The organism is Paenibacillus sp. FSL K6-1330 (assembly GCF_037976825.1).
Classification (GTDB): domain Bacteria; phylum Bacillota; class Bacilli; order Paenibacillales; family Paenibacillaceae; genus Paenibacillus_AQ.
The window spans coordinates 1,997,501-2,228,186 of record NZ_CP150269.1; the positions used below are offsets into that span (position 1 = coordinate 1,997,501).

The window sequence follows — 230,686 nt, forward strand, 5'->3', positions numbered from 1 at the left end:
TCCCTATCTGTCGTGGGCGTAGGAAATTTGAGAGGAGCTGTCCTTAGTACGAGAGGACCGGGATGGACGTACCGCTGGTGCACCAGTTGTTCCGCCAGGAGCATGGCTGGGTAGCTACGTACGGAAGGGATAAGCGCTGAAAGCATCTAAGCGTGAAGCCCCCCTCAAGATGAGATTTCCCAACTAGTAAGACCCCTTGAAGACCACGAGGTAGATAGGTTGGAGGTGGAAGTGCAGCAATGCATGGAGCTGACCAATACTAATCGGTCGAGGGCTTATCCAAAACATATTTCAATGTGCTGCAAATTCGTTTCGTATCTAGTTTTCAGGTGATCAAAACTGAATTGTAAGTGTACAAGTTATACTTGCAAGGAGGATGATCACGGCATTTGGCGATGCCGGATCCTGAATATACGTTTGGTGGCGATAGCGGAAGGGTTCCACGCGTACCCATACCGAACACGACCGTTAAGCCTTCCAGCGCCGATGGTACTTGGACCGAAGGGTCCCGGGAGAGTAGGACGTCGCCAAGCGGTACATATTCCCTGATAGCTCAGTTGGTAGAGCACTCGACTGTTAATCGAGTTGTCACAGGTTCGAGTCCTGTTCGGGGAGCCACTTATGGAGAGGTGTCCGAGTTGGCCGAAGGAGCACGATTGGAAATCGTGTAGGCGCCAAAAGCGTCTCGAGGGTTCGAATCCCTCTCTCTCCGCCAGCAAGGACTGCATATATGGCCCGTTGGTCAAGGGGTTAAGACACCTCCCTTTCACGGAGGTAACAGGGGTTCGAATCCCCTACGGGTCACCACTTTCTTTAATGCATCAGGGGATGAGAATCCCGTCGGTTCGTCGGAGGGTAACTTCGTAAGCATAGACTTCGCAGTCTCGAACGAAGTGAGAGTATCCCCTACGGGTCACCATTATCTTTAACAACATTCCAGACGGAGGCTTAGCTCAGCTGGGAGAGCATCTGCCTTACAAGCAGAGGGTCGGGGGTTCGATCCCCTCAGCCTCCACCATGATTTATCCCCAAAAAGTGAAGCACATGCTTCGCAAGTAATTCCGATTACTTTTCGGGGGTCCCATATAAGCAACCCTTTTAATGACGCGGGGTGGAGCAGTTCGGTAGCTCGTCGGGCTCATAACCCGAAGGTCGTAGGTTCAAATCCTGCCCCCGCAACCAATTTTATATCGCGATAGCGATAATGCCTCATGGAACTGTGGTGTAGAGGCCTAACATGCCTGCCTGTCACGCAGGAGATCGCGGGTTCGAATCCCGTCAGTTCCGCCATTCTTTACTCTTAGTAATAAGAGCCATTAGCTCAGTTGGTAGAGCACCTGACTTTTAATCAGGGTGTCGAAGGTTCGAGTCCTTCATGGCTCACCATCTTTACCAAGAGAGCTTGAGACGGAATACATATTTACATTGCGGACGTGGCTCAGCGGTAGAGCATCGCCTTGCCAAGGCGAGGGTCGCGGGTTCGATTCCCGTCGTCCGCTCCATTTTGCGCCCTTAGCTCAGCTGGATAGAGCGTTTGACTACGAATCAAAAGGCCGGGAGTTCGAATCTCTCAGGGCGTGCCATTTTTTAAACTAATTTACTTACTCTATTTGAAATTTCATTGTGCCGGTGTGGCGGAATTGGCAGACGCGCGCGACTCAAAATCGTGAGGGAAACCGTGGGGGTTCGAGTCCCTTCACCGGCATTAATTAACGGGATGTAGCTCAGCTTGGTAGAGCACCTGGTTTGGGACCAGGGGGTCGCATGTTCAAATCGTGTCATCCCGATTCGAATCGAAAGACTGCTTTCAGTGTAACTGAAAGCAGTCTTTCTTTGTTATGGATTGAAAATGATGCTAATGGCAAAAGCGGAACTGAATAATTTGACAGCTTCCCGGTCACAATATGAAAAACATTGAATAGAAGGGGATAACCTTGAGTGTTTTTCATTTCTTTAAGAAGCTGTTCAGAAAACGGTGGAGACGCTGGAGACGCGCGATTTGGCCCTGTGCAATCCTATTGATCGCAGGTATCATGATATGGACCGGCCAGAATATAAAGGATCAGATGCATAAGCTGCTCACTGCTGCATCCGACGAAACGCCACTGGCCGTAGAAACGATGCATTACTTGCAGATCGCGGATGATAAGTTGGAAGAACGCCGGCAGGATCAGAGGGAATTTATGCAGAAGCTGAATACCTCGAAGGGAAAGAAGCATGTTCATGTTCGCATCACTTATGTATGTGGCATCGAAGAGCAGGATATGGGTAAGCTTACGGCGGACGGTATTTATGAACTGATGAATAAAAATCCTTTATGGCAGGGACGCTTGGATAACAAAGGAGTAGTTTGGCTGGAGCACACCGTATCCGACCTCTCCCCCGCCTGTAAGAGGCAAGCTTATATGAGTATCGATTCCCAAGGAAACTTAACGTTGTTTGATGGCCCACCGGAAGAAGAGAAAGTGATGCGGACCTTCTTTCAGCTGGATGTCGGTTCGATGGAGTCTTCTTTGCCCAAAGATGTGATCAAGCAGCTTGAAGATGGTATTCGAATCCAAGATATGGAAGAGTATAACAGTGTTCTGTCAACCTTTAGCGATTATGCACGGGATATGGCTGAGAATGTCATGAACCCGACCCCTTAAAATTGTCCCTGCTTTGTCGCTTGGTGACTGAAAATGCTGCTGCCCGGAATTTTTCCGGGCAGTTTTTTGCGTTGGAGGGGGATGTCAGCGGTCTCAATATAGTGGATACGTAACGGTTGCTTAAAGGATCAAAGTTTTTCCTCAACAGAGGTCGATCTTTTGTTATAATGAGAGAACGATACATATGTTCGCTTCATCAGAGGAGAGATTGGTTTGCGCATTTTAGGGATCGACCCCGGGATTGCGATTGTAGGTTTCGGGTTTGTAGATAAGGTTGGAAGTAAAGTCACACCGGTACAGTATGGCTGTATCCAGACGGAAGCCCATACACCGGATGAAGAGAGGCTGCAACACGTGTACGAAGGCATGCAGCAGCTTATTGATAAATATGAGCCTGAGGCCGTTGCTTTCGAGAAATTGTTTTTTAACCGCAACGTAACCACGGCGATGTCCGTATCCCAGGCCAGAGGAGTTCTTATCCTGGCTGCGGTCCAGCGCGGGCTCCTGATTGCAGAATATACGCCGATGCAGGTGAAGCAGGCGATTGTCGGCTATGGCAAGGCCGAGAAGAAACAGGTACAGGAGATGGTCAGGATGTTCCTAAAGTTGCAGAGCATTCCCAAACCTGACGATGTGGCGGATGCATTGGCAGTAGCGATCTGTCACGCGCATTCCTATACACTGAATTCCAAGTTAAATGAGGTATTGCGAAAATGATCGATTTTTTACGGGGACAGGTAGTCCACTTAGAGAGTGAATATATTGTACTGGATGTTCATGGGGTAGGATACCGGGTGTTCTGTCCGAATCCATATGCCTTTGCCAAAACCGAAGGAACCATCACGGTGTTTACACATCATCATGTCCGTGAAGATGCCATCCTGCTGTTTGGATTTCCGACACGGGAGGAACAGAAGCTGTTCCGTAAACTGATCGAAGTCTCGGGTATCGGTCCGCGTGTGGCGCTCGGCATATTGGGCGGGGGATCACCGGATCATGTGGTTTCCGCCATCTACCAGGAGAATGTATCCTTCTTAATCAAGCTTCCGGGAATCGGTAAGAAAACAGCGCAGCGCATGATTCTGGACCTGAAGGACAAGCTTGAGGGATTCGGAAATGCGAGCATGATGACAGGTCTTTTTGCCATCCAGGAGCCTGAATCGGATGATAGCGGCTCGGCGTGGTCCGAGGCTCGCGAGGGGCTGAAGGCGCTTGGTTATACGGATAGCGAGCTGGATAAAGTCTGGCTGAAGATCAAGGATTCCGGCGCAAGCGGCGAATCCGTCGATGTGCTCATGAAGCGGGCACTGCAGCAGCTATTCGCTGGTTAGATAGAGAATCGCTGCAGGAGAGGAGTTTATATAGATGGACGATCGAATTATTTCCGCCAATCTAATGATGGACGAACAGGCTGTCGAGCTTAGTCTGCGTCCACGCTATTTGGCTGAATATATAGGACAGAATCAAGTTAAGGAAAATCTCAAGGTATATATCGAAGCGGCAAAAATGCGTAACGAAGCGCTTGACCACGTGTTGTTGTACGGTCCTCCGGGACTCGGCAAAACGACACTGGCGAATATTATCGCCAATGAGCTTGGCGTTAATCTCCGTACGACTTCCGGTCCGGCAATCGAGCGACCGGGGGATCTGGCTGCACTTCTCACTAATCTGCAGGAAGGAGATGTCCTGTTTATTGATGAGATCCATCGGCTGCACCGGACGGTAGAGGAAGTGATGTATCCGGCGATGGAGGATTTTGCGCTGGATATTATGATCGGGAAAGGGCCAAGCGCACGCTCGGTACGTCTGGACCTGCCGCCGTTTACCTTAATTGGCGCCACTACCCGGGCTGGATTGCTCTCTGCGCCGCTTAGGGACCGTTTTGGCGTGGTAAGCCGTCTGGAATTCTATACGGTGGACGAGCTGAGTTACATTGTGTCACGCAATGCGGATCTTTTGGAGATCGAGATATTAGGAGAGGCAGCAGAAGAGATTGCCCTGAGGTCGCGGGGGACGCCCCGCATTGCCAACCGTCTCTTGAAACGGGTGCGTGATTATGCCCAGGTTCGAGGAGATGGCATGATAACGCCAAGCATTGCTCAGGAAGCGCTGAAAATGCTGCAGATCGATCCGATGGGACTGGACTTTATTGATCATAAAATGTTGAGCGCCATGATCAAAATCTTCCGTGGGGGACCTGTAGGTCTGGATACCATCGCGGCAACCATTGGAGAAGAAAGCCAAACCATTGAAGATGTTTATGAACCGTATCTCCTGCAGATCGGTTTCTTGCAGCGTACACCCCGGGGACGGGTTGTAACGCCCACAGCTTATCAACATTTAGGTATTCCCTTCCCTGAGGATCGTAGTTAGATTATAGAATCATTACATTCATACCAAATCCTAATAGCTACAGGAGGAAAGACTTAAATGGATAGAAACTGGACGAAATCATTATTCGGTTGGACCACTAAGGGACTCTTGTCACTGGCTGTTGCCGGAACCTTATGGAGCTCGCCTGCAGTACATGCGGCCGCGCCTTCAATAGATACGATTCGTGTTGCGATGTTTTTGGATCTGGGAAGTCAGTATAAATCAACAACCAATGCCGTTACGCTGAAATCCGCTGATGCCCTGACGGCATCGCTGCTTGTATCCGGTGCTCAGCAGACTTTGATGAGCATTCCAGCAAACCAGCAGGTCCGAATGAGTGTGGATACATACCGCGTCAAGGTGCTTGAGACCACGGATTGGAAAACAGCTTCGGAAGCGGCGAAAAAACTGGAGGCGACGAATGACAAACCGACGCTGTTTGCAGATGGCAATGTATACAAACTATATGCCGGTATGTATGGGACAGAGAAAGCGGCCGTGGACGCGGCAACGCGAACTGCGAAGACGGTAGCTGCATATCTGAATGGTCAAACGCCTTCTGTTAAAGGCGGACTGCATTTGTCTGCGGGATCGTACGGATCGGAGGCTGAGGCGGAGTCTGTACGTAAGAAGTATGCAAATGCCAGCATGGATGCCTTCAATGTTGTGGTACCAAACGGAGGTGCATCCGCTTATGAGGTTTGGGTAGGCGAGGCAGCCAACACAGCCGATCTGGCTGCAGTCAGACAGGAAGCTGCTCCAATATCCGGCGCCCTCGTTGAAATGAATGCCGCAACCACGGGTCTGATGATGAGACGAGATGTAAGCCTGAACCTTGCGACTCCTCAAGAGACACAGCATTATATGTTGTCAGGTGGTCAGTCGGTTCTGCGGGTAGAAGGAAGCTCAGGTGCCGGAACGAATGTGAAGGAGCGATCGGATCGCTCCTATCGAGGCGCTTTGGAGATCGGACAAAAGAACGGTCAATTGTATCTCGTCAATGAACTGCCGTTCCAGCAGTACCTGTATTCCGTCGTTGGAGCCGAGGTGCCATCTACTTGGGGTGTTGAAGCGCTGAAAGCACAGGCTGTAGCGGCACGCAGCTATGCGCTCTTCCAAGGAAATAAGTTCGAAGTAGCCCATGTCGTGGACACAACGCTAAGCCAGGCCTATTATGGGACCGCCTATGAGTATCCAAGCATTATTCAGGCAGTGGATGCAACTGACGGCGAAGTTGTCATGAAAGACGGCAAAATAGTGGAAACCGTGTTTTCCTCCAATAGCGGAGGAATGACGGCGGACTCCACCGAGGTGTGGGGTAACCGTAACGATCTGTTTGCCGCGGTGGAAAGCACTGGAGATTCCTCATCCCAGGCAGCGCTTAAATCTTGGTATCATGTACTTCTTCCGAGTGGCGCTACAGGTTATGTACGTGAGGACAATGTGAAGGAAACCGGCAACAAAACATCGGCAGGACTCCTGTATATGACCGTTACCGCCAAGGATACGAATGTACGCCCATTGCCATTGATCCAATCGAACGTTGAGCCTGTAGGCAAGATGAATCCAGGAGAAACGGCTGTCGTCCTTGAGAAAGTGGCGGAATCCAACAGCTATGACTGGGTTCGCGGTCCGTATACTTCGGATCAACTACTGTCCTCTCTAAAAGGAAAAACCACTAACAGCCTGCCTGCTTCTATTACTTCGCTGGATGTAACGGAGCGAGGCCCTTCTGGACGTGCCCTTACGGTGAAAGCCAACGGTCAAGTGCTGGACGTAAAATATCCGGATATGTTCCGCTCGGCTTTTAACGGACTGCCAAGCACATTGTTTGATATTGAATCGACCGGAAGTTATACTGTATTGAGCGCGAATGGTGCGGTATCAACGGTTTCAAGCGGCCAAACGATATCCGTTATCTCAGGGAGCGGCAACGGAAATGTCAAAGGTTCCGGTACCGTTGTGATGAATGGAACGGGGAAAGCACGTGTGATTGAAAGCTCTTCCGGCTTTAAATTTACCGGTAAAGGCTTAGGCCACGGACTGGGCATGTCCCAATGGGGTGCCAAAGGAATGGCAGATGAAGGGTATGATTACAAGCAGATACTCCAACACTATTACCGCAACACGACTATTACGAAGGACTGAACGACATGAATGTGGATTTGTATGATTTTGAATTACCCGAACACTTAATTGCGCAGACGCCGCTGCTTGATCGAAGCTCTTCCAGGCTTCTCACGCTGGACAAAGAGAACGGACATATAAGCCATCAAACGTTTGCGGACATCATAGACAGCCTGAATCCGGGGGATACACTCGTATTAAACGATACCAAGGTCATACCGGCCCGATTGTTCGGTGCAAAGGAAGACACCGGTGCGAAAGCAGAGGTCCTTCTGCTGAAGAATATGGGGCAAGACCGGTGGGAGGCACTTGTGAAACCGGGCAAGAAGCTGAAAAAAGGGAACGTAATTTCCTTTGGGGACGGTAAATTAAAAGCGATCATTGAGGAAGAAGGCGAGATGGGTGCTCGCATCCTATCCTTTTCGTATAAAGGGATTTTCCAAGAAATCCTGGATGAACTGGGGCAAATGCCGCTTCCGCCATATATTAAGGAGAAGCTGGATGACCGCGATCGGTATCAGACCGTATATGCGAAGCATGAAGGATCTGCAGCCGCTCCCACGGCGGGCCTGCACTTCACGGAAACTCTCCTGGAACAGATTCAGGCCAAGGGAGTAGACATCGCCTTCATTACCCTGCACGTGGGACTGGGGACATTTCGTCCGATGTCCGTGGAACAGGTTGAGGATCATGTCATGCATGAAGAGTACTATTCCCTTTCCCAGGAAACCGCTGAGCTGCTGAATGAAACGAAGCGGCGCGGCGGCCGGGTTATCGCTGTAGGGACTACCTCTTGCAGAACGCTGGAGACGGTTGGATCGGCGCTGAAAGGCGAGCCGCTGCGTGAGAGCAGCGGCTGGACAAGCATTTTCATATATCCCGGATATGCTTTTACCGTCGTGGACGCGCTGATTACGAATTTCCATCTGCCGAAATCCACGCTGGTGATGCTGGTCAGTGCGCTGGCCGGACGCGAACACATTATGAAGGCGTACAAGGAAGCTGTTGAGAAGGAATATCGATTCTTCAGCTTTGGCGACGCGATGTTTATCTATTAATTCGGAGGTTGGTTAATACAATGGTAGCAGCTGTTACTTATGAACATATTAAAACGTGTAAACAATCGGGCGCGAGGCTCGGCAGAGTGCACACCCCGCACGGCGTGATCGATACGCCGACATTTATGCCTGTGGGAACATTGGCAACGGTAAAAACCATGAGTCCGGAAGAACTAAAGGCTATGGATGCCCACATTATATTGAGCAACACCTATCATCTCTTTTTGCGTCCTGGACACGATATTGTGAAGGGAGCGGGCGGACTGCACAAATTCATGAACTGGGACCGTCCGATCCTGACCGATAGCGGAGGCTTCCAGGTATTCAGCTTAGCAGAAATGAGAAAAATATCGGAAGAAGGCGTACATTTCCGTTCCCACTTGAACGGAGATAAACTGTTTATCTCCCCGGAAGTCGCGATGGAGATCCAGAACGCGCTTGGATCTGATATTATGATGGCTTTTGATGAATGCCCGCCTTATCCTGCGGAGTATGAATACGTTAAACAATCCACCGAGCGGACCTCTCGCTGGGCTGAACGCTGCTTAAAGAGCCATGCCAGACCGGAAGACCAAGCCCTATTCGGCATCGTTCAGGGAGGCATGCATGAGGATCTGCGCCGTCAGAGCGCCCGTGATTTGACTTCCATGGATTTCCCGGGTTATGCTATTGGTGGACTTAGTGTGGGAGAATCGAAGCAGCTTATGTATGAAGTGCTGGATTACACGGTGCCCCTGCTGCCGAACAATAAACCTCGCTATTTGATGGGAGTCGGATCACCCGATGCGTTGATTGAGGGCTCGATTCGTGGTGTGGATATGTTCGATTGCGTGCTTCCGACGCGGATCGCTCGCAACGGGACAACGATGACAAGTCAAGGCCGTCTTGTCGTTCGAAATGCTCAATATGCCAGGGATTACGGACCGCTGGATCCGGAATGTGACTGCTACACTTGCCGTAACTACTCGCGTGCTTATCTGCGTCATCTGATCAAGAGTGATGAAACGTTTGGATTAAGATTGACGACGTATCATAACCTGCATTTCCTGCTCAATTTGATGCGTAACGTGCGTCAGAGTATTATGGAAGACCGTCTGCTTGATTTCCGCGATGAGTTTTTTGATAAGTACGGCCTACATGATAATGAAAAAGGGTTCTAAAGCAAGTTCATGGCCATCATGATAAGTTTGTGAAAGGGGGGAAAGATATGTTTGATTTAGCAGCTGGTGCAGGTCAAGGCGGAGGCGGTATTTTAGGGTTGATTCTGCCTTTCGTTCTGATGTTTGTCATCTTTTATTTTCTGCTTATTCGTCCACAGCAGAAGAAACAGAAGACCAGAAACGCAATGCTTAGCGCCTTGTCAAAGGGCGATAAGGTGGTAACCATTGGAGGCCTTCACGGTACAATTGTGGAGATTACCGACGATATTGTGGTTTTGAAAGTGAACGATGTAACGAAGTTGACGTTCGATCGTAACTCAATCAGCCATAGTGTGAATGCGGATGCATAATTACGTTTCACCTACATATGGAATGTAATCGTTAAAACAAAGGCCGATTCCTTTTAGGAATCGGCCTTTGTTTTTTATCATTTTTGTAGTGAGATGCTCGCCAGGAGCGTTAGAGCGAAACTTTATTTTTTTAAGTTGACCCCGAACATTCCCCCGATGGCGCCGGCGGCAAATACCGTGGCAATCAGCGTCAAATCTCCGAGAGATAAAGAACTATCCAAAGCAAGAAAGCCAATGACGAGCAGCGTAATGCCATATATCAGCCCTGTCAGGCAGCCGTAATACCAACCTTTGTTTCCTGCGCGCTTGCCGCTCACACAACCTCCGATAAAGGCTGCGATGGCATGTACGAGAAACGTGTAGAACGATAAATCATCTTCGGCTAGTCCGCTGCCCCATAGAAGCAGGGATAACGCAAACGCGCCAAGAAACATCCAGAAAAAAGAATACAAAAGTCCTGAAAGAATCGGATTGGAGATCCTGAAAGTGAAAACTCGCCGGATCGGTTCCATGAATCATCCCCCTTAACTAATCTTGATCATTAAATTGTATGGCCAAGCCTGTACATATAGTACAAACTGAGCGTTTTGCATCCGGTTTTGCATGATTTCCATTAATTAATCCGTTGTAATCGAATGGGAAAAGCTATAGCAGGCCAGAATAGCTGTACATGAGAATGTTCGACAAGCTAGGAGGGATTGTTTATGTCTCATATGACTATTCTGATTCTGCGGACCATTCTGATGTATGTGGTCATCTTTGTCACCATGAGAATCATGGGCAAACGGGAAATCGGAAAGCTGTCCATCTTCGATTTGGTCATATCCGTTATGATTGCAGAGATTGCCGTTTTTGTTCTGGAAGATGTCCAAAAGCCGATTTGGGAGGGACTTGCTCCTATCGCCGTTTTGGTTGCCATTCAGGTAGGTCTTGCTTACATCGGACTGAAAAATCGAAATATACGGCTGTTTGCCGACGGAAAGCCAAGCGTATTGGTGTCCCGGGGCAGGCTGCACCGTAAGGAGATGGCAAAGCTTCGCTATAATCTGGATGATCTGATGCAGCAGCTAAGGGGCAAAGATATTGACAGTCTGGCGGATGTTGAATTTGCGATACTTGAAACATCCGGTCAGCTCACCGTGATTCCAAAGGATACGGGGAACAGCTCCAACAGCAGTTCGAACAACTCTTCAAGTTCATCCAACACCTCAGGGGCCACCAATTTTTCATCTACTTCATTCCAATCCGAAAAGAACCCTACAGTCGTAGATATTCCTTACGATAAAATTACGTATGAAGGCCTGCCCATCCCGCTTATATTGGATGGAAAGGTGCAGGACGAGAACCTTGAATTAATCCATAAAACGCGGTTCTGGCTTAAGAACGAGATCCAGAATTACGGTGCTAAGGATTTTAAGGATATTTTTCTATGCTCTATTGACCATAAAGGCCGGATTTACATTGATCGTAAAGACAGGATCTAACGACGGCTGAATTTGTTGAACCAGGTGCCGACGAGAGGCACACGATCCAAATCTCGCGGTGTTACCAGCTTGGTTATAAAAATCATGATGAAATAGACCAGAATACCAATTGCGATGGAAGCCCAAAATTGCAGCCATGGCGCGGTCGAAAACGGAAGATGTTTGTACCCATAGAGGACACAGGCACCCATGATGATCATAACCGCCCCGATTTTGACATAATCCAGCAGACGGAATCGAAAGCCGATTAGTCTCGATAGGCTGAAACCGTGGAGTAATGTAACTGCAATACTGTTTACGATAATGGCAATGACGGCCCCTATTATGCCGAAGGCGGGATTGGATGCCAAAAACACGATGAGGCTCATTTTGATGATCGCCCCGAATAATGTGTTGAGTAATGCCCGGCCCGGACGGTCCAGAGCTTGCAAGGCAGCTTGAAGCGGGGACTGCACATACAGGAACAAGGCAAACGGCGCCATGATTTTGAGCATATCGCTAATCTCCGCGTTGTCGTATAGGAGCAGGCATAATGGCTCAGCCAGGACAAACATAATGATGGCAAACGGAGCTCCGGAGACAAGGGCTAGCCGAAGGGATTGGTTCATTCGTTTGTGGATGGTCGTCCGATCATTGCGGGCAGCAGCTTCCGAGAGTGAAGGCACCAGAGAGATGGCCAGAGAAACCGTCAGAGCACCGGGCAATAACAGGAGCGGGATGATCATCCCTTGCAGTGCCCCATACTGAGCGGTTGCTACGGATGTCGCTATACCTGCCATGGCCAGGCTGCGGTTGGTCAGAATCGTCTCCAGCAGGTAGGAGAATGAACCTACCATCTTGCCCCCCGTCACAGGCAATGCAATACCGAATAAACGTTTCAGGATGCCTTTATTCGAGGAAGAGTCTTCTTTTGCAGTTTTTTCGGATATGACTTCTTGCGGTTTAGGTAAAAGTTTGTTCCTAGGTCGTCCCTCCCCGGGATATTGCAGCAGCAGGGCTATCATGCCAATCAGTTCCCCCACGGCTGTTCCGAGCATGGCACCCGCAGCCCCGTAAGCGATGCCTTTGGGCATCAAGAGATGCGCAAACCAGAGCATGCAAATAATTCGGACAATCGTCTCGATCACGGAGGAGCTTGCGGAGGGAATCATGTTCTGTTTGCCCTGGAAATATCCACGGTAGACCGACGAAACGGCAATGATGATCAACATGGGTGTCATGCTGATAAAGGTTTGGTATACACGCTCGTCCGGCAAAAGCACGCCGGTTACCCAAGGGGCAAGGAGCAGACTAAGTCCCGTAAAGAGGGCGCCTGCTGTAACCGTCAGCATCAGGCTGACATGCAGGATTTGCTTGGAAGCATCACGCTTTCCGGCACCTTCCGCTTCGGCAACCATTTTGGCAATGGCTAGCGGAATTCCGCCGGTAATGATCGTCACGAGCACGATAAAGAAGGGATAACCCAGTTGGTAAATTCCGACACCCTCGGGTCCAATGATCCGGGGGAGGGCGATCCGGGGGATAAAACCGAGTAGGCGGTTTAATATGCCGGCTGCAAGTAAAATCAGCGTTCCTTTAATAAATGATTGCTTGTTCACTGTCCATCCCACTCCCTGGTTAAGACTGAATATGGTGACACGACATGGCTATTCTTATGGATATGCCCTACCTGTCCCATCTGATGACTTTACTTTTTTTTCAGGACATGGTAGGAATAGAAGGAAAGCAATGTATCCTGTCGAATGTAACTTAGGGACAACAGGGAGTCAGTGAGGAGGCCATATGCATGGAACTCGAGCAAATGAGCGAGGAAGAATTGATGAGCACCATTGAGATGGTATGCTTGAGCAAGGTTGAGGAAATGCATTTGATTGGGTACGAATATGTGACTAGCGACGATATTTGGAACTGTGTCAGCAGTAAATATGAAAAGGAAGGCATCCCCTCCCTCCACAAACTGGTCAATGACATTCTGTCCTTGAAGGCGACAGCTTTAATGAACTATATGACAATATCAGCATATAAGGGATCTTCTTTCGATTAATCGAAGAGGTCCCTTTTGCCTTGCGGATATAAGGGTTCATTCATAAACCCGACAAATTTTGATAAATTGACTGGGTTTTATGACATCGCTATAATAGGAATATTGAGTAAAAAGGGGGAACAAAGGACGGCATGAAGAGAATAATCAGTTTCGTCGGAACCGTACTCGTGATCACTGTTTTAATGGCCGTTACAACTCCAGGCTTGCTGAAAGACGTCCGTCTAGGTCTGGATCTTAAGGGTGGATTCGAAATCCTTTATGAAGCAGAGCCTTTGATGGAAGGGCAGCAAGTCACAAAAGAAGCACTGCAGGAAACCGCAAAGAGCTTGCAAAAGCGTGCGGATGCAATGGGAACATCTGAGCCTGAGGTTACGCCGGAAGGGGCGAACCGGATTCGCTTGAAGGTGGCAGGCGTAACGGATGAGGCTGAAGTTCGAAAAACGATGAAAGAACCTGCGAACCTCACATTCCGAAGCAATGACGGCTGTAAAGAAGGCGAGGAGTTCTGTAAGATTGAGCTCCGCGGCGACGATTTCGTCGAGAACGGCGCATCGGTTGCCTATGACCAGCTTAATCAGCCTATGATAGATATTAAAGTGAAGGACAAAGGGAAGTTTGCTGAAATTACAGGACGTCTTCTCGGTCAAGAGCTGGCTATCTTCATGGACGATCAATTGCTATCAGCTCCGACGGTACGTGCCGCATTAACGGATGGTACCGCACAAATTACGGGGAGCTATTCGCTGGATGAAGCGAAGCAGATCCGGGATACGATTAATCTCGGCGCCCTGCCGCTGAAGCTGGTTGAGAAGTACTCTCAGAGCGTAGGAGCTACGCTTGGTATGAAGTCTCTTACGAAAACGGTAGAAGCAGGTCTTATCGCGTCCGTTGCGATTCTGCTGTTCATGATAATCAGATATCGCGTACCGGGTTTGCTGGCAAGCTTTGCACTTATTTTGCATACATGGCTTCTGATTCTTATTTTTGTATGGGCTGACTTTACGTTGACGCTTCCAGGTATTGCAGCATTTATATTAGGTATAGGTATGGCGGTTGATGCCAATATCATCACCTATGAACGCATTCGGGAAGAGATCAGAACGGGCAAGAGTGTTCCATCAGCTGTTAAAGCAGGCGGCAAGTCATCCCTGCGAGCCATCATGGACTCCAACTTGACGACGATACTCGTTGCCGCTGTCATGTTCGGATTTGGTACCGGCGCGGTTAAAGGTTTTGCGCTTGTATTGATTCTGGAGATTATCTTGAGTATTGCCACGAACGTTTATTTCTCCCGTTTCTTGCTCAATCTACTTGTGAATATTGGTTGGGCCCGCAAACCGAGCCATTATGGCGTAAAGGAGCGTGACATTCGTGAGCTTTAAGAACTTTGATTTCGTAGGCAAAAGCAGATTTTTCTATATTCTATCCATTGCAATTACGATTCTGGGCTTGGTATTTCTCTTGACTCGTGGTCTTAACTATGGAGTTGATTTCCAATCTGGCTCGAACGTAGATATCTCTCTCTCCAAGCCGCTGACTACGGAGCAGATTAATACCGTATTAAAAGAGGCTGGCATCGGTGAAGATGCGAGCATTACTCCTGGTAATGACCGCGTGAATATTCGATTCAGCGAGGTGCTGACCGAGGACCAGGATTTGAAGATGCGTTCCGGCATTGAGAAGCTGGATAAAACGGCCACCTTCGAGATCAACACGGTTGACCCAGAGATGGCAAAAGAGCTGGGTCGAAACGCAATTTATGCGGTATTGATTTCCTGTATCGGGATTATCATCTATGTCAGCATCCGTTTTGAATGGCGGTTTGCGATTGCAGCAATTGTAGCGTTACTTCATGATGCATTTGTTGTTATTAGTATTTTCTCCATCCTCGGTCTCGAGGTGGATCTGACATTCATTATTGCCGTTCTGACGATTATCGGTTATTCGATTAACGATACGATCGTCATCTTCGACCGGATCAGGGAGAACCTGAGGTTTGCCAAGATTAAAAGATTCTCGGATCTTAAAGATCTGGTTAACAAAAGTTTGACCCAGACGATCGGACGTTCGATCTATACAGCATTGTCTGTTTTCATCGCTGCACTCTTCATGCTCCTGCTTGGCGGTGAATCGATTCAGATGTTCTCTCTGGCAATTTGTATCGGTTTGGCATTCGGCGCGTACTCTTCGATCTTTATCGCAAGTCCGTTGTGGCTCGTCCTTAAGGGGCGCAATGTCAGCAATAAACCAAATTCGCCAAAGCCAAGCAAAGATAAGATTGAAATCTAATTCAGCCGCTGTTGGCGTAGCAGTCTAGATAGTAGAGAGTCCTATACAAGTGGAAAGCCGCGTCGCAGGCGACGCGGCTTTCTAAAGTTAACAGCGATAATAAATATAGGATCGATAGTGACATTGAGGGGGGCCTCAAGTGAGCAATGAACGTTTGAATCATACGGAGACTGTCCTTTGGACAGGCATTGTAACGGATTTTGCATTAGCCTTGTGTAAAGGGATCGTCGGATATTTATCCGGCAGTAAGGCTCTAATCGGAGATGCTCTGCATTCTGCGGCAAATGCCGTGACTTTATTGGTGGATCGTTTACCGAGCCTGGGTATATTCGGCAATAAAAGCTCCATTCGGGACAAACGGAAGGTTTCGGACACGACGGAGCCCGTGATTTCGATTCTATTTGCCGTTTTATTGATCATGGGCGGTATTCAAATTGCGGTATCCGCGATTCAAACCATGGCATCAGGCGACCTGGAGCCGCCAACCAAATCGGCACTGCTTGCTGTTTTCATATCACTCGCTGTGAATGAAGCGGTGTTTCAGTACCAATGTCGGCAGATAAAAAGAAACAAGGATCCCCGGTATGAGGTGCTGTCCGCTGATCATCGATTTGCCTTGTACTCTTCGCTAACGGTATTAATCGGCGTGTCACTAGCTATGGGGGGCTCTTATTTTGAATGGACACCCCTGCTCTATATGGATTCGGTTGCGGCTCTGATTGTGGCTTGTCTCGTGATCCGCAAAGGGTATATACTAATCGTTCATTCCGTTTATGGAACGCTCGTGGAAGAGAAGCGGCATGAGCACGAAGCCGATTTCATGGATACGATTCAGCGAGTGCATGGCGTGATCACGATCGAGGAACTGAAGGTTCAGGAATACGGGCAGATCCGTCATGTGAACATTGAAGTGAAAATTACCGTGAATCCGCGGACGTCCGTATTGGAGGCTCAAGAGATTGCCGAGCGAATCCGGAAACTGTTAACCCATCGCTTTATTCAGGTTACGGATGCCAAGGTTCACGTGGTACCCTATGAACCGGGTTATCCATATAAATCGAACTATGACTTAATGGACAACGATATGCCGACACTGCCGCAGTAGCGTCTGGAGCTAACAGTTGTAAGTCAACAGGAAAAAGGCAGGAAAAGGAAGGTGAGTCCCTGTGCTGTATTCCAAATATGAATGGAGAATACGCTCGGCAGAGTCATCGATCACCGATAGGCTGGCCCAGGATTTGTCGCTGCCACCCATGGTGGCTTCACTCATGGCGTCACGAGGGATACAATCAGCCGAGGATGGACGGAGATTTCTATATGGAACGTTTGAGCTGACGCATGACCCTTATCTCATGCAGGGGATGCAAGAGGCTGTCCCGCGTATTCGTAAAGCTTTGGAGGATCGGGAACATATTCTGATCTATGGCGATTATGATGCAGACGGTGTTTCCAGCACGTCATTGATGATTCATCTGATGCGCTACTTGGGTGCATCTTATGATATTTATATACCACACCGATCCAATGAAGGTTATGGTTTACATAATCACGCGCTGGATTGGGCCCATCAGCAAGGGGTCAGTCTAGTCATTACCGTAGATACTGGAATTAGTGCAGTCGAGCAAATTGCATATGCCAATAGCCTTGGCATCGACGTAATTGTCACGGACCATCATGAGCCGCCTGAAGTGCTGCCAGAAGCTTATGCACTGATCAACCCGAAACTCCCTACATGCCCGTATCCCTTTAAGGGGTTGGCAGGCGTAGGCGTAGCTTACAAGCTGGCACAGGCTCTCGTTGGAGAACCACCGGAGGAATGGCTTCAGATTGTTTCCATCGGGACCATTGCGGACTTGATGCCGCTTACGGGGGAGAATCGGGTGCTTGTGAAGCACGGAATCGAATCAATGCGGAATACAAGGTATGAAGGCATTCGATGCTTGCTGGAGGTATCGGGGATCCATGTGGAGCAGGTGACTGCCGTAAATGTGGCATTCTCCATGGCACCACGGATTAACGCCAGTGGCCGTCTGGATCATGCAGGCCGTGCCGTTACGCTTCTTACAACAGAACACCGTGATGAAGCGGAACGGCTTGCCTGGGAACTGGATGGGCTGAACAAGGATCGGCAGCAAGTGGTCGAAAACATCGTCCAGGAAGCGCTTAGCATGGTTCAAAACCGCTGGAGAGGACAGGAGGTTCCTCCTGTCATCGTATTGGCGGGTGAAGGCTGGAATGTTGGCGTGGTTGGTATCGTGGCATCCAAAATATTGGAGCGATTCTACAGGCCAGTCGTTATCCTCGGGATTGATCCCGAGACGGGGAACTGTAAAGGCTCCGCCCGTTCAATTCCGGGATTTGATATTTATGCGGCTCTACACTCCTGCAAGGACGTCATGGACCATTTTGGCGGACATCCGTCTGCAGCGGGCATGAGCCTCCATCGAGATCGATTGGAGGAATTTGAACAGGGACTATATCGATATGCTGAGGAAGCACTCGAAGAAGAGCATCTGGTCGCAATTTGTGAAGCGGACCTGGAGGCCAGCTTGTCGGAGGTATCGGTGTCCGTTATTGAACAGATTGAACAGTTAAGTCCGTTTGGCATGGCGAATGCCGTGCCGAAGATCGTTTTCCGGGATGTTGTCATAAAGGAAGTTCGTAAAATCGGCAAAGAAGGAAAACATCTAAAGCTTCGTTTGCAGCAGAAGCGTGAGGTTATGGATGCGATCTCATTCGGATGGGGGCATCTGGCCGATATATTGCCGGTAGGCACGGCTGTGGATGTGCTTGGTGAGCTTTCCGTGAATGAATGGAACGGGAGTCGTAAAGTACAGCTCATGATTCAGGATATCTGCGCTCCTTATCAACAGGTGTTTGACTACCGCGGGATCAAAGAGCCGTTACAGGAAATTCAGAGGTGGAGAGCGGAGCTGGAGCCGCATCTGCGTTGCCCTGCAGTTCGGTCGGCCGTGGTGTACGCAAAAGATTCACATCCGGAAATAAAAAGTCAATTGTATGATATGTGCCTTTGGGTATATGATAGGAATGCTGGCATCATGCCGGATAATGATATTGCTGAAAACAGTCAAGAAGATATTTCCGTTTTGTTCGTACTGGATGTACCGGAAACGGCTGAACAACTGGATGCATTTATGTCAGCCTTCCATTCCGTTCCCAATATATTCATGCTGCATCCGACCCGGAACCTGCACGAACGTCTGCAAATTCCGGACCGCGAACAGTTTAAAAAGCTGTACGTTTCACTTGCCGGGATGACGTCCTCTTCCATGTCGGAGAATGAGGTTGTAGCACGTCTGCAGAAGCAGACTTCCTTATCTACACGCATGCTGCTCAAAGTACTGGATGTGTTTGAGGAACTGGCGTTCATCCAGCGTGTCCAGGGACAGATTACCTTTATACCGAAGCCGGAGAAAAAACCGCTGGACGCTTCCCGTCACTTCCGTGAGCTAAGCGATTTGGCGGATATGGAGCAGCATTTGCTGCATGCCGGTACCGAACAGTTAACCCAATGGATGATGTCCCGCACAAAAGGCGTATCTTAACCGCAACTATACAGGAGGAGATTATTTTGGATTTTAAAGATTATATTCGTGTTGTTCCCGATTTTCCGCAGGCGGGGATCAGCTTCAAAGATATTACTACACTGCTGAAGAATGGTGAGGTGTATCGCAAAGCCATCGAAGAATTGAAGATCTTGGTATCCGATCTTAAAATTGATGTGATAGCTGGTCCCGAAGCTCGTGGATTTGTCGTGGGTGCTCCGCTGGCTTATGCTCTTGGAGTAGGATTCGCGCCCATTCGCAAAAGCGGAAAGCTTCCCTATGAAACGATTGAAGTGGGATACGACCTCGAATATGGAAAAGATCGCTTGGCGATGCATACCGATGCGATCGAGAAGGGTCAAAATGTATTGATTGCGGATGATCTTCTTGCAACAGGCGGTACGATTGCGACTTCGGTTAACCTCATCCGTCAATTGGGCGGAAACGTCGTTGGAGCTGCATTCATGATCGAGCTGGCGGATCTCAATGGCCGTTCGAAGCTGGATGGAATCGAAGTATTTACATTGATGCAATACGAGTAATCGACAACAATCTTCCTGATTTTCCCGGGAAATAATAAACGCCCTGAGCAACCAGCTCAGGGCGTTTTTCGATTGGGGATAGGGGTGTTACTTTCAATCCGGCGTTTTCTCTACGAGCGGCTCATCATTTTTTTCATTGGAGAGCCCGGTAATCTCGAAGACTTTGAAGAGGAGAGCCATGAGGACACCTACAATGGTAGCCAGGGCCATACCCTTCAACTCGACGGTACCGAACTTCAAGGTTACGCCGCTAATCCCTGTTACCAGGACCAACGTAGCCAGGATCATGTTGCTTGCCTTGGAGAAATCGACCTTTTGCTCAACAAAGATCCGAAGTCCGGAAGCTGCGATAACCCCAAACAGCAACAGTGATACGCCGCCCATTACAGGGGTAGGAATGTTGGCTACAACAGCGGAGAACGTGCCGGAGAAGGAAAGCACAATCGCAATAACGGCTGCTCCAGCAATTACGAATATCGAGTATACCTTTGTGAGTGCCATGACACCAATATTTTCACCGTAGGTGGTATTTGGTGTGGAGCCAACAAATCCTGACAGAATGGTGGATATACCGTTAGCCAGAAGAGAGCGATGCAGGCCAGGGTTTTTGGAAAGGTCTCTGCCCACGATATTACTTGTTACCAGCAAATGCCCGATGTGCTCCACGATAACAACGAGGGCAACCGGAATGATGGTCCAGATCGCCCCGTTATCGAATACCGGGGTTGTCAGCTCCGGAGCCGACAGGAACCTCGCGTTCGCGATTTTCTCTGTGTCTACCACGCCTAGAGCGAAGGACAGAGCATAACCGACAACAATCCCGATCAGAATGTGAATGATTTTGGAGAAGCCGCGGAACAGGATGGCCCCGAATACGGTGACACCAAGAGTCACGAGCGAAATCGTAATGATTTTCGGATCAATGGACTGTCCCTCTTCTGGTAAAAAACCAGCCATACCTGCTGCAACCGGTACAAGCTCAAGCCCGATCATTGCAATGATGGCACCCATGACCGCTGGAGGGAATACAAAGTCGATCCATTTGGTACCCGCATATTTAACGATGAGAGCTACCACGCAGAAGATAACTCCTGTAACGATAAAGGCTCCTAAGGCTTTGCCATAGTTGGCATCCGGATCTTTGGCGAGCACGATCAGAACCGGAGAGATAAAGGCAAAGCTTGAGCCGAGGTATGCCGGGATCTTCCCTTTGCATAAAAAAATGTATAGCAGTGTACCAATACCGTTCATCAGCAGGATCATGCCGGGATCCACACCGAATAGGTTCGGTACAAGCACCGTACTTCCGAACATGGCAAACAAATGCTGCAGGCTCAGAAGGAAACCTGGACCAAACGGAAGTTTCTCATCAACTTGAATTTCTCGTTGCAAACCATTTCACTCCTCTTAGGACTTTAAATATAGGACCGTTCGCGTACGATCTTTAATAGATTAAATACAATCGTTCGTTTTTTCAACAATAATTTTTACAGTTCGTCAAAATATCCAATTGGTGTCAAGTTTTGATGTCTCCGAGCCGGAAACGGGCATACTATAAGTGTCTGAACGCTCGACATGTTGACGTATAACGTCACAAGCGTCATAATGATAGGAAAACAATCACGAGGGAACCTGCACGTTTTGACAAGGGCGGGTTCCATTTTATATAGAAAGGGAAGAGAAGGACTCCAAAATGGGCATAGAGCGATTACTCGAAAAGGCCAGCGCCTATATAAAAGAACCCGATCTTCTCCGCATCCAGGAAGCTTATGAATTTGCGGAGCAAGCCCACCACGGACAAGTGCGGAAATCGGGAGAACCTTATATTCTTCATCCGCTTGCGGTTGCAGACATCGTGGTGAATATGCAGATGGACACGTTGTCTATTATTGCTGCGTTGCTTCATGATGTCGTTGAGGATACAACCGTATCGCTCGAGCAGATCCGCGAGCGCTTCGGAGATACCTGCGCACTGCTGGTGGATGGATTAACGAAACTGGAACGTATTCAATTCCGATCCAAAGAAGAACAGCAGAACGAAAATTATCGTAAAATGTTTATCGCGATGGCCCGGGACATCCGGGTGATCGTTATTAAGCTGGCGGACCGGCTTCATAATATGCGCACGCTCAAGTATCAGTCCGAGGAAAGCCAGCGCCGTATTTCCTATGAAACGCTAGAGATCTTTTGCCCGATCGCCCATCGTCTAGGTATTTCCGCGATCAAGTGGGAGATGGAGGATATCGCTCTTCGTTACTTGAACCCGCAGCAGTATTACCGCATTGCGAATTTGATGCACAAGAAGCGGGCTGAACGAGAGCAGTATATCGATAATGTCATAGTCTGTATCCGTGAGAAGCTTGACGAGATGAGTATACAAGCCGACTTATCCGGCAGGCCGAAGCATATCTACAGTGTGTTTAAGAAAATGACGGTGAAGAACAAACAATTCAACGAAATTTATGATCTTCTTGCAATTCGCATTATTGTGGACAATATTAAAGATTGTTATGCTACGCTTGGCATCATCCACACCTTGTGGAAGCCGATGCCTGGCCGTTTTAAAGATTATATCGCCATGCCCAAAACGAACATGTATCAATCCCTTCATACGACGGTGGTCGGACCGAATGGGGAACCGACAGAGGTTCAGATCCGGACCTGGGAGATGCATCGTACGGCGGAGTACGGTATCGCGGCTCACTGGTCCTATAAAGAAGGTTCCGCAGGCAACGGAGGCAGCTTTGATAACAAGATGACGTTCTTCCGTGAAATATTGGAGCTGCAGCATGAGACGAAGGATGCCTCGGAGTTTGTAGAATCTCTGAAGATGGACTTTTTTTCCGATTTGGTATTTGTGTTTACGCCAAAAGGCGAAGTAATCGAACTTCCTTCAGGCTCCGTCCCTCTCGATTTTGCCTACCGAATTCATACGGAAGTAGGAAACCGGACCATTGGTGCCAAGGTCAACGGCAGAATTGTTCCGCTGGATCATCAGCTCAAGACCGGCGATATCGTGGAAATTTTAACATCGAAACATTCGTACGGTCCTAGCCAGGACTGGTTGAAGATTGCCCAATCCTCCCATGCCCGGAGTAAGATCAAGCAGTGGTTCAAGAAAGAGAAACGGGAAGAGAATGTGGAGAAGGGCCGCGATATGCTGGAGCGCGAGATCAAGCGCCTCGGTCTTGAGGTGTCCGAGTGGACGACCGATGATAAATTAATGGAGGCGGCCAAGAAATTCGCCTTTAATGATATCGAGGATATGTTATCCGCGGTTGGCTTTGGCGGGATCACTGCCGCCCAGATCTGTACCAAAGTGACCGAGAAGCTCCGTAAGGAGCAGGAGGAAGCGAATCAGCTTGAATTGACTTCCGAGATGAAGGAAATCAAGCCGGCGGAGAAACGAAGCCGTCCGACGAACGGCGTACGCGTTAAGGGGATCGATAACCTGCTTGTGCGTTTTGCGAGATGCTGCAATCCCGTGCCCGGCGACGATATTGTCGGTTACGTTACCCGCGGTCGCGGCGTATCGGTCCACCGTTCGGATTGTGCCAATCTGCCGACCATGGATGAAGGCGAGGAGGCCGCACGCGTAATCGAGGTGGAATGGGAAACGGCCGTTGAGGCCAATTACAGCGTCGATATCGAAGTGACAGGCCATGATCGTAACGGGCTGTTAAACGAAGTTCTTCAAGCGGTATCAGAGAGCAAGACGAATATTTCCGCAGTGACCGGCCGATCTGACAAGAACAAAATGGCGATGATTCACATGACGATTTTGATCCGCAATACGGATCACCTCCATTCCGTTGTGGAACGAATCAAGCGGGTGAAGGATGTATATACCGTTCATCGAATCATGCAGTGATAGCAATGATGGCACGGCTCCCGTGGTTAACGGACTCCGGGACTTCATGGACATGAACAGTCTCGGATGATTATACGAATGCGGTCTGTTATCCTGCGGGAGACAGGCCGTTTTATTTTAAGATATCAGAGTATAGAGTTCGGAGGATCTGCTGCCTGATATTGCAAGAAAAACTACCGATAAACGCGGTCTGTCTTCTTAGAGAGTACATCGATAGACATTTTTCTTATAGAAAAGAAGGAGCTAAACCTATGAGAGTGGTTATTCAAAGATGTAAGCATGCGCAAGTTACGGTTGACAATGAAATCGTAGGCAAGATTGAAGCGGGATTGATGGTGCTGGTAGGGGTGACGCACGAGGATGAAGAGAAGGATGCCAAATACCTTGCCGAGAAGGTTGCGGGGCTGCGAATTTTTGAGGATGAGGATGGAAAAATGAATTTTAGCGTCCAGGACGTGGGCGGAGCCATTCTATCGGTTTCCCAGTTTACGCTTTATGGCGATACCCGCAAGGGAAAACGTCCGAACTTTATGGCTGCCGCCAAACCGGATGAAGCGAATGCACTCTACGAATCGTTTAACCGCGAGCTCTTAGCGAAGGGGTTACAGGTTGAGACCGGGGTATTCGGAGCTATGATGGACGTGTCGCTAACCAATTGGGGACCGGTAACCCTGATCATTGACAGTAGATCCTAAACGGTTAAAAAAGACGGGCAGCATGCATCATATTGGAGAGATGGGGCATCCTGAGTGGACAAAGGCTTGTTAGGTATTCACACAACAAAAGGAGCTGCGTTCGTTATGCGTCAACCTCCCAAATTTTCCATATGGAGCAGTTTGCCTACGATGGTCGGGTCCGGAGACATTAGGGAAGCAGTGAGCACAGAACGCATGGTTACAGCTTCTGAAGATCCTGTACGACTCATCAGCGTAAAAGGACATATCCGGAAGCAGCTGCCGAGATCGTAGAACTAAATAGGATAGCGTATTGAGTCACTTCTGGTGACTACATAGCAGAGCCTGAGAACATTTCAGGCTCTTTTTTAATTCACTCATAAGTTGGGAGTCCTAAGATTCCCTGTTATGACTTGTAACTCCAATGGTGTAGATCATGGGGCTTCCGTTCATTCCGCTGTTATAAAAAAGGCATTCCAGGGTAATAACAAATCGAGGACAATCATGAAAGGAGATATGCCAGATGAGTAAAGTTGCATTTCTACTAGCTGACCAATTCGAAGATTCCGAGATGAAAACTCCTTATGATGCCGTGAAGGAAGCGGGGCATCAAGCTGATATTATTGGATTGAAACAAGGACAAGAGGTAAAGGGTAAACAGGGCAAGGCATCGTATACTACGGATAAAGCCATTGCCGACGTCAATATAAACGATTATGATGCGGTGGTTATTCCAGGCGGCTCTTCTCCGGAAAATTTGCGTCTGGATTCCCATATATTGCAGTTTGTTGCATCAGCGGACAAGGCAGGCAAACCGATTGCCTCAATATGCCACGGGCCGCAAATTCTGGCAAGTGCCGACCTGCTGAAGGGACGTACGATCACTTCCTATCCTCCGCTTCAGGATGACATGGTAAACGCAGGCGCAAACTTTAAGGATGAGGAAGTCGTCGTGGATCGCAATTTCATTACTTCCCGGACGCCGAAAGACGAGCCAGCCTTCGTGCGTGAGCTGTTAAAGGCATTGTAAGAAGTGAGTAGTTGTATGCTATATGGTTGTCCATGTTATACCGGTTTTTCAAACAAGTGGGTTGAAAAAAGGAGGAATGGACATGTCTAGACAAATTCAAGCTTATTTCAGAACGGAAGACGACGCTGAAGGCGCAAGGACGAGGCTGTTAACGTACAACACAGAGCAGTTGGAGGTGGGACAGCTTCAGGATCCGGTTCGAGGTGGGGGCAATATCCTCGTGCCGCTGGTGCCATGGGGTAATTCCGGCACGGGTGGAGCAACTGCAGGGGCTACAACGATGGGAGCTCCAGGCGGAGTCGTCGGGGCTCCGGGGGTCATCGTGGGATCACGGGATGCCGATGACAGCCGCGATAAAGCGCAAGATCGGCCACACGGCGATGATACGCTGGGCGACGCATGGCGCGAAGCGGACGTGACGGACCGGGACTATGATGATCTGAGATATACGCTGTCCGTTAAGGTAAGGGACGAGGATTACGATCAGATCGTACATGATTTGCGGGCGAATAACGCTTATGTGGAGCGATTTGATTAATTGACGGAAAATGCCTGACAGGCGTTTGGATTCCCTAAGAAGTTGGAGATTATCATTCGTATAGGGCATATTCATTAGTACACAAAAGGGCTGTTCCGCAGATGGAGCAGCCTTTTGCGGTTCATTTATTAAAAGCGCTTTCTCGCTTGTAACATAACTGTAATGTTTGTTCAATGTTCCTTTAATATTCCCTGTTTATAATAACAGCATGACCCCCTTTTTTATATAATATATGTTTTGGACCTACAACGTGGTTTGTAGGTTTTTTTCTTTTTTCGGGCAATTTCTACAAAGTTTCTTGACTTTAGTGTGGTAGTTCATTAGAATCTAAAAATATAATGTTTTGGGTATACTATATTTATGAATAATGGATTTCATGACGGGAACAAGTACTCCATCCCCACAAGACCAGAGAAGAATCCCTTGGCTGTAAGGATTCGCTTGATGAGTGGACGAATGACCTCCCCGAGAACAGACGGCGAAGCAAGCACCGGTTGACCGGTGGGATAGACAGTAGCCGAACTGCGCGACCGGGCGTTAAACGGATGAAGCGGATGATTGAATGCACTGATTTATGGTGTGTCGACGCCGGAATGTGGGTGGTACCACGGGTGATTATATGAATATCTCTCGTCCCTGTTGTCTTAAGACAGCGGGGCGGGAGATTTTTTAGTTTTCACGACTTTTTGCGAAATGACTCCTTAGAAAGAGGGATGAAGATGGCAAACGATAAATTCGAGAAACCGACAGGCACGCAGGACATCCTGCCAGGTGCCGTCGAGAAATGGCAGTTTATCGAGGAGAAGGCACGGGATTTGTGCCGGAGATACAACTACCGCGAAATTCGCACACCGATCTTTGAACAGACCGAGTTGTTCAAACGCGGGGTGGGCGAAACCACCGACATCGTAGAAAAGGAAATGTATACGTTCAGGGATAAAGGCGATCGCAGCATGACCCTCCGTCCAGAAGGAACGGCAGGCGTCGTCCGGGCTTACGTGCAAAACAAGCTGTATGGAGAGCCTGACGTCACGAAGCTGTACTACATGGGCCCCATGTTCCGCTACGAGCGCCCACAGGCGGGACGCTACCGCCAGTTCCACCAGTTCGGCGTAGAGGTGTTCGGGACTGCAGATCCGGCTATTGATGCTGAGGTGATTGCGCTGGGTTACAGCTTCTACAAGGAGCTTGGGCTGAACGGCGTAAAAGCGGAGATTAACTCCGTAGGGACGCCAGAGGTACGGGCAGCTTACCGAAGTACATTACTTGCTTTCCTGGAACCTATGAAAGAGAGCCTATGCTCGGATTGCCAGTCACGCATGGAACGCAACCCGCTGCGCGTGCTGGATTGCAAGAAGGACCAAGGGAAGTTCGGTGATGCACCTTCGATTCTGGACAGCCTGGATGAGGAATGCAGCACACATTTTGAGAAAGTAAAAGGGTACCTGGACGCCATGGGCATCGAGTATGAGATCAATCCAAGACTTGTTCGGGGATTGGACTATTATACGCATACCGCATTTGAATTCAAGGCCCAGGGCATCGGCGCAATTGATACGGTAGGCGGCGGAGGACGGTTCAACGGACTGGTCGATCAGATCGGCGGACCGGATCAGCCGGGCATCGGGTTCGGGATTGGTCTTGAGCGAATCCTATTGATCCTGGAGCATCAAGGTGTTAATCTGTCAGCCGCCAAGCCGCTGGATGTCTATCTGGTGGCGCTGGGTGAAGCCGCCGAGCAGGAAGTGGCAAAATTGATCTACGAACTGCGGAGCAATGGCGTAGCAGCCGAACGTGATTACCTCGGCCGGAAAATGAAAGCCCAGATGAAATCCGCCGACCGTCTGCAAGCTCGTTATACCGCCATTTTGGGTGATGACGAACTGGCGCGCGGAGAAATTGCCCTGAAGTCGATGGAAACCGGCGAACAGCGTACAGTTAAATTGGATCGTCTGGTACAAGAATTGGTTTAATCGTCGCATGAAGCGACTTAATAATATTAAAGGGGAATGATAAACGATGAAAAGGACGCATCAATGCGGTCACCTGACAACCGCGAACATTGGAGAAACTGTAACACTGAACGGCTGGGTACAGACCCGCCGCGACTTGGGAGGCGTGCTGTTCATCGATCTTCGCGATCGCAGCGGCATCATGCAAATCGTATTTAACCCGGATTTCTCCGGCGAAGCTTTGGCTGTTGCCGATAAGGTCCGCAGCGAATTCGTCGTGGCCGTATCCGGTAAAGTCGTAAAGCGTGATCCTGAAACGTTCAACGCGAACCTGCCTACTGGCGAAATCGAAGTCCAAGTGACAAGCATTGAAGTGCTGAATGCAGCCAAAACACCTCCGTTCTTTATCGAAGACGGCGTGGAAGTGGATGAGCAGCTTCGCTTGAAATATCGATATCTGGACCTGCGTCGTCCAGAGATGCAAAAAACGCTGATGCTGCGCTCCAAAGCGTCTAAAGTATTCCGCGACTTCCTCGACGACGAGGGCTTTGTGGATGTGGAAACGCCGATTCTGACCAAGAGCTCGCCGGAAGGCGCCCGTGACTATCTCGTACCGAGCCGTGTGCACGCAGGTGAATTCTTTGCACTTCCACAATCTCCGCAAATTTACAAGCAGCTCCTCATGGTGAGCGGGCTTGAACGTTACTACCAAATTGCACGCTGTTTCCGTGACGAAGACTTGCGGGCTGACCGTCAGCCTGAGTTTACCCAGGTCGACATCGAGACGTCCTTCATGGAACGCGACGACCTGCTGAACATGATGGAGCAGCTAATGGTGAAGTTGTTCAAGGAAACCATCGGCGTTGAACTTGCAACGCCATTCCAGCGTATCAGTTATGCCGATGCGATGGGCAAATACGGCTCCGATAAACCGGATCTTCGCTTCGGTTTGGAATTGATCGAAATGAACGATATCGTTGCTAACAGCGGGGTCAAAGTATTCTCTTCCGTTATTGAAAAAGGCGGCGAAGTGAAGTGTTTGAACGCTAAAGGTTGCGGGACTTGGACACGTAAGGAAATTGACGATCTGGGGCCATATGCAGCCCGTTACGGAGCGAAGGGGCTTGCTTGGATTCAAGTGAAAGAAGGCGAGTTCAAAGGACCTATCGTGAAATTCTTCAGCGAGCAGGAAATTGAAGCGGTAAGAGAACGTACGGGAGCCGAAGATGGCGACTTGCTGCTGTTCTCCGCAGACAATAAAAAAGTGGTTGCCGATGTCCTGGGCGCACTCCGCTTGAAAATCGGACGCCAGCTTGGCCTGATCAACGACAACGAGTACAAGTTTGCTTGGGTGCTGGACTTCCCGCTGTTCAGCTATGATGAAGAGGCGAAGCGCTATGTGGCCGAGCATCATCCGTTCACCCGTCCAAAAGACGAAGATCTGGAATTGATGGATACGGATCCGCTTGCCGTGCGTGCGGAAGCTTACGACATCGTTCTGAATGGATACGAAGTAGGCGGCGGTTCCATGCGGATTTTCAAACGCGAGATCCAAGAGAAAATGTTTGCGGCTCTGGGTATGTCGCCGGAAGTGGCGCATGACAAATTCGGTTATCTTATGGACGCGTTTGAGTATGGCACTCCTCCACATGGCGGAATCGCCTTTGGGTTGGACCGTTTGGTGATGCTGCTTGCCGGACGCACGAACTTGCGTGAAACGATTGCGTTCCCGAAAACGGCAAGCGCAACAGATCTGTTGATGGACGCTCCTTCCCAGGTGGACGGAGGACAGCTGGAGCAGCTGCATATCAAACTCGCCAAGAAACCGGGCGACGAGAAATAAGTCCGTTGTTCTTGATAAAGGAGGTTGCTTGAATTATGCTGCACCAATTTTCCCGTACGGAATTAGCCATTGGTCCTGAGGGCCTTGAAGTGATGAAGAACAGCACGGTAGCCGTGCTGGGTATCGGCGGCGTGGGAGGCATTGCGGTGGAAGCCCTCGCCCGTTCCGGGGTAGGCCGTATCATTCTGATCGACAAAGACGTTGTGGATATCACCAACATCAATCGGCAGATCCATGCCCTAACGACCACGGTAGGTCAGAAGAAAGCAGACCTGATGGTTGAACGTGTCAAACTGATCAATCCGGAATGTGAAGCGATCGCCCTGAACATGTTCTACACCGAAGAGACGTATGAAGAGTTGTTTAAATTCGATCTGGATTATGTGATTGATGCGTCGGATACGATCATTTATAAAGTACATCTGATCAAGGAATGCCTGCGGCGCGGGATTCCTATCATCTCCAGCATGGGGGCAGCCAACAAAATGGACCCCACGAAGTTCCAGGTAGCCGACATCTCCAAAACGTCCATGGATCCGATTGCCCGTATCGTACGCACCAAGCTGCGCAAAGACGGCATCAAGAAAGGGGTCAAGGTCGTATTCTCACTAGAGGAGCCGATGAAACCCCGCCAGGACGTTACGGAGAAGATCGTACCCGAGAATGCCCCTGAAATCCGGAAAGCGAAGCAGCCTCCGGCAAGCAATGCATTTGTTCCGCCAGTGGCCGGACTGATTATGGTCAGCGTAACGGTCAGAGAACTGCTCGAAAAGGGTGGCGTTTCGTTATAATGATCCAGTAAAACTCGGATTGAGAAAACGATAGACAAGCGGAAGGCAGGACGAAACGCGCCTTCGACCAAAACATAGAGTGGTTAATAAAACGCAGTGTCCAAAGCAATGGACGCTGCGTTTTTTATGGTCATCGCCGAAGCGAGTATGAATGGAAAACCAGCACCATGAAATTCCTGTGACAGAGCTTTGCTAGTATATTCGTACCAGCTGTGCTACAATGGAACTCCTTTTTGTGTCACGGCCCTTAAAGCCAGACTTTCGATGCGAAAAAATATGTTTCTTAGGAGGTAACTGAAAGTGTCAGAATCTTTTCAAAGTGCCTATCAAGAAGAAGAGTCAAGGCTAAACGAGGTTATCGTTGAAATTGACCGTCAGCTTGAACGTTTGCGCGGGATTCCCGTATACACAGGCCATGATTTTACGGAGCAGGTGCTCGAAGCGGGGCGGGAAGAGAAACGGCAGGCCCTCGCCAAAAGTTTGCCGGAGCCTTACTTCGGGAGGCTGGATTTTCAGGAGAGCGGAACGGGAGCGAAGAAACCGCTCTACATCGGGAAGATTGGCTTCGATAAGGAAGATGCCGGGGATCACCCGATGGTGATTGATTGGCGAGCCCCGGTCGCGAGCCTATTTTATTCGTTTACGGGCGGTACCGACCCGGCATCGTTCGAAGCACCCGAAGGAATCATCGAGGGGCTGGTGTATTTAAAACGCAACGTTGTGATCCGCAAGCAAATTTTGGAACGGGTATCGGATACGTACAATCGGGAGAGCGGCGGACCTGCCGTATCCGATGAGTTTTTGGTCTACCGTCTCGGGGAGAACAAGGACAACCGGCTTCGGGATATCGTATCTACGATCCAAGCCGAGCAGGACAAAATCATCCGGGCTGCCAAAAATACCGCTCTCATTATCCAAGGGGTGGCGGGAAGCGGAAAAACGACGGTGGCCCTGCATCGGCTGGCTTATTTGCTCTATCAATACAAGGAGCAGGTAACCGCGGAGAAAATGATCATATTTGCACCCAACCTGATGTTTCTGGATTACATATCCGACGTACTGCCCGAGCTCGGAGTTGGCGATATACAGCAGCGCACGTTTGGCGATTGGGCAGCGGAGCTGCTCGATATCGAGCTCGCTTCGGATGATCATGCACAGACGCTTCATCTATGGTTCGAGACCGACCCGGGGCAGGGAACCCCGGATATTGACGATAATGTCAGCGGGCGCTATAAAGGCTCATTGAGACTGATGGAGATCATCCGGCGCTGCGTGGAGGCTATCGAAACCGAGGCTCTACCGGACGGGGACTTCTCACCATGGGATGGGGCCGTACTGAAACAGGAGACGATCGCGGAATGGTTCTACCAGGAATATAAACCATATCCACTGGCCAAACGGAAGGAACGGCTGCTTGCCAGATTGCACCGCTGGGTCGAGATGGAACTGAAGAAATCGCCATCAGCGGCCGTGATGAAAGAACGGAAGAAAAAAGCGGCTCAACGAGAAAAGGCTTATGCGAACCGATGGCCGAAATTTGAGCCGGTCTCATTATATAAACAATTGTTTGGTGCGGCAAAGGCGACCGGAACGATGTTTGCAGAGCTAACCGCTCTGATTCCGTCCGAGGTGCTCGCGGCAACGCGTAAAGATCTGAAGAAAAACGTGGTCCGCGAAGAGGATTTGCCTGCCCTGCTGTATTTCCACTGTTTGTTGAATGATATTACCGGTGAGCAGCGTTTTGACCACATCGTCATTGATGAGGCTCAGGATTTCTCGCCATTTCAGGTAGCTGTGCTGGACCTGTTCGTAAGAGGACATTCCTTCACCATATTAGGTGATTTGTCGCAGGGCATTCATGCCTATCGCGGCGTTCATGCGTGGGAGGAAATGAGCTCCTTATTTAAGGAAGAGGAAACAGCTTATTTTGCGTTGACACGCAGTTACCGCTCGACGATGGAGATCATCGAATTTGCCAACGGCATTTTGGAGAAGGGTGTCAGCAGTGATCTGCTCGCCGTACCCGTATTTCGAAGCGGCGATGCCGTTCGCCTCATTCCTTATGAGTCGGAGAAATCCAGAACAAGAGATTTGGAACGGGCGATGGAGGCACTCATCGCTAAGGAATATCGGACGGTAGCCATTCTCACCCGAACCTTGAGGGAAGCGAAAGAGCTGCATGAGCAATTAATTGCTGCATGGCCGATGCTGAATCTGATCGATGGCAGCAAAGGAACGTATCAGGGGGGGTACTCCGTGCTTCCTGTTTATTTGTCTAAAGGACTTGAGTTCGATGCGGTTTTGGTAGCGGATGCGGATCGGAGTCATTACGCGGAAAAAGCTTGGGATGCCAAGCTGATGTACGTCGGCTGCACCCGGGCACTGCATGAGCTGTGGCTGCTGCATGGTGAAGCGCGTCCTTCTTATGTGACGGCGGACGCTTCGGATATTACAGCCATCGGCTGGCCCGCAGAGTAAGATAGGATTGTGTTACTAAGCGCGAAGAGGAAAGAACATAAAATGTCCCGTGGGGTGGTACATGTCTGCATGTGCTTGTCTCTGCGGGGCTTTTTGCTGTGCCCGCGCTTAACCAAACATTTGGTAGGAAGAACCAAGGTTATCGATATACCGGATCAAAGTCCAAACGGCGAGAAAGAAGAGTGCAGCTGCCAAGATGATGTAGAGGGTCATTTTTCGCATAGGTTTTCGTTTCAATTCAAAAACCTCCCTTCGAGTTCTCATGGTCTAACGAGATTTCATCTTCCTCACTGCGGATGCCCTGTTTATACTCATAAAGAATAATGGAGGAACGGATGAAGGCATACAGGCCGATCAGGAACTGCAAGATAAGGATGGTATACAATAGATTTATCGCCAGCCTCTCATCGTCGAGGTATTCTGGCCCATAGATCTCCTTTAATAGATTGTTTTGATTAACATAGGTATAGAGTCCAAGTAAACTGATTCCCATATTCATAGCCCCTCTAGATAAATTGCGTTTGGACTTCTTGCGAGTCGTCATAGCCACTCTCCTTAGATAAGGCTTCTCTATAATTTCCTATAATTAAGTAACGCTCCGGAAAGATAAAAGTTGGTTATCATGTTAAACGAGCAGCGAATATCGATGGGTATCCGAACCACTAGCGTGGATGTCCATAGGCTTGCTACAGGCATGACAAAATTGAATATGGTATGATAGAGTGTGACGGATTTGATTGAAACCGGCTTATCTTTGCATTGATATCAGACAAGGAAGTGTAGTTATGGATTTATTCAGTATCGGGCGTGAAGGGGACCGGGATTCCAGGCTGCTGGCCGATCGGATGCGCCCTTCGTCGCTGGATGAATATATAGGACAGGAACAGATTATCGGACCGGGCAAACTGCTCAGACGTGCCATAGAAGCAGACCAGGTCTCTTCCATTTTATTGTACGGCCCGCCGGGTTGCGGCAAAACAACGCTGGCGCATATTATCTCCCAGCAAACGAAGGGGTACTTCGTTCGGCTGAATGCGGTGGAAGCCTCGGTTAAGGACGTCAGGGAAGTCATTGAGCAAGCCCAGAGCAACCGCAGTCTGTACGGCACCAAAACGATCCTGTTCCTAGATGAGGTTCACCGCTTTAACAGTTCAAGACAGGATGCGCTGCTGCCTGCCGTGGAGAACGGTACGATTATATTTATTGGCGCGACAACAGAGAATCCATTTCATTACGTAAATGGGGCCTTGATGAGTCGTTCAACCTTGTTCCAGCTTGAGCCGCTGACTAAGAACCATTCCATGATCGCCATGCAGCGCGCGTTATCCGATCCAGATAAAGGACTTGGATTCATGGATCTCCAGGCAGACGAGGAAGCATTGGAGCATATTGCAACGATGGCGAACGGCGACATCCGCCGTGCTCTGAACGCCCTCGAATTAGCGGCCATGACCACGCCCCCGGATGAAAGCGGCAGGGTTCATATTACGCTCGAAGTGGCCGAAGAATCGATACGCAAGCCGCTCGTCAAGGCGGACGAGTCCACGCAGTATGACGTGCTGTCTGCCTTCCATAAAAGCATTCGAGGTTCCAGTGATGCGGCCTTGTTCTGGTTCCTGTATGCGGTCGAAAAGCTAGGGATGGACCCGATGGTGTTCATCCGCCGATTGATTGCTGCCAGCAGCGAGGATATCGGGCTGGCTAATCCGCAAGCGATGGTGCAGGCGGTGAGCGCACTGGATGCCTACCGGAATAACGGCTGGCCGGAAGCCAAGTTGAACATTGCCCAGGCGATTCTGTTTGCGGTGGAGAGCCCCAAATCGGATGGCGTTGTGACCGCCATATCCCGGGCGATGTCCGCCATGGATGAAGTGAAATCGGCTGAGGTTCCGCTTCATCTCCGTGATGCGCATTACTCGGGGGCGGTGAAGTTGGGACATGTCGGCTACAAGTACCCGCACGATTATCCAGGCCATTACGTGAAGCAGGAATATCTGCCGAAGGAGCTCTCCCGCCGGGTGTTCTATCAGGCGACGGAGCAGGGGAATGAAGCCAAGATCGCACACAATCAGCGATTACGACGCGAAGAATAGGGTCTTACAGCACTAACAGAATCAATGGCCGCTAGTTTAGCTAAATGGAGGAAACGAATGATGAAAACAGGGAAACAGCGGTTTGTCATCCTGCTGCTGTCCGCTGGTCTTATGCTGAGCGGCTGTTCGGGGAAAAACGCCCAGGAGCAGGTCGAAAGTGGACAGGCCGCGGAGGCAGCGCATGAGCACGGACATCAGACGCAGCTGGCCAACGGGGATATTCAGGAGGCAACGGCTTCGATTGATGAGCTGCCTGCCTTTTTGATGAGCCAGACCAGCGAGATGCAAACGATCTATGCCTTGTCTGCGCAGGTGAGTGATGTCATGAAATATATTCCTTGTTATTGCGGCTGTGGAGACAGTGCCGGTCATGAGAGCAACCTGAACTGTTTTATTGATGAGATTCAGGAGGACGGCACCGTGGTGTGGGACGATCATGGCACCCGCTGCGGGGTGTGTTTGGACATTGCCGTGGAATCTGCCAAAATGAGCAGCGAGGGCAAGAGCCTGACGGATATTCGGACCGCAATCGACGAGAAATACAGCACAGGCTATGCGAAGCCGACACCAACTCCAATGCCGCCCGCCGAAAGTTAATTCTACTGTAGATAAGCAAGAAGGTACCCGATGTGATCGATGGATCACTCGAGTGCCTTTTTTCTGTTGGGCATAAGGCCCTCAAGGCTGTTTTCAGGAATCGCCTGATCCGTTTCTCAGACTGACCGCCGTGATCTATCTCACAGCATCAAACTATATATGGATGTAAATTTATAAAACGAGACTATATATAGTGTGTTGATGATCTAAGGAGAAGGAGTTGATCGATTTCATGAAAGTCATGAAGAGAGACGGGTGCCTGGTGAATTTTGAGATAAACCGGATTGTGAATGCAGTGGATAAAGCGTTTATAGCCGTTGAGGGTGTGTCCCGCATGGAGGCTTCCCTGCAGATTGGCGATGCGGTTGTTCGTGCCACCGCGGAGATGGAGCAGGTGAGTGTGGAGGAAATTCAGGATATCGTTGTCGAGCATTTGCAAAATACAGGTTATGCAGAGGCAGCGGCAGCTTATCAACATTACAGGGAAACCCGTGACCTGGAGCGGATGCGGCGGGGAGAGCTTTACAAGATCAGCACGGATGTTATTGGGGTAACGAATCTGGATCTGCTGCGGGAGAATGCGAATCTGAACGGGGAATCCTTCAGTGGAAAAATGAGTCGGATCGGCTCCGAGTACGCCAAATGGATGGCAAGCAAATTCATCCTCCCAGGAGATCTCATGAGAGCGGTGAGGGATGGTTATGTGTATGTGCATGACCTGGACCAGTATGCACTCGGAACAACGAACTGCATTTTCATTCCGTTTGACCGACTATTGGCCAAGGGATTCAATACCGGTAACGGATCGGTTAGGCCGCCGCAGAGTATCATGACCGCGATGGCGCTGGTGGCCATCATCTTTCAATCCCAGCAGAACAGTCAATTCGGCGGCGTGTCCGGAAATAAAATCGATTGGGATCTGGCCCCGTATGTCGGAAAATCGTTTCGTCGGCATTTTCGCAAAGGGCTAGCCTACTTCGGAGAGTGTGAGCAGGGGGATCATAGACCCAATGTTCGAGTTCTTCCGGATAACGAATTATACATAGACAATGAGCAGTTGAAAGAAATTTATCCACGAATATATCACTATGCATATAACGAAACGGTGAATGAAGTAAAGCAGGCCGCGGAATCCCTGATTCACAATCTAAACACGATGAGCAGCCGGGCCGGCGGACAGATCCCTTTTACATCGCTGAACTATGGCATGTGCACGTCAACCGAAGGAAGGCTGGTGTCCCACGCTCTACTGGATGCCACGATGAGAGGGCTCGGCGGGGGAGAGACGCCGATATTTCCGCAGCATATTTTCCAGTGCAAGCAGGGCATTAATCAGGCGGAAGGGGAGCCCAACTACGATCTGTTCCTGAAAGCTGTTGAGTGCTCCAGCCGCAGGCTCTACCCGAATTTTGTCAACGTGGATGCATCGTTTAATCTGGTCTACTATAACCCGGACGAGCCAGACACGATTATTGCCACCATGGGCTGCAGGACCCGGACGATTTCAGACCGGTTCGGGCGAAACCGTCTAAGCGGCAAAGGTAATTTATCTTTTAATACGATCAATCTGGTTCGTCTCGGCATTGAGCATGGCATTATCGAAGGCAAACGGGATATGCCGGATCTGAACCTCTTCTACGAGCAGTTGGATCAGTATTTGACGATTGCGGTAGAGGGTTTGATTCATCGTTACGAGCTGCAGGCCGACCAACCGGCCAAAGCGTCTGATTTTATGATGCGGGAAGGCGTGTGGGAAGGCGGCGAGGCACTGGCACCGGAGGATAAGGTTCGCGAGCTCATCAAGCACGGAACCCTTGCGCTTGGATTTATCGGGCTGGCTGAATGCCTGAAGGCGTTAACCGGGCTGCACCACGGAGAAGATGAGACCAGCCGCAGTCTGGGAATCGAGATCATCCGGCATATGCGTCAGTTTTGCGATGCAGCCAGTGAAAGATATAACCTGAACATTACGTTGTTTGCCACGCCGGCAGAAGGGTTATCGGGGAAATTCACGAAGATGGACCGGCAAACCTTTGGTGTGATCGAGGGTGTCACAGATCGCGAGTATTATACGAATTCGTTTCATATTCCGGTGTATTATCCGATGGCCGCGTACCGCAAAATCCGTTCCGAGGCTCCTTTCCATGAGCTGTGTAATGCAGGAGCGATTTCGTATGTGGAGCTGGACGGCAATGCCCGGCAGAATACGGCTGCTTTTCGGGACATCGTACAGTTTGCCCTGCAGCAGAATATCGGATATTTCTCCGTAAACCATCCCGTCGATCGTTGCCCGGCATGCAATTACGAAGGGATCATCGGAAGCTCTTGCCCTGGATGCGGAGCCTCGGAGGCGGATGGAAACTTCCAGCGGCTGCGGAGGGTGACGGGATACCTAACGGGCAATTATACGGAGCGCTTCAATTCGGCCAAGCAGGCTGAGGTCAGGGATCGGGTGAAACATCTGTGAATGTGTGCGGGTATATCCCCGAGAGCATTAATGAAGGCCCAGGAGTTCGGGCAGTTCTATTCGTGAGCGGCTGCCGTCATGCTTGCGCCGGATGTTTTAATACGGATTCCTGGGACTTTGAAGCTGGGGAGCTGTTTACAGAAGAATTGTCTGCGTCCATACTGCAGGATATTATCGACAACCCTTTGCTGGATGGCGTGACCTTATGCGGTGGGGATCCGTTCTTCTCGCCGGAGGAGTCTGCGGCGTTTGTACGCAAGCTCAGGACCCTCTGTCCTGGGAAAAGTGTATGGGCCTACACGGGCTTCACCTTTGAAGCGCTGATGAGGCAGCCAAAGCTGCGCGAATTGGCGAAACAGTGTGATGTTATCGTGGATGGCAAATTTCAGTTGGAGCTAAGGGATGTCTCGCTTCCCTTTCGAGGCAGCTCGAATCAGCGCTTAGTTGACGTAGCCGCCAGCCTAGAACGGGGAGTAACGGTTGAATATATTCTTCGCTAGCACGTAAAAAAAAGAGCACACACTTTACGGAAACTTCCGTGTTCAGTGTGTGCTCTTCGCATTACGGCAGCGGATTAATATGGAACTTTATCCGCCGTTTCGATAGTTCCGCCGCCAAGGCATTCGTCCCCTTGGTAGAAGACAACGGCTTGGCCCGGCGTGATTGCTTTTTGCGGCTTGGCAAAAGCGACATGAACGGTTCCGTCTTCGCGTGGAGTTATCGTTACCTCCTGGTCCGGCTGACGGTAGCGGAATTTCGCGGTGCAGGTAAAGGCGTCTTTGGGCATAGCGTCTTGTCCTGCAATCCAATTGATTCCGGAGGCAACGAGTCCAGTTGAATACAAACTCGGATGATCGCCTTGGACAACGTACAGAATATTGTTAGTTAAATCCTTGTCGGCAACAAACCAAGGCTCTCCGGAGCCTGAGCCGCCAATGCCGAGACCTTGGCGTTGTCCCAGCGTGTAGTACATCAAGCCATCATGGCGGCCTTTCACTTCACCCGTGACAATGTCCACCATATCACCGGATTGGGCGGGGAGGTACTGTCCAAGAAATTCTTTGAAATTTCGTTCGCCGATGAAGCAAACGCCGGTGCTGTCTTTTTTCTTGGCGGTATACAGTCCGGCTTCCTCAGCGAGTCGGCGAACTTCCGGTTTCGGCAGATGCCCGATCGGGAACATTGCTTTGGAGAGCTGCTCTTGGCTCAGCGCATTAAGGAAGTAGGTTTGATCCTTATTGCTGTCGACGCCGCGCAGCAGCCGGTACTGTCCGTCCTCCTCGATGACGCGGGCGTAATGGCCGGTAGCCACATAGTCGGCTCCCAGATCCATGGCCTTATTCAGAAATTCACCGAATTTGATTTCACGGTTGCACATGACATCGGGGTTCGGCGTTCTCCCAGCTTTATATTCATCGAGGAAATAGGAAAATACTTTATCAAAGTACTCCTTCTCGAAATTGACGGTATAGTAGGGAATGTCGAGCTGCTCGCACACGCGGCGCACGTCTTCAGCGTCCGCTTCAGCTGTGCAGTAGCCAAGCTCATCGGTGTCATCCCAGTTTTTCATAAAGATGCCGATCACTTCATAACCCTGCTGCTTGAGCAGGAGTGCTGTTACGGAGGAGTCGACTCCTCCCGACATGCCGACAACGATACGAGTGTTATGTTTTTCTTTTGACATCGTTATCACCATTTTCATATTGAATTGTGCCCATGGAGGTATTTTAACATATTGGAACAAGGTTCACACGTTTCATTTTGTCCACTCAGCGTGAACATTTTTCGGGTTTCCGGCTGGAATATTACCCATTGAGGTCCAGGATATGTTACCATAAGCTGAGGGTAATGATCGGAATACGGAGAAAAATACAGGATAAGCTGCTTCACGCTTAGATTACGTCGTATTTGTCGCTAAACCCGCCACCTACAATTCATGTACAGGATGGACATAATATACAAATTACCGAAAGAGGTGTCACCCTTGAAGATATCAACAAAAGGAAGATACGGATTAACAATTATGATGGAGCTGGCCGCCAGGTTTGGTGAAGGGCCAACTTCGCTGAAGAGCATTGCCGAGAAGAACCAGCTGTCGGAACATTATCTTGAGCAGCTGATCGCACCGCTGCGAAATGCTGGACTGGTCAAAAGCATCCGTGGCGCATATGGAGGATATATCCTTTCCCGTGATCCGGCATCCATAACGGCAGGAGATGTAATCCGTGTGCTTGAAGGACCGATATCCCCTGTGGACTTCACGGAAGAGGACGATCCGGCGAAGCGGGATCTATGGCTTCGTATCCGCGACAGCATTGCTGAAGTCCTCGATTCCACGACGCTGGACTATCTGATCAACTATCATGAACAGTCTGCTGCAGACAACTATATGTTCTATATTTAAGTTATTGTTACATTAGTTGATCAATAAAGCTGATTAAATAAAGGGATAGCGGGCTTTTATGCCAATCGCTATCCCTTAAAAAATCACATAAAAATCACATTCTCTGCAGATCATTCGGGTTCATGATCAATTTTGAGGATGTCTGCGAAGTGTTTTTGAATCTTTTGATCTGCATCTTGTCTCATTTTCTCTGTCACATGTGTATAAATCTGTAGGGTGGTTTTTTCATTGTCGTGACCGACACGGTCCATAATTGTTTTTAGATCGACACCTGCTTCAGCTAACATGCTAACGTGGGTATGTCTAAATATATGAGGAGTCGCTTTTTTTTGTATATCTGTAAATTTCAAAATAGCATACATCCGATCACGAATTGCTTGGGCATTTAATGGGTATCCGTCATTATTACGAAAGAGGAAACCCTTATCGTGATAATCCGGAAACAACAATTTGTGCTCCTTCATCAGTACCTTCATTCGATTAATGTGCTTATGCAGCATCTCCATTACCATGGGGTCCACTGAGACTGTTCGTATGGATCCCGTTGTTTTAGGAGGCGTAAGCAGATATTTCCGCATATTATCACTGTCCATTGTTTTGGTGATCCTGATACTGTTTCTATCGAAATCTAAATCAGTGTTCTCATTCAATGAACATAGTTCCCCGGACCTCATTCCGCTAAAGGCTAATAGATAAAAGATCTCCTTGTCTTGGGGCTTGCCATGATCAATAGCAGCCTTAAGGAATTCGGACAATTCTTTTCGTGAGAGATACTTCTCTTCGATAACGGCATTCTCAATTTCCTCTACGCTAAGCGTCTTTTCGGGAACGATAGTGTCGATCGCCGGATTATCCATTCTCAATTTATTAAGAACAGCGTATTTAAAAATCATGTTACCTGTATTATGAATACCGTCCATGGTGTTTTTTTCATATCCTTCATCGTCAAGGTGATTAAAGATATGTTGGTATTCTCTATGTGTAATTTGAGAGATGTTTTTCTTCGCTAGATACCTATTGAGGACTTTGATTTGGACACCTCTTTGTCTAACAGTTCTTCGCTTAACTTTACGTTTTGAATAAGTCTTTAACCAATCTTCGGCAACATCCTCGAATGTCATTTTCCGGACTTTCTTTTCATCTATTCCATGATTTTTCAAATCATCTAAAACTTTTTGTGCACGTGCATAGGCTTCCTTTTTCGTGTCTCCACGGCGAGGGATTTGCTTTCGTTTTCCTGTAACTGGGTCTTGAGGGCCCTCTAATGTACAAATCCATTTATAACCTTGCTTGTTGTTGGCAGGAATCTTTGTATAACTCGCCACTTTCATCGTCCTCCTTAAAACTCATCGCCATGGAATCTCAGAAGTTCCTCAATTTCTTTTTTTTGAATGACAAACTTGTATGCTGAATTATAATATCTGCTTGCGAGATGGCTCAGCCTTAAACTGATTCTCCCATCTTTGGTATAGTCTAAGTCATGAAATTTGACCGGTTTAGAATCAGTGAAAACTTGCAACTCATTTTCCTCAATTCGTTCAAAATGTCCTCCTAAATCGAAGAGGAGTTCTTCCTGTGACATCAACGTCTCTTTATCGACTTGAATAATGATTTGGGATGGTTCTATATAATCCTCGGTTGAATCATAATACGCATAGAACGTCGTCTCCCCAAAACTTACCTGTGTTTCTTCAATAGCATGGTTCTTTGTTAACTGCTGTCTAGATGAGTCGATAAATAGCTTTCCTTGGAGTTCTCTGCGTTGGATCTGTTCAAGTCTCCGTTTTGCCAACTTTAAGGGTACTTTGAAAGTAGATGATAAAAATTGCACTCCATCATTTTGGCGATCAGGTAATTTTAGCGGAGATATCATAAAGAAAGGCATAGACGCATACAACACAAAGTTCTCAGCTTCTGCTTCTTGGCCTTCCCTGAAAAGTAGAGGCATTTTACGCTGATCGCCTACATGCCGTAGCACATGACACAATTCGTGAAAGAATATTTTTCGTTGTTGTAAACTAGTCAATCGTTTATCAAGAATTATAATTTTTTCTTTGTTATCAGAAACTGACTTGCATGTATCGTACTTCAGGTCAACATCAAATGATTCTGCAATACGATCAATATCCAACAGGGCTTCTGTATTCCAGAACTTATGTAATTTGTAGTGTTTAGATATTGATTGTTCAAGTGACGTCTCTTGATAGTGGGGAAATAACATAACTGCACCTCTGATTAGAATGTATGTTCGTTATGGTTGGCAAAATAAAAACCGTTTCCGGCTAAGAGGGACGTTTAGGCTATTTGCTTTTTATACCTTTCGTCGGTTCAGTTTTGTCCCGTGAGAGGGTAAGAAGACTAATAATATGTTGTGGACCTGGATCCTCGACGATTGACTTTACGATCACTGGCTCGTGGAACATGCTATTTGATTTACTAACTCCAATTCTGATCATAGGAAAACATCCCCTCAATAAGAATGTATGTTCTGTTTATGCTTAAAAAGAAAAGCCATCGCTGGCCTGTTCTTCTACTATTTTTTTGAGTCTTTTTCCGCTTGTTCAGCTGCTCGTCGTTTCATTGCTCGATATCGTTCCAAAGCAGCCTCCATTTCCTCGATTTCGTCTTCGGTATAGTTTTCTGGGCCTCCGTAGAAGGACATGTTTGTCTCATAACCCTTAGGATTTTCAGTTCTTCCCAAAAGGTAGTCTGTTGTAACTTCGAAAAAATCAGCAAGTTTATTGAGAGTGTTAGTATCTGGTTCATATACGTCGGCTTCCCATTTTGAGACGGTAGTATTATCAATCTCAAGTTTCTGAGCCAATTCACGTTGAGTTAATTTTTTGTCTTTCCTTAACTCTTTGATTCTAAGTCCTAAAGACATATAGTATTCCTCCAAATTTGCTGATTCATCAAATACAGAATACCATGAATGACAATTTTTTTAAATTTAGTTGATTAAACAGCAATTTATTCGTTGACATTTGATTATTCATCAATTACCATTGAGTTAACAACTTGATTATTCATCAAATAAGGTGGTGAAAAGGAAAGATGATTAATTACGGGAAACTAAAGAACCTCAGAACTTCAAAAAAAATTTCTCTACAAGAAATGGCAGACGCATTGGGACTACTTACAGCTGGTGGTTACTCACGAGTTGAATCTGGAGAAAATAAACTGAAAGCTGAGCATTTGCCAATTCTAGCAGAAAAATTTGGGATCAGTATGAATCACTTAACAAAAGAAATTTTTTTTGAAAACAGAGTTGATGAATGCTCAATATTAGTTGATGATTCATCCATAACATCTGAGGAGAAGGAGGTGATCTAATGGGTGCAGGTCTTTTTAAAGTGGAGTTGGATTTCGGTCAGTTACAGGAAGCAATTAATACTGCTGTAGATCAGGCTTTGGAACGTCACTCTTTAAAGAACAACCTTCCTCCATTGCTTACAAAGTCACAATTTCAAGATCTACTGGATATTGGAGCGACCAAAGCTTCTGAACTCTTAAATCGTGAGGATTTTCCGGTAATACGTGAATTCGGCCATCCGCGAGTTCCTACCCATTTGTTAATGATTTGGATTGACGAACATACCGAGTGGATCCGGGACAATGTTGGTGAAAAATCGAAGGTGAAAGGGAAGGGAAGGGTGGCATAAGATGCGCTTTCGGTGGATGCGTCAAACCTCCAGAACTGCTTGTGTATCAGCAACAGTAACGAGAAGCCTGTTGAAAAGCATTGATGTCGGGATCGCGTTGGACATGTCGCTTCCGAAGTACGCTATAAATCCGGAAAAGCTATCGAAGCTTGAAAGAAAGAGAGTTTTAAAAGAAGCGACGGAAAGCTTGAAAAGGATTGAAGAAACCCGCCGGAGCGGATCCAGCTCCAGCGGGTGAGGGGATTGGGGTGGGGAAAAGCTCTAATTACATACTACAAGGTTGAACCACACTTTCCTATTCCAAAATGGAATATTCGGGGGAGGTGAAAGAACAATGAAATTTGGTGCAATTATGCAGGCTTGCCGGGAACGGGCTGGATTGACACAAGAGGAAATGGCCGCAAGACTTCACCGGACCCAGGCTTGCATTTCGAAATATGAGAATGACCACAAAATCCCGGACATGCCGACCATGCTCAGATGGGTGGAAGTTACCGGTGCTAAAGAAGTGGTGGTCGCATTCCTTTGCGGAATGGACGGGCTATCGATCATGCAAAGCATAATGCCATTTATAGGAGGATGATTGATTTGAAAAGAGAGGATCTAGTTGAACAAGCACGCTTAGCTGCGAAGTCAGCATCTCACAATCTCGATGTGATTTCTCGAAATCCGGATAAGATGCAGCCCGACAAGCTTTATAACGGAGTTGTGTATCTAAACAACATGATCAGATTCGCGGAAAAAGAATTGGAAATGAAAAAAGACCGCCTGGCAGGGCAGTCTCGACTGAGATCACGACTAATGAGTCTCTTGATGTCTATTTTAAATGGTGAACGTCAGAAGCGCAAGGGGTTTGAGCTATGAACAACCCAGTCGCCCAATCACCTGCAGACGTATATATCGCTACCACACAAGCACTTAGAGCAAGCACAGAATCTATCTCTCAATTCATTCAGGAGGATCCGGAAAACACTCAGCGATTGAATGAGCTCAACAGTCAACGAGAAGAAGCTTACCGGAACTGGACCAATGCAGCCTATCTCTTAAAAACTTTACCTGCATCAGAAATGGCGGTAGCCCTGGCCCGGATCGAACGCGAATTGAATATATGAGACAGAGCTTTAGCTTTGTCTCTCGGCGTCGGACAGTTTTCTAACCTGTTCGGCGTCGAGAGATGCGACTAACGCATCCAAGGTGGTGTCAACCCCCGGCCCACCTTGAAAAATACATACGAAGGGAGGACAAACCATGCAAGTGATTCAAAAGCTGACAGTCGTTAGTAATCCTACCCGGATCTTTGAAGTCGGTACAGAAGTCAACAACCGGGAAGTAATTGAGATCAAACAAGTGGGCTATGACAACATTTCGGAGTTCTGGGTGCTGGATGAGAATGAAAAAGTCATTGCCAGTGTTGAGAATTGCCCAGTCATCGTGGAGTGGCAGGAATTTGTAGAAGACGGACCAGTGGAAACTGCGAAAACAGAAAATGACCCGCAGCAACGGGTCATATCTGGTGCCAAAAATTAATTTTGTTGCCCCCATATTAGCAGATGAGGGCAATAAACACAAGAGGGAGTGATTCAATTGTCAACTGCCTTTTCGGCTGATGTATCTGGTCGGACAATCGATGTGGAGATTCAGCCGGCTACACAATATTCTCCACCCGTACTGACTATTCGGCAGCAAACAGGTTCATTTCAACTACATGCCGATCCGGAGCAATTGGCTGAGGTGGAATTCAAAATTAGGTCGTTCCTGGATGGCATTCGCTATCCAGAGACTCCGGATCAACAAGCAATCTTAAATCACGAAATCAAACAATCCGTTGAGGAGGAAATCGCATGAAAAAACAAGAGATCGCAAATAGATTATTGGCTTTGCCGGCAGAGATCGCAGTAGCGGAGGATGAAGTACTGGAGGCAAACAGCAGCGTGGTAACTGCTAAAGAAGTGCTTCAACAAAAGGAAGATGATTTGTTACTCGGCAATGTTATTGAAGGGAAAAACGCTGAAATTCGTGCTGCTCAAATGCGGGCACACACAGTTGATGAGCGTGGAAACCTCTCCGAAGCCGAACTGAATTTGAAGAATGCCGCGGTGAGGTTGGGCAAATTGAAGGACGAGCTCCGGGCGTTGCAAGCTGCTGCTGGGCTCCTTCAGGGGGTGGCTTAATTGGATGAAACTAACCTGACAGTCATGCCCTCATCCTCCGGTGGAAACACCGGGGGAGGGGCAATCGTTGATCTTGAATTCGGCAGTGCCACGGATCTTCGAAGAAAGCTGGATGCCATGAAACAAAAGTTGAACCTGACCAAAGAGTTTTTTCGTGAAGTGATGCAAGACGGCGTGGATTACGGAATTATACCGGGTACAGACAAACCAACCCTTTATAAAGCTGGGGCCGAGGGGTTATGTGAGTTCTACAATCTGGCCCCAACAATTGCATCTAAAGTTGAGGATAAGGTTCACGAATCGGGCTACTATGCAGTCGACGTGACAATTCGATTGCTTCATCGAGGGACCGGTTCGATTATCGCTGAGGGTGTTGGCCATGCGAATACGTATGAAAGTCGTTACCGTTGGCGCTGGGTGTCTGAAAAGGACGTTCCTAAAGGAATTAACAAAGAAGACTTAGTGTCGAAAGAACGTAGCGGACAATACGGCAAGTATGTGCAATATCGGATGGAAAATGACGACATGCATTCTATTTGGAATACGGTGCTTAAGATGGCTAAGAAACGTGCGCTTGTAGATGCAGTGCTGTCTGCTACTCGATCAAGTGGGATTTTTGCTCAGACGCAAGACGAACTCGAAGCTTATTTACAAGGAGAAGATCCCGACGGAGATCCCGAAGGAAGAAGCACTCCACCACCACGGCAGACGCGTCAAAGTAGCGGATCTCGTTCTTCACAAAGCAACCCACGTTCTAGTGGTGCAAACAGTAATGTTCAAAAAAATCGAGTGCTCTCTTTGATGAAAAACCAAGGACTTGATTGGAATGGTTTAGCTGAAGAAGCCAGCACGGCTCTTGGGCGACCGGTTAAGAAGGTGGTTCAGGACATTCAGTCTGAAGCTGATTGGAAAACGGTTGGCGATTACCTGGAGTTTGGTGGAGGCGGAGATCAAGGAGAAATTAACTTTAATGATCTGCCGGCGGACATGCGATGAAAATAGCTCATATTGGAGACAGTCACTGGGGTTTCGGGTATCCGGGCCCCACGCCAGCAGCGAGATTTGAAGACATTACCCGCACGATGGATTGGTCCGCTGACCGCATTATCGAAGAGGGATGCGAGCTGGTGCTATTCGACGGGGACGCTTTTAAAGACGCCCGCGTGTTCATCGATCGGGCAACGGCGGAAATCAAAGCGTTTGTCGCCTGGCTTCGTAAGTTGTCAGACGCCGACATTGAGGTAATCGTGATCAGCGGCACGCCGTCACATGATGCGATTAGCGCCTACCATTTGATACGGGAGATGAAGATCTCGCGTGTCAACGTCTTCACGGAGTCCGGGGTCCATCAAGTGAGGGGTGTCAACATATCATGTCTACCCGGCATGAATCGTAGTTCCTTCGCTACCGAGAAAGAATTTGCAGGTTTACCACCTCATGAGTTCCACCAACGCATGACCGAATGGATCACTGAGGAATGTAGGAGGCTGCGGTCTCAATGCAGCAGTAAGCAGCCCAATATCCTAATGAGTCATCTAACCTTCGATCTCGCCGACACTGGCTTCGAGGATGCTTTACTTCAAAACGAACCAATCCTGACGGAACGGGCTGCAAAGATGTTTGATCTCGTTTGCCTAGGCCACATTCACAGGCCGCAGCTCACTGGCAGCAACGTTTATTACAGCGGTGCGCCAGAACGGCATAATTTCGGTGATGAACGAACGACTCCGGGATTTTGGATTCACGATCTGGACGGTGTCACACTTTCAGGACCAATACCCGGAGTCAGATCACATTTTATTGAAACTCCTGCTCGAAAATTTAAAACGATTGACTGGTGCGACATGGATGTGGCCGCCTGGCTTGACGGTCAAGTGGACGACTTTGCTGCTATCAAGGACGCAATCGTCCGGGTACGGTACGCCTGCAGCGAGGAGTTGCAGAAGCGGTTCGACCGGCGCTCGCTTGAAAAGGCATTGTACGATGCTGGCGCATTCTTCGTCGCTGAAATACGAGCTGAAGTTGAACGATCAGAACGAATCCGTGATACCGAAGTAACCGAAGGGTTGAATCCATTGACAGCATTGGCTGCTTGGGGAAACAACCAGGAGTATGAAACGACAGAGATTAGTGAGCTGCAGGCAATGACGACTGAACTAATGGAGGGAGCATTTTAAATGTACAACACAAATGAGAGTATCGAGGCTCAGAAGAAATATTGCGAAGAGCACGAAGCACCTCACTTCGCACCAAACACAGGACGTTGTTGGAACTGTAATCAAAATATTTACCAGCCTATCGGTTGGAAATATGAAAATGGCAGGGGAATTCGTGTGGCTGCCGACTCTCCAGATTGCAATCATATCACCGGCATAACAATTGAAAAAGCAGGTAAAGAACTGGTCACCGGTTGCCCTCATTGCAATCGTAGCTACTGCGATTAGGAGGATATTACATGATTCCATTACGCCTTATCATCCACAATTTCAGAGCCATTGAACACGGCGACATTGATTTGTCGGCGGTGACGTTGGCAGCGATCGCCGGCCCAAATGGGGCTGGCAAGTCATCAGCATTTACCTTGGGTCCGCGCTTCGCACTCTTCGGTGACGTAATCAAGGGCATCAGCCTGGACGACCTTGTTCGCAGGGGAGCTCAAGAAATGTCCTTCGAGTTTCATTTTGAGCATCAAAGCAATGTATACCGGGTCATCCGGACGCGGAGTACAAAGGGTAAAGGCAAATCTACGCTTGAGCTTCAGCAGCAGGTTAACGGAGCCTGGGAAAGCCGATCGGCTGAGAAGATCGTCGATACCGAAGCTGTGATCCGCAATCTGCTCAACCTGGACGACGAGACGTTCACGGCCAGCAGCATGATCCTTCAAGGACAAGCCAACGCCTTTACCGGAGCTACCGCCGGCAAGCGGAAAGAAATTTTGTCCCAAATTCTCGGACTGAATGTATACGAGCAACTTCAAGAACGTGCGCGGCAGCGGGCCGCCTTGCTTCATATCGAGATAGAGAAAGCGAAGGACAAGCTTCTGACGCTGGATGAACGCCTTGATGGAAGACTTGAGAAGGTGAAGGAGCTGCAGACGGTAGAGGACCAGCACGTCGCAATTCAGTCTTTGGTGTCTGGAGACGAGCGGGTGGTTCGGGAAAGCGAACCACAGCTCGCCGTGCTCGAGGTAAAACGTTCCCGCATATTGCAAATTGATCGGGATCTATCGACGATTGATGACGAGATTGGCGCGTTGCAAAAGGAAAGATCTAACCATCACGAACGCCTTGAGCGCGCCGAGAAGATTCTTGCGAACGAGGCGGGCATCTTGGCAAAAGCGAACGAGCTGGATCAGGTCAAGCAGCAGATCACCGTACTCGAGGCTCGACAGCCTGAACAGGAGCGCCTGCAGCGCGATTTAACAGCGACCGAGGCTGAGGTTTACCAACTGGAAGATGAAACGATTAGGTTGGGCGATCGCATCCTAGCTATGAAGCAGCAACTTACTGGTCGTGATGTGCTCCGGCAGCAGGCAGGGGAATACGAGGCGGAGGCGGCACGGCTGAAGGACTACGATACCACTGCCGAGCGTTGGAACCTCTTGGCTACCGATCTGCAGGTGACCGAAATGCAGCGGGAACGAGAAGAGACTCGGCTTGAAAATGAAGAACGTCGTCTTTCTGAGAAGATCGCGTCGCTCGAGCAGCAAGAGGCGCACATCCATGACAGTGGCTGTCTTCCGACATGCAAGTTTCAGCAGGCTGCCGCGGCGGCCGTTGCAGAGCTTCCGGAATTGCGGCAGCGTCTACTTGATCTGGACCGCACGGAATTGAACCGACTTGCCGCTATCATCGCTGAAATCCGGACGGAGCAACAGGAGCTAGGTTACGATCCGGCGGTACACCGGGACTGCAAGGCCAAGGTAGACCAACTGCGAGAGGCAGCAACATCCTATGCGGCACTCTCTGGTAAGGACGAGCTGCTGGGGCAGCTAGAGCAGCAATGCGCCGAGAAGCAGTCCCGCATGAAGGACGGGCAAAAGCGGCGGGATGACCTGCAGCAGCAGCTGGCGAACCTTGAAGCCACGCTGGCACCACTGCCGGAATTGGCGGCTCGAGCAGATGATCTGCAACGCTGGGCGAAGCTTAAGGACGAGATCGGGGCCTCCCGGGAGGCTGCCGCGAACGCGAAAGAGCGCATCGGCGCAATCGATCGGGAGATCGCCAGTAAGCAAGGCCGTACGGAAGAAATGGAGAACGAGAAAAACAGTTTAGTGATCGACACGCTCGAGTATGATTCGTTGAAGCGTGAGCTGGACAAATTGCAGAACGTATTGCAAGACCGTCGCCGGCAGCTCGCAGCGCTGGCTGAACAAATTGGCGGCATTAAGGCAGTGCTTACTGCACTTGAGGCAGATCAGCAGGAACGGGACCGGGTAGCCATGGCTATTGAACCAAAGGCGCTACGTTGGACCCGTTATCAGGCACTAATTAAGGCGTTTGGTCGAGACGGTATTCCGGCCCTAATCATTGAGAACGCCGTTCCACAGCTTGAACGTATTGCCAATGAGATTCTTGGTCAGATGAGTAAAGGGAAGCATTACATCCGCTTCCAGACGCAGAAGGAACTTAAAACACGTGCTGGTCTATCTGAGACGTTGGACATTATGATTGGCGATTGGTCAGCAGAACGGCCTTATGAGACTTTTTCCGGTGGCGAGCAACTTCGCATCGATTACGCCATCCGATTCGCCCTTGCAGAACTCCTTGCTCAACGAGCTGGCAGTAAAGTTGAGTGGCTTACGATCGACGAGGGACTTGGCTCTCAGGACGTGGAACATCGGGCACTTGTGCTTGAAGCAATCAAATCGGTAGCCGGACGCTTTAAAAAGGTCTTAGTAATCACGCACATAGAAGATGCACAGGCTGCTTTTGATCAAATCATTCGTTTTGACAACGCCGATGGCAGTGTTGAAGTTCTTGTTGCATGAATGATGAACTTGGCCAACCGATGCTACGCAGCATGATGGGCAATCGGATCTGGAAGCTGATGTCATCCGATCCGGATGAGTTCAAGCGGGAAACCCGGGCCTACTTCGCCCGGGGATACCCCGGATGGACCGTGTTAAAAGTCAAATACCCGTTTGTGTTTTTGAGGGACGACAGGGGGCGTAAAACGTGAATGAGCCTGTGCAACTTGATCTCTTTGAAGATCAACTTGATCAACCTATTTTAAACGGCATGTACTTCGAACGGTCTTCAGGAAAGTTTGTCTCCTATGTCCTTGGGCGTCGGCACTTTGAGATATCACCGGGCCGATGCCTGGGGGATAAGGAATGGAAAGAACGAATTATGAGGGAGCGTGCGATATGAGTCAGATGACACAAGAAGAATTAATGCAGCGTTCAAAGGAAATTGTGGACTTTCTTTCCGAAAAAAACGAGGAAGCGAAGACAGCAGGGATTGATCAGCACGGACATTTCTATACTTCTGTGGCCTTTACATTAGGATCATTGATCGGATTTGACTTCAAGCCAGAAGGATACGGCCCAATGATCGCCACAATGATTGAATCCCTTACTGACGGGCTTCAGGCAGGCGTCCAGGGCAAAGGAGTAAATGGAACCTTTATTAAAATCGTGCGGGATTAATAGCAATTTAAGGGGATGAGCAAATGCCCGAAGGCAGTTACCCTTTTCCGATATACTCCGGATTACTCGAGCCAGAACATTACAAAAGAATAGGCAGCGCGATATGGCTTTTCCTCTGGTGCGTAAGCTCCACGACGGCGGAGAGAGAAGAAGAAGGAACGGTCTGGGGCATCGTCCTTGGGAACAAGCCTATGAAGTTGTTTGAGATATCCGAAAGGTTCGGAGTCAACGAAAAAACTGTGAGCCGCTGGTTGGACACCTTAGAGAATCATCAATACATACGAGTGACCAGGGCTCCAAGAGGCTTAATACTCTGGGTCAGAAACTCCAAAAAGAGAACAGACAAAAATGTCCGATCACCCGGAAATGAACAGACAGAAATGTCCGATCACATCGACGGTGATAAGACAAATATGTCTGATCACAAACAAACTGATCAGACAAAAATGTCCGATCAGACGTCATTTTCGGATAGTGATCGGACAAATATGTCTGATCTAAAAGATATTAAAGATCTTACTATTACTACTACTACTGGGGATTGGATTGAGGAAGATGCTGACCCTCAGATAGACGGAATGATTGCCATTTTAAACGCTTATTGCAAGATGCACAACAAGCTTGATATACATGTCACCCCTTACGAACGTGAAGCCATGGGTAAGATGGTCGCCGGAGGTACGCCTAACCCTTTTACCATTCGAACTATGGCAAGCCTGCTCGAGGCCAAGCGAAAGCGTGAGGGTGCGCGTTTTAAAATGCCCAAGAGCTTCCTGTACTACGTTGAAGGCATTGAAGAGGCTTGGCAGAACTCCCAAACTATCAGTCCGCCGATGACTGAAGTCGCCCAGGGAACGCCAGAGCAACCGAAACGAATGAGCAAGCAACAACAGGCACTTGAAAACTTACGAAGACGTGCGAGGGAGGAACGGCAGCGTGAACAGAGCTGAGGTAATCGACCTTTTCATCGAAATCAAGCAAGAGTACCCACAATTTAACGACAGTGACGAAGAAGTTGATCGTCACTTGAAATATCTCAAAGATTTCCCGTTTGACGCAGCTTTGAATAACGTCGAGCAGCACATCAGGACAAATAAATGGCCGCCCGGCATCTCAGAAATCCGGGGGAGCTTGGGGGAACAGATCGAGCGTGACCGCATGAAGTCTTTCACGCAAGAGTATTTCGCAGAACGCGCCCAGGCTAAGAAGGAGGCATGCCCGCCACCGCCAGGCTGGAAGGAGTCCATTTATGCAAAACTCAGACGTGCTTGACATGTTCATGCCAGATATGCCGCATGCATTGGCAGCCGAATGCTCCGTGCTTGGCGCGATACTGTTGGAACCTTCAGTATTTGAGCAGGCAGAGGCACTCCCAGTCCAGGCGTATCATCACGCTGGCCACCAGCTTATTTTTCAAGCGATGACGGAGCTGACGGAAGAGGGAATCCCGATCGACCTTGTAACGCTGACTGGACGCCTTGGTGACAAAGGGCAGATTGAAGAGATCGGTGGCCCATCATATCTGGCGAAACTGGCCCACAGCGTGCCAAGGACAGAGAACATTGAATCCTACGTGACCGACGTACACAACAAATTCATACTTCGGGAATATATCAGATCTACGATGGCAACGGTCCAGGCAGCTGCTGCGGGGACAGACCTTCAGAGTCTTATCACATCAGCCCAACAGGTAGCAACGACGCTGGCCGACAGGGCGGCGCCGAAGCAGGATTTCAAACGGATCAACGATGTGTTGGTTGAGGTCATCGAGGAGACAGAGAACAAAGCCGAGGTTTATAAAACGGGGAAAGTCACAGGAATTGAGACAGGATACACGGATTTAGATAGCATCCTTGGTGGTTTGCAGAAGAACGATTTGATTATCGTTGCAGCGCGACCATCGGTCGGGAAAACAGCTTTCGCCTTGAACATCGCTCAGAACGTGGCCGCCCGTATTGAGGAACCTGTCGCTATTTTCAGTTTAGAGATGTCCGCCGCACAGTTGGTCACAAGGATGGTCAGCGCAGAGGGCAATCTCGAGGCGAGTAGGCTCAAGATGGGTGATATGGGGTCCGAGGATTGGACCAAGATGGCAGCAGCTGCTGGAGCATTAGGCGGAACGAATATCCTGATTGACGATTCCCCGGGAATCACGGTTCATGACATTCGGTCGAAATGCCGCCGGTTGAAGAAGCAGGAAGGGCTTGGGCTGATTGTGATCGATTACCTGCAGTTGATATCAAGTGTCAGCAAGGGCCGCGGGCAGGAGAATCGGCAGCAGGAGGTATCGGAGATCTCCAGGACATTAAAGCAGTTGGCTAAAGAGTTGGATGTGCCAATCATCGCGCTTTCCCAGCTCAGCCGAGGTGTGGAACAGCGGCAAGACAAGCGTCCGATGATGAGCGACCTTCGGGAATCCGGATCGATCGAGCAGGACGCCGATATCGTGGCTTTCTTGTACCGGGATGATTACTACAATCAGGAATCTGAGAAGAAAAACATCATCGAAATCATCATTGCTAAACAGCGGAACGGCCCTGTGGGTACTGTGGAGCTGGTGTTCCTGAAGCAATTCAATAAATTCGTCAATTACGATCGGGTGCATTTGGATCCCGGTCCACAGCCACCAAAACCAAACAAGGTGGTCAATATGGAAAAGCGCCAATGGGCGTGAGGGAGGAATAGATTGGGGAAACAAGCGAGACCAACAAAACCCACTCGTAAGCAGAAAGAAGAAATGAAGGCATGGAAGCTTGTTCCGGATTCTTGGCTAGTCGTCCAAGATACCCCGACTGAGTTGCTTTTGATTAGTAAGAGCGGATTAAAGAAACGTGTCATACGTCGAGGTGCATGATGGGGAGTCCGTGGAGCAAGTGGAGCGTGTTCGAATACATGAGGCATCGGTTCATGCATACAGGCAGTGTCCCTGATCGCCAGGAGCTGCTTATAGAGTTTTCAGACATGGAGTCTTCTAAGATCGACGAGGGCGTTAAAGAATTTGAGCTCGCTATGAAGATCGGAGGCGGGAAGCTTGCGCAGTGAAGCTCGTATCGATCCGTTCTTCCAGGAGGCACCGTGGGAAATCATCTACGACAACGACGGCCGGCAAATAGGAGAAGTTTTCGTGCTCCGTGGCTGGTCGAAGTCTACAAGAAAAAGGAGGGCCAAGAAACATGGAAGTGCGAGACGAAATCAAAAGGGTTATTGACGACCTTGAAACGAAGGCAAAGGCTGTCAATAACACGGCTGCTGCTGCGGCCTACCTGTACGCCGCCGAAGAATTGAAGAAGGTGGGGAAATGAACCGTTACGTCGGAGTGGACCACTCAACTAAAACGGGGGTCGCTATATTGGACCCGAACGGTAATGTCTTGAAAAGGATCGAGATCCAAGCCGATGGTGCGTTAGATGCTGCACGAATCAACGATGTCGTTGTCAGGACACTCCGGTTAATCCAGCCAACCGACAAAGTGGCCATCGAGGGATTTTCCTACGCTTCAACGGGTTCGTTTGTGGGACAACAATACGCGATAGGTTGGGCAATTCGCATTGGTTTATATGTGCGAAGGCAAAAGTATATCGAGGTTGCTCCCACGCAGCTTAAAAAATTTGTGACCGGGGTCGGGAAAGGATCTAAAGAAGAGCTAATCTTACCCATATATAAACGATGGGGATTTGAACACCCAAGCGATAACGTCCGAGATGCTTTTGTCCTGGCTCAAATCATAAGAGCAATTCATGAGCCTGTGCAGCTCACTAAACCGCAACAGGAAGTCATTCATAACCTTATAAATCCGCCCGCTAAAAAGCCGGCTAAAAAGAAGAAGGGAAAGTGATAGGGATGGTTAAAAACTACGCGAAATTTACTGCTGAAATTCAAAAAGGGATCAACATCAAAGGTTCAGATGTAGAAATGAAAATATTAATTCCGTTGAAGGCTGCTCAACCATATCTGAATTTTCTAAGCAATAGCCAAGGTAACGAAGTGAATATCTTTGTAGGAGATCCGCAGATGGCTTTCGATTTCGAAGAGGATGAAGACGATGCCTACAAGATTTACCAAGGTGGGCGGCGTGTAATTACAGATGCTTCCGGCGTGGTGACATCGGTCGAGCAGCCGGATGAGCAAAAGGATGAAAATCAGGCTGAGCTGGATTTAGAGGGGGCAGCTTCTGAGGCAGAAGCGAAAGGGAATGAAGAACATTCCGGCGATCCAGCAGGGGACTTACCGCCGACAGAGGAAGGCGAGGAGCTGAACGATTCGGAAAAGGAAATCATGGGTGAGGGTTCAACGCAAGAAGGTTCTGATCTTCCGGAATGGATGCAGGAACAGCAGCATGAGGAAAAAACTGATGAACAGGAAATGACCTTTGAGGAATCAGATCAGGAGTCTGCAACTGATGGTGTTTCTGAGGTTAAGGAGCCTCAGGCATCCAGCGATGAAGAGATTAGTAAGGAGGAGCTGGAACAGTTCATTTTAAAAGAACGTCCTTCCTTCGAAGATATTCCATTAGATTTCCCGTTGTTCTTGGAAAAACGATTGAAAGAGGGTAAGACATGGGTTGAAATTTCTAAGATTGCTGGCATTCCTTCCAGCCAAATTCAGCCGAAGTGGAAGAAGTATAAGGAAATGGTCACCAAGATGATGAGAGACGGCGGAGCAGCTTAATAGATACCAGAGTCACAACCCCGGTCGAAGCAGACCGGGGGCCTAAATACATTTTAAGCAGAAGTTAGTATGTAGCAGAGTTAATAATTCCTAAATTGATCCTCAAGTTTCTGAAAATGTCTTTTCTCTAGATATTTTGTTAGTTTCATTAATGGTTTTATAGCAATATGAGCAGCTTCACAAGCCGCGGCATAAATTAAAAAAGGTAGCGTGTAGCTGTCTGTCAAATCTAAAAAAGCTTGGAGCTCATCACTATCGGGTACCTTAGAAACTTTAAGCTGGAATCCTAAAAACACCGCTATTGATATGTAAGAAATAAATTTCAACCCATAGAGAGCATAATTTAAAGATTTTAAAAGACCATCAAATGCTACAAGTAAGAATGAATACATTATCAAAAACCTCCTAATTTTTAATATCGGAAGTTTTGCTAGTATTAATGAACAAAAAATAGACCCCCTAATCCTTGGTCGGGGCGGGGGGCAATCGGTAATATATTCCTCTCAATGATTATAACATAAAGGGGATTGAGGGGAATGGCGATGGCATGGGGACAGGGAGAACTCTTTCCAATAGCAAATGAAGCGGAGATCCAGCGCACAAAATTCCTGCTCGGAAAATATAAAGAGATGACATTGCTCATGCAGGATTTCGAAAAGTTTGAAGAAGATCTAAAACAAGTGGCAATTGATGGCGAAGCTGCTCGCCGGATTGATCAGGAAGATCTTCATGCTGATAAGACGGCCAACGCTACGATTTTAATTGAAAAGCAGCGTTGGGTGTATCAACGGTATCAGTTCTACACACAGCAACTCAAGCGAGCGTTTGGATTGATTCAGGATGCCGAGGCAAAGAAAGCAGTCGATTACAGATACATGCAGGGGTACTCTTACAAAGAGACGTTGCTGTTCTTCAGACATGGTCTAAGTGACAGTACTATCCGTCGAAAGATATCTGAGGGTACCGAGAGCATGGCCAACAGTTTGAAGCTCATGGGTTTTTTCGAGCAAGATAACGCGGAGTTTTAACGTAGTAGACACTTTTAACACAGGAAGGGAGCGAATCAGAGATGGAGGAAAAGTTTGATTGTCCTCGATGCGGGGAGCGGTTACATGATGATTGGTGTCGGGTATGCGGTCGGGAGATCAAGGATACAGATACGCTGAAAAGAGTGGTGGGGGAACATAGGGATCATGTAATTTTGCTCTATAAAGGCGAAAAAGGTGTGCGTGTAGATTTTGGAACGGCGAGAAGTAAAGAGGTTTCAACGATTGAAGAAGCTCGAAAACTGATTGACTATCACCATAGCCCGGACAAGTGGAAAAATGACTCCTCTGAAGATGGCGATTAATAATACACAGTACGAACGTAAGGCGAATTTTGACACTAAAGTGAACACAACCTGAACGTAATTTGACTGTATGTTGAACACCACATGACGGTTTTCCCATGATAGTATGTAAGCATAGAAAAAGGCGAGAATGACACGCACGGCTGCATGAATGCGGCAAATGACCGGGGCGTAACTCTTCTCGCTTTTTTTTCTATACATAATTAGGAAGGAAGTTCCGATATACAGGTTATAAACTGTTCTAAGGAGATGAATCATTTGAGAGTTAGATTAAGTGTCATTATTATTGCGTTGATGTTAGTTTTAATTTCACTACCATTAAACAATCAAGCCGAGGCCTACCCGGGAGGACTGCTTGAAGGGAAACAAATGGCTGCTTCTTCTAATGGGCTGAATGTCGATTGGTCCAATACTGTATCTGAAGCGACAGATGGTGATACAAATACATCTATTCCTCTTAAATACGATGGTGTCGGAGTAGCCTACTTACAGTATCGTTTTGAGAAGCCTACAGACATAACAGGCTATCAACTTTTGCTAGATACCAAATCTTCAAAAACGCGCCTTCGCTTTTTCGGTGAGAACAACAAGTTGCTATATGATAATGCAAACTTGGTTCAGGATGGAACGAGAACTAATCTTAAAATTTCGGGGGCTTATGAAGTTTGGATCAACGCGAATCCTGGTCCTATTAACCTAAAAGAATTTGATTTATTCGGAGATTCTCCTCAGCAACCTAATCCTGAAAGTCCTCTTAATCTAACTGTGATCGGTCAAACCAGTTCAAGTGTTGATTTAACTTGGAACGCTGTTAATTCTCCAAACGTACAAGGATATTATGTCTATCTTGATGGAGTTCAAATGCCTGGAATTGTCACTACCAACAACTTTACTATCACTGGACTGACGCCTGGACAAACCTATACGGCATATGTTACAGCCGCATACTCAAATAATATAGAATCGGGACCAAGCAATACAGTAACCATTACACTTGAAGAACCTGTTCCGGGCAATTCTATCTTAAAGATTTATTTAAATACTGGCTATGAAAGAGAGTACGACCTGTCAACAAGTCAAATCAGCGATTTTATTAATTGGTATGATAATCGGGCAAATGGAATTGGAAAGAACTACTACCCATTCGTGAAAACCGTGAATGTTGGATCATTCAAGAAAATTACTCAGTATATTACCTTCGATAAAATTGTTACTTTTGATGTGAACGAATATTAGGGTATGGGCCGCTGTCTAACAGCGGCTTTTCGAATTAATGAGCATGATCTTGAAAAAGGGAAGTAATGAGGGGATAGTTAGTCTTATTCCGAATTAATTATGTTGACTCCATTTTTAACTCAACAGTAAAATGGTCTTGTTCTCCTCTCTGGTTACTAATTGCAGATGCTTTTAAAGCAAAGAGCGCAGCGTTTTGCTGCGGCCGGCACGGTCGCCAGTGCTCCAGCAAAACATTAAGCTTGTATGATATCTTCATATAAAATCCCGAAAGTCGTTCCCTTAGCAGGAGCGGCTTTTCTTGATTTTCATATATTAGATTATTGACTAATATATACCAATGTTATATATTTGATTTGAATCCAATATATTCCTATTTAATAGGAGAAAGCAGGCGATTTTAATGAGAAAAAAGGCAATCTTTGCAATTCTTGGACTAGCTTTAGCGACAACACCTATGACAGCTTTTGCTTCCTCGAACGAAGCTGTGCTAGAACCTACAAGCACAATAAAGCCTTCATTATTTGACAATACTATTGTTACACCTTTTCAGATTGACCAGGAGTTTTCTATTAACTTTAATGGTGGCTCCAATGTACAAAGACAATTCACAATTAATCCTGGGTATGGCCATCTTAAAGTTTTCTTTATGAATAATAGTAGTTACCCCGTGACAGTGTCTATAGTGCACAAAAGTTCAGGTTTAATCTATCTGAATAGAGATATTCCAAAAAACGATACTCTTGATTGGAGAAGTTTCAATGAGGGTTATCCTCAAGGAATGAGAACTGGAGAGTATGATGTTACATACAAAGGTAACTCGAATGATGTTAATGGAGTAGCATATTTTAAAATGGGTTCATCTTTAGGTGATTTTTGATTTTAATCGACTGAAGTTCATACTTAATCTCAAAGAGCTCCCGAGGAATTATCGGGAGCTATTCACATTTAATTTAGCAGCACTGATAACAGTTCTTTTTTATTTCCGAAAAGGTGAGTGGTGTTGGTAAGAAGAATAAGCTCATGAAGTCTACAAGAAGACCGCAGCAGCCGGAGAAGTGCAAAGGCTGCATGTGGGGCGTATGGACCGGCACGAAACAGTTTTGTGGAAGACGCCCTTGTGTGAAGAAGGGAAATACTTCCTGATGTCGAAATATGACAACGGGAGAGGTGAGTAAATGACAGCAATTATTGGTTTTACAACAGGATTATTTTCAATCATTCTAACTGATAACCGAATAAATTGGGGCATGGAACAAGAGTACGGTTATGAGGATGGTCAGGAAAAGTTATTCAATATTCCTGAAATGGGGTGGGCTGGAGGAGCAGGGCTCTCTTTGTTTATCAATGATTTCAAAAAGTCATTAGCAGAAGAAAAAGTAAGTGAGGTTCAGAATATAATAGATATATTTAAGAATTCTGTTGATTATTCAAAAAATGAGGCACCTGAATATTCAGAGGTAATAGATGAAAGCGTAGCAATTGCTTCATGGATCGGAGCAACAGAAGCTATGGATAAAATACTTTTCAGAGTAGGTGTTCTGTCTAAAAAACATTTTGGTAATCAAATGGGTTTATTAAATGAAAATGAGATTTTTGTTGTATACCCTCCTGAGTACCTTCGTTCCATTGAAAAGGTAAGGGAACTTGAAGAAAGATATAAGTTAAAAATTGAGCATGATTTTGACTTAAGTGAGATTCTTATACGAATGCTTCACATTTTTAATGAGATTTCACAAAACTCGAAATTTGTAAGTACTACATGCGATGTAGGTTTACAATTCATGGCAGAGGAAGGATTAATTAAAGCAAAAATATCTGGAGAAATAACGAAACTAATTAATAAACTAGAAAATGGTGATGTAAGTAGTTGTATTGAAATTATTAACGTTATTGGTCCCAAAATCAGCAACTAATAAAAGTTCTTTTTGGAGGATTAAACATCGAAATTTAAGCTGTTTTAAGGTGTGGGCAATGGATTGTGGACGAATAGAGGGACAGGACAGGAAAACAGCAGAGAAGGGGCAACGCGTTGGCGTGTGCCCCTGTTTTGCATGCACGTATATGGGAAACCAACTCAACACAAAAATGGCTAATTAGATGAGTATTTTGTTTGAAAAGGTGTTAAGAAGAAGTTGTCTGAAATAGCATCTGCGCTTATATCTAGATCTCGAGATATACATTTAAAGAGTTCCAATAACTTCGCTTCAATTTTGGCAGTTTCTCTATGAGTAGAGGTGACTGTTTCATGAAAGTTTTTCAGTGCACTAATAACTTCTTTAGATTCATAAAAAACAACAAAGAGAGAGTTTAAAGCTTCTGCGAATTCTTTTGAATAGATATTGTATCTGTAACCCATTAATTTTCGAAATACGTCGAGTTTTATTTTTCGAGCTTCATTTTTCTTGTAAATCCATGTTGAGATAAAAACTGCTACCGAACCAGATAATATTGCAGATGCTAGTCCTATTAATAATTTTTCTAAGAAATCTTGATTCAATACAATCTCCTCTTTTCCGTCTGATAATTATAAAACAATTATACTTAAGTGCATAAAAGTGGTACATATAAAAAGTTAGGAGGGAAATGACGTGGACATCAGAGTAATATCAATCGATCAAATCAATGCAGCAGCTTATAACCCAAGAGAGGATTTACAGCCCGGAGATCCGGACTATGAAAAGCTCAAGCAGTCGATCACAACTTTCGGCTATGTAGAACCGATAGTTTGGAATGAGAGGACAGGCAACATGGTCGGTGGGCATCAGCGTTATAAGATCATGGTCCATGAACAAGGACATACGGAGTTGGCCGTCAGTGTCGTTGACCTGGACGATCAGCAGGAACGGCTTCTGAACATTGCGTTGAACAAGGTATCCGGTCGTTGGGATGAAGAAGCGTTGACCAGGCTGTTGGCTGATCTGCAAATAAGCGGGGCCGATATGGCGTTATCAGGTTTTGACGAGGAAGAGATCAGTGACCTGGTGGCTGAGTTCGGCATTGTACCAGATACGGAGATTGAGGATCCGGTTGTGGAGGATGACTTCGACGTTCAAGGGGCACTTGATGACATCCGGGAGCCGGAGACGCAACGGGGAGATATTTGGCAACTTGGTCCTCACCGATTGATGTGTGGTGATTCAACCAGCAATGAGGATGTAAGCTGCTTGATGGATGGTCAACTGGCAGCACTGGTTGTGACAGACCCACCATATAACGTGGCCGTTGAAAGTGACTCTTCCCGTCTGGCCGCTGACGGCCGGGAGACAATAGTGAACGACAACATGCCCGCAGAGGAATTTGCGGGCTTTTTGCATTCCGTATTTGAGAGGTATGCCGAACATATGGGGCCGACGGCCGCGATATACGTCTTTCATCCATCTTCTTACCAGCGACAGTTCGAGGAAGCCATGAACGCAGCAGGCATTGTCATCCGGAGTCAATGCGTATGGGTGAAGAACGCGGCTTCATTCGGCTGGTCGCAGTACCGCTGGCAGCATGAGCCGGTATTCTACGCTCATATAAAAGGAAAGGCCCCAGCTTGGTACGGCGACCGCCGACAGACCACGGTATGGCGCGCTGGTCTCCCTTTGGAGGAACCTGAACCATCCACGGTCTGGGAAGTGTCCCGTGGTGATGTCGGCAAGTACGTTCATCCGACACAAAAGCCGCTGGAACTGCTGGCCATACCAATCAAGAACAGCAGTCGTCCAGGTAACACCGTGGTCGATCTCTTTGGAGGCAGCGGATCCACTTTGATGACCTGTGATCAACTTGATCGGCCCTGCCGGACCATGGAGATTGATCCAAAATTCTGCGACGTCATCAAACGACGATACCAGGAGGCAACCGGCATTGAACCTGTTCTTATCCATCGTGTTGTTACCACAACACAATAAAAAGGAGGACGCTGTAACGTCCTCCCCTTGATCCAGGGTATCCCCCGGCTGAGATAGCGGCCCGCCGCGCGCGGCATTTTGCAGACATCCGCTATCTCGCATTCCATCATAACGGAAAGCCGAGGGGAACGACAATGGGAACACCTGAGAATAAAGAATTGCTTATGCAGCATGAGCTTCAAGTCATGGAAGGTATCCTCGAGAGCAAGGAACAATACCGGAAGATCGTCAAGGCTGGAATAGCCAAGTGGGTGAAGGATTTTCAGGAAGGTCGGATTGAGATCAAGACGGTGGATGATCTGAAAAAGCTCATTGAGATTGATATCGAGCTGCAGAAGGATGAATTATGATGTTTTCCTTTCTTGTTCAATCTGTTCAACGATGAGACAATGCCTTTTAATCTGACTTTCTTTAAGTGTGTCTAACAGCGTGAAAGATAAAGCGAAAATAAAAATTGAAAGACAAATGAATGATAAACTACCTATTGACTCTAATCCAGTTTGTAATGTTTGTAATATTTTTTCGATATTTGCTGTCCAACCGAAATAATCTGCTTCTTTTAATGCTGTATTTCTTTCTTCAAATCCTAACAAGGCAATAGAGATCGTAACAGTTACGGTCACTAAAGTTACGGAAATAGTTACTACAAGTTTTATCAGCAATTCTATTGAATTATTTAGATATGAGTTTTTTGAATTTCTTTCCTTCAAGTGTAGCTTTGCGAGCATAAATTCAAATGGTTTTAGCTCTTTGTACAAAAAGTATAAATCCCTTGTTTTCGTATAAGTTGTGATAACACCATCTTCCGAGTCCCTAAATAAAAAAAATGAATCAATGGCATTAGAAGAAAATAAAAACTTGAAATAGTTAATTTCTCTAAATGGCTTGTTTAGCGTGACCGTGAGAAAAGAATAGTAAAGATAACATGAAAGTAGCAAGATAAACGCTATTGCTATCAATATTAGATAAATCAAAATAGTCCGACCTTTCCATGAGAATTGATAATAATATCGGAAAAACTGCATCAAAAGTTAATATGGGGGTGGTGATGGTGTAGCATGGCTAGAGAAAGAAGTCCTAATCGGGACAAGGCAAAGCAAATGTGGTTGGAGAGCGGTGGGACGATGAAGCTTAAGGACATCGCCGCCGCTCTTTCTATTGGGGAGACCCAGGTCCGAAAGTGGAAATCTCAAGATAAGTGGGCTGCAGATTTGAATAGTAACGTTACCAATGAATCAAAAGGTAACGTTACTAAACGAGGCGCCCCCAAAGGGAACAAAAACGCAGTCGGTAACCGCGGGGGAGCTCCTGCAGGTAACAAACGAGCTGTTGGCAATAAGGGCGGTCCCGGTGGGCCACTAAAAAACAAGAAAGCCGTTACCACGGGCGAGTTTGAAACGATTTGGATGGATGCACTGGAAGAGGATGAGCAGGACCTTGTTGATCAAGTCGACACCGATCCGATTCAACAGGCTGATGAAACTATTAAATTGCTGTCTATTCGAGAGCGCCGCATGCTTCAACGGATCGGTAAGCTGATGAATGGTTTGACCGAGAAGCAACGAAGGGTCCTGAACGAGCTTAAAGGGATCAAGGATGTAATGACCGTACATGATGAGAAATCAGGTACCACAAAGACAATCCCTGTTACCCGGACCGAGATGGTTGAATCTCAAGTTGAAGAGACGGAGTATCGAGCCATTGACGACATCCTGAAGATCGAAGATGCATTGACCCGAGTCCAGGCTCAAAAGCTCAAAGCGGCGGAATTGAAGAATCGCCTGATTGATGACGAGAAGCAGATTCGTACAGCTCTTCTGCAGATCGAATTGAACAAGCAACAAGGCGCTGCGGGTGCAACGCAAAGCTGGACCGACGCCCTAAAGGAAATTGCACAGCGTCGTAGAGCTAAGCAGGCGGAGGCGTTAGCAGATGAGTAAGCCGTATAACGTTGTCACTGATCTGCTCGATCTATATTGGGATGACCCGGTTGCTTTTGCTGAGGACATGATGGGCTTTGATCCGGACAATTGGCAACGTGATGTCATGATGGATGTGGCTCAATTCCCGAGGACCAGTGTCCGATCTGGTCAGGGTGTTGGGAAGACAGGTCTTGAGGCTGCATTGGTCATTTGGTTTCTGTGCTGCCGTCCTAATCCCAAAGTGGTATGTACGGCGCCAACCAAGCAGCAGCTGCATGACGTTCTTTGGGCAGAGGTATCCAAGTGGCTGGAGAACTCCATGGTCAAGAATCTCCTGAAGTGGACAAAGACCAAGGTCTATATGGTAGGCCATGAACAGCGGTGGTTTGCCACGGCCAGGACGGCCAACAAACCCGAGAACATGCAGGGTTTCCATGAGGATTACATGTTGTTTGTCGTCGATGAAGCTTCAGGCGTAGCGGACCCGATCATGGAAGCCATTCTGGGCACCTTGTCTGGCGCAGAAAACAAATTGTTGATGTGTGGAAACCCGACTCGTACGAGTGGGGTTTTTTATGATTCTCACAATCGGGACCGCAGCCGATTCCGTTCTCATAAGGTGGATAGCCGTAGCAGTAAGCGGGCCAGCAAAGAGAACATTCAGATGCTGATCGACAAGTACGGTGCTGATAGTGATGTTGTCCGTGTCCGCGTATATGGAGAATTCCCAAAAGCGGAAGCAGATGCATTTATCCCTCTGGAGCTTGTCGAGCTGGCTACAGGAACAGTTGTCGAACCGATCGGTGACACTCTTCATCTGGGCGTTGACGTCGCACGCTTTGGTGACGATGAAACGATTATCGCACCGAGAATCGGTATGAAAGTATTTGATCTCAAACGATACAACAAGCAGGACACTATGGTGACTGCGGGTCAGGTATTTAGTATTGGGAGGGACATGCTTAACACCTTTCCACAACTGGAGTTTGTCGAGATCAAAGTCGATGATAGCGGGGTTGGTGGCGGCGTCACAGACAGGCTGAATGAGGTAATCGCAGAGGAAGGAATGTATGGTTGGCGGGTAATCCCAGTTAACAACGGGAGTAAACCCACTGACGATGAAGTCGAGCATTATGAGAATCGCGGGACAGAAGCTTGGGCTGTTGTTCGGGATGTTCTGCAAGAATGTTTTTCAAAACATATGCAGGGTGAACCTATCAGTGTTGAGCTGCCGAACGATGAACGGCTAATCACTCAGCTAACGCAGCGCAAATACAGGATGACCAGCAAAGGGAAGCTTGCTCTCGAACGCAAAGAAGACATGAAAAAGCGCGGGCTTGATTCTCCTGACCGTGCGGATGCTGTCGTCCTGTCATTCGTAACCGATAAAGCACTCCAGTACACGAATCAACGGCCTGCAGGCTGGTAGAAGGAAGGTGAATAGAATGACGATCATTTACAGCAAAAAGAGCTTTCCGCCGCCGCCATTTGATCTAGAAATCGGGATGATGCAGTATTACCGGCTTCTGTACGAGGGCGAACATGCAGAGATCTTCCCGAGGGCTCAGTTGGTAACGAAGGAGCACCGGTTGGTCCGGCGGCGTGTCGGTGTGCGGTCCTGGCGGCAGGTCGAGAAAGTGTTCAGTGCAGATCGCCAATACATTGTGGCCAACTTCAGCAGCCTTGTCGCTGAGGTGCCGGCGGATCTCCTGAACCGGTCGCTCGGGAACATTTCAGCCGATACGGAGGAAGGGCCGGAGCTGGAATTCGTGTCCACTGTCGTATCAGCCAGTAAGCCGAATGAGAAGGTTTGGTCTGCTGTAGTACAGACTCAGGTTGACGGAATGGTCGCCTACCGGATCCGAAGGGATGGTTCCGGTGTAGTATGGTTCGAATGGATTCTAGGGGATCGTTACTTCCCTCATGACGATGATCGCGGTGTTGATATCGCTTGGATCGAAGAATGGGGCGAAGATAGCCGGAAAGATCGTTTCCTGAGGGTTGAGCGGCAACGGATTGATGCAAATGGTCTGACCATTGAGCAACTGGTCTTTAAGATGGAGGGTGACAAGGTCACTGATCAGGTCGATATTAATGAGTACGCTGCTGAATATAAGTTGGACATTCCAGAGGATGCAGAGCTTCCGGGAGTAAACGAATTGCTATGTGGTGCGATTACCAATGAGGACACATTGTTACATCCTCGTGGGCGGTCCGCACTCCGAAACATTGATGGCCTGCAGGAAGAAATCAACTGGACCATCACCCGAGACAGCGTTGTTTTTGAGAAGCATGGGAAGCCGAAGCTGGCTATTCCGAAAGGTCTTTGGGATACCGTAGCCAACGACAACAACAAGCATTACGGAGGGCACTTCGTTCGTAACGCTGACCTTGAGGTGGTCAGCTACAATGAGAACAACGGAGCAGTGCCTATGTATATCACTTGGGATGCCAAGACACAGCAAAGCTTTGAACACGTTGCACGTTTGATCAAGTACATGCTGGCCATAAGTAAAACTTCACCCCAAGCAGCTGGCCTGGAAGATGGCAAAGGTGATTCTGGGGTTGCGCTACTCTACCTTTGGATTCAATCGGTCATTAAGGCCGAGGCGATTCAATCAAAGTTCGATGCAGCTATTAAAGCAGCCATAAGGAAGTGCATGATCCTCGAAAATGCGATCGGGAATCAAAATCTTGAAGTTAACGATCCTGTGGTCGAGTGGGGGGAACTGCTGCCGAAGGCAGACAGCGAGAAGGATACAGAAGAAATCGAGAAGTATGCCGGCGGTGTGCAATCATTGGAGACGACGGTCCGTCGTATGCATCCGGATTGGTCAGAGGAGGCAATTATGGCTGAGATCCAGAAGATCCATGACGAGCAGACGGTTGACTCGATGAATCCAACCTATACGCAGCCGCCGCGGGTGAACTTGGGTGGTAGCTAATGGCTGATGCTGATAAACTCATTGCTCTTTATACACAGGCTGGGGAACGGCTGATCCAACTGATCCGGTCCTTAGAGCTTGGTAGCTACACGCAGCGGAGGAAACAGCGGCTGCTGGAGCAGATCGATGAGATCCTTTCCGAATTGACAGACGGATCTGCTCAAAGTATGTCTGAACTGTTGGCCGAGGCATATAAAGAGGGTTCCCGCGAAGCATCGAGCAGTATGATGACTCAGGGGATGGTGGAGAATCAAATCAATACCGTACTGGAACCCATCATTCATCAGCAAGCTGTTCAAGCGATCATGGACGATACCTTTTTCCGAATCCTTGAGGCGACTGATAACATGTCTCAGGATGCGAAGCATCGGGTGGAGGAGGTTGTCCGGGCGGCGACAGAGCGGATATTGGCCGAAGGGGTCAGCCGACGAGAAGCGACCAAAGAAGCCGTTGCAAAGATGACTGAGCAAGGTATAACAGGAATTGTAGCCAAGAACGACGCACGGATCCCAGCGGATAAGTACATGAACGGCGTTGTCCAATACAATCTCCGGAAGGCACACGTCACTGGGGCTGAGAACACGATCGTTCAGAACGGTCTTGACCTGGTCTATGTGAACTACGTGGGGATAACCTGTGAATATTGTGCAAAATACCAGGGCCGCGTGTATAGCATCAGCGGCAATGATTCGCGGTACCCGAAACTGGAAATCCGCCCGCCATACCATGCCCATTGCGTCCATTCTATAAGTGCTTGGATTGAGGAATATCAAACTCCTGAGGAAATCGAGCACATGATAGTCGTATCAAACCGCCCATTCACGGATAATCGTACTGAGGCGAACATTCGACGGTACAACGAGATCCAACTGGACAAATCCCGAAAGAATGAGACACGCAAACAGTGGATGAGATACAAGGCTGTGCTGCCGAATGACACACCGAATTTACGGCAGTTCGCCAGTTTAAAAGCCCGGGGCACCAAAAAATACACCGAACTACAGGAATTATATCGTAAAGCAAATGCAGCGATTAAGGCGGAGGCTTAAATGAAAAAGAAGTTTATTATTGAAGTTGATATTGTCGACGGGTCTGTTGATTATAAGAACCCTGATGAACTCAACTATTTTGAGGTTCTTGGTGCAATTGAATTCGTGAAGTTGATGATTTCGAATAAGTTTGATAACGAAGTCGCTGAATAGGCGGCTTTTCTTTTGTCCAAACCGTGGCATGACTTTAAACTGCTATGCGAGGAAGCCTACCCGGGCATAAAACAGGAGGATGAAAAGATGTACGAATATATCGCAAGACGTTTTCCTTTGAAATTGAACCTGCAGCTCTTTGCTGCTGACGATGGTGCCAGCGGAGGGGCAGGCGGCGAAGGTGGCGGCGGAGATGGAGCAGGGGGAAGCGGCGGTGATGGTGGTAGCGCCGGTAACGGCGAGAAGACGTTTACTCAAGCGGAACTCGATCAGCATGTACAGCAACGCGTTGCGCGTGCTGAGAAGGCTGCTCAGAAAGCTCTGGCTAAGCAACTGGGTTTTGACTCAGTGGAAGCCATGCAAGCCGCCGTTAAGCCGACGGAGAAGCAAGACAAAGAAGGGAAACTTGATCCTGCGGAAGTCGATCGTCTGGTCGATGAGAAAATCAAGGCGCGTGAAAAGGAGCAGAACGACAAGACCTTCAAACGTTTGCTAAATGCCGAGGTTAAGGTGATGGCGAATGAACTCGGGTTCGCCGATTGGGAGGACGCAGCTGCACTCGCAGACCTGTCCGCCGTAAAGGAGAACGACAAGGGTGAGCTGGAGGGCGTGAAAGAAGCACTCGAGGCATTAGCCAAGAAGAAACCGCATCTGTTGAAAGCCAAACAGGGCAGTGGCCGGATCGGTGCAAATGTACCGAACTCCCAAGAGCAAAAACAGAAGAAGCATGAAGATATCGTTAATCTTGCAAAAAGCCGCGGAGTGATCGGTGGACAAACTGTGAATGACCCGTGGGCAAGAAAATAAGGAGGGGACTATTCAATGAGATTGCAACCTAGACAACGTGTAATTGTTCAGGATGAATATGAAATCTTGGCATCGTTTGAAGTCGTCCGTGAGGTGACCAATGGTATCACCATTGATTCGGCAGCCGTTACCGCGGATGCCAATGGCGACAAAATCATCAAGAAAGGCATGCCGATGGCGAAGGTGACGGCATCGGGCAAATTTGTACCCTATGATCCGGCTGGAACCGATGGCAGCCAAAACCCGACCGTTATCCTGAAGCGCACGGTCAACGTCAAAGACGGTGACCATGTAGTCGGTGGCTATGAAGTTGGTAAGTTTATCACCGAGCGTATTCCGGTTACTGTCGACGACACGCTGCGCGAGAAAATGCCGCACATTGTTTTTGCCTAATTCCATTACTCTTATAGATGAAAGGAAGGAAACTATAATGACCAAACAGTACAACCTTCGTTTGAGACTGGATCTCCAAACCTTCGCGGATGATCCGATCGATTTAACACTGGAGGAAGCTCTGACTGGCGAGGATTTGTTGGTGTATTCCCGAAACCTCGAAGTATCTAATGAGTATCTTTATCCTCTGTTGTTCCCACCCCAGGAAACTGACGAATTGACGGTCGATGTCATTAAGGACAGCGGGTCGAAGTTGCCTGTCATGGCGCAAATCGCTGAGCTGGGTACCGAGGTTGAGTACGGCTCCCGTGAGGGGCTGACTGGGAGCCGAGTAACTATCCCGAAGATCCAACGAGGCCGTTACATGGACGAGAAGTTGGTCCGTATGGCTCTTCAAGCATCGCAAAGCTATGGCTTGCGAGACGCAGAACGTAATAAGCTGCGGCAAGAGCAACTGAATGACGCGCAGTACGCCGTGGATGCAATCCAAGCGCGGAAGGAATGGATCGCTTTGACCAGCGTCTGGAGCGGCAGTGTCAATTACGTCGAAGGTAACGTTCGCGTCGAAGTTGATTACGGTTATACTCCTGCTCAAAAGCCTGTACTCACGGGCGCAGACAAGTGGGATGATTTCGAAAATTCGAAACCTCTGGACGATATCCAAGAATGGATTGATGCATGGGCGGATTTGGGTATTTCCCTCAAACGGGCTATGACGAGCAAAAAGGTCATTACGCTGCTTCGACGTAACCTGTCGATTCGTCAACATTATCACGGCAATCCTAGTGGTAACGCACGGCCGCCTGAACTCACCCGAGCGCAACTGCAATCGGTGTTCGATGAGCTTGAGTTTCCGGCACTCGTCGCCTACGACACTCAGGCCCGAACGGAAGACCGTAAACTTACCAATGGAAAGCTTAGCTTCACAACCGTGCGGATGATGCCACAAAATCGTTTCGTGTTACTTCCTGACGGTCCGCTGGGTAATTACCTTTGGGCCAAGACGACGGAGGAAATGATGTCCGAAATTGAATCCGTTCAAACCGGTGACATGGGCATCTATGTATTCCGTGATGTCACCAAGAATCCAATCCGCCTGCGTACAGCGGGGGTGGCTTTGTCCTTCCCGGCATTCGCCTGGGCGGATAGTGTAGTATCCGCAACGGTATATTAAGGAGCCTTTTAGAGGGCTCCTTTTCTTATTTCAAATGAAAAGGGTGATTGGATTGGATATCAAACTGACAGGGGTCGTCAAATACGACGGCAAGTGGCGTCAACCCGGGGAAGTGTTACGAAAGGTGAATGACGAGGCAGCGAAGGAAGCCATTGCCGCCGAAGCTGCTGTAGAAATCGAAGCTCTACCAGATGAGCCCGATACGGAATTGCAAGAGCTCCGTGAGCGGGCGAAAGAGTTGGGGGTTCCAAATGCTGGCCGTCTCGGTGAAGCCAAGTTGAAGGAAGGCATCGCTGAGAAGGAGGCTGAAATTGAAGCTCTCCGGGAAAAAGCACTCGAACTCGAAATTGACGGAGCCTACGAAAAAGATGCAGCTACGCTTGTCAAAGAAATCGAAGCAGCCGAGAAGAAGTAGGTGATCGGTATGGACCCTCAAGAAGTTGGAGCTTGGATCATGGCCAACATGCTGGATACCGACGCATGGGACCGGGCCACGGATCAAAAGCAAGCCGTTGCCGTCGTTCAAGCTGAACGTAATTTGGCTCGATGGTATCCCAAGATCAGTCCGATGGCCGTCTCGATCGTTGCGTTTCAAACGGTATGGGAGCTGCAGGGCGTCGACCCGGCACTTAAATATCAGAAACACAATGTTAAAACGGTATCGGATAACGGCGAATCGATCAGCTACAAGGAGGAGGAACGCCCTGACGTGGCCCCTGACGTCCGGGCCTTGCTTGGACCTACCGCAGCAGAACTAGCCGAGAAGGAAGCCGCAGAAGTGGCGCAGCGGCAGTATGGCGGTGCATTGGTATGAGTCTCTTTGGATACCCGGCGACGGTAACTCATTGGCACGTAGGAGGCAAGGACGACTGGGGACGGCCGCAGCAGCCCATCAGCGATGTCAAAGCGGCAAAGGTGGTCGAGGAGCAACGTCTGATCCGGAATGCCCGCGGCGAGGAGATTCAGATCGCATACGAGATTCATTTGGAAGGCCCCCAATCCGTAACCCTTGACGATTATTTCGAATACGAGAACAAGCTCGGCATGAAGATCCGTTGCGATGTCGCTCATTTTGAAGTCAAAAAGTACCTTGGGACGGATGATGTAAAGAAGGTGATCGTCTATAGCTGACCACCAATTATTTAGCTTTAGCCTCGAGGGGATTGACGCTATGGTCGACCGATTAACGAGGATGGAGAACGACTTGGACCGGCGCCTGGAAGAAACACTTACTCGCTTGGCCTTAGATGTGATACATGATGCAAAACGTTTGGCCCCTAACCTTTCTGGCGATTTGGAGGACCAACTGATCATCGGCGAAGTCAAACGGACTATAGCTGGTATGTACATTGATCTCGGGACGAGCCCGGCGGTTGATGATTACGCTGTGGTTCAACATGAAGGATTCCGAAAAACCAAAAGCGGTGCAATCGTGGAAATGACTCCAGGAGAGAAGACATTAAGCAAAGGGTCATACAAAGGATACATGCCAGGGAAAAAGTTTCTGGAAAACGCTCTGAAAATGAACGAAGATCTTATTTTGCAGGAATTAAAGAGCGTTCTGGAGGGAGGATAGCATGCTTGCAAGCGACTTGATTGCATACCTGACGGATGCCGGATTCACCGTTTATCCGGATCCCAACTTCATCCCGGCTGAGCTGCCGGAATCGAAGCTTCCCTGCTTGTTTGTTTTCGGTACTGGCGGGTACGCAGCACATGCTTATGTGCCGACCGAGAGGCCCACATTTCAGGTGATCGTAAAAGGCAAATCATACAAGGCGATGCCGGGGAACATGGCGGGGGCCGAGGCTCTTGCCAAACGGCTGATCAAGCATTTGCATCGGCGGACCAATTACAATGCGGGTACCGTGCATGTTTTTTCAAGTACGGCCAACCAGTCCAGTCCTATACCTCTTGGGCTCGACGATAAGGATCGGCCTATGTATTCAACCAATTTTGTATTTTACGTTAAGGAGGAAAATTAACGATGGCAGATGTGGATAAGATTTATGCAGGTCCCGGGATTTTTAAATGGGGCGTGGATGATAAGGGTATGCTGTTGCCAGATGCCGTTATCATTGATCTGACCCAAGGAGGAATTCGTTTCTATACGGAAACCACCTACTTCGAACCGACGACCGACCAAACGGGTACAGCCCCGGTTAAGTCGTTTTCGACCGGCACGATTGGGCGGGTGGAGTTTGAAACTCCAGACACGGACTTTGATAAGGTCGTAAAATTTAACGCTAATGCGATCAAGGTCACGGATGCGAATGATCCGGACAAGGTAAAATATCAGATCACCGGTCTGGCAGGAAAAGAGCTGCCACGTAAACGGGCCGTGATTGAGCCACAGGGTATTACGGATCCGTCTCGGTTCATTTATATTGAGTCCTGTGGTATTAAGTTTGACGTTAACGCGCAGTTTATGTTGGATGATAACCAGAAATTCCCGATCAACGGTATGGCGTATCCTGATCTCAAAGCCACACCGAGGGGTCTGCTTTATACCTGGGGCGACATCACGGCAACGGCATAATTCATTCATACGCAAGGAGAGGGCAGAAGCCTTCTCCTTTTTCTTATTTCCTACGAGAGGAATGATCAAGGATGTTTAACCTGGGTAGCAAAAAGGATTATGTCATGCTCGGCAGTAAGAGGGTTACGGTACCCAAACTGACCCGAAGCCGATTGAAGAAACTGACCGACCATATCGGGTCGATCGGTGATTATCTTATTAAGCTTTTCCTGACGCCTGAAAGCGACCGCGCGGTGTTCATTGTGGCCGCCGCTGACGTTTCGATAGATGAAATTTACGAACTGACTTCACTATTGAGTGACCTGCCCATGGATTACTTGGACGAGCATGCCGCATTCGGCGAATGTACCGAGTTTCTCCGACTCACTTGGGAGAAGAACGACATGAATGAAGCTCTAAAAAACTTGAACGGCCTGATTCCTCCAGTAGCACAGCAGTTCATTCAGAGCATCGTGAAACGGATGGATCGGGCCGACGTGTAGTCACCTATGATGATTTTGTCTTGCGCTGTTGTGCGGTACTGGGCAAGACCCAATACGAGATCGAGAACGAATATTATTTCGTGGACCTCCCACAGATGCTTATGCTGCATGATCAGGTAAGGGCAGAGCAGTTGCTGATGCAAATCGATATAGTGTCTTTTCCGCACCTCATGGACAAGGAGGCAAGGGAAAACATTATTAAGCGGATCAACAGCATGCTGCCGAAGCCGCCGGCAGAACCACCAAAGTCGGCAGAAGAACAATATCAAGCGCGGCTCGCGCGTATGAGGGGACGGTGAGATTATGGCTGTGGAGATTGGTGAATTGCGTGCTCGGATGACTGCTGAAGCGCAAGGTCTTAAAGCGGAAATTAAAGCTGTTAAACAAGAAATTTCAGGGCTTGGTGATCAAGGGAAGAAAACGGCGAGTGATATCAAAAGCATGGACACAGCATTTGATAAGATCGGGGCTTCTAAAGATAAAATCGCCCAGCTCACATCTGTTCTGGATAACGTTAACGCCAAGATTGAGATCCAGCGAAAAAAGCTCAGTGAGTTGAAGCAATCTTATGAGAACGCATTTAATGACCAGAAGAAGAGTAAGCTGCAGGAACAAATCCTGAATACTGAAGCTGCGTTAATGAGGCTGACACAAACGTCGGACCAGACTGCTCAAAAAATTTGGGAACTGGAGGATAAGGCGCAGAAAGCCGGTAGTGGTTTTAAAGCGCTGAACAATTCTTTAAAAGAGATCGGCTTGAGCTCGGGCCAGATCGACAAGATCAATAAATCAATTCAAAACGCGAATCCAGAACTGCTGGAGGAACAATTACGGCAGGTGCGAGAACAGCTTCGAATGATCGGTTTGGACGCTAAACATATTGATAAGATCGAGCAGGAGCTGAAGCAAGCGAATGCCGAGGTGCAAAACACCAAGAAGGGGATTGATGGTCTCGCTTCAGGGCTGACAGCTCTTGGTGCCGGTATGGCGACCAGGCAGCTCATTCAAACTTTTACTACACTGGCAAAGGAAGCAAGAGAGCTTGCAGATTCATATCAGGGGCTTACCGAGGTTTCCAAGGCATTACATGTCAACACGGAAAAAACAATCGGACTTGCTGAGGAACTATCGGATCGTTGGGGGCTCAGCAAGACGGCCATGAATGATACGGTAAAAACCTATCTCTCTGCCGGACTTACCTTGGAACAGACGAGGGAAATCATGATTGCAACAGCAGATGCCGCAGTCTACAACCGAGAAGCACATCTGAGTTGGGAAGAGGCAATCAAACAAGTAGCGCGAGGAGTCAAGGGGGGCAACTCCAATCTGACAGATGCAGCCGGCATTACGACAAACCTATCCGTCATGTACAAACGGTATGCTAAGACGATTGGTACAACAGCGGCTAAACTGACTGAGGCCCAAAAGCTTCAGGCTGCGTATAACGGAATCATGGCAGAGTCTGCAATGTTTGCAGGGAATGCTGATTCTGCCATGACAGGATACACCGGCACGCAGGCAACATTTAACCAAACCATAGAAATGGCTCGAGTGGAATTAGGAGAAGCTTTCTTGCCTGTCTTGGGTGAGATCATGCAGCGAATTACACCGATGATCAAGGACTTTGTCCTGTGGGCAGAAGCGAATAAAGAAGTTGTAGCTGGATTGGCCGCCGGGAGCATTGCCGTGCTTGGATTGATTACCGTCTTGGGTACCTTGGTTGTAAGCATTGTAGCTGTAACAGCAGCACTACGGGCTATGAATTTAGCCATGGGGCCAATTGGGTGGGCCATAACTGCATTGTCCTTGGTTGCTGCCGGAGTGGGGGCATACAAGCTTGCTGCAGATGCTGCATCCGAATCCGTTATGAAGTTTGCCGCTAATCAGGAACAGTTGAATCAAAAACTCTCCCAGTCACCAGCCAACCGGACGGCCGAGGATGTCAAAAAGCTTCAGGGCGATATTGAGACCTTGAACGAAATACTCGAAAGGCGTAAGGAATTAGAAGAGACGCTTGAAGGGATGCGCAGCAAACATGGATCCTACATCGAGCATGGTACCGGTTTTGCACCTCTGGAAGTCAAGAAAACGGTGGATGAGTTCGAGAAGCTTAATAAGCAACTGAAAGAGATGGATTTCAGCAATGCAGAAGAGGCTGGTACTGCTCTTAAAAATATGAGAGAAGAGGTTGAAAAGTCGACGCCTGCATTGATTGATATGGCCAAAGCGGAGTTGCAAGACGTTGCTGCGAAGAATAGCAAGATTCTCGAAATGGAGAAAACGCTGAAACGCTACAAAGAGCTCAATTCCGTTCAAAAGCTGGATGAGGCTCAGAAGCAAGAACTAGTTACGGTCACCAACACACTCGCGAAACAATATCCTGGCCTGCAGGCGCATATGGACAAGGAAGGGCGACTTCGGATCGAAAACATTGGTTACGTTGAAGATCAGATCAGTGTTGAGAGGAACATGATCACGGCTTCGGTCGAGTCTGCTAAGGCTCAGATTACCAACCTTAAGGAAACAACCAAAGCACAAAAAGCAGCTGTGGAAGCCCAAATCAAGAACTACCAAGCCTTGGCACGTGTGATGGCTTCGATTTCTGGCAAGGCGTTGGATATTGGAATGACCGAAGGTAAAGGATCTTTGGCGCGCGTTGGTGGAATGGTTGGCGGCATCGTTAGCGCTGGTGTTCAAGCTCAAGCTAATGCGGCTGCAGCCAAGATGGCAGAGGAGCAAAACAGATTCGCTGCGGCGGAACTGGAAGCGGATAGAGCCCTTGATAACCTCACAAGCGGCAATCTCGACGCTTTTGCATACAAACCGCGTGATCTTGGTGGTGGGGCCGATGATGATGAGAAAAAGAAAAAGAAAAAGAAAAAAAAGAAAGAGAAAAAGGGCAAGTCTGCAGCTGAACTTGCCAAGGAACAACGCCAGGCTGCTTATGACGCTGACATGGCAACGGCCCGTTATAACGCGGAGTATTATGACCAGACACCTGAGCAACAATTGAAAGCTTTGAAGAAGATACAGGCTAATCACAAACAACACCTCAAAGAAACTATAGCGGATCAGCGGGAATTGAATCTGCAGATGAAGCGTCTGCAAGAGGATAGTGCCAAGTCGATTTACGAAGCGTCTGCTACTTGGATTGATCGCCAAGAACGGAAGATGGAAGAGTCGTATAAAAGTGAAACCCAAATAGCGCAGATGAAGGTGGAAATGTGGACGAAAGTTCGCGATCGCTACAAAAAAGACAGCGAGTATTACAAGGATGCGGATGAGGAACTGATTCGAGCTCGCGAAGAACTGAATAAAGCTCAGTATGCTGCATCATCTGAATGGATCAGTAAAGAAGAACGCCGGATGCAGGACTCCTATAAGAGCGAAACCCAAATCGCCCAGATGAAAATAGACAGCTGGACTCGAGTACGAGATCGATATCACAAAGATAGTGAAGAGTACAAGAAGGCTGATGAGGAGGTATACCGCGCTCGTAAGCAATTATTGAAATCCCAATTTGCTGATTCAGAGGAATGGATTGCAAAGGAAGAGCGCCGCATGGAGGAAGCCGACAAAACGGAAAATGAAATCACACAGATGAAGCTGACCGCATGGACACGGGTCCGGGATCGGTACCATAAAGATTCGGATGAATATAAGCGAGCGGATGAAGAAGTATACCGCGCCCGCAAGTCATTGATCCAGGATATGAAGAAAGAGACTGGTGACTTCTTCAATGCTCAGAAAAAGAAACTGGATGAGTCCCTTAAGGCTGAACTAGACGGGATTGAAGCCCGGAAGAAGGCATATGTTGATGCGCAGAACGAGAAGATCAAAGCTATTGACGATCTGATCGCGAAAGAGCAGGAATTGAACGTTGATGAGGATTATGAAACCCAGCTCGCGAAAAAGCTTGCACGTCAGGAAGAATTGAGCACTGCCGTCTCTCCGGAAGGCAAAAAGGCACTGGCCGACATTACGGAGGAGATCGAGCGAATGCAGCTCGAGCGCAGCCGGGAACTCCGCAAGCGCGATTTGGAAGACCAGAAGCAGAAACTGGTTGATGAAAAGGATGAAAAAGAGAAGGCGTATGCTGAAGAGAGACGGGATACCGAAGCCCGTTACAACGCCTTGAAGGATGCTTTTGAGAGCCACAAAGATGATATCCAGTTCATCGAGAATGCAATCAAGGATTTCAGGATCGGCGCCAATGAAACGGCCAATCAACAAATCTTAAGCGATCTGGATCAATTCGTTTCAGTGTATAATGCGAAATTGTCCAACATCGCTAAAGTGTCGGATCCTTCAGGTGGCGCTAATTTGGACCTGCAGGAGTATAACGCGAACAAGGATGCTTGGGCTGCTGCTAAGGCACGGGGAGACACTGCTGAGATGGCAAGGCTCACAGCTCGAAATGAAGAATTGCGAAGACTGTACGGCGTTGAAAAGGATACTGGCAAGATGCAAGCCTTCAAAGACGGGGGAGTCGTCCAGGGAAGCCCTGGGGAAGCAGTACCGGTAATCGCCCACGCTGGCGAGATGTATTTGAACCCAGCACAGCAAAACACGCTTTGGAAGTTGGTCAGCGGGCAAGTGGCGGCGCCTACGGCAAGCAAAACGGATCCGGTGGTCATGCAGATGGTTAATCATATCGACATGTCAATCGAACATGTGGATGTTCAGGATCCAACGGATGCCGAGATCCTTTATTCCGAGCGTGAGCGGACTTTCCGGCGACTGGCGACAACAGGAGGTGGGAAGTAAATGGACGTGTCTGTAAATGGAGAATGGATTTCGGGAACAGGCGCAGTGCTGGTTTACCGGAACATACCCGGTTTGCCAGAAGCGACGGAGAATACCGTGCAGATCGCCGAGCGGGACGGAGAAATTGATTTTGGAAGTACGTATGGAGCCCGGCCAGTTGGCCTGGGCTTTTTTATTACCAGCGATTATGACACAACTGTTTCCTTGCTTATGCGCCAATTTAACACCCGACGCGGCGTTCTGGATCTAGTGTTTTCAGACCGCCCTGGCAAACACTATTTTGCTCAGTACCGCAGTACGATGAGTTGGGACGAATCGACCGGAAACCGAGTGATCGATATACCGCTCAAGATGTACGACCCATTTCCCGAGAGTGACGAGAAGATTACAGAATTGAATATCACACGGTCACCGCAAGTGGTATCCGTCCAATCTCTTGGTGATGAGCGGGCCAGTCCAGTTATCGTACTCACCAATGTCGGAACGACCACGCTGCAGAGCTTCAAAATTCGTAACGAATATCTCATGGAAGGATGATTGATTGATGAACATGTCCAATTATTTGGCCGCGGCATTGCTGAATCAGGTGTTCCGGAATGCAGCCTATACCCGGCCAACGAAGCTTTACTTGGCACTGTATATCAGTAACCCAACGGGGGCCGACACGGGGCAGGAGGTAACCGGCGGCGGGTATGTCCGTCAGGAAGTGACGTTTGGCGCACCAACCATCGAGAATTACACTATTTATCACCCGACGACAGGGCAACAGGTCACAGTATCAAAACAAACGATTAAAAACAGTGCTGACGTTGTCATGCCGACGGCTACAGCGGACTGGGGGCAAGTATCGCATATAGGGATCCGGGACGCCGCCACCGGAGGGAATCTGCTGTACTTTGGCGCGCTAGAAACCCCGCGCAGTATCCTGTCCAATGACATCTTTAAAATGCTGACCGGGCAAATTGTATGCACACTGGCGTAAGGAGGATTTGAAATGAAAACCATGTATCCGGCACAAGTAAATAGCCCGGGGACGGAGTTGGCCGCCGCGATCGATGCGGCACAAGATACAATCCAGGTCGCAGATGGATCAGTTCTTCCGGATGGCCCAAACTTGCTCACGATCGGCACGGACGAAGCTGCCGAAACAATCCTGTATACCGATAAGACAGGAGATGAAATGACGGGGATCACGCGGGGATTTCAAGGCACCGCACAGAGCTGGGCAGTGGGAACAAAAGTCGCACGTTACTTTACCGCCTATGACCACGATGCAGCTATCGGCAACATCAGCGAGCTTTCAACTGGACTGACTGCAGCCAGGGACCGCCTCGACACCGTACAGCGTCAGGGCGTCGTACTTAACGCCGGGATGCAGATCCTTAACGCACAACGGCGTGCGGCTTTTTCGTTGAGTGGGATTAAGGGGCGTACGTTGGTTAACTTGTTGGGGCGGGATGGCGGTTTTGAAGTCATAGGTAACTGGATGCAGAATGGGGCCTATATATCGTTAGACTCTGTTAATTACCTCTACGGATCAAAGTCCCTAAAGGTGGAATCGGCAGGTCATGAAGCATGGGGCGGGTCTACATGGATTCCTCTAACGCTAGATAAGTCTAAATATTACGTGGTACTGGTGGATGTAAAGAATATAAACTCGTCCGGCGGATCTGCGATGGTATCCATCGGCGGAGTAACGAATAAGAACGGTAACCCGGTAAGTACAAAGGATAGATTTTCCCCGTCGTGTATTTTAATTAGTCCTAATGACATGACTAACGCGACAACATCGTCCCTACATGCAATGGTTAGCGGTAGTTCCGGACAGTCTGCCTATTTCGATGGATACCGCATCTATGAGATAACGGCGGCGGAATATACAGCACTTAGCGGAATGACCCCTGAGCAAATCGCCGCCAAATACCCATACGTCGATAGCGTTCAGCCTGTACGAAATCCGTATGCGATTCGGTACGGGGAGAATCTGTTGCCGCCATTTTATGAAGCCAGCTTCAAGACTAAGGAGTCCGACATTATCGGGCCTTATACGTATGTACAAACAGCTGAGTCTACGAATGCCTGGACACGTCTTCCAGTTACTGTACTCCCACAAACGGACTATACTCTCTCCTTTTCAACTTTAAATGGTAAGGGCAAGTTAGCCGTTTTTTCAGCTGACGAACAGACTATACTCCTTAATTACGGACAGGGAGCAAGAACGTTCAATAGCGGTAATGTAACACAACTAGTTATATATGTTAGCGGTTTAGCTGATACCGTGGATACTATTATCAATCCGATGCTAAACGTAGGTCGTACAGCCAAATCATTCAAACCGCGCGAAGACTCCATGCTCGCGTTGCAAACGGACTTATACGCCGATCCGCTGACAGGGGCGAATGCTGACGAAGTGTTCGAGAAGGACGGGCAGTACTTCAAGCTAGCGAAGTGGAAGAAAGTTACACTGAATGGGTCATTGAACTGGACGCTTTTTGATGCGCAAACTGGATCAAAGCGTTTATTTTTAAGTATTTCTGGTGGTGTAACTTCAAGTAATACTGTTGTTAAATTCGACGGTTCTGTTCTCAAGAATAACGTTGATACTTACTCAATACCCGACTCAGCCGCACTTAACAGTTCAGGTCTATTCTTGAATGTCAAAAATTCAGACAGCGGATGGGGAGACAACTACACGCCGACAGCCGACGAGATTAAGGCGTATTTTATGGGTTGGCGAATGTATAACGATGATGCGGGGCAGGCCGGAGAGCCCTATAACGGGACAGGTACAAAAGTATGGAATAGCATCCCTGGTTGGGGAACACCGACATACTACACTGGAACTCTGCCCACGACTCTGGCAGTAGATTGGACGCCTTACCAACTCGTATATCAACTCGCAACGCCAACGGTCGAGCCTATCGTTTCCGAAGGTATGCTGACGTTTAACGAGGGTGATAACCTGATCGAAGTTGGGACGGGGATTGTAGTTCGGGAGAGCGTGAAACCCGTAGCTGATCCATATAGCCAGCATCAAATTAATGCTGGGTGGGCTGGAGGAGAGTCTTCGCGACTGAAAAACAAGGTATCTCAGATTCTCAGCATATTTAGAAATGGAAGAGATGACTACAGTTGGTTGACCGACCCAATTGACGCATACGGCAAGGTTCGTAAGATAATCAAGGATGCAAACTACGACCCATCTGCTGTGTATTCCGTCACATACCTGATGCTTGACAAGTTTCCGGTCATGCCTATCACCGGATCATATGCAGCTAACGAAAAGGCCATGCTCCAAGAATTGACGGATGCCGTCCAGCAGAATGCGACTTCTGTATCCGTGCTGATGAATAAAAAGGTCGACAAAGACGCCCCCGCCGTTCAAATTACGCCGACATTACTCAATGGATGGGTTGAGTACCAAGACGGGTATCATCCGGTAAGGTATTACAAGGATTCGTCAGGGGTTGTTCACTTAACCGGACTGGTCAAAAGTGGGGCTGTGTCATCCATCCTTTTCAAGTTGGCTAGTGGATTCCGACCAAATTCTTCGCTAATGTTTGCTGCACATGCGAGCATAAATAGCACGGTTCGGATAGATGTGTATAAAAACGGAGAAATTTTCTTCAACTACGTGGGACAATGGGACGCTAATGCTTGGGTCAGCTTGGACGGGATAATGTTTCTCGCCGAGCAATAAAGGAGGTAGCACATGAAAGCAGTACCTAAAGTAAATATAGATGGCCTTTATTTAGAGGATACGATTGTGGACGATGCCTTTAACGGTGTCGTCCCTTTTTATGCGGACATCGAGCCGCAGCCGCCCGCCGATCCGGACGAAGTAGAGCAGGAGCCAGCACCAGAAGCCGAGCAGCCGGTTGAAACGCCGGAATCGGAGATCGCCGGATATATTGTATCTATCGCGGTTACTCCTGGCTTATATCGTCCACGTTTCGATCTTGATGGCTGGGAAGCGTATCAAGACGCGGAAAGCGCCGCAAAAGACGTATTTCAAGCCGAATATGATAAGTGGGCCGCGTTGCCAGAAGAGGAACGAGGGGAGCCGCCAATCTATCAAGCACCAATACAGCCGACGTTATGGATCGAAGGGTTAACGCCCGAGGAAATCAAGGAGATCACGCGACCGCAGCCACAGGAGCCGACAGAGATTGAATTATTGACGGTTGTAGTAGAGGGAATCCAGCAACAAAACGCACAACTGCAGGAGGCAGTAGTTTCTTCCGGGGAAGAGTTATCCGCGGTAAAAACAGCGAGCGCTGAACAAAAAATGACGTTAAGCGCCCTCGGCTCGGAGCAGGTCAAGCAAGACCTTTCGACGCTGGACCTCAAGCAACAGAACAATGTAATCGGTGCGGAGCTGGTCAGGAAGGATATTTCAATTCTTGATCTATACATGCAAGGCCAAGTGCTCGGCCAGATGCTGGCTGCACTGGAATTGAAATTATTAGCCAATGGAACAGGAGGAGAATCGAATGTTCAACAGTGATTTTGAAAGATTGTCCTATTACTACGAGAAGAAATGGGTGTCCGATGTTCAACTTCGGCTTTACGTTCAGTTCGGCGTCATCTCCGCCGCAGAGTTTAAGGTAATCACCGGAAAAGACTATAAGGGTTGATTCTTGACCGGAGAGGAGGGGGCGTATGTTCGGAGGACCATTCAACAGGCAGCCGTTTAATCGTCCCGTAACGATGTTCGTGTTTGGCCGGGCTGTCCTCATCGGGTGCGCAGGGATTATGGCTTCTTCGGCGGTCGAGATGACCGGTCAAGCCAACATGAATGGAGAAGGCGGGATGACGGCCGACTTTATTCGTGAAATATCCTTTGCTGCTCAGATGGATGCCGACAGCGGGATAAGCATCGGCTTCGTCCGGGAGCGGCTGCAGCGAGCCATCATGCATGGCATTTCATCCCTGCAGGGGAAGGCAAGCCGGTACCATGTCGACGAGATCGAATTTACTGGGCCGTTCGTTCCCGGTGACATCATCGTGATTGACAGTGAGAAGTTCAAGATCACACGGAACGGGGAGAACGTCTCCCATTTGTACAAGGGAGATTTCTTCGACCTGAACCTCGGGAGAAATAATCTTACCTGGACAGACCCGGCCACCGGGCGGACGATACTCTTCCGAATTACTCACCGCGATAAGTTTTTGTATTAGGGAGGCGATACATTGCCTAATCCAACATTGCAGGTATTCGACAAGAATTTGAAGCGTACCGGCACGCTGATCGATGCCTATAACATTGAACGACGAAGACGGCTCAATAGCGATTATGAGCTGTCTTTTTTAGTGCCTATGACCAGCGAGGACTATTTGGAAAAGATCCAGATCAAGGGCCACGTCCGGGATGAGCGCGGGCAATATTACGTGATCAATACCCGGCAGCGGCAGCGGGATAAGAAGAAGCTGACGGCACAAATCACCTGCACGCATGTGATGTTCAAACTTAACGATTACAAGGTACCGTATGACGAGTACATCGATGAGGCTTACGGGACCCACATCTCGACGTTGATAAATAAAATCAGCGCATGGACCGGCGGCCGCTTTACATTCCAGATTCACGACACTTTCGATATGTGGGATATTAAGGACTTCGGCCGGACGACTGCACTCGCTGCGCTGAATCAGGTAATAAACACATACAAAGCTGAGATCCGACCAGATAACTTTGTGATTCATATCCATAAGAAGATCGGTTCTCAGAATGATCGGTACGAATACCGGACGAAGAAGAACATCATTTCCGATTCGTTTAAGGACGACAGCACAAACCTTGTAACCCGAATGTATGCTCATATGAAAGACGGTCGGACGTGGGTTGGGATGTCTGCAGATAACCTGACAGCCGAAGAACGAAGCCTCCTCCAGTCGGTACCGGGGGCCATTCAGAACGGGAAGATCATGGTTAACTATCTGCTTTCCCCATATGTGAATTATTGGGGCAGTGATTCGGTACCGTACTTCGACGGCGAAAACATCCAGCAGAATATTGAAGATCCCGTGGAGCTATTAAAGTCCACACGGGAGGAGCTGCGGAAAAAGGAAATGCCGGAATTTGAAATCACGATAACAGCAGCGGACCTGCACAAGATCGATAGGGAGGAACACCCACCAGACCTGGGGGACGCTGCTTCAGCGTATGATCCGAAGATGGAAATGAACCGGATAGCGATGCGGATCGTGGAGCTGGTTGAGTACCCATATTCGAACGATCAGCACAGCAAAGTCATGCTGGCCAACTTTGCCCTGAAGGATGACATCGACCTGATTGCAGACCTTGAACGTTCCCGGAAGGTGATGGATAACCTGCTTTCCGGCGGGAAGATCCGGACAGAGGTATTTGAAGCTGCAGCGAAACAAGCAATCACGGACATAAACAATTCCAAGACGGAATTGGTCTATCCACCGGAAGGCGGTATTCTGGCCAGGGAGAAAAATAACCTCAACAATCAAGTAAGGTTCACAGCTGCCGGCATAGGTATTTCAACGGATGGCTGGCAAACCATTAGATCGGCTATTACTGCCCGCGGAGTAGTAGCTGAAACGATTATCGGCCAGCTCGGGAGCTTCGTATCCATGCTGATCGGCAGCGGCAATAACATAACCCAGATCAACACGAACGGCATTGCTGCAGGTCATGCAAACTTCGGCAGCGCTCCATTTCGGGTGGACATGCAGGGCAATGTGGTAGCCAATCGGTTAACAGCGAACTCGGCCAATATCTACTCGTCGAACTTTATGAATGGGGCCATTGTGGGTTCGTCCATTAATGTAGGGAATGGAATGTTCACGGTTAGCTCAGGCGGGCACATGGTCGCACAAAGTGGGGAGTTTAGAGGAAGGATATCTGCTTCAACAATTGACGGTACTAACATCACCGGCGGGGACATCTTAGGTAGCCGAATCCGGACAGCTTCCTATGGAGAGCGCATTGAACTTGATCCAGACGGATTTGTTTTCTACGATGGTTATAATGCTAGACGTGTAACCCTCGGAACCAATCCTTCAGCGAATATTTCAGGGCATACTTATTATAATTCTTCTGGGCAGTCACAAGGGCTGATTTATGCAATTGATTATGAACTACACGTGATAGGTAATTATGGGCTACGCTTAGGATCCAGCAGCGGGATTACTAATTTACAAGGGAGCGTTCACTTTTCAAATGGCTCATCTGTAACAGGACTTAGTATTTTAAGCATAAGTGGTCTACAATCAGAGCTATTATCATTACGATCACAAATAGACTCACTCAGAAATTCCTATAACAATCACAGGCATTCAGTCACACTTCCAACCCATAATCACGGACGAACGGAAAACCAAAATTGGGGTGGGACCTTCCCAACCTCAACTCCGTAGGGTATCATAATGGCAAATCTACCAACGGAGGTATCCACAGAATGAAGAAATGGGCATATTTATTAGGTGGCATTGTAATTGGGGCTCTAGTAGCTACATCCGGCAGTGCTGTTGCAGCTCAAGTTAAGAGTATGGTTGGACAGAAAGTAACTGGTGAATATAAGGTCATCGTTAATGGTAAGGAGCTTCAGGACAAAGGTGCTGTTATTGGTGGAAGAACTAATGCGCCTGTTCGAGCCATTTCCGACTCTATAGGGGCTGAACTAAAAGTGGATAATAACACAAAGACGATCACAATTATGACGAATAATTCTTCGGATGTGTCTTCATCTTCTAAAGGAAACGAAGTAAACAACTTACAAGTGTCACTACTACTGGAGCAAAAAAAATTCTTAGAGGAGGAAATAGAAAAGTTAGAACAGGTGAAAAAACATGACGAGGAACAGTACGCTCTTTTACAAGAAGGATTACCTAAAGACTTACTAAAAGATTCACTTTTCAGCGTTAACAAGCAGATAACTGAAAAAAATCAGGAATTGAACAAGATTAACGCTGAACTTGAAGAGTTAAATAAATAATACACAATCAATAAAGGGTCTCATCAAATCTGATGAGGCCCTTTTGTTGTGCAGATACAAATTAATAATCCACCTGTTTAGGCGGATTATCAGACTATACATTTTCTGTCGTACCGGCGTTTATACGAACAGCTTTGGTTTGGTCTTTCTTGATGTCCTGCACCACTTCAAGAATTAGACCCAGGGCATAGATAATTGATCCTGTAACGATTCCACTAACCCACCAGATGGCAGATAGAATCCAAGCAGAGTCTTCTATTCCTAACAGGTACATCAATTCATTTTCTGTTCCAAGGAAGAAGAAACCCACGGCCGCAATCAGACCACCTAGTACAACTCCAAGGACCTTTAAAAAATCTGACAAAACAATTCCCCCTAAAGATAATTTACAGGGGTAATGATAACAGAATGAGGAAGTATTTTCCATGATATTTAAAATGAACAGGTCGAATTTAGAGCCTAAATAGGCTCTTTTATTTTGCCTGAGAGGAGGTGTCATATGGCAAGGATGACGAAGGTAGAGCTGCTTATCGATCTGACAACTCCGGTAGAAGAAATTGCCGCAGTGATTAACATTATGCTTCAAGCATATCCGGACCAGTGGCTCGAAATCTTACAAGCAGTTGATCATGATATCGGTGAGACACTCGCTAAATTACAGAAGTCCGACAAATCTGAGAATGAAGAATAGTTATGTGCCTATGGGTGGTCCAGGGGCTATTTCTATTAGAGATACAGGGGGAAGGGCGATGGAGAATGAAGTCGTTAAATACTTTATAACACAAGGACCATTTGCCTTGTTATTTGTATGGCTGCTAATTTATGTGATGCGAGCCAACAAGGAACGAGAGGGTAGATTACAGGATTTGTTGGACAAGTTTAGTGATAAATATGACGTGATTATCGGAGAACTTCGAGACATCAAAGATCGATTCCCAAGGCACTGATAAATAAAAATTTGAGAGGTTGTGTGAAATATGGAATGGAAAATGATTTTTGAACTTATTGATCCGCGGCTACTAATCGTTGTGGCTGCATGCTGGGTTATTGGCTGGGTTCTGAAGAGAACCCCTAAAGTTCCGGATTGGAGCATCGTATACATTGTGATAATCGTTGCTGTCTGGTTGACGATCGGTCTGCTTGGATGGTCGGTTGAAGCGATTATTCAGGGAATCCTTGCAGGGTCCTTTGCTGTATTTGGACACCAGGCAATCAAACAAACGAAAGAAGGGATTAAGTTATGAGGAAGGTATGGATTGATGCTGGTCATGGCGGGAAGGACCCGGGAGCTGTTGGTAATGGCCTTAAGGAAAAGGATATTGTCTTAGCGGTATCCCTCGGAGTGAAGAAGAAGCTGGAAAGTGATTACGAGGGAGTACAGGTGGAACTCTCTCGATCAACGGATGTATTTCTTGAGCTCAAAGAGCGGACGGATGCGGCCAACAAAGCCGTGGCGGATCTGCTGGTTTCCATACACTGTAACGCAGGCGGTGGCGCTGGTGGGTTTGAATCCTTCAGGTATACCAATGCTTCAGCTGCCTCACGGTCCCTACAAAATGTGCTGCATTCCGAGATCATGATTGCACTTAAGCCGTATAATGTGAGAGATCGTGGACAGAAGGCTGCGAACCTGCACATGTGCCGTGAATCTAAGATGCCGGCAGTTTTGACCGAAAACCTGTTTATCGATGTGGCGAATGATGCAGTGAAGCTTAAACGGCAGGATGTTATTGATGCATTGATTGCCGGTCATGTCGCGGGGATCGCGAAATATCTGGGACTCAAGAAAAAGGAGGGTAAACCTATGAGTAATCCAAACCGCGATATTAATGTGGCAAGCCCTTGGGCAGTATCTGCGTGGGAAGCAGCGACAAAGCTAGGATACTTTGATGGAACACGCCCTGGTTCACCCATTACACGTGAAGAATTGGCTATTGTCATAATGCGAATGGAAAACAAGAAGTAATTTACAAATTGTCCCAATTGGTTTATGATTAAATTACAAAACCGATGGCATCGGTAAAAAGAACCTCGCTGGCTTAGGCTGGTGGGGTCTTTTTTTGTTTTTAGAAAAGTATGAACTCCTTGTTACATAAAAAGGAGCTCAATGAAGTGTCATTTAATATTTAATGAAACCGATATTATAATAGAATACTTATTTTGAAAGGAGATATTTTAATTGAAATCATTTATTAAAAAAGGATTTAATTTACTATTAGCTTCAGGGTTAATCGCATCAGTGTTACTGCAAGCAGAAGTTACAAACGCGTCATCAGTTCCATTTACTCAGGGGGCAGGATATCAGCAAGGAGCTTATGATACAGAAGCTATGCAACCAGTAGGTTATAATTGGGATCACAACTCACGATATGCTGGAGTTACAAAAAATCCATTTGTTAAGTGGACATATCAAACTAAAGGAGTAAATCCATTACCTTTAGTAATTGATAGAGATGGAACAGTAATTACAACAAGTCGCAATGTTTCGGCTGATACCAGTGAAATATATGCTATAAATTCAGATGGGAGCTTGAAGTGGAAGACATTAATGGGTGGACAAAGTTTGTATACTTCACCAGTAATAAGTGCTGATAAAAATCTTATAATGCAGGATAATTATTCTCTCATAAACATTAATAGTGACAATGGAACAAAGATGTCATTTAGTGACAGTTTTATAAATAAGATAAATTATTTCTACGAACCAGTTATTGATAGAGAAGGAACAGTGTACACAGCTGGCGTTGGACCAACTAGTGCTTTGATTGCTTTCAAACCTGACGGAAAAGTAAAATGGTCAACGGGAAATTCTAGTTATTATAAAAGTGATATGGTTCTATCTAAAGAAGGAAAATTGTACTTCAAATATAGTGGGAAAGGTTACAATTTATTAACCGCCTATAATTCAGTGAACGGCAACAAATTATGGGACTATGGTATAGAGGTCTATGGTAGTAATGGTATTGGAACTGTACCTGCTATTGGAAGCGATGGAACAATATACATTGTTGATGCATCGGGATATATACATGCAATAAATCCTGATGGTAGTGTTAAATGGAAAAAAGAATTACCAAATAGCTTAAATAAAAATGTTGCTGACCCTATAGTCGGAAGAAACGGTTCAATTTATGTGCCTCACCCTGATAAAAACCTATACGCTTATGATTCTTTCGGAAATCCAAAGTGGGTTTTTAAAACCACTAGTAAAGTATCCACTCCTCTAATTGATAAAAATAATAATATATATTTTGTTGAGGGCAAGAATGTAAAAGCAATAAACTCGGATGGTCAAGAGATATGGTCATACACATTGGATTGGTATGATAATGCTCATGGATATAGTGTAGCAATAGCCTCAGATGGAACAATCTATGTTGAAGATAATCAAGGGAAATTATATGCAATTGGTGGTGATGTTGAAGTAAGTACTCCAACCAACCCAGAAGAGGGACAACACGGATTACGCGCTGAGTATTTCAACAATGATGACTTAACAGATAAAAAGGTAGATCGAATAGATTCCAATATAGATTTTGATTGGGACTTAGGTTCTCCAGATCCATTAATCGATCCAGAAACGTTTTCAGTACGATGGACAGGAAAGATTCAATCAGAACGTACAGGTACTCATAACTTTCATATTTATTCAGATGATGGAGCCAGATTGTGGATCAACAATAAGTTGATAATTGATCATTGGGTTCCCCAAGGTGATGGAGAGTTAACAGGCCAAATTTGGTTAGAGGCCGGTGAAAAATACGACTTTAAAATGGAGTATTTTAACGGAGCGACTTATGGGCGTGCTCAGCTTTCATGGTCCGATAGTGATTTTTTGTTTAAGGAAGTAATATCATCTAAAGCTTTCTATTTGAATTAATTTAAGGTATGCAAAAACCCTGTCCGCTTAAATACTGGCAGGGTTTTCTTTATTTTTATTACGATTCTTAATCCAATCGAATAGTGCCCGTGATTGTTCCAGTGTGTAAAAATTCTTGAAGAACTCTATACTGATTGCCATGTCGGACATATCCAAATATTCTTGTAGTAGGTCCTCTGTAACATAAAAACAAAATTCTCCATGCGCGTTAAACGTGGTGAACTGAATCTCTTCCATCTTCTTGATCCTTCCTTGGCATGTTTACACGTATCTTACCTTATAGTTGCTTATATCCAACTCAAGAAAATTCCGCATAATTGGACCAAAACAAATATGTAACAACGTGACAACGTAACTACCTCATTATAAAAATCCCAAAAATGTATTCTGCACGATTGTTCAGGAGGGCCCTTGTAATGTTGGTGGTGACTTTTCCCTTAAATGATAATAATCCCCGTAAGAGGAAGGTATTTAGACCTATTTGTCGAATTATAATACTAAAATATACGACAAAGGGAGTAAACAATGAATTTAAATTACTTTATCGAGTCGATGCCCAATATTGATTCTAATCAAAGTTTACGAGAACCACAGGTTGATGCTTATCGTGCTGTGTATAAACATTTTGTAAACGATAAAAAGAAAGAGCACTCAATTATTGTTCTTCCAACAGGAGTTGGAAAGACAGGATTAATGGGGATTCTTCCATTTGGCATTTCATTTGGGCGCGTTTTAATTGTGACTCCTCAACTTGTTATAAAAGATGCAGTTTTAGACTCCCTCGACCCTGAACATCCTAGGAATTTTTGGCTTGCAAGAAATATCTTTGAGAAGTATGAAGATTTGCCTTCTGTAATTGAATATGATCGTAAGACAAGCGATTGGGAGTTACAAGAAGCCAACATAGTTATACTTAATATTCAAAAGTTACAAGAGAGATTGGATAGCTCACTTATAAATAGAGTTCCTTCTAATTTTTTTGATGTAATAATTATTGACGAAGCTCATCATTCCACTGCTCCAACGTGGGAAACTTCAATGGAATTCTTTTCAGATGCTAAAGTCATTAAGTTAACAGGTACCCCATTTAGGACAGATGGTGAAAAAATAGAGGGTGAATTTGTTTACAAATATCCACTAAGTAAAGCAATGGCAAAAGGGTTTGTGAAGAGTTTAGAGAGAATTCACTATATACCCGATCAAATTTTCCTAACACTCAATAAAAAGGATGATACTGTTTATTCCCTTGAACAAATTCGAGATATGAATTTAAAGGATGAGGATTGGGTGACAAAATCTATCGCCTATTCAAAGGAGTGTAGTATCAAGGTTGTAGAGGAGAGTATTAAGATTCTCGAAGAAAAAAGAAAAACTGGTATACCGCATAAGATAATTGCCGTTGCTTGCAGTATTTGGCATGCCGAGCAAATACAAGAGCTATATGAGCAGCAGGGTTTAGACGTTTCCCTAGTACATAGTAAGTTAAAAAAAGATGAATTAGCAGTAAGATTAAAATCAATCGAAAATCATAAGGTTCAGGTTGTAATTCATGTAGCAAAACTCGGAGAAGGTTATGACCATAAATACTTATCGATAGCGGCTATATTTAGACCATTTAGATCACAACTTCCATACGAACAATTTGTTGGAAGGGTGCTAAGATCAATTGATGCTGAAGAAGTTGTTTCTCCCGAAGATAATATTGCTTGTGTGGTACATCATAAAGAATTGGGATTAGATAAGTTGTGGGAGTTCTACAAAAATGAAAAAAAGAAAAGTGACGTCATTAAGTACCTAGATCGCAGTGAAGAATCTTTTGAACGTTTAACCAAAGCTAGGGTTGAAAAGCAAACTGGAGACGTGATTGAAGATGGAATAGGAATTACTGAGAAGGATATTTTTATTGGAACAGAACTACTAGAAGAACGAGAGAGACGTATTAATGAAGAACATCAAAAGTTAAATCAATTAAAAGAGTTACTACCTAACTTACCGGATGAAACTCTAAGACAAATGATCCGCCGAGAAGAGGAAGGAGAACCAAGTGCTAAGATTCTTCGACCAGATAAATTCTTGTACCGGAAGAAAAGAGATTTGGATGACAGGATAAAAAAAGAAATGGTCCCTGAAATAATTTTGCAATATAATATCTCTAATGAAGGAAATGAACTGAGCAACTCGAAATTATTCACAGGGAAATATAGTTGGCTCCTCAAAAGAGTGCAAAGTAATACTGGTTTAATAGCTGCATACATTGAGAAGAGAGTAAATGATCTTGTAGGAAATCATGACCGAAATACTTGGAAACCAGAGGAGTACGACGCTGCAAAACAACATGCAGAAGATGTGTTTATTCTTATACAGAAGATACTGGATTCCGAATTGAAAAAGGAGTAGTGAATATGAAGAGTGGAATACACTCACTGTACAATTTAGAAGAGGGGCATATAATAATGCCCTCAGAATTGATCGCTAATGCTAAACTTCCTAACTATGAGTATGTTAAGTTTCACAAGGGACTGGAAGGTTTAACTGTTGAGTGTTGCTGCTTACTAGATGATGACACCAAGGTATTGTTTAACTATTATTTCGATGAAAATGATAGGTTGCTACGTTTAATAGCTGATGATCATGAATACCAAGAAGTATTATTTGATCGATACAGTGAAGCTAAAAAGCTTAGAAGTAAGTTGTATGCTGATAAAGGTATCTTGACGAGTAAATAAGCATAATGTACAAATTATATTCAGCGGAAACACCGTGGTGTAATCCGATGGTATCGGTAGAAATAACTCTGCAGCTTAATTGCATGCAGGGTTATTTTTTTATTTCATATCATCCTATGAGCTCAGTTAATACCGGCGTCCGCAACATCCCCGATTTGAACCAGTTTCTAAATTTCACCCGCCCCCTGATCGTTGGACTCAAATAAACAAATTTCTTATCCTCGCCTGTTACAAGTGATCGACTCATTGAATAGAACTCTTTCCTGGTTGCCTTTGTTACGTATTCCACAATTCCAGCAGGCCGGAGTTCGCCTGACTCATTCTGAACCGCGGCAAGTAATCCGAATTCGTCTTTCCTGTACCCGGTTATAATCACGTCAGTATACGACCAATTGATAACCTTCTGCCAGGCTGGTGATCGACTGCTTACATATAGACTATTCTTTCGCTTGCCGACCATCCCTTCAAGTTTTCGATTCACCATCTGATTAAACAACGCCTCGCCCGCGCCTTCCACGAAGGGGATGACGCCAAATTGCTGATTTGGCATTTTTATGCCGGCAAGGATCTCTTTGCGCTGTAGCAGTGGCATCTTCCGAAGGTCTTGCCCTTTGTATTGCAATATGTCGAACACAACAAACGTAACTGGAGAAGCTATGGTCAGTTGCTTGATGCGCTGGTCCTTACTTGCTTTAAACCGGATCATGACTTCCTCAAAGTCCACGCCGTCGGGACCGGCACACGCTACTTCTCCATCCAGAAGGATGTCATCATCAAACGGAACCAACAATTCGGGGTATTGTTGGGTACATTCCGTTTCGTGACGAGTATAGAGCCGTATCCGGCCGGACTGTTGGGAGAACAAGAGCCTGTGCCCGTCTATTTTAGGCTCGAATATATAGTTTGAATGACTGAATGGGTTTTTAGCTGTTGCGAGTAACATCGGATCAATAAACATAAAAACACCTCACTGTAATTATAACGTTCAAGGTTATACTGATCAGGCGGTAAGTTATGTCATTACATAAGGGTTAAATTTACATTGATAAAAGAACGATTGTTCGCATATAATACAAACAAATGTTCCCTTTTCGAGGTGATGAAGTGTGTCGCGTATTGGGCTGAAGCCAGATGAATCAAAATTAGTGAAGGATTTTATCTTGTTACCTCTCTTGCTTGATGTCGTGGAGAATGATCGGGATATCCTGTCCGCTGGAGCATTAAAGATGCCCGCGATAACCAACGCCATCATCGATCGATTGCAGAAGGCAGCTTTAGCCGATTTGGCTCAGGTACGAAAAAACATGCGCGAACACGGCTTGAAAGTTTATGAAGATCGGAGAACCAGGCTTGGCGTCGAGGTTGAATTTATCTGTAGAGGGTACCATCACAAGCTGTCCATGCTTTGGGGGCTGATCGAGGCAGAGATTGAACAGAGGTCGTTCACGTATCTGGGGCTAAAAATTGAAGAAAAGGGGGCATTGAAATGACAACAAGAAAAAAGCTGGAGGGTAACGGACTTTGGGAGTCCAGTCGTATGATGCTTCCGGAACATAAAGAAATAATCATACGCCGGCAGCTGGAAGAGGGTAGGAAGGATCGGCCAACGCTGGATCCGCAGGAGATGGAGTTGATTGAACAAGCGCTGGCCAAGTCATTTCATGAGCACCGCGCTGTTACAATAAGGTTGTTTGATGAGTATTTAGATACTGAGTTAACGGGTATTGTCGTATTGATCCACACGTTTAGACGAGAGATCAAATTGTCTATGTCTGAAGGTGAGTGGCATTGGATTAAGATCGATGAAATTGTTTCGGCTAATTGACGACCTTTTGTTCATTAAACGGTATTAGAATCAGCACAGTAGGTAATGATATTTATAAAGGGACAGAATAAATAATGGAAGGGAACTTACAATGAACAGAACTTTAAAAACAATGTTAATGATGTTTGTTGTGCTGCTCTTTATCGGTACGTCTAGCTTTGCGATAGCCGAATCACTAAAGCCTTCTGCTGCTGATTACTACACTAATTTGGATAAGAAAATTTATAGTGACTTTAATAATGCGGATGTTAATGTAAAGGAATACGTTCAAATTAAAGATCTTGAAAGTGTTGCTGGTAAGCTGGATTTAACCGAGAAAGGTCGATATCAAAGAACATTCAGAGAATTTGCTCGAAAAAATTCCAAAAAGAGTGATCAATATGTATATGTCTTCATTAGTATGAAGGATGAGGGGTCATCTAAACATTCTAAGTACACAATAATTGATTCAGAAACCAACAAAGTTCTTGTTGAAGGTAATGGCTGGTCTGCAGCTAAATGAAATGAAAAAGCATTTGCAAAGAGCAAATACTTTTTTTATTTCTTATATTATTGTCGAGTTCTTCCATTCTCAAATGTGTAGATAGAATTTCCATCATGTACCCTGTGTAGGGATGTACATTTATATGTTGCTGTTGGGTCAAAAAGGAAATCGCCGGTTGTAATGTATGCAGAATTAGCGTTGTAGTAACTATCCTGGACAAAGTTAACTAGTGAGTCGTTTTTTGACAAACTGACGCCAATATAAACCTGGTCGTAAAAACGTGTCTCTGGAGTAGTTAAAGCAGTTGCACCATGAGCATAAATATATTGTTGTCCTTGGATGGTAACGATACCGAAACCACAACTCGATCCAGTGGTACTGATTGGTCCTGTCGCGGCACTAGCAGGAGTAGCAAGAGCAAAGAAAACAGCGAAAAGGGAAATAAACAGCTTTTTCATGAAATCGCCTCCTATTTAATAAAATATTGGAATATTTTCATAATATCACCTATTAATATATAATTCTACCAAGAAAAATAGGAGATGCTGTCGAATTCAAAAAAAATAAAATAGTGCAGATGTCTAGTGTGAATAAGAAGGCACTTTTCGTAGAAAGAATCTGTTATTAAAAGAGTGCAGTATCCTACAGAATACGGATGTCGTTCTAATCCAGAGATCAAATTGGCAACAGGTGTAGGTGAATGGCATTGGATTAGGATAGACGACATAATTTCTGTTACATTAATGTAACTGATGAAGTGTTGCTATGAAAGAGTGCTTCATATATGCTTAATGATGAATATGATTGAGCCATAACTCAGATAAAAAAAATCACATAAAAAATCACAAACTCGGCGAATAGCCGTGAATGAGAACGTTGCTTATACAAGTTTATAGATCAAAAAAATCAAAAAAACTAGGTGAATGAACATTGATGAATCTCAGCAAAACTACAAACAAGATGTTCTATATATAAGGGTGAGACGGATATGAGATTAGTATATTTGGATCATGCCGCATCAACCCCGGTTCATCCGGAGGTTGCTGAGCGGATGATGAATGTGATGACAAGCCAATACGGCAATGCTTCAAGCGTTCATGCTTTTGGACGGGAAGCGAAGAAGATCGTCAACGGGGCGCGTGATCGAATTGCGTCCCTTTTGGGATGCCAATCGGACGAGCTGGTGCTCACCGGAGGCGGCACCGAAAGCGATAATTTGGCTATACTGGGATTGCTGGAGTCGCTTGGCGTGAATGGCAAGCATGTGATTACGTCAGCAGTTGAACACCATGCGGTGCTTCATACATGCCATGAGCTGGAACGGCGGGGCTGTGAGGTTACCTATGTCCCCGTCGATTCTACTGGGCGTGTCTCTGTGGAGGACATTGCGGGTGCGATTCAGGATAACACGGTGCTGGTCACCATCATGTATGGCAATAATGAAGTAGGCACCGTTCAGCCGATCAGCGAAATCGGCGAGCTCTGCCGCAGCCGGGGCATCGTGTTTCATACCGATGCTGTTCAGGCATTGGGATCGGAGGCGATCAACTGCCGCGAGCTGCCGGTGGACATGTGGAGTTTTTCCGCCCACAAAATCAACGGACCCCAAGGCGTCGGAGCATTGGTTGTCCGCAGAGGACTCAGCGTATCTCCACGTCTGTTCGGAGGGCTGCAGGAGAAGAAACGCCGTGCCGGAACAGAGAATATGGCCGGCATCGCCGGTTTTGCGGCAGCAGTGGAATGGACCGTTAAGAATATGGAGACGCGTATCCAGCATTATCGCGAGCTGAGATCGACGCTGCTTGAAGGGTTTCGTCAGGAGATTGGCGAGGATGCTTTTGTAATCAACGGAAATTCGGAACATTACCTACCTCACATCCTAAATATCAGCTTTCCCGGTGCCAATACGGAGACGATGCTGATGAACCTCGATATGGAAGGAATTGCGGCGGCAAGCGGCTCGGCTTGTACGTCGGGATCTCTGGAAATATCCCATGTACTCCAAGCAATGAAACTTTCTGATCCTGTTTTGCGCTCCGCGATTCGTTTTAGTTTCGGTTTGGGTAATACTACTCAAGAAATGGAGCACACTGCCCAAAAAATTGGAACCATCCTTAATCGGTTACGTAAATAGATGTTAAGGGATTTCTCCTTCTAGAGAATAGGGGGTATGCGTTCGTCCATTTCATCCTTGGAAATTATCCGTTTTGGCTCACGAAATGTTGACCGGCGGCTGATTTCAAACCATGAAGGATGAGGAGGTGTCCACTGCAGTATGAAACTTCAAGAAATGATTGGACTGGCTGTATTCGACGTGGAGAACGGTAAGGAAATCGGCAAAATCCACGATTTTATACTAGATGAGAACTGGTTGATTACCGGGTTGGAGCTGGAAGGCAAGGCTTTGTTTTCCTCGCATGTGAAAAGCGTCTCATGGGAAGATATCGTAGCATACGGGGAAGATGCCGTCATGATCCGGAGCCAAGAGGCTGTCCGCAAGGTGGGCGCCAATGATATACCGCTTACGTTCCTTTTGGGCAAGCGCAAACTGAAAGAGATGCAGGTCTTGACAGAGGATGGTATCCTGCTCGGACGTATATCGGATGTTTATTTTGAGCAGGAACAGGGCAATACAATACTAGGGTTGGAAATATCCGATGGATTTGTCTCGGATTTGATCGAAGGTCGCAAATGGCTGCCTTGCACAGCGGAAATGGCTATCGGCGAAAGTGCCGTTATGGTACCCCCGATGAGCGAACAGCGTCTGGAAAAAGCCATTAATTCTGTGAACGGATAGGGTGAGGTAGGATGAAATGTCCAAACTGTAGTTCCAAAGATATCGGGAAAATCGGCTCCCACCAGTTTTATTGCTGGGGTTGCTTTATCGAATTGACAGTCAACGGAGAGAAAATGTCCGTATACCAGGTAGAAGAGGATGGTACGCTCAGCTCTCTGGATGATTTGTTCTTCGGTGATGAAATGCAGCCGGATTTCCCTCCTATGCACGCGTCTTCCTAAGAACGCGTACATATAGTTAGATAACGACTCCTTGCTAAAGGTCTATATGGCTGAGCAGCAGGGAGTCTTTTTCATGTTGGCCTGCGGAAATGTTAGTTTATTTCTGGAAGCTTGTACATATACTACAGGGTAGCTTTCGAAAAAGGAGGGTGCCTGTGTGGAACAGCTGACCGAGAACAAATGGTTTCGATTGTTGGTATGGTTAATGCTTGGACTCATCTCTCTTTACTTTGTCTGGCTGCTGCGTCCGCTGTTTCTGGATGTCTATCGATTTCTCAAGGCTGTCCTGGCGCCATTTCTGGTTGCCATGATCATATCTTATGTGCTCAATCCGGTAGTATGCATGCTCTCCGACCGTAAAGTTCCGCGTAGCATGGCGGTGCTGCTCATCTACGCTGTCTTTCTGACGTCACTTACCGTCATTCTGATCAATATGATTCCGATGCTGATCCGGCAGCTGGAGGAGCTCAACGAGCATTTGCCTGAATTATCGATGAACGCCCAGAGCCTGATGACCAATCTGGACAGCAGGCTGCTGCCCCCGGGAGTAAGGACAGGCGTCAACAGCTGGTTCTTGCAGATGGAATCAAGGCTGGCCGGGGGAATTTCGGATTTCATGGACAATATCGGCAACACCATCAACATCCTGTTTAATGTGTTAATTGTTCCGTTCCTGATCTTCTACATATTAAAAGATTTTGAGGTGTTCCAGCGAACCGCCGTATCCTATCTGCCGCGGAGCCGCCGTAAGTCGATTGTCACGCTGCTGAAAGAGATCGACACGGCCCTCGGGAATTACGTCCGCGGACAATTCCTGGTATGCTTAATTATCGGCGTACTAGCCTATGTAGGGTACATGATCGTGGGTATGCCTTACGCGCTGCTATTGGCAAGCATCGTGGCGGTGTTTAACATCATTCCCTATTTGGGCCCCTTTCTCGGCGCGGCTCCAGCGCTTGTGATGGCATCTACGATTTCCTGGAAGATGGTGCTGCTGGTGGCGGTGGTTAATATGGTCTGTCAAACGCTGGAGAGCAATGTCATCTCGCCGCAAGTGGTAGGCAAAAAGTTGCATATGCATCCGCTCCTGATCATATTTGCACTACTTGTCGGTGGACAGGTGGCAGGAACCGTAGGCTTAATTTTGGCTGTTCCTGTCTTTGCCGTCATCAAAGTGCTGCTGCAGCATTTTTTCGCCTATTATGTCAGAAGGAAATCCGGCTGAAGGCTCCAGTCTCAGCTGCAATGCTCATACATTGACAGATAGTTTCACCCTATATATACTTGAAATGGTAAACCTATAACCGTACAAATCGATGAGAAAATCCAGTAGGCTTTGTGTACCTTGCCCAGAGAACAGGTTCCTGCCCGGACAATTTCCGGCTGGCTGCGAGAACCTGGAAGCGAACCTAAGCCGAATGCTAATTTTTGAGTGTGATTCAAATTCACCGGGTAGCTCCCGTTATCCAGCTGTTACGAGGCGATCGTTACATATGTTGTTCCAGGAGATTTCTGCTGGAGGACGAATGGACGATAACCAGGGTGGTACCGCGAGAACATCGTCCCTGAATTCAATTCAGGGGCGTTTTTTGTGTTCGAATACAAGTGATTCGGACCTATATTACGACTGGAGGAAGTGTAGAGATGAAAGCTAGTGAAATCCGTTCCAAATGGCTAGAGTTTTTTGCAGAGAAAGGCCACAATATTGAGCCAAGTGCATCGCTTGTTCCGCACAATGACCCGTCCCTGCTTTGGATTAATGCAGGCATGGCTCCGCTCAAGCCTTATTTTGACGGGCGTGTGAAGCCGGAAAATCCGAGAATTGCGAACTCGCAGAAATGTATTCGGACTAATGATATTGAGAATGTCGGCAAAACCCGTCGTCACCATACGTTCTTCGAAATGTTGGGCAACTTCTCCATAGGGGACTACTTTAAAGAAGAAGTTATCACCTGGGCCTGGGAGTTCCTGACGGACAAGAAATGGATCGGCTTCGATCCGGAGAAGCTGTCTGTTACCGTGTATCCGGAAGACGAGGAAGCCTTCAAGCTTTGGAACGAAAAAATCGGTCTCCCGAAGGAGCGCATCATTAAGCTGCAGGAAAACTTCTGGGATATCGGGGAAGGACCTTGCGGACCTTGTACCGAGATTTTCTATGATCGTGGTGAAGGATACGATACGGATGCTCCGGAATCCGAAATGTTCCCAGGTGGTGAGAATGAACGCTGGCTGGAGGTATGGAACCTCGTATTCTCCCAGTTTAACCACAACAAGGACGGCAGCTATACACCGCTTCCGAACAAGAACATTGATACGGGTGCGGGACTCGAGCGCTTTGCTTCCATCCTGCAAGATGTGGCATCCAACTTCGATACCGACCTATTCCAGCCGATCATCCAGAAGACGGCAGAGCTTGCCGGCGTTAAATACAATGAAAAGACGGAATACGATATCGCGTTGAAAGTCATTGCCGATCATATCCGGACAGTTGCTTTCGCAGTAGGCGATGGCGTGCTGCCGTCCAACGAAGGCCGCGGTTATGTCATCCGTCGATTGCTCCGCCGTGCGGTTCGTTATGGAAAGGTGCTCGGGCTGGACAAACCATTCATGTATACTTTGACCGGAACCGTAGGCGATATTATGGGAGTATACTACCCAGAGGTCGTTGAGAAGCGCGCCTTTATTGAGAAGGTCATTGCAACGGAAGAAGAACAGTTCCACAAAACGCTCTCTGACGGCTTGAACATCTTGGCAGACGTGAGCGCAGAAGCGAAGAAGCAGGGCAAATCGGTAATCAGCGGCAGCGACGCGTTCAAATTGTACGATACGTATGGCTTCCCGTTTGATTTAACGGAGGATTATGCGTCCGAGCACGGATTGACCGTGGACCGTGAAGGCTTTGATGCCGCGATGAAGGAACAGCGTGATCGTGCTCGTGCGGCCCGTCATGAAACGGAAAGCATGAAGGTCCAAGGCGGCGTTCTTTCCGATTATACGGTTAAAAGTGAATTTGTTGGATATAATGACACCGTCAGCGAGGCTAAAGTGCTCGCCATTGTTTCCGGTGACAGTTTTGCAGACAGCGTCAGTGAAGGCGAGACCTGTCAGGTCATTTTGGACGTTACCCCGTTCTATGCCGAAAGCGGCGGCCAGGTCAGCGATCAGGGCATTTTGGAAGGCGCATCTGTACGTGCCCGAGTGGAAGGTCTCTTCAAGGCTCCGCATGGACAGCACGTGCATTTCGTAACCGTGGAGCTCGGCGAGCTTAAGGTGGGCGATACGGTCAAGGCGCAGGTGGATTCCGCTATGCGCAATGATATCGTTAAGAACCATACAGCCACACACCTTTTGCATAAAGCATTGAAGGAAGTTCTGGGCGATCATGTCAATCAGGCAGGTTCGCTTGTTGAACCGCAGCGTCTGCGCTTCGACTTCTCCCATTTCGGCAGCATTACGCAGGAGGAGCTGGCCGATATTGAGCGCCGCGTGAATGAACAGGTGTGGAAGAGCATTCCGGTCGTTATCGAGCGCAAGGCCATTGATGAAGCGAAGGCGATGGGTGCCATGGCATTGTTCGGAGAGAAATATGGAGATATCGTCCGTGTCGTCCAGGTCGGAGATTACAGCATCGAGCTGTGCGGCGGATGCCATGTAGGCAACACCTCCCAGATCGGAATCTTCAAGCTGCTTGGCGAGAGTGGCATCGGCTCCGGCGTTCGCCGCATTGAAGCCGTAACGGGCCGCTACGCTTATGAGCATCTGGAGGGGCAAATGGACCTGCTCAAGCAAGCCGCCGGCTTGTTGAAGAGCAATCTTGCGGACGTGCCGAAGCGGATCGAGGGCCTGAACCAACAGGTGAAGGATCTTGCCCGGGAGAACGAGTCCCTGCAAGGCAAGCTTGGAGCCATTGAGGCCAGCCATTTGACCGATAAAGTGAAGCAGGTAGGGAACACGTCGCTGCTTGCAGCTGAAGTACAGGCTGGCAGTATGGATGGACTCCGTGGCATTGCAGACGAATTGAAGGGCAAACTTCCGGAGACGATCCTCGTGCTCGGCTCCAAAGCGGGCGACAAGGTGAATTTCGTCGTAGCCGTTCCGCAGGACCTGGTGAAGCAAGGCTACCATGCTGGCAAGCTCGTTAAAGAAGTGGCTTCGATCTGCGGCGGAGGCGGCGGGGGCCGTCCGGATATGGCACAAGCGGGGGGCAAGGATGCTTCCAAACTCGCCCAGGCGCTGCAGCACGCTGAGGATCTCATAGCCCGGGGCGTGTAACAGATTTGTCCAGATTGTGTACAGCAAGCAATAGTAAGCAGGATCCAACATTTTGCTGTACACAATCCCGAATTTTTTGGAACACTTTCTAAATATTTCGCTTTCGATTTCCGTAGAGACTTAGGATTATGTTATGATATAACTAGATCAAGCTGGTAAATATTTATTCGACGAAGCATGGTAAACATGTTCTTTGAAGAAGCGAGGTGTGTCACACATGGACTCCATGGATAAGACAGTCAAGTTCAATGTAAAAGGTGATGAAAAGGAGGCTTCCGCCCAGGACATTCTACTTTCGGTATACGATTCGCTGGTAGAGAAGGAGTACAATCCGATTAACCAAATCGTAGGGTATCTTTTGTCCGGGGATCCAGCTTATATACCTCGGCACAATAATGCCAGAAGTTTGATCCGGAAAAAAGAGCGAGATGAATTGATTGAAGAACTGGTCCGGTTCTATTTAGCCAGTCACCGTTAGGAGCACACAGGGATGAAGAAGATCATGGGATTAGATTACGGGGACCGCAGAATCGGTGTTGCCATAAGCGACGTGTTCGGATGGACGGCCCAAGGGGTTGAAGTTATCGAGCGCCGCCGTGATGAAGGCGAACTGGACAGAATTGCCACACTCGTCAAAGACAACGAGGTCGGTGAGATTGTGGTCGGCTTGCCTAAAAATATGAACGGCACGATTGGTCCGCGGGGCGAAATCTGCATGGAATTCGCAAGTACATTGCGAGAATCCCTATCCTTACCCGTTCACCTTTGGGATGAACGGCTATCAACAGTATCCGCTGAAAGGACATTGCTTGAAGCCGATGTCAGCCGAAAGAAGCGAAAACAGGTTGTAGATAAAATGGCGGCAAGCTTGATTTTGCAAAACTACTTGGATTCTAAAAGGTAAAGGTGAGGGTGATTACAATGGCTAATGAGCATATTGGTATGGAAGAAGAACCGGAAATTATTTATATTCCCGACGATGAAGGCAACGAGGAAGAATTCGAAGTCATCATGAAATTCGAAGTGGATGGCTCGGATGCTAAATATATGATGGTCGTACCAAGGGAGTCTGCCGACGAAGAGACAGACGAGGTCTACGCCTTCCGTTATGAGGAAGACGGAGAAGACTTGAAATTGTTTATGATTGAAGATGACGAAGAATGGGCCATTGTTGAAGAAACCTTCAATACGCTCGTGGAAGAGCTGGACGGGAGAGACGAATGATGTCTGATTTTTCGGTTGAGAATATCGTATGGACCCAAGTACTTAAGGAAGCATTCGGTGAGAGTGTAGAGCTTGAGGACGAAAAAGGCCATATCGAGGTTTATGATATTGCCGCCGAATTTGAAGTGGATGGTCAAGGGTATGCCATTCTGGTTCAGCCGGATCGAACCGATGAGGAGTACGAGGTGCTTCGTATCGTCAAGGGTGAGGACGGCGGATTGCAGCTGGCAACCATTGATGACGACGAGGAATGGGAGAATGTGTCGGAGCTCTATGATGAGCTGACGTTTCCCGAAGGTGACGAGGATTAAGTTCCCTCCTACAGGAGCACATGCTTAATTTTCAAATGAAAGTTCAGGAAGGGGCGGAGCTGTCCGCCCCTTTTGGTGTGAAGGGATGAGTAGATTGAAGAAACTGGCAATAGCAGTATTGGTCCTGATCCTAGTTGCGGGTGGGGCCGTATTCTACGTATGGAATGGTTTACAGCCCGTTCACAGCTCGGAAACTCCTGTCGAATTCACCGTGGAGTCCGGCATGAGCACGTCCTCTATCGCCGATCTGCTGGAGGAAAAGGGATTGATCAAGAACGCCCTTATACTTAAAGGCTATTTAAAGCTTAGCGGGGAAGGAAGCCGTCTGATGGCAGGAACCTATGAGGCAACTCCAGGCACTCCGTTCAAGGAACTATTATCGAAGATGAACAAAGGCGAAGTGAAGCCCGAGGAGATGGTTCGTTTCACGATCCCTGAGGGATATACGATCCTTCAGATGGCGGAGACGATCGCTCACGAGAGCGGAATCGATGAGCAGGAATTTCTGAAGGTTGTGGATCAGACTGCCGGCTGGGATGTTCCGATTGCAGAAGAAATTCCCCAAGAAGCAGACCTCAGGCATCACCTCGAGGGATACCTGTTCCCTGCGACCTATGAGTTACCGAAAAAGGATATCACGGCAACAGGCATTGTAGAAACCATGCTGAAAGAAACGGAGAAACGTTTGGCTGAAATTCCGGGTTGGGAGAATCAGTTAAAGGCTCGCGGCGTGACATTCCATGAACTCATGACCATCGCTTCACTAGTTGAGCGGGAAGTGGTTGCAGATCAGGAGCGTGCCCTGGTGGCCGGCGTTATTTATAATCGATTGGAAGAGGATATGAGGCTGGAAATCGATGCCACCGTTCAATATCTGTTAGATAAACCGAAGGAACGACTGCTTTATGCCGATCTGGAGGTTGAGAGCCCGTATAACACTTATCGTCAAAAGGGTTTGCCGCCTGGGCCCATCTCAAGCCCGAGCCTGAAATCTATTCAGGCTGCCCTGAATCCGGAGAAATCCGAATATTTGTTCTATGTGACAAAGAAAGACGGTACACAAGAGCATTTGTTTGCCAAAACGTATAAAGAGCATTTGAAGAATATCGAGACCAGCAAGAAGATGGCACAACAATAATAATAATATTACGTGTTTAGCATTTCCCCCTGATACGCTGCTGACAAGGAACAGATCCTAGTTTCGTACTCAGAAGAGTCTTGTTGAACACCCTCTAAGTAGGGAGGAATTTTTAAATGAGTATCAAATCTGAATTATTGGCGGCAGCCGGGTCCGTGGCTGATGCCGCTGCTTATCTGGAAGCGGGAGCCGATGCACTGCTCGTCGGCGAAGATCGATTCGGCATGAGATTGCCCGGCAGTCTGACATTGGACGAAATAACTCAAGTCGTACAGCTTGCTCATGAGCGAGGAAGTAAAGTATACGTAAGCTTGAACAATTTGATGACGAATGATTTGCTGCCGGAGCTTCCAGCCTATGTTAAGGCACTGGGAGAGATCGAAGTAGACGCGGTGGAATTTAATGATCCATCGGTGCTCACTACCGTAAAAGAGTTGGCTCCACAGGTAAAACTTCATTGGAATGCAGAAATGACCGCCACCAACTACTCAACGGCCAATTATTGGGGAAGCAAAGGCGCATCCCGGGTTATTCTTGCGCGTGAATTAAATATGGATGAGGTAACCGACATGAAGCCTCAGCTTCAGCTGGAAGCACAGGTTCAGGTTCATGGCATGACAAACATCTATCATTCCAAGAGACGCCTGGTCAACAGCTATATGCAGCAGCAGGGCAGGCCCGTGAATGAGGGCAGCCTTGGCAAGGAGCGCGGTTTGTTTCTCATTGAAGCTGAGCGTCAAGAAGAGAAGTATCCGATCTATGAGGATATCAACGGAACCCATATTATGAGTTCGGAGGATATTTGCATTCTGGAGGATCTGCATCTCTTAATGGCAGCAGGCATTGACAGCTTTAAGGTAGAGACGCTGCTGAAGCCGCGGCATTACAATGAGCTGGTCATTCGAACTTATCGCCAAGCGATTGATCGATATGCTGCAGATGCTTCAACTTATGCATTTCAGGAAGAGTGGATGGACGGAATCCGCGCTATTCAGGATCCGGAACGTGAATTGTCATTTGGATTTTTCTATAAGGAACAAGTTTATTAAGGAGTGGACAGCATGGAAGCAATGGCACAGCCAAAGTATAAGGGCAGACGCTATCGCCTGGACAAGCCGGAATTGCTCGCCCCGGCTGGTAATTTGGAAAAATTGAAATTTGCGGTGCATTATGGCGCCGATGCGGTATATATTGGGGGTCAGAAATACGGCCTTCGTTCCAATGCGGACAACTTCAGCTTTGAAGAAATGAAAGAGGGCGTGGAGTTCGCCAAGAAATACGGCGCTAAAGTATTTGTAGCAACCAACATATATGCGCATAATGAGGACATTGAGGGAATTGAAACCTACCTGCGAAGTTTGGAGGAAGCCGGCATTGCGGCAATCATCGCTGCAGATCCGGCTATTATTGAGGTGGCCAAACGTGCTGCACCCAAGCTCGAAGTTCATCTGAGCACACAGCAATCCACATTGAATTGGCAGGCCGTGAAGTTCTGGAAGGACGAAGGATTGCCGCGGGTTGTACTGGGACGCGAGGCGAGCCTGGAGGAGATCGCAGCGATTAAAGAACATGTCGACATTGAGATCGAGGCCTTTATCCATGGCGCGATGTGCTCCTCGTTCTCCGGTCGCTGCGTGTTATCCAATCATTTTACGGATCGTGATTCCAATCGGGGCGGATGCTGCCAATCCTGCCGCTGGAAATACGATTTGTTTGTGGATGGAAGAGAAGATCAAGGCCAGTGGGTATCGGAAGAGCAGCAGTTGATAGAACAGCCGGCCCCTGCTCCGTCCCCATTCAAACCGGGCGTTACGCAGATCCCGCTGTTCCAGCCGGAAGACAACCAGTTTACGATGGGGTCGAAGGATCTCTGTATGCTCGAGCATATTCCGGATCTGATTGAGGTGGGAATCGACAGCTTCAAGATTGAAGGACGGATGAAATCGATCCATTACGTAGCGACTGTGGTCAATGTTTATAGACAGGCGATTGATTCCTATATGGCTGACCCTGAGCATTATGTATTGAAGCCGGAATGGATCGAGGAAATTAATAAAGCGGCCAATCGACCGCTGAATACCGGATTTTTCTATGATACACCGGATCATGAGGATCATATCTATGAACCGGAAGAGAAGGCGGTTCCTTATGACTTCGCCGGCTTGGTGATGGAGTATGATGAGAAATCGGGAACGGCCGTCATTCAGCAGCGAAACCACTTTAAGCCTGGGGATGAAATCGAGTTTTTTGGACCGGAAGGAACCTTCTTTAAGCAGTCAGTTGGTCCTATTAGGGATGAGAATGGCAATGAACTTGATGCAGCTCGCCATCCTTTGCAGCTTATTCGCATGAAGGTGGACCAGCCGGTGCGTCATTTTGATATGATGAGAAAACGCAAAGGAAAATAAAAATATAGTCACTTAGAACTACACAATTGAGAATCCGGGTCTGTGGATGGACCTTGGATTCTTTTTATTTGTAAAAAAATTAGGGATTAAGAATTATTTTTTTGCGAAAACCCAAAGGAAAACACCTCCAATTGTCGAAATAAAGAGTAACGAATACGTTTCAAGGGATTGGACCGACGTATTAATAATATGATTGTGGTAGGTGAACAGCTAATGTCAGAAGTTGAGCAGCATGATAAGAAGCCGAAAAAGAACAAGAAGCCCGGAGGAATTAAAGAGAAAAAGGAAAAACCTTCGGCATCAACAGGGATACATACTGCCAAGTCGTTCTTTTCAACCGTGGGAACGGCTATAAGCCGGATGCCGATGAACCCGGCGAAATCCGTCGGAATTCGGTTGTTCCTGATCTTTTTGTCAGCTATTGTATTTTTTGTTATCGTCTTGGGGTATCTGTCGTACGATAAGGCGAAGAGCACGATTGAGAAGAATGCTGCGAACGGCAATCAGCAGACGATCATTCAAACCTCTGAGAAAATCGACATCATTCTGGAGAAGTATGAGAATGCCGGTAGATCAATCTTCTATGACATTGAATTGCAGAAGTTATTGTCTGAATACACGGATAAAAAGTTAAGCGATTACGATTCGTTTACGGTGGAGCGCAGCATTCGCGATAAACTATCCAATCAGATTACATCGGATTCGTCGATCAGAGCCATTTATCTGATTCCTACCAAGGGAGAGAAGATCATATCGGCAGGTCAAACCTCGGAATCTTCGAAAACCGTCCTTGAGCAAAGCTGGTATGCCGAACTGAAGGAAGGCAACAAGAAGATAATATGGCTGCCAACGATGCAGAACAGCGGAGCTCCATATTTCACGATTGCCCGTTCTTTGGGGTCTATGAATGATCTGAATTCAACGTATGTCGTTATGTTTGAACTTAACGCCTCGGTACTGGATACGCAGCTGAAGGGAATCAACCTGGGCGAGAACGGCCAACTGCAATTGATCAGTCCGGAAGGCATCGTTGTCTCTTCCAGCGAGTCATCTATTGTGGGTTCGGAAACCGCCTGGACGTTTGCGAAGGAGTTTCCGGAGGACTCCAGAACGGATAACGTAAGAACCAAGGATGAGAACGGAAGTCAGGTTCTGGCGGTGTACAATACGCTCAGCACGAACGATTGGAAACTCGTAGGTTCTGTCCAAACCAGCGAGCTCACGAAGGATGCGTCAAGCATCCTGGTCATCACGCTTATCGTGGCTGCCATCGACGTTATTTTTGCCATTCTGATCGGGATTTGGATGGTAAGAATGATTGCCCGTCCATTAGGCAAGCTTAACCTGTTGATGAAGGAAGGCGCCAAAGGCAATTTGAATGTTCGTACAGATCATAAGAGCCAAGACGAAATCGGTCAGCTCTCCGCAAGCTTTAACGATATGATGGAGCAGATTACCGGACTCGTTCAGCAAACGAGCAATACCGCTCAGGAAGTGCTTAGAACGGCTACCGAGTTAAGCGATGCCTCGAAGAAGACGGCTATTTCCGCCAAAGAAATTGCCGTAGCTACCGAGGAAATTGCCAACGGTGCCAGCAGTCTGGCGGTTGAAGCCGAACGCGGCAGCGATCTGACCAACAACATCTCGAAGCAGATGCAAATTGTCGTTTCCGCCAACGAAGAGATGGGCAAATCGGCCCGTCACGTGGAAAGCGCGAGTGAGCTTGGAACGAAGCATTTGAGTGACTTGCTGGATAAGACCCATCAGACCGAAGATATGACCCGCTCGATGATGCATAAGGTCGATGGCTTGAAGGAGACGACTTCATCGGTTGTCAAAGTGCTTGACGTCCTTCAGAACATTACGAAGCAAACGAACATCCTCTCATTGAATGCAACCATCGAAGCGGCCCGTGCTGGGGCGGCTGGTAAAGGCTTTATGGTCGTGGCCGATGAAATTCGCCAGTTGGCAGACCAATCCAGGCAGTCCATCGATATGGTCAGCCAGATTACAGATCGCATCATGACCGAGATGAATGAAACCGTGCAGGTATTGCTGGACGCGAATCCACTCTTCAAGGGTCAGATGGATGCTGTTAAGGAAACGAACGATATCTTCGTATCCGTTCAGCAGCAGATGGTCGACTTTATTGAGTCTTTGGATTCGGTAACGCATTCGATTGATGAACTGAATGAATCTCAGAATGTACTTTCGGAAGCGATGAGTAATGTGAGTGCGGTAGCCGAAGAATCCTCTGCAACTTCGGAAGAAGTGGCTTCTCTCTCCACAGAGCAGCAGAGCGTCAGCAGTCAGCTGGTAAATCTATCATCGCAGCTGGAGAATGTATCGAATGAGCTGAAAGAGACTTTGTCTCGTTTTAGACTGTAAGATTGAATATATAATTCAAAGGCTGTTCCATCAGTTTAAGCTGATGGGGCAGCCTTTTTTCAGATTACAGAATTTATAAGTTTTCAGTGGAGCGAAAGCCATTCTGTATTTGCATTTATAGGTTTTGGGGCTCCCCGCAAAGTATTTGGAATAAGGAACGAAGCATAGACTCCACTTTGTGGGGGATTGTCTTGGGCTCCCCGCAAAGTATTGGAATAAGCATCGAAGCATAGGCTCCACTTTGTGGGGCTTTTTTTCGATATCGGATAAAAATAACTTTCAGAGGAGATGGGATTTTGGAAAAAATGCTAAGATTTCTGGAGAGCTCATTTTTGTAGAGAAGTGAACATGATTGAGTCAGGCTCCATATGGAAATAATGATGAGACATAGACCATATTGGAGGAGCAAGACATGAGGCTAATCCGAAATAAGCGAATTGCATACGGATGGCTGATACTGACGCTATTGATCGCCGTTTTGACGCTGCGTCTTGCATGGGTACAGCTTGTGATGAAGCATCAGCGGGTTCCCGGCAGCCGACATACGATGGTAGAGGCATCGCTCATACAGAGGGAGCGAGGCATTGTGCTGGATTCCGGTCGCGGACATTTTACGGATCGGAACGGAAAACCGCTCACGGGCAATCTCATCTGGGCAGCCGTGTTGTTTCCTGCAGGCGAGAAGGAACTGAAGAGCTCCCATAATCAGTTAGTGAAGCTGGCACGTATACTGGGAACAAATAAGGATCATTTGATACAGACCTGGGGCAAGCTAAAGGAGCCTGAATTGTGGCATGGAGATAATTCGCTCATTCCTCGATCCTTAACCAAAGATCAGATTGTGCAGATTCAAGAGCTTGATCTTCCCAAACTTAAGGTTCTTCCTTATGAGCAGCGGTACGGCAATCGCCAATCGGGAATGCAGTGGCTTGGTTTTGTGTCAGGTCAGCGTAAGGAAAGCCTGTTCTTTGACGATGATCCGGAGGTTACCGGAACTAGTGGATTAGAGAAAACGATGGATTCGTTGATACGTGGGGAAGGGCCGACCATCGTCTATTTTCCGGTTAACAGCACCAATGAGGTCATTCAGGATATTAAGCCGATGGTGAAGGCGCCTGATAATCGGTACTATCCGTTAAGGGTATCCACCACGATTGATATTGATATCCAACGAGGGATTGAGGCCATAACGGAGAAAGCGGGCATGAAAGAAGGGGCGGTTGTTGTGCTGGACGCTCGAAACGCGGATATCGTGGCTATGGTCTCCAGGCCATTCTATAATCCGGAGCAGATTCACCCGAAGGATGGCCAGTGGGAGAATCGCGGATTGAAAGCAGCCACGCCAGGTTCCATCTTCAAGCTAGTCACGGCCGCGGCCATACTTGAGAATGGTTTAAGCTCTGAAAGCGAACATTTCCATTGTGATGGCGAATACGGTAAGTTCGGAATGTCCTGCTGGAAAAAGGGAGGGCATGGAACGATTGATCTTCGCGAAGGCTTCGCGGAGTCATGCAACGTCGTATTTGCTACTCTAGCGGAGAGACTGTCAGCTCAGCAAATGGCGGAGGCGGCCTCCGCGCTGGGCTTCGGGCAAACGGTAGGCTGGAAATCCCGGCAGTTTTTAGGGCTTCGTTCCTTTGCGCCATTGGATCATGAAGAGAAGGGCACGGTTTTTTCCAACTCTGTGGACACCTCTGATGCAGGTGTTAGGGTCCAGACAGGCATAGGCCAAAGGGACGCTGCCGTATCCCCGCTGCAAGCAGCCAATGCGATGGTCACGCTTCTTCATGGCGGGGTGAAGACCAAGCCCCGTATTTTGCAGCAGATCCGGTATGCTAACGGCCAGCTGCTCCAGGATACGGATCCACTAAAGGAGCGGATATCTGGAAGGAGTATTTCCCGGGAAACCTCTTCCATCCTACTCGAGTGGATGGAGGATGTCGTCGAAGAGGGAACAGGCAGCTCATTAAAAAATCGCAAATGGACTCTTGCCGGTAAATCCGGAACGGCGCAGGTAACCATAAAAGGCCGTGCCCGAAACAACCAGTGGTTTGTCGGGTACGGCCCAGTGGAGAAGCCACGTTATGCCGTGGCTGTATTGGTTGAGAATCGAAGCCCGATCAGCAGCAATCAGGCAACCGACATATTTGGTCAGGTTTCCGATTTCTTGGCTTCGGTTGAATCGGCCTCCGGCTCTGCATAAGAGCGGGACATGTCCCAAGGGGAAACCTCGAATTCTTCGCTCGGCAGCCGGATCCACTGCTTCAGATATCCCTGGGTAAGCAGTTCCTTGATGAGAATCAGAAGGATAGGAGCCAGAATCAAACCGGCAACTCCAAAAATGGACAGCGAGATCATCATAAAGGACAACATCAGAAATGCTGAGGATACGCCGATCGAGTTTCCTGTAATTTTTGGTTCAAGCAGCTGTCTGGAAATGACAACTACGGCAAGCAGTACGATCAAGCCAATGGCAAGCCCAGTGTTGCCGACGATGAACAAATAGGTAATCCACGGAATAAGAATAACGGGAACACCGAGCAGCGGCAGTACATCGAACACAGCGCAGATGAGCGCAACGGACAGGGAATTTCCCGTACCTAAGATCAGAAGTCCTATGTATACAATGACAAAGGTAATGCTGACCAGCTTCATCTGAGCTTTTAAATACGAGCCAATCGCCTTGAATACATTTTCTTTGAGGAAAAGAAAAGCCATCTTGAGGGTCTTCGGCGTCTTGTCTTTGGCGATTCTCCGCCAGCTGCCGATCTCAATGCTCAGGAAGAAAGCAAGGATGATCGCAACCCCGAAATTCGCGATGAACGAGGAGAACGACCCCATAAACCCAATGACATAATGGAAGAACGATTCGGCAGCACCCTGGGCAAAAGTGGTGATGTCCTGGAAATAACCGTTCAGACGGTCTGTCAGATCGGGTGGCAGCGCGTCGAGCTTGGTTTGGAGGAAATTCAGGCTCTCTGAAAAATGTCTCTGGATCGTTTTGGTGTAACCTGGCAAATTATCCTGCAAGTTCATGAACTGCGATACGATTAGCGCTCCAGCTCCGAACAGGATGCCTAGGATGACCAGCAGGAAGAGCAGAACGGATATCGCGGCGGCAAATGGTTTTGGCAGTCCCCTGCGGTGCAAGAATTTGGAGAAAGGCTCGATAATCAGGAAAACGAGGAAAGATAAAAACACCGGAGCCGCAATTTGGTACAGCTTGCTGAATATGAACATGATCAGGTAAACCGTAAGCACGATTAAACCTATATCGAAGGCGGTTCTCCAATATTTTTTATACAAGGGAAGCATAGTGGGATATCGGCTCCTTTATACTATATTAATTGATATCATTGTACACGATTTATGAAAAAAAAGCCTATTTCTTTAAGTGCTATGCTAAAATAATAATAGTGGCTTCTTTAGAAAAAGAAATAAAAAGCGGGGAGTTAGCATGCAAACATTACTGCTATGGTTGTTTTACCTTTCATCTTTTTATGCATTTATTCCCGGCATCTTGACCCGGATATTTGGATTCCGAGTATTTCGCAGGGGAACAGGCTCGAACGACTTCGCCTTAACCTTTGATGATGGTCCTGATCCCGTCTATACACCAAGACTGCTGGATCTCTTGAAGCAGCATAATATGAAGGCGACGTTTTTCCTGGTGGGTTCTCATGCCGAGAAGCATCCAGAAGTTGTAAAACGCATTCATAGTGAAGGTCATCTGATCGGGATTCATAACTATGTTCACAAGAGCAATTGGTTCATGCGGCCGGTCACCGTCCGTAATCAGGTCAAGCGCACGGATGATATTATTTATTCCATCACCGGTGAGCGCTCGAGTTATTACAGACCGCCGTGGGGAATCGTGAATTTATTCGATTTTGCCAAGAATACCGGCTGCCGCATTATCCTATGGTCGTCGATGTTTAATGATTGGCGGAGCAAGATTGGCGCTGACAAGCTGACTCAGCGAATGCTTGCCAAGCTTAACGGTGGCGAGGTTATGCTCCTTCATGACTGCGGCACGACTGTGGGGGCGAACCCCGATGCACCGGAGCAAATGCTGATCGCATTGGAACGTGTTCTGAAAGTCGCAGAGCAGAAGGGAATGAGCAGCGTCCGAATCGACGACATGATAGCGAAGGAAAGCAAAGTGAAAGCGAAGAAGCTGTCTCCTCTCAAGCGTATGATCGTCTCGTTGTGGCTTCTCTGGGAAAAAGGATTTCATGCGGTGTTTGCGCTCGAAACGGTTACTCCGGCAGATCCGATGCTGCATTTCCGGAAGCGTGCTTTTACCGGTAAGACGGTCGTGATGGAAGATGGCAGCCGACTTGAAAAGGGAGACCGGGTGCTAGAACTTCATTTTGATAACAAAAAATTGTTTGAGATCGGCAGCCGCTCCCGTTCGGAAGTACAGCTCGCCATCAAAATGATTCGTGCCGTGCAAAAAGACCTGCCTTCTCTGGCTAATATGGTGCTGGAACGGCCTGAGTACAAGGATATCAAGGGTTTGTATGCTGTTACCATGATTTCACGGGGACCGGAGCAATTCGGATTTCATGTCATGGATTTACCGCGGGGACTGTTTGCAAGCTCGTCCAGACTGTATCTGAAACTGCTGCTTAGCGTCATTCATCCGAAAGGGCAGGCCCGTCTTAAAGAGGGCAGTCAGATCATGGAGCCGAGAATGCTCATGATGCCGGTGGATGTACTGATTGGCCGTTATGCTGAGAAGAAGAATCAGGCCCAGCCTCCATCCGAGGAGCAGCAGGAAATACAACAAGAACATGTGGGTGACATGGCCGTTGCCAGTGCATCGCAGGGTATGTAATTCATCGAACCGATTGTTTACTGTCATTATGTATGGATCATCTCTCAGATGGAATTTGGATATAAAAAAGGGGTTATCGCTGCAGGCTTACCAATGCCTGCGAGGGATAACCCCTTTCTTTGTTTGAATTAGATTTTCAATACGCCGCCTGAGCTGGCGTTCGTAACAAGCTTCGAGTAACGAGCGAGATAACCAGTCTTCACTTTCGGTTCGAAGTCAACCCATTTGCTGCGGCGTACAGCCATTTCCTCATCGGAAACGCCCAGCAATTGAATCGTCCGGTTATTCAGGTCAAGCTCGATGATATCTCCGTCTTCAACGAAAGCGATAGGTCCGCCTTCTGCCGCTTCCGGCGAGATATGTCCGATACTGATACCGCGGGATGCGCCGGAGAAGCGTCCGTCTGTGATCAGACCGACTTTGGCCCCAAGCCCCATACCTGCGATCTGTGAAGTCGGCGCCAGCATTTCTGGCATACCAGGTCCGCCCTTCGGCCCTTCATAACGAATGACAACCACATGGCCTTCTTTAACCTTGCCGTTGGCAATGCCGCTAAGCGCTTCATCTTGCGAGTTAAAGCAGATGGCAGGTCCTTTATGGTATCCTCCAACCGATGGATCAACGGCACCGACTTTGATGATCGAACCTTCAGGAGCCAGATTACCATACAGTACGGCGAGACCACCGCGCTCGGAATATGGGGAATCGATCGGATGGATAACGTTCTGATCCTGAATTTCGCAGCCCTCTACGTTCTCGGCTAGCGTCTTGCCTGTTACGGTGATGCGATCCCCGTGCAATGCGCCAGGCTTCTTAAGAAGCTCGTGCAGAACCGCGCTTACGCCGCCTGCCAAATGCACATCCTCGATAAAGTAATCCGAAGCTGGAGCCAGCTTGGAGATGTGAGGAACGCGGTCAGCAACTTCGTTGATTCGCTCCAGCGGGTAATCGAGACCGGCTTCTTGAGCGAGAGCCAATGTATGAAGCACCGTGTTGGTGGAGCCGCCCATGGCCATATCGAGTGCAAACGCGTTGTCGATGGCTTCTACGGTTACGATATCACGCGGCTTGAGGTCCATTTTTACGAGCTCCATCAATTGTTTGGCTGATTGTTTAACGAATTCTTTACGCTCTTCGGCAATGGCAAGAATGGTGCCGTTGCCTGGCAGAGCCAGACCCAGCGCTTCGGCGAGACAGTTCATGGAATTGGCGGTGAACATGCCGGAACAGGATCCGCAGGTTGGACAACCGAATTGTTCCAATTCGAGGAGCTCATCATCATTGATTTTGCCAACCTGGTGAGCGCCGACGCCTTCAAATACGGAGGTCAGTGACAATTTACGGCCTTTGCTGTCCACGCCGGCTTTCATCGGTCCGCCGCTGACAAACACCGTTGGGATGTTGACTCGCAGGGCACCCATCAGCATGCCTGGCGTGATTTTGTCACAGTTCGGAATACATACCATACCATCGAACCAGTGAGCGGATACGACAGTTTCCAGGGAGTCGGCTATGATCTCGCGGCTTGGCAGCGAGTAGCGCATGCCGATATGTCCCATGGCAATTCCGTCATCCACGCCGATGGTGTTAAATTCGAACGGAACGCCGCCGGCTTCACGGATCGCTTCCTTCACGATTTTACCGAATTCCTGAAGATGCACATGACCCGGAACGATGTCGATGTAAGAGTTACATACGGCGATGAACGGTTTGCCGAAATCTTCTTCCTTAACGCCTGCTGCACGCAGAAGGCTGCGGTGCGGCGCGCGGTCGAAGCCTTTTTTGATCATGTCTGAACGCATTTTTTTGGTTGTCATGATGTCGATTTCCCCCCAGATCTATTATAAAATTGTTACGCTTTAGCGCGGTCTTCCGGCAAAGCAGCCGGGTACCTGTAAACAGCGAATAGGTTTTAAATGAGTCTATCACAAAAAGGTAGGTTTTTCTACATGATATTAATTAGGAAGCGATGGAAAGAGGCCTGTTGTGATGGCATGCAAAGAGCCTGTTCCCATAGGGTGGGCACAGGCTCCTATTTGAGTGATGGTACTATTTCTTGCCGCCTTTGCGGCCAATTTCCTGATAGAATTCACGATTATGATTCCGCGAGGTGGCTTCGCCGCCCTTTTGACCGATTTCCTGGTAAAACTCGCGGCTATGGTTCTTGGACGTCGCTTTGCCGCCTTTTTTGCCGATTTCCTGGTAGAATTCGCGGCTATGCTTTTTAGCGGTCGCTTCGCCGCCAAGACGTCCTGCTTCTTCGCGGGTCATCTTTCGATTGCTGCTTGTTGCCATCACAAATCACTCCTTTACCGTCGTATTTGCTATGCGTATATGTTACTTACCACGGCTCATTTGTCATGAATCAAAACATTCGACTAAAGATTGGAAAATCCCCATTTCGGATCGATTTCTGAGTCCCAGCGTTAATTCCGTTTAAATCAGAGTTTATTTCATGGTTTAATAAGAGTATGATCAAGAATAGGATAGGGAGGTTTTTTACATTGCCGTTTGTTCAAGTGAAGGGACGAACCGTTCCCTGCAAAGGGATTTTGTTTGATAAAGACGGAACGCTGCTCCATTTTATGGCGCTGTGGGGAGGGTGGACCGATTATGTGCTCAAGTTCATGGAGGAACGGCTGGAATTAATGGGAGCCGGCTTCACGCTGCCGAAAGAGCAGGTGCTGGGCACAAAGCATGATGCAAGCGGGCGCGTGTCGGGTTACGATCTTCAGGGTCCGCTCGCCATGGGCACCGTGGAGGAGACAAACGGGCTATTGGCTTGGCAGCTGTACGCTGCAGGAATGCCCTGGAACGAAGCGATTATGCAGGTCCATCAAATTACGAAAAACGCCATGTATGAAGTTCGTCAGCAGAAGCCGGCATTCCCGATGCCGGGGCTGGAGAATTTTCTGAAGAAGTGCAGCTTGGCTTCCGTGAAGATGGCCTTGGTTACTTCGGATGAAACCTCAAATGCCAAGGAACAGCTGGAGTGGATGGGGCTTCACGCTTCCTTTACGGCCATTTTGGGAAGAGATCAGGTTCGAAACGGCAAGCCGCACCCTGAAATGACGGAGACCGCATGCCGCCTGCTTGGGATTATGCCCGAGGAAGCGGTGGTGATCGGTGACAGCAATGCGGATATGCAAATGGCGAAGCAAGCAGGCGCCGCTCTGGCTGTGGGTTTATTGACAGATGAGGGGGAGCCTGTACATCTGACAGATGCCGATGTTATCATATCCGATTATAATGAATTAGACGTGCACAGGTAGACGTGTTATTTTAAGGGCTGTACGGAGGTGTAAAAGAGTGGAGAACAGGGAAAAGATCGAGCAGTTGGCAACATGGATCGAAGCGAGCGACTACATTGTTTTTTTCGGGGGAGCCGGTACCTCCACGGAGAGCGGGATTCCTGACTTCCGTTCGGCAGCCGGACTATACCAGAGCGAGCACCAATCTCCGTATCCGCCGGAGGTCATGCTCAGCCACACTTTTTTTATGAAGCATCCGGAAGTGTTTTACGACTTTTACCGGAGCAAGATGCTTCACCCGCATGCGCAGCCGAACGGCTGTCACCGGCTATTGTCGAGACTGGAGCATGACGGTAAGCTGAAGGCGGTGGTCACGCAAAATATCGACGGTTTACATCAGACCGCTGGATGTTCTGAGGTGTTGGAGCTTCATGGCTCTGTGCACCGCAATTATTGCATGGATTGCTCCCGGTTCTACAGCCTGCAGGATATTCTGGACATCAAGGAAATTGTCCCGCGCTGCAAGGATTGCGGAGGACTGGTGCGTCCGGATGTCGTGCTGTATGAAGAGGAATTGGACCAAAACATCATCATGCGCTCGATCCAGGAAATATCGACGGCGGATTTGTTGATTATAGGCGGGACTTCCCTGACAGTACATCCCGCTGCGAGTTTGATATCCTATTTTCATGGGAGCAAGGTGGCTTTGCTGAATGCAGACCCAACCCCTTACGATCACCGGGCAGGCCTCTTGATTGCGGATCGGATCGGTCAGGTCATGACGCAGGTGGATAAGCTGATCAGCACGTAACGGCGACAGAGGCGGCGTGCTGCTGCACCTATAACTGTAATCGTTTTCTTGTCAAAGGACGACCAAACACGATAAGATGGAATTTAGCAATGGACCTATCACTTAGAGAGGCAGGGATTGTAAGTGACCTATGTGGCTAGCGAAGACCGCTATGAAGGAATGAAGTATAACCGCGTGGGGCGATCTGGATTGAAACTTCCGGCGATCTCCCTTGGATTATGGCATAATTTCGGTGGTGTCGACACGTATGAAAACGGGCGTAATATGATTACGCGCTCCTTCGATCTGGGCATAACCCACTTCGATCTGGCGAACAATTACGGACCGCCTGCAGGCTCTGCCGAAGAGACGTTCGGTAAAGTTCTCTCAAGAGATCTTAAGGCTTACCGTGATGAAATCGTCATTTCGTCCAAAGCGGGCTACTATATGTGGCCTGGACCTTATGGTGACTTTGGATCGCGTAAATATCTGGTAGCAAGTCTCGATCAGAGCTTGAAACGAATGGGTCTGGACTATGTCGATATTTTCTATCATCATCGGATGGATCCAAAAACGCCGCTTGAGGAAACCATGGTAGCGCTAGATCATCTTGTTCGTTCAGGCAAGGCGCTTTATGTTGGAGTCTCCAATTATTCGCCAGAGAAGACGCGGGAAGCGATATCGATTCTGAAAAGCCTGGGAACTCCGCTGCTCATCCATCAGCCAAGCTACTCCATGCTGGACCGTTGGGTGGAGAATGGACTGCTCGATGTCCTGGAAGAGAACGGGGTCGGAAGCATCGCCTTCACTCCGCTTGCTCAAGGACTATTGACCAACAAATATTTGAACGGCGTGCCTGGCGATTCACGCGCCGCAAGCGCATCCGTATTCTTGAACGAGAGCAATATCACGCCTGAAGCGCTGCGCAAGATCAGAGCTTTGAACCAAATCGCTCAAGCGCGGAATCAGAGTCTCGCCCAATTTGCTCTCGCCTGGGTCCTCCGCGGCGGCCGGGTGACATCTGCCCTGATCGGGGCAAGCAAGGTGAGCCAGATCGAAGACAATGTAGCTGCCTTGAACAACCTGGAGTTCTCGAAGGAAGAGCTGGATCGCATTGAAGCGATTCTGAAAACGGAAAACACCTCTTCCGCAGAAGGATGATCATTTGCCACTAATGATTGCATGCCGAACATAACATAGATTCCAACATACATGAATGGAGCGCCTCAGGATGATTACGGACCTGACAGGCGCTCCTTTTTTCATTGAGACATATCGGACTGACGATATCATTAAAGTTAAGTTAATGCGGATGATGAGAGGATATCCTTGCGGTACCGCGTTGGGGATCGGCCGACAAGACGCTTGAACTGACGCGAGAAATAGAGTGGATCGGTGAGTCCAACGGATGCGGAAACCTGCTCGATGGACAAATCGGGGCGTTCGCGCAGCAGCCGCTTGGATTGGTCGATTCTTAATTTAAGCAGATACGTAATCGGAGTCATGCCCGTTTCCTGCTTGAAGATGCGCGACAGGTATGCGCGGTTGTAACCTAGGCTAGCGCACATTTGTTCAATCGAGACGGGATGTGCGTACTGAGAAGCCATGTAATTGATCATCTGCTTCACCGTGCGCTGAACCTGCGGTTCTGCCAGCGTTAAACGGGACGGCCGGTCACTCCGATTCATGATCTCAGCCCAGATTAAATGCAAATAACCGATGGCGGCGATATGGGAGCTTTCTTCCCTGGATTGAAAATGGCTTTGAATAAGGGACACATAGCCGGGAATCGGGTTGTTCTCCATGAGATGGAGGACAGGCTTTTCGGGTGTGAGTCCCGAACGGGATACGCCTTCGCCGGCTTGCTCTCCATCAAAGGCAACCCACCGATAACGCCAGGGCTGGCTCGCATCGGATACATAACTGACAATCTGACCGGGATGGATAAGGAAACAGTCACCGGGGCCGAGCTGATACCTGTCGGTTTCGGTTCGAAATACACCATGTCCCGACTCGATGATATGCAATAAGTAATGATCGTATATTTTCGGCCCCAATGCATGCTCCGGCCGGGTCTGGCTCTCACCGGCGAATCGGACGTGGAGCGAACCGCTGCCTTGCTGGGCAGGATTGGAAGCAACAGAATAGGTTGGTTTCATCATTCATTTTCCTTTACAATAAGTTTGGGAAAAAGAGGAACTACGGGGACATCGTTGATTTTATGAATTCATTGTACCTCCAGAAGTCACATAAATCCATATGTAACGCACAAGATTTCATTATCGGTTAACGAGATTTCCATTATACTGAAGACAGTAAAACTACCATATGTACAGGATGGAGTGATGGCAGTGACGACGCAACAGCTTATGGAAAGATTTATGGACAAGCACGGTGAGAACCAGCATAAGGTTCGCATATTTAACGCACCCGGTCGCGTGAACCTGATCGGGGAGCATTTGGATTATAACGGAGGTTATGTGCTTCCGGCCGCCTTGGAGTTTGGCACCACCTTGATTATAAGGCCGCGCGACGATAACAAGGTAAGCTTTTCATCCACGAATATCCCCTATGAACTAACGATCAGCCTGGATGATGATTATGGCCACAAAAGCGATCAATGGACGGATTATCCGGTCGGCGTCATAACGGAGCTAAATAAAATCGGCTGCAATCTTAGCAGCGGTTATGACCTGCTCTACCATGGAGATATCCCGAACGGCGCAGGCCTCTCGTCCTCGGCGTCCATCGAAGTGGTCACGGCTTACGCCTTCTTGAAGATGGAAGGCAAGGAGACGGATACGGTGGAGATTGCGAAGCTTTCGCAGCGGGTGGAGAACCTGTTCGTTGGCGTCAACTCCGGCATTATGGATCAATTCGCCGTAGCCAACGGCAAGCAGGATCATGCCATTCTGTTAATGTGCGATACGCTGGAGTATGAGCTGGTACCTTTCCGGACCGGAGCATACAAAATCGTGATATCGAATACCAACAAACGGCGCGGACTCGTCGATTCCAAATACAATGAACGCCGCAGCGAGTGCGACCGCGCTTTGGAAATTTTGCAGAAGGAGCTGCCGGCGTTATCGTATCTCGCTCAACTGAATCCGGATCAATTCGCAACCTTGCAGGACAGCATCCGAGATGAAACCGTCCGAAGACGTGCCCAGCATGTTGTTGAGGAAAACCAGCGTGTGCATGATTCCGTGAAGGCTTTGAAGAACGGTGATCTGGAAGCATTCGGACAATATATGAACCAGTCCCACGACTCTTTGCGTTATCTGTACGAAGTAACGGGCGATGAGTTGGATGCGCTGGTGGAAGAAGCTCAGCGGATTCCAGGCACGCTGGGTTCCAGAATGACGGGAGCCGGTTTTGGAGGCTGTACGGTATCTCTCGTGCACGAGGATGCGGTGGAGCGTTTCATCACGGAAGTGGGGCAGCAGTACGAAGCCAGAATTGGACTGAAGCCGGATTTCTACGTATGCGGTGTAGGTCAAGGCGTGCATGAAGTGAAGGAGGGCGAATAATATGGCTATTTTAGTAACTGGCGGTGCGGGTTATATCGGTTCTCACACCGTAGCGGAGCTCTTGGAGCAGGGGGAAGAGGTTGTTGTGATCGACAGTCTGGAGACGGGGCATCGCGAAGCGCTGCTCGGCGGAAAGCTGTATGTTGGCGATTTGCGTGACAAGGCGCTGCTGAAACAGCTGTTTTCGGAAAACGACATTGATGCCGTTATCCATTTTGCTGCGAATTCTCTGGTTGGCGAGAGCATGAAAGATCCGGTGAAATATTACGATAACAACGTATACGGCACGCTGTGCCTGCTGGAAGCCATGAATGAAGCGGGTGTGCGGAAGATCGTCTTCTCGTCAACGGCAGCAACCTACGGCGAGCCTGCGAAGGTGCCGATCGAGGAAACGGACCGGACGCAGCCGACGAACGTGTACGGGGAAACCAAGCTGATGATGGAACGGATGATGTCCTGGTTTGATACCGTGCTTGGCGTGAAGTATGTGTCCCTTCGTTACTTTAACGCAGCCGGCTCGCATGCCAGCGGTAAGATCGGTGAGGATCACCGGCCTGAAAGCCATCTGATTCCGCTTGTCCTGCAAACGGCTTTGAAGCAGCGCGCAAGCATCTCGGTGTTTGGCGATGATTATGCAACGCCTGACGGCACATGTGTCCGTGACTACATTCATGTCAGCGATCTTGCGAACGCGCATCTGCGCGCGGTTGAGTACCTTCGCCGCGGAGAGTCCAGCAATGTGTTTAACCTCGGCAACGGACTTGGGTTTTCGGTTAAGGAGGTTATCGAGACCTCGAAGCAGGTGACGGGTGCCGACATTCCGGTTGTCATGGAAGCTCGCCGTGCCGGTGACCCTGCGGTATTGGTGGCGTCATCGGACAAAGCGCGAACGGTTCTCGGATGGGCACCATCCCGAACGACGCTTGAGGAGATTATCGAGAGCGCATGGAAATGGCACAGCAGCCGTCCGGACGGTTACGGTGACAATTAATCCAAGGGGGACGATGACCATGAATGCAGCAACATCAGGAACTCCCGAATCCAAGCGGGTTCTTCATGCGATTGAAATGCTGGTGCGTTTTGCACTTCATAAAGGCCTGATTCAGGCAGACGATGCCGATTACAGCCGCAATCTGCTGCTGGAGGATTTTGGATTCAGCGAACCGTACGGCGACGAAGTGAACGACCCGATACCGGATGGGCCTCAGACTATGCTCGACATCATGATCGATTACGGCGCGGCACATGGTATGATCCCCGAGAATACCGATACGTACCGGGATCTGCTGGACGCCAAAATCATGGGCCGGCTCATGGCAAGACCTTCGGAAGTAACAGCGCAGTTCCGGGCGGTCCAGCAGGAGCAGGGGATTATTGCGGCAACCCGGCAATTTTACAATCTGTGCATCGACTCGAACTACATTCGCATGGACCGCGTAGCCAAGAACGAATACTGGCGGCATACCAGCGCGTATGGCGATATTGAGATTACTATCAATCTCTCCAAGCCGGAGAAGAGTCCGAAGGAAATCGCCATGGCTAAACTGCTGCCTCCGCCGGTCTATCCGAAATGCCAGCTCTGCCGGGAGAATGTCGGTTATGCAGGCAGGGTCAATCACCCTGCGCGGCAAAACCTGCGCATTATTCCGCTGGAGCTAAACGGAGAACCATGGTTTTTCCAATACTCGCCGTATGTTTACTATAACGAGCACTGTATTGTATTCCATCACGACCATGTGCCGATGAAGCTGACTAAAGCGACGCTTGCCCGCCTCTTGAGCTTCGTCGATGCCTACCCGCATTATTTTCTCGGATCGAATGCGGATCTCCCGATTGTCGGGGGCTCGATTCTCACGCATGATCATTTTCAAGGGGGACGCCATACTTTCCCGATTCAGAAAGCACCGAAGGTGGCCGGATTTACGCATGGGGATTATCCGGGCGTATCCGTGGCCATTGTGAAGTGGCCGATGTCGGTTATCAGGCTATCCTCAAAGGAACGGGAATCGCTCCTTGAATGCGCGAACAGCATATACGAGGCATGGAAAATTTACAGTGATCCTTCAGCAGATATTGAAGCGTTCAGCCAAGTGGACGGAGAGCGGGTCCGCCATAATACGGTTACTCCGATTGCCCGCCGAAATGACGAGGGCATCTATGAGATGGACCTGGTTCTGAGGAACAATCGCACGAATGAGCAATATCCGGAAGGGATCTTCCATCCTCACCGGGAGATGTTCCACATCAAGAAGGAAAACATCGGCTTGATTGAAGTGATGGGCCTGGCGATCCTGCCGGGCCGACTCAAGGAAGAGCTCGATCTAATCGCCGATATCCTGGCGGGGAACGAGGAGCTTTACGCCGACAGCAAGGCCACCGACCATCCACTTGCCATCCATGGAGATTGGATCGAGGAGCTGCGAGGACGGGGAGCAGCCTCGCCGGATAAGGCCGAGGCAATCGAGCTGATTCGCCGGGAGGTCGGCCACAAATTTACGACGATTTTGGAGCATGCCGGGGTGTACAAACAGACGGCAGAAGGACAACAGGCATTTCAGCGATTCCTGAGCCATATGGGATACGTCTCAGATAGCAAATAGATATTCATTGATGGATATATGATGGATTGAAGTTAACGATAACGATGATCATCATTCAAACAGCCGATCTTTCTGGAGATAATACGGCTGTTTGTTTTGCATTAGGGGAATGGTATAGAATGAAAAAGCATGCAACATAGAATATAGATGCGAACAAGATGCAATGGAGGTAATGCACATGAGACCTTTTGTTTTTCATAATCCGACTCAATTGATTTTTGGCAAGGGCCAGCTGAGCGCTTTAAGTGTTGAAGTGGCCAAATATGGCCGAAACGTATTACTCGTATATGGTGGCGGCAGCATCAAGCGCAGCGGACTGTACGATCAGGTTATCGCATTGCTCAAGGAAGCGAATGCAGCAGTGACGGAGCTTGCCGGTGTGGAACCGAACCCGCGCCTGTCGACGGTTCATAAGGGTGTGGCATTGTGCCGGGAGCATGACATTGATCTTATTCTGGCCGTTGGCGGCGGAAGCGTCCTTGACTGCTCCAAGGCCATTGCCGTTGGCGCCAAATATGACGGAGATATGTGGGATTTCGTAGAGCGCAAAGCCGTTCCGCAAGCGGGTCTTCCACTTGGAACGGTACTTACGATGGCTGCAACGGGATCGGAGATGAACGGCGGCTCCGTCATCACCAATGAAGTAACGCAAGAGAAGATGGGCTGGGGAAGTCCTCATGCGTACCCCGCATTTTCGATTCTGGACCCTGTACATACGTTCTCTCTTCCGCGGGATCAAACGGTGTACGGTATCGTAGATATCATGTCTCACGTGCTGGAGCACTACTTCCACCAAGACACCAACACGCCCGTGCAGGACGGATTCTGCGAAACGATACTTCGTACCGTTATCGATACGGCACCGAAGCTGGTTGAGGATCTGGAGAACTATGAGCACCGCGAGACGATCATGTATTGCGGAACGATGGCGCTCAACGGCATGATCAATATGGGGATGGCCGGTGACTGGGGAACCCATAACATCGAGCACGCGGTATCTGCCGTATACGATATTCCGCATGGCGGCGGACTGGCGATCCTGTTCCCGAATTGGATGAAATATAATCAAAGTGCGGATCCTCAGCGCTTCAAGTCACTTGCCGTGAACGTATTCGGAGTGGACCCGGCAGGAAAAAGCGATGAAGCCATCGGATTGGAAGGAATTAAAGCGCTTCGCAGCTTCTGGACTTCCATCGGTGCGCCAAGCACACTGGGATCGTACGAGATTGACGACAGCCAGATCGAGGCTATGGCCGATAAGGCGATGCGGTTTGGTCCTTTTGGCAACTTCCGCAAGCTGCAGCGTGAAGACGTCGTGGAGATTTATCGGATGTCACTATAAGGGTTGTCCTGTCGTTATATGACAAGGAATAGAATTATTTCAAAGCCTGCCGGCTCATGCCGTGCAGGCTTTTTAATTGGGACGTGGAATATAGATATGAAGAGATTTTCATACGTTTGAGGGAAATAATTGAAACTTTAGCAAACATTTTGCCGTATTACTTGTTATACACAGTAAGGAGTTCTAGAGGGGGCAATCAACATGGAAGCGTTATATTGGGGCTGTCTGATCGGAGGCGTGATATTTGCCATCGTAACCGTAGTGCTTGGCGACATACTTAGCTCGGCGCTTGACGGATTATTGGACTTTTTGTCAGTGGATTTTTTCAATCCGGTTGTGATCGCTGGAGGAATCACTGTATTTGGCGGTACCGGAATCATGCTGACGAAATACACGGAATTAGCGGCAGGTGCCCATGTAACGCTGTCTGTCTTAGCGGCTATCGTCATTTCGATTCTCGTCTACTTCGGCTACGTTAAACCGATGGCGAACAGCGAGAACTCGACGGGCTTCTCCATAAAGGAGCTCGCGGGCATGATCGGCGTTGTCACCGTACCGCTTCCTGCAGAAGGATTCGGTGAAGTGATGGTCAAGGTTGGCGCAGGCAACACGACGCACATCGCGTCTAGCTTTGATCGCCAAAGTCTCCCCGCAGGTGTCCGTGTGGTGGTTGTCGACGTTGTTGAGGGTGTCCTGAGAGTGTCCGAACTGGAAGAACGAAAAGGAGAGGATTGATTCAATGCCAGAATTCTTAGTAATTCCGTCAATTGTTGTAGGCGTCATTGTCGTGTTAGGACTTGCGTTCTGGGCCCGTTACAAAACGGTGAGCCCGGATGAAGCGATGATCGTAACCGGTTCTTTTTTGGGAAGTAGAAATTTGTCGGAGGATGAATCCGGCCGCAAAATCAAAATCGTGCGCGGCGGAGGCGCATTTATACTTCCCGTGTTTCAGCGCTCCGAATTTGTATCGCTCTTATCTCATAAACTGGATGTTATGACACCTGAAGTGTACACGGAGCAAGGCGTTCCGGTTATGGCCGATGGGGTAGCCATCATAAAAGTGGGAAGCTCGATCGAAGATGTGGCAACGGCAGCCGAGCAATTCATGGGTAAGCCGATTGAAGCGCTGAAGGGCGAAGCCCAGGAAGTGCTGGAAGGTCATCTACGTGCCATTCTCGGTTCCATGACGGTAGAGGAAGTTTACCGTAACCGCGATAAATTTGCGCAGGAGGTTCAGGGTGTCGCTGCAAGAGACCTCAAGAAGATGGGATTGCAGATCGTTTCCTTTACCATTAAGGACGTTCGCGATAAGCATGGATATCTGGAAGCGCTGGGTAAACCACGGATCGCTACGGTAAAGCGGGATGCGGAGATTGCCGAAGCCGAAGCGGTGCGTGACGCGCGGATTCAGAAAGCGCGCGCGGAAGAAGAAGGACAGAAGGCCGAGGTTATACGTGATACCAACATCGCGGAAGCCGAGAAGGAACGGGAGCTGAAGGTCGCTTCATTTAAGAAGGAACAGGATACGGCGAAGGCCGAAGCAGACCAAGCCTATCATATCCAGGAAGCCCGTGCCAAACAAACGGCGGTTGAAGAGCAGATGAAGGTTGAGCTCGTTCGTAAGGAACGGGAAATCGATCTGCAGGAAAAAGAAATCATGATTCGTGAGAAGCAGTACGACGCGGACGTGAAGAAAAAGGCCGAAGCGGATCGCTATGCCGTTGAGCAGGCGGCCGAAGCGGATAAGGCCCGCAAGATGCGCGAAGCGGATGCCTTGCAGTATTCCATCGAAACCCAAGCTAAAGCCTCTGCGGAACAGAAGCGCCTGGATGGTCTGGCGGTTGCGGATGCTGAGCGTGCGAAAGGTACGGCTGAAGCCGAAGTCATTCGCCTGCGCGGTATTGCCGAAGCCGATGCCAAAGAGAAACTCGCCGAAGCGTTCCAGAAGTTTGGAGAAGCTGCTGTGCTCGATATCATCGTAAAAATGCTGCCTGAGCTTGCCGGCAAGATTGCTGAGCCAATCTCGTCCATCGACAAGCTGACGGTTGTTGATACAGGCAAAGGCGAGGGAGCAGCTCGCGTGAGCAATTATGTGACCGAGCTGATGTCCACGGCGCCTGAAATGTTGAAGAGTGTGTCAGGGATTGATGTGGAAGAACTGATTAAAGGATTGACCAAGAAGTCTGCCCCGGCCCAAAAGCCGGTAGCTGTGGAGCAGGAGCTTGTACCTGTACCGGTGCCTGTTGAGACAAGTGCTGCGAAGGAAGAATAGAACGAGCGGCAAGTAGGATTGGATAGCGTCCACAGGGAGCGGTACGGCACTTTGGAGTCTTTGGCAACCACATATGATTTTGCCGCGCTCTGATATTTCTGATAAGATATCCGAGTATACGCGTATGAATCAAAAAGAGGTGCAAACGTGAGCAGCTTACAAGTGGCTAAAGTGTTGAACAATAATGTAATCATAGCGAAGCATCCTCAACATGGCGAGGTTGTTGTTATTGGCAAGGGAATTGGCTTTAACCGGAAGAATAAAGACCGTATCCTGGCCTCCGCTGCCGAGAAGATGTTCATTTTGACCAAACCGGAGGAGCAGGAGCAGTATAAACAGCTGGTGCCTCATATCGATGAGAAGCTGATTGAGGCGATGAATGACATTATTCTGAACGCTGCCAAATCCAGCGACGCTCCTCTGAATGAGCATATCCACATTGCGTTGACTGATCATATTGCATTTGCCATTAAACGCCATGCCCAAGGTCTCTATATTCATAATCCCTTTTTATACGAAACCCGAGAGATGTATCCAGAGGAGTACGAGATGGCGGAATACGCCGTCCGTACCATCAGGGAGAAACTTGGGGTCGACTTGGGCCAAGAGGAAATCGGATTCATTGCCCTTCATTTTCACGGCGCGCTCACAAACCAGCACATTTCGGAGGTTCGCAAACATTCGGAGCTGATCGCGGATCTAGTACATACCGTTGAACAGCAGCTGGATTATACCATCCCGAGGGATTCATTGGATTATTCCCGTCTACTAACCCATCTCCGGTTTGCGTTGGAGCGGATTCGGCGGGGAGAAGCGGTAAACGAGACGAGTTCATTGGATGGTCTGCTGAAGCGTGAATATCCTGAGACGTATTCCTTGGCATGGAAACTGACAAAGATGATGGAGCAGCGACTGAAGAAGCCCGTATATCCCGCTGAAGCCGGTTATTTGACCATTCATCTGGAGCGGCTGGTCCAGCGCAAAGAGCAGGGCGAGCAAATGTGAAGATTTTATTAAGTCCCTTACCATGTGGTTGCAACGAAAAATGAACGATGTTACAATACGAACAGTTATGAAGCATAAAACTTCAAATCAAACGTGTAACTGATTCGATCAGGCATGAGTATTGCAGGAATTTGGTTGTTATTACCCATTTTTGGGTAATCTAATCCATGAGATTAGCCATCCATTTTCCCGTGGTTACTCATGCCTTTTTTTTGATTTGCTTGTTTTATGATGTTCTACATTCAGCTTTGTGATCACAACTAGATAGAGGGTGAGAATTTTCATGTTTAAGCGGCTTTTTGGCGTCCTGCAAAGGGTCGGTAAAGCTCTGATGCTGCCCGTGGCCATATTGCCGGCGGCCGGACTATTACTCGGCCTTGGAAATATGCTGGTCAACCCTGATTTCCTGCAGTATGCACCGTGGCTCAATGCGGCTTGGGTTCAAGCAGCTGCCACTGTCATGATGAATGCGGGACAAATTGTGTTCACGAATTTATCATTGCTGTTTGCAGTGGGGGTTGCCGTCGGCTTGGCCGGAGGTGAAGGTGTGGCCGGGCTTGCTGCGATCATCGGTTACCTTGTCATGAACGTTACCATGGGCAGCGTTATAGGTGTGACGCCATCGATGATTGGCACGAATTACGAATATGCCAGCGTGCTTGGCATTCCGACCCTGGCAACCGGGGTATTCGGCGGAATTATTGTAGGTATATTAGCGGCAAGCATGTACCGAAGATTTTTCAAAATAGAGCTTCCGTCCTATCTGGGCTTTTTTGCAGGAAAACGCTTTGTTCCGATTATGACGGCTGCAACGTCCGTTTTGCTTGGTCTGTTAATGGTCTTTATATGGCCACCGATCCAGTCTACGCTTAACACTGCATCCCATTTTATGCTGGAGCAAAACCTGACGCTGTCCGCTTTTGTGTTCGGCGTTGTGGAACGCGGATTGATTCCGTTCGGTCTGCACCACATTTTCTATTCTCCATTCTGGTTTGAGTTCGGGGAATATTTGAATCAGGCAGGTCAAATGGTGCGCGGTGATCAAAATATATTCATGGCTCAGCTTCGGGATGGTGTCGAGTTTACAGCAGGCACCTTCATGACGGGTAAATATCCGTTTATGATGTTTGGTCTTCCTGCTGCTGCGCTTGCTATCTATCATGAAGCGAGACCGGAGAACAAAAAGTTCGTTGCTGGTATTATGGGGTCGGCAGCACTGACCTCCTTCTTGACCGGGATCACGGAACCGCTAGAGTTCTCCTTCCTGTTCGTCGCACCGATCTTGTTCGTCGTGCATGCGTTGTTCGCAGGTCTATCCTTCATGACCATGCATATTCTGGGTACCAAGATTGGCATGACCTTCTCGGGCGGCCTGATCGATTACATGATTTTCGGTGTCATTCCGAATCGGACGCCATGGTGGAATGTTCTCATTGTTGGTGCTATCATGGCAGTAATCTATTATTTCGGATTCCGGTTTGTCATTCGGAAATTCAATCTGAAGACGCCGGGCCGGGAGGAAGCTTCTGCATCGGAGTCGGAATCAGGCTCCCAGGGAGCAAGTGGTGACAGCAAAAATGAACTGCCGCTTAACATTCTGACTGCTCTTGGCGGCCAACCTAACATTGCGCATCTGGATGCCTGCATTACCCGGCTTCGGGTAGAGGTGAAAGATAAGGGTCGTGTCGATAAGACAAGGCTGAAACAGTTGGGTGCGTCAGGTGTGCTGGAGGTGGGGAATAATATCCAGGCGATATTCGGAACGCGTTCCGATACGATTAAATCGCAAATCCAGGACATTATGTCGGGTATAACACCGACTACCGCACCTGCAGCAGCGGATGTGGAAACGATGCCGACTGCTAAAGAAGAGTTGCAGGCGGGTCAGAACGGAGAAACGCTTGTCATGGAGGAGATCGCATCTCCAGTCGATGGAGAGCTTATGGATATTTCTCATGTACCTGATCCTGTGTTTGCAGAACGAATGACGGGGGATGGATTTGCGGTATTGCCTCATAACGGAACGATCGCTTCTCCTGTTAACGGAACCGTGTTTAACGTATTCCCCAGCAAGCATGCGGTCGGCATTATGTCCGATGGCGGCAAGGAAGTGCTTGTCCATATCGGCGTCAATACCGTTAAGCTGAAGGGGCAAGGGTTTGAAGTGCTTGTTCAGGAGGGGGATCTGGTATCTACAGGCCAACCGATCATGCAAGTGGATCTGGATTATGTGAAGGCGAATGCCAAATCGATTATCTCTCCTGTGATCTTCTCGAATTTGCCGGAAGGAGCTTCTGTGAAGCTGAACAAGACCGGTGAAGTAAAAAGTGGTGAACAAGGGATCATCACCATATTGAAACCTTAATTTCACGGTTATCTCAAGGATTCCAAAAAATTTAAATATACGAAAGTAGGATGATGAACATGCAACAAACATTCAGAATTATTGACGAAGATGGAATTCACGCACGTCCAGCAACAGCATTGGTAAATACGGCGAACAAATTCCAGGATACCAATTCATTTGCCGAAGCTAACGGCAAAAAAGTAACGTTGAAATCGATTCTGGGCGTTCTGTCCCTCGGATTGGAGCAAGGTGATACATTGACACTGATCACGGAAGGCGGCAATGAGAGCGAAGCGCTGACTGCACTGCAAGAAGTGATGGTGAACGAAGGGTTAGGCGAGCTTCATGAATAATTTGAAAGGAATCGCGGCTTCCGCAGGCATCGCGATTGCACGTGCATTTACGCTGGAGCATCCCGATTACTCTGTTACGGAAAAGCAAGTGGCAGACACAGATGCCGAGCTTTCGAAGCTGGATGCGGCGCTGGCTCAGTCCCAGGCTGAGCTGGAAGCGATCAAAGCCCGTACGCTTCAGGAACTCGGGGAGAAGAAGGCTGAGATTTTCGAATCTCACCTTCTCATCCTGAATGATCCGGAATTGATTGAACCGGTCAAAGCGAAAATCGCTTCCGATTCGGTTAACGCGGAATACGCCTTAAATGAAACGGCAACCCAATTCATTCAAATGTTCGAGAACATGAAGAGTGCCTACTTGCAGGAGCGGGCAGCGGATATGCGCGACGTAACCAAACGTATTCTTAAGCATCTGCTCGGCCTGAATTATGTCAGTCCATCCGAAATCAGCGAAGAAGTGATCGTGGTTGCAGAGGACTTGACCCCGTCGGATACAGCGCAGTTGAACCGCAACTACGTTAAAGGATTTACGACGAATATTGGCGGGCGTACCTCGCATTCTGCCATCATGGCCCGTTCGCTTGAAATTCCGGCTGTCGTCGGAACGAAAAACGTGCTCTCTTCGGTCCAAAACGGGAATTTGATCATCGTTGACGGACTGGAAGGGGATGTCATCATTAATCCTACTGAAGCTATTGTAGCCCAATACCGTGCGAAGCAGGATGCCTACGCCAAACAGGTCGAGGAATGGAAGAAACTCCGCTCCGAACCGACGGTATCCAAGGACGGGATCCATGTGGAACTGGCCGCCAATATCGGGACACCAAACGATGTAACTGGCGTGTTGGAGAATGGCGGGGAAGCGGTAGGATTGTATCGTACGGAATTCTTGTACATGGGCAGAGATAAACTTCCTTCCGAAGAGATCCAGTATGTCGCTTATAAATCGGTACTGGAGAAAATGGAAGGCAAGCCGGTTGTTGTCCGCACGCTTGATATCGGCGGGGACAAAGAGCTGCCTTATCTGGATCTTCCTAAGGAAATGAATCCGTTCCTGGGATTCCGGGCCATTAGGCTGTGCCTGGACCGTCAGGATATTTTCAGAACACAGCTTCGGGCACTGCTCCGCGCAAGCGTCCATGGCAATCTGCGAATCATGTTTCCCATGATCGCGACACTCGGTGAATTCCGCGAAGCCAAAGCGCTTTTGGAGGAAGAGAAATCCAAGCTTGTAAGCGAAGGCATTCCGGTATCCGAGGAGATCCAACTCGGGATCATGGTGGAGATTCCATCCACTGCGGTGCTTGCAGATCAGTTTGCGAAAGAGGTTGATTTCTTCAGTATCGGAACGAATGATCTTATCCAGTATACGATGGCCGCTGACCGCATGAATGAACGGGTTTCTTATTTGTATCAACCCTATAATCCGGCGATTTTGCGACTGGTTAAAATGGTTATCGATGCCGCTCATCGCGAAGGCCGCTGGGTTGGTATGTGCGGTGAAATGGCCGGTGACGCCACGGCGATTCCGATTCTCCTCGGTTTGGGGCTGGATGAGTTTAGCATGAGTGCTACATCCATTCTTCCGGCGCGCAGCCAGATCGGGAAGCTGTCCCGCAGTGATATGCAGGCACTCGCTGCCAAAGCAATTGAAATGGGTACCGCAGAGGAAGTAGTGGCTCTGGTGGAATCCATAGAAGTAGCAGGCGAGTAAGGGGAAGAAGCCCCGAACGGTCTTAGGAATTGATGAAGCACTTCGTTTGTTTTGAGGACTCTACTAATCTTTTTCCACGAAAACCATACATTGACAACATCTGTCCATTTGGGCAGATGTTTTTTTGTCAAAAGAAAGACACCCGGCATATTTGCTAGTATAATAGCCTAAATATATAGTTAATTGGCATCAAACCCAAACCAAATCAGGGCTTTTGGCATATCATGGTATATGAAAGCGTTCTACATTCATGTGCTAGAGGTCTGTCTTATGATTCAGGCGCCCATACTAGGAAGTAAATCTACTTATAAGTGACGGTGATGATGACTATGGACATGATCAAGAGCTGCACTAGTGTTAAGCTGGGGGCAACCTACCGAAGAGAGGGAACGGCCTTTCAGGTATGGGCTCCGGAAGCGGTTCATGTGAGACTGGCTTTGTATGAAAGTCCGGGAGAGTATAACGAGCAAGGTCTCGTAACGGATCACGAGGGCGGTATTTTATATTCAATGGAACATAGTGGCGACGGTATATGGTCGACTGTCGTAAACAGGGATCTTCATGGAACGTATTATATGTACCAAATCGAGTCAGTGGACGGTGACGTGTGTTATGCCGTTGACCCCTATGCAACAGCGGTGTCCGCCAACGGCTGCCGCGGGGCGGTTGTTGATCTGGCGAAGAGCAATCCGCCGGGGTGGGAGCAGGATGTTAGACCCGAGCTGCTGAAGCCTACGGATGCGGTGCTCTATGAGCTTCATGTACGCGACTTCTCGATTCATACCGATTCGGGAATGAAATATAGAGGAAAATATAAGGCATTCACGGAGGGTGGCCTGCGGGATTCCGAAGGGAATACCATTGGCCTGGATCATCTTGAAGAATTGGGTGTAACCCATGTGCATCTGCTGCCGGTATTTGATTTTCGAACGGTCAATGAGCTGGACGGTTATGAAACCGGCTGCTTGAACCGCGAGTATAACTGGGGGTATGATCCGCAAAATTACAACGTTCCTGAAGGTTCATATGCGACAGACCCTATGGATCCAATTGTGCGCATCCGGGAGCTGAAGGAAATGATTCTGGCTCTGCATGCGAGGGGAATCCGTGTCATCATGGATGTGGTTTACAACCATACGTATACGGTGGATGACGGTCCGTTTGAACGATTAGCGCCGGGGTATTTCTATCGAAAGGATGGATATGGAAATTTATCGAACGGTTCAGGCGTAGGCAATGAGCTGGCTACGGAGAAGCCGATGGTACGCAAATACATTAAGGATTCCTTAAGGTACTGGGCCGAGGAGTATCACATCGATGGATTTCGGTTTGATTTGATGGCTTTGATTGATACAACAACGATGAAAGAGCTTGTAAGTGAGCTGCGTCGTGAGGTGGATTACTCTCTTCTGTTTTATGGTGAACCCTGGACAGGAGGCTTAAGCCCGTTAACGGAACAGACCGTCAAAGGAAGCCAGAAGGGTCAAGGCTTTGCTGTATTCAATGATCATTTCCGGCATGCCATTAAGGGTGACAATGACGGTCGCGGCCCTGGGTTTGCTACGGGCGAACCATGGTACGAGGGTGCGGTCGTTGAAGGGATGATGGGCTCGATCCATGATTTTGCGCTGCATCCGGATGAGACGGTCAATTACGTCACCGTGCACGATAATTTGAATCTGTGGGACAAAATTTTGGTGGCACACGGGATGGAAGAGCAGGCAGGGCTGCTCCATCTGATGGACGGGAAGCTGGTTAACGGCGGCGATGTATGGCAGGCAACCGCTGCATCTAAGCCTTATGTCGATATTCCTGATGAAGATGTGATGTCGGCAGTGCCTGTGCGCCGCAGCTTGCTGGCTAACGGCATTGTACTGCTCTCTCAGGGGATTCCGCTGCTGCATGCCGGCGATGAGCTGCTTCGCACGAAATTTGGCGATCATAATAGCTACCGCAGCGGGGATGCCGTTAATGCCATCCGCTGGTCAAACAAGAAAAGATTCAGACCTGTGTTTGACTACTACAAAGGCCTTATTGCCCTGCGCAAAGCCCATCCAGCATTTCGAATGGCAGCAAGAGAAGAGATTGAGGAACATATGGAAGTGCTGCGCAGCAGCGATCGGATTATTGCCTACCGGTTAACGCATCATGCTGCACAAGATAGCTGGGGACAGATCGTTGTGATCGTGAACGGGAATGAGCATGAAATGACGGTTGATCTGCCGCCTACGCCTTACCGCTGGAACATCGTGGTGAATGATCGCCAGGCAGGTACGGATACGATCGAGACGTTGGACCAAGGAGCTATAGCCGTCCCAGGGCTGTCGCTGATGGTGTTGTACGAGGATCAGGCCCAGAAGAAGCAAGGGCTGACTACCGTTGAGATCGAATATGAGAGACGTGATCAAGCTTATGATGGCTGGAACGTATGGGTGTGGGGAACGGGCGTGCAGGATGGCAGCGTGCCATTCTCAAAGGCGGACAGCGGCAAAGCTCGAGCGGTCTTCTACGCAGCCTCCGGAACCAAGCGGGTCGGCTGTATCGTCAGGTTGAATGATTGGGAGGATCGGGAAGGCGAGAACGACTGGTTTATCGATATTCCGCCGGATGAAGCAAAGGTACGGATTTCGCTGCGAAGTCACAAAGACGAAGGCTCTGGGGGCCAAGAGCAGCAGGATATGGCGAGTTGAGGATTGTATCGTAAAAAAATAAGGAGCCCTCCTTTTGTACTGAAAGGGGGGCTCCCATTATTTATATTTCAAAAGGGGTACCATTCATTACCCATTGGATTGAAATTTAAAACATCTGCATCTCATGATTAGTTAGCAGGGAAATAGGGTAATAATGAGATAGACTTTGTTTTCGATAAAGGAGGATGTCACTCATGTCAAAAGGAAACACAGTTCAACTCCAGGCAGATGTTCGTAACGAATTTACACGGGCTTCTCGCCGCGTGCTTCGCGAGAATGGCGGAATCCCCGGCGTCGTATACGGCGGGGGCGAGGAAAGCATCCCGGTTGCTGTTAATTTCAAGGATACGGCCAAGCTGTTTCACACCGGACGTTCGGAGGTATTCCAGCTTGATATTCCAGGCTCCGGTAAAATTCCGGTTTTGATTAAGGACATTCAAAAGAGACGCGGCACTGTATCCCATGTGGACTTTCTGCGGATCTCCATGAATAAGCCGGTTCGTGTCAGCATTCCGGTGGATTATCATGGTACTGCTGTCGGAACGAAATCTGGCGGTATTCTGCAAACCCAGGTTACCGAAATCGAAGTAGAGGGCTTGCCAGGCGAACTGCCTTCTACCCTTGAAGCAGACGTATCCGCTCTGGAGATAGGCGACAAGCTTACGGTTGCAGATATTAAAGTACCGGAGGGTATTACATTACATGCTTCGGATGAGGAGGTTCTCGCAACCGTTATCGTGCCTCGTGCCGTTGAGGCTGCAGAGACAGAGGATGAAGCGGACGCTAAGGAAGCGAATGCGGGAGAGACAGCCGAAGAATCATAATATGCACATGTAAAAAGGCGTTTGCTTTGCTGGTATTCAGCAAAGCAAACGCCTTTTTGTCGGGAATTTTGAATGTGGAAAATTCTATTTAACCTTTCGATCATGGATGCCTTTATAACTCATCGGGGCGTCTCCAAAGTATTTGTTCCAAATGGTCAAATACGTTCCGTCCTGCTGCATGGTAGCCAGTGCGTTATCAACGGCAGCGACGAGATCTGGGTTCCCTTTTACAAAGGCGGCGGAAATCTCGAACACCTGATCGGCGGATTCAGCGGCAGCAACCGGTAGATCAGGGAACTGCTGCTTCAGGTTGGTCACGGATAACTGGTCCGAAATGACCGCATCCAGCTCTCCATTTGCGAGCTTGTGGGCTGCGTCTGATATATATTTGATCGGGACGATGTTCGCTCCATGCTTCTTGGCCATATCCTTATAGATTCCGGTGGGGTTCAGGCCGACACGCTTACCCTTGATATCCGAGAAGGTACGGATCTGATCTTCGCCCGAGGAACGCACAAGCAGAACCGGAGTAGAGGATAGATAAGCGACGGAAAAATCATAAAGTGCCCGCCGGTCCGGCCGGTCTTCAATCTGGTTGAAGACGGCATCGTATTTGCCTTCCGTCAGCCCTGGCAGCAAATTCTCCCACTCGGTTTCAACGAATTCTGCTCTTAGCTCCATATGACGGGCAACCTCTTCAGCGATTTCCACATCGAAACCCGTAAGTCTTCCGCCCGTTCCATGGTAACTGAAGGGGGGATAATCCCGTTCCGTTGCAATTCGCAGGGTTCCGCGTTCCACAGCATTCCGAAGCAGGAAGCCGGTGTTCACCCGGTAAGGGTTTACGCCCATATTGGGGGTTGGCACCCGGTCATTGCTGTTAGGGGTGCAGCCGGTAAGGACTATTGAACCGATCAGTGTGAATAAACAGGCAAGACTGATCCAACGTATCGATTTTGTTCCGCGCATGACTCCAAAAACCATCCTTTCTTTATTCACGGTCCTTCGAGGCCCATTTCGTAAAGTTAGGATGTCCCAAAGGATGGTTCGTATATTCGTGAAATGTCGGTACCCGGCAAGAACTTAGGGTCTCTAATCAGATGAAAGAGGAAAATGGACGAAAAAGAGGCTGTGCTTCCTCTGCCTGCAGCAGCAGTGGAAAAGCACAGCCTCTTATCGCTAGATTGGGATGAAACTTAGGTTGACATGCTTTTGATACAGCGCTTATGACCCTTAACGGGCCATCCATCCGCCATCAACACAAAGTACATGTCCGTTCATATAATCCGAAGCGGCGGAAGCGAGGAATACGGCAGGTCCGCCAATATCCTCGGGTTTACCCCAGCGTCCGGCAGGAATACGATCCGTAATGGAAGTGCGTCGTTCCTCATCCTGACGGATAGCTGCCGTATTATCGGTTTCGATATAACCGGGAGCAATTCCGTTCACCTGGATGCCACTGGCTGCCCATTCATTAGCCAATGCTTTCGTAAGACCGGCAACACCATGCTTGCTTGCCGTATATCCGGGCACGTTGATTCCGCCTTGGTAGGACAGCATCGAGCAGATATTAATGATTTTGCCGCTGCCGCGTTCAATCATATGTCTTCCGGCCAGTTGGGACAGTAAGAATACAGTATTCAGATTCAAATCAATCACGTCAAGCCAATCCTGTGTAGCATGATCCTTGGCCGGTGTCCGGCGGATAATGCCGGCATTGTTCACGAGAATGTCCACGTGCCCTGTTAGCTCCAGCGCTTGGTCAAAAGTCTGCTGGAGTTTGCTCTGGTCGCTTAGATCGACCTGAATTTCGGAAGCTTTTCTGCCGAGTGAAGTGATGGCATCTATCGTTTCGGCGCTTGTATTCATGGACACGGCAACGATATCCGCGCCGGCTTCGGCTAGAGCTATCGCGATGCCTTGTCCCAATCCTCTGGCGGAACCAGTGACGATTGCAGTTTTGCCTGATAAATCAAACCTGTTCATGCTCCGTAAATCCCCTCTCACTTGCTCTCTATTAGAATCGTATGAAGCTAGCCCGGTCGTTAAGTTTTATGCAGCGGTTACAGCATAGTAACGCCGGCACCATCATATTGTTTGATCGTCTCGGGAGACAGTCCCGCATCGGTAATGATGCCGCTGATCTCCTGCAGGGATGAAAAAGTCCTTAATGCCGTTTGCCCGAATTTATGATGGTCAACAACGGCATAAACCTCCAGCGAGGTTTCGATTAATGCCCGTTTGAAAGGGATCAAGTCCCCGGTATATATGGACAATCCATGATCAAGATGGACGCCCGTCGCGGATATGAAGGCCTTTTGAATGTTCAGCTGGGTTACATACGATACGCCTTCGGGGCCTGCTAGCATATTCCGGACCCGGTAGCCCCCCGGTACGACCAAACGGATATGATTCTTCGTCGCCAGTTCGCTGATGATATAGACATCGTTCGTAATGACCGTTAAGGGCACGTCTTCTAGCCTGCGGGCGATCTCCAGCGTGGTGCTGCCTCCGTCCAGGGCAATGATGTCGTCGGTATTGATATGCTTCAGTGCTTTCAGCGCGATTTCGGTCTTTTCATTCGGGTGCTTGGCAAGTGGTTCTTTGGACGGCAGGATGCCGAATTGATCGCTGTGCGCAAGCACAGCCCCGCCATGCACACGAACGATTAGACCCTGTTCCTCCAGTTTGGTCAGATCCTCGCGAATCGTTTTTCCGGTCACCTGAAGCTGCTGGCTAAGATCGGCGACAGTCACTTCTTTATGGGTTAGAAGGTACTCCATTATTTTTTCATAGCGTCGTAACGGGTTCATATGAATCTCAACTCTTCCGTGGGTTAATGGATAATCCCCTCTATTTTAAATCTTTTATGGACACTGGGTCCATATCATCATAACGTTTATTATCTCCGGCCATACCCCAGATGAAGGTATAGTTGCTTGTGCCTACGCCGCTGTGGATCGACCAGCTTGGCGAAATCACGGCCTGTTCATTGCGCATAACGATGTGCCGCGTTTCATTAGGTTCCCCCATCAGATGGATGACCACCGCTTCTTCCGGTAAATCAAAATAGAGATAAGCCTCCATGCGTCTTGGATGGGTATGGGCAGGCATCGTGTTCCACATGTTTCCTTCTTTCAGCAGGGTCATACCCATAACAAGCTGGGCGCTCTCAATGCCTTTTTGATGGATGAAACGATAGATCACACGATCATTGGAATTTTTGATATCGCCCAAAGCGCTGGAATCAGCTTCCTCCAAAGTGGCTTTGGCTGTCGGGAATGTTTGGTGCGCCGGAGCAGAATTTAAATAGAATTTAGCCGGTTTGGCTGGATCCGTGCTTTTAAAAATAACCTCTTCCGCGCCCATGCCAACGTACAAGCATTCTTTGTTGTTCAACTCATGCTCCGTACCGTCAACCAGTACGGTACCATGTCCGCCAATATTGATAATGCCAAGCTCGCGGCGCTCCAGGAAAGAGGAAACACCCAGCTCTTTAAGGTCCGTTTCCAATTTGACCTGCTCTCTAACGGGAGCGGCGCCACCGATGATCATACGATCTTCGTGCGTCAGGACAAGCTCCAGCTTGTCAGGTGTAAACAGGACCGGGATATGGAATTCCTTGCGGAGTCTTTCTGTGTCAAATTGTTTCACTTCGTTCGGGTGTGAGGCATAACGTCTTTCCATGTTCATTCATCTCCTCAAGATTGTATTTTAATGAAATTTATAATGTTCATATATGTACAAATTACTCCATTTACGTTCATATTACAAGAGCTAAATATAAAATGAACAAAAATCATACCTGGTGAACAATGAGCTGAGTTCATTCATATCTGACTGAACTTGGAGCAGAAAGGGAAGAATTAGCATCAGATGAGGAATGTGCAGGCCGCCCTGAAATGACCCTCCAGCGAGGTAGCTATGAAGTGAACATGGTACGACTAGGAGATTGATAGCCCAATGAGAAGAATGATTTTTATCGTAACAGCTGTGCTTGCAGTGACCGGTTCTCAAAATATGGCTGATGTCCCGCATTATCCTTTTCATCAAACCAGGGAACAGGAAGTCTGGATGAGGTCGGAGAATGAACGCGATCAGTCCTGGGTCAATATCGCCCATCGGGGGGCATCGGGTTATGCCCCGGAAAATACGATGGCTTCTTTTGTTAAAGCCTTAGATGTGGGAGCGGATATGCTGGAACTGGATGTCCAATTAAGCAAGGATGGACAGGTCGTCGTGATTCATGATTCTACGGTTGAGCGAACCACCAATGGAGAAGGAGAAGTAGGCGATTTAACCTTCGAGGAGCTACGTATGCTGGATGCAGGTTCATGGTACGATTCGGCGTTTAAAGGAGAAGTTATTCCCGCTTTGGCAGAGGTGCTTGAGCATTTCGCGGGGCGTATCGGGCTGTTGATCGAATTGAAATCTCCCTCCCGGTATCCGGGTATCGAACAAAAGGTTGCAGACGATTTGAAAAGGTATATCATCGGCGCTGATGGTGGTGATCGGTACAAGGACCTGATCATCGTGCAGTCAGCAGATACGGACTCGCTGCTTCGGTTCCGCAAGCTGATGCCTGATATCCCGCTGGGCGTTGTTATCACCAGTGCGGGCGACTTATCCAAGCAGCGATTGGAGGATATGAAGGCCTATGCGGAGTATGTGAATGTATCGATGAGGCTGGTATCCAAAGGGCTGGTCCAAAAGATACATCAATCCGGGATGAAAACGATGGTCTGGACCATTCGAGATATGCTGCAAATTCCTTATGTGCTTCAAATTAACGTGGATGGGATTATTACGGATTACCCGGATCGGGTACCGATATCCTATACGAAATGATCATAATTAAGGGTTGTCACTTGGGTTCGTTTTTTCACCTGCAGGGACAGCTCTTCGTATTATCAGGTTAGCCAGAATCTTCTGGTTGGCCTTTTTTGTGGTCGTTTTACGATGGGGGGAGCGTGGGAGCTTTAGGGGCAGTGATCCCGTAATAAAACTGTTCTCTCACGACCTCCAAAAGACCATGTTTGAGCTGGTAGGGGCGGTAGACCCCGTATCACAAGCGAAGCTATGGATTTGGAACCATCGTGGAAAAGGCCGGTGAAATCAAGGAGAAGGAGTGAAGAAATGGAACCTGTTGGTCACGTGGATGTAGCTAAAGGTTCAAGTGTGGTACAGGCATTCCGGAAACGAAACGAGCCATATGGAAAAGCTGTAGACATTGAGCATGGAACGAGTGGATTCGAACAATTCGGGGAAATGCTGGGTAGGCTTCAAGCTGAAACGGGTTTGGCTCCAGTGGTGATTCTGCAAGCAACAGGGCATTACCACCGTGCATTGGTTTCATATTTTGATCGAAGTGGCTACACCTATTACATGGTGAATCCGTTGCAATCCAAACGAGCGAAAGGGACACCGTTACGCAAAGTCAAAACGGATGCCCTGGATGCCTGGCATCTGGCTGAGATGTACTACCGTGGCGACGTGAAGCCGCACCGAACGTGGAATGAGACGTTTACGGAGCTGCAGCATTTGACAAGGCAGCAAGTTCGTCACGGGAATCTTTGTGCAGGCGAAGCTGAACAGTAGAGCCTTACTGGAGCAAGTGTTTCCGACATATCAGCAGGTATTCTACAATGTGTTTTCGGCAACGTCATTGACGGTACTGGCCCGTTGTTTAGAGGGAGATGCCGAAGATTGGAACGAAACTGGCCGCAGAAGGGGCAGCCCTACCAAGATTAAACCATATTTAACCAAAACCTCCATAGAAGTGGAGGTTATTCGGGTTGTTCGGAAAAAGTATATCAATGATTGTATTCTTAGCCGATCAGAAGATTGGCGTACCGGAGTGGAGAGGCAGATTTAAGAAATGGTTAAGGAATGGATAAAGATTGGATAAGGATTGGATTAGTATGATGAAACTGCGGCCGTAACCGGTTATGCATATCCGTGTAATGTACGGTAGATAGGATAGAAATGACGAAAGGAGCATCAGAATGAAAGCGAAGATGAATCGAGTAATCATAAATCTTCTCATAAGTGCCATCATTTGTACCGCTTTTGCTGTTCCCGCCCTTGCCGAGGGCCCGAGTACCGAGCAAACCCCTTCAGGCATACCTTACACCCGACTTGAGCAGGAGATCGATCATTATGTGAATTTGCATATCGGCAAATCCAGCCCGGGCGCGGCTATTGTAGTAACGAGGGGGAACAGGATCATTTTTTCCAAAGGGTATGGATACGCAGATGTAGAAAAGCAAACTTCTGTAGACCCTGCAAGCACCGTATTTGATTACGGTTCAATCAACAAGCTTTTTGTGTGGACGTCTGTGATGCAATTGGTAGAGGAAGGGAAGATCAGGCTGGACGAAGATGTCCGGAAGTATTTTCCCGAATCATTCGCGAAGAAGCTTCGCTACGACAAACCGATTACGATGCTGAATATTATGAGTCATACTTCCGGTTTTGAGCAGCATCCGCTCGCTCTGTTTATCAAGTCTCCGGAGAATATGAAATCCTTGTCCGAGACGCTGTTATCTCCACAACCCGCTCAGATATACGAGCCGGGCAAAGTGATAGCTTATTCAAACTATGCTACGGCACTGGCAGGATTTGCGGTTGAGAGTTTAAGCGGCAAGCCGTTCTATGAATATGAAATGGAACGGATTTTGCTCCCCTTGAAGATGAAGAATGCCTCGGGCCATCCGACGCTGCAGGATCGACCGGAATTAATGGATTCGGCAGCTACAGGTTACGGAGCTGCGTCGAATGGCGGATTTGTAGCAAGAGACCGTTACTACGTGCCTTTGTATCCTGCCGGAGTCATGAAAGGGACGGCGGAAGATCTTGCCCGTTTCGCTATGGCTTTAACAGCCGATGACAGTCCTCTTTTTGCCCGGCAGCAGACATTGCAAACGATGCTTGCCAAAAGTTACTCGCCGCATAAGGACATCCCTTCCAATGCCCATGGGTTCTGGGAATATAATGCCCATCCCTATGCTATAGGGCATGCCGGAAATACGATGGGCTTCTCCAGCAATCTTGTCGTGGTTCCCGAGGAGAAGTTGGGCATTGTCATTTTGACGAACGCGGAAGTGGAGCAGAGCATAACCTCGGGGGTCATCAACCTGATGATTAAGAGCAAGGAGACGGAGCCGTCGTCATCCGGCGGCGATTTGCTGTCATCCGCGGATGTGGCCGGGCATTATGTGCTCTCGGGAAATACCTATAGCACCTTTCAGGAGGTTATAAGCTACCTGGGATTAATTAGAATTGAAGCGAAGGGCGAGCATGATCTCATCGTAAATGTGATGGGAATGTCCGGAGAGTACAAGCAGATCAGTCCGAATATTTATAAAGTGGACGGCACCCGGTTTCCTTCCATTTATAAACTTGCTCCAGTCCTGTATGTTGAAAAAACAGAGGGTAAAATAACGAGGTTAAGCAAAGGAAAGGCAACGGATATCGTACCTGTAAGGAAGGGACGTGATCTTCCCTTGTTGTATACCCATCTTGTCGTTGCCGTCGTAGCGGTCGTCTTTTTCTTGCTTGCACCAATAGTATTGTTAATCCGCTGGTTTATACAAAAAAGTAAAAAAACGTCGACATCGAATTCATCGAGCCGCTGGTTTGCCGCAGTGATATTATGCGGAAGCGCTTTAGTAGTGAACGTAGTACGTCTGCTCCTGCTTGCCTTTACAAGTGATATGGAGACCGCCAGTTGGCTGAATTTTGGAATTGCGATAAATGGAATCCTGCTTATTCTCGCTGTCCCGATGCTGATCATTTCTATTCTGAGAGGGAGGAAATATCCGTTAAGCAAACAGCAGAAGTGGTTTCGAATACTTTCAACCATGCTTCTTGCAGGTTTTATCATTTTGCTGGCCGACTGGAATTTTTACCGCTTCATAAATTAAATGCCTTACGCGATGAATGCACTGTTTCTCCTTGTTCCTTTCCATGATATCTTAAGTATGGGAAAGGATAGGTCCTAGTTTTCGCGGATAAATGGAGAATGAGAATGAATTATGATTGTTTGATTGTAGATGACGAGACTGTTTTGGCAGCAACCACTTGCGAGTATTTAAATATGTTTGATGTCCCGGCGGCTTACGTGACGAGCGCGGAGGAGTGTGAACGTTTTTTGAGGGAACACGAGGTTTCCCTAATCTTGCTGGACATTAATCTGGGCCGGACCTCAGGTTTTGATCTGTGCAAAAGGTTAAGGCAAACCTCGGATATCCCTATCCTGTTTATCAGTGCCCGCTCAAGTGAAGACGATATACTAATTGCGCTCAACATCGGAGGGGATGATTATATACAAAAACCTTATACGCTCAGTATTTTGCTGGCGAAAGTTCAAGCCGTGCTCAAAAGATATAAAAAAAACGGCGCTGCGGATTTCCTGGAGTTCGGTAGGGTTCAGATGGACTGCGTCAAGTCACGAGTTCGTGTAAGTGGCGAAGAGGTCAAGTTCAAGGCTTTAGAATATAAATTGCTTTTGTATCTGGCTCAGAATAAAAACCGGGTGGTTACGAAGGAGGAACTGTTTGCAAAGGTATGGGGAGATTTGTTTACGGGTGACGGAACCCTGAATGTCCATATTCGTCATTTGCGGGAAAAGATTGAAGAGGATCCCAATAGGCCGCAGTATATCATAACCGTATGGGGTAAGGGATACATGCTGGAGGATGGTGGACGTTGAAATCCAAATGGATGTACCTGACGATGGTTGCGGTTTTTATGGCAGGGCTTCTTGTTTTTGTACGGATGATGGCGACGGGAGTGGATACGGATGTGGATATCGTTATGGTCAACAAGGTGCTGAAGACGGTTGAGAATCACTGGGAGCACGTTGACCAAGGCGATTACAGCGGAATTACGCAGCGTTTTGTCGTTCTGGACCAGAAGGGGGCGGTTCGTTACGAGACTTCGGACGGATTGTTCACGAATGTTTACGATGCTATCAAGAACAGAGGGATCGTTCTGGATGTGAAGGTGGAAGGAAAGTTCGTAGGGAAACTGATCCTTTTTGATGATTATGAACAAAGGGTTCAACGCAGCAAGAAACACCTGGTTGTTGTCCTATTGACGATCTTTGCTGTATTAGCTCTGTTATGCACGCTATATATCATCATGTTGAACCGCTTGGTGATCAGGCCCTTCAAGAAGCTGCAAAGCTTTGCCCTGAACGTGGCCAGAGGAAATTTAGACGTTCCGTTAAGCATGGATAGGAGCAATCTGTTCGGTGCATTTACCGAAAGTTTCGATATCATGCGCGAACAGTTGGCGACCGCCCGCCAAAGAGAATATGAAGCCAACCGCAGCAAGAAGGAACTGGTCGCCAGTCTGAGCCATGACGTAAAAACACCGGTGGCCTCCATCAAAGCGGTTAGCGAGCTGATGCTGCTTCGCGTCGATGATGAGAAGCTGATCAGGCAGCTCAACATGATTCACTCGAAAGCCGAGCAAATCAACGGGCTGGTAACCGATATGTTCCATGCGACGCTTGAGGAGCTAAAGGAACTGAAGGTGAACGTTACCGAGGAGTACAGCAGCGTTCTGAATACGATCATCGCGAATGTCAATTTTGATGATCAGATCACCTTCGACTCCATTCCGAAATGTTTGATTCTTGTCGATGTGACGCGTCTTCAGCAGGTCTTTGATAACCTCCTGGGCAACTCTTATAAGTACGCAGGTACCAATGTTCGTATTTCCTCATACATAACTCCCCCTTATTTACATATCGAGATTATGGATTTTGGAAAAGGCATTGAAGAAGTTGAATTGCCGCTGCTCTTCAATAAATTCTATCGGGGCAATAACGCCTCGGGGCAAACCGGTGCGGGTCTCGGCCTATATATATCCAAATACCTCATGCAGAGCATGGGCGGGGATATATCGTGCCATAATCGCGATAACGGTTTTACGGTCAAGCTTCAAATCAAACTGGTCTGACATGGACAGAGGAATGATTCATTGATGAAAAAGGCGATACTCAGAACGGAAAAGCTCTGCAAGACATACTCCACCGGCGGAATTCAACAGCATGTTCTGAAAAATTTGGATATCAGCATAATGGAAGGCGACTTCACTGTCATTATGGGCAGTTCCGGTTCAGGCAAATCGACCTTGCTTTATGCTCTCTCCGGCATGGATAAACCGTCGCTAGGGGAAATCCATTTCGAAGGGCATAATCTCACAAGTTTGAGCAATGATAAGCTCGCGATTTTTCGGAGGAATCACTGCGGGTTCATATTTCAGCAAATCTACCTGCTGGATCATATGACCGTACTGGATAATATCCTTGCAAGCGGGCTCCTCGTGAACAAGAACAGGCAGGCCGTAACAGCAAAATCCAAACAACTGCTGGAATCGGTGCAATTAAATGAGGAATCATGGGCAAAATTCCCCTCCCAGCTGTCCGGAGGCGAGGCGCAACGAGCCGGAATTGTGCGCGCTCTGATCAACAGTCCGAGGATCGTATTCGCTGATGAGCCGACAGGAGCGCTGAACTCGGCGTCAAGCAACAGCGTGCTCGATGTGATGACTGAGGCCAACCGCAAAGGACAGAGCTTTGTGATGGTTACCCATGATCTTAAAACGGCACTGCGAGGCAACCGGATTCTTTACCTCCGTGATGGTATGATCTGCGGTGACTTGGATCTCGGGGATTACACTCCGGGTTCCAGCCTTGATCGTCAAGAGAGGCTGAATTTCTTTTTGGCCGAAATGGAGTGGTAGCATGGCTATCTTCAAATTGTCCATTGCTAATATGAAAAAGGCGAAGAGCGCGACAATCTCTTTATTTATCATGATTTTGATTGCGGCTATGCTGTTGAACATGGGTCTGACGTTAATGAGTAAAATGAGCCATTTTTATGAAAACAAGACCATGCAACTGGATGAGGCTCACCTTAGCATTGCAATGAACAAAGACAGCTTTGAACCGTCGTATGAAGATTTTTTTAGAGCTTATCCCGGTGTGGAAAAGACGAAGACGGAGCAAATCATTTTATTGCCCATGGTCACGATTCGGTATAAAAAAACGGATTTTAGCACCAGTGCCGCGATATTGAATGCGGATCTCAGCCGGACTATAGCGCCTTTGCGACTAATTGAGGAATCCAGGTCTGAACTTGGAAAGAGAATCTATCTGCCTTACGGGTTGAAGATCGACGGGGACTACCGATTGGGCGATCATTTTAGTCTGACTTATCAAAATAAGACCTACGGTTATCGGGTAGCAGGCTTTTTTGAATCGACGTTAATGGGTTCGACCAGGCTGGGCATGCTGAAGTTTTATTTGCCAGGTGAAGACTACAGTGAGTTATTTCGGGAACTCGGCTCTTCGGCCAGCGGGGTTCTGATGTCGGCAACTTTTAAAAACAGCGAACATTCGAGCGAGATGCTCCGTGATTACCATGAAAATTTCTCGTATTCCAACCATTCGAAGGATGCCGGTTTTTGGAGCGGCGATATAAAGATGGCGAAGGATAGCACCGTGACCGTTGATACGATCGCTATGATTTTGGTGGCATTCGCGGTTGTGCTCGTTCTGGTATCGGTCATTGTCATCGATTTTCAGATTTCTAACAGCATTGCTGACGGAATGGTAAACATAGGTGTGCTAAAAGCGTTAGGGTATACCGGTCGGCAAATCATATCCTCGATGGTATTCCAATTTATGCTGGTCTCGTTCGCGGGAAGCATTGCAGGCATAATCGCTTCTTATATAGCAATGCCCGCATTCTATGACGTTTTTTCAAATTTGAATAAACTGCTATGGCCGGGCGGGTCTCACCCCGGAACAGATTTGGCCAGTGTTTTGATCGTAAGCCTGCTGGTGCTTATCGTAGCTTTGCTTTCATCCATACGGATTCGTCGGCTGCACCCTATCGCTGCCTTACGAAGAGGGATTGCGACTCATAGTTTCAAGCGGAATTGGTTTCCGATGGATAAGGCCAGAGGCGGCCTGCAATTTGTACTCGGGTGTAAAAACCTGGTTCATAATCTAAAGCTTAATATAATGACCGCCGGTATTATTGCCTCGATTACCTTTGCCTCTGTTTTTTCGGTGGTGTTGTACTACAATATGGCTCAGGATAAAACAGATTTTTTTCTAATGATCGGTACTGAGACGCCTGATATCGGAATTCAGGTGGCAGCCGGAAAGGATAGCGGGGCATTGCTTCGTGAATTAGAGCAGATGGAAGGCGTAGAAAAGGCGATCATTCAGGATACTCTCGCAACGATGATCGACGGCCAAATGGTGACTGCGGAGTTTTCGGACGATTTCAAAAAATTGAACACGAATAAGATCTTCAAGGGTAGCTATCCGGAGTTTGACAATGAAATTGCGATTTCCGGAAGATTAGCCAGGCGGCTCGATAAAGACGTTGGCGATATGATTAGCATGGGGACGGGCAAGGACACTCATGATTATCTGATTACCGGGTTGAGTCAAGAAATTCATTCGGACTCGGCCGGAGTATCCTTGACCCAGGATGGGGCGAAGCGCCTGATTCCCGGTCACAAAGGCATGTCTATAAATGTCTATCTGGATGATTCCGGCGAGACGGATATGGTAAGCATGATTGAGGATAAATATGGAAACATGGTTCAAGCCATTACGAATGTAAAGGAGTCGTTGAAGAGTCAAAGTGCGGATTTGACTTCTGCCATTTTCTCGCTTATGGCCAGTATTCTCGTAATCACCTTCCTGATCTTATTCCTGATTCTTTATCTGGCCGTTAGTACGATCATTCGTAAACGGAAGAGAGAGTTAGGCGTTTTCAGAGCGATTGGCTATACCACCTTCCAGCTGAGGACGCAGATTGCCTTGGGCTTTATGCCGGTTGTCATCCTCAGCGTAGTGCTCGGTGGAGTGCTCGGTTCCCGATACTTTAATTCCGTACTTAAGCTGGTGCTTTTTGATTCTGGAGCCGCCAACATGAAACTTATCGTGAATCTTCCTCTGGTTATAATACTATGTACTGCAGTTATTTTAGTATCCTATGTGGTCTCCATGCTGGTCTCACGCAGGATTAAGCAGATCACCCCGTACGGCTTGATAACTGACTAGAAATGTATGGAGGCTGGCCGAGGCGCAAGAGAAATTTTAAAGTGACGGTGGACCTACTCCTAATCAAGATAGAGCGAAAAATCATGCAAGCAAGCCCATTTAGTCCGCTACAGGATCGCATGGGCTCTTTTTTACCATGATCCGCAGACGCGCGGATCTTTTTTGTATTCAACGAAAAAAAATCTGCACAAACCGTGTTGACATTATTGAACTACAGTTGTAGTATTGATTTGTAACTACAGCTGTAGTTTATAAAAACAAAAAATTATAGGAGAGGAGCATTACCAAATGAAGGCAGCAACGAAAGTAGCGATCGCGACACTAAGCAGCATTTTATTAATGGGTTCTTCCGTAAGTCTCGCGGCGAAGGTGCAGTCCAACGAGAAAGCCCAAGAAGCCACTGTTAAAAAAACAGACGAAGCAGCCAAGCCTATATCTGCAGAGGAAAAAAAGTTTATCGAAGCTGAGATCCAGAGAGTGAAGGAGTTGGCCCAAGAATCGGGTGATATGTATGTCCTGTATCATAAGTACCCAAAATTAAATAGCGGATTTGATATTAGCTATTGGGGAGGGATTCATGAATTCACAACATACGAGGACTACTTGAAAAAAGCTTCAACCCTGAAGGGATCCATTCTGCAGCAGCCTGCCAACCTGCCAAAGGGATATAAGTTTTTATCAGCGGTCATTGAAGGTCCGATCGAAGGAAAGTTCGTTGATGAAGTAAGGGCCGAAGGTAAGAAGAGCGGAAAGCCCATCTATGTGAAAAAGATCGATTGGAAAGAGGCGGCAACCATCCGTCTTAAATATGCGAGCGGAAAAGACACGCTGGGCTTTTCCAAGGATACGGTAGATTCGAAGGGAAGCAAGAAAAAAGGTTTCTTTGACGATAAGCTGCCGAAGAATGTCTTTCCAAAATACGTTTTTTGGAATGATGGCGGCAAATTCGAATACAGCATTTCAACCTCCTCTTTGGATATGTCCAGGAAACAGAAGATCGAAGTGCTAAAAGCAGCCGTGAAAAAATAACATTTTGCGCCAGCTATATTTTTCTCGGACAGGCGCTCCAAAATACGATGACATGGGTTCTTTTGCAGATCATCATGCCCACAGGCGGTGCGAATCATTTTTTCGTGTAACAAAAACGAGAAATTACGCTCTGCCAAACAAGTTGACATTACTAAACTACAAATGTAGCATGTGTATTATAACTACATATGTAGTCTGAGTAAATTGACTTTGGAGGTTTCATGCATGAATCAAATACCACCAATTACGGATGCAGAGCTGGAAATTATGCGCGTATTGTGGACAAATCCGGACTGCCCTTCCAGCGAGGTCGTAAAACAAATGACGGATCAAATGGGGTGGAGCCCCAATACGACCCGGACGCTCCTCAGTCGTCTGGTGCAGAAGGAAGCAGCGGGTGCGAAACTGGAAAAGGGTTCAAAGCGCACCCAACTATTTTATCCGATCATCAGCGAGCAGGAGTATCTGCAGTCCGAAACCAAATCCTTCATGAAAAAGCTTTATGGGGGATCTTTAAAGCCGATGCTGGCCAACTTTCTGCAGGATAAAAAACTGAATGCGCAAGAAATCGAGGATCTAAAAGCATTGTTTGACGATAACCGCAGCGACGGGGAAACAGAAAAGAGAGAGCCCTGATGAGTCCTACATTGCATGAAAATTTATTGTCTTTTTTTGGCTGGGTGATTCGCGGATCGTTCATGGCCTCCATCCTGATCGTACTTGTGCTGATTCTACAGTTTCTATTAAGAAACAAAATTGAGGCTAGATGGAAATATTGGCTTTGGCTACCTGTAGCCATACGTTTGCTGCTCCCTTGGGCTCCGGAATCCTCGCTTAGCCTGTACAATGTTCTGTCTTTGGAGGCCATAGCACCCGGTATTCATCAACAAACTCAAGTTTCATCGGGTGGGAAGGAAGCGGGGAGAATAAGCGAGGCGACGGTTCATGTTGAGCGCTCTATAAACCCGGGAGCAAGCGGAACCTCGGAAGTACCTGCTCCATCCCTTGAATCGGGACTCGTGCAGGAGAGCGGCTTTTGGTGGAATGGGTTCAACCAAATAGGCTTCACCAATACGCTGATTGCGGTTTGGTTTGCGGGCGTGCTGCTTCTTGCCGCTAAAACGATATACGACCAGCTTCGATTGAAACAAGCCCTGCGCGCGGGCCGAAAGATAGATACGCCTTTTCTATCGGCAGTGTTTCACGAGACGAAACAGCAATTAGGCGTGAAGCAAAAAGTGCAATTTCTGTCCAGCGAGCGAATTCCTGGACCTGCCGTGGTCGGTTTTAGCAAGCCGGCGATCGCCATTTCGCCCAGTCTGCTCATCACGCTGAAAAAAGATCAACTTCAATATATTCTGGCGCATGAGTTCGCACATATTCAGCGGCGGGATGTCGCCGTGAACTGGTTGATGCATACCATCCTGATCATCCATTGGTTTAATCCGTTATTATGGCTAGCCGTACGTAAAGCAAGACAGGATCAGGAGATGGCCTGCGATGCATGCGCCTTGAATCGGATGAGCCCGCAGCAAAACAATGCATACGGACAAACGATCATCCATGTGTTGGAGCATTTTTCAGGAAACCAACGCCAGCCGGGGCTTGCCGGCCTGTCCGCCACACATAAACAAATGAAAAGGAGACTTACGATGATTAAACATTTTCACAAAAAATCATACCGTCTATCCATTCTGGCAATGGGGATGATTATCGCGCTTGGCAGCGTGACATTGGTTAATGCTAAGGAAAGCGATGCAGGGAGCGTAACACCAAAGGCTTCCGTGCAATCGGAACAGGATTTAAAAGCTGCTGATATGATCTATCCCGAGGGAGATATAGACCGCGAGCTCTACAAGAAAGAACTGGAAAAGGCGCAGAAAAAAGCAGAAGTTGCAGCCAAGGCTCTAACTCCAGAGGAAAAGAAGTATATCGAAGCTGAGACCAATAGAGTGAAGAAGCTAAGTAATGAGACAGGCGATATGTACGTTCTGTATCATAAATATAAGGATCTTAACAGCGGATTCGACCTAAGTTATTGGGGAGGGATAGAAACATTTACCGCTTACGAGGACTACTTGAAAAGAGCTTCCACGCTGGAAGGTTCCATCCTGAAGCAGCCCGTCAACTTGCCGGAGGGATATAAGTTTTCCAAAGCGAGAATTGAAGGTCCAACTGAAGGCAAGCTCCTTGATGAAGTAAGGGCCGAAGGCAAGAAGAGCGGAAAACCCATCTATGCGAAAAAGATAGATTGGGAAGAGGCGGCAACCATCCGTCTTGAGTATACGAACGGGAAAGACACACTGGCCATTTCAAAGTATACGTTGGACTCAGAGGGAAGTAAGAAGAAAGGCTTCTTTGAGGATGACTTCCCGGCGCATATCTATCCAAAATACGTGTTTTGGCATGAAGGCGGCTTCGAATACAGCATTTCAGCCACATGGGATATGTCCAAAGAACAGAAGATCGAAATGCTGAAAGCAGCGGTGCAGAAATAATATTTTGAGCAAGTCATTAAGCATCACAACCAATCCGGGAAATCCGGTGGCGAAAAAAAACTGATCTATTGGCTGAAATTGCGGTCAAGAAATAGAGTGCACTTTTCAATTTTGCAGTTCGTAGATCCTGATTCAAGGCCCAATATACGATTAAATAAAAAAAGCCTGGTTTTCCAGGCTTTTTTTATTTTGATCTTGCTATTTCTGAGATGCGGGGGTAGAATGTGAGTGATTCAACTTGTACGTACATTTATGATTTGATCTATATGTTTGTTTATAGGTATGTACAAGTTGGTAAGCAAGCATTCATACAGGAGGCGTTATAATTATGAATTTGAAACCGCATTCTTTTTGGTTCGTCACCGGAAGCCAGCACTTGTATGGCCCCGAAACGCTGGAGCAGGTAGCTGAGCATTCCCGCATCGTGGCAACGGAGTTTGATAAAGATCCTGTATTTTCCTATCCCATTGTGTTCAAGCCGATCGTAACGACACCCGATGAAATATACAACCTGATTCTTGAGGCCAACAATGATGAGTCCTGCGCAGGTATTATGACCTGGATGCACACCTTCTCCCCGGCCAAAATGTGGATCGCGGGTCTATCCCAATTGCAGAAGCCGCTTCTTCATTTCCATACCCAATTCAACCGGGATATCCCTTGGGAAACGATTGATATGGATTTTATGAATTTGAACCAATCCGCGCACGGTGATCGCGAGTATGGTCATATTGGTGCCCGTCTCGGCATTGCTCGCAAGGTGGTTGTGGGCCATTGGGAAGACGGGGAGGTTCGAGGCAGCATTGCCGGCTGGATGAGGACCGCTGCGGCCTATGCCGAAAGCCGCAGGCTGAAAGTGGCCCGCTTCGGCGATAATATGCGCCAAGTGGCGGTAACCGAAGGGGATAAAGTAGAAGCCCAAATCAAGCTTGGCTGGTCCGTGAACGGTTATGGCATCGGCGATCTTGTGCAGTCCATGAATGAAGTCGGCGATGAAGAGGTTAAGGCGCTCCTGAACGAATATGCGGAGTTGTATTCCATAACCAAGGAAGGGCTTAGCGACGGTCCCGTGCGCGATTCGATTGCGTATCAAGCCCGGATCGAGATTGCGCTTCGTCGTTTCCTCGAAGAGGGCGGCTTTGGCGCATTCACGACGACCTTTGAGGATCTGCATGGAATGAAGCAGCTTCCGGGACTCGCCGTACAGCGTCTGATGGAGTCGGGATACGGCTTCGGCGGGGAAGGGGATTGGAAAACAGCTGCCCTGACGCGTGTATTGAAGGTGCTTGCGGGCAATAAAAGCACTTCTTTCATGGAGGACTACACCTATCACTTCGAGCAAGGGAATCATATGATTCTTGGATCGCACATGCTGGAGGTATGTCCGACCATTGCACTGGATAAACCGACGCTGGAAGTTCATCCACTCGGGATCGGAGGCAAGGGAGATCCCGCGCGACTCGTGTTTAACGGCCAAGACGGCCCGGCGGTCAATGCTTCCCTGATCGATCTGGGTCACCGCTTCAGACTGCTGGTGAATGTCGTGGATGGCGTCAAGGTGGAGCAGCCGATGCCGAAGCTGCCGGTAGCCCGTGTGCTGTGGAAACCGCAGCCATCGCTCCGCGAATCTGCGGAAGCGTGGATATTGGCCGGTGGAGCGCATCACACCGTTCTCTCTTATGCCATGACGGCTGAGCATTTGAGCGATTGGGCGGAGATGGTCGGCATTGAAGCGGTCATTATTGATAAGGATACAACGATACCGCGCTTCAAGAACGAGCTCCGCTGGAGTGAAGCCGCATACCGCCTGCGGTAACTGGTTCTGTCAGCATTCCCCTGGCCTGTGTTACAATAGCGAGATAACTTAGGATTGCAGGTGATCCTAACATAATGAGTGCGTGAGGCTAGAGGTGAATGATGAATAATAGACGGATACCCAAATATATTGTATTAAAAAACGAACTGCTCTCCTGGTTTGAATCCGGCCGGCTTCAAGCGGGCAAACAAGTTCCTTCGGAGCATGAAATCGCCGACCAGTTCGGCGTAAGCCGCCAGACGGTCCGCCAAACCTTCGGCGAGCTGGAGAAGGAAGGCTGGCTGGAACGGATTCAGGGCAAAGGGACGTTCGCTAGAAATCCCGGGCGGCGGGAGAGCAAGCAGGTTAAGACGATTGGCATCATAACAACCTATATCTCGGATTATATTTTCCCGCATATCGTTCGGGGAGCGGAGGCGGAGCTGCGCAGCAAGGGATACCGCCTGCTGCTCTCCAGTACCGATAACAACAAGGAGAAAGAGATGGAGAGTCTTCAGCTCATGACCAGTCAGCCGCTTAGCGGGCTGATTATCGAGCCGACCAAGAGTGCGGAGGGCAACCCGAATTTGACGTATTTCCTATCCCTGCAGGAGAAGGGAATCCCGTTTTTGATGATCAATGAGAAGTATCGGGAGTTGGAATGTCCTTGTCTGAAGCTTGATGATGAGCTTGGCGGTTACAAGGCTACACGTCATTTGATCGAGAACGGACACCAGGCGATCGCCGGATTCTTCAAGCGGGACGATCTTCAGGGTGTGAACCGGCTGAAAGGCTTCTTACGTGCGCATCGCGAGGCGGGAATTTCCGTTTCGCCGGAGCGGGTGGTTACGTATACAACGGAACAGAAGGGAAGTTTTCCGTATGATCAGGCCGTCCAGTTGCTGAAGCAGCCGGATGAGCTGCGACCGACGGGGTTTGTATGTTATAACGACGAGCTGGCTGTGTCTTTAGCAGAGGCTGCCGGACAATGCAGGCTGCAAATCCCGCAGGATGTGTCCCTGGTCGGGTTCGATGATTCAACGCTAGCCGAAGCTTCCGGCGTGAAGCTGACAACGATGACCCACCCGAAGACAGAGATGGGGATTATGGCGGCCAGACAATTAATTAGCATGATTGAGCATCATAGCGTTATAGAGGATACGGTATTTCAACCGGAGCTGGTGGAGAGAGAATCGGTGAAGAAACGGTAGAGGATATAGGAGTGAAAGGTCCGAAGTTTCGGACCCTTGTTTGTCAACTTGTACGTACAACTACATTTTTGAAATATAGAGAGGAGCGGTTGTTCATGTTGGAGGATTTAAAGCAGCAGGTGCTGGAGGCGAATCTGGAGCTTCCGATGCACGGACTCGTTACCTTTACATGGGGAAATGTAAGCGGTATCGACCGTGAACAGGGACTGTTTGTCATTAAGCCAAGCGGCGTGCCTTACGAGGATTTAAAAGCGGACGACATGGTCGTGCTGGATTTGAAGGGAAATGTCGTTGAAGGCGATTTGCGACCATCCTCCGATACCCCGACACATCTGGTCCTCTATCAGAAATTTAAAGAGATCGGCGGAATTGTGCATACCCACTCTCCATGGGGAACGAGCTGGGCTCAAGCCGGACGCGCGCTTCCTGCTTACGGAACCACGCACGCCGACTATTTTTACGGGGAAATTCCGGTTACGCGGCCCATGACCCGCGAAGAAATTGAGGGGGCCTACGAGTTGGAGACGGGCAACGTCATTGTTGAGCGATTCGCAGACCTGGATCCGAACATGGTGCCTGGCGTGCTTGTCCATTCGCATGCGCCATTCGTGTGGGGCAAGGATGCGCATAACGCGGTTCATAATGCGGTAGTGTTGGAGGAGTGCGCCAAGATTGCAGCCCGGATGCAGCAGATTAATCCGGAAACCGAACCGATGGATCAGACGCTGCTGGATCGCCATTTTTTACGGAAGCATGGAGTTAATGCCTATTACGGTCAAAAGTAATGCTTGTATTCATCATTCATGATTTCATCTGTAGGAGGAAATGAGATGGGGAATAAATACACCATTGGTGTCGATTATGGAACGCAGTCCGGGCGTGCGGTGTTGGTTAATCTGGCTGACGGGCAGGAAGTAGCGGATCATGTTACGCCTTACCGGCATCATGTCATCGATGAGTTTTTACCGGTTTCAAGGAAGAAGCTGGAGCACGACTGGGCGCTTCAGCATCCGGGCGATTATCTGGAGGTTCTAAAGGTATCCGTGCCTGCCGTCATCCAGCAATCCGGGATTGATCCGGCGGATGTGATTGGCATCGGCATTGATTTTACGGCTTGCACCATGCTGCCCGTTGACGAGCTTGGGGAGCCGCTCTGCTTCCAACCGGAGCTGGCCGACCAGCCGCACAGCTGGGTTAAGCTGTGGAAGCATCATGCCGCCCAGCCGGAAGCGGACAAGATCAACGCGATTGCCGCCGAGCGCGGAGAAGCCTTTTTGCCCCGTTATGGCGGGAAGATTTCTTCCGAATGGATGATTGCAAAGGTCTGGCAAATTCTTGACGAGGCACCGGCGATCTATGAACGTACGGATAGATTCTTGGAAGCTACCGATTGGGTCGTTTCCCAAATGACAGGCCAGATTGTCCGCAACAGCTGTACGGCTGGCTACAAGGCGATATGGCATAAGCAAGACGGATATCCAAGCAAGGAATATTTTAAGGCACTGGATCCCCGGTTGGAGGATCTGGCCGATACGAAGCTGCGCGGAGAGGTCCGCCCCCTTGGGAGCAGCGCAGGCGGTCTGACTGAGAAGATGGCGGTGATGATGGGCTTAACTCCAGGGATTGCTGTGGCCGTCGGTAACGTTGATGCTCATGCCGCGGTGCCTGCGGTCGGTGTTGTCACACCGGGCAAGCTGGTGATGGCGATGGGCACATCGATCTGCCACATGCTGCTCGGTACCGAAGAGAAGCAGGTTGAAGGCATGTGCGGTGTCGTCGAGGACGGCATCATTCCCGGATTATACGGTTATGAAGCCGGGCAATCGGCAGTAGGCGATATTTTTGAATGGTACGTCGAGGAAGCGCTTCCTGCGTATGTAAAAGAAGCTGCGTCCGAGGAAGGGATTGGCGTGCACCAATGGCTTGAGCGGGAAGCGGCTGCATACAAGCCGGGTCAAACCGGTCTGCTTGCACTGGATTGGTGGAACGGCAATCGTTCCGTGCTGGTGGATACGGATCTGACCGGGCTGATGTTAGGGATGACGCTGTTGACAAAACCGCAGGAAATCTACCGCACCTTGCTTGAGGCGACCGCATTCGGCACGCGCAAAATCGTGGACGCTTTTCATGAGAACGGTGTCGCCGTGGATGTCCTGTATGCATGTGGCGGACTGCCGCAAAAGAACCGTCTCTTGATGCAGATTTATGCGGATGTCACCAATCGCGAAATCATGGTGGCTGATTCCAAACAGACGCCGGCGCTTGGCGCCGCTATGTTCGCCGCAGTCGCAGCGGGCCAGGCGCAAGGCGGGTATGATTCCATTATCGATGCCGCCGAGAAGATGGCACGGGTGAAGGAAGAGACCTTCAAACCGATTCCGGAGCATGTGGAAGTCTATGAACAGCTGTATCAGGAGTACAGCAAGCTGCATGACTATTTCGGCCGGGGCGAAAACAACGTGATGAAGCGGCTGAAGCGGATTAAGCAAACGGCTGAATAGGCCCTGGCAGACCAGAAGCTTGTATAGACACGACAGGATGGGATGAAGGAGAGGAACGAACGTGACGGATTACTTGAACGATGCAAAAGGTTTAATGAACCGGATTAGGGAGCTACAGCCCGCGTTCCGCGGACTAGAAACCATGGTGCTTGAGCCCGGCGCTATGCATGACGTGCCTTCGTATCTTAAACGGCAGGACCTTGGTTCACCGATCGTTGTCGCAGATGCGAATACGTATGAAGCAGCGGGGAAAAAGCTGGTGGAGAGCTTGGAAGCCGATGGTCTGAAGCCCCGGCTGTGTCTGATTCAGCCAGATGGGCAAGGCGACGTTGTGGCGGATGAACGCTCCTTAATGCAGCTGTTTATCGAAGTTGAGCCTGAAGGGACAGGATGCCTGATCGCTGTGGGGTCCGGGACCATTCATGACATTACGCGCTTTGTGAGTCATCGGAGCGGCAAGCCGTTCATCTCGGTACCTACGGCACCTTCGGTTGATGGCTTTACTTCGGCGGGCGCGCCGATCGTGGTCCGGGGAGTCAAGCAAACCTTTGCGGCCACGGCTCCGATCGCGATATTCGCCGATCCGGAAATTCTAGTGAAGGCACCGCAGCCGCTGGTAGCGGCAGGTTTTGGCGATATGCTCGGCAAATACACATCGCTGTTGGATTGGAAATTCTCTTCGACCACGGCCGGTGAGCCCTATGATGATCAAGTGGCAGCCATTACGGAGAGGGCGCTTCAAGCTTGCATTCAGCATGTGGAAGCGATCGGCCAGCGCACGGACGAAGGCATCCGCATTCTGATGACGGCTTTGATCGAGTCGGGGATCGCGATGCTGCTGTTCGGTCAGTCCCACCCTGCCTCCGGGGCGGAACATCATCTCTCGCATTACTGGGAGATGGAGTACTTGCGCCGCGGCAACCGGGCCCTGCTGCATGGTGCCAAAGTGGGGGTGGCCTGCAGCGAAATATCGAGCCTATATCACGACGCGGCCGATAAGGGAGTGTATCCTAATGCCAAGCCTACGCATTGGGAGACATATGGAGAGCAGGTTCGGGAGTGGCTGCGCAAGGTCCCTTCGAAGGAGAAAATTGCCGATCTGCTGCGGCAAGTCGGAGGTCCTTCCACCCTTCAGGAGCTTGGCATCGATGACGAGCTGTTCCGGGAGAGCCTGCGGGAGGCGCACAATCTGCGCGACCGACATACCATTTTGAGGGCGCTGAACGAGGAAAAGGTGGAGGTAAGGTCATAAGGAGAGTTATTTTAAGCGGATTGCAAGATGCGAACTAAAGATTGCACAGTGATCGATTCTGGTTTTGCTATTCGCATCTTTATAGTAGAGATTATGTTTTGTCAAAGAAGAAAGGGACTATCAATGATCATTGATAGTCCCTTTTTGTGTATTGAAATTCAGTATATTATTTTGGACGCGCGGAGCAGATCGCCGGGGCAAGCTTCGGTGATTTCTTTTATTGTATATGCCGTAACAGATAGATTAAGAACGCTTGGAAAATAATAAACATAATTTACGGATATATAGAAAATAATTTTCTTGTAAGCATTTACATTTAACTTTTTGTTTGATAGGCTATGGATAAAGCAGCAAATCATACATCACTAAATCAGAAGGAGCGAGGATGATATGGGAAACAGGCTGAAGTATGATGTGGTGGTCATGGGCGGCGGCATATCGGGTGCAATGGCGGCCGTTGCGGCATCGAGTTTAGGGGTGAAGACGCTGATCGTAGAGTCCCATGGGTTTCTTGGCGGGACACTTACTGCGAATGGGGTAGGGCCGATGATGACATTCCATGCGGGAGAGAAGCTTGCCATTCAAGGGTTTACAGATCAGCTGATTGAACGGCTGAAGAAGCAGGGCAAGTCGCCGGGGCATATTTTCGATACGGTGGGCTTTACGTATTCGGTTACCCCGTTTGATGCCGAAGCGATGAAGCATGAGCTGGAGCTGATGGTCACCGAGAGCGGAGGGGAGATTCTGTATCATACGATGCTGGCTGGCGTGAAGACCGAGGACGGGCGAATCGTCGGCATTACGGTATGCAATAAGTCCGGTCTAAGCGACATCGAGGCCTCCGTGTTCATCGACGGGACGGGAGACGGCGATTTGTCCGTCGGGGCGGGAGCCGAGTTCACTAAGGGCAGGGAATCCGACGGGGCCATGCAGCCGATGACGTTGAAGATGAAGATGTACAACGTCGATACTCCGAAGGTAAAACAGTATATTCACGCCCACCCGGAAGACTTTCCACTGTATCAGGGCGACACGTCCATCATCGAGAAGGCGCCTCGCTTGTCGGTAGGCGGGTTCGACAGCCTGTTCAAGCTGGCGAAGGAGAGGGGCGAGATCTCGATTCCGCGAGAGAATGTGCTATTCTTCGAGACCAACAACCCGGGCGAGGTCATCCTGAATACGACCCGGATCCTCGGTCATGATCCGACGGATGCGTTCAGTCTGAGCAAGGCGGAGATGGAAGGGCGGAAGCAGTGCCGCGAGTTAGAGCTGTTCATGCGTAAGTATATTCCGGGCTTTGAGCATGCGGTCGTGGAATCGACCGGCCCGAATATTGGCATTCGGGGATCCCGCCAGATTAAGGGCGTGTACACGCTGACGGCCGATGATTTGCTGGAACAGCGGCTGTTCGAAGATACGATCGCGCATTCTGGCTACCCGATCGATATCCATAGTCCGGACGGCGAAGGTACGAAGCATCAGAAGCTGGAATGGGGCGGTATGTACAGCATTCCTTACTCCTGTATGGTCACGGATTCTGTGCAGAACCTGATCGTCATCGGCCGATGCATTTCGGCCACCTTCGAAGCGCAGGCAGCGATGCGGACGACACCGACGACGGGGGCGATCGGCCATGCCGGCGGGGTAGCATCCGCGTTGGCCGCGAAGAAAGGCATTCGCGTCCGGGATGTGGACATCAAGGAAGTGCAGTCCGTGCTGAAAGCACAGGGCGCTTATTTAGAAATATAGATGAAGATAAGCCTATTGAGAACTTGATTCGAGAGGAGAATACAACGTGACATCTTTCATGTGGGTTCAAGCCATCGGCATTTTACTTGTTTTTCTTGTGTTTGTCGGGTTAATGATGACCCGGAAGCTTCCGACCATTCTGGCACTGCCCTTGATGGCGATTCTGTTTGCCGTCATTGCCGGCGTGCCGTGGATGTCGAACGATCCCGAGACGACCACGATTGCCAAGACGATTCTGTCATCCGGCTCGATGAGGTTATCGGGCGCCATCGCGGGATTAGTGTTCGGGGCCTGGTTCGGACAAATTTTGAATAAAGTCGGCATTACCAAGTCGATTATTCGAAAAGCGGCCGAACTCGCAGGCGACAAGCCGATGCTGATTGCGGTTCTGTTTTTCGCAACCGCATCCATTATTTTCTCGGCGGCCGGTGGACTGGGCATGGTCATCCTGGTCGGTACGATCGTCATTCCGATTATGCTGACGGCAGGCATCTCCCAGTTTGTCGCATCGATTGTCGTTATTTCCGCCGTCGGCGTCGGCGCGCTGTTCAACGTCTCCAACTGGGCCGTTTATGTTGATGTGCTGGGCCTCTCGGTTCAGACGATTGCGGATTATACGCTGGTCGCCGCGCTGCCGCTCATTCTTGTGTCGCTCGGGATGATTATATTCTACATTAAGCGGGACGGCAAAGGCCGCAAAGCGTGGGCGATGCCGACGGCTTCCGGCGGAGAAGGCAAAAAGGTGCCTGCCTTTGCCCTCATTAGCCCGCTAGTGCCGGTCATTCTCGTCTTTGCATTCAAGCTCGACATTGTCCCGGCGGTGGTCATCGGCGCATTGGTTACGATACTGCTGACCTGGCCGAAGCGGCCGATTCATGTCCTGTCCAGTGCGCTGGTGGAAGGGATTCAGGACGTTGCCGGTGCGATGGCGCTCATGATCGGCATCGGAATTTTGTTGAATTCCGTTATGGCGCCACAGGTGTCGGCACTGATCAGCCCGTTGATTGAAGCTGTACTGCCGACCAACCCGTTGATGTACATTCTGTTCTTCACGTTGCTATCTCCGCTCGCCATCTATCGTGGTCCGCTGAACGTATGGGGCCTTGGCAGCGGCATTGCTGCTCTGTTCGTCACGGCGGGTATGACCCCGGTCGCGGCGATGCTGGCGCTGCGCGTCGTCAGCAATGTGCAGGCCGTATCCGACCCGACCAACTCGCATAATGTGTGGGTCGCGGATTTTACGAAGAGCGACATTAACGATATTTTGAAAAAGACGCTTCCTTGGATGATGGTTGCGGTGCTGATTTCGATGGTGTTGGGTTCATTCATGGTCTTTTAGAAGCAGATAGAATCCGGGCGGAGACTTGCGAGTGTCTGCCCGTTGTTGCAGGAGGAGAACGATGGAGAGAAGAAAAGTAAGGGTCGGGATTGATGTCGGAGGCACCTTCACGGATGCGGCCGTCATTGACAATGAGACGTACGAGGTTATTGGGAAGATGAAAATTCCGACGACACATCATGACGAAGATGGCGTGGCGAAAGGGATTGTACAAATATTGAAGCGGATTTTGGAGAGCGAGGGCATTGCTCCGGACGATGTGACCTTTATCGCCCACGGGACAACGCAAGCGACGAACGCCTTGCTGGAGGGGGATGTGGCCCGTGTCGGCATTATCGGCATGGGTTCCGGCCTTGACGGCATGAGCGCGCGCTCGGAGTCGAATCCCGGGGACATTGAGCTGGCGCCGGGCAAATATTTGAAGACATACCACACGTACCTTGATTCCAAAAATTTGCGGGATGAGGATATCGAAGCGGCGATTGACGAACTAGCGCGGCAGGGGGCGGAAGTGATCGTCGCTTCCGAGGCGTACAGCGTTGATGATCCGGCCAATGAGCTTCGTGTCGTTGAGATAGCGAGCCGCAAAGGTATGTATGCTACCGGCGGGCATGAAATTTCCCAGTTGTATGGACTCAAGACACGGACAAGAACGGCGGTCGTGAATGCATCTCTCATTCCGAAAATGATGGAAACGGCGAACATGACGGAGAAATCCGTCAAACATGCGAATATTCAATCCCAGCTCATGATTATGCGCTGCGACGGCGGCGTTATGAGTATCGACGAGGTGCGCAAACGTCCGATATTGACGATGCTGTCGGGACTTGCCGCCGGTGTTGCCGGTGTGCTGATGTATGAAAAGGTGTCGGACGGCATCTTTTTCGAGGTCGGCGGCACAAGCGTCGATATTTCCGTCATCAAAAACGGGAAGGTCATGATCAAGAATGCCCAAGTCGGCGGCCACCGGACTTATTTGCAGTCCTTGGATGTCCGGACGCTTGGCATTGCCGGCGGAAGCATGATTAAGGTGGCGAACGGGAACATCATCGATGTCGGCCCGCGAAGCGCCCATATTGCGGGCCAGGAATACGAGGCGTTCGCCGAGGCGGAGCAGATCGTCAATCCGAAGGTCAAGTTCGTCAGCCCGCGGGAAGGGGATCCGGCCGAATATATCATTTTGGAGAGTGAGACCGGCAAGGAATTCTCCTACACACTGGCCGGCGCGGCCAACATTCTCGGCTATATTCCGGAGGGCGATTACGCGCGAGGGAACAAGGAAGCGGCCGTGCGGGCATGGGAAGCCCTTGCCGACCATGTAGGCCTGAGCATCGAGGAGGCCGCCAGACAGGTTATGAATATCGCGATTGATAAGACGATGAAGACCGTCAATGAGATGATCGAAGACTATGAGCTGGATCGCTCGTTTGTGACGTTGGTCGGCGGCGGAGGCAGCGGGGCTGTGCTCGTTCCGGCGATGGCGGAGCGGGAGCAGTTCCGCTTCCAGATCGCGAATAACGCGCCTTATGTATCGACCATAGGCGTCGCCCTTGCGATGGTGAAGGAGCAGTTGGAGAGAACCGTCGTGAATCCGACGGAAGAGGATATCAAGCGCATTCGGTCCGAGATCGTCGAGCGTATCGTCAAATCCGGCGCCAGTGAGGATACGGTCGAGGTAACGATCGAGATTGATAGCCAGAAAAATATTTTGCGGGCAGTCGCTACCGGCTCGACAGAGCTTCGTTCCAAAGATCTGGGTCAGCAGGCGCTGTCTGGCGAGGAGATGGCCGCCATAGCCGCTAGCTCAGTCGATCAACCGGCGGCCAGCATGATGCTGGCGTCCCAGTGCGGCCGATGGAGCCTATTCGCCTGCGAGGAGACGAAGAAATCATTTTTCGGACTGATCAAGAAGAAAACGACCTATGTGAGCGTGCTCGATCGGGAAGGCGTCGTTCGGTTCAAGAAGGGGAACGTCCACTTCACGAAGCTGACCAAGGCTCAGTTCGGGGACCGATTACAAGATTTTTTGGATGACAATACGATCTACTCCGATGCAAACGCGACGATCCCGAAGGTATTTGTCTTTTATCGGGAGAAGATGCTCGATTTGACCGGAATGCAGACGAAGGAGCAGTTGATGTCGATTCTCGAGATCGAGACGGAGATGCTGACACAGGAAGAAGAATTGATCGTCGTTGTTTATCAATAAGGAGGGAAAGGTATGCCGGAGCCGGACGAGGTTATTCGCCGATTGATGGAAGAAGAAGGGGCTGATGAGTTGCTGGCGTGCGCGGAGCTGGAGCAGGACCCCCTTTTCCACAAAATACCGAAGGATCGAATGGCGTACTATGTAAGCATGTCGCTGAAACGGGGCAGAGAGACGGCGGCTGCCTACAAGAACAAGGGCAAGTCCATCCGGGAACTGTTTCAGATGGAAGGCTTACAGTATCAAGTGACGAATCGGTCCGGCACTTTCCACAACGTCAGCTTCCGCGCGCAGATTGATTTCGCGAAGAGCCCGCCGGCGATTATCATCTATGCCTCGTCGCTCCGCGATATGCGGCAGGCGTACCGGACGGTGATGGGGAATGGATGCGAGGAGCGGGAACAGGAGCTGGAGCGGCTGATCGACCTTCATTTAGCACATGAGTTTTTTCATTATACGGAATACCGGGCGGGGCAGTTCACGAATGAGACGCTGGAGCCGATTGATATGTTCAAGCTGGGAAGCTGGTATACGAAGAGGTCAAGCATTGTGAAATGCAGTGAAATCGCGGCGCATGCATTCTGCAAAACGATACTGGGCCTGCCCTGCTTGCCGAATGTGCTCGATTACGCGTTTCTTGTAGAGACGAGGGCGATGGATGCAGGTGAGCTTAGCCGGCGGGTGGAATATTGGAAGATGATGTTGGCCTGATTTTATCATTACTTCCCTTGATATGATATAATGGGGTGTACTGGCGAAGTTACCGGATTCGCATTTTTCCCATTGGCAGTCAGGAGGAGGTACCATGTCTTCACAGGTTCCGGCGGTTATCGCAAAAATTGTATCGCAAACTCAAAAACTAACATACGGTGAAAATCAGATCGCCAATTTTGTTATACACAATCCGGAATTCATCACCCGTAACACCATTACGGCTATCGCGAATGAAATCGGTGTGTCCGAGACAAGCATCAACCGTTTTTGCAAAAAGGTGGGCTTCAAAGGGTTCAACGATTTTAAAATCGCGTTCGCCCAGGATGCGTTTTACCGGGATATGCAGGCCAAGAAGAAAGAGAGACGGGAGATTAACGTCATTGATGCGCTGGCTCTCGACTATAACGAACTGATCGTTAACACTTCGGCGCTCATTACGGAAGATCAGCTTCATCAAGTGGTCAAGCTGCTGAAGGGCGCGCGCCGAATCCTCCTCATCGGCTTGTTCGATTCGTTCCTCGCGGCCATGGCATTGAAGAACCGGCTCGCGATTATCGGCGTTCATGCTGATGCAATCAATGACAGCAGGGAGATGAAAATCGCGGCCTCCCAATGCGGTCCTGAGGATGTCGTAATTGCCTTCTCGCGTTCAGGTTCGACCCGGGAGATTATCGATGCCGTCAACATCGCGCAGGTCAATCAGGCCAAGACCGTGGCAGTCACCTGTTATGACTCATCAGCGATTACAGAAAATGCGGTGGTCGATATTATTGCGCCAGATAAAATCTCGGTCAATAACAGCGCTTTTATGTCCAACCATATCACGTTTCTGTTTGTCGTCGATCTCATTATGAGCGTTTTCATTTCATCGGATAAGCAGTATTTGAAGAAAAAGCTGGACAGCGAAGGAATATTGGCAAGCGATCAATCGATAACGAATTATTTTCTGTGATTGTAGAAACAAAACGCTCTTGTCGCGCAAATGCGCGGCGAGGGCGTTTTTTAATGCTGCTTATGACTTGTTGTTTTGGTGGTAGTGGGAAAGGAGGAGCGCGAGCAGATATTCGATATTCTTATCGTTCAAGCCCGCGCCTGCTTTCAGCATGTCCGCACAAACAGCAGGAGCAGGGTGTCCCTGTTCCTGCTGTTTTCCATACTTTAGTGGATAAACGTATCAAACCAATGCAGATGTTAACCTACTATAGTGATTCTAATTCACCCTTCATTCGACTCTCTAGCCTTCCTTCACATCATACAGTACGCGAGCCAACAGGTCCTGGCTATAGTTGCCGAAATGCTTGCCGTAAATGGTTAAGCCGCGTTTATTAACAGATTGTTCGTTAACGGAGATCCTGAAGGTGAGCTCGCTTTTGTAATCAAGCTGAATCTGGTCCAGACCAACATCCGAGATGCGGCATCCATCGATAAAGCTGCCTTCCTTATTAATTCGGATTAGCTTCAGCATGCCGTATTGGTTCAAATGAGGCGGCCACCATTCGGGGTTGAAAGTACCGCGTTTGTCCCCGAAATCCCCCGGACTTGTCCAGCTGCCAATCTCGATCCCGTTTACGTAAAAGAAAATGTCCGATGGATAATTGTCGCAATATCCCGGCGCCTCGGAGCCAAGCTCTAACGAGAATTGAATCTCGCGGAACGATTGATTGGACTTCAAATAATTCGGGATCCGGTATTCCAGGAATCCTTCGGTAAGCCAGATGATCTCCGAGTTGATCCGCTCCGGATCGGCGAAATAGCGCGGATCGTCAAAATCTCCGATGATGCTGTCCTTGGTCGCAAGCCCGCAGGTCGGGGTAGCCTGGTAATCACTGTAATGGCCAACCTGAATCTCCACCTCGTACAAGTTATCCATATCCTTGCTGCGAAGATCAACCATCAGGGTGTCTTTATTCAGGTAGCAGATCTTCTGAATGCCGTGTTTACCGCCCGTGGTATTAATTTCGATCAGGCCACTATCTTCCAATTTCTTGATATGCATGGTAATAGCGCCATTGCTGAGGTTCAGCCTGTTCGCGAGATCGTTTAAGTTTAGACTTTGGTTCTTGGCCAGCAGTTCCAGAATTTGAATGCGAATTTCCGAGCTGAGCGCTTTAAAGATATCAAGCCCGCTCATTAAATCTTTAATGTAGATCATCTTATCTCAAACCTTCTTCCGATTAAAGGATTTATATAACGATGATAATAGGTACAGAGGGGTAAAGAGGTTTATTTTAAACAATTATAAATCAATATGGGCGTTAAATAAAGATGTGATCTAATTCTTCAAAAATTTCATTTGAAAACCAAGAATTCCAATACTCAAAATCACCTTATTTTAAATTATTATAAAAATAATAATTCGGAATACAAGAATAAAAGTGTTTTACACCGCCATTTAGCTGATTTTTAGAATTCATTTCTAATATATATAAATCATTTTATATTTGTGTATTTACAGCAAACCTCTCATATGATATTTTATATTTGAAAACGAATTCATTCAGTATTATTTGAAATGATTCATAATTACATCAACGGAAGGTGAAGGACTTGGCAGCTGAGAAATTGAAAGCACGAATGATCGTGGATAAGTCGTTTCGGATCGCGCAAGTTGATAACCGCATATATGGTTCGTTCATTGAACATCTTGGCCGCGCTGTATATGGCGGCATTTACGAACCCGGCCATGAAACTGCGGATGCAGGTGGTTTTCGTAACGACGTGAAGGATTTGATCAAGGAACTGGATGTCCCGATTATAAGATATCCCGGCGGAAATTTTGTGTCAGGTTATGACTGGGAAGATGGCGTAGGTCCTGTAGCCGAACGGCCGAAACGGCTGGAGCTGGCGTGGAGAACGCTGGAGCCGAACGATGTCGGCACGAATGAGTTTATTTCCTGGGCCAAGGAAGTGGGCTCGGACGTTATGATGGCCGTGAACCTGGGTACTCGGGGGATCGACGCTGCCAGAAATCTGCTGGAATACACCAACCATCCCGGAGGCACATACTGGAGCGATCTAAGACGCAGTCATGGTTATGAACAGCCGCACAAGATCAAAACCTGGTGTCTTGGCAACGAGATGGATGGGCCTTGGCAGATCGGACACAAGACCTCGACAGAATACGGCCGACTTGCACTGGAAACGGCAAAAGCCATGCGGCTCGTCGATCCGACCATTGAACTGGTTTCATGCGGAAGCTCGAGCACCGGGATGCCGACATTCCCTGAATGGGAAGCCGTAACGCTGGATCATACGTACGAGGCGGTTGATTACATATCGCTGCATCAATATTACGGTAACCGTGATAACGATACCGCCAACTATCTGGCACTTTCCCTGGATATGGATCACTTTATTCATACGGTCAAATCCACCTGCGATTACATCAAGGCCAAGAAACGCAGCAAAAAGACGATGTATCTCAGCTTCGACGAGTGGAATGTCTGGTACCATTCCAATGACGCTGACAGGCAGATTGATCCATGGAGCATCGCTCCGCCGCAGCTGGAGGATGTATATAATTTCGAGGATGCGATTCTTGTCGGCAGCATGCTGATCACCTTCCTGCGCCACGCAGACCGGGTGAAGATGGCTTGTCTGGCACAGCTCGTCAACGTAATCGCGCCGATTATGACCGAGAACGGCGGCCGTTCTTGGAAGCAGACCATCTTTTATCCGTATCTCCACGCTTCGAAATTTGGCCGGGGCGTATCGCTGCTACCTATCGTCGAATCACCGAAGTATGATTCCAAGGATTTTACCGATGTTCCGTATCTTGATAGTGCGGTCGTTCATAATGAAGAGGATGAAGAAATTACGATTTTTGCCGTGAACCGTCATCTGGAGGAAGCATTGGAGCTGGAATGTGATGTGCGCAGCTTTGAAGGCTACCGGCTGCTGGAGCATATCGTGATGGAGCATGAGGATCTGAAAGCGGTGAATACCGCATCTGAGGAAAAAGTCAAACCACATCATCAGGGTGGAGCTAAACTCGATAACGGTATGGTTACCGCAAGGCTTGCCAAGGCATCATGGAACGTTATTCGCTTGAAAAAAGCTTAAGGAAAAGCAGCGGGCAGTTCTCACCAGGGGCTGCCCCATCTCCCAAACAGTCATATCAAATTACACACATTATGAAAGCGCTTTATTTCTGGATGGTAGCAGAAGTACCGATTTTTGAAGTGTAGGTTTGTATGAACGAAAATTAAGGGAGGTCCAGTATGATGATGAAAAAATGGATGATTGTATTCACGGTATTATGTATGACATTGTTCTTGTGGGGATGCGGTAAATCGAACAATGCCGGCGGCGAAACCTCGGTTCTGGATGGAGGGGCAGGGGAAAGCGCCACAGAGCTGTCTTATTGGACGTTTGTTGAGCTGCACGGACAGCATTTTGAGAAAATGCTGGGCAAGTGGAATGCCGAGAATCCCGAACGCCAGATTAAACTGAACGTGACGGTCATGCCGTATGACGACATGCATAACAAATTATCCATTGCGGTTCAATCGGGGACTGGGGCACCCGACATTGCGGATATCGAGCTTGGGAAGTTTCCGGATTTTCTGTCCGGCACGCCGCAGCTGGAACCGCTCAATGATGTCATTGATCCATACCGGGACACCATCGTTAAATCCCGAATTGACCTATACAGCAAGGAAGATACGAATTACGGCATCCCGACCCATGTTGGCGCGTCCGTTGCCTTCTATAATACCGAGATTTTGGAGGAGGCTGGGGTTAACTATCAGGATATCGTAACTTGGGAGGATTTTAAGCAGGCAGGTATCCAGGTGTATGAAAAAACAGGCAAGTACATGGGAACAGCCGATACAAGCGCAGCCTGGCAAGCTTCCATGCTATTGGCGCAGCAAGGCGCGGATCTGACAGACGATTCCGGCAATCCGATCGTGAACTCGGAAGCGATGGTGAAAGCCATGACGCTCCTCAAGGACCTGCAGGATAACAATGTCATAGCAACCATTGCCGGCGGCCAGCCGGATACCGAAGAAGCATATGGAGAGTTTAATGCAGGAAATTATGCTACGGCTTTCATGCCGCTGTGGCAAATGTCCAGATACACCAACTACATGTCAGACTTGTCCGGGAAAATAGCCATCGCGCCGATACCGGTCATTGAAGAAGGAATGCCAAGATCGGTTGGCGGCGGCGGTACCGGCACGGTTGTTACCAAGACCGCAAAAGACGTACAGCTGGCGAAAGACTTTCTGGCATTTGCCAAGCTGTCCCTGGATGCCAATAAAGAGATTTGGAACACGCTTGGATTCGATCCGGTCAATATGGACGTTTGGGATATGAAAGATGTTACGCACAATGCCGAGAATCAGTTCGTCAAATATTTTGTTAATAACCCGTTTGATGTCTTGAATGAGATCCGAGATGAAATCCGGTTAATCAAATCGACCTCCGCATCGCCTACCATCAACAACGTCCTGTGTACAACAACCTTTAATGAGATTTTCGAGGATGGCAAAGACATTACTGAAGCTTTGAACGACGCCCAGAAACAAATCGAACAGGAATTGAAATGATACTCGCTCATAGGGTACCAAAACATAGAGCTGCTCATGGAATCGTTAATGGGCGGCTCTCATTAAAGGAGTAGAATCATGATTAAAAAATTTCTGTACTCGCAAAAGGTTGCTCCTTATGTGTTTGTTCTGCCGTTTATTCTGGTGTTCCTTATATTCTGGGTGCTGCCGCTGGGCAGCTCATTTGGCATGAGCTTTCAGAAGACGCAGCTGGGGCAGGAAGCAGATTGGATCGGTTTGGCTAATTACGGAAAGCTGATGGGGGACGGCGTCTTTCTGAAGGCGGTCACGAACAGCGCGATTTACATGATCCTGACGCTCCTTATCCTGATTCCGTTTCCGATGCTGTTCGCGGTATTGATTAACAATAAGTTCATGTGGGGAAGAGAATTTTTTAAATCGTCCTTTTTCTTCCCGGCACTGACGTCGGTTGTTGTCGCAGGCACCATTTTTCGGCTGATGTTCGGCGAGATGGAAGGGTCGCTCATTAACAGTATACTGGGGTGGTTCGGGATCGACCCGGTGAAGTTTCTGAAGGGACAGGTTACCGGTTTTATTGCTCTGGTGGCACTTGCCACATGGCGGTGGACGGGCGTTAATATGCTCTATTTTTTATCCGGGCTCAAAAATATCCCGGGTGAATATTATGAGGCGGCATCCATCGACGGGGCCTCGGCCTTTCAGAAGTTTACCAAAATCACGATGCCATTGTTAAAGCCAACCACGATTTATGTGTTAACGATCAGCATTTATGCGGGGCTTGCCATGTTTATTGAAAGCATGATGCTCTGGAACGGCAACAACTCCCCGAAAAATATTGGCCTCACGATAGTCGGTTATCTGTACCGTCAAGGCATTGAGAAGAACAATCTGGGTTATGCGGCCGCTGTAGGGATTGTGCTGCTGGCGATCACTATGATCATTAATCTGACGCAGCTGACGCTCTCCGGCATGTTCAAGAAGGAGGATTGAGGATGAGAAGAGAAACGCTGATCAAAATAATCCTCTTCATTTTGTTCTCCATACTGTGCTTTCTGATCCTGGTCCCTTTTTATGCCGTCACCATCGCTTCCTTTAAACCGGGCGAGGATTTGATCCGGTATGGACTGAATTTGAAATTTGACCTGTCGGTGATGAGCCTGGACAATTTCAACTACCTGTTTACAGGCGATCATTCTTATTTTATGTGGTTTTTTAACTCCTTGCTCCTTACGGTGGTGCAGGTTACGTTAACCCTGCTGGTCAGCGCAACGGTTGCCTATGGGTTTGCAGCCTATGATTTCATCGGCAAAAATTTCCTGTTCATCTGCGTGCTTCTGATTATGATGGTTCCTTTTGAAATTCTTCTTCTTCCGTTATACTCCCTGACGTACAACCTTGGCCTTATGAATTCGTACTCGGCGATTGTGCTGCCGGGGATCGCAAGCGCGGCTACGATCTTTTTCTTCAGGCAGTATTTAAGAGGGGTTCCAAAAGAAATGATTGCGGCAGGGCGGGTGGACGGCGCGACGGAATACGGTATCTATGTACGGCTGATCTTACCTGTGATGAAGCCATCCTTCGCTGCCATGGCGATCCTGAACGGCATGAACAGCTGGAACAACTTTCTGTGGCCGTTTATGGTACTCAGCGATGATGGCAAGTATACCCTTCCGATCGGATTGAAGACGCTCTTGACCCCTTACGGGAACAATTATGACTTATTGATTGTCGGCTCCTTCTTCTCGATCATTCCGATATTTATTTTGTTCATGGCCTTCCAGAAGTATTTTATCGATGGGATGACGGCGGGGGCGGTGAAAGGATGATCACTCGATAGGAAGGGCCTGACCTTGCATGAGGCATCTCAAATCCTTTATGATACAAGGAAACCTGCGTGTTTCATGTTTGATTTGATGAATGAGGTGACCGTATCGTGCATCCTGTAACTCGGGCTCTATTGTGGATTGGCGGCGCTCTGATCGTGATCGGGCTGCTCTGGCCTGTCATTGGACGATTTGTCGGCCGGCTGCCGGGTGACATCGTGGTGGATAAACCCCATGTCAAAATTTATTTTCCGATCGTAACCTGCCTCGTCATCAGCGTGGTGGGCTCATTAATTCTGTTTCTGATCCAGCAGTTTCGTAAATAGCAGAGATATCATAAGAAAAACGTCTATCGACGTACTTTCTCGGAAGACAGACCGCGGTTTGAGGATGTTTTTCTTGCGATATCAGGAAGGCCTAAGAGCTTCGGAGTTTATACTTTCTGATAAAAAAACAGGCCGGCTAGGGCAAACCCTTAGCCGGCCTGTTTATATGGAAGAGAGAAACTTACTTCTGAATGATGGTAATCTCGGCATTCGGATCCAGGCTTCTCACGATGGATTTGAATCTGGGCATCTCCAGAATGTGAACCCGATAGATCAGCTGCGTCGAACCGATGGTTTCACCTTCATACATAGAGTCATCTTTAGGGTCAGCAGTTTGGGAATCATACCCCATGATGGCTTTCATGGTATGCTGGATTTCCACTTCGCTCACGCTGCGAATCCGGACCTCTCGTTTAAGCGGAAGGCTCGAAGTTGTAATACGTCCGGTCTCTAGTGCCATGAGACATGCGATCGCAGAGTACATCGCTCGTTCCCAGCCGAGAAGCAGTCCTGCCAATGTCAGTACGCATGTATTGACCATGATATGGATGTATGGCAGCTTCAAGCGGGTTAGCAGATGTGATATCTGCTGCGGAATCTTGGGCATTTGGAGTGAGTCCAGGACGACGCCGTAACGAAGGCCGAGACCGATGCCCAGCCCAAGGAAAATGCCGCCGATGCCTGCGCTCCCGATCTTGCTGTCGATGAGAGCGGGAACCGGAAAGAACAGGATCGAGCATACGGAAAAAGTAAGCAGCCCGACGGTGGCAATGACGGCTTTTTCCCGGTTGGCCCCACGGTAGACCAGCAGGAGCAGGGGCAGATTTAATGCAAACAGAAACATGCCTGTATGAAGTCCCGTCAGATGCGAGGCGAGCGCGGAAATTCCCGTTACGCCGCCCGCGATGATGCCGCCGGGAACAAGAAATAAATCCAAACCGAACGCCGCTATCAGGCCTCCGATGGCAGCCATGCTCATTCTTCTTCGTATACTTGCCTTGCTTACGGTCTCTTGCGGACCGTTCGTTACCCGAACATGGGCTTGAACCATAGGCAATGTACCCTCCTTTATCCGCTTGCACTTTCATCCTTTAGCTTCGGTTTAACCGGTTTCTTCTCCTTATAGTCTTTAAATTTAATGATTTTGTTCAAGAAGTTATACACATGCTTGGACTCCTTGGTGAGCAGCGGTCCGAGAATAGCTAGTATCAGCACATACAAGGCTGCGAACGGTTGGATGAAGGTTGCAAGTCCGCCCGCTTTACCCATATTAGCGAGAATAATGGAGAATTCCCCGCGGGATACGATGGTCAGACCGATATTGGAGGATGCTTTGGAGGACAATCCTGCACTGCGTCCTGCAAGCATACCTGCAATAAAGTTACCAAGGAGTGTGATGATAACGGCGATTAGCGATAACCACACAGCTCCGCCAAGCTCGGAAGGTACAATCGTTAAACCGAAGCTAAAGAAGAATATGGCTCCAAAGAAATCACGGAATGGTAATATCAAATGCTCAATGCGTTCACGATGCTCCGTCTCAGCCAGGACAAGCCCGACGAGCAGAGCGCCGATCGCCTCGGCAACATGAATCGTTTCGGCGAATCCTGCGAGCAGGAACAATGCGCCAAAAACAACCAAGGCAAACAATTCGTTCGACCGTATATTTAATACCTTATTCAGGAGCGGTACGGCTTTACGGCCAATAATAAGGACAAGCAGCATAAATCCAAGGGCGATTACCGCAGATATCAGTACTCCGCCCAGCGATGATGATCCGCTTAATACGAGGCCGGAGAGAATAGAGATATATACAGCCAGGAACACATCCTCGAACATGATAATACCGAGAATCATTTCAGTTTCGGGATTCGCCGTTCTTTTCAAGTCAACCAGCACCTTGGCTACGATAGCGCTTGAGGAGATAGTGGTAATTCCCGCAACAATGAGTGTTTCCGCGACCGGGAATCCGGAAAAGATCCCGATCATCAGTCCAAGTGTAAAGTTAATGGCAATATAGATGCTGCCACCAACTACGATGGACTTCCCTGATTTAATTAACCGGCCGACCGAGAATTCGAGGCCAAGATAGAACAGAAGGAACAGTACGCCGATGCGACCCATAAAGTCGATGAACGGAGCACTTTCTATAAAACGAAAATCGAATGATCCAAAATGAAAAGCATGAGGCCCTACCGCCATCCCAATCAGAATGTAGAAAGGGACGACGGAAAACCGGAGTTTAGCTGATAGCAACCCCGCCAGGGCGATCAGGAAAATCGCCAGTCCAACTTCTAAAACCAAATGATCCATTCATCAACCACGTCCGTTCATCAAGATTTGTTTAAATAGCCGCTGTTGTTGACGTTCACCAACGACAACGAGTGTCGAGTCCGGTGTGATGATAACGTCAGGGCCGGGATTGATTTGTTTACTGTTTTTATCAACTGTCGCAATGATGGTTGCACCTGAGGCTTGGCGCACGTCCAAATCACCAATCGATTTACCTGCCCCGTAATAGTGGGACTCGATGCGATACCACTCGATAATCAATTCGTCCAGCGCCATGTCGATTGTTTCCAGCGCTTTAGGTTTATAAGTGAGACCGCCAACGATGGCAGCAATTTGGCGAGCCTCATCATCGTCTAAGGAAATCATGGAGATGCTTTCGTCCGGATCGTCATGTTCATAATGGTACATTTCACGGCGGCCGTCGTCATGAATGATAATGACCAGTTTATCGCCACCGCGGGTATCAATTACGAATTTCTTGCCGATTCCGGGCAAATCTGTTTCACGAACATGCATAGGTTAAACTCCTCCTAAAAATACACTTTTAGTTTTTTTTGCAGACCGGTCATACGGATCTCAAAAATATACGCAGCCAAATAAAACAATCCATTCAGGATGAAATTGTACAGTCTTTAATAAACCTACGTGCATACGTCAATTAGCACAGGTTGATTGTATGGTTGCCTGAGAGATGAAAAATTGGCGAATTTAAGAAACCGCAGTCAGTTTGAATGCGAAAAGGGGAGGAATCTAAACGAACTTCGATGTGTATTTAATGGGGAATAATAATAAAAGCCGGAGCCGAAGCGGAATGATCGGCCGATAGGGCAGACGTGTTTTGGGAGCCTGCAGCATGAGAACGGCCGACATCAATAAGAACAGTGGCAAGGTATTGCCGGCTGCCTTAAGTTTGGAGAGAATCTGAGAGTGTTTCAGAACAGCTACTTTCAGATGAAGGTCGTGCTTATAAACATACCGCTCATCGTGGGTTTCGCTGCTGGAATACTCCTGGACGGGAATGTAAAGGGCAAATGCCGTAACCAGAACAAGTACCAGCATCCAAAGAATTTTTGCTGTTTTTAAGAAACGGTTCACGGTTACTCCCCCTTCGTCCCAAGCTTCTGTGTTAATCATAACATAAAAATAATCGTTCTCAAAATGAGAACGATAAATTATTTTTGAACACTTTTACAGATTGATTATATTTTTTACATTATATTGAAGCGAGACTTGTCTTACTTTTTGCGAAGTTTATCGTAATTTTCCGTATCGGGATCGATATCAACTTTCGATGTATCTTTATCTTCCAAAATGCCAAGAACCAGATCATCGAGCTTGTCGGTTGCGGCTTGATCCGGACGATCGGGCTCGGGAATAGGGTCTACGCCGGGGAACTGTTCGTCATATTCAGGTTTCTTTTTGCTCATTAGGGTCTCATTCCTTTCTGGAAATATTTTGGCACAAAAGGTTCCGTTATATGTAACGAATAAACGCGAGGGGTGAAAATGAAACCATGCAAGCGACCATCAGCATGACAATAATCATCCTTCTATGTAATGTATCCCTATATATTCATCTGCTATATAAGAAATATGCTAGAATGTATTGGAGGAATATTATACCAGGGGGTAATTTGAGTTATGAAGAAAAAAATGCTGTGCTGCACCATCGCTTTATTGCTTGTGTCAGGATCGGTCGTTTCTGCTCATCCGGGAAGAACGGATGCCAATGGAGGGCATACCTGCCGCACAAATTGCGAACGCTGGGGTCTGTCTTATGGCGAGTATCATTATCATAACGGCGGAGGAAGCTCTTCAAGCGGCAAGTCGTCCTCATCCAAGCCTAAAGCCAAATCATCGAAGAATAGCACGACAAAGTCCACTGCGCCGAAGCCGGCAGCCCCGGCCTATGCCAAGTCCGGTCTTAAAGTTTACGTTAACGGCAGCGTGGTGAAGTTTGACAGTGAGCCGTTGGTGTATAACAACATCAATCTGGTGCCACTGCGGGAAATCGCTGAAGGAATGGGGGCTGAGGTTAGCTGGAATCGCGAAGCGGCCAGCATTGGTGTTCAAAGAGGCAATCACAAGATAACACTCACGATTGGCAGCAAAACCGTCTTTTACAACGGCAAATCGGAAACCGTTGCGGTCGCTCCTAAAGTGATCGACGGCGTGACGTACGTTCCGATTCAGGTGTTTGCAAGGGGCCTGGGTGCTGGCGTGAACTATACCGATCATGATAAAATTCTGAGAATCTCCTTATAGGAATAAAATAACAGCATCAAACGGGTGAACAGAGAGGGGAGAGCATACTTGAGTTTTTTTGATAAATTCAAGGCCGGTGTGTCTGACGCCGGAAATAAAGCCAAAACGCTGGTGGAGATCAATCGGTTAAAGCTGCAGAACAACGGTAAAAAAAGCGACATCGATGAACAGCTTCTGGAAATCGGCAAGGTTGTATTTGCTGCAACCGAAGCTGGGAAGTGGCCGCCTGATCAGGAGAGTATTCAAAGCTACGTGGACAAGATTCATCAATTGAATTTTGAAATCGAACAAAATCTGCTTCATATCGCGAATCTTACGGATGAGAAGGTATGCAGAGCCTGCGGGAACAGCTCTGCTATGAACGCTAAGTTTTGTGCTCACTGCGGCCATACGTTCGAAGTGATTCAGGTGGAATCGGAAGAGCAGCGTAAAGAAATTCCCCTTCTGGAAGACGGCAGTGATCAAGAGGAGCCGAAATAGTGTGATTGGTCCAATTGTCCTCACTAGTCTAGGCGGGCCAATCGATTGGAACGGGATCTTATTCTCGCGTGCGTGTTGTGCCGAACAATAACACGAGCAGTGAAAAGGACCTGATGGTCCTTGATGTCAGGATGAATATTTTAGCTAAAGTTAGAGCCGCACCCTGGTTTGGCAATGACCGGGGGCGGCTTTTTCTTTTTGTCCGAGGTGAAGGAAGCTGCTAAACATTACAGAATGATTATAAAGGTGAGCTTACTCACCATAAAATCGTTATATAGTAATATTAGCTTACTAGCTGAGGGAGTGAGGACATATGCCGATGAACAAGGCCTGTAATGATGAGTTTTTTCAACATGGGAATCGAAGGGTGTCAAGGCTGCTAAAAGGTAACGTTCTATTGCTTCCCGTCTGTGTATTTCTGATGCTCCTTACTGCTGGATGTAACATTATGGATCCTTCGGAGGAGGACCATTCGCCGGAGAGTCAACCGAAGAGCGCATCCATCAGCATCGTTATTTCCAGTCTCGGGATGACATTCCCTGCCGGGATGGACGAGAATGACAATCCGTATCTGAATTACATTGAAGAGCGCACGGGGCTTGAGATCGGTGTTAATCTTCCGCCACCTGAAGTTTACAACGAGAAGTTGGATGTCATTATGTCCTCGGGCAACTTGCCGGATATGCTCCATACGTATGAACCGGTGTGGTTCGACAATTATGTCAAGCAACAGGCATTTATGCCGCTGGATGAGTTAATCGACAAGTATGGTCCTCATCTAAAGGAGAAAATTCCGCCGGAGGTTTGGGATCGGGTTCGATATGGCGGGAAAATCTATGCGGTTCCGAGCTTGAATGAGGTGACTGGGGCAGAGCTGATGTATGTCCGAAAGGATTGGCTTGATCGGCTTGGCCTGGAGCCGCCCGAAACACTGGAGGAATATTACGAAGTCATCCGTGCCTTTACGCTCGATGATCCGGACGGCAACGGCGTGCAGGATACGATCGGCCTTACCCTGATGTCGAAGTTGGGCAGGTCTTCCCCGTTCTTCGGCGCCTTCGGCACACAGCGGAATACATGGTTTGAACGGGACGGGCAGCTGGTGAACGGAAGCATTCTGCCTGAAACGAAGGAGACCCTCGCTTTTTTTGCCAAGCTGTATCAGGAGAATCTGCTCGATCGGGAGTTTCCTCTTAACCTGCAAAATAATATGTTCGAAAAAATAGAAAATGGCACGGTGGGCCTGTTCTCTGCAGCATGGTACGACACGCGGGGACCGATTGCGGCCAACATGAGCAAAGACCCGGAGGCTGTATGGATGCCGCTTCCGTATCCCACGGGACCGGACGGATTTAAAGGCGTGGAAGGCAAGGACATTATCCGCGGCTACAATGTCATTCCCGCCGAATCGGAGAAAGCAGCCGAAGTGATTAAGTTTCTGGACTTTATCGCCAGCGACTATAAGACGCTGAAGCTCGGCTTCGAGAACGAGATCTGGCGTTGGGAGGACGGGGCGATTGTTACGGATTTTGCGCTTCACGACAAGCATTTGTACCGTGGCATTTACCAGTCGCTTGTTGATGTGCCGGACCAATTGCTGTTTAAGGAGCGGCTTGACTCACTAGGCGATTTCAACCTATACAACAACTTGCAGATGATTCACTCACATATAACTCCGAATGCATTCTATGGTGTTCCCACACCTGCCATGACGAAGTACAGCAATAAGCTTAAAAATCTGGAGGATGTGTTTACGAAGATCATTATGGGGCTGGAACCGCTGGATGCCTTTGATGATTATGTGAAGAGGTGGAAGGAAGAAGGAGGAGATGAAATCACGAAGGAAGTGAATGAATGGTACTCCAAACAATGATGTCGGCCGCCAAAAAGGGGGGGACTCGAATGATGGCGTTGACTCGCTGGGTCCGGGATCGGTTTTCGCAAAATATTCAAACCCGCTTGACCGGTTATTTTCTGCTGATCCTGCTGCCATTGGTCATCATCAGCCTGTTTGCGGTGGAACGGTCCCGGGATATTCTCTATGAACAGGCTGTCGAGCGGACGGAGATGGCGCTTTCGTCAGCGATGAATCATTTTGATCTGGCGCTGCAAAACGTGGAGGAGATATCCACCTTGATTGCAAGCGACCCTGGAATGAATGAGCTGCTGAACAAAAACAGTACCAACTTCTCCCCTCAATCGATCGTGGATTTCTCGCAAATATTGGAACAGTTATCGGATTTCGTATTGGTGAACCGGTTTATATCCCAAATTTCGGTGTATCATCAGGCGTCCAATAGGATTATCTCTACCCATTACGGCGGCAAAGAGCTTACGGGCGAGACGCAGCAGGAATGGCTTGTCGAAGCTGCCCGGAGGAACGGAACGGGGATTTCCTACGTCATGTCGGAAGCCCCTGTAGCGAAGGGCATCACGTTTGGGCAGATGACGAATACGGACAGCGTCTCCTTGATTCGGGCCATGGACCTGTACAACAGCGAGCGGCAGTCGAATCTGCTGGTGGTGTCTATTAACAAGAGCAAGCTGTTAAACATCATCAAGACGCTGCTTCCCTCCGAGAACAGCCGTATCGCCCTGTTGAACGAAAAGGGAGAAGTGGTGGTGGAGACCGGCAGAGTGCATGAGGATAACATTTCTGATAAGGATATGACCGTAACAATTGACTCGGATTACTCCACATGGCGCCTCGCGCTGGTTCAGCCGAAAAGCGAGCTGTACGAAGAGACTGATCAGCTGCGCCTGTTCACGGTTGCGATCATCGGGTTGAGCATTCTGCTGGCCATCATTATTTCATGGGTGGTCTACAGCGGGATTGCCTCCCCTGTGTTGAAATTGTCGCGCGGGATGAAGCGGCTCAGCAGCGGGGAGCTGAATATTCATGTCGATACCAAGCGGAAGGACGAGTTCGGCTTTCTCATTCAGTCGTTTAATAAGATGGCCGTCGTGCAGAAGCATCTGATCGAGGATCATTATGAGCAGCAGCTGCGATTAACGACGACGGAGCTCAAGTTTCTGCAATCACAGATCAATCCGCACTTTCTATACAATACACTCGATTCGATATACTGGACGGCCAAAAACTACGATGCGGATGAGATCAGCGAGATGGTGATGAATCTGTCGAAGTTTTTCCGGTTGAGCCTGAACAAGGGCAGGCAGGTGTTCACGATTGAGGAGAGCATCACCCATTTGCACTACTATCTACGAATTCAGCAGCTTCGTTTCATGGACAATTTCACCGTGGATTATCACATTTCGGAAGAGAGCAAGCATGTCCCGCTCCTCAAGCTGCTTCTTCAGCCATTGGTGGAGAATGCCATCATTCATGGCATGGAGGGTAAATCCTCAGGAGGGAGCCTGGTCATATCCAGCAGGATTGAAAAGGGGCAGACCGTGGTCATCAGCGTACAAGATAACGGGCCGGGGATTAGGGAAGAACGGCTCCGTTATATTCAGCATGAACTGGAGATGATGGGCTCGCGCAGCGTGCCGGCGTCTTCCCAGGATGAGGAGCATGTGAAAGATCTGTTCGGCCTTCGGAACGTGCTGAGCCGAATGAAGCTGTATTATGGCAGGGAGGCCCAGCTCACGGTTCACAGTGTCTCAGGGGAAGGCACAACCGTCACGATTTCCATTCCGCTGGATCGCTGCAAGGAAGTTAACCTGAAGTAGGTACTCATATATAGATGCTCGAAAGGGGAAGACATAAATGAATCTCATGATTGTAGAAGACGAACCCCGGCTGCGTAATGCACTGGCTTACAATATCCCGTGGGACATGCATGGAATTGAAGTGGTCGGTATGGCTTCCAATGGCGTCGAGGCGCTTGAGCTTGTGAGTCGGAAGAAACCGGATATTATGCTGATCGATGTGCAGATGCCTGAAATGGATGGACTGACGCTCCTCGGCGAGCTACGAAGCCGGCAGGACATCAGCCGATTGACAAAAATGATCATTCTGAGCGGACATGATAACTTCGAATTCGCGCAGCTTGCGCTGGAATATGGGGTCTCCAAATATTTATTGAAGCCCGCCGGCGAGGAGGATATCCTCGAAGCGGTGCTTGAAGCGAGGCAGCAGCTGCGGGAAGATCTGGAGCAGTGGCAGCGCAAGGCTGCGTTGGAACAGAAATGGAAAGACAATCTCCCGCACCTGCAAAATCTATTTTTTATCCAATGGGTGAGCGGAAAATATACAAAGCAGGATGTTCTTAGTAAGAGCAAGGAATTATATATTCCGTTGAAGGAGAAAGACCGCATCGCGGTGGCCGTGGTGGACCTGGACCCGCTGCCTGAGCATGAGACACGGTTTCAACGGGGGGATGTTGAGCTGCTGCAGTTCACGATGCAGTGCCTGGCTAAGGAGCTGTTATCCCATCCCTCTCTCTGGATCACGTCGGATTCCGGCAGTATGCTGCTGGTGGTGTTGTTCGTGAAGGAAAATCAAGACGCTAAGGAGGCCATGCTGCGGCTGAATGCCGATGTTTCCAAGCTGCTCTTCCAGACGAAGGAAGTGCTGAAGTTGACGGCAAGTGCCGGCATCTGTGCTTCGATCGGGACGATTGAAGATATGAGCCTGCTGTATACGCAAGCCTGCCGGGCACTTCAGGACCGCGTCGTGTACGGACACGACCTCGCGATTCCTTACCGGGAGCAGCACAAGCGAGATATCCAGGGCGTGATCGTGCAGCAGAATCTGGAGAAGACGCTGGAGATCGCGCTTGAAACCGCGGACGAGACGAAAGCCCTGGAGGCGCTGAAGGGGTTATGGGAAGAAGCCTTCTCCAGATCCGAATCCTCGGATGAATTCCATGAGGCGGTTCTATACATGAACAGCTTCTTTACCCGAATGATCCAGAAGCAGGGCTGGACGGTAAAAAAAGTCGTTGGCGAGGATATCGATTTCTTCCAAAACGTCAAGCTGCTAAGCACTAAAATGCAAACCTGGTCGCTCTTGGAGCGCACGGTGAAGCATATCGTTTCCTTTATGAGCGAGCAGCGGAAAACGACAAGCCATCAGGTGGTGAAGGATATCCTGAACCTGCTTGAGGAGGAGATGGATCAGGAAATTACGCTGCATACGGTGGCAGATCGGCTCTATGTCAATTCTTCCTATCTCAGCCGGCTGTTCAAGCAGGAAATGGGGGTTGTCTTCTCGACCTATGTGCTGGAACGCAAAATGGAGCGGGCCAAGTCGCTGCTGCAGGAAGGACTTAAGGTGTACGATGCCGCCCGGCTGGTCGGGTACCGCGATGTCAGTTATTTCACCAAGGTGTTTCGGAAGTATTGGGGTGTGAATCCGGGGGAATTTAAGGGATGAGCAGTGAGGTCGGCTGGGTTGTGAAGGCTTGAAAACCCATCGTTCTATGCCGCTGCGCGGTCGTATCGTTCCTCCAATCGCTGTCGTCGCCGAAATTCCTGGAATGATGATTACAGCGGAAGAATTTCGGCTCCAAAGGCGACCACTATCGTTTTTCCGGAATCGATACGCCCTCTCCGCTGGTCCGTGGGGGTCCAAACCAACCCAAAAGCCTCCCCCCATGAGGGTGGGGGAGGGAGAGATGGGAAAGCCGCTCCGCGGTCGTATCGTTCCTCCAATCGCTGTTGTCGCCGAAATTCCTGGAATGATGATGACAGAGGAAGAAATTCGGCTCCAAAGGCGACCACTATCGTTTTTCCGGAATCGATACGTCCTCTCCGCTGGTCCGTGGGGGTCCAAACCACCCCAAAAGCCTCCCCCCATGAGGGTGGGGGGAAGGAGAGATGGGAAAGCCGCTCCGCGGTCGTATTGTTCCTCCAATCGCTGTCGTCGCCGAAATTCCTGGGAATTATGGTCACAGCGGAAGAAATTCGGCTCCAAAGGCGACCACTATCGTTTTTCCGGAATCGATACGCCCTCTCCGCTGGTCCGTGGGGGTCCAAACCATCCAAAAAGCCTCCCCCCCATGAGGGTGGGGGAGGGGGGAAAACGCAGCGCAGCATAGCATGCCGCTGTTACTTAAACAAGCAAACGAGCCGTTCGGGGCATACATCCCGAACGGCTCGTTTGCTTTTACCCCCAGCCCCAACCATCGGCAGGGTGGAAGTAATCACCCGCGCAGAATGGTTGAGGCTAGGGAGGCCAAGCTCGGCGCAGAGCAGAGGAGGCCTCGCTTGGCGACGAAGCACGGCATTGCCGTGCTTCGAATGCCAACTTCATTCTTGAGTAAGCTTCAACGAAGCAGGCGGAATTGTTCTGGAGAAGCGTGAGCGGTCCCCTTTATCCCCGGATTTCAACATTGTTTCATTCATTCAGAAGAGATCCGGGGGTAACAGGGATCGGAAGAACAATCCGCATGCGGAGTGATGAACCATCCTCTTTTTTCGATGTGGGTTCAAATGGTTCAAATGGTCCTAGGGTTTTGAAAGCAAATGGTTTGAATTTCAGTTATGAATTTCGGTTGGCAGCGATTAGCCGATCGTGACAAGTTAACACCTCATGAAACACCCGTCGTAACCTCATGACATAATTACTGACGTCCATGCCCCAACACAACATCATATTACCATAAATAGTAATGATCCTCGCCTACTCAGTCGCTTCGGCGGGAATTACAATTTGTAGTAACCAAGGAGATTGAATCAATAGAAAGGGGGAGACGAGTCGATGAAACCCACGATAGAACCATCGCCGGCACCGTATAAAGAGATGAAGAAAAAACGAGGGTATTGGGGCCGTTTAGGGTCGGACATATGGAAAGAGTGGGATCTTTATCTGCTGCTCGTACCGGGCATCTTGTTCATTTTACTGTTCAAATACACGCCGATGTACGGGGTTACGATTGCATTTAAGGATTTCAACATATTCACCGGATTTGCCGACAGTCCGTGGGTGGGATGGAAGCATTTCGAGAAGCTGTTCACGTCGCCGGATTTTGCTCAGGTATTTAAAAATACGGTCATCATCAGCTTCCTGAAAATCGTGATCTTGTTTCCGCTCCCTATCATTATTGCCCTGATGCTCAATGAGCTAAGGAATATGGTATTTAAACGAACGGTGCAAACCGTCATCTATCTTCCGCATTTCCTGTCTTGGGTCATTGTTGGCGGATTGTTTATCGATCTCCTCTCAACGAACGGAGGAATCGTCAACAAATTGCTGGTATTCCTGGGCATGGAGCAGATTGCGTTCTTCCTGGATAACAGCGTGTTCCGAGGCGTGCTGATCACCTCGGCAGGCTGGAAGGAAACGGGCTGGAGCACGATCGTATATTTGGCAGCGTTTACAATGATCGATCCGATGCTGTATGAAGCGGCGAAGATCGACGGGGCCGGGAGATGGAAGCAGCTGTGGCACATTACGCTCCCGGGGATCGCCCCGATTATAGTCCTGATGTTTATCCTGCGGCTCGGGAACGTGCTGGAAGCGGGAACGGAACAGATTCTCGTCATGTACAATCCGGTCGTGTACCAGGTGTCGGATGTCATCGGAACCTATGTATACCGGCAGGGTCTCGGGAACCAGGATTACAGCTTCTCGACAGCGGTTGGTTTGTTCGAAGCCGTAATATCCTTCACATTGGTCATCATGGGCAATGCCATGAGCAGAAAATACTTACAGCGCGGAATCTGGTAAAGAAAGGGTGGCGCAAATGGATCACAAAAAAGCTTTGGAAGGAACAAACACCACCCGAGGTGTCATCCAAACGTCGTTTTCGGAAAAATGCTTCTCGGTATTCAATTATGCTTTTTTCATCTTGATGGGTTTAACGACCCTGCTTCCTTTCATGAACCTGATCGCGAAATCCTTGAGCAGCGAGGGAGCCGTCATATCGGGCCAGGTTGGACTGCTCCCGGTCGGGGTTCAATTCGAAACGTACAAGTATGTGCTGCAGGATTCCATGTTCTTGAATTCGCTCAAGGTATCCATTTTTCTGACGATCATCGGAACAGCTTGCAGTTTGTTTCTGACCACGCTGACGGCTTATCCGTTGTCCAAATACCGGCTGCGCGGACGAAAAGGGCTGCTGTTGATTTTCGTATTCACGATGCTCTTCAGCGGCGGACTGATTCCGACGTACCTGCTCATGCAGAATTTGAATCTGGTGAACTCCTTCCCGGTGTTATTCCTGCCGGCGATGGTGAACGTGTACAACATGCTCATCATTAAAAACTATTTCGAGGGGCTTCCGGATGAGCTGGAGGAGTCCGCCAAGCTAGACGGCGCGGGGAATATCCGCATCTTGGTCTCGGTCATTGTGCCGCTCTCGCTTCCCGTCATGGCAACGATCGGATTGTTCTTTGCGGTCGCTTTCTGGAATGACTATTTTGCGGCGATGATCTACATTACCGATCCGGCGATCAAACCAATGCAGTTGTACCTGAAGGAACTGCTGGTTTCGTCCAGCGGGGACTTCCTGAAGGATAATGTCGACGCCGCGATTAACGCAACGCCGCAGTCCATACAAGCATCTTCGATCCTGCTGGCAACAATCCCGATTTTGCTGGTGTACCCATTCCTGCAAAAGTATTTTGTCAAAGGCGTGCTGGTAGGTTCGGTTAAAGGCTAGATTTCATCAGGTTTTCTGAAGAGATCAGAAAGTATAAACTTTGGAGGATCTGCAGCCTATATCGCAAAAAAAACTACCGCTAATTATAATTTCCGGGGTCCCCGCAAGTACCTGAATGGACTTCGGAGCAAGGCCCCACTTTGTGGGGTTATCTTATAAAGGTGGTGATGCGCTTCGTATTGCTCAGATGGCAGAATTCATTGAATTTCTCAATCACAAGGAGGGTTATCCATGATCAAGATTAAAAAATCCGCGGTGTTGGCCGGGATTCTCGGATTCACGCTGGCACTATCCGGATGCGGCGGCGGGGGAGGCGGCACGACGGATACGCCGGCGGCTCAGCCATCGGACACACCGGCAAGCACCCCGAAAGACGACGGGAACAAAGACACAACGTCTGAAAAACCGGGTCTGCGCATGATTATGCAATATGGATTGTTTGATCCGAAGACCGAATACGTGGCCAAGTACATCCAGGAAAGAACCGGATTCAATGTGGATTACGAACTGCTGCCGGCCGAAAACGCGGATGAGAAGCTGAACCTGCTCGTATCCAGCAAAGATAACTATGATTTGGTGAAATTGAATGCACCCCAGTTCTACAATCTGGCCTCTGCGGGAGCGCTCGAGCCAATCGATGAGCTGCTTGAGTCTCATGGAAATTATATTAAACAATCCATAAAACAAGAGTCCTTTGGCAGTGCAACGATCGATGGGAAGATCTTCGGTATTCCAGAGACGGGGGCTGGCGTAAGCATCGGCGAGGCGCTCGTCGTCAGACAAGACTGGATGGATGAGCTGGGTTTGTCCATGCCTACGAACACCGATGAACTTTACAATGTACTTAAAACGATTAAGGAAAAGAAGAATGTCATTCCGCTCACCATGAGTAAAGAGTCCACTTCCCTTTATGGCGATATTGCCACAACATTTGGCGTTTTGACTGATTGGAAAGAAGTCGATGGCAAGCTGGTTCATCGAGCTGAACAGCCCGAGATGAAAGAATATGTTGCTTATATGAATAAGCTGTATAAAGAAGGCTTGCTCGATACGGAGATGCCAATTAATACCGCACAGAAATCGATTGAGAAGTTCTCAGGCGGTAAAGCAGCGATGTATAAGCTGGCCTGGTGGAATGCCGGGACGACGCTTGCTGCGCTAGAGAAGAACTTCCCGGAAGCCAAGACATCCGTCATTCCTTATCTGAAAGGCAAGGACGGCAAAGCCATGGTCGGGGTTAAAGCGAATACCACTTGGTATGTTGCTATTCTCAAATCCTCCAAGAATAAGGAAGCCGCTATGGATTTCCTCAACGCAAAAATGGAGCCTGAGACGTTTAAGGGCATCGCGCTGGGTAAAGAAGGCGTTCATCATGAAGTGAAGGACGGAAAGTACTATCCGATTCTGCCGATTTTCAATGATGAATTGAATAATGCAAGCAGTTTCCTGACAGGGGTAGACGAAGAGAAGTATCCGATTTACTGGCAAGCACGTGTACGTAAAGATCCTGTTCTTCAGGCGCATTTTGAAGAGTTCCAGAAAAATGCAGAAGGCATTATGGTTGTAGATCCGATGTCGACAGCACCGCCAATTGAAGCTGTATCCAAAAATCTGTTGAAATTGACGACCATGTTGGATGACAATGTGCTGCAATTCATTTCCGGAGCGAAGCCGATTGAATCTTACGATCAATTTCTGGCTCAATGGAGAGCCGATGGTGGAACCGACATGGTGAACGCAGCGAATGAATGGTTTCAGTCCACGAAGTAAATGATTCATTTGAAAAAGCAGTCTGCGCTGGCGGCTGCTTTTTTCAAAATTAAATAACAGAGGGGAGGTGTTGGTTGAATTTAAATGGTACCAAACGGTTCATTCTGAATAAGAGAAGGGTGGTAATCATTGATGTATCGTTTATTTCGCAGGCGGATCGCACTGTTTCTCAGTCTGTCACTGATCGTGTCCCTCATCGTTCCGGTTGGTTCCTCCGCGTTCGCGGATAACGAAATTTCCCCGGCGCAAAGTGCGGGCACGGATCCCGTTACCTTGGTCTCCCAAGGCGGAGAGATTCTGGAGTTCACGGATATCAACGTAGCAGGCGACACAGTGGAAGGGAAAAATGATTACTTGGCGCTGTACACAAGCGGGGTAGCGGTCACGGGTTCCGTATATACCGATGAGGTATGGGTGCCTACGCTTCATGTCGCGGTCTCCGTGGATGCGGGCGGCATCGTGCAGAATGTGGTTGGACCGGACGCTGATCCTCCGACTTCTTGGCCTCCGGGCACGCTACTGCCGATTCCGGCCGGTGGCTATGTTGTAGTGGCTGGCGGCACCAATGCGTGGGATCAATCCGTTTTTCAGAAACCTCTCTTCAATCTTAACAAAACGGGGGATTCGGTGAAGCTGATGCGGGCGGGCGAAGAAGTGACTGCAGCTGATTTCCTGCCGGAGCAGCCGGGACCGGGTCCAGGGCCGGATCCGCTGCCACCCGAGCTGCATCTGATTACGCAAACGGATACGACCGTGGATATTCCGGTCATTGAGATTGCAGGTTTTGTAGCGAACTATGCCGCAGATCAGGATTTAAGCGTAACCATTAATGGCGATGAGACTGCGCTTACGGCGGATGGCGTGTTTCGCATGAATGTTTATTTGGAACCGGGTCCGAACGCGGCTGAGGTAAAGCTGTTCAAGGGAGAAGGCGAATTGGCCGTTCAAACGCTGAACATCGTGTACGAACCGATCGAGAATCAGGATTATATTGAAGTCGAAGCGGCACCGAAGGATATTACGATCGACATTGAAGGCCCGCGCAAGAAGCTGGACTATGTCGATAAGGATGTTACGGGCGTGCCGAATATTGTGGCGATTTTTACAAGGGATTACGGAAACTCCATTACGATTCCCCAGACCAATGTGGCCGTGCAGGTGGATGCCAACAACCGTGTGTTGCGGGTGATCAATCCTTCGATCAACGGCAAGCCGCCGGTATGGACCGGACCGACCGATCTTGAAATTCCCGAAGGCGGTTATGTGCTGATGGCACAGGACAGCAGCTACGCAGGCAACAACATCAAGCGCTATTTGGCCGAGAATTTTAAGGTCGGCGACATGATCAAGCTGCGAAAGAACGGGGAAGTGGTGCAGGTACGCGACATCATGAGCGGCAATGGTCTTATTGCACGGCTTACGCTGGATAATCAGACGATGTATACCGTAACGGAAGGCAGCACCGCTATCAAAGGGCGCATCGACAACATGGACGACATTACGGCGATCAAGCTCCTAGTGAACGGTAACGAGATTCCTTTTGAAGCGGATGGCACCTTTACTCATCAATATACGTTAACAAAAGGGACCAATTATATCGAAGTCAAAGTGTTGAAAAATGACATTGACCAGGATGTTCGTCATCTTGCGGTGTTTGCAAGACCTGATTTCTCCCCGGATAAAGAAGTCATACTATGGGTGGACCAGGCTTCCAATGCCAGAAAGTTTAAAACGAGCGAGGATGTTTTGGCATTTCTGCAAAAAGCCAAGGAAACGGGCGTTACCTCGGTGGCGTTTGATGTGAAGGGCGTTGAAGGTTATGTCTCGTACAAGAAGAACGATATGACGGGCAGACCTTACGTCAGCGAGATCAAGGCACCCGAAAAAGCGGGCGCAAGTCCGGATTTGGATCTGCTGCAGGAGTTCATTAACCACGGTCATGCGCTGGGATTAGAGATTCATGCGGCGATTAATGTGTTTGCCGAAGGATCGATTGCCCATAACGAGTATGCGGTTCTGAACGATCATCTCGATTGGGAGGAACGTGTATATTTTGCGGAGAACAATGGCGAGATCAAACGTCTGCGTGAAAGTAAAAAGCAGGGCTTGGTAGCCTTCGTCAATCCGTCCAATGACGAGGTTCGCAATTATCAGCTTCGAACATTTGAGGAGATTATTAAGAATTACGATGTGGACGGCGTTGTCCATGACCGGAGCCGATATGACAACGAAGGGGCCGATTTCAGCGACGAAACTCGCGTGAAGTTCGAGCAGTTTTTGCAGGCACGGAACAAGCAGCTTGTCAATTGGCCAGACGATATCTTCTACTATGAAAACAATGTTCGGGTATACGGTCCGCTGATTCAGGACTGGTGGGAATTCCGCTCGGGCACGATTCAGAGCTTCTTCGGCGAAGTGAAGACGCTGGTGGATTCTTATGAAGTTTCAACAGGCAGAAAGATCGAGGTATCCTCCTATGTTGGATCCTGGTATGAAACGTATTATTTGAACGGCGTGAACTGGGGCAGCAAGAACTTCCGGTTCGATCCCGCACTCGGCATGCCGGACGAATCGGTGTATACACCGGAATATTATGATACCGGGTATATCGAGTATTTGGATTTTCTGATGATTGGGGCTTATCAAACCACCAGCCAGGAAATTCAGAAATATATTACGCTCGGCAATATCGTAACGAACGGGGAAATTCCGCTGTATGCAGGCATTGCCATGAACAATGTGCAGGCACCTGCCGTTCAGCGCGAAGTGTTCCAGGCGGGGCTGAAGTCCACGAACGGACTGATGCTGTTTGACGCATCCCAGGTCAACTGGCCGATCGCGGCGGCGGCTCTCCAAGATAAGGAGTGGGTGAAGGATTACCAGCTGGGCATGAGTTTGCCGGGAAGTGCGGATTCGTTCCTTGAAGGCAATTTCTATAATATCAACCGGATCGAGGGCAACGTTAATGTGATGACCGAAGCCTTCGGATACTCTACGGGCACGAACCGCTTTGGAGTGGAAGTGGTGGTGGACAACACGGGCCACGTGACCCGCGTGGTCAACCGGAACCAAGCGATCAACTGGAGCTGGGGAGCGCCGGAAGAGAATAACAGCGTTATTCCGCAGGGAGGTTTTGTTATTTCCACCCTGGACCCGTCAGGCACGAGAACGCTGCGTCAGCTCGTTGCCAATGCCTACAATACCGGGGATCAAGTTCGTTCAGCCGTATTAAGCGGGTTGATGGACGACGAGGGCAAAGAGACGCGCGACAGCCAGCTTGCGCTGAAAGGGCTTGTCGAAGTTCTCGGGCCCGGCAAAGCGACTGTCAAGGTGAACGGTGCTGATGCCGCCGTAGCAGCCAGCGGTGAATTTACAGTTAATGTTCCACTGCAAACAGGCGTCAATTCGATCACCGTGGACGTATTTGTTGACGAATTCAAAACGAACAGTAAAACGTTTGAGGTTATCCGGACCTCTACCGGAGATGGCGGATCCAATCCGGGGACTCCGGGCGGCGGCTCCGGTTCTTCCGGTGGAGGATCGACAACGCCACCTCCTAAACCATCAGAGCCCGAGCGGTTGAGCATCAAGAAAGAGACAGCATCTGGAGGCGGTACGGTCATCGTAGCGGATGCGAGCGAGAAGGGTATGCTCGGCGACGTAGAACGGCTCAGCAAACTGCCCGCTACTTCACGCGTGCTTACGTATTCGGTAACTGACGCTTCGGATGCCGTCGTTCTTCACTTGCCGGTGCAGGGGCTGAGCGCTGCGGTGAAGGACCTGCCGGGGGGCTCCATCGTGCTGGAATCCTCCCTTGGCCGATTGGAAATTCCGCTGCATTCGCTTACGGAAGCTTTACAACAACGGGGTACAGCGGAAAGTCTGCAAATTCGCATCGGTTTAGCTTCGAAAGAAGAAGAGGATCGGGTGAACGCAGCGTTGGAGGCAGGAGCCTCCAAACTGGATGCAGCGCTTGCCATTACATTAGCCTGGAAACAGGGTGACAAGTTATCGGAACTGCCAGCACTGAAGGGAGCTTATGCGAAGTTTACCAGGGCCCTGTCCAGTATCGTCAGTCCATCCCAAACGACGGTGCTGCGATTGGATTCAGCATCCGGCAAGCTGGTCTTCGTACCGGCGCTCATTCGCACATCGAATGGTAAATCCCAAGCGGAGTTTAAATGGAGGGAAAGCGGGATTTATTCCGTAGTTTCCCATGCGAAGACGTTTGCGGATTTAAGCAGCCATTGGGCTCGCGAGGACGTTTCGCTGCTGGCCTCAAAACAATTGATCGAGGGATTAAGTGATACGCGTTTTGGTCCAAACGAGTCGATCACGAGAGCGCAGTTCACAGCGATGCTCGTTCGCGCGCTCGGATTGAAGGATCAGGGAGAGCATTCGAGGTTCCAGGATGTGAAGGCAAACGATTGGTATGCAGCCGCTGTCGCTACGGCTGTGGAGCATGGGCTGATCGAAGGCTTCAGTAATGGTACGTTCCGTCCGAACGAGGAGATTACCCGTGAGCAGATGAGTGTCTTGCTGCTCCGTGCACTGAAGCTTGCTGGTACGGATCTGGAGACAGGAGATCCGGATTCCATCTTGGAAGGGTTCAAGGATCGCGACCGCATTGCATCCTGGTCCGAAGAGGCCGTATCGGCTATCGTCAAATCAGGGTTGATGGAGGGACGTTCTTCTGATCGGTTCGTTTCGGAAGCCCATTCTACCCGGGCCGAAGGCGCGGTCGTATTAACCAGAATGCTGCAGATGGCAGAATTCATTAACCGTTAAACCGAAAAGGACCCGTTCGTTATTAACGAACGGGTCTTTGCATATATAAGGCTTTTGAAGTAACGTAACAGTGAACTTGACGTATTACCTTTTTTGAAGACGTCGTACTTGTCTCCATGGGGTAAGGGGAATCCTCAAAACAGCTTCATGATCAATCGTGGGATGTAGAGTATAGCATCAAAAATGAGAGTAGTTGTCATCTCCATTCGCTCCAATTTTGTTCTTCCGGGCCAGTTAATCTTTTTCATATGATGAACCTCATTTCAAATGAATTTGTTAGACTCGTATCGAATCAAATTCTTAAAGATATATACGCAGGGATTAAATGGAGGTTCCAGTGTATAGGAGGTAGTATACGTATAAACAAGTGTGAATTTTGGATTGCGGAGTTTCCGGCAGAAGAAAGCGTGATTAAAATGAAATAGAAGTTCAGGAGGTAGTAGAATGAGTAGAGATTGGCATGAGGATATGGAATATTGCAATAGGTTAGATGACAAAGGTCAGGGTCTTAATTCGCCAGAGGTTTTAAAATACTGGCTCCAGCAAGCAGCAGAAGAGAAGAAACGTGCAGATGAACTCGGTAAAGTAGTTGAAGAAGCCATCGAAATTTGTGAGCAGATGGAGAACTCAGATGACCCCTTAGAGCTCCTTGAACAAGTGCTGATTATATTGCAATTGGTGGCGTCCTTCCAAGGGAGGAAAAAGCATACTACATAATTGTTAGCAATTGATAAAAACATTGACCCTATATCCTTGGTCGGGGTGGGGGTATATGGTGATATTTAACTATAGGCAGTTATACTATAAGAGGCTTTTAAAGGATGGTGTGATGGGCGGTCAGGTTACGGACCCCGAATCTGCGTATGTATCGTTTATTATTCGTTTACCTGCCGTATTTATTGAAAGGATATATAGCTTGAAAAACGGTTAAAGGAGGCTGAAATGGGACAAGAGAATGAAATGCAAGAGCTTAAAGATCGATTGAATGCAGTGGAGCAGCAGTTGGAGAAGAGATCAAGGGGGTTCAAAGCGCTTCGAACAGGCGTAATCATTATACTCGTTATTTATCTGCTTATGGCACTCATCGGGATAATCCAATTTGTGAGTAGTGGTTAAAGGCTGCCTATAGGGCGGTCTTTTTCTGGATATTAATCAAACTTGCGGATTGGGCAACTCCTGAGCAGGATTTTAAGCCAATCAAAGACGTGTTGATGCGATTTGTCGAAGACATTGAAAACAAATCCTACAACGTCAAAAATGGATCATCAACGGCCTGCAATCTGGTTTCCCTGACCTTGATGGCATCACATGAGGACTGCAACGGAGTGATCTGATCATCGTAGCTGCGCGACCATTCGAGGGGAAGACAGCCTTCGCATTGAACGTTACTCAGAAAGTTGCCAAATCTACACACGAAGCAGTGGCGTTGTCCAGTCAGAGATGTCAGAAGGTCAGTTCGCACAACGGTTGGTGAGCCCCGAAGGGCAAATTATCGCCAACACAATCAACAAAAAGCAGAAGGGAAAGTGATCGATATGGCGAAAGATTTTGCGAAGCTTACTGGAGAATTGGCAAAGGGCACCAAAATTGGGAAGTCGACAATTGAGATTAAACTGACGTTCCAGCAGGGGACATACCGCCGACAGAGGAAGGCGAGGAGCTGAACGATTACGAAAAGGAAATCATGGGTGAGGGTTCAACGCAAGAAGGAGCCTACAGTGGACGGCGGCTTTGATCCAGAGGAGAGCCAAGTGTCCAACGATGAAGAAATCAGCGAAGATGCTCTTGAACAGTTCATTCTAAAAGAACGTCCTTCCTTCGAAGATAACCCACTGGATTTCCCTTAACCATCAGCGGCCAGCCGCTCTGAGTCACTCTCAACGGCCACGTTGTACGGTGGGTCAGTTACAACCAACGCCGCTTTAGCTCCATCCATCAACAGAACAACGTCTTCCTGATCCGTGGCATCCCCGCATACCAAACGATGCTGGCCAAGCTGCCATACATCACCGCGTCGCCGGGTTTCTGGCTCCTTAAGTGAGAGATCCGCACCGCTCTCCTGAAGCTCTTCAATAACTAGGCAAGAACTTTTCATATTCCGGATCTCCCGGCTGTAAATCCACTCTTGGGTTATAGGCTGCTGCATTGATTTGATCGATTGGCACGATTCTGATGTTCATGTTCTCTACCTGCATTGGTTTGATGGCAAGAATAAAAGTGCCCGAAGTTGAATAAGTAATTTACTTTTGATATGTTAAATCAAAACACGAAGAACCTCCTACAAAAATGAAAAGGGGATATTTATGTCAGTCATTATTGCAAAGGACGATTTGGAACTCCCTTGCCCTAACTGCAATGGAGAAAAATATGTTATCGCTAATGATGAAAAAGAACCTTGTTCAAAATGTGATGGAAAAGGTGTCATTCTAACTGCACTTGGGCAAACATTACTCCACTTTTTCAAAAAACATTCTTAGGAACAGATCCTATAGACCCAGTGTCTGATGTTGTTTTGCAACAAAAAAAGACTGACTAAACAGCCGGTCCTTTTTTGTTTGTTTTTTTATTTTTGAGTAAATTATCGATTTTTTCGGGGACAGCGGATCCACTCTTATGACTTGTGATCAACTCTGGCGTATCTGCAGAACCTTAGAGTTGGATCCAGTAATCTGCGACGTCATTATACTGAGGTACCAAAAAGCTACCGGCATTGAGCCGATTCTCATTTCCAGAGCCGACCTGTTTTTGTACCCGGGGCGGAGTGTTCTTCCCAAAGCAAGCGTGAAAGGAGGAAAACCGTGTCATTACTGTGGCCGACAGATGAATATCAAAAGGAAGTTGAAGACATTATCATCCGGGGTGCCCTAACGGCAACATCACTAGAGGTGCATCGGGAAGAAGCAGGCGGGCAGGCTAAACGGTGATCATAACTGTTATTGTAGACTCTGGCGGAGCGAAAAGTTATGACCACCAGCCATGTCGCTCAGTTATGTGTGCCGGGAGCTGAAGACAATCAATGCCGAGCAGTGTAGCTTGCCCGGTTAAGACGATCAGCCCGCGATCCCCGCCCCTATTCCAGTTCCTTTCGGATCAGCTCCAGCATATCGCCGGCAAACTCGATGAGTTCATTGGGAGAGGAATCCGCAGGATTCTGGGTTCCGCCGCTATATTGATGCAAGGCACGCTTGATAATCGGATGATACTTGGAAGGAAGCGTGAGCAGGCCCCATTCTCCGCCTTCTTTTTTGGAGGAGACAACGCCTTCCTTCAGATAGTACAGCACCCGGCACAGGTTTAGCGTGTAGTACATAGGGGAGCCGGTGATGTCTTCTACCGCACCCTCCACGTCATGGAGGATGGCTTGTATGTAATGCTGCCGGTCAACGGATGTAAAGACCTCGTGAACCGGTTTGCCGTACAGGGCAATGCCCCGATGAAAAATCACGGTGTAATGGGCGGCCAGGTCGGCGTCTTGGAACCCGCCGCATAGGTAATCGTCATCGGTCAGGTACTTCTCGCGATGAAAGGCGGAATAGTGGAACTCGAATGGAGGCGGATAGACGGTCTCCTGCAGACTGGATTCCAGGACAAGGCTCAGCTCCAACCCCTGTTGATTGGGCATACCATCGTGGAACGCTATGATTTTTTTGGCCAACCGCCTCATATGATCCCGGGTCAGCTTGTCCTCAACCACGACCAGCAGATCGATATCGCTTGTGTCCGGGTTGAAGCAGCCCATAGCTAACGAGCCATGCAAGTAAATGCCAACCAGATTGCCGCCAAGCTCCTCCTTAAACAAATCGACCGCTTGATCCAAAACCCATTGCGTTTCCAATTGAAACCCCACCTTCACCTAGTATGATATTCATCCATTATGTTCGGGGATTCTTTTGTTTGTCAATCAATCGATCCGTTCGTCCGTTATACTTGGAATTGGGGCAGGGAGTCTAATAAAGCAAGCAGGGGATTCAAACATACATATCGAAGTGAACACGTGACTATGTTTTTTGTTGAAAGGACGGAGTTATGAATACTTTTCATGATGACCAACCAAGCCATATCGAGGTTTACGCAATCCAGAATTCGGACCAAATTCGCGATGAGACGTTCCGTGCCTTGTTCCAGACGTTATCGCCTGATCGACAGGACTATGTGTCCAAATTCAAAAGAGCGAGCGATTACCAACGGTCGGTGCTCGGTGATGCCATGGTCCATCGAATCCTTCGGGATAAGCTGGGACTTGATCCGATGCATATAGAAATCATAAGGAATGCATATGGAAAGCCATCCTTAAAGAATCATGACAATCTGCATTTTAACGTCTCCCATTCCGGGCATTGGATCGTGTGCGCCGTTAGCCACGAGCCGGTTGGGATTGACGTGGAGAAAATGGAAGCCATCGATATGGATATCGCCAAACGCTTTTTCCATAAAACCGAGTTTAACGCGCTGTTACACTGTGATCCTTCTGTCCGGCTTTCCCGCTTCTTTGATCTATGGACGTTAAAGGAAAGTTATATCAAGGCTGTTGGCAAAGGCCTGCATTTGCCGTTGGATTCGTTTGCATTGGAACTGCTGGAAGGGGAGTGGGCACCTGTGCTTGGTGAGAACGGAGAGACCTATTATTTTAAACAGTATGCGGTGGAAGAAGGTTACAAGCTGTCGGTGTGTGGCATTAGCTGTCATTTCCCTAAGAACGTCCAATTCGTAACCGCTGAGGAGTTATGAACGGAACCAGGAAAAACCAGCCCAAGGACGATGCCCTTGAGCTGGTTTTTTAGCATTTCCATTGTAGTTGATGATCAGACAGGACGCAGTGCCGGCCATGCCAGCTCGATTCCTTCGCTGACGAGCTTTTGCTGGAAGCTGGCCAGTCTTTCTTCATCGCTCCGCACATCCGTCGGCAGAATATCATGGTCTAGGCAATAGCTGACACAATATCCGGCGGCCTCGCCAATGTTCCATTCTACGGGATGCAGCCGGTAGCAGCCGTTCGTAATGTGGGTGACCCCGATGTTTTTGCTGGCGGCCAGCACATTCTTCATCCGTTTCGGAATTAAGCTGCCCAGCGGGATTTGGAACGGCAGGGACGAGATATCAATGTAGGGGCGCTCGCCCGTGCTCGGATGCAGATCGATCCGGTAACAGCCGATGCCGACGGAATCAGGGAACGTTTCCGAAGCTCCGTCCGGCCGCGATTCGGTTGCCACATGCTGCTCCAGCACCGTAAACTCGGCCTGAATTCTTCTCGACTCACGGATGTAAGGATACATGGCCATCCCGTCTTCCGTTCCGACCACATCGGGACGCAGGCGCAGCCCGGGATAACCCTTCCCGCCGTCCGGCCGCGGCACCTCGGTCTGCAGCCAATACAGCAGGGACAAGCTAAGCTGCTTGGCTTGATAGATATGATGGTCAGCCTCTTCCTTCGGAACATCGATAATGGAGCCGAGCCAGTAGTCGTTCTGCGGCCAGTTCACAAGCGACACCGAGCTGTCGAACGTACCCTCTGCAAAATGCTTCGGATCCAGGATTTGACGGTATTGATAAAGCGGGAACTTGCCGTGTCCCGGGAAAATCCCATACTCGATCGGCTCATTGGTGGACGGCTTGACGGCGGTCAGGCTTAACAGCTTATCCGGCCAGAATTCGGGTTTATACTCTCGCCAAAAATCGTAAAGGGCAGGCTTTTCGATGGTGTGGTCCTCACCCTCCAGATAATCCACGGCAAAACAATACGTGAAGCCCTGCATGTCCTGCGGCAGCGGATCGCCGTCAACGGCATGCGGTTCCCCTGTCTGGGACTTGGACTCGGCGCCGGTAACATACTCGATACCCGCCAGCGGAAGCAAATCCCCGAGCTCGGTGGCATCCACGAAGAACGGGGCGCGGAGCGCGATTTGATCCTGCGTTTCAAGATGACGAACGGTTACGCTGTTCACGCGATCCTCTGAAACGTCGGCAGACTCTGCCGCATACTGATACAGGATCGTAAGCCGTCCGCTGTGAATGTACGGGGCCAGCATTTGATGCAGCACGGCGAGAGCCGTGCGCGGCTCATGGCACAGCCGGCTGACGATGCCGCTGCCGGGGTTCAATTGCACATTGGATCTGGCCTTGGGAGTCATGGGAAAAAAATCGCGGTAGTACTGGCGGACACCTTCGCGGAACTGCCGGTAGCTGCGCGTGCAGCCAAAGGATTCAATCCACGGATGCTCGTCGGGCGGAACCGCCTGGCTGGTTAGCTGTCCCCCGATCCAAGTGGTCTCTTCGGTCATGATGACCGTCTTTCCTGATTTAGCGGCGGCAAGTGCGGCGGCTGTTCCTCCGGTCCCGCCGCCGATAATGACGATATCGGCCTGCATTTCTCGTATCATTGACAGATTCTCCTTTTGGGATAGTTTCATAAATGATCAACAAGATCAGCACAACAAGTGACTATTTCTAATTGTAGATGCTTACCCTTAGGAAAAGTACAGGAAACAGGTGACCTTTTTTGGTAATCTGATGCCGTTTTACAAGATTTATTGTCCGGTTTTGTATTTGCCGCGATATTGCCCGGGTGTCATCCCCTCCAACTTACGGAAGGACCGGATAAAGTTCTGCGAATTGTTGTAACTCAGCTTCTCCGCAATATCCTTAATGGGCATATCGCTTTCGACAAGCCATTTCTTGGACATTTTGAAGCGGTACTGGGACAGGTATTCGCTGAAGGACATATTGGTCTCTTTTTTGAATACGCTGCTTAGATAAAAATTGTTGTAATGGAGGCGCGAAGCACATTCCTCGAGCGTAATATTGCGGTCAAACTCATTACGGATGATCTCGATCATCTGCTCGGAGAGATTCTGATATTGAGAGTCCTGGCGATCCCGGAATACACTGACCATCGGCCGGATGATGCGGGATTTAAACCAGCTTTCGATATCATGATTGGTGTAGAGCCGAAGAAGCTCCTCTACAAGAGAGCTGTCCCGGATGTCGAGCTGCTCGAGCATGATCCCATTCTCCTGCATCACGATCATGAGATCATTCAACAGCCGGATGAGCGAGATTTGATAATCATGCGGGGTCCGATCCTTCCGAAACACTTCGTGCAGCCACTGCTTCAGAAGCTCCACGGCCCGATCTTCATCGGCCAACTTGATGGCATCAATCAGCTCGTTCTCTACCTGCATCGGGTAGAAATAGACCCGGGTGTGCTTGCCTGAATTCAGGCTGAAATAAGGGATAATGACACCGGTCCCCAGCTTGATGCGGTGTTTAAGGGCTTCGAGCCCTTCCTGGTAGGCGCGCGACGTTTTGGATAGATTCCCGTAAGGCAAACTGATGCCGATGCTGACCTCCAGATCGAGAACACTGCGCGTTGTCTTCTGGATCTCTTCCGATAACGTATAGATATAGTCGTTGAATGCTTCCAGCGTGATACCGCCTCGTCCGATGAGCGTAACCTGGGTGAGATCGATAATGACAGAGGGGAGACGATGGGAGGAGGGGATCATCTCCTCAATGATATTGTTGATGGCAAACAGCAGCAGATCACGATCCTTGCGTTCATAGCGGGTTTCGTCCAGCATATCGATCTGAAGGGTAAATACCGCCAGATGCTCCCAAGCGGATATTTGCTCCTTGAAGCCGAACAGCTCGATCTGCTCCATCACTTCGGGCGGACTGCTCTTCCCCAGAAACAGCTTATGGAGGAAAAAGGTGCGTACCTGCTGGCTGGTCTGCCGAAGCTCGCTGCGGAGCTTGGTGTTCGAATGGAACATATCCCGGATATGTTCGTCGATGATTTGCAGCTCGCTCTTTTTGTTGGCTTGGATTTCCGGCAAACGCTCCACGATATTTTCAAAAATGTGCCGGATGGGCGTGTACATTTTCCGCGTTCCAAGCCATACCAGCAGAATGCTGAAACCGATCATCAGCATGCAAATATACAGCGTAAACCAGCCGATGGAGCGGGACTCCTTCGTAATGACGGACATTTCGGTAAAGGAGGCATACAACCAGCCGTTAAAATCGGACCGGACGTACGTAACGGACACCGGCTTGTTGTCGATCCTCGTCTCGAACTGCCCCGATTTATTGTCAAAATGGCCCAGCTCCGCCTCCTCATACCCGGTATCGGTCAGATATTGCCCGAGCTTTCCTTGCTCGGGATGTACAACGATCCGGTAATTGTGGTCCAGAACCATTACCTCCCGGGATTCGGAAGGGGTATCCATCATAGCGGCGAGACTGCAGCTGGGAATGGTGGCGAGCGCGACACCCCGGGCGCTGGAGGAAGAGAGTGGCATTTTCTTCACAAGCGCAATCGTGTAGGGGCAGGCATAACTGAGTGTATCGCTGGACCCGAGGGATTCCGTTTCAAGCATCACCCAATTGGAGTTCCCATGAAGCTCCATAAGCGTCAGCAGCGCATCCTTGGAAGCGTATTCATCAAATTCGTACATGCCCCGGTTATTGATCAGCCAGTTGGTTGTCGTATTCGCAAGGATGACGTCCGTAACCTTCGTCTCGGGAGATTGCAGTAGACTCATCTCTTCTCTCAGCTTGTTATACAATTGGAAGTCATAGTAGGACAGGGGACGATACAACGCGCTTTGCAGGATATTGGAATTAATGACGTAATTCAGTGTATAATCCACGGTCCGCAGCACCTGTTCGAGATTGCTGTTCGTTTGATTCATAATCTGGATATTGCTGCTGTTGACGTGGTTTTGAACGGAGGTGGATGATTTCATGAACGAGAAGAAGCCGAGGGCCACAAGAGGAATGATGCTGATGAAACAGCCGAACAGGACCATTTTAGAATAATAGCTACTTTTTGGATGCAATAGATACACCTTCCTGTTTAACAAAGTGTATAATCATTGTATGGGCAACCCGGGTTACATTCAATAATCATTTCGAAAAGAATAATCACTGTATTTGATCATCATGACTTGTCATAAAAAAAGATGTACATATGTTAAAATCATTTCAAACATATAGGATCCGCAAGAAACATGGTGGAACGGAGGTAGAACGGATTGATGACCCGTCTGTCAAACTATGTCATTCTTACACTCGCTATTCTTATGGTATCGGCTGCATGCATCAGCATGGCCCGATCATCGGGAGCGGATGGCGGAAGTACGTCTTCTGATCGCACAACCAGCATTTCGATTATGGCCAACCTGCACACCACCGAAGTTCCCTCCGATCGGATCGAGAAATGGATCGAGGATAAAACAGGCGTTCAGCTGAACATTCAGTGGGTACCCGACGGGAGTTATGATGAGAAGGTATTTGCTTCGCTTGCAACAGGAACTTTGCCGCAAGCGCTGTATCTGAAGAATGCCGCATCCTTGTCCTATTTCAGGGATGAGATTCGGAGCGGGCTATTCTGGGAAATCGGCCCGTATCTTAAGGACTATCCGAATTTGCAGAGATTGAAGCCCGAGGTTCTGAAGAATACGGCCATCGATGGTAAACTGTACAGCCTGTATCAGGAACGTGCCTTAGCCCGTTCAGGCATCATCTACCGTAAGGACTGGGCAGATCGGCTGGGACTACCGGCACCGGAAACGCTTGATGAATTATATGAAATGTTGAAAGGGTTTACATATGAGGATCCGGACAACAACGGTATCGACGATACCATAGGTTTGACGGACCGCAACGATTTGATCTATGGGGCTTTCAAGACGATTAGCTCCTATTATGGAACTCCGAACAATTGGGGATGGTATAACGATTCATTGCAGCCGGAATTCGTCTCCCCAAAGTATATGGAAACGATGAAGTTCTTCAAGAAGCTTCATAGCGAAGGATTAATAAATGAAGACTTCCCGATTACCAGCAAGACCGACCAGCAGGAGCTGTTCGTAACGGGAAAAGCTGGGGTTTATATCGGTGCGATGGGGGACGTACTGTCCCTGGAATCAAGGCTGCTGGCGAATGATCCCAAGGCCGTGCTGGACGTTCAGAATCGGATTCTCGGGCCGGAAGGGTACGGGATATGGGCTTCGCAGGGTTACGGGACGGTGATCTTGTTTCCGAAGTCCGCGATTGCTACGGAAGAGGAATTGAAGAGCGTGCTCTCTTTCTATGACGCACTGATGAGTTCCGAGCTTGCAAACCTGATGTATTGGGGCATCGAAGGGATCCATTATACCGTTCAGGATGGCAAAGCGATGGCGGTGGATGCATTTGAGCTAAGGGAAAAGGATGTAAAGCCCTATCAGGCTTTAATGGCTGGAGGCTCCAGCACTATACCGGGCATGCTGCAGCCGGTTACTCTGAATCAAGCGAAGGATAAGGCCGAGCGGCTGATTTACGATAATGAGCGTTTCCTCATCTATGATCCCACCGCACCGCTGGAGTCTCCGATGTATAATGAGATCGGCGTCAGATTGAATGAACGCATGCGGGATGCCACCTATCAATTTATGCTAGGGATGATCGATGAGCAGGGATTTGAGGCTGAGATCGATCGTTGGCTGGAAGAGGGGGGGAGGCAGATTATCGAGGAATATAATGTTTCATACCGAAGCATGGTCGGACCCTATTTACATGAGAAATACCGCTAAGGGATTGATTTCCCCGGCGGTATTTTTTTGTTGTGCCATGGCGCGAGCCAATCTCATGGACAATATAATCATTAGATTTGATTCCACTCCATTAAATGCCGGGTGGGGACCGAACTTCCCATATCCAATCTGAGGATTATATACGTACCAGACTTCCGTCATCTAAGCTTTTCTTGTCAGTCCATATTCAAATTTAAAACGGAGGTCAGAAGATGAAGAAGAATAAAGCCAGTACTATCCTGGCAATTGTAACCGCTTTATCCGTGTTGGCGGGCTGTGGCGGCAACTCCGCCCCAGCAGCAACCGGCAGCTCAAATGGCAGTCCAGCGCAAGGCGAGAACAAGAGCGAACCGGTAACCATCTCGATTATGGCCAACCTCCATACCCCTGAAGTTCCCTCCGACATGATTGAGAAGCTGCTGGAAGAGAAAACAGGCACCAAGCTTGACATTCAGTGGGTGCCGGACGGCACTTATGATGAAAAGGTCAATGCATCCTTTGCAACTGGAACGCTGCCGCAGGTGACGTACCTGAAGAATGCCGCCTCGCTTGTGAATATGCGTGATGCGATCCGCAACGGGCAATTCTGGGAGATTGGGCCATTGCTGGGTCAATACCCGAACCTCAGCAAGCTGAAACCTGAAGTGTTAAAGAACACGGCGGTGGACGGTAAAATTTATGCGTTATACCGTGAAGTGCCTTTGTCGCGTCAGGGCATCATTTACCGCAAGGATTGGGCCGATAAGCTTGGGCTCAGCGCCCCGACCAATGTAGACGAATTCTATAATATGTTGAAGCAGTTCAAGGAGAAGGATCCTGATGGCAACGGCAAAGAAGACACCATCCCGCTGACGGATCGAAATGACCTGATCTACGGCGCGTTCAAAACGATAAGCTCGTGGCTCGGCACGCCGAATAACTGGGGCGAGAAGGACGGCAAGCTGGCTCCCGAATTTATGTTCCCTGAATATATGGAGACGATGAAATTCTTCAAGAAGCTTCACCAGGAAGGCCTGATCAATCAGGATTTCCCGGTTACCAGCAAAACGGACCAACAAAATCTGTTCATTACTGGCAAGTCGGGTGTATATATCGGAGCGATGGGGGACGTATCCAGCCTGCATCCCAAGGTCGTTGAAGTGAATCCGGATGCGGAACTCGATGTTCAGAATAAAATCGAAGGAGGACCGAATGGCTTCGGAATCTGGTCGGTTCCCGGCTATGGCTCGGTGATACTCTTTCCGAAAACAGCCATCAAATCAGAAGAGGAACTGAAAGATGTGCTGGCCTTTATGGATCAGTTGATGAGTCCGGAGCTTGGCAACCTGATCTACTGGGGGGTTGAAGGACAGCACCACAAGCTGGAGGAAGGCAAGGTCATTCCTTCGGAAGACACCAAGCTGACCGATCGCGAAGTGAAGCCTTATCAAGCGATGCAGGTCGGCGGGCCGTTAACGATCGAGGGTTTTTATGAACCGAAGCATATGCTCCCTGTCAAAGCGAAATCGGAGGAAATGATCACGGAGAACAATGATTATCTCATTGAGGATCCTTCGGCATCATTGGATTCCAAGACGTTTAACGAAAAAGGTGTACAGCTGCAGGAGATGATTAAAGACGGCACGTATCAATTTATGCTTGGCGATATCGATGAGGCCGGATTCCAGGCGGTCGTGGATAACTGGCTTAAGAGCGGCGGTCAGCAAATCATCGATGAGTTCAACGTATCCTACGAATCATCCAAATAACGAACATGCCAGTATCCCGGATGGCCGGGGACTGCGATGCTGCAGTCTCCGGCAGGCTTCGGGATAGAAAGGAAGTCTGAGATCATGAGCGAAACCGCAGTGAAGACCGGGATGAACAAGGGCGCCCCCAAAATACCGGAATCCGGTCGAATGAGGAGAATCATAAAAAACCGGGCGATCTACCTCATGATTCTTCCGGGATTTTTATACTTCCTGATCTTTAAATATATCCCGATGTCGGGATTGATTATAGCCTTCCAGGATTATCAGGCTTATCTAGGCGTTACGGGCAGCCCCTGGGTGGGGCTCAAGCATTTTGAGCGGCTGTTTACCGAGCCGATGTTCTTCACGATTTTGGGCAACACGCTGCTGCTGTTTTTCTTGAACCTGGCCTTCTATTTTCCCGTGCCGATCATTCTTGCCTTAATGCTCAACGAGGTTCGGCGCGAAGTGTTTAAACGTTTTATCCAGACGCTGGTGTATATTCCCCACTTCATGTCCTGGGTTATCATCGTATCCATTTCGTTTGTCATGCTCTCGATGGATCGCGGAATCATTAATGAATTGCTGGTTATGGCCGGATTCGAAAAAATCAATTTCCTGATGAGCAGCGAATGGTTCAGGCCGATGTATGTTATGCAGATCATCTGGCGGGAGGCAGGCTGGGGGACGATCATCTATTTGGCTGCCATGGCGGCGATTGATCCCGGTTTATACGAAGCGTCCCGGATTGACGGGGCCAGCCGCTTTCGGCAAATGTGGCATATTACGCTTCCTTCGATTCGAAGCGTGATCGTCGTTTTGTTGATTTTGAAAATCGGCGATGTGCTGGAACTTGGGTTCGAACATATCTATCTCCTCTTAAACTCAATGAACCGGAATGTGGCGGAGATATTCGATACGTATGTTTATACCGCAGGTCTTAAGCAAGGTCAGTTCAGCTTCAGTACGGCGGTCGGGTTCTTTAAATCGCTGATCGGTCTTATTCTGGTGATGCTGGCCAATTGGCTGGCCAAAAAAGCGGGAGAAGAAGGCATCTATTAACTACAGAAAGGTGGACCGCTATGGTACAAGATAAAACGATATCGAGCCGAATCTTCGATATCGTGAACTATACGCTGCTGTTGATCATTGGCCTGGTTACCATCCTGCCTTTCCTTCACGTCATCGCCGGATCCTTCACAACCGTGACGGAGCTGGCGCAGAAGCAGTTTGTCCTGTTTCCGACCGTATGGTCGCTTGATGCTTACAAATATGTGTTTTCAACCAATACGGTGTTTCGCTCGCTTGGCGTTTCCGTGGGCGTCACCTTTTTGGGTACCTTGTTCAGCATGCTGTTAACCTGCTTGATGGCATACGGACTGTCGCGCAGGGATCTGGATGGCCGTAATTTCATCATGTTCATGGTTCTGTTCACGATGCTGTTCAGTGGCGGAATGATCCCAACGTTTCTCGTGGTGAAGGAGATGGGGCTGATCGATACGTATGCGGCGCTGATTGTCCCGACGGCGATCAATGCCTTCAATCTCATCATCATGCGTAACTTCTTTCAGAACCTGCCTGAGGGATTGGAGGAATCCGCGAAGATCGACGGGGCCGGCGATTGGGGCATCCTGTTCCGAATCGTGATTCCGCTGTCGATGCCTGCTATTGCGACCATATCGCTCTTTTATGCGGTTACCTACTGGAACACGTATATGTCGGCGATTTTGTACTTGAATGATGCGGCCAAATGGCCCGTGCAGGTCATCCTGCGGCAGATCGTCATCCTTGCCAGCGGTTTGGCGGCAGACACCTCCGGCATGGACGAATTTGTCCGGCCGCCGGAGCAGACGGTGAAGATGGCGGTCATTGTCATTGCCACACTGCCGATTCTGTGCGTATATCCGTTCCTGCAGAAGCATTTTGCGAAGGGTGCGCTGCTGGGTTCAATCAAGGGATAGAGAGGAGCGAGGGATCGTGTTGGAAAAGAAACAGTGTGCACCGATCATTGCTGGCAATTATGCCGACCCGTCGATCATCCGATTTGGCGAGGATTATTACATGACACATTCCTCCTACAAGCTGACGCCAGGTCTCGTCATCTGGCATTCGCGTGATTTGCTAAATTGGAGCCGGGTTGGGGCAGCATTGCCCCAATACGAGGGGGACGTATGGGCGCCGGAATTCGTGGCTCATAACGGCATGTATTATATTTATTATCCGGCAGCGCGAACGAACTGGGTGGTAACGGCATCCAGTCCGACGGGACCGTGGAGCAAACCGATCCATTTGGGGATCAAAGGAATTGATCCGGGACACACGGTAGGACCGGACGGAAAGCGTTATTTGCATATGTCGGGCGGTGATTTTGTAGAGCTAACGGCGGACGGACTCGCGGTTACAGGCAAAGTCAGACATGTGTATAACGGCTGGCGGTATCCGGACGATTGGGTCGTGGAGGCTTACAGTCTGGAGGGGCCGAAGATTACCGTTCACGATGGATATTACTATCTGACGGTGGCAGTTGGGGGGACAGCTGGACCGCCCACAAGTCATATGGCCGTGTCGTCAAGATCCAGAACGCCATGGGGACCTTGGGAGCACTCTCCGTACAACCCGATTGTTCATACGGAATCCAGGGATGAGCTCTGGTGGTCCAAAGGACACGCCTCGTTGATAGACTCCCCGAACGGCCAGTGGTGGATGGTCTACCATGCTTATGCGGGCGGGTTCCATTCGCTGGGCAGGCAGACCTTGCTCGAACCGATCGAATGGACTTCAGACGGATGGTTTCGTGCTGCAGAAGGTCGTGAGGGACTTATTGGCGAGTACGATCGGCCGCATGATGAAGGTGAAATCAATGCTGTGAATCAAGGTGTTACATTCAGGGATACCTTTTCTGGAACTGAGCTGGGTTTGCATTGGCAGTGCGAAGGCGTGGAGCCTTCCGCCCGGTTCCATCCGAGGAATCATGAATTGGTAGCCGAGGCAGCATCCGAGGAGGCAAAAGCTTCTCCACTGCTCTACATGGCAGGCCATAAGCGTTATTCAGCAGAGGCCGAGATCATCGTGGAAGGTCCGGCAGAAGGCCGTCTGCTGCTCTATTATAACGATGCGGCATATCTCGGGTTGGGAGTCAACGAGCGCGGGGTCCGGCATTTCCGGTCATTCAAGGGCTATGGGACGATGCCGAATGATCAGCGCAGGGCATTTTTGCGGTTGGTTAACGATGCGCATATCGTTTCATTCTATTACAGCTTCGATGGGGTGGAATGGCTCCGGTATGACAAAGTGGCGGATGTTTCAGGATTCCATCACAATACGTTTGGCGGGTTTCAGAGCCTCCGCATCGGACTGGATGCCGTCGGTAAAGGCAGGGTGATTTTTCGGAATTTTTCATATAACGTCATAAGCAGCTGAAAGAAGGGATAGGGCATGACAAAGAGATTAGAGGACATTCTGACGGGTGGCGACGGGCTGTTTGAAGGTTTCTTCGAATGGCTCGAAGGACAATATGACGCTGCTTCCGGCGGCTTTTATTATGCCCGCAGTTCAAGGGATTCTGATGCGTTCACGCCGGACATCGAATCGACGGCGCAAGCATTGGGCATTATCGAGCGCTGCGGGCTTCAGCAAAGGCTGGCCGATGATATTAAGACGGGCATCGTGCGTTTTTTTCAGTCGAAGCAAGACCCTAGGGCGGGGTATTTCTATGATGCCGATCCAAGGATGAGAAAAGACGATGTGATGGTGGGACGTGCACTTGGTTACAGCGTAGGAGCACTCCGAAAGTTGGGCGCAGCCCCTTTGCATCCGCTGCCGGGCAATCGGAATATGGCTCCGGCATACTGCCGTTCTCCTGAGGCTTATGCAGAGTGGCTGCGTTCGATCAGTCTTGCGAACAGCTGGCGTGGCTGCGACCGGCTGTGTAACTCGGCCCCCTATTTAAATCAGATGACGCCTGCAGATCGGAAGCCGTTCTTATGTGAAGCTCTGTCTTATTTTGCGAGTATACAAGACCCCGTGACAGGGTTGTGGGGTGAAGGCACCCTTTATGTGCGAATATCGGGAACCTTCAAGCTGTTGACATTCTATAACCGGTTTCAGGCTCCCCTGCCTCGGATGCCGGAAATATACCGTTCCCTGCTGCACGCTCTGCGGAACGAGAAGGCCGTTGACATGTGTTATATCCGGAACCCGATCAGCCTCCTGACCTCGATGAAGCTGCGCATCCCGGAAGAGGACGTTCTGGAGATCGCGGAAATCACCTTGCGGAATATGGCGCGGCTCAAGCGGGCGGACGGCGGATTTTCCAGGGAAATCGATCATTCCCCGCCGGCACCGAATGTGGCCCAAGTGAAGCAAGGTGAGCATTATCCTGACATGCCGGAGGCGGTTTCACTGGGCAAGGGTGAGGTCGAAGGGGACATGAATGCCGGAACGCAGGCGATTCTTATCCGCTATTCGCTCCGTGAGCTCGGGGGGCTGCAGGAACGAAAGCTGGATATTTCCGATTCTGTGTTCTCATTTTTACGAGCAGATACGGGGATATGATTTTCGAGTCATGACCTCCAAATGTATAGAATCAATCAGCCGAGATGATTCTCTGAATTTTTATGACATGGATAATAGGAATACATAGACCCTTCGGCGAAGAAGTTATGAAGGTTTTTAATTTAATGAATCGATGAACGCGAAAATTCGGTACTTGGATTAGCAGAGGAGGAGGATCATGGCGGAAATCGGAGTTTGGGAACAGGCGGAGTCCGGGGTAACAAGGAAGGTGTTTCAACCCGGAACCGGGCTAATGATGATGGAGGTGCATTTTGAAGAAGGGGCGGAAGGTGCATTGCACAGCCATCCCCATGAGCAGATGAGTTACTGTCTGAAGGGCGCCATCGAATTTTATATCAACGGTGAGACAACTCTGGTGCGTCAGGGAGATACCATCGTCATTCCCGGCGGAGCGGAGCATGGGGTAAAAGCACTGGAACCCTCCGCTCTTTTGGATACGTTTACACCGCTGAGACTGGATTTGCTTGGTCTCTGAGTGCTTAAGGCTGAAGGAAATGTAGAAATGAATGAATAGACTTGAGATGAAGACAGAAAGGAATGGATATGATGAAGCTTTGGGAACAGGATATTCCCGGACATGAGTCGGTGGAAGAGAAATTCACACCCTACATCGTACCTTATCTATTACAAAATGAAACGCCCCACGGAGCCGTGCTTGTGCTTCCGGGCGGCGGTTACGAGCGGCGCGCAGATCATGAGGGTGATCCGATTGCCATGTGGCTGAATTCAATTGGGCTATCGGCCTTTGTCGTTCATTATCGTGTTGCCCCTTATCGCCATCCATATCCGCTAGGCGATGCCCAGCGTGCCATCCGGCTTGTAAGACATCACGCCAAGGATTGGAACATCGATCCGGACCGTGTTGGAATTCTCGGGTTCTCGGCAGGCGGACATCTCGCGGCGAGTGCCAGCACTCATTTCGATGAAGGAAACCCGGAGGCCGTGGATGCTGTGGACCGGCAGAGCTCCCGCCCGAACGCATCTATTCTGTGTTACCCGGTCATTTCATTTAAGGATTATTACCATGAGGGCTCCATGTCCAAGCTGTTGGGAGAGGATCCGCCGGAAGAATTGAGAAATGCGTTGTCGCTTGAGCTTGCGGTGAAGCCGGAGACCCCTCCTTCCTTTCTGTGGCATACCGCGGACGACGGCGCGGTTCCGGTTGAGAACAGCCTCATGTATGCCAAAGCGCTAAGCGAGCAGCGCATCCCGTTTGAGCTTCATGTTTTCCCGGAGGGCCGGCATGGTCTTGGTCTTGCTGAAGAAAATCCTAGTGTTTCGCAATGGACGGGCCTGTGCGCAGGCTGGCTGCAGAAGATCGGTTTCCTGTCGCAAGAAGTCGTTCAGGGAAGGTAGACGGATGCAGCTAAATTGAACTCATGAAAAAAACAAGCTCATCTGAAAAATCATCAGATGAGCTTGTTCGTATAACCTAAAGATCAGGACCGGCCTCTAATCTCCTGTCGGAGGAACAGGACGTAAGAGATGGCGAAGCAGATCAGCGTGGCTGCGGTCAGTCCGGTAATTTGCGGCCAGACGAGTAGCAGGCTTTGACCAAAGGGCAGCGGACTAGCGATGGCGCCGTACACCTGCTCCTGTGTGAGTGGTCCGAGATTGCGGATGGACGGCATCAGCAGAGTGCTCGTTGCCTCATTAAACAGGGTATATGGCGACAGCCGGCCAAGCCAGAGCATCAGATTCTGATAGCTCATGACATCATGGACCGTGGCTGAGGCAGAATCCGGAGCCAATCCCCGCGCCAGCAATCGCAGGATCATATCAAAAAAGAAGCTGAAGAACAGCCAAACCGCAATGCTTGACAGGGCGGAAGTCGCAGGCTGGCGGAATCTTACGGAGAACATAATGGCCAGATTCAGCCAGAAGCCAACGTAAAATATGGTCACAACCAGAAAGCTGAGGATTCTCAAAAATTCCTCAAAGGTTGGCGGTATGCCGATAATCAGGGTGCCCAGCGCCATGGTCAGCAGCCCGAGCGTGATAAACATGATGCTGATCACGATCAGGGAAGCGGCGAATTTGGCATTGAGCAGGTCGTCGCGGTGAATCGGCTGCGCCATGATGCGGCTGAGCGTCCCTTTGTTCCGTTCACTGTTGACGGCATCAAAGCCCATGCCGATTCCGAGCAATGGACCTAAGAAACCGACAAACCCGATGAAGGTCGGGAGGGTGCCGTCCGAGAGGGTGAACAGCTTCAGGATGACAAAATCATCGACCCCGTTCTCCGACCCGAGGGCTTCACGGATGCTGTTCATTGCCGTATATAGCGAAGCCACGCAGGTTAAGGCGATGATGCCCAGCAGTAAAATGAAGCGCCAGCTCCGGATATGGTCCGCGATCTCTTTACGGACCAGCACGCCGAAGGCTGAAGGCGTGGACGGTTTGACTGCTTCTACTGTCGCCGTTTGGTCTGGCCTGTTGGTGCGCTTAGAAAATGTTTTTTTTGTGTTTTCGGAGAAGGACTGCAGCCAGCGGCCAATGCCAGCCAGCTTATCCTGTACGCTCAGCACTCTTTGCTCTGCCATGCTCATCACCTCCTGCAAAATAACGGTGGTAGATTTCGTCCAAACCATACTGCTGGCGGTTCAGCGAGAACAGCTGGACACCAGCATTCACGACCGTTCGGGCAATTTCAGGGCTGCAATCCCTATCGGCCCGGATCAGAACCTTAGCCGGAAGGTTTCTGATCCGGGTGTCCGCATGCTCAGCCGTATCGCTTTCGACAGACGGTACCTCGACCTGGTGAACCCCTTCGATGGTGCTGATCTCATCCCGCAATTCGGGCCGTAGCTCATCCAGCTCCACCTTGATTTTAATCGGATCATCCGCGAACAGGGTCCGGGACAGCCCCTCGACATCCCCTTCGGCGAGCAGTCGTCCCCGCACGAACAGGCCGACGCGGTCGCAAATCTGCTGAACCTGGTGCAGCTGATGGGACGATAGCAGTACGGTAAGGCCCTGCTCACGGCTTAGCTTCCGTATCAAACGCAGCAGCTCCTCCATACCTGTTGGATCAATGCCCAAGGTCGGTTCGTCCAGGATGATGATTTCCGGGGATTTCATCAAGACGTCCGCAAGTCCGAGCCGCTGTCGCATTCCGCGGGAATAAGCCCCGGTCTTCTTATGGGCTGCATGCGTGAGCCCAACGTGCTCTAACAGCTCCAGTGCCCTCTCCCGGGCTTGGGAATCGGGGATTCGATTCAGCCGTGCCGTAAGCATCAGATTTTCGAGCCCGGTTCGGTCCTCGTAAAAGCCAACGTCATCAGGCAGGTAACCGACCCGCCGCTTGACCGGGATCGGTTCTCTTGTCGGATTGAGGCCAAGCACGTTAATGGTTCCTGAATCCGGTTCGCTGAGTCCGAGCAGCATCAGGATGGTGGTGGATTTGCCCGCACCGTTCGGGCCGAGCAGACCGAAGATCTCGCCGCGTTTAATTTGGAGGGATAAACGGTCCACCGCCTTCGTTTCATTGTAGCTCTTCGTCAATTCGTGAATGTCAATGACCGTATCCATCAAGGTTATCTCCTTCCGTATTTACGAATGAGAACATAGATGCCTCCCAGAATTGCAACAATAACGAGCACGCCGATCCAGCCCCACAGCATGGAGCCTTTGACGGCTACGCGGAATTGGGCGTCGGAGCTTGCTTCAGCCGCAGCGGCCTTCAGGCTGGTAACATAATCACCCGCAATGGCTTTGTCGCTTGAGGTCAGTTTGGCTTCTACCGTTGTGGATTTGCCTGCGGGCAGATTTTCGATCGTTTTCGGATTGAAGCTTACCTCCCAGTCCACCGGCGTATCGGAGCTAAGATTAATATCCGAGAGAGGTGCCGTCCCCGTATTCTTGACCAGCAGCTCGATGGTTTTGCTGCCGCCCGCATTGACGTTTGTGCTGAGCAAACCGCTTGGTGTTGTAAGCTCCAGCCCATAAGAGCCCGTAATGACAGCTTCCAGCGCAAGCTCGGAGGATGTCGATGAATTGGAGGCGCGGATCGGAATGGAGAAGGAGCCTTCCGTCACTTCGGCAGGCGGTTTGAGATCGACAGTAATGGATTGACTTGCACCCGCTTCGATTTCGACGGAGGATACCTGCTTGCCGCCGGAGGTGAATGTAACGTCCCAACCCGCCTGGGGATCGGCCTGAAGGGCGTAGTTTTGTTTATTGGCGGTTCGATTTTGCAGATTCACCGTGTAGGTAAACGTGGAATCGGCATGCCCCTCCAGATTGGCTTGATCCGTTGTGAGCTCGGTCTGATAGGTTCCTTTTTCCGTAATATCGACAGTTAATGGCAGACTGGCCATGGATCCCGCCGTTACTTGAAACCAGTAGGAGCCTTTATCTACTTTGAGAGGCACGGTAACCTCCAAGGACACCGATTCCGATTCACCCGGCTTCACGGATACTTCCTTCAGCTGCCAGCCTCCGCCGTTAAGCTTGGTGCTCCAGCCGCTCGGCAGGCTGTTGATTTGGAGCGGAACCGTAATGACGCCGCTCGTATTGTTTTTGACTTCAAGGGGATAATTGATGACTTCCCCCGGCGGAACGGAAATCGAGGTGTAAGGTGTGTACAAGGTGATTTCCCCCGCCGCGAACGCGGTATTTCCTCCACTTAACAAATAAGTACCCAGGATGAACAAGAGCAGCAGGTTCAGCTGCTTTGCTCTCTTTCTAAGCAATTTCATGACACTACCCCTCCTAATTTATGGATTCATAATGAGTACGTTGGAAGCACCGGGTTTGGATTTATCGGAAAGATTAAAATTAGCTAAAAAATTCATTAAAGAAAGCTGAAAAGTGCCCCGGTTTATTCAAAAGACAAGGAGCGTTTGCTAAAATATTGAATCGAAAATGGCAGTGCGAAAGGCAGGCCATCATGATGATTTGAGAGGAGAACAGATTAGGGGGAGTCAGGAATGAACGATCATTCTGCGATGTGGCTGGAGGAGATTGCAGAAGGTTCGACCGCAGCATTCAGGCACTTCTATGATGCTAATGTCCGCTTGGTTTACCGGCTGGCTTTGCAGATGACCAAGGATCCGGCCGAGGCGGAGGATGTATGCCAGGATATCTTTATGGAAGTGCTGCATAAGGCGGATCAGTATGATCCTGCACGCGGAAGCGTTGAGGCTTGGCTGGCCGTGAGAACACGGTGCAGGGCGATGGATCGGCTGCGCAAGCGGCAGCGCACGGCTGCAGCCGAATGGATCGAAGAGGCGCTGCCGGAAACGGCATGGAGCGAAGAGCAGGAATCGGTAGAGTTGGCCGCCTTGCGCCGATTGGAGCTGGAGCAGGTAAAGGAGGCGCTCCAGGGCATTCCGCCCCTTCAGAGGATGGCGGTTTACGGAAGCTACGTCGAGCAGCGCTCCCACCGGGAAATGGCGGAATTGTTAAACCGGCCTGTCGGAACCGTCAAATCCTTAATCCGGTACGGCATCCACAATGTTAGACGGCGGCTGGATGCGATGAACGGGAAGGAAGGGGGGAGCTCGCAGCATGAAACATTCAAAGCAAGACCATGAGCGTTTCGCTCAAGACAACTTTGACTGCCCGTTATATCCCGAGGAGAAGCTTGTTGATTACGTTATGAAGCGATTGCCGTACGCGGAGAGGAGGAATATCGAGCACCATCTTAAGGAATGCAAGACATGTTTCGGGACAGCGGCTGAATGGGCCGACCTTATGGGAGCAGAAGGTATCGCAACGCCATCACATGAATCCGATGTAATCGAGCAGGAGCTGTTTCGAAGCGGTGATATTCATGGCGAACCGCTTGTCGGATCGACTCAGCCTGCAGGTACGGAGACGGCCATTCGGGAGTCAATGAAGAATCAAGCCGCGGATGGACACATGCCTCCCAAACGACTGCGCAGCAGGCTCCTGCTTGCGGCTTATATCCGGTCCTTCCGAAGCAAAATCCGAATCAGGAAGCATGTTGCATTGCAGGCGATATCCGGAGCACTGTTCATCCTGTTGATAGCCGGTTTATTCACCTTGAAGGGAAACGACGCTCAGACCCATGCGGCCTTCGAACATACGGTGAGCCAGCGGATTGCCGATATGCAAAGCGAGGATACCGAGCGGTATGTTATACAGCCGGTTGAGCCTTTCTACGGCAGCGGCTCGGTGTGGCTGAAACGCGGCTCGGGAGAAATGCTGATCGTTGTGAACGGCCTGCATTCCTTGGAGGAGAAAGACTATCAGGTGTGGCTTCAGGATGAGGATCGGCTGTCGAGCGCGGGCTTTATGCTTGTGCAGGGCCCGCAGGGAAAGAGCTATTATTACGGTTTCGGAGCGGAGAAAGCGAAGCGGATTGTTGTGAGCATGGAACCTAAAGGGGGGAGCCGGAGACCGACCGGGCCCGAAGCCGTCCTGGTGAATATGGGGCCTTGATGCCCAGGTATACAGGGGAAATAAGTTATTCAAGGGAAACGCCGTGTCTAAAAACAATGTAAATCGAAGGCGGTGAGTACGGGATGTGGCGCGCAGATGTTTTTCTGGAGTCCATGTATAACGAGGCAATGGGCCGAACGAAAGACAGGCAGGTTTCCATGAGCGCCGAAGAGCGCAAAGGGCATTTAAAGCAGACGCTTCGGCAATTGATCGGTGAATTCGAATCCAATGACAGGCATAAGCCTGTACTGCTCGAACAGGAGCCGTGTGACGGATATATTCGGGAGAGGGTGGAGTTATCCGCCGTACCGGGCGTATCCTTTGCGGCGTATGTATTAATTCCGGATGGGAATCAGGGGGAGCCGATGCCAGCAGCCGTCGCTGTTCATGGTCATGGCTATGGCAGCAGGGAGATTGTAGGGCTGAAGCAGGACGGCTCAAGCGATCCTGATGCATCTGGTTTACATCAGCATTTCGCTGTCCAGTTGGTACGGCGGGGCATGGTGGTAATCGCTCCGGATGTAGCCGGTTTCGGTGAGCGTCGCCTTGCGGCGGATCTCGTACGGAATCCGGATGCCCCGAATTCCTGCCACCGGCTGTCGACCGGGCTGATGATGCATGGCAAGACGCTCGCCGGTCTCCGCGTAACCGAGACGCTGAAGGCCTTGGAGTATGTGGCCGAACGCCCGGAGGTTCAGGCTGACAGAATCGGCATCATGGGTTTTTCGGGAGGCGGGTTTATCTCGTTTTTGAGCGCGGCGCTGGATGAACGGATTCGGGCTGCCGTGCTTGCGGGCTATCCCAATACTTTTAAGGACAGCATTATGGCGGTGCAGCACTGTGTATGTAATTACATCCCCGGCATGCTCAACCATGCCGAGCTGCCGGAATGGATGGGGCTGATCTCACCTAGACCTTTGTTTCTGGAGTCGGGAACCCATGATCGGATATTCCCGGCTGCTGGCTTTGAAGCCGCAGCTCATGAGCTCAGGGAAACATATCGGCGCACCGGTGCGGAGGAGAAGCTGCAAACCGATCTGTTCCCCGGGGCACATGAAATCAGCGGCCGATATTCTTACGACTGGTTGTTTGAACGGTTAAGCAGCCCGGATTTGTGAAGGGTACTCTTCCCTAGCCGTTTCTGATCAGGCACTAATTGTAACAGGGCATCGCACGTATGGACCGCAAGAGACTATGGGTACAGGTGAAAGAGAACAAAAAGGGACTCCTGAATCATCAGGAGTCCCTTTTTTTATACGTCATGCATGGTCGCCGCTATAGCGCTAGGGTTTACTCCAAGTCATCCTGCCAATCTTCGAGCAGGGAGTTCGCATCGGTATTTAATACCGTTTTGGCTTGAACGCTGACGTTGCGTCCCATCGGCTCTTTATTCAGGTGCTTGGTGAAATTCTGCATATGCTTGACGGCATGATCCACTCTTCCCAGATCCAGTTGATGCTGTACCTGGTTAAGAACGTTGGTCAGCTGAGGAATGAGCGCTCCGCTTACATCTCCTGAATCTGCGAATCGGGCGATTAATTGTTTCATGGAAGGCACGCTGGTGATGACCCGGAACTGGATTGTTTTCTGAAGCTTGTTACCGGAGCGGTCCTCAGTCGTAACCGTTGCAGTTATGTCGCCCAAATTCCCGGCCAAATCGATGTCGATAGCGTCCTTGGTCAATGGATCCAGCGTATATACTTTATCGCCGATGGTTATTTCGGCTAATTGGATGGCGGAAGTGTCGATAATTTTGAAGCTGAGAGCCATGTAATCCTCCAAAGCATCGCCATCTTCCAAGCTCTTGCCATTAACAGTCAAAGAGAAGGAAGGAGAATCGGTAACCTCGATGGTGACTCCCTGCGATACATTCCCGGACCGATCAATGGACCGGATGAAGAGCGAGTAGTCCTTGCCCGCTTCGATTCCCTGTATCACCGCTGTTTGAATTCCCCGATTTACCTCAATGACGTCGCCGACCTGCTGTCCATTACTCCGCAGCGTAATTTGCACTTTTTGAGCATCGATATCATAAGGACCATCCCAAGACAGCGTCATGTTTCCTTCACCGCGCTTCACCTGCACGTTCTCTACCTCACCCGGGGCAACGTCATCCTCTTCGGGTATGGTAGGAGGAGCAGGCTCCGTAAATACGGCCGGATCGCCAAAAGTGAATTTATCAAAGTTGTATAACCAGTCTCCACCTTTGAAAGACATGAATACAATGTGTTTTCCCGTTACAGGGGTCGTTACATCCGTCGAGGAAACTTTGAAATTTTGCCAGCCCCCTGTTCCTGAGACGGTGGCTGTTGCAATGACCGGACCGCCCAGACTGTCCAGTCTGACCTCGATCGTCCCGCCAGCCGTGGCGCTGGCTGCGTTGACATGGAATTGGGTAGGACTTTCGCTGCCAAAATCGATGTAATTGTACATAGCATAAGGGTTATTCGGACCAAACATCCCGGCCAGGTAAGTTTCCCCGCCGCCGGTTTCTCTGCCGAAGCCTACTCCGTTTGTATAGTTTTCGGCTTCCAGCTTGTCGTAAGCATCCCTTGCTTTTCCTTTCATGGTGGTAAAGGTGAACCACTCCAGATTGAGAGGGTAGTCGCTGCCGTTCGCTCCCTTGAAAACAAGGTATACGTCGTGAACACCTACAGCTAAGGTGTCATCGATATTCGCCATGATATCGACCCAGTTATCCCAGCTTCCCAGCGCCGGAATTTGAATGACACCTGCGGTAGGCCCATCCAGACTGTCCAATTTAACCTCGATCGTGCCGCCTTGATTGCCGCTGGCCACATGCACCGTGATACCAGCCGCGCCAGATCCGAAATCAATTCCTTCATAAGAGGCATAGGCATTGTGATGGATTGCGTCCAAATATCCGAACTCGGCATGTTTACTAAGTCCTTCGCTGCTGTCGTAATTTCCGGCCTTAAGCTTGGCATAGGCGTCGGTTTCCGTCGGGTCCGTCGTTGTGAATTTAACCCAGTTCAAATTGAATAAATAATCGTCGTTCGTCTTGGTGAAGACAAGATACACATCATGGACGCCGGTTATAGTGCTCGGCGCTCCCTGGTCATCTATAAGGAGGGTGACGGCATCGATATATTGATTCCAGTCGCCCGTTCCCTCTACGTTCAAGGTCCCGACTTTGGGGCCATCCTTGGAATCAAGCCGGATCTCGATTTGACCTCCGCCCGTTCCGCTGGACGCTCTGGCAATGAACCCGATCGCACCGTCTGATCCGAAGTCCACATTTTTGTAAGCGGCATAAGAGCCATGCTGTATACCGCCTAATTGCAGCGAACCTTCGAACGCGCCTTCCAGAACGAAACCGGACCCGATATTGTAGCGTTCCGCTTCGATTTTATCGAAGGGGTTTTTAACGCCATAATGAAGCTCCGCTTCCATCGGCTTGATACCGTTTAAAGCTTGAACGGCTGCGGCCGAGGACCAGGATTCATAGGTTCCGGACAGCAGTTGTCCCGCCCAGTTTCCATCCACGATATGATCCGAATTCCGGTGACTCCAGGCCATTTCGATATTGAATGCAAGCCATTCGTCGAATTCAGCACTGAATTCCGGGTACTGGCCGGTTTCATCCAGTGTCTTTTGCAGATGGGCCAGATTGCGCATCAGGATCGTTTTGCCGCCTTTCAGATCTCCGTTGGGGCCTTCGTAATTCAACACCCCGTTTGAATCCACCAGATGGTTCTTGGTGAATTTAGCGGCTTTGACCGCGTCATCGAGGTAAACGGCATTTCCGGTCGCTTTATACAATCCGACGGCCGACCCGATGTATGTACCCTGGTTGTAGTGAGTGGCATCCGGAACCGCGCCATGTTCAACTTCGATGCGGTCGAACACTTTTCCGTTTCCGTCCGTAAGCATCGTTTTGCCCCACCTGAATATTTTGGTTGCCGCGTTTAGATAATGCTCATCTTTCGTTATATCGTAAAGATAAAGTGCCGCTTGCGCCGCCGGAAAATTAATGCACGCATTTTTGGTATTATGGTCGCTGTTCAGCCACCAAATGCCGCCGTTTGCGAACTCTTCATCCCACTGCGTATCGTACACAAAATCGAAATGATCCCTCGCGGCTTCCAAATATCTTGGGTTTCCGGTGATTTGATAGGCTCTGGCGCTTCCCATCGCCCACCACATAATATCGTCATTGAACGGGTTATTCGTCCAATCTTGCCCGTACTTGGCGACGGTACCGTCATATACATCGTCGATTTGCGTTTTAAGCTCGGCTTTCAAAGCAGGATCGGATGTATGCTGATACGCATCCATGACCAATTCCCACAGCTCTGCCTCCACCCAGAAGTCTTGATGCTTCTCGCGCTTCGAGTCCTTCCAGAACATCTTGGCGTTCGGATCCCAAAATGTATCGTTAAATGCTCTCATCGCGGTATCCCCATCTGATGCGGTATAGGCGTAGGCTTTGGACGTTCCGATGCCGGGCATGGAACCGAACATGAGCGCGATAGCCAGAGGCACCGCCAGAAACCTGAAAAGTTGACCTGATCTTAGTGACATGAATGTTCCTCCTCTATTTTCAAATCGAAGCCGATCCGTTCCATTCATGATCGGCTTCATGAGCTTAACGGTTCCGGTTACTACTTGCCGGTCGTAATCACTTTGTTGATTTTTTCGGCCATCACATCCAGTTCGGTGATCGGGGCTTTGCCCATCAGAATGTTTTTCCATGATGCTTCGATGAACGGGTACGCTTTGCCTGCCCATGTCGACAGGAAACGAACCGGCTGCGTATTCTGGGATTTCAGAATATGATCAAGGCCTTCGCCCACTTCAGGATGTCCGGCCGCTTTCAGCGCTTCGTAATAAGCTGCGGAAGATGCTTGATAGGCTGCAGGAGCCACCGGGGTTGAAGGGAGGACTTCCTCGTACATTTTGGAATCCAGGTACTTGAGCACTTTCCATACCGCTTCCGGATTTTTGAGCGTTGCCGGACTGGACCAGCCGACAGCATCATAAATCTCGGTCTGGCTGTTTACCACCGGCATCGGCACGTAACCCCACTCCAATTCCTTCGGAGCCGTACGGATCAAGTCATCGGCTACCCATTGCCCCTGCAGGGTCATCGGGACTTTACCTTGCTTGAACGAACTCATGGCATTCGTTAAGTCAAAGGTAGGGGGATTCATGTAACCGTTTGCAATGGCGGATTTATATTTTTCGACTCCCTCTCTGAACGGGTCACTGATTTCCACCTTTGTTGGATTAATGATGGCATCAGCGAAGGGAGCGCCGCTTGCGGATACCGAATAGAGAGAGACGTGGAAGGGGTCAAGGGGAGCGTAATAACCAAATTGCTGCACGCCGCCCTGATTGCTCGAAAGTTTTTCCATCGCCGTGAAGAATTCATCATAGGTCCAGCCAATCTTCGGTTCCGGAAGGCCTGCATCCTGGAATGATTTTTTATTGTAAAAAATGCCGTATGTGTTCAAGAGGCCCGGCAATCCGACCAACTTGCCTTCATAGTACCAGCTGTCTACCACGCCGTCGTAAAAGCCCTCCATGAACGCTTTGTCCTGTGTTGCAAGCTCCGTCCAGTCATAGAGAAGTCCTTTGCCGGCATTATCGAGCAGCATGTCGTTACCGGTCATGAAGATGTCGGGTGCTTTCTTCGCCGTGATCATTCCGTTAATCTTGACACCGTAATTGTCCAATGGAGTAGGGATGAGCTTCACTTTGATGTCAGGGTTATCCTCTTCGAATTTTTTCATGGATGCCATGATTTTTTCGTTCATGGCCGCCGACTCCCAAGTAATCATCGTGACTTCGACGGGTTTCTTGGACCCGGCGTTATCTTCTCCGGATGGTGTGTTCCCGGGACTCGCCGAACCGGAGCCTCCGCCGCTGTTGTCGCCGCAAGCGGCTAGCAGACTTGAAAATAACAGTAAAGCGATGATTCCACTGGCCCACTTTCTAACACCCTGTCTCATTGAAAGACCTCCCCAATGGTAAATTTAATGAACTGAACATCACCTGTTTTTTACTTCAGTCAATCCCGGTCGGCATCACCTCCCATACGGTTGGAAGCTTTACTTTAAACCCGCGGAATTCATGGAGCCAAGCCCTTGCATAAAAAACTTCTGCCCAAAGAAGAAGAGCAGCAGCATCGGCAGGATATAAATTAAATCCGCGGCCATAAACAGATTCCAGGCTGTCGCATAGGTGCCCGTATAGGTTGCCATCGCCAGTGACAGCGTCCATTTGCTTGGGTCGATAATATAGAGCAAAGGTTCCAAATATTGATTCCATGCCCCTTGGAACGCAAATATTACCATGGTCATGATGACCGGCATGGACATCGGCACCAATACCTTGAGCAGCACATAAAGGTCCGATGCTCCGTCTATTTTGGCAGCCTCGTCAAATGAAACGGAGATTGTTTTTATATACTGTACAAACAGGAACGAGAACGTGGCGTTTCCAAAAAAGGCGGGCACGATGATCGGCAGCCAGGAATCGTACCATCCGATGCTGGTGTACAGGTTAAACATAGGGATCATGCCGACAAATCCGGGAAGCATAAGGCTCCCTACAAAAAGCGAGAACCACAGCTTTCGTCCCGGGAACTTTAGCCGTGCCAGCCCGTAGCCCACCAGCACCGAGCTTATAATCTGCCCGATCGTGCAGGTAATCGCGATAAACAGGGAGTTGCCAAACGTTTGCCAAAAGTTGATTTCCTTCGTACCGGTTACAAAATTGGACCAATGAAACTCCCGCGGAAACCATTCGGGCGGAATTTTGAACACGTCATTGTTGCTCTTCAGCGCAATGGTAACCATCCACAAGAGGGGGAACAGCATCGCAATGGCGCCGATAGCCAATAGGACAAAACGAAAGGCATCAATCCAATTAAACCGTACTCTTCGCTTAACGCGTATGTCCGCTGCATTCAGATTTCCTTTGGGCCGTACTTCCGTTTGCATCACTTCTTACCCCCTTATTTGTCGCTTTCGTAATAAACGAACCGGTTGGAGTACCGATAAGAAATTACGGTAAAGATCATGATGATGACGAACAGTACCCACACTTCTGCGATTGCATAACCAAACATTCTTCCATTGAAGGCGTCAGTATAGATTTTGTAATTCAGCAGGGAGGTGGAAAAGTTCGGGCCGCCTCCGGTCAACACCTGAACCTGGTTAAACGCCTGGAATGCGCCGATGATGCCGAGTATAAGCTGCAGGAACAGGATCGGGGTGATCATGGGCAGCGTAATGTTAAGCGACATCCGCCACCTGGAGGCGCCGTCGACTTCCGCCGCTTCATACATTTCCTGGGGAACCGACTGCAGACCGCTCAGAAAAATGATGACACTGGATCCGACTTGCCATAAACCGATTAACACGATCGATGGAAGCGCTGTCGTTTCACTGGTCAACCAAGTGCCCGGTGGCAGTCCGAACTCTCTTAGCAGTGAATTTGCCAGACCGTATTGCGGCTCATAAATAAATTGCCACAACGTGAGCGTGGCGATGGAGGGAACAACAACGGGAAGATAAAAGATCGTACGGAACCATTTGATGCCTGCCAAGTTTTTGTTTAGCATCATGGCCAATAACAAGCCTAGAATCAGTGATAAAGGAACACTCAGCATCACGAAGTAAAACGTTGCCCGGATCGAAGGCCAAAAAGCCGGATCCTCGGTGAACAGGTATCTAAAGTTCTCAAAGCCGACAAAACGTGGAGAATCGTAGCCGCTCCATTCTGTCATGGCGTAATACATGGAGGACAACAGGGGGTAGGCGACAAAAATGCTGAAGCCGATAATGGACGGTAAAATGAACAGATATCCGATGACCCAGCCGCGAAGCTTCCTAGTGGTTCCCATGGTGATTCCGATGACCTCCTCCGGTATCATTCGCTTTGACTCGAATGCCGCAGTAATCCATAATCATCTCGCAAAACATCATGTTAGCCCAGGAAAACCATGGGCGGGTATAACGGGCAGGGTCGTCTACCAGAAATCCTTCATGCATCATGCCGGTGCCTGCATCGGTATCGGCCATTAGCCGCAGCAGTCGAAGTTTCTCTTCCCGATCCGTGGTCGTCAAGCCTTGAATCGCCAGCGCAATCGGCCATATATAACGATCCGGCGTGTGGGGGCTACCGACGCCTGCGGCGGCAGTGCCTTGATAAAAGTACGGATTGGCGTGGCTCAGCACGAACCTACGGGTATTCTGGTAGACCGGGTCATCAGCGCTTGTATAACCCAAATACGGAATTGACAAAAGGCTGGGGACGTTGGCGTCATCCATCAGCAGATGGTTTCCTATCCCGTCTGTTTCATAGGCATAAATTTTGCCATATTCGGGATGCTCGATAACGCCGTACGACTCAATGCCATGACGGATTTCTCCGGCAAGTTTCTCCGCCTCCGCTTCCAACTCGGGATCGCGCAGGACATCGCGGGAAATCTCCGCCAGATATCCAAGCACAACGACGGCGAACATATTGGACGGAATGAGGTATCCGTAGGCGCAGGCGTCGTCGCTCGGGCGGAAGCCGGACCAGGTCATTCCTGTATAAGCCACCTCCGTCCCTTTTCCGCCGAGCGGCAGCGTGTCGCTTGGAGGACAATCGAAGCGTTCGAAGTAATACGGCGATTTCGATTCATGATGCTGCTCGGTTCGCCAGATGTCCAGAATGACCCTGGCGGCTGAATGGAACTTGTGATCCAAATGCGAGGTCCTGCCGGTTTCTTTCCATAACAGGTAAGCAAGCTGAAGGGGATAGCATAACGAATCGATCTCATATTTGCGCTCCCATAGCCATGGATTCATGGCGGTGCGGTCGTTCTGATGGCCTTGACCGGAAGGCGAATCATTGAATGCATTGGCGTATGGATCAAGCAGGATGAATTCTGTTTGCCTGCGTACGAGCCCCTCGATCAAATCGGCCAGCTTCTCGTCTTGGCCCGCCGGAACGAGGAAGGGCCGGATTTGCGCAGCCGAATCCCTCAGCCACATGGCCGGAATATCGCCGGTAATGACAAAGGTGGTACCGTCGGGCTGTCGTTTAATGGTCGAACTCAGCGTGTTGTCCAGCATGCTCTTGAACATATGTCCGAGCTTCGGATAAGCTGAGGTGCCTTCGGTTATCGTGCGGTTCAAATCATGCAGTACAGAAAAATAGTCCAACGTGTACATGTAAGCTCTTCTCCCTTCTATTCTTCAGGGTGTTGATCGTTTTGTTAAGTCATTATATAAAACGCTTACATTTAATATAATTACATACCAATTTAATGTCAATATATTATATCGATAAAAATTATGGCTGTTATATTATGTGGGTGTAATGAATGGCATGTCGATCATTCTGTGGTTCGTCGTTTTTATATTTGCCAAAGATGCTGTCTCTCGTTATGGGGCCAGATATGTTGGATCTTGAATGATTGATTTGAGCAAAAAAAGCTTGCCCTAGTTTAGGAATATACCGTTGCGACAACGCAATTTATCACTTATTACAGCATGCATTTATAACATGATATATTGGTATGTGGTGAAAGAATGGCCTTTAGTTGCGGTTGTCTATTGCTTAGCTGAGGAACCACTAAAATATCAAATGGTGTATCATTGCGGGCCGTCTTTTATGAATGGTCGGACAGATATCGGGAATTTAACGTTTTTACGAATCACTTTCCCACGTACAGGCACTTCTGGGCCGTTGCCTACATAGAATGAGAAGACCGAGAGACCGAGCGCGATAAGGGCCGGTTGCATTGTAACTTCGCAGGAGGTGTCCTAAAGTGCCTGGATTGTTTACCGCAATTGCTTTGTTCATAAAAGAGTTGACCCTGCTCGTTTCGTACGTGAAAAACAACGCGTTTCCCCAGCCTCTGACCGAGGAAGAGGAAGCTAAACATCTGAAGCAAATGGCCGAAGGTGATCCTCAATCGCGTAATAAACTAATTGAGCATAATCTTCGGCTGGTTGCGCACATTGTCAAAAAGTTCGATAACACCGGCGAGGATTTGGAAGATTTGATTTCCATCGGGACGATAGGACTCATCAAGGCGATTGAAAGCTTCAGGCCGAACAAAGGCACGAAGCTGGCGACATTTGCTGCCCGTTGTATAGAAAATGAGATACTGATGCATCTTCGTTCCTTGAAGAAGACACGAAAAGACGTATCCCTCCATGATCCGATTGGAACGGACAAAGAGGGGAATGAAATTACATTAATTGACATTTTAGGAACGGAAGCGGATGATATCGTGGATGCCGTGCAGTTAAAGATTGAGAAGAGCAAGATCTACCGGAACCTCGATATATTGGACGACCGGGAGAAGGAAGTTGTTATTGGTCGTTTTGGACTGGAAGCTGGCGGAGAAGAACGGACGCAGCGTGAGATCGCCAAGGAACTCGGCATATCGCGCAGCTATGTATCGCGGATTGAGAAACGTGCGCTGATGAAGCTGTATCATGAGTTTTACAAGCAGAAACGTTAGGAAGAAAACTGAAACTGTGTCAACCACTGATGACCGAAACGGGAATGTCGATATAGAGCCACTAAAGCCACTTCCTGTGATGGAAGTGGCTTTCGCTCGTTTGATTTATGTAGTGTTCAGCTCGCTCGGCTTGTTGAGTGCACGCAACCCAAACCGCATAGGACTCTCGAATTTATACTGCTGCCATTGCAGCACGCGGCGAATGGCCATCGGTGCGATGATGCTGCCAATCATGCCGAGCAGGTCGGATTGAAGTGCTTTTTGAGCGATGATGAAACCGCAAGACCCGCCGATAAATTCAATGGACATGTAGCGCTTTACGCTGGATAACGTGACAACATAAATCACGAATTTATCCTGCTCCTTGATGATGGGCATGATGTACTCCCCCACTCCTTCTCGTCTCTGTAATTGCGGACAACGGATTTCTACCTCGTACGACTCTCTCGCAAGAAAACCTCCGCTAAAAGCGGTCTGTCTTCTAAGTACTACGGCGTTAGACGTTTTTTCATATGCCATCTTATGTATTTTTATAGGCTATTATGCTTTCCAAGCGTGGATACAAGCCCTGTTAGACAAAAACCAACCGTCTTGGCCATAGAAAAACTGCACCTCCAAATGTTAGATAGTGCCTAACAAGTGGGGTGCAGTTCACGATGGTTGGTTTTTTAGTTCGGCTCTACTCAGGTTTCCTTTGTCCCGGGTCTGCTTGAATGCTCTCGTCTTCACCGGGATACTCCCGTTCGATGCCCATGTGCAGGTTGCGATCCTCATAATCAAACCGATTCGGAGGCCGCTGATCCATGCGCCATGGGGTGCTCTTGCCAAGGGAATCGCTGCGGAGATCGGAACCGTAAGGTCCCTCGGGGAATTCCTCGGCCACCAGATCGTTCCGCTGTGACTCAACGGTGGATAGGTCCGTAAAGTTATCCCTTTCTTCCTTCTCAAATCCGTTCATTCCTGAGACCTCCCAAAAAGGTACTTAAGCTACCGTTCCAGTGTTCCCCTGAACAGATGGAATCATTCCGTTATGTGGCCTGGCTTTCCCCATCTGCATGACATGGAGTGTTAGCCGATCCCGGATCTCTATCGTCAGTTAACGACTCAAACATGCCTGAAACCCTACTATAATCCTGCAGCACCGAATACGCTGTCAAAGGCTCGCCGTGATTTAGCGATCAATTCCTCAGGAGTCCCGGTCGGCGTGGAAGGTGTCAATATTTCTTG

Annotated in this window: 218 protein-coding genes, 11 tRNA genes, 2 rRNA genes and 2 pseudogenes (2 of these 233 cut by a window edge); 188 read left to right on the top strand and 45 right to left on the bottom strand. The window is 48.9% G+C overall.

Features of this window, described 5'->3' with window-relative positions:
- The 21 genes from NYE54_RS08820 to yajC form a co-directional block, all read left to right on the top strand.
- Positions 1-283: ribosomal RNA gene (locus NYE54_RS08820) — 23S ribosomal RNA — on the top strand (it extends 2,647 nt beyond the left edge of the window).
- Positions 284-416: 133 nt separating this feature from the next.
- Positions 417-533: ribosomal RNA gene (gene rrf, locus NYE54_RS08825) — 5S ribosomal RNA — on the top strand.
- 9 nt (positions 534-542) lie between these two features.
- A tRNA-Asn gene (locus tag NYE54_RS08830) sits at positions 543-618 on the top strand.
- Between the two features lie 5 nt (positions 619-623).
- Positions 624-715 (top strand) — tRNA-Ser (locus NYE54_RS08835).
- A 17-nt stretch (positions 716-732) separates the two neighbouring features.
- Positions 733-807: transfer RNA gene (locus NYE54_RS08840), tRNA-Glu, on the top strand.
- Positions 808-942: 135 nt separating this feature from the next.
- A tRNA-Val gene (locus NYE54_RS08845) sits at positions 943-1,018 on the top strand.
- An 87-nt stretch (positions 1,019-1,105) separates the two neighbouring features.
- Positions 1,106-1,182, top strand: a tRNA-Met gene (locus NYE54_RS08850).
- 31 nt (positions 1,183-1,213) lie between these two features.
- Positions 1,214-1,290, top strand: a tRNA-Asp gene (locus NYE54_RS08855).
- Positions 1,291-1,310: 20 nt separating this feature from the next.
- Positions 1,311-1,386 (top strand) — tRNA-Lys (locus tag NYE54_RS08860).
- Positions 1,387-1,427: 41 nt separating this feature from the next.
- Positions 1,428-1,502: transfer RNA gene (locus NYE54_RS08865), tRNA-Gly, on the top strand.
- 4 nt (positions 1,503-1,506) lie between these two features.
- Positions 1,507-1,583, top strand: a tRNA-Arg gene (locus tag NYE54_RS08870).
- 42 nt (positions 1,584-1,625) lie between these two features.
- Positions 1,626-1,705, top strand: a tRNA-Leu gene (locus NYE54_RS08875).
- A gap of 8 nt (positions 1,706-1,713) precedes the next feature.
- Positions 1,714-1,787, top strand: a tRNA-Pro gene (locus NYE54_RS08880).
- Between the two features lie 147 nt (positions 1,788-1,934).
- Positions 1,935-2,648, top strand: coding sequence for a BofC C-terminal domain-containing protein (locus NYE54_RS08885; protein ID WP_339271610.1), 714 nt, complete (start codon positions 1,935-1,937; stop codon positions 2,646-2,648).
- Positions 2,649-2,861: 213 nt separating this feature from the next.
- A complete protein-coding gene (gene ruvC / locus NYE54_RS08890; protein WP_339271612.1) occupies positions 2,862-3,365 on the top strand; it encodes a crossover junction endodeoxyribonuclease RuvC in 504 nt (167 codons plus the stop codon).
- Positions 3,362-3,979 carry a Holliday junction branch migration protein RuvA gene (ruvA, locus tag NYE54_RS08895; RefSeq protein ID WP_339271613.1) on the top strand — a complete coding sequence of 206 codons (618 nt, stop codon included), beginning with the start codon at positions 3,362-3,364 and terminating at the stop codon, positions 3,977-3,979. Before ruvC ends, ruvA begins: the two co-directional genes overlap by 4 nt.
- 34 nt (positions 3,980-4,013) lie before the next feature.
- Positions 4,014-5,021 carry a Holliday junction branch migration DNA helicase RuvB gene (gene ruvB, locus NYE54_RS08900; RefSeq protein WP_339271615.1) on the top strand — a complete coding sequence of 336 codons (1,008 nt, stop codon included), beginning with the start codon at positions 4,014-4,016 and terminating at the stop codon, positions 5,019-5,021.
- Positions 5,022-5,078: 57 nt separating this feature from the next.
- Complete coding sequence (locus NYE54_RS08905; RefSeq protein ID WP_339271617.1) at positions 5,079-7,169, top strand: SpoIID/LytB domain-containing protein; 2,091 nt, start codon at positions 5,079-5,081, stop codon at positions 7,167-7,169.
- Positions 7,170-7,174: 5 nt separating this feature from the next.
- Positions 7,175-8,206 carry a tRNA preQ1(34) S-adenosylmethionine ribosyltransferase-isomerase QueA gene (gene queA / locus NYE54_RS08910; RefSeq protein WP_339271619.1) on the top strand — a complete coding sequence of 344 codons (1,032 nt, stop codon included), beginning with the start codon at positions 7,175-7,177 and terminating at the stop codon, positions 8,204-8,206.
- A 20-nt stretch (positions 8,207-8,226) separates the two neighbouring features.
- Positions 8,227-9,366: a tRNA guanosine(34) transglycosylase Tgt gene (tgt, locus tag NYE54_RS08915; RefSeq protein ID WP_339271620.1), complete on the top strand. Its 1,140-nt coding sequence runs from the start codon at positions 8,227-8,229 to the stop codon at positions 9,364-9,366.
- 47 nt (positions 9,367-9,413) lie between these two features.
- Positions 9,414-9,716, top strand: a complete 303-nt coding sequence (yajC, locus tag NYE54_RS08920; protein WP_076320432.1) for a preprotein translocase subunit YajC — start codon at positions 9,414-9,416, stop codon at positions 9,714-9,716.
- A 122-nt stretch (positions 9,717-9,838) separates the two neighbouring features.
- On the opposite strand, the gene NYE54_RS08925 is transcribed toward yajC, so the two are convergent.
- The gene (locus tag NYE54_RS08925) at positions 9,839-10,228 is read right to left on the bottom strand and encodes a TIGR04086 family membrane protein (protein WP_076320433.1); all 390 of its coding nucleotides are present in this window, start codon (positions 10,226-10,228) and stop codon (positions 9,839-9,841) included.
- 192 nt (positions 10,229-10,420) lie between these two features.
- Between NYE54_RS08925 and NYE54_RS08930 the strand changes: the two genes are divergently transcribed.
- Positions 10,421-11,200, top strand: a complete 780-nt coding sequence (locus tag NYE54_RS08930; protein ID WP_339271623.1) for a DUF421 domain-containing protein — start codon at positions 10,421-10,423, stop codon at positions 11,198-11,200.
- Here NYE54_RS08930 and spoVB read toward each other — a convergent pair.
- Positions 11,197-12,798, bottom strand: coding sequence for a stage V sporulation protein B (gene spoVB / locus NYE54_RS08935; protein WP_339271625.1), 1,602 nt, complete (start codon positions 12,796-12,798; stop codon positions 11,197-11,199). The two genes, NYE54_RS08930 and spoVB, sit on opposite strands and share 4 nt — an antisense overlap.
- Before the next feature lie 188 nt (positions 12,799-12,986).
- Here spoVB and NYE54_RS08940 point away from each other — a divergent pair, with 188 nt between their 5' ends.
- The 6 genes from NYE54_RS08940 (at position 12,987) to NYE54_RS08965 (ending at position 19,641) form a co-directional block, all read left to right on the top strand.
- Positions 12,987-13,244 carry a post-transcriptional regulator gene (locus NYE54_RS08940; RefSeq protein WP_076320436.1) on the top strand — a complete coding sequence of 86 codons (258 nt, stop codon included), beginning with the start codon at positions 12,987-12,989 and terminating at the stop codon, positions 13,242-13,244.
- 131 nt (positions 13,245-13,375) lie between these two features.
- On the top strand, positions 13,376-14,626 hold the full coding sequence (gene secD, locus NYE54_RS08945) for a protein translocase subunit SecD (protein WP_213645490.1): 1,251 nt from the start codon (positions 13,376-13,378) through the stop codon (positions 14,624-14,626).
- Positions 14,616-15,533, top strand: a complete 918-nt coding sequence (gene secF, locus NYE54_RS08950; protein WP_098742581.1) for a protein translocase subunit SecF — start codon at positions 14,616-14,618, stop codon at positions 15,531-15,533. Before secD ends, secF begins: the two co-directional genes overlap by 11 nt.
- Positions 15,534-15,672: 139 nt before the next feature.
- Positions 15,673-16,638: a cation diffusion facilitator family transporter gene (locus NYE54_RS08955; protein WP_339271629.1), complete on the top strand. Its 966-nt coding sequence runs from the start codon at positions 15,673-15,675 to the stop codon at positions 16,636-16,638.
- 61 nt (positions 16,639-16,699) lie between these two features.
- Entirely contained in the window at positions 16,700-19,099 is a 2,400-nt protein-coding gene (gene recJ, locus NYE54_RS08960) for a single-stranded-DNA-specific exonuclease RecJ (RefSeq protein ID WP_339271630.1), read from the top strand.
- A gap of 26 nt (positions 19,100-19,125) precedes the next feature.
- A complete protein-coding gene (locus NYE54_RS08965) occupies positions 19,126-19,641 on the top strand; it encodes an adenine phosphoribosyltransferase (protein ID WP_076320441.1) in 516 nt (171 codons plus the stop codon).
- Between the two features lie 93 nt (positions 19,642-19,734).
- Here the strand turns inward: NYE54_RS08965 and uraA are convergent, their stop codons facing one another.
- Positions 19,735-21,033, bottom strand: a complete 1,299-nt coding sequence (gene uraA / locus NYE54_RS08970; RefSeq protein ID WP_339271633.1) for a uracil permease — start codon at positions 21,031-21,033, stop codon at positions 19,735-19,737.
- Positions 21,034-21,334: 301 nt separating this feature from the next.
- On the opposite strand from uraA, the gene NYE54_RS08975 reads away from it, so the two are divergent.
- From NYE54_RS08975 to NYE54_RS09010, 8 genes are all read left to right on the top strand, one after another.
- Positions 21,335-23,512: a bifunctional (p)ppGpp synthetase/guanosine-3',5'-bis(diphosphate) 3'-pyrophosphohydrolase gene (locus NYE54_RS08975; RefSeq protein WP_339271635.1), complete on the top strand. Its 2,178-nt coding sequence runs from the start codon at positions 21,335-21,337 to the stop codon at positions 23,510-23,512.
- 251 nt (positions 23,513-23,763) lie between these two features.
- Positions 23,764-24,207, top strand: coding sequence for a D-aminoacyl-tRNA deacylase (dtd, locus tag NYE54_RS08980; RefSeq protein ID WP_076320444.1), 444 nt, complete (start codon positions 23,764-23,766; stop codon positions 24,205-24,207).
- 502 nt (positions 24,208-24,709) lie between these two features.
- On the top strand, positions 24,710-25,216 hold the full coding sequence (locus NYE54_RS08985) for a type 1 glutamine amidotransferase domain-containing protein (protein ID WP_100535766.1): 507 nt from the start codon (positions 24,710-24,712) through the stop codon (positions 25,214-25,216).
- Positions 25,217-25,298: 82 nt separating this feature from the next.
- Positions 25,299-25,754 carry a hypothetical protein gene (locus tag NYE54_RS08990; RefSeq protein ID WP_339271638.1) on the top strand — a complete coding sequence of 152 codons (456 nt, stop codon included), beginning with the start codon at positions 25,299-25,301 and terminating at the stop codon, positions 25,752-25,754.
- 719 nt (positions 25,755-26,473) lie between these two features.
- Positions 26,474-27,727: a histidine--tRNA ligase gene (gene hisS, locus NYE54_RS08995; protein ID WP_339271640.1), complete on the top strand. Its 1,254-nt coding sequence runs from the start codon at positions 26,474-26,476 to the stop codon at positions 27,725-27,727.
- 46 nt (positions 27,728-27,773) lie between these two features.
- Entirely contained in the window at positions 27,774-29,549 is a 1,776-nt protein-coding gene (aspS, locus tag NYE54_RS09000) for an aspartate--tRNA ligase (RefSeq protein ID WP_076320448.1), read from the top strand.
- Between the two features lie 35 nt (positions 29,550-29,584).
- The gene (locus tag NYE54_RS09005) at positions 29,585-30,340 is read left to right on the top strand and encodes a tRNA threonylcarbamoyladenosine dehydratase (RefSeq protein ID WP_098742591.1); all 756 of its coding nucleotides are present in this window, start codon (positions 29,585-29,587) and stop codon (positions 30,338-30,340) included.
- A 300-nt stretch (positions 30,341-30,640) separates the two neighbouring features.
- The gene (locus tag NYE54_RS09010; protein WP_339271642.1) at positions 30,641-32,818 is read left to right on the top strand and encodes a UvrD-helicase domain-containing protein; all 2,178 of its coding nucleotides are present in this window, start codon (positions 30,641-30,643) and stop codon (positions 32,816-32,818) included.
- Positions 32,819-32,926: 108 nt separating this feature from the next.
- Here NYE54_RS09010 and NYE54_RS09015 read toward each other — a convergent pair whose 3' ends face one another.
- Both NYE54_RS09015 and NYE54_RS09020 read right to left on the bottom strand, forming a co-directional pair.
- On the bottom strand, positions 32,927-33,055 hold the full coding sequence (locus NYE54_RS09015; protein WP_339271644.1) for a hypothetical protein: 129 nt from the start codon (positions 33,053-33,055) through the stop codon (positions 32,927-32,929).
- Between the two features lies 1 nt (position 33,056).
- Positions 33,057-33,362: a hypothetical protein gene (locus NYE54_RS09020; RefSeq protein WP_339271646.1), complete on the bottom strand. Its 306-nt coding sequence runs from the start codon at positions 33,360-33,362 to the stop codon at positions 33,057-33,059.
- Between the two features lie 241 nt (positions 33,363-33,603).
- On the opposite strand from NYE54_RS09020, the gene NYE54_RS09025 reads away from it, so the two are divergent.
- The 4 genes from NYE54_RS09025 (at position 33,604) to nrdG (ending at position 38,475) form a co-directional block, all read left to right on the top strand.
- The gene (locus tag NYE54_RS09025) at positions 33,604-34,911 is read left to right on the top strand and encodes a replication-associated recombination protein A (RefSeq protein WP_076320452.1); all 1,308 of its coding nucleotides are present in this window, start codon (positions 33,604-33,606) and stop codon (positions 34,909-34,911) included.
- A gap of 57 nt (positions 34,912-34,968) precedes the next feature.
- Positions 34,969-35,508 (top strand): PCYCGC motif-containing (lipo)protein, encoded by a 540-nt coding sequence (locus tag NYE54_RS09030; RefSeq protein WP_339271648.1) that lies wholly within the window; start codon positions 34,969-34,971, stop codon positions 35,506-35,508.
- A 232-nt stretch (positions 35,509-35,740) separates the two neighbouring features.
- Positions 35,741-37,975: an anaerobic ribonucleoside triphosphate reductase gene (locus NYE54_RS09035; RefSeq protein ID WP_339271650.1), complete on the top strand. Its 2,235-nt coding sequence runs from the start codon at positions 35,741-35,743 to the stop codon at positions 37,973-37,975.
- A complete protein-coding gene (nrdG, locus tag NYE54_RS09040) occupies positions 37,972-38,475 on the top strand; it encodes an anaerobic ribonucleoside-triphosphate reductase activating protein (RefSeq protein WP_339271652.1) in 504 nt (167 codons plus the stop codon). The genes NYE54_RS09035 and nrdG overlap by 4 nt, the downstream gene beginning before the upstream one ends.
- A gap of 74 nt (positions 38,476-38,549) precedes the next feature.
- Here nrdG and mnmA read toward each other — a convergent pair whose 3' ends face one another.
- Positions 38,550-39,659, bottom strand: coding sequence for a tRNA 2-thiouridine(34) synthase MnmA (gene mnmA / locus NYE54_RS09045; protein WP_144023395.1), 1,110 nt, complete (start codon positions 39,657-39,659; stop codon positions 38,550-38,552).
- A 300-nt stretch (positions 39,660-39,959) separates the two neighbouring features.
- Between mnmA and NYE54_RS09050 the strand changes: the two genes are divergently transcribed.
- Complete coding sequence (locus NYE54_RS09050; RefSeq protein ID WP_009592789.1) at positions 39,960-40,379, top strand: Rrf2 family transcriptional regulator; 420 nt, start codon at positions 39,960-39,962, stop codon at positions 40,377-40,379.
- 110 nt (positions 40,380-40,489) lie between these two features.
- Here NYE54_RS09050 and NYE54_RS09055 read toward each other — a convergent pair whose 3' ends face one another.
- The 3 genes from NYE54_RS09055 to NYE54_RS09065 form a co-directional block, all read right to left on the bottom strand.
- Entirely contained in the window at positions 40,490-41,704 is a 1,215-nt protein-coding gene (locus NYE54_RS09055) for a tyrosine-type recombinase/integrase (protein WP_339271656.1), read from the bottom strand.
- Between the two features lie 14 nt (positions 41,705-41,718).
- Positions 41,719-42,600, bottom strand: coding sequence for an ImmA/IrrE family metallo-endopeptidase (locus NYE54_RS09060; RefSeq protein WP_339271658.1), 882 nt, complete (start codon positions 42,598-42,600; stop codon positions 41,719-41,721).
- A gap of 312 nt (positions 42,601-42,912) precedes the next feature.
- Positions 42,913-43,263: a helix-turn-helix transcriptional regulator gene (locus tag NYE54_RS09065; RefSeq protein WP_339271659.1), complete on the bottom strand. Its 351-nt coding sequence runs from the start codon at positions 43,261-43,263 to the stop codon at positions 42,913-42,915.
- 170 nt (positions 43,264-43,433) lie between these two features.
- Here NYE54_RS09065 and NYE54_RS09070 point away from each other — a divergent pair, with 170 nt between their 5' ends.
- The 22 genes from NYE54_RS09070 to NYE54_RS09175 all read left to right on the top strand — a co-directional run bounded on the left by NYE54_RS09070 (position 43,434) and on the right by NYE54_RS09175 (position 56,530).
- Positions 43,434-43,712 (top strand): helix-turn-helix transcriptional regulator, encoded by a 279-nt coding sequence (locus tag NYE54_RS09070; RefSeq protein WP_339271661.1) that lies wholly within the window; start codon positions 43,434-43,436, stop codon positions 43,710-43,712.
- A complete protein-coding gene (locus NYE54_RS09075; protein ID WP_339271663.1) occupies positions 43,712-44,041 on the top strand; it encodes a DNA-binding protein in 330 nt (109 codons plus the stop codon). The genes NYE54_RS09070 and NYE54_RS09075 overlap by 1 nt, the downstream gene beginning before the upstream one ends.
- A gap of 334 nt (positions 44,042-44,375) precedes the next feature.
- A complete protein-coding gene (locus NYE54_RS09080; protein WP_100538144.1) occupies positions 44,376-44,624 on the top strand; it encodes a helix-turn-helix transcriptional regulator in 249 nt (82 codons plus the stop codon).
- Between the two features lie 5 nt (positions 44,625-44,629).
- Positions 44,630-44,905 (top strand): hypothetical protein, encoded by a 276-nt coding sequence (locus tag NYE54_RS09085; protein ID WP_339271666.1) that lies wholly within the window; start codon positions 44,630-44,632, stop codon positions 44,903-44,905.
- Positions 44,902-45,153: a hypothetical protein gene (locus tag NYE54_RS09090; RefSeq protein WP_339271668.1), complete on the top strand. Its 252-nt coding sequence runs from the start codon at positions 44,902-44,904 to the stop codon at positions 45,151-45,153. The genes NYE54_RS09085 and NYE54_RS09090 overlap by 4 nt, the downstream gene beginning before the upstream one ends.
- A 136-nt stretch (positions 45,154-45,289) precedes the next feature.
- Positions 45,290-45,568, top strand: coding sequence for a hypothetical protein (locus NYE54_RS09095; protein ID WP_339271670.1), 279 nt, complete (start codon positions 45,290-45,292; stop codon positions 45,566-45,568).
- A gap of 48 nt (positions 45,569-45,616) precedes the next feature.
- Positions 45,617-45,886 carry a hypothetical protein gene (locus NYE54_RS09100; protein ID WP_339271672.1) on the top strand — a complete coding sequence of 90 codons (270 nt, stop codon included), beginning with the start codon at positions 45,617-45,619 and terminating at the stop codon, positions 45,884-45,886.
- Complete coding sequence (locus NYE54_RS09105) at positions 45,883-46,212, top strand: hypothetical protein (RefSeq protein ID WP_339271673.1); 330 nt, start codon at positions 45,883-45,885, stop codon at positions 46,210-46,212. The genes NYE54_RS09100 and NYE54_RS09105 overlap by 4 nt, the downstream gene beginning before the upstream one ends.
- Complete coding sequence (locus tag NYE54_RS09110; RefSeq protein ID WP_339271675.1) at positions 46,213-47,208, top strand: hypothetical protein; 996 nt, start codon at positions 46,213-46,215, stop codon at positions 47,206-47,208. It abuts the gene before it with no gap.
- The gene (locus NYE54_RS09115) at positions 47,205-48,389 is read left to right on the top strand and encodes a metallophosphoesterase (RefSeq protein ID WP_339271677.1); all 1,185 of its coding nucleotides are present in this window, start codon (positions 47,205-47,207) and stop codon (positions 48,387-48,389) included. The genes NYE54_RS09110 and NYE54_RS09115 overlap by 4 nt, the downstream gene beginning before the upstream one ends.
- Positions 48,390-48,656, top strand: a complete 267-nt coding sequence (locus tag NYE54_RS09120; protein ID WP_339271678.1) for a hypothetical protein — start codon at positions 48,390-48,392, stop codon at positions 48,654-48,656.
- 11 nt (positions 48,657-48,667) lie between these two features.
- Entirely contained in the window at positions 48,668-51,202 is a 2,535-nt protein-coding gene (locus tag NYE54_RS09125) for an SMC family ATPase (RefSeq protein WP_339271680.1), read from the top strand.
- Complete coding sequence (locus NYE54_RS09130) at positions 51,199-51,393, top strand: hypothetical protein (RefSeq protein WP_339271682.1); 195 nt, start codon at positions 51,199-51,201, stop codon at positions 51,391-51,393. Before NYE54_RS09125 ends, NYE54_RS09130 begins: the two co-directional genes overlap by 4 nt.
- On the top strand, positions 51,390-51,584 hold the full coding sequence (locus NYE54_RS09135; RefSeq protein WP_339271683.1) for a hypothetical protein: 195 nt from the start codon (positions 51,390-51,392) through the stop codon (positions 51,582-51,584). Before NYE54_RS09130 ends, NYE54_RS09135 begins: the two co-directional genes overlap by 4 nt.
- On the top strand, positions 51,581-51,862 hold the full coding sequence (locus tag NYE54_RS09140) for a hypothetical protein (RefSeq protein WP_339271685.1): 282 nt from the start codon (positions 51,581-51,583) through the stop codon (positions 51,860-51,862). The genes NYE54_RS09135 and NYE54_RS09140 overlap by 4 nt, the downstream gene beginning before the upstream one ends.
- A gap of 23 nt (positions 51,863-51,885) precedes the next feature.
- On the top strand, positions 51,886-52,812 hold the full coding sequence (locus NYE54_RS09145) for a hypothetical protein (protein ID WP_339271687.1): 927 nt from the start codon (positions 51,886-51,888) through the stop codon (positions 52,810-52,812).
- Positions 52,799-53,134: a replicative helicase loader/inhibitor gene (locus tag NYE54_RS09150; RefSeq protein ID WP_339271689.1), complete on the top strand. Its 336-nt coding sequence runs from the start codon at positions 52,799-52,801 to the stop codon at positions 53,132-53,134. Before NYE54_RS09145 ends, NYE54_RS09150 begins: the two co-directional genes overlap by 14 nt.
- Positions 53,112-54,536, top strand: coding sequence for a replicative DNA helicase (gene dnaB / locus NYE54_RS09155; protein ID WP_339271691.1), 1,425 nt, complete (start codon positions 53,112-53,114; stop codon positions 54,534-54,536). The genes NYE54_RS09150 and dnaB overlap by 23 nt, the downstream gene beginning before the upstream one ends.
- Positions 54,537-54,769: 233 nt before the next feature.
- Entirely contained in the window at positions 54,770-54,904 is a 135-nt protein-coding gene (locus tag NYE54_RS09160; RefSeq protein WP_339271693.1) for a hypothetical protein, read from the top strand.
- A gap of 131 nt (positions 54,905-55,035) precedes the next feature.
- Complete coding sequence (locus NYE54_RS09165) at positions 55,036-55,164, top strand: hypothetical protein (protein WP_339271695.1); 129 nt, start codon at positions 55,036-55,038, stop codon at positions 55,162-55,164.
- Positions 55,161-55,697, top strand: a complete 537-nt coding sequence (locus NYE54_RS09170; RefSeq protein ID WP_339271697.1) for a hypothetical protein — start codon at positions 55,161-55,163, stop codon at positions 55,695-55,697. Before NYE54_RS09165 ends, NYE54_RS09170 begins: the two co-directional genes overlap by 4 nt.
- 5 nt (positions 55,698-55,702) lie before the next feature.
- Positions 55,703-56,530, top strand: a complete 828-nt coding sequence (locus tag NYE54_RS09175; protein ID WP_339271699.1) for a hypothetical protein — start codon at positions 55,703-55,705, stop codon at positions 56,528-56,530.
- Between the two features lie 80 nt (positions 56,531-56,610).
- On the opposite strand, the gene NYE54_RS09180 is transcribed toward NYE54_RS09175, so the two are convergent.
- Positions 56,611-56,922 (bottom strand): hypothetical protein, encoded by a 312-nt coding sequence (locus tag NYE54_RS09180; RefSeq protein WP_339271701.1) that lies wholly within the window; start codon positions 56,920-56,922, stop codon positions 56,611-56,613.
- A 144-nt stretch (positions 56,923-57,066) separates the two neighbouring features.
- Between NYE54_RS09180 and NYE54_RS09185 the strand changes: the two genes are divergently transcribed.
- The 5 genes from NYE54_RS09185 to NYE54_RS09205 all read left to right on the top strand — a co-directional run bounded on the left by NYE54_RS09185 (position 57,067) and on the right by NYE54_RS09205 (position 61,030).
- A complete protein-coding gene (locus NYE54_RS09185; protein WP_339271703.1) occupies positions 57,067-57,558 on the top strand; it encodes a hypothetical protein in 492 nt (163 codons plus the stop codon).
- Between the two features lie 41 nt (positions 57,559-57,599).
- Positions 57,600-57,881 carry a hypothetical protein gene (locus tag NYE54_RS09190; RefSeq protein WP_339271705.1) on the top strand — a complete coding sequence of 94 codons (282 nt, stop codon included), beginning with the start codon at positions 57,600-57,602 and terminating at the stop codon, positions 57,879-57,881.
- A gap of 258 nt (positions 57,882-58,139) precedes the next feature.
- Positions 58,140-59,117 (top strand): fibronectin type III domain-containing protein, encoded by a 978-nt coding sequence (locus NYE54_RS09195; RefSeq protein ID WP_339271707.1) that lies wholly within the window; start codon positions 58,140-58,142, stop codon positions 59,115-59,117.
- Positions 59,118-59,517: 400 nt separating this feature from the next.
- On the top strand, positions 59,518-59,994 hold the full coding sequence (locus NYE54_RS09200) for a hypothetical protein (protein ID WP_339271709.1): 477 nt from the start codon (positions 59,518-59,520) through the stop codon (positions 59,992-59,994).
- Between the two features lie 298 nt (positions 59,995-60,292).
- Positions 60,293-61,030 (top strand): hypothetical protein, encoded by a 738-nt coding sequence (locus NYE54_RS09205; RefSeq protein ID WP_339271711.1) that lies wholly within the window; start codon positions 60,293-60,295, stop codon positions 61,028-61,030.
- 176 nt (positions 61,031-61,206) lie between these two features.
- Here the strand turns inward: NYE54_RS09205 and NYE54_RS09210 are convergent, their stop codons facing one another.
- Positions 61,207-61,614 carry a DUF6680 family protein gene (locus tag NYE54_RS09210; protein ID WP_339271712.1) on the bottom strand — a complete coding sequence of 136 codons (408 nt, stop codon included), beginning with the start codon at positions 61,612-61,614 and terminating at the stop codon, positions 61,207-61,209.
- A 91-nt stretch (positions 61,615-61,705) separates the two neighbouring features.
- On the opposite strand from NYE54_RS09210, the gene NYE54_RS09215 reads away from it, so the two are divergent.
- Together NYE54_RS09215 and NYE54_RS09220 are read left to right on the top strand one after the other, a co-directional pair.
- Positions 61,706-63,013 carry a site-specific DNA-methyltransferase gene (locus NYE54_RS09215; RefSeq protein ID WP_339271714.1) on the top strand — a complete coding sequence of 436 codons (1,308 nt, stop codon included), beginning with the start codon at positions 61,706-61,708 and terminating at the stop codon, positions 63,011-63,013.
- 134 nt (positions 63,014-63,147) lie between these two features.
- Complete coding sequence (locus tag NYE54_RS09220) at positions 63,148-63,363, top strand: hypothetical protein (protein ID WP_339271715.1); 216 nt, start codon at positions 63,148-63,150, stop codon at positions 63,361-63,363.
- On the opposite strand, the gene NYE54_RS09225 is transcribed toward NYE54_RS09220, so the two are convergent.
- On the bottom strand, positions 63,358-63,771 hold the full coding sequence (locus NYE54_RS09225; protein WP_339271717.1) for a hypothetical protein: 414 nt from the start codon (positions 63,769-63,771) through the stop codon (positions 63,358-63,360). The two genes, NYE54_RS09220 and NYE54_RS09225, sit on opposite strands and share 6 nt — an antisense overlap.
- Positions 63,772-64,071: 300 nt before the next feature.
- Between NYE54_RS09225 and NYE54_RS09230 the strand changes: the two genes are divergently transcribed.
- From NYE54_RS09230 to NYE54_RS09350, 25 genes are all read left to right on the top strand, one after another.
- Positions 64,072-64,953: a phage terminase small subunit-related protein gene (locus NYE54_RS09230; RefSeq protein WP_339271718.1), complete on the top strand. Its 882-nt coding sequence runs from the start codon at positions 64,072-64,074 to the stop codon at positions 64,951-64,953.
- Entirely contained in the window at positions 64,946-66,364 is a 1,419-nt protein-coding gene (locus NYE54_RS09235; RefSeq protein WP_339271720.1) for a DEAD/DEAH box helicase family protein, read from the top strand. The genes NYE54_RS09230 and NYE54_RS09235 overlap by 8 nt, the downstream gene beginning before the upstream one ends.
- 16 nt (positions 66,365-66,380) lie before the next feature.
- The gene (locus NYE54_RS09240) at positions 66,381-67,880 is read left to right on the top strand and encodes a hypothetical protein (protein WP_339271722.1); all 1,500 of its coding nucleotides are present in this window, start codon (positions 66,381-66,383) and stop codon (positions 67,878-67,880) included.
- Positions 67,880-68,929 carry a phage minor capsid protein gene (locus NYE54_RS09245; protein WP_339271723.1) on the top strand — a complete coding sequence of 350 codons (1,050 nt, stop codon included), beginning with the start codon at positions 67,880-67,882 and terminating at the stop codon, positions 68,927-68,929. The genes NYE54_RS09240 and NYE54_RS09245 overlap by 1 nt, the downstream gene beginning before the upstream one ends.
- Positions 68,930-69,082 carry a hypothetical protein gene (locus NYE54_RS09250; protein WP_339271725.1) on the top strand — a complete coding sequence of 51 codons (153 nt, stop codon included), beginning with the start codon at positions 68,930-68,932 and terminating at the stop codon, positions 69,080-69,082. It abuts the gene before it with no gap.
- 12 nt (positions 69,083-69,094) lie between these two features.
- Positions 69,095-69,889 carry a scaffolding protein gene (locus tag NYE54_RS09255; RefSeq protein WP_339271727.1) on the top strand — a complete coding sequence of 265 codons (795 nt, stop codon included), beginning with the start codon at positions 69,095-69,097 and terminating at the stop codon, positions 69,887-69,889.
- Between the two features lie 15 nt (positions 69,890-69,904).
- On the top strand, positions 69,905-70,282 hold the full coding sequence (locus NYE54_RS09260) for a head decoration protein (protein ID WP_339271729.1): 378 nt from the start codon (positions 69,905-69,907) through the stop codon (positions 70,280-70,282).
- 37 nt (positions 70,283-70,319) lie between these two features.
- Entirely contained in the window at positions 70,320-71,456 is a 1,137-nt protein-coding gene (locus tag NYE54_RS09265) for a major capsid protein (RefSeq protein ID WP_339271731.1), read from the top strand.
- A gap of 52 nt (positions 71,457-71,508) precedes the next feature.
- Positions 71,509-71,871, top strand: a complete 363-nt coding sequence (locus tag NYE54_RS09270; RefSeq protein WP_339271733.1) for a hypothetical protein — start codon at positions 71,509-71,511, stop codon at positions 71,869-71,871.
- A gap of 9 nt (positions 71,872-71,880) precedes the next feature.
- Positions 71,881-72,270, top strand: a complete 390-nt coding sequence (locus NYE54_RS09275; protein WP_339271734.1) for a hypothetical protein — start codon at positions 71,881-71,883, stop codon at positions 72,268-72,270.
- Positions 72,267-72,587, top strand: a complete 321-nt coding sequence (locus NYE54_RS09280; RefSeq protein WP_339271735.1) for a hypothetical protein — start codon at positions 72,267-72,269, stop codon at positions 72,585-72,587. The genes NYE54_RS09275 and NYE54_RS09280 overlap by 4 nt, the downstream gene beginning before the upstream one ends.
- Positions 72,588-72,627: 40 nt before the next feature.
- Entirely contained in the window at positions 72,628-73,032 is a 405-nt protein-coding gene (locus NYE54_RS09285; protein ID WP_339271737.1) for a hypothetical protein, read from the top strand.
- Between the two features lies 1 nt (position 73,033).
- Complete coding sequence (locus tag NYE54_RS09290; protein ID WP_339271739.1) at positions 73,034-73,441, top strand: minor capsid protein; 408 nt, start codon at positions 73,034-73,036, stop codon at positions 73,439-73,441.
- Positions 73,442-73,443: 2 nt separating this feature from the next.
- Complete coding sequence (locus NYE54_RS09295) at positions 73,444-73,995, top strand: hypothetical protein (protein WP_339271740.1); 552 nt, start codon at positions 73,444-73,446, stop codon at positions 73,993-73,995.
- A 71-nt stretch (positions 73,996-74,066) separates the two neighbouring features.
- On the top strand, positions 74,067-74,477 hold the full coding sequence (locus NYE54_RS09300) for a hypothetical protein (RefSeq protein WP_339271742.1): 411 nt from the start codon (positions 74,067-74,069) through the stop codon (positions 74,475-74,477).
- 20 nt (positions 74,478-74,497) lie between these two features.
- Positions 74,498-74,776, top strand: a complete 279-nt coding sequence (locus NYE54_RS09305) for a hypothetical protein (RefSeq protein ID WP_339271744.1) — start codon at positions 74,498-74,500, stop codon at positions 74,774-74,776.
- A gap of 4 nt (positions 74,777-74,780) precedes the next feature.
- Positions 74,781-79,244: a hypothetical protein gene (locus NYE54_RS09310; protein WP_339271746.1), complete on the top strand. Its 4,464-nt coding sequence runs from the start codon at positions 74,781-74,783 to the stop codon at positions 79,242-79,244.
- Positions 79,245-79,781, top strand: a complete 537-nt coding sequence (locus NYE54_RS09315; RefSeq protein ID WP_339271748.1) for a phage tail domain-containing protein — start codon at positions 79,245-79,247, stop codon at positions 79,779-79,781.
- 7 nt (positions 79,782-79,788) lie between these two features.
- Positions 79,789-80,226 carry a hypothetical protein gene (locus NYE54_RS09320; protein WP_339271750.1) on the top strand — a complete coding sequence of 146 codons (438 nt, stop codon included), beginning with the start codon at positions 79,789-79,791 and terminating at the stop codon, positions 80,224-80,226.
- 12 nt (positions 80,227-80,238) lie between these two features.
- Positions 80,239-82,944, top strand: coding sequence for a hypothetical protein (locus NYE54_RS09325; protein ID WP_339271752.1), 2,706 nt, complete (start codon positions 80,239-80,241; stop codon positions 82,942-82,944).
- Between the two features lie 12 nt (positions 82,945-82,956).
- Positions 82,957-83,751, top strand: coding sequence for a hypothetical protein (locus tag NYE54_RS09330; protein WP_339271753.1), 795 nt, complete (start codon positions 82,957-82,959; stop codon positions 83,749-83,751).
- Positions 83,738-83,881: an XkdX family protein gene (locus tag NYE54_RS09335; protein WP_081742834.1), complete on the top strand. Its 144-nt coding sequence runs from the start codon at positions 83,738-83,740 to the stop codon at positions 83,879-83,881. The genes NYE54_RS09330 and NYE54_RS09335 overlap by 14 nt, the downstream gene beginning before the upstream one ends.
- Positions 83,882-83,906: 25 nt before the next feature.
- Positions 83,907-84,425 carry a hypothetical protein gene (locus NYE54_RS09340; RefSeq protein WP_339271755.1) on the top strand — a complete coding sequence of 173 codons (519 nt, stop codon included), beginning with the start codon at positions 83,907-83,909 and terminating at the stop codon, positions 84,423-84,425.
- 12 nt (positions 84,426-84,437) lie between these two features.
- A complete protein-coding gene (locus NYE54_RS09345; RefSeq protein WP_339271757.1) occupies positions 84,438-86,633 on the top strand; it encodes a prophage endopeptidase tail family protein in 2,196 nt (731 codons plus the stop codon).
- Between the two features lie 41 nt (positions 86,634-86,674).
- Positions 86,675-87,211 (top strand): stalk domain-containing protein, encoded by a 537-nt coding sequence (locus tag NYE54_RS09350; protein ID WP_339271759.1) that lies wholly within the window; start codon positions 86,675-86,677, stop codon positions 87,209-87,211.
- A gap of 94 nt (positions 87,212-87,305) precedes the next feature.
- Here the strand turns inward: NYE54_RS09350 and NYE54_RS09355 are convergent, their stop codons facing one another.
- Positions 87,306-87,575 carry a hypothetical protein gene (locus NYE54_RS09355; protein ID WP_339271760.1) on the bottom strand — a complete coding sequence of 90 codons (270 nt, stop codon included), beginning with the start codon at positions 87,573-87,575 and terminating at the stop codon, positions 87,306-87,308.
- Positions 87,576-87,710: 135 nt separating this feature from the next.
- Here NYE54_RS09355 and NYE54_RS09360 point away from each other — a divergent pair, with 135 nt between their 5' ends.
- From NYE54_RS09360 to NYE54_RS09390, 7 genes are all read left to right on the top strand, one after another.
- Positions 87,711-87,902 carry a hypothetical protein gene (locus tag NYE54_RS09360; protein ID WP_339271761.1) on the top strand — a complete coding sequence of 64 codons (192 nt, stop codon included), beginning with the start codon at positions 87,711-87,713 and terminating at the stop codon, positions 87,900-87,902.
- Between the two features lie 58 nt (positions 87,903-87,960).
- Positions 87,961-88,158, top strand: a complete 198-nt coding sequence (locus NYE54_RS09365) for a BhlA/UviB family holin-like peptide (protein WP_339271762.1) — start codon at positions 87,961-87,963, stop codon at positions 88,156-88,158.
- A gap of 30 nt (positions 88,159-88,188) precedes the next feature.
- Positions 88,189-88,455 carry a phage holin family protein gene (locus NYE54_RS09370; protein WP_339271764.1) on the top strand — a complete coding sequence of 89 codons (267 nt, stop codon included), beginning with the start codon at positions 88,189-88,191 and terminating at the stop codon, positions 88,453-88,455.
- Complete coding sequence (locus NYE54_RS09375; protein WP_339271766.1) at positions 88,452-89,177, top strand: N-acetylmuramoyl-L-alanine amidase; 726 nt, start codon at positions 88,452-88,454, stop codon at positions 89,175-89,177. Before NYE54_RS09370 ends, NYE54_RS09375 begins: the two co-directional genes overlap by 4 nt.
- A gap of 213 nt (positions 89,178-89,390) precedes the next feature.
- Entirely contained in the window at positions 89,391-91,091 is a 1,701-nt protein-coding gene (locus tag NYE54_RS09380; RefSeq protein WP_339271768.1) for a PA14 domain-containing protein, read from the top strand.
- A gap of 525 nt (positions 91,092-91,616) precedes the next feature.
- Complete coding sequence (locus NYE54_RS09385) at positions 91,617-93,488, top strand: DEAD/DEAH box helicase family protein (protein WP_063477881.1); 1,872 nt, start codon at positions 91,617-91,619, stop codon at positions 93,486-93,488.
- 5 nt (positions 93,489-93,493) lie between these two features.
- The gene (locus tag NYE54_RS09390; RefSeq protein WP_339271770.1) at positions 93,494-93,817 is read left to right on the top strand and encodes a hypothetical protein; all 324 of its coding nucleotides are present in this window, start codon (positions 93,494-93,496) and stop codon (positions 93,815-93,817) included.
- 109 nt (positions 93,818-93,926) lie between these two features.
- On the opposite strand, the gene NYE54_RS09395 is transcribed toward NYE54_RS09390, so the two are convergent.
- Complete coding sequence (locus NYE54_RS09395) at positions 93,927-94,775, bottom strand: ATP-dependent DNA ligase (RefSeq protein ID WP_339271772.1); 849 nt, start codon at positions 94,773-94,775, stop codon at positions 93,927-93,929.
- 148 nt (positions 94,776-94,923) lie between these two features.
- Between NYE54_RS09395 and NYE54_RS09400 the strand changes: the two genes are divergently transcribed.
- The 3 genes from NYE54_RS09400 (at position 94,924) to NYE54_RS09410 (ending at position 96,144) form a co-directional block, all read left to right on the top strand.
- Complete coding sequence (locus NYE54_RS09400) at positions 94,924-95,307, top strand: hypothetical protein (RefSeq protein WP_339271774.1); 384 nt, start codon at positions 94,924-94,926, stop codon at positions 95,305-95,307.
- Complete coding sequence (locus NYE54_RS09405; protein WP_339271775.1) at positions 95,304-95,642, top strand: YolD-like family protein; 339 nt, start codon at positions 95,304-95,306, stop codon at positions 95,640-95,642. Before NYE54_RS09400 ends, NYE54_RS09405 begins: the two co-directional genes overlap by 4 nt.
- A gap of 91 nt (positions 95,643-95,733) precedes the next feature.
- Positions 95,734-96,144, top strand: coding sequence for a hypothetical protein (locus tag NYE54_RS09410; protein WP_339271776.1), 411 nt, complete (start codon positions 95,734-95,736; stop codon positions 96,142-96,144).
- Between the two features lie 47 nt (positions 96,145-96,191).
- On the opposite strand, the gene NYE54_RS09415 is transcribed toward NYE54_RS09410, so the two are convergent.
- On the bottom strand, positions 96,192-96,584 hold the full coding sequence (locus NYE54_RS09415) for a hypothetical protein (protein ID WP_339271777.1): 393 nt from the start codon (positions 96,582-96,584) through the stop codon (positions 96,192-96,194).
- 530 nt (positions 96,585-97,114) lie between these two features.
- On the opposite strand from NYE54_RS09415, the gene NYE54_RS09420 reads away from it, so the two are divergent.
- The 14 genes from NYE54_RS09420 (at position 97,115) to NYE54_RS09485 (ending at position 113,088) form a co-directional block, all read left to right on the top strand.
- Positions 97,115-98,260, top strand: coding sequence for a cysteine desulfurase family protein (locus NYE54_RS09420; protein ID WP_339271779.1), 1,146 nt, complete (start codon positions 97,115-97,117; stop codon positions 98,258-98,260).
- A gap of 141 nt (positions 98,261-98,401) precedes the next feature.
- Entirely contained in the window at positions 98,402-98,923 is a 522-nt protein-coding gene (locus NYE54_RS09425; protein WP_076320455.1) for a PRC-barrel domain-containing protein, read from the top strand.
- An 11-nt stretch (positions 98,924-98,934) separates the two neighbouring features.
- On the top strand, positions 98,935-99,144 hold the full coding sequence (locus NYE54_RS09430) for a hypothetical protein (RefSeq protein ID WP_071222775.1): 210 nt from the start codon (positions 98,935-98,937) through the stop codon (positions 99,142-99,144).
- A 157-nt stretch (positions 99,145-99,301) separates the two neighbouring features.
- Positions 99,302-100,369, top strand: a complete 1,068-nt coding sequence (locus NYE54_RS09435) for an AI-2E family transporter (protein WP_076320456.1) — start codon at positions 99,302-99,304, stop codon at positions 100,367-100,369.
- Positions 100,370-100,788: 419 nt separating this feature from the next.
- Complete coding sequence (alaS, locus tag NYE54_RS09440; RefSeq protein ID WP_339271781.1) at positions 100,789-103,416, top strand: alanine--tRNA ligase; 2,628 nt, start codon at positions 100,789-100,791, stop codon at positions 103,414-103,416.
- 217 nt (positions 103,417-103,633) lie between these two features.
- The gene (locus tag NYE54_RS09445; RefSeq protein WP_006208869.1) at positions 103,634-103,894 is read left to right on the top strand and encodes an IreB family regulatory phosphoprotein; all 261 of its coding nucleotides are present in this window, start codon (positions 103,634-103,636) and stop codon (positions 103,892-103,894) included.
- 12 nt (positions 103,895-103,906) lie between these two features.
- A complete protein-coding gene (gene ruvX, locus NYE54_RS09450; protein WP_215162246.1) occupies positions 103,907-104,320 on the top strand; it encodes a Holliday junction resolvase RuvX in 414 nt (137 codons plus the stop codon).
- 17 nt (positions 104,321-104,337) lie between these two features.
- Positions 104,338-104,640, top strand: coding sequence for a DUF1292 domain-containing protein (locus NYE54_RS09455; RefSeq protein WP_076320459.1), 303 nt, complete (start codon positions 104,338-104,340; stop codon positions 104,638-104,640).
- Positions 104,640-104,951, top strand: a complete 312-nt coding sequence (locus NYE54_RS09460; protein ID WP_179090578.1) for a DUF1292 domain-containing protein — start codon at positions 104,640-104,642, stop codon at positions 104,949-104,951. The genes NYE54_RS09455 and NYE54_RS09460 overlap by 1 nt, the downstream gene beginning before the upstream one ends.
- 94 nt (positions 104,952-105,045) lie before the next feature.
- Positions 105,046-106,089 carry an endolytic transglycosylase MltG gene (gene mltG / locus NYE54_RS09465; RefSeq protein ID WP_339271785.1) on the top strand — a complete coding sequence of 348 codons (1,044 nt, stop codon included), beginning with the start codon at positions 105,046-105,048 and terminating at the stop codon, positions 106,087-106,089.
- Between the two features lie 116 nt (positions 106,090-106,205).
- Entirely contained in the window at positions 106,206-107,138 is a 933-nt protein-coding gene (locus NYE54_RS09470) for a peptidase U32 family protein (RefSeq protein ID WP_339271786.1), read from the top strand.
- Positions 107,139-107,150: 12 nt separating this feature from the next.
- Positions 107,151-108,497, top strand: coding sequence for a U32 family peptidase (locus tag NYE54_RS09475; RefSeq protein WP_339271788.1), 1,347 nt, complete (start codon positions 107,151-107,153; stop codon positions 108,495-108,497).
- A 213-nt stretch (positions 108,498-108,710) separates the two neighbouring features.
- Complete coding sequence (locus tag NYE54_RS09480; RefSeq protein ID WP_339271790.1) at positions 108,711-110,885, top strand: methyl-accepting chemotaxis protein; 2,175 nt, start codon at positions 108,711-108,713, stop codon at positions 110,883-110,885.
- A 412-nt stretch (positions 110,886-111,297) separates the two neighbouring features.
- Positions 111,298-113,088 carry a penicillin-binding protein 2 gene (locus tag NYE54_RS09485; RefSeq protein WP_339271792.1) on the top strand — a complete coding sequence of 597 codons (1,791 nt, stop codon included), beginning with the start codon at positions 111,298-111,300 and terminating at the stop codon, positions 113,086-113,088.
- On the opposite strand, the gene NYE54_RS09490 is transcribed toward NYE54_RS09485, so the two are convergent.
- Positions 113,037-114,200: an AI-2E family transporter gene (locus NYE54_RS09490; protein ID WP_339271794.1), complete on the bottom strand. Its 1,164-nt coding sequence runs from the start codon at positions 114,198-114,200 to the stop codon at positions 113,037-113,039. The two genes, NYE54_RS09485 and NYE54_RS09490, sit on opposite strands and share 52 nt — an antisense overlap.
- Positions 114,201-114,342: 142 nt before the next feature.
- Here NYE54_RS09490 and NYE54_RS09495 point away from each other — a divergent pair, with 142 nt between their 5' ends.
- Entirely contained in the window at positions 114,343-115,725 is a 1,383-nt protein-coding gene (locus tag NYE54_RS09495; RefSeq protein WP_339271795.1) for a polysaccharide deacetylase family protein, read from the top strand.
- A 128-nt stretch (positions 115,726-115,853) separates the two neighbouring features.
- On the opposite strand, the gene ilvD is transcribed toward NYE54_RS09495, so the two are convergent.
- Both ilvD and NYE54_RS09505 read right to left on the bottom strand, forming a co-directional pair.
- Complete coding sequence (gene ilvD, locus NYE54_RS09500; RefSeq protein WP_076320468.1) at positions 115,854-117,542, bottom strand: dihydroxy-acid dehydratase; 1,689 nt, start codon at positions 117,540-117,542, stop codon at positions 115,854-115,856.
- A gap of 238 nt (positions 117,543-117,780) precedes the next feature.
- Positions 117,781-118,020 (bottom strand): annotated as a pseudogene (locus tag NYE54_RS09505) (general stress protein); the annotation flags it as partial.
- 209 nt (positions 118,021-118,229) lie between these two features.
- Here NYE54_RS09505 and NYE54_RS09510 point away from each other — a divergent pair.
- The 3 genes from NYE54_RS09510 to mgrA all read left to right on the top strand — a co-directional run bounded on the left by NYE54_RS09510 (position 118,230) and on the right by mgrA (position 120,927).
- On the top strand, positions 118,230-118,997 hold the full coding sequence (locus NYE54_RS09510; protein WP_339271797.1) for an HAD family hydrolase: 768 nt from the start codon (positions 118,230-118,232) through the stop codon (positions 118,995-118,997).
- A 37-nt stretch (positions 118,998-119,034) separates the two neighbouring features.
- A complete protein-coding gene (locus NYE54_RS09515) occupies positions 119,035-119,787 on the top strand; it encodes an NAD-dependent protein deacylase (protein WP_339271798.1) in 753 nt (250 codons plus the stop codon).
- 123 nt (positions 119,788-119,910) lie between these two features.
- Positions 119,911-120,927, top strand: coding sequence for an L-glyceraldehyde 3-phosphate reductase (mgrA, locus tag NYE54_RS09520; RefSeq protein WP_076320471.1), 1,017 nt, complete (start codon positions 119,911-119,913; stop codon positions 120,925-120,927).
- A gap of 137 nt (positions 120,928-121,064) precedes the next feature.
- On the opposite strand, the gene NYE54_RS09525 is transcribed toward mgrA, so the two are convergent.
- The gene (locus tag NYE54_RS09525; RefSeq protein ID WP_076320472.1) at positions 121,065-121,928 is read right to left on the bottom strand and encodes an AraC family transcriptional regulator; all 864 of its coding nucleotides are present in this window, start codon (positions 121,926-121,928) and stop codon (positions 121,065-121,067) included.
- A gap of 189 nt (positions 121,929-122,117) precedes the next feature.
- Between NYE54_RS09525 and NYE54_RS09530 the strand changes: the two genes are divergently transcribed.
- The 12 genes from NYE54_RS09530 to NYE54_RS09585 all read left to right on the top strand — a co-directional run bounded on the left by NYE54_RS09530 (position 122,118) and on the right by NYE54_RS09585 (position 138,443).
- On the top strand, positions 122,118-123,296 hold the full coding sequence (locus NYE54_RS09530; protein WP_213645560.1) for a galactokinase: 1,179 nt from the start codon (positions 122,118-122,120) through the stop codon (positions 123,294-123,296).
- A gap of 1 nt (position 123,297) precedes the next feature.
- Positions 123,298-124,287: a UDP-glucose 4-epimerase GalE gene (galE, locus tag NYE54_RS09535; RefSeq protein WP_339271800.1), complete on the top strand. Its 990-nt coding sequence runs from the start codon at positions 123,298-123,300 to the stop codon at positions 124,285-124,287.
- Positions 124,288-124,306: 19 nt separating this feature from the next.
- Positions 124,307-125,896 carry a UDP-glucose--hexose-1-phosphate uridylyltransferase gene (locus tag NYE54_RS09540; protein ID WP_339271801.1) on the top strand — a complete coding sequence of 530 codons (1,590 nt, stop codon included), beginning with the start codon at positions 124,307-124,309 and terminating at the stop codon, positions 125,894-125,896.
- Positions 125,897-126,074: 178 nt separating this feature from the next.
- A complete protein-coding gene (locus tag NYE54_RS09545) occupies positions 126,075-127,238 on the top strand; it encodes an iron-containing alcohol dehydrogenase (protein ID WP_339271803.1) in 1,164 nt (387 codons plus the stop codon).
- 201 nt (positions 127,239-127,439) lie between these two features.
- A complete protein-coding gene (locus tag NYE54_RS09550) occupies positions 127,440-127,973 on the top strand; it encodes a protease (RefSeq protein ID WP_076320476.1) in 534 nt (177 codons plus the stop codon).
- Between the two features lie 4 nt (positions 127,974-127,977).
- Positions 127,978-129,510, top strand: a complete 1,533-nt coding sequence (locus tag NYE54_RS09555) for a flotillin family protein (protein ID WP_076320477.1) — start codon at positions 127,978-127,980, stop codon at positions 129,508-129,510.
- Positions 129,511-129,657: 147 nt separating this feature from the next.
- On the top strand, positions 129,658-130,515 hold the full coding sequence (locus NYE54_RS09560; protein WP_076320478.1) for a PRD domain-containing protein: 858 nt from the start codon (positions 129,658-129,660) through the stop codon (positions 130,513-130,515).
- Positions 130,516-130,798: 283 nt separating this feature from the next.
- Positions 130,799-132,880, top strand: coding sequence for a glucose-specific PTS transporter subunit IIBC (gene ptsG, locus NYE54_RS09565; protein WP_339271805.1), 2,082 nt, complete (start codon positions 130,799-130,801; stop codon positions 132,878-132,880).
- A 59-nt stretch (positions 132,881-132,939) separates the two neighbouring features.
- Positions 132,940-133,215: an HPr family phosphocarrier protein gene (locus tag NYE54_RS09570; RefSeq protein WP_009591829.1), complete on the top strand. Its 276-nt coding sequence runs from the start codon at positions 132,940-132,942 to the stop codon at positions 133,213-133,215.
- Positions 133,208-134,929, top strand: coding sequence for a phosphoenolpyruvate--protein phosphotransferase (gene ptsP, locus NYE54_RS09575; RefSeq protein ID WP_339271808.1), 1,722 nt, complete (start codon positions 133,208-133,210; stop codon positions 134,927-134,929). Before NYE54_RS09570 ends, ptsP begins: the two co-directional genes overlap by 8 nt.
- A gap of 329 nt (positions 134,930-135,258) precedes the next feature.
- A complete protein-coding gene (gene pulA, locus NYE54_RS09580) occupies positions 135,259-137,619 on the top strand; it encodes a type I pullulanase (protein WP_339271809.1) in 2,361 nt (786 codons plus the stop codon).
- Positions 137,620-137,813: 194 nt separating this feature from the next.
- Positions 137,814-138,443: a 50S ribosomal protein L25 gene (locus tag NYE54_RS09585; protein ID WP_215162200.1), complete on the top strand. Its 630-nt coding sequence runs from the start codon at positions 137,814-137,816 to the stop codon at positions 138,441-138,443.
- Between the two features lie 84 nt (positions 138,444-138,527).
- Here NYE54_RS09585 and NYE54_RS09590 read toward each other — a convergent pair whose 3' ends face one another.
- From NYE54_RS09590 to kduI, 4 genes are all read right to left on the bottom strand, one after another.
- Entirely contained in the window at positions 138,528-139,412 is an 885-nt protein-coding gene (locus NYE54_RS09590; protein ID WP_339271812.1) for a transporter substrate-binding domain-containing protein, read from the bottom strand.
- 264 nt (positions 139,413-139,676) lie between these two features.
- Entirely contained in the window at positions 139,677-140,429 is a 753-nt protein-coding gene (kduD, locus tag NYE54_RS09595) for a 2-dehydro-3-deoxy-D-gluconate 5-dehydrogenase KduD (RefSeq protein ID WP_076320483.1), read from the bottom strand.
- A 77-nt stretch (positions 140,430-140,506) separates the two neighbouring features.
- Positions 140,507-141,256, bottom strand: a complete 750-nt coding sequence (locus NYE54_RS09600; protein ID WP_339271814.1) for a DeoR/GlpR family DNA-binding transcription regulator — start codon at positions 141,254-141,256, stop codon at positions 140,507-140,509.
- A gap of 40 nt (positions 141,257-141,296) precedes the next feature.
- Entirely contained in the window at positions 141,297-142,130 is an 834-nt protein-coding gene (gene kduI, locus NYE54_RS09605) for a 5-dehydro-4-deoxy-D-glucuronate isomerase (RefSeq protein ID WP_339271816.1), read from the bottom strand.
- 276 nt (positions 142,131-142,406) lie between these two features.
- Between kduI and NYE54_RS09610 the strand changes: the two genes are divergently transcribed.
- From NYE54_RS09610 to NYE54_RS09710, 21 genes are all read left to right on the top strand, one after another.
- On the top strand, positions 142,407-143,291 hold the full coding sequence (locus NYE54_RS09610) for a glycerophosphodiester phosphodiesterase family protein (protein WP_339271818.1): 885 nt from the start codon (positions 142,407-142,409) through the stop codon (positions 143,289-143,291).
- A gap of 288 nt (positions 143,292-143,579) precedes the next feature.
- Positions 143,580-144,041 carry a transposase gene (locus NYE54_RS09615; protein ID WP_339271819.1) on the top strand — a complete coding sequence of 154 codons (462 nt, stop codon included), beginning with the start codon at positions 143,580-143,582 and terminating at the stop codon, positions 144,039-144,041.
- Positions 144,019-144,318, top strand: coding sequence for a hypothetical protein (locus NYE54_RS09620; RefSeq protein ID WP_339271821.1), 300 nt, complete (start codon positions 144,019-144,021; stop codon positions 144,316-144,318). Before NYE54_RS09615 ends, NYE54_RS09620 begins: the two co-directional genes overlap by 23 nt.
- 130 nt (positions 144,319-144,448) lie before the next feature.
- Positions 144,449-146,368, top strand: coding sequence for a serine hydrolase domain-containing protein (locus NYE54_RS09625; RefSeq protein WP_339271823.1), 1,920 nt, complete (start codon positions 144,449-144,451; stop codon positions 146,366-146,368).
- A gap of 104 nt (positions 146,369-146,472) precedes the next feature.
- Positions 146,473-147,156 (top strand): response regulator transcription factor, encoded by a 684-nt coding sequence (locus NYE54_RS09630; RefSeq protein WP_339271825.1) that lies wholly within the window; start codon positions 146,473-146,475, stop codon positions 147,154-147,156.
- Positions 147,153-148,412 (top strand): HAMP domain-containing sensor histidine kinase, encoded by a 1,260-nt coding sequence (locus NYE54_RS09635; RefSeq protein WP_339271826.1) that lies wholly within the window; start codon positions 147,153-147,155, stop codon positions 148,410-148,412. The genes NYE54_RS09630 and NYE54_RS09635 overlap by 4 nt, the downstream gene beginning before the upstream one ends.
- A gap of 24 nt (positions 148,413-148,436) precedes the next feature.
- Positions 148,437-149,198 (top strand): ABC transporter ATP-binding protein, encoded by a 762-nt coding sequence (locus tag NYE54_RS09640; RefSeq protein WP_339271828.1) that lies wholly within the window; start codon positions 148,437-148,439, stop codon positions 149,196-149,198.
- A gap of 1 nt (position 149,199) precedes the next feature.
- Positions 149,200-151,539 (top strand): ABC transporter permease, encoded by a 2,340-nt coding sequence (locus NYE54_RS09645; RefSeq protein WP_339271830.1) that lies wholly within the window; start codon positions 149,200-149,202, stop codon positions 151,537-151,539.
- A gap of 288 nt (positions 151,540-151,827) precedes the next feature.
- Positions 151,828-152,568 carry a hypothetical protein gene (locus NYE54_RS09650; protein WP_339271832.1) on the top strand — a complete coding sequence of 247 codons (741 nt, stop codon included), beginning with the start codon at positions 151,828-151,830 and terminating at the stop codon, positions 152,566-152,568.
- A 225-nt stretch (positions 152,569-152,793) separates the two neighbouring features.
- Positions 152,794-153,204, top strand: coding sequence for a BlaI/MecI/CopY family transcriptional regulator (locus tag NYE54_RS09655; RefSeq protein ID WP_076320488.1), 411 nt, complete (start codon positions 152,794-152,796; stop codon positions 153,202-153,204).
- Positions 153,204-155,066, top strand: coding sequence for a M56 family metallopeptidase (locus tag NYE54_RS09660; RefSeq protein WP_339271833.1), 1,863 nt, complete (start codon positions 153,204-153,206; stop codon positions 155,064-155,066). Before NYE54_RS09655 ends, NYE54_RS09660 begins: the two co-directional genes overlap by 1 nt.
- A 328-nt stretch (positions 155,067-155,394) precedes the next feature.
- Positions 155,395-156,882 (top strand): L-arabinose isomerase, encoded by a 1,488-nt coding sequence (gene araA, locus NYE54_RS09665; RefSeq protein WP_339271835.1) that lies wholly within the window; start codon positions 155,395-155,397, stop codon positions 156,880-156,882.
- 101 nt (positions 156,883-156,983) lie between these two features.
- Positions 156,984-158,072, top strand: a complete 1,089-nt coding sequence (locus tag NYE54_RS09670; protein ID WP_339273436.1) for a GntR family transcriptional regulator — start codon at positions 156,984-156,986, stop codon at positions 158,070-158,072.
- Positions 158,073-158,167: 95 nt separating this feature from the next.
- Complete coding sequence (araD, locus tag NYE54_RS09675) at positions 158,168-158,857, top strand: L-ribulose-5-phosphate 4-epimerase (RefSeq protein ID WP_339271837.1); 690 nt, start codon at positions 158,168-158,170, stop codon at positions 158,855-158,857.
- 45 nt (positions 158,858-158,902) lie between these two features.
- Positions 158,903-160,573 (top strand): ribulokinase, encoded by a 1,671-nt coding sequence (locus NYE54_RS09680; RefSeq protein ID WP_339271839.1) that lies wholly within the window; start codon positions 158,903-158,905, stop codon positions 160,571-160,573.
- Positions 160,574-160,634: 61 nt separating this feature from the next.
- On the top strand, positions 160,635-161,825 hold the full coding sequence (locus NYE54_RS09685) for a sn-glycerol-1-phosphate dehydrogenase (protein ID WP_339271841.1): 1,191 nt from the start codon (positions 160,635-160,637) through the stop codon (positions 161,823-161,825).
- A 390-nt stretch (positions 161,826-162,215) separates the two neighbouring features.
- Entirely contained in the window at positions 162,216-163,574 is a 1,359-nt protein-coding gene (locus NYE54_RS09690; protein WP_339271842.1) for an FAD-dependent oxidoreductase, read from the top strand.
- 46 nt (positions 163,575-163,620) lie between these two features.
- On the top strand, positions 163,621-164,913 hold the full coding sequence (locus NYE54_RS09695) for a citrate transporter (protein ID WP_256720371.1): 1,293 nt from the start codon (positions 163,621-163,623) through the stop codon (positions 164,911-164,913).
- Between the two features lie 61 nt (positions 164,914-164,974).
- Positions 164,975-167,122 (top strand): hydantoinase/oxoprolinase family protein, encoded by a 2,148-nt coding sequence (locus tag NYE54_RS09700; RefSeq protein WP_339271844.1) that lies wholly within the window; start codon positions 164,975-164,977, stop codon positions 167,120-167,122.
- 12 nt (positions 167,123-167,134) lie between these two features.
- Positions 167,135-167,830: a hypothetical protein gene (locus NYE54_RS09705; protein ID WP_339271846.1), complete on the top strand. Its 696-nt coding sequence runs from the start codon at positions 167,135-167,137 to the stop codon at positions 167,828-167,830.
- A gap of 94 nt (positions 167,831-167,924) precedes the next feature.
- Positions 167,925-168,785 (top strand): MurR/RpiR family transcriptional regulator, encoded by an 861-nt coding sequence (locus tag NYE54_RS09710; protein ID WP_076320497.1) that lies wholly within the window; start codon positions 167,925-167,927, stop codon positions 168,783-168,785.
- A gap of 282 nt (positions 168,786-169,067) precedes the next feature.
- On the opposite strand, the gene NYE54_RS09715 is transcribed toward NYE54_RS09710, so the two are convergent.
- Positions 169,068-169,985: a winged helix-turn-helix transcriptional regulator gene (locus NYE54_RS09715; protein WP_339271847.1), complete on the bottom strand. Its 918-nt coding sequence runs from the start codon at positions 169,983-169,985 to the stop codon at positions 169,068-169,070.
- 422 nt (positions 169,986-170,407) lie between these two features.
- Between NYE54_RS09715 and NYE54_RS09720 the strand changes: the two genes are divergently transcribed.
- The 5 genes from NYE54_RS09720 (at position 170,408) to NYE54_RS09740 (ending at position 175,516) form a co-directional block, all read left to right on the top strand.
- Positions 170,408-171,895 carry an alpha-N-arabinofuranosidase gene (locus NYE54_RS09720; RefSeq protein ID WP_339273438.1) on the top strand — a complete coding sequence of 496 codons (1,488 nt, stop codon included), beginning with the start codon at positions 170,408-170,410 and terminating at the stop codon, positions 171,893-171,895.
- A 161-nt stretch (positions 171,896-172,056) separates the two neighbouring features.
- Positions 172,057-173,385: an extracellular solute-binding protein gene (locus NYE54_RS09725; RefSeq protein WP_339273439.1), complete on the top strand. Its 1,329-nt coding sequence runs from the start codon at positions 172,057-172,059 to the stop codon at positions 173,383-173,385.
- A 78-nt stretch (positions 173,386-173,463) separates the two neighbouring features.
- On the top strand, positions 173,464-174,357 hold the full coding sequence (locus tag NYE54_RS09730; RefSeq protein WP_076320500.1) for a sugar ABC transporter permease: 894 nt from the start codon (positions 173,464-173,466) through the stop codon (positions 174,355-174,357).
- Between the two features lie 2 nt (positions 174,358-174,359).
- Positions 174,360-175,193, top strand: coding sequence for a carbohydrate ABC transporter permease (locus NYE54_RS09735; protein WP_339271848.1), 834 nt, complete (start codon positions 174,360-174,362; stop codon positions 175,191-175,193).
- 107 nt (positions 175,194-175,300) lie between these two features.
- A complete protein-coding gene (locus NYE54_RS09740) occupies positions 175,301-175,516 on the top strand; it encodes a DUF2905 domain-containing protein (RefSeq protein WP_071223055.1) in 216 nt (71 codons plus the stop codon).
- Between the two features lie 181 nt (positions 175,517-175,697).
- On the opposite strand, the gene NYE54_RS09745 is transcribed toward NYE54_RS09740, so the two are convergent.
- From NYE54_RS09745 to NYE54_RS09765, 5 genes are all read right to left on the bottom strand, one after another.
- Entirely contained in the window at positions 175,698-176,567 is an 870-nt protein-coding gene (locus NYE54_RS09745; RefSeq protein ID WP_339273440.1) for a YitT family protein, read from the bottom strand.
- Positions 176,568-176,584: 17 nt separating this feature from the next.
- Positions 176,585-177,829 carry a cation:proton antiporter gene (locus NYE54_RS09750; RefSeq protein WP_098742636.1) on the bottom strand — a complete coding sequence of 415 codons (1,245 nt, stop codon included), beginning with the start codon at positions 177,827-177,829 and terminating at the stop codon, positions 176,585-176,587.
- 3 nt (positions 177,830-177,832) lie between these two features.
- On the bottom strand, positions 177,833-178,324 hold the full coding sequence (locus NYE54_RS09755; RefSeq protein ID WP_076320505.1) for a cation:proton antiporter regulatory subunit: 492 nt from the start codon (positions 178,322-178,324) through the stop codon (positions 177,833-177,835).
- A 234-nt stretch (positions 178,325-178,558) separates the two neighbouring features.
- Positions 178,559-178,903 (bottom strand): hypothetical protein, encoded by a 345-nt coding sequence (locus NYE54_RS09760; protein ID WP_339271849.1) that lies wholly within the window; start codon positions 178,901-178,903, stop codon positions 178,559-178,561.
- A gap of 140 nt (positions 178,904-179,043) precedes the next feature.
- Positions 179,044-179,235 (bottom strand): hypothetical protein, encoded by a 192-nt coding sequence (locus NYE54_RS09765; RefSeq protein WP_339271850.1) that lies wholly within the window; start codon positions 179,233-179,235, stop codon positions 179,044-179,046.
- A gap of 213 nt (positions 179,236-179,448) precedes the next feature.
- On the opposite strand from NYE54_RS09765, the gene NYE54_RS09770 reads away from it, so the two are divergent.
- The 5 genes from NYE54_RS09770 to NYE54_RS09790 all read left to right on the top strand — a co-directional run bounded on the left by NYE54_RS09770 (position 179,449) and on the right by NYE54_RS09790 (position 185,893).
- Positions 179,449-180,072, top strand: coding sequence for a stalk domain-containing protein (locus NYE54_RS09770; protein WP_339271851.1), 624 nt, complete (start codon positions 179,449-179,451; stop codon positions 180,070-180,072).
- 48 nt (positions 180,073-180,120) lie between these two features.
- On the top strand, positions 180,121-180,552 hold the full coding sequence (locus NYE54_RS09775; protein WP_339271852.1) for a zinc ribbon domain-containing protein: 432 nt from the start codon (positions 180,121-180,123) through the stop codon (positions 180,550-180,552).
- Between the two features lie 313 nt (positions 180,553-180,865).
- Complete coding sequence (locus NYE54_RS09780; RefSeq protein WP_339271853.1) at positions 180,866-182,425, top strand: extracellular solute-binding protein; 1,560 nt, start codon at positions 180,866-180,868, stop codon at positions 182,423-182,425.
- A gap of 29 nt (positions 182,426-182,454) precedes the next feature.
- The gene (locus NYE54_RS09785; protein WP_339271854.1) at positions 182,455-184,245 is read left to right on the top strand and encodes a sensor histidine kinase; all 1,791 of its coding nucleotides are present in this window, start codon (positions 182,455-182,457) and stop codon (positions 184,243-184,245) included.
- A gap of 37 nt (positions 184,246-184,282) precedes the next feature.
- Positions 184,283-185,893, top strand: coding sequence for a response regulator (locus NYE54_RS09790; RefSeq protein ID WP_339271855.1), 1,611 nt, complete (start codon positions 184,283-184,285; stop codon positions 185,891-185,893).
- A gap of 110 nt (positions 185,894-186,003) precedes the next feature.
- On the opposite strand, the gene NYE54_RS09795 is transcribed toward NYE54_RS09790, so the two are convergent.
- Positions 186,004-186,297 carry a hypothetical protein gene (locus NYE54_RS09795; RefSeq protein ID WP_339271856.1) on the bottom strand — a complete coding sequence of 98 codons (294 nt, stop codon included), beginning with the start codon at positions 186,295-186,297 and terminating at the stop codon, positions 186,004-186,006.
- A 922-nt stretch (positions 186,298-187,219) separates the two neighbouring features.
- Here NYE54_RS09795 and NYE54_RS09800 point away from each other — a divergent pair.
- The 7 genes from NYE54_RS09800 to NYE54_RS09830 all read left to right on the top strand — a co-directional run bounded on the left by NYE54_RS09800 (position 187,220) and on the right by NYE54_RS09830 (position 197,527).
- Positions 187,220-188,188, top strand: coding sequence for an ABC transporter permease subunit (locus NYE54_RS09800; RefSeq protein WP_339271857.1), 969 nt, complete (start codon positions 187,220-187,222; stop codon positions 188,186-188,188).
- Between the two features lie 16 nt (positions 188,189-188,204).
- Positions 188,205-189,122: a carbohydrate ABC transporter permease gene (locus NYE54_RS09805; protein ID WP_076320516.1), complete on the top strand. Its 918-nt coding sequence runs from the start codon at positions 188,205-188,207 to the stop codon at positions 189,120-189,122.
- A 231-nt stretch (positions 189,123-189,353) separates the two neighbouring features.
- Positions 189,354-190,892: an extracellular solute-binding protein gene (locus NYE54_RS09810; RefSeq protein ID WP_076320517.1), complete on the top strand. Its 1,539-nt coding sequence runs from the start codon at positions 189,354-189,356 to the stop codon at positions 190,890-190,892.
- Positions 190,893-191,024: 132 nt separating this feature from the next.
- Entirely contained in the window at positions 191,025-195,680 is a 4,656-nt protein-coding gene (locus NYE54_RS09815) for an S-layer homology domain-containing protein (protein ID WP_339271858.1), read from the top strand.
- A 444-nt stretch (positions 195,681-196,124) separates the two neighbouring features.
- Positions 196,125-196,397: a hypothetical protein gene (locus NYE54_RS09820; RefSeq protein ID WP_339271859.1), complete on the top strand. Its 273-nt coding sequence runs from the start codon at positions 196,125-196,127 to the stop codon at positions 196,395-196,397.
- Between the two features lie 225 nt (positions 196,398-196,622).
- A complete protein-coding gene (locus NYE54_RS09825) occupies positions 196,623-196,796 on the top strand; it encodes a hypothetical protein (RefSeq protein ID WP_339271860.1) in 174 nt (57 codons plus the stop codon).
- A gap of 572 nt (positions 196,797-197,368) precedes the next feature.
- Complete coding sequence (locus NYE54_RS09830; RefSeq protein ID WP_339271861.1) at positions 197,369-197,527, top strand: hypothetical protein; 159 nt, start codon at positions 197,369-197,371, stop codon at positions 197,525-197,527.
- A 2-nt stretch (positions 197,528-197,529) separates the two neighbouring features.
- Here the strand turns inward: NYE54_RS09830 and NYE54_RS09835 are convergent.
- Positions 197,530-197,860 (bottom strand): annotated as a pseudogene (locus NYE54_RS09835) (hypothetical protein); the annotation flags it as partial.
- Positions 197,861-197,983: 123 nt separating this feature from the next.
- Between NYE54_RS09835 and NYE54_RS09840 the strand changes: the two are divergent.
- Complete coding sequence (locus tag NYE54_RS09840; protein WP_098742648.1) at positions 197,984-198,157, top strand: tryptophan RNA-binding attenuation protein; 174 nt, start codon at positions 197,984-197,986, stop codon at positions 198,155-198,157.
- A gap of 321 nt (positions 198,158-198,478) precedes the next feature.
- Positions 198,479-198,604: a hypothetical protein gene (locus tag NYE54_RS09845; RefSeq protein WP_339271862.1), complete on the top strand. Its 126-nt coding sequence runs from the start codon at positions 198,479-198,481 to the stop codon at positions 198,602-198,604.
- Between the two features lie 146 nt (positions 198,605-198,750).
- On the opposite strand, the gene NYE54_RS09850 is transcribed toward NYE54_RS09845, so the two are convergent.
- A complete protein-coding gene (locus NYE54_RS09850; protein WP_339271863.1) occupies positions 198,751-199,515 on the bottom strand; it encodes an aminoglycoside adenylyltransferase domain-containing protein in 765 nt (254 codons plus the stop codon).
- A 191-nt stretch (positions 199,516-199,706) separates the two neighbouring features.
- Here NYE54_RS09850 and NYE54_RS09855 point away from each other — a divergent pair, with 191 nt between their 5' ends.
- The gene (locus tag NYE54_RS09855; protein WP_339271864.1) at positions 199,707-200,408 is read left to right on the top strand and encodes a 4'-phosphopantetheinyl transferase superfamily protein; all 702 of its coding nucleotides are present in this window, start codon (positions 199,707-199,709) and stop codon (positions 200,406-200,408) included.
- Between the two features lie 74 nt (positions 200,409-200,482).
- Here NYE54_RS09855 and NYE54_RS09860 read toward each other — a convergent pair whose 3' ends face one another.
- A complete protein-coding gene (locus NYE54_RS09860; RefSeq protein ID WP_339271865.1) occupies positions 200,483-202,057 on the bottom strand; it encodes an FAD-dependent oxidoreductase in 1,575 nt (524 codons plus the stop codon).
- A 147-nt stretch (positions 202,058-202,204) separates the two neighbouring features.
- Positions 202,205-204,517, bottom strand: coding sequence for an AraC family transcriptional regulator (locus NYE54_RS09865; protein ID WP_339271866.1), 2,313 nt, complete (start codon positions 204,515-204,517; stop codon positions 202,205-202,207).
- A 198-nt stretch (positions 204,518-204,715) separates the two neighbouring features.
- Here NYE54_RS09865 and NYE54_RS09870 point away from each other — a divergent pair, with 198 nt between their 5' ends.
- The 8 genes from NYE54_RS09870 to NYE54_RS09905 all read left to right on the top strand — a co-directional run bounded on the left by NYE54_RS09870 (position 204,716) and on the right by NYE54_RS09905 (position 213,915).
- Entirely contained in the window at positions 204,716-206,254 is a 1,539-nt protein-coding gene (locus tag NYE54_RS09870; protein ID WP_339271867.1) for an extracellular solute-binding protein, read from the top strand.
- 212 nt (positions 206,255-206,466) lie between these two features.
- Positions 206,467-208,002: an extracellular solute-binding protein gene (locus tag NYE54_RS09875; RefSeq protein ID WP_339271868.1), complete on the top strand. Its 1,536-nt coding sequence runs from the start codon at positions 206,467-206,469 to the stop codon at positions 208,000-208,002.
- Between the two features lie 111 nt (positions 208,003-208,113).
- On the top strand, positions 208,114-209,046 hold the full coding sequence (locus NYE54_RS09880; RefSeq protein WP_339273442.1) for a sugar ABC transporter permease: 933 nt from the start codon (positions 208,114-208,116) through the stop codon (positions 209,044-209,046).
- 20 nt (positions 209,047-209,066) lie between these two features.
- Complete coding sequence (locus tag NYE54_RS09885; protein ID WP_071222846.1) at positions 209,067-209,945, top strand: carbohydrate ABC transporter permease; 879 nt, start codon at positions 209,067-209,069, stop codon at positions 209,943-209,945.
- A gap of 16 nt (positions 209,946-209,961) precedes the next feature.
- Positions 209,962-211,404 carry a family 43 glycosylhydrolase gene (locus NYE54_RS09890; RefSeq protein WP_339271869.1) on the top strand — a complete coding sequence of 481 codons (1,443 nt, stop codon included), beginning with the start codon at positions 209,962-209,964 and terminating at the stop codon, positions 211,402-211,404.
- A 15-nt stretch (positions 211,405-211,419) separates the two neighbouring features.
- Entirely contained in the window at positions 211,420-212,538 is a 1,119-nt protein-coding gene (locus tag NYE54_RS09895) for a hypothetical protein (RefSeq protein WP_339271870.1), read from the top strand.
- 178 nt (positions 212,539-212,716) lie between these two features.
- Positions 212,717-213,034 (top strand): cupin domain-containing protein, encoded by a 318-nt coding sequence (locus NYE54_RS09900; RefSeq protein WP_339271871.1) that lies wholly within the window; start codon positions 212,717-212,719, stop codon positions 213,032-213,034.
- A gap of 71 nt (positions 213,035-213,105) precedes the next feature.
- Positions 213,106-213,915, top strand: a complete 810-nt coding sequence (locus NYE54_RS09905) for an alpha/beta hydrolase (protein WP_339273444.1) — start codon at positions 213,106-213,108, stop codon at positions 213,913-213,915.
- Between the two features lie 83 nt (positions 213,916-213,998).
- On the opposite strand, the gene NYE54_RS09910 is transcribed toward NYE54_RS09905, so the two are convergent.
- From NYE54_RS09910 to NYE54_RS09920, 3 genes are read right to left on the bottom strand one after another with little or no spacing between them, the layout of a single operon-like run.
- Positions 213,999-215,102 carry an ABC transporter permease gene (locus NYE54_RS09910; protein WP_339271872.1) on the bottom strand — a complete coding sequence of 368 codons (1,104 nt, stop codon included), beginning with the start codon at positions 215,100-215,102 and terminating at the stop codon, positions 213,999-214,001.
- Entirely contained in the window at positions 215,068-216,090 is a 1,023-nt protein-coding gene (locus NYE54_RS09915) for an ABC transporter ATP-binding protein (protein ID WP_339271873.1), read from the bottom strand. The genes NYE54_RS09910 and NYE54_RS09915 overlap by 35 nt, the downstream gene beginning before the upstream one ends.
- Positions 216,091-216,095: 5 nt before the next feature.
- Positions 216,096-217,259 carry an NEW3 domain-containing protein gene (locus NYE54_RS09920; protein ID WP_339271874.1) on the bottom strand — a complete coding sequence of 388 codons (1,164 nt, stop codon included), beginning with the start codon at positions 217,257-217,259 and terminating at the stop codon, positions 216,096-216,098.
- A 231-nt stretch (positions 217,260-217,490) separates the two neighbouring features.
- Between NYE54_RS09920 and NYE54_RS09925 the strand changes: the two genes are divergently transcribed.
- From NYE54_RS09925 to NYE54_RS09935, 3 genes are all read left to right on the top strand, one after another.
- Positions 217,491-218,096, top strand: a complete 606-nt coding sequence (locus tag NYE54_RS09925) for a sigma-70 family RNA polymerase sigma factor (RefSeq protein WP_339271875.1) — start codon at positions 217,491-217,493, stop codon at positions 218,094-218,096.
- Positions 218,071-218,967 carry an anti-sigma factor gene (locus NYE54_RS09930; RefSeq protein ID WP_339271876.1) on the top strand — a complete coding sequence of 299 codons (897 nt, stop codon included), beginning with the start codon at positions 218,071-218,073 and terminating at the stop codon, positions 218,965-218,967. Before NYE54_RS09925 ends, NYE54_RS09930 begins: the two co-directional genes overlap by 26 nt.
- Before the next feature lie 83 nt (positions 218,968-219,050).
- A complete protein-coding gene (locus NYE54_RS09935) occupies positions 219,051-220,085 on the top strand; it encodes an alpha/beta hydrolase family protein (protein ID WP_339271877.1) in 1,035 nt (344 codons plus the stop codon).
- Positions 220,086-220,257: 172 nt separating this feature from the next.
- Here NYE54_RS09935 and NYE54_RS09940 read toward each other — a convergent pair whose 3' ends face one another.
- From NYE54_RS09940 to NYE54_RS09960, 5 genes are all read right to left on the bottom strand, one after another.
- Entirely contained in the window at positions 220,258-223,512 is a 3,255-nt protein-coding gene (locus NYE54_RS09940; protein WP_339271878.1) for a carbohydrate-binding protein, read from the bottom strand.
- A gap of 80 nt (positions 223,513-223,592) precedes the next feature.
- Positions 223,593-224,942 (bottom strand): sugar ABC transporter substrate-binding protein, encoded by a 1,350-nt coding sequence (locus NYE54_RS09945; RefSeq protein WP_339271879.1) that lies wholly within the window; start codon positions 224,940-224,942, stop codon positions 223,593-223,595.
- Between the two features lie 99 nt (positions 224,943-225,041).
- A complete protein-coding gene (locus NYE54_RS09950) occupies positions 225,042-225,935 on the bottom strand; it encodes a carbohydrate ABC transporter permease (protein ID WP_339271880.1) in 894 nt (297 codons plus the stop codon).
- Between the two features lie 14 nt (positions 225,936-225,949).
- Positions 225,950-226,840 carry a sugar ABC transporter permease gene (locus tag NYE54_RS09955; protein WP_339271881.1) on the bottom strand — a complete coding sequence of 297 codons (891 nt, stop codon included), beginning with the start codon at positions 226,838-226,840 and terminating at the stop codon, positions 225,950-225,952.
- Entirely contained in the window at positions 226,827-228,158 is a 1,332-nt protein-coding gene (locus NYE54_RS09960) for a glycoside hydrolase family 125 protein (protein WP_339271882.1), read from the bottom strand. The genes NYE54_RS09955 and NYE54_RS09960 overlap by 14 nt, the downstream gene beginning before the upstream one ends.
- Positions 228,159-228,757: 599 nt before the next feature.
- On the opposite strand from NYE54_RS09960, the gene sigK reads away from it, so the two are divergent.
- Entirely contained in the window at positions 228,758-229,459 is a 702-nt protein-coding gene (gene sigK / locus NYE54_RS09965; protein WP_076320533.1) for an RNA polymerase sporulation sigma factor SigK, read from the top strand.
- A gap of 105 nt (positions 229,460-229,564) precedes the next feature.
- Here the strand turns inward: sigK and NYE54_RS09970 are convergent, their stop codons facing one another.
- The 3 genes from NYE54_RS09970 to NYE54_RS09980 all read right to left on the bottom strand — a co-directional run.
- Positions 229,565-229,837 carry a hypothetical protein gene (locus tag NYE54_RS09970; RefSeq protein WP_076320534.1) on the bottom strand — a complete coding sequence of 91 codons (273 nt, stop codon included), beginning with the start codon at positions 229,835-229,837 and terminating at the stop codon, positions 229,565-229,567.
- Between the two features lie 301 nt (positions 229,838-230,138).
- A complete protein-coding gene (locus tag NYE54_RS09975; protein ID WP_076320535.1) occupies positions 230,139-230,417 on the bottom strand; it encodes a hypothetical protein in 279 nt (92 codons plus the stop codon).
- Between the two features lie 167 nt (positions 230,418-230,584).
- On the bottom strand, positions 230,585-230,686 hold the 3' end of the coding sequence (locus NYE54_RS09980) for a sugar phosphate isomerase/epimerase family protein (protein ID WP_339271883.1). Its footprint extends 735 nt past the window's final position; 102 of the gene's 837 nt are visible here — the last part of the coding sequence; its start codon lies beyond the right edge, outside the window; it ends in the stop codon at positions 230,585-230,587.

What these genes read in the sequence shown, in the direction of transcription:
- NYE54_RS09705 (WP_339271846.1), top strand. Translation starts at nt 167,135, where the DNA reads ATGCCGGAGCCGGACGAGGTTATTCGCCGATTGATGGAAGAAGAAGGG.
- NYE54_RS09185 (WP_339271703.1), top strand. Translation starts at nt 57,067, where the DNA reads ATGGCGATGGCATGGGGACAGGGAGAACTCTTTCCAATAGCAAATGAA.
- NYE54_RS09410 (WP_339271776.1), top strand. Translation starts at nt 95,734, where the DNA reads ATGAACAGAACTTTAAAAACAATGTTAATGATGTTTGTTGTGCTGCTC.
- NYE54_RS09080 (WP_100538144.1), top strand. Translation starts at nt 44,376, where the DNA reads ATGAAATTTGGTGCAATTATGCAGGCTTGCCGGGAACGGGCTGGATTG.
- NYE54_RS09310 (WP_339271746.1), top strand. Translation starts at nt 74,781, where the DNA reads ATGGCTGTGGAGATTGGTGAATTGCGTGCTCGGATGACTGCTGAAGCG.
- NYE54_RS09975 (WP_076320535.1), bottom strand. Translation starts at nt 230,417, where the DNA reads ATGAACGGATTTGAGAAGGAAGAAAGGGATAACTTTACGGACCTATCC.
- hisS (WP_339271640.1), top strand. Translation starts at nt 26,474, where the DNA reads ATGGCAAACGATAAATTCGAGAAACCGACAGGCACGCAGGACATCCTG.
- ptsG (WP_339271805.1), top strand. Translation starts at nt 130,799, where the DNA reads ATGTTTAAGCGGCTTTTTGGCGTCCTGCAAAGGGTCGGTAAAGCTCTG.
- NYE54_RS08990 (WP_339271638.1), top strand. Translation starts at nt 25,299, where the DNA reads ATGTCTAGACAAATTCAAGCTTATTTCAGAACGGAAGACGACGCTGAA.
- NYE54_RS09940 (WP_339271878.1), bottom strand. Translation starts at nt 223,512, where the DNA reads ATGTCACTAAGATCAGGTCAACTTTTCAGGTTTCTGGCGGTGCCTCTG.
- ptsP (WP_339271808.1), top strand. Translation starts at nt 133,208, where the DNA reads ATGAATAATTTGAAAGGAATCGCGGCTTCCGCAGGCATCGCGATTGCA.
- NYE54_RS09120 (WP_339271678.1), top strand. Translation starts at nt 48,390, where the DNA reads ATGTACAACACAAATGAGAGTATCGAGGCTCAGAAGAAATATTGCGAA.
- ruvA (WP_339271613.1), top strand. Translation starts at nt 3,362, where the DNA reads ATGATCGATTTTTTACGGGGACAGGTAGTCCACTTAGAGAGTGAATAT.
- NYE54_RS09455 (WP_076320459.1), top strand. Translation starts at nt 104,338, where the DNA reads ATGGCTAATGAGCATATTGGTATGGAAGAAGAACCGGAAATTATTTAT.
- NYE54_RS09490 (WP_339271794.1), bottom strand. Translation starts at nt 114,200, where the DNA reads ATGCTTCCCTTGTATAAAAAATATTGGAGAACCGCCTTCGATATAGGT.
- NYE54_RS09485 (WP_339271792.1), top strand. Translation starts at nt 111,298, where the DNA reads ATGAGGCTAATCCGAAATAAGCGAATTGCATACGGATGGCTGATACTG.
- NYE54_RS09920 (WP_339271874.1), bottom strand. Translation starts at nt 217,259, where the DNA reads ATGAAATTGCTTAGAAAGAGAGCAAAGCAGCTGAACCTGCTGCTCTTG.
- NYE54_RS09825 (WP_339271860.1), top strand. Translation starts at nt 196,623, where the DNA reads ATGGGACAAGAGAATGAAATGCAAGAGCTTAAAGATCGATTGAATGCA.
- queA (WP_339271619.1), top strand. Translation starts at nt 7,175, where the DNA reads ATGAATGTGGATTTGTATGATTTTGAATTACCCGAACACTTAATTGCG.
- NYE54_RS09655 (WP_076320488.1), top strand. Translation starts at nt 152,794, where the DNA reads ATGAATCAAATACCACCAATTACGGATGCAGAGCTGGAAATTATGCGC.
- NYE54_RS09670 (WP_339273436.1), top strand. Translation starts at nt 156,984, where the DNA reads ATGAATAATAGACGGATACCCAAATATATTGTATTAAAAAACGAACTG.
- NYE54_RS09280 (WP_339271735.1), top strand. Translation starts at nt 72,267, where the DNA reads ATGAGTCTCTTTGGATACCCGGCGACGGTAACTCATTGGCACGTAGGA.
- NYE54_RS09365 (WP_339271762.1), top strand. Translation starts at nt 87,961, where the DNA reads ATGGAGAATGAAGTCGTTAAATACTTTATAACACAAGGACCATTTGCC.
- NYE54_RS09395 (WP_339271772.1), bottom strand. Translation starts at nt 94,775, where the DNA reads ATGTTTATTGATCCGATGTTACTCGCAACAGCTAAAAACCCATTCAGT.
- NYE54_RS09710 (WP_076320497.1), top strand. Translation starts at nt 167,925, where the DNA reads ATGTCTTCACAGGTTCCGGCGGTTATCGCAAAAATTGTATCGCAAACT.
- NYE54_RS09105 (WP_339271673.1), top strand. Translation starts at nt 45,883, where the DNA reads ATGAAAAAACAAGAGATCGCAAATAGATTATTGGCTTTGCCGGCAGAG.
- NYE54_RS09370 (WP_339271764.1), top strand. Translation starts at nt 88,189, where the DNA reads ATGGAATGGAAAATGATTTTTGAACTTATTGATCCGCGGCTACTAATC.
- pulA (WP_339271809.1), top strand. Translation starts at nt 135,259, where the DNA reads ATGGACATGATCAAGAGCTGCACTAGTGTTAAGCTGGGGGCAACCTAC.
- NYE54_RS09715 (WP_339271847.1), bottom strand. Translation starts at nt 169,985, where the DNA reads ATGATCTACATTAAAGATTTAATGAGCGGGCTTGATATCTTTAAAGCG.
- NYE54_RS09065 (WP_339271659.1), bottom strand. Translation starts at nt 43,263, where the DNA reads ATGTCTTTAGGACTTAGAATCAAAGAGTTAAGGAAAGACAAAAAATTA.
- NYE54_RS09335 (WP_081742834.1), top strand. Translation starts at nt 83,738, where the DNA reads ATGTTCAACAGTGATTTTGAAAGATTGTCCTATTACTACGAGAAGAAA.
- NYE54_RS09275 (WP_339271734.1), top strand. Translation starts at nt 71,881, where the DNA reads ATGGACCCTCAAGAAGTTGGAGCTTGGATCATGGCCAACATGCTGGAT.
- NYE54_RS09720 (WP_339273438.1), top strand. Translation starts at nt 170,408, where the DNA reads ATGATCGTGGATAAGTCGTTTCGGATCGCGCAAGTTGATAACCGCATA.
- NYE54_RS09590 (WP_339271812.1), bottom strand. Translation starts at nt 139,412, where the DNA reads ATGCGCGGAACAAAATCGATACGTTGGATCAGTCTTGCCTGTTTATTC.
- NYE54_RS09790 (WP_339271855.1), top strand. Translation starts at nt 184,283, where the DNA reads ATGAATCTCATGATTGTAGAAGACGAACCCCGGCTGCGTAATGCACTG.
- yajC (WP_076320432.1), top strand. Translation starts at nt 9,414, where the DNA reads ATGTTTGATTTAGCAGCTGGTGCAGGTCAAGGCGGAGGCGGTATTTTA.
- NYE54_RS09815 (WP_339271858.1), top strand. Translation starts at nt 191,025, where the DNA reads ATGTATCGTTTATTTCGCAGGCGGATCGCACTGTTTCTCAGTCTGTCA.
- NYE54_RS08930 (WP_339271623.1), top strand. Translation starts at nt 10,421, where the DNA reads ATGTCTCATATGACTATTCTGATTCTGCGGACCATTCTGATGTATGTG.
- NYE54_RS09390 (WP_339271770.1), top strand. Translation starts at nt 93,494, where the DNA reads ATGAAGAGTGGAATACACTCACTGTACAATTTAGAAGAGGGGCATATA.
- kduD (WP_076320483.1), bottom strand. Translation starts at nt 140,429, where the DNA reads ATGAACAGGTTTGATTTATCAGGCAAAACTGCAATCGTCACTGGTTCC.
- NYE54_RS09570 (WP_009591829.1), top strand. Translation starts at nt 132,940, where the DNA reads ATGCAACAAACATTCAGAATTATTGACGAAGATGGAATTCACGCACGT.
- NYE54_RS09820 (WP_339271859.1), top strand. Translation starts at nt 196,125, where the DNA reads ATGAGTAGAGATTGGCATGAGGATATGGAATATTGCAATAGGTTAGAT.
- NYE54_RS09950 (WP_339271880.1), bottom strand. Translation starts at nt 225,935, where the DNA reads ATGCAAACGGAAGTACGGCCCAAAGGAAATCTGAATGCAGCGGACATA.
- NYE54_RS09730 (WP_076320500.1), top strand. Translation starts at nt 173,464, where the DNA reads ATGATTAAAAAATTTCTGTACTCGCAAAAGGTTGCTCCTTATGTGTTT.
- NYE54_RS08975 (WP_339271635.1), top strand. Translation starts at nt 21,335, where the DNA reads ATGGGCATAGAGCGATTACTCGAAAAGGCCAGCGCCTATATAAAAGAA.
- NYE54_RS09205 (WP_339271711.1), top strand. Translation starts at nt 60,293, where the DNA reads ATGACAGCAATTATTGGTTTTACAACAGGATTATTTTCAATCATTCTA.
- NYE54_RS09915 (WP_339271873.1), bottom strand. Translation starts at nt 216,090, where the DNA reads ATGGATACGGTCATTGACATTCACGAATTGACGAAGAGCTACAATGAA.
- NYE54_RS09765 (WP_339271850.1), bottom strand. Translation starts at nt 179,235, where the DNA reads ATGAGCAAAAAGAAACCTGAATATGACGAACAGTTCCCCGGCGTAGAC.
- NYE54_RS09910 (WP_339271872.1), bottom strand. Translation starts at nt 215,102, where the DNA reads ATGGCAGAGCAAAGAGTGCTGAGCGTACAGGATAAGCTGGCTGGCATT.
- NYE54_RS09960 (WP_339271882.1), bottom strand. Translation starts at nt 228,158, where the DNA reads ATGTACACGTTGGACTATTTTTCTGTACTGCATGATTTGAACCGCACG.
- NYE54_RS09770 (WP_339271851.1), top strand. Translation starts at nt 179,449, where the DNA reads ATGAAGAAAAAAATGCTGTGCTGCACCATCGCTTTATTGCTTGTGTCA.
- NYE54_RS09800 (WP_339271857.1), top strand. Translation starts at nt 187,220, where the DNA reads ATGAAACCCACGATAGAACCATCGCCGGCACCGTATAAAGAGATGAAG.
- tgt (WP_339271620.1), top strand. Translation starts at nt 8,227, where the DNA reads ATGGTAGCAGCTGTTACTTATGAACATATTAAAACGTGTAAACAATCG.
- NYE54_RS09540 (WP_339271801.1), top strand. Translation starts at nt 124,307, where the DNA reads ATGAATGCAGCAACATCAGGAACTCCCGAATCCAAGCGGGTTCTTCAT.
- NYE54_RS09090 (WP_339271668.1), top strand. Translation starts at nt 44,902, where the DNA reads ATGAACAACCCAGTCGCCCAATCACCTGCAGACGTATATATCGCTACC.
- NYE54_RS09925 (WP_339271875.1), top strand. Translation starts at nt 217,491, where the DNA reads ATGAACGATCATTCTGCGATGTGGCTGGAGGAGATTGCAGAAGGTTCG.
- alaS (WP_339271781.1), top strand. Translation starts at nt 100,789, where the DNA reads ATGAAAGCTAGTGAAATCCGTTCCAAATGGCTAGAGTTTTTTGCAGAG.
- NYE54_RS09220 (WP_339271715.1), top strand. Translation starts at nt 63,148, where the DNA reads ATGGGAACACCTGAGAATAAAGAATTGCTTATGCAGCATGAGCTTCAA.
- NYE54_RS09020 (WP_339271646.1), bottom strand. Translation starts at nt 33,362, where the DNA reads ATGACGACTCGCAAGAAGTCCAAACGCAATTTATCTAGAGGGGCTATG.
- NYE54_RS09405 (WP_339271775.1), top strand. Translation starts at nt 95,304, where the DNA reads ATGACAACAAGAAAAAAGCTGGAGGGTAACGGACTTTGGGAGTCCAGT.
- NYE54_RS09735 (WP_339271848.1), top strand. Translation starts at nt 174,360, where the DNA reads ATGAGAAGAGAAACGCTGATCAAAATAATCCTCTTCATTTTGTTCTCC.
- NYE54_RS09700 (WP_339271844.1), top strand. Translation starts at nt 164,975, where the DNA reads ATGGAGAGAAGAAAAGTAAGGGTCGGGATTGATGTCGGAGGCACCTTC.
- NYE54_RS09160 (WP_339271693.1), top strand. Translation starts at nt 54,770, where the DNA reads ATGCATACAGGCAGTGTCCCTGATCGCCAGGAGCTGCTTATAGAGTTT.
- NYE54_RS09970 (WP_076320534.1), bottom strand. Translation starts at nt 229,837, where the DNA reads ATGCCCATCATCAAGGAGCAGGATAAATTCGTGATTTATGTTGTCACG.
- NYE54_RS09930 (WP_339271876.1), top strand. Translation starts at nt 218,071, where the DNA reads ATGAAACATTCAAAGCAAGACCATGAGCGTTTCGCTCAAGACAACTTT.
- NYE54_RS09075 (WP_339271663.1), top strand. Translation starts at nt 43,712, where the DNA reads ATGGGTGCAGGTCTTTTTAAAGTGGAGTTGGATTTCGGTCAGTTACAG.
- NYE54_RS08940 (WP_076320436.1), top strand. Translation starts at nt 12,987, where the DNA reads ATGGAACTCGAGCAAATGAGCGAGGAAGAATTGATGAGCACCATTGAG.
- NYE54_RS09945 (WP_339271879.1), bottom strand. Translation starts at nt 224,942, where the DNA reads ATGAGACAGGGTGTTAGAAAGTGGGCCAGTGGAATCATCGCTTTACTG.
- NYE54_RS09070 (WP_339271661.1), top strand. Translation starts at nt 43,434, where the DNA reads ATGATTAATTACGGGAAACTAAAGAACCTCAGAACTTCAAAAAAAATT.
- NYE54_RS09130 (WP_339271682.1), top strand. Translation starts at nt 51,199, where the DNA reads ATGAATGATGAACTTGGCCAACCGATGCTACGCAGCATGATGGGCAAT.
- NYE54_RS09005 (WP_098742591.1), top strand. Translation starts at nt 29,585, where the DNA reads ATGCTGCACCAATTTTCCCGTACGGAATTAGCCATTGGTCCTGAGGGC.
- NYE54_RS09935 (WP_339271877.1), top strand. Translation starts at nt 219,051, where the DNA reads ATGTGGCGCGCAGATGTTTTTCTGGAGTCCATGTATAACGAGGCAATG.
- NYE54_RS09875 (WP_339271868.1), top strand. Translation starts at nt 206,467, where the DNA reads ATGAAGAAGAATAAAGCCAGTACTATCCTGGCAATTGTAACCGCTTTA.
- NYE54_RS09525 (WP_076320472.1), bottom strand. Translation starts at nt 121,928, where the DNA reads ATGATGAAACCAACCTATTCTGTTGCTTCCAATCCTGCCCAGCAAGGC.
- ilvD (WP_076320468.1), bottom strand. Translation starts at nt 117,542, where the DNA reads ATGACAACCAAAAAAATGCGTTCAGACATGATCAAAAAAGGCTTCGAC.
- NYE54_RS09200 (WP_339271709.1), top strand. Translation starts at nt 59,518, where the DNA reads ATGAGAAAAAAGGCAATCTTTGCAATTCTTGGACTAGCTTTAGCGACA.
- NYE54_RS09360 (WP_339271761.1), top strand. Translation starts at nt 87,711, where the DNA reads ATGGCAAGGATGACGAAGGTAGAGCTGCTTATCGATCTGACAACTCCG.
- NYE54_RS09340 (WP_339271755.1), top strand. Translation starts at nt 83,907, where the DNA reads ATGTTCGGAGGACCATTCAACAGGCAGCCGTTTAATCGTCCCGTAACG.
- NYE54_RS09880 (WP_339273442.1), top strand. Translation starts at nt 208,114, where the DNA reads ATGAACAAGGGCGCCCCCAAAATACCGGAATCCGGTCGAATGAGGAGA.
- NYE54_RS09630 (WP_339271825.1), top strand. Translation starts at nt 146,473, where the DNA reads ATGAATTATGATTGTTTGATTGTAGATGACGAGACTGTTTTGGCAGCA.
- NYE54_RS09460 (WP_179090578.1), top strand. Translation starts at nt 104,640, where the DNA reads ATGTCTGATTTTTCGGTTGAGAATATCGTATGGACCCAAGTACTTAAG.
- NYE54_RS09855 (WP_339271864.1), top strand. Translation starts at nt 199,707, where the DNA reads ATGAATACTTTTCATGATGACCAACCAAGCCATATCGAGGTTTACGCA.
- NYE54_RS09035 (WP_339271650.1), top strand. Translation starts at nt 35,741, where the DNA reads ATGAAAGTCATGAAGAGAGACGGGTGCCTGGTGAATTTTGAGATAAAC.
- NYE54_RS09320 (WP_339271750.1), top strand. Translation starts at nt 79,789, where the DNA reads ATGAACATGTCCAATTATTTGGCCGCGGCATTGCTGAATCAGGTGTTC.
- NYE54_RS09690 (WP_339271842.1), top strand. Translation starts at nt 162,216, where the DNA reads ATGGGAAACAGGCTGAAGTATGATGTGGTGGTCATGGGCGGCGGCATA.
- ruvX (WP_215162246.1), top strand. Translation starts at nt 103,907, where the DNA reads ATGAAGAAGATCATGGGATTAGATTACGGGGACCGCAGAATCGGTGTT.
- NYE54_RS09585 (WP_215162200.1), top strand. Translation starts at nt 137,814, where the DNA reads ATGTCAAAAGGAAACACAGTTCAACTCCAGGCAGATGTTCGTAACGAA.
- galE (WP_339271800.1), top strand. Translation starts at nt 123,298, where the DNA reads ATGGCTATTTTAGTAACTGGCGGTGCGGGTTATATCGGTTCTCACACC.
- NYE54_RS09615 (WP_339271819.1), top strand. Translation starts at nt 143,580, where the DNA reads ATGGAACCTGTTGGTCACGTGGATGTAGCTAAAGGTTCAAGTGTGGTA.
- NYE54_RS08925 (WP_076320433.1), bottom strand. Translation starts at nt 10,228, where the DNA reads ATGGAACCGATCCGGCGAGTTTTCACTTTCAGGATCTCCAATCCGATT.
- NYE54_RS09285 (WP_339271737.1), top strand. Translation starts at nt 72,628, where the DNA reads ATGGTCGACCGATTAACGAGGATGGAGAACGACTTGGACCGGCGCCTG.
- mnmA (WP_144023395.1), bottom strand. Translation starts at nt 39,659, where the DNA reads ATGTCAAAAGAAAAACATAACACTCGTATCGTTGTCGGCATGTCGGGA.
- NYE54_RS09415 (WP_339271777.1), bottom strand. Translation starts at nt 96,584, where the DNA reads ATGAAAAAGCTGTTTATTTCCCTTTTCGCTGTTTTCTTTGCTCTTGCT.
- NYE54_RS09640 (WP_339271828.1), top strand. Translation starts at nt 148,437, where the DNA reads ATGAAAAAGGCGATACTCAGAACGGAAAAGCTCTGCAAGACATACTCC.
- NYE54_RS09475 (WP_339271788.1), top strand. Translation starts at nt 107,151, where the DNA reads ATGGAAGCAATGGCACAGCCAAAGTATAAGGGCAGACGCTATCGCCTG.
- aspS (WP_076320448.1), top strand. Translation starts at nt 27,774, where the DNA reads ATGAAAAGGACGCATCAATGCGGTCACCTGACAACCGCGAACATTGGA.
- ruvB (WP_339271615.1), top strand. Translation starts at nt 4,014, where the DNA reads ATGGACGATCGAATTATTTCCGCCAATCTAATGATGGACGAACAGGCT.
- NYE54_RS09240 (WP_339271722.1), top strand. Translation starts at nt 66,381, where the DNA reads ATGACGATCATTTACAGCAAAAAGAGCTTTCCGCCGCCGCCATTTGAT.
- NYE54_RS09330 (WP_339271753.1), top strand. Translation starts at nt 82,957, where the DNA reads ATGAAAGCAGTACCTAAAGTAAATATAGATGGCCTTTATTTAGAGGAT.
- NYE54_RS09870 (WP_339271867.1), top strand. Translation starts at nt 204,716, where the DNA reads ATGACCCGTCTGTCAAACTATGTCATTCTTACACTCGCTATTCTTATG.
- kduI (WP_339271816.1), bottom strand. Translation starts at nt 142,130, where the DNA reads ATGGAAAGACGTTATGCCTCACACCCGAACGAAGTGAAACAATTTGAC.
- NYE54_RS09030 (WP_339271648.1), top strand. Translation starts at nt 34,969, where the DNA reads ATGATGAAAACAGGGAAACAGCGGTTTGTCATCCTGCTGCTGTCCGCT.
- NYE54_RS09430 (WP_071222775.1), top strand. Translation starts at nt 98,935, where the DNA reads ATGAAATGTCCAAACTGTAGTTCCAAAGATATCGGGAAAATCGGCTCC.
- NYE54_RS09115 (WP_339271677.1), top strand. Translation starts at nt 47,205, where the DNA reads ATGAAAATAGCTCATATTGGAGACAGTCACTGGGGTTTCGGGTATCCG.
- NYE54_RS09600 (WP_339271814.1), bottom strand. Translation starts at nt 141,256, where the DNA reads ATGAACCCGTTACGACGCTATGAAAAAATAATGGAGTACCTTCTAACC.
- NYE54_RS09905 (WP_339273444.1), top strand. Translation starts at nt 213,106, where the DNA reads ATGAAGCTTTGGGAACAGGATATTCCCGGACATGAGTCGGTGGAAGAG.
- NYE54_RS09165 (WP_339271695.1), top strand. Translation starts at nt 55,036, where the DNA reads ATGGAAGTGCGAGACGAAATCAAAAGGGTTATTGACGACCTTGAAACG.
- NYE54_RS08905 (WP_339271617.1), top strand. Translation starts at nt 5,079, where the DNA reads ATGGATAGAAACTGGACGAAATCATTATTCGGTTGGACCACTAAGGGA.
- NYE54_RS09235 (WP_339271720.1), top strand. Translation starts at nt 64,946, where the DNA reads ATGAGTAAGCCGTATAACGTTGTCACTGATCTGCTCGATCTATATTGG.
- NYE54_RS09245 (WP_339271723.1), top strand. Translation starts at nt 67,880, where the DNA reads ATGGCTGATGCTGATAAACTCATTGCTCTTTATACACAGGCTGGGGAA.
- dtd (WP_076320444.1), top strand. Translation starts at nt 23,764, where the DNA reads ATGAGAGTGGTTATTCAAAGATGTAAGCATGCGCAAGTTACGGTTGAC.
- NYE54_RS09610 (WP_339271818.1), top strand. Translation starts at nt 142,407, where the DNA reads ATGAGAAGAATGATTTTTATCGTAACAGCTGTGCTTGCAGTGACCGGT.
- NYE54_RS09745 (WP_339273440.1), bottom strand. Translation starts at nt 176,567, where the DNA reads ATGGTTCAAGCCCATGTTCGGGTAACGAACGGTCCGCAAGAGACCGTA.
- NYE54_RS09025 (WP_076320452.1), top strand. Translation starts at nt 33,604, where the DNA reads ATGGATTTATTCAGTATCGGGCGTGAAGGGGACCGGGATTCCAGGCTG.
- NYE54_RS09660 (WP_339271833.1), top strand. Translation starts at nt 153,204, where the DNA reads ATGAGTCCTACATTGCATGAAAATTTATTGTCTTTTTTTGGCTGGGTG.
- NYE54_RS09265 (WP_339271731.1), top strand. Translation starts at nt 70,320, where the DNA reads ATGACCAAACAGTACAACCTTCGTTTGAGACTGGATCTCCAAACCTTC.
- NYE54_RS09680 (WP_339271839.1), top strand. Translation starts at nt 158,903, where the DNA reads ATGGGGAATAAATACACCATTGGTGTCGATTATGGAACGCAGTCCGGG.
- NYE54_RS09895 (WP_339271870.1), top strand. Translation starts at nt 211,420, where the DNA reads ATGACAAAGAGATTAGAGGACATTCTGACGGGTGGCGACGGGCTGTTT.
- NYE54_RS09095 (WP_339271670.1), top strand. Translation starts at nt 45,290, where the DNA reads ATGCAAGTGATTCAAAAGCTGACAGTCGTTAGTAATCCTACCCGGATC.
- NYE54_RS09445 (WP_006208869.1), top strand. Translation starts at nt 103,634, where the DNA reads ATGGACTCCATGGATAAGACAGTCAAGTTCAATGTAAAAGGTGATGAA.
- NYE54_RS09060 (WP_339271658.1), bottom strand. Translation starts at nt 42,600, where the DNA reads ATGTTATTTCCCCACTATCAAGAGACGTCACTTGAACAATCAATATCT.
- NYE54_RS09755 (WP_076320505.1), bottom strand. Translation starts at nt 178,324, where the DNA reads ATGCATGTTCGTGAAACAGATTTGCCCGGAATCGGCAAGAAATTCGTA.
- NYE54_RS09780 (WP_339271853.1), top strand. Translation starts at nt 180,866, where the DNA reads ATGCCGATGAACAAGGCCTGTAATGATGAGTTTTTTCAACATGGGAAT.
- NYE54_RS09375 (WP_339271766.1), top strand. Translation starts at nt 88,452, where the DNA reads ATGAGGAAGGTATGGATTGATGCTGGTCATGGCGGGAAGGACCCGGGA.
- NYE54_RS09300 (WP_339271742.1), top strand. Translation starts at nt 74,067, where the DNA reads ATGTTTAACCTGGGTAGCAAAAAGGATTATGTCATGCTCGGCAGTAAG.
- NYE54_RS09750 (WP_098742636.1), bottom strand. Translation starts at nt 177,829, where the DNA reads ATGGATCATTTGGTTTTAGAAGTTGGACTGGCGATTTTCCTGATCGCC.
- NYE54_RS09325 (WP_339271752.1), top strand. Translation starts at nt 80,239, where the DNA reads ATGAAAACCATGTATCCGGCACAAGTAAATAGCCCGGGGACGGAGTTG.
- NYE54_RS09315 (WP_339271748.1), top strand. Translation starts at nt 79,245, where the DNA reads ATGGACGTGTCTGTAAATGGAGAATGGATTTCGGGAACAGGCGCAGTG.
- NYE54_RS09650 (WP_339271832.1), top strand. Translation starts at nt 151,828, where the DNA reads ATGAAGGCAGCAACGAAAGTAGCGATCGCGACACTAAGCAGCATTTTA.
- NYE54_RS09805 (WP_076320516.1), top strand. Translation starts at nt 188,205, where the DNA reads ATGGATCACAAAAAAGCTTTGGAAGGAACAAACACCACCCGAGGTGTC.
- NYE54_RS09785 (WP_339271854.1), top strand. Translation starts at nt 182,455, where the DNA reads ATGATGGCGTTGACTCGCTGGGTCCGGGATCGGTTTTCGCAAAATATT.
- NYE54_RS09425 (WP_076320455.1), top strand. Translation starts at nt 98,402, where the DNA reads ATGAAACTTCAAGAAATGATTGGACTGGCTGTATTCGACGTGGAGAAC.
- NYE54_RS09260 (WP_339271729.1), top strand. Translation starts at nt 69,905, where the DNA reads ATGAGATTGCAACCTAGACAACGTGTAATTGTTCAGGATGAATATGAA.
- NYE54_RS09140 (WP_339271685.1), top strand. Translation starts at nt 51,581, where the DNA reads ATGAGTCAGATGACACAAGAAGAATTAATGCAGCGTTCAAAGGAAATT.
- NYE54_RS09470 (WP_339271786.1), top strand. Translation starts at nt 106,206, where the DNA reads ATGAGTATCAAATCTGAATTATTGGCGGCAGCCGGGTCCGTGGCTGAT.
- NYE54_RS09625 (WP_339271823.1), top strand. Translation starts at nt 144,449, where the DNA reads ATGAAAGCGAAGATGAATCGAGTAATCATAAATCTTCTCATAAGTGCC.
- NYE54_RS09125 (WP_339271680.1), top strand. Translation starts at nt 48,668, where the DNA reads ATGATTCCATTACGCCTTATCATCCACAATTTCAGAGCCATTGAACAC.
- NYE54_RS09885 (WP_071222846.1), top strand. Translation starts at nt 209,067, where the DNA reads ATGGTACAAGATAAAACGATATCGAGCCGAATCTTCGATATCGTGAAC.
- araA (WP_339271835.1), top strand. Translation starts at nt 155,395, where the DNA reads ATGAATTTGAAACCGCATTCTTTTTGGTTCGTCACCGGAAGCCAGCAC.
- NYE54_RS09955 (WP_339271881.1), bottom strand. Translation starts at nt 226,840, where the DNA reads ATGGGAACCACTAGGAAGCTTCGCGGCTGGGTCATCGGATATCTGTTC.
- secD (WP_213645490.1), top strand. Translation starts at nt 13,376, where the DNA reads ATGAAGAGAATAATCAGTTTCGTCGGAACCGTACTCGTGATCACTGTT.
- NYE54_RS09545 (WP_339271803.1), top strand. Translation starts at nt 126,075, where the DNA reads ATGAGACCTTTTGTTTTTCATAATCCGACTCAATTGATTTTTGGCAAG.
- NYE54_RS09290 (WP_339271739.1), top strand. Translation starts at nt 73,034, where the DNA reads ATGCTTGCAAGCGACTTGATTGCATACCTGACGGATGCCGGATTCACC.
- NYE54_RS09350 (WP_339271759.1), top strand. Translation starts at nt 86,675, where the DNA reads ATGAAGAAATGGGCATATTTATTAGGTGGCATTGTAATTGGGGCTCTA.
- NYE54_RS09180 (WP_339271701.1), bottom strand. Translation starts at nt 56,922, where the DNA reads ATGTATTCATTCTTACTTGTAGCATTTGATGGTCTTTTAAAATCTTTA.
- dnaB (WP_339271691.1), top strand. Translation starts at nt 53,112, where the DNA reads ATGCAAAACTCAGACGTGCTTGACATGTTCATGCCAGATATGCCGCAT.
- NYE54_RS09810 (WP_076320517.1), top strand. Translation starts at nt 189,354, where the DNA reads ATGATCAAGATTAAAAAATCCGCGGTGTTGGCCGGGATTCTCGGATTC.
- NYE54_RS09295 (WP_339271740.1), top strand. Translation starts at nt 73,444, where the DNA reads ATGGCAGATGTGGATAAGATTTATGCAGGTCCCGGGATTTTTAAATGG.
- NYE54_RS09230 (WP_339271718.1), top strand. Translation starts at nt 64,072, where the DNA reads ATGGCTAGAGAAAGAAGTCCTAATCGGGACAAGGCAAAGCAAATGTGG.
- NYE54_RS09900 (WP_339271871.1), top strand. Translation starts at nt 212,717, where the DNA reads ATGGCGGAAATCGGAGTTTGGGAACAGGCGGAGTCCGGGGTAACAAGG.
- NYE54_RS09190 (WP_339271705.1), top strand. Translation starts at nt 57,600, where the DNA reads ATGGAGGAAAAGTTTGATTGTCCTCGATGCGGGGAGCGGTTACATGAT.
- NYE54_RS09480 (WP_339271790.1), top strand. Translation starts at nt 108,711, where the DNA reads ATGTCAGAAGTTGAGCAGCATGATAAGAAGCCGAAAAAGAACAAGAAG.
- NYE54_RS08985 (WP_100535766.1), top strand. Translation starts at nt 24,710, where the DNA reads ATGAGTAAAGTTGCATTTCTACTAGCTGACCAATTCGAAGATTCCGAG.
- NYE54_RS09385 (WP_063477881.1), top strand. Translation starts at nt 91,617, where the DNA reads ATGAATTTAAATTACTTTATCGAGTCGATGCCCAATATTGATTCTAAT.
- NYE54_RS09725 (WP_339273439.1), top strand. Translation starts at nt 172,057, where the DNA reads ATGATGAAAAAATGGATGATTGTATTCACGGTATTATGTATGACATTG.
- NYE54_RS09840 (WP_098742648.1), top strand. Translation starts at nt 197,984, where the DNA reads ATGTCAGTCATTATTGCAAAGGACGATTTGGAACTCCCTTGCCCTAAC.
- NYE54_RS09495 (WP_339271795.1), top strand. Translation starts at nt 114,343, where the DNA reads ATGCAAACATTACTGCTATGGTTGTTTTACCTTTCATCTTTTTATGCA.
- NYE54_RS09175 (WP_339271699.1), top strand. Translation starts at nt 55,703, where the DNA reads ATGGTTAAAAACTACGCGAAATTTACTGCTGAAATTCAAAAAGGGATC.
- NYE54_RS09645 (WP_339271830.1), top strand. Translation starts at nt 149,200, where the DNA reads ATGGCTATCTTCAAATTGTCCATTGCTAATATGAAAAAGGCGAAGAGC.
- NYE54_RS09555 (WP_076320477.1), top strand. Translation starts at nt 127,978, where the DNA reads ATGCCAGAATTCTTAGTAATTCCGTCAATTGTTGTAGGCGTCATTGTC.
- NYE54_RS09420 (WP_339271779.1), top strand. Translation starts at nt 97,115, where the DNA reads ATGAGATTAGTATATTTGGATCATGCCGCATCAACCCCGGTTCATCCG.
- NYE54_RS09170 (WP_339271697.1), top strand. Translation starts at nt 55,161, where the DNA reads ATGAACCGTTACGTCGGAGTGGACCACTCAACTAAAACGGGGGTCGCT.
- NYE54_RS09250 (WP_339271725.1), top strand. Translation starts at nt 68,930, where the DNA reads ATGAAAAAGAAGTTTATTATTGAAGTTGATATTGTCGACGGGTCTGTT.
- NYE54_RS09550 (WP_076320476.1), top strand. Translation starts at nt 127,440, where the DNA reads ATGGAAGCGTTATATTGGGGCTGTCTGATCGGAGGCGTGATATTTGCC.
- NYE54_RS09860 (WP_339271865.1), bottom strand. Translation starts at nt 202,057, where the DNA reads ATGATACGAGAAATGCAGGCCGATATCGTCATTATCGGCGGCGGGACC.
- araD (WP_339271837.1), top strand. Translation starts at nt 158,168, where the DNA reads ATGTTGGAGGATTTAAAGCAGCAGGTGCTGGAGGCGAATCTGGAGCTT.
- NYE54_RS09145 (WP_339271687.1), top strand. Translation starts at nt 51,886, where the DNA reads ATGCCCGAAGGCAGTTACCCTTTTCCGATATACTCCGGATTACTCGAG.